The organism is Chitinophaga vietnamensis (assembly GCF_902167635.1).
Lineage (GTDB): Bacteria > Bacteroidota > Bacteroidia > Chitinophagales > Chitinophagaceae > Chitinophaga > Chitinophaga vietnamensis.
Genome location: NZ_CABHMS010000001.1, coordinates 230686 through 461371 on the forward strand (window position 1 = coordinate 230686; position 230686 = coordinate 461371).

Sequence of the window (230686 nt, forward strand, 5' to 3'; positions counted from 1 at the left end):
TACATGTGAAAGCATATATAATCCCAGTGCAGAGAATATCGCGGAGAAAAGCAATACGCCTGTTGGCGAGATGCGGTGCACCACGGGGCCTGCCACGCCTCTTCCCAGCGTTTGCACACCTGCGGTGAGCGCAAGTATCAGGATGGAATTATCTGTCACATTCTTCAACAATACATCTATCCACTGACCGGTGAAAAGCTCTGTGATGGCGGTGCCGAACATGAGTATCACCATGACGATAAAGAGCGGGGAAGCAATGGCGCGATACATTTCCTGTGAGGAGATGCCGGAAGCGACCCTTTCTGTTACCGGGAAATCGAGTTGGAAAAAGAGATAACCATAGATGAGGGTGGGGATGATCATAGTGGCTACCTGTACCTGCCAGCTGAGGCCGAGATGGCTGAGGAAGAATACCAGCAAGGTGCCCACTACGATACCACCGGGGAACCACAGGTGAAAGTGATTCAGTTTGGTGGTTTTGTTATTCGGGAAGATGGTGGCCACGAGCGGGTTACAGGCCGCTTCTACGGTACCATTGGCCATGCCGATGAACAGGGTGGAGATGAACAAGGGCCAGAATCCTGTGGCGAATATCGTCAGTACAATACCTGCGAGATGCAGGATGAAAGCCGCCAGCAGCAAGCGTTTCATACCGATAATATCTACCACAAAACCCCCGATGATCACTGCGAGCGGAAATCCCCAGAAGGCGGTGCCGGTGATGATGCTAAGCTGGCGCGCATCCAGGTTGAAATCGGCGCCGAGCTTGCCCAGTATACCTGCACGGATACCGAACGACAGTGATGTTACTAAAAGCGCCATACAACTGGCTACAAATAATTTCTGTGGCTGAATCGCCTTTGCCATAAACGTGGAGTTTTGTGTAAAAGTTTGATTGCTTTAAAAGCGTTAATTTATAAAAAGAATTTCCATATTTCCATCTTTTTGTGGCCGGTGGCTGTTTTTTTAGAAAAATTTCATCTACCAATATACCGCCCCTACGGGGCGAAATGTGATATTGATGAATATTCTACCAATATTTTGCCCCGTAGGGGCGGTATATTGGTAGCAATGATATACGCTGCCTTGCCCCGTAGGGGCAGTATATTGGTAGCAAATGATGCATACACGCTATATTGCCCCGTAGGGGCGGTATATTGGTAGCAAATGATGCATACACGCTATATTGCCCCGTAGGGGCGGTATATTGGTAGCAATGATATACGCTGCCTTGCCCCGTAGGGGCAGTATATTGTTAGCAAATGATGCATACACGCTATATTGCCCCGTAGGGGCGGTATATTGGTAGCAATGATATACGCTGCCTTGCCCCGTAGGGGCAGTATATTGTTAGCAAATGATGCATACACGCTATATTGCCCCGTAGGGGCGGTATATTGGTAGCAATGATATACGCTGCCTTGCCCCGTAGGGGCAGTATATTGGTAGCAATGATGCATACATGCTACATCGCCCCGTAGGGGCGGCATATTGGTAAACGATCAAATTGTCAGGTTGCGCTGGCAGCGCGCCTCACCCGCTGCGGCAGTCAAAAAATAATTCGATTTTCTTCCACTGCAAAATGAAAGCAAAATACCGCCCGAATCACCGAATTAATTACTAATTTTACGTTTCTTGCGAAGCGGCTGACCATTACTGACACCTTGACAGGCTGGCTTTCAAGCACAATATTTGAGTAACTTGTGTCCCGTCTGACCCACAAGCCAAGCCAACGCCATGGTTCAGCCACACGGGCTCGTTACAAGACATAAATCGTAATTAGTAATTAATCATTCAACATGTTAGGTTTTTTAACAAAACTTTTTGGAGGGAATAAGTCGGACAGAGATATCAAAGCTATCACTCCAATTGTGCAGCAGATCAATGAGGAGTACGAAAAACTACAGTCCCTGCCTATCGATGCCCTGCGCCAGAAAACCCAGGAATTCCGCCAGCGTATCGCTGCGCACCTGGCTGCGATCGACAAAGAGATCGCAGAAAAACAGGAACAGGCCGATAACTCAGAAGATGTTACACTGAAAGATACCATCTATCAGGAAATAGACCTGTTGAAGAAAGACCGCGACAAACAACTGGAAGTGATCCTGAAAGAGTTGCTGCCAGAGGCTTTCGCCGTAGTAAAAGAAACCGCACACCGCTTTACCAATAACACTACCATCACCGCTACCGCTACGCCGCTGGACCGCCAGCTGGCCGTAACCAAGAATTACGTAACCATCGAGGGCGATAAAGCCATCTGGAAAAATTCCTGGGATGCCGCCGGCAGCACCGTTACCTGGAACATGGTTCACTACGATGTACAGCTCATCGGTGGTACCGTACTGCATCAGGGTAAGATCGCTGAAATGGCCACCGGTGAAGGTAAAACGCTGGTGTCCACACTGCCTGCGTATCTCAATGCACTGGCCGGACAAGGCGTTCACATCGTTACCGTGAACGATTACCTCGCCCGTCGTGACTCCGAATGGAACGGGCCTCTGTTCGAATTCCTGGACATCACGGTAGACTGTATCGACAAACACCAACCCAATACCGCCGAGCGCCGCAATGCTTACCTGGCGGGTATTACATACGGTACCAACAACGAATTCGGCTTCGACTACCTGCGCGATAACATGGTACACAGCCCGGATGAAATGGTACAACGCAAACACCATTATGCCATGGTCGATGAGGTGGATAGCGTATTGGTAGATGACGCCCGTACCCCGCTCATCATCTCCGGTCCTATCCCACGCGGTGAAGAACAGGAGTTCCATGCTTTGAAACCTCGTATCCAGTACCTGGTAGACGCACAGAAGAAAGTAGCCACACAATATTTACAGGAAGCCAAAAAACTGATCGCTGAAGGTAAAGATGATGCGAAAACAGGTGGCCTGGCCCTGATGCGCGCCTGGAGAGGCTTGCCGAAGAGCAGCGCCCTGATCAAATACCTCAGCGAACCTGGTATCAAAGTACTGTTGCAGAAAGCAGAGAACTACTACCTCGCCGATCAGCAACGCGAAATGCCGAAAGTAGATGAAGGCCTCTACTTCGTTATCGAAGAAAAAAATAACAGCGTAGACCTCACCGATAAAGGTATTGCCCTCATCACACAAGGCGGCGAAGATCCTAACTTCTTCGTGATGCCCGATGTAGGCTCTGAACTCGCAGAGATAGAAAAACTGCCGATCTCTTCTGAAGAGAAACTGCAACGTAAGGATGTACTGCTGCAAGACTTCGCCCTGAAATCTGACCGTATCCACTCCGTACAGCAGCTGCTGAAAGCATACACGCTGTTCGATAAAGACGTAGAATACGTAGTGATGGACGGCAAAGTGAAGATCGTAGATGAACAAACCGGCCGTATCCTTGATGGACGCCGCTATTCCGACGGCCTGCACCAGGCGATCGAAGCAAAAGAAAATGTGAAAGTGGAAGCCGCCACCCAAACTTTTGCGACGATCACTTTACAGAACTACTTCCGTATGTACCATAAGCTGGCAGGTATGACCGGTACAGCTTCTACAGAAGCGGGCGAGTTCTGGGAGATCTACAAACTGGATGTGGTAACCATCCCCACCAACCTGCCGATCTCTCGTCTGGATGCAGAAGACCTGGTATACAAAACGAAGAGAGATAAATACAAAGCAGTGATCGAAGAAGTGAAGCAACTGCAGGCAAAAGGCCGTCCTGTGCTGGTAGGTACTACCTCCGTGGAAGTGTCTGAATTGCTGAGCAAGATGCTCACCTTCGAAAAAGTACCGCACAATGTATTGAACGCGAAACAGCACGCACGTGAAGCGCAGATCGTTGCAGAGGCAGGTTTGGCCGGCGCCGTCACCATCGCTACCAACATGGCGGGCCGTGGTACGGATATCAAGCTCGGACCTGGCGTGAAAGAAGCAGGCGGTTTGGCGATCATCGGTACAGAAAGACATGAAAGCCGTCGTGTAGACAGGCAGCTGCGTGGTCGTGCCGGTCGTCAGGGCGATCCCGGTACTTCACAGTTCTTCGTATCCCTGGAAGATGACCTGATGCGTATGTTCGGCTCCGAACGTATCGCGGGTCTCATGGACCGCATGGGCTATAAAGAAGGAGAAGTGATCCAGCACAGCATGATCACCCGCTCCATCGAAAGAGCACAGAAAAAAGTAGAAGAAAATAACTTCGGTATCCGTAAACGCTTGCTCGAATACGATGACGTTATGAACAAGCAACGTACGGTGATCTACTCCAAGCGTAATCACGCACTCTTCGGCGAACGCCTGGCCATCGATATCGACAACGCCTTCTATGACGTAGCAGAGAACATGGTGAACACCCACAAGGAAAGCGGCGACTACGAAGCTTTCAAAATGGATGCGATCATGAACTTCTCTATTGATACAGAAATTACACAGGAAGAACTGGCCCGCACCGATATCTCGTCGCTGGCTACCAGGCTGTATCACGAAGGAAAACAAAATTATAACCGCAAAGTACAGGATATCATCTCCAACACCTTCCCGGTGATAGAGCGTATCTATAACGAACAAGGCGCCCACATCGAAAATATCTCCATACCATTTACCGATGGTAAAAAAGGTATCAACGTACTGGCCAACCTCCAGAAAGTAGTGAGCTCACATGGCCACGAAACCATGAATGCCCTGGAACGCAGCATCACCCTGGCTTTGATCGACGAAGCCTGGAAAGAGCACCTGCGTGCGATGGATGATCTGAAACAATCTGTACAAAGCGCCGTATACGAACAGAAAGATCCATTACTGATCTACAAGTTCGAAGCCTTCAACCTGTTCAAAGAGATGGACGGCGAAACCAGTCGCGACATCGTTTCCTTCCTCTGCAAATGCGGTATCCCTATGAGCAGCGAAGAGCGCCAGGAAATCCGCGAAGGCCGTGAGGAAAAAACAGATATGAGCGGACTGCGCGCTTCCCATGAAGATATCAATGAACAACAACAAAGCAACGGCCACGATATGAGTGGATATGCTGCTCCTGAAGAAGAGAAGCATGAGCCGGTGCGCGTTGGACCTAAAGTAGGCAGGAACGATCCTTGCCCTTGTGGTAGCGGCAAGAAGTTCAAGAACTGCCATGGGAAAGATTTGTAAGAAGATACTATTTTAATAAAAAAGGATCGCTGAGCAGCGATCCTTTTTTATTAAAATAGTATCTTTAGATTATGACGGATGAATTTTACAAAGAAGTAATAATGATCCTGAAAAAGAAGAGGAAAGAGGCTACCGCTTCGGTGGAAGCCGCTAACCGATTTATTGATGAAGTAGGGATCCGCCATCTGCTTATTGATGGCGATGGAGTTGATGAAACTAAAAGAACTCCTAAAAGAAAAGTTACTAAGAAAAAGTAACTGTTGAATTGTTAACCCACGTTTCCTGTTTTAATTCATGTTACCAACCATCCTTTATTCCGCTGATCCGGGATTAATGCTAGCATTTCATGGCTGTGATGAGCCCGTGCGTGATGCTGTATTAAACGGAAAAGAAATGCTTCATTACAGCCAAAACAGATATGACTGGTTAGGCTCAGGAATCTATTTCTGGCAAAATAGTTATGACAGGGCGTTACATTTTGCCAGACATGGTTCCTCCAGTAAAGGGAAGCGCGAAAAACCTTCAGTGCTCGGCGCAATAGTGAGTTTAGGCAACTGTCTTGATTTGACCGATAAAAAATGGATCGATCTATTAAGATATAGCTATCACATTTTTAAAGAAACTACACAAAGGGCCGGTAAAAAACTGCCTGTGAACGCCAACCCCATCACTGCTCGCCATTCCCGTGATAAGGTATTAAGAGAACTGGATTGCCAGGTGATTGAACATCTCCACAGCATCACGGATCAAAAGGAACCTTTTGATTCGGTACGCGGCGTTTTCTTTGAGGGCGAGCCACTGTACGATGGTGCGGGGTTCTATGAAAAAACGCATGTGCAAATATGTATCCGTAATCCTAATTGTATAAAAGGGTTTTTCCTGCCACGGAACAGTGTTTCCTGGCCGCGGGGCATTCTGCGGTAATAGTCCGGAATTTGCATTAATTTCGCCCTACAACAATGGATATGAACATTAACCGCTACATAGATCACACCATACTCAAACCCACCACCACATTAGAGGATATCAAAAACTTGTGCATGCAATGCGTGGAATACGATTTTGCCGCAGCCTGTGTGCCGCCTCCGTATGTGAAAGTGGCCAAACAATTCCTGGGAGCGACCAATACCCTGGTGGCTACCGTGATTGGATTTCCATTCGGGTATTCGGCGATAGAGGCCAAAGTGGCGGAAACAGTACTGGCCATCGTGGATGGCGCTGATGAGCTGGATGTGGTGATCAACATCTCCGCCATAAAAAATAATGATTGGGAATATCTTGAAAAAGAGATTGCCAACCTGATGTATATTATCCGGGAGAAGAAGAAAGTGATCAAAGTAATCATCGAGAGCGGTGTGCTGACAGACGAAGAGATCGTGAAATGCTGCCAGCTGTATAGCAAGTACGGCGTGGATTTTGTAAAGACATCCACCGGGTATGCCGAAAAAGGCGCAACCCTGGAAGCCGTAAAACTGATGCGTGCCAACCTGCCCGATAATATACAGATCAAGGCATCCGGTGGTATCCGTACCTTCGCCTTCGCCAAAGAGCTGATCAACGCAGGCGCCACCAGGATCGGCGCCAGCGCCAGCGTCGCCATCGTGAAGGAAAGCAAAGAATAGTTCACCCTTAAACTGATTACATGCAAAAGTTATTCATCCTGGTTTGCTGCCTGCTGACAAGCAGCTGGGCGATGGCCCAGGACAATGCCATCACCCCCGGCAGCGGCAGCGTAAAAGTCATCAAAGACAGCCGTGTAGACGTGCTGGTTAGAAAGCAAACCTACATCAACACACTGGCTATCCGCAACCAGTCAGGCTTCCGGGTACAGGTCATCTCCACCAACAAACGCGGCGATGCCAACGAAGCAAAAGCCAAAGTAATGCAATTGTATCCCGATTACCGCGCCTATCTTGATTTCCAGGCGCCTTACTTTAAAGTGCGCGTGGGCGACTTCAAAACCCGCGAGGAAGCCAGTGATCTGCGCGACAAACTCTCCGGCCTGTTCTCAGGCGGCGTATTTGTTGTACCAGCCATCATCAACGTGTCACCGGATAAAGAATTTTCGAATGAAGAATCTAATTAAGGAGCTGGCAAAAAGCTACGCTCCTGAAATGATCGAGATCAGACGTCACCTGCACTCACACCCTGAACTGTCTTTCCAGGAATATGAAACCTCGAAATTCATACAGCAACAACTGGATCTTTATGGCGTAAAATACCAGGCTGGCATCGCCGGTACCGGTATCATCGCGCTTATCGAAGGCAAGCGCCCATCTTCCAAAACCATCGCGCTCCGCGCCGATATCGATGCGCTGCCCATCACAGAAGCCAACGACGTACCTTACAAATCACAGCACAGCGGCGTTATGCATGCCTGCGGCCATGATGTACATACTACCTGCGTTCTCGGCGCCACGCGGATATTGCAACAGATACGCGACCAGTTTGAAGGCACCATCAAAGTGCTGTTCCAGCCCGGCGAAGAAAAACATCCCGGCGGCGCCAGCATCATGATCGAAGAAGGCGCCCTCGAAAACCCGCGCCCGGACGCTATCCTGGGCATGCACGTACAGCCCACCATGGAAGCCGGTACCCTCGGTTTCCACGCCGGCGAATACATGGCTAGCGCCGATGAAATATATATCACCGTGAAAGGCAAAGGCGGACATGCCGCCCAGCCACAGCTCACGGCTGATACCATCCTGATCGCATCACAGCTGGTAGTGAGCCTGCAACAGGTCATCTCCCGCAACCGTAATCCATTCTCTCCATCGGTATTGTCTATCTGTGCCTTCAACGGCGGTTTCACTACCAACGTGATTCCCAGCGAAGTGAAGCTGATGGGCACTTTCAGGGCGATGGACGAAACCTGGCGCTTCAAAGCGCATGAACTGATCCGCCAGCAGGCTATTGGTATCGCTACGGCGATGGGCGCTGAAATTGATATTGAAATTTTAGTGGGGTATCCTACCCTTTATAATAATGAAGCCGTAACAGCAAAAGCGCGCGGTATTGCGGAAGATTATCTCGGACAAGCCAACGTGATGGACACAGAGATACGCATGGGCGCTGAAGATTTTGCCTTCTATTCACAGATCGTGCCCGCCTGCTTCTTCCGCCTGGGTACCGGCAACGCCGCCAGAGGCATCACTTCCGGCGTGCATACGCCCACCTTCGACGTGGATGAACAGGCCATCGAAACAGGTATGGGAACGATGGCCTATCTCGCTACACAGTTTTAATCGTATATACGTTTACGTTAGTATAAAAAAGAAGTCCCGATAGATATCGGGACTTTTTTTTAAAAGCATGTAAAACTGATATAAGTATAATTCTTAACACTATTTTGTTCGCAGGCCCAGGAGCACTTTACCGCTGATGTTCAGGCTGCCGAGGCTATCTACCCGGATATCAGAGAAGCTGGTGTTCATGTCGCGGACCGATAGCTCAGAATGCTTGCCCAGCGTGAGATACAAGGAGTCTACCTTGTTCCTGTCGCCGGGAAGATCGATGAGTGCATATGCGCCGCCATTGATCCGCAGGGTGCCCGCCTTACAATCAGCAAAGTACGTAGCAGAAATCGCGCTGGTAGTGAGTTGTAGCTGTTCCGGCTGTAGCCTTTCGATGGAAATATTTGCATACTCGTTCCTGATTTCCCGTACATCCGGACAATTCACCGTCAGCGGAGATGGCTGTATGATCATGATCGTAAGGGTATCGCCGCTTTGTTGTACAGTAATGCCGTCGTTGTGCGTAACGGTATACTGTTCTGCTTTTGATAAATATACCTGGCCCTTGTTTGCTAGTTCATTGATGACTGTCTTCTTCTCCGGGGCTATCGCCTGGCCTTCTTTGAGGGCCATTTCCCTGGCTGCTGCATTAATGACGACCAATATTTTAAAAGGTTGCACGGTGGTCGTGGTATTTTTTTTCACTTGAGAAGAATAGTTGCTATTCGGGTTGTTGGTGATCCCCTTGGCGAAGTTGCTCCGCAGGACGATATCTGACATCAACATCAGACATACGAGCAGGCCCAGAAAGCCTGCGAATAATTTGGTACTCGTTTTCATATTATCTGAAATTGGATTTTTTAAATTTTTCGAAATGTGGTTTCAGCTCGTCGAGTTCGATATCCAGCAGATAGATATTGCGGAAGAAACTAGGCAGCTCGTTGGAGATGAAAGCCTCCTTTTTGAACTGCTTGATCTTTTTCACCGCATCCGGCTGGATGAAGTAGCCGATCCCTCTTTTATTATAAATGATGTCCTGTTGCTGTAGCAGCTCGCAGGTGCGCATCACCGTATTGGGATTGACTTCCATCGATACGGCCAGTTCCCGTACGGAAGGGATGCGCTCTTCTGCCTGCCACTTGTCCAGCAGGATCTGCTCGCAGATAAAATCTGCTATTTGCAGGTATATCGCTTGTGAATCTTTGAATTCCATCTTTCAATAGTTTTAAATTTCCTGGTCTTTCAGCCGGAAATAGGCCAGGGTCCATAATATCGGCGCCAGCAGGAACTTCACAATAAACAGGTAGCCATGCTGGAGCGATTCCGGGATTATATACATCACGGCAGAATGATCATTGGCAGGATCTTTTGCGCCTATCAGCACAAAAGGCAATTGCGCTGACCAATGGTACATATTACCACCAAAAATGATCTGCAGGAACAAGGAGTTCAGCAAGGCGAAAGCCGCTGCCAGTACGACGATGGAGAGGAATGTTTTCAGATAGCTGAACTTGTGGAAGTAGCTGGAACCCAGCAGGAACATGGCCTGGCCGATCATCGCACCAACATAGATATATATTTTTTCATCCGGATGGCTGAACAGCGGGAAATCCAGCGGGATCGATGTATCATAAATAGCGCGATGTACCAATCCGGCGATCTCGAAGGCCATGAAGGCGCAGAGGTGAAATACGAGCATAAAGCCGACGGTAGTGATGAGCAGCTGTGAGAAGAATTTCTCGAACTGCGAAGCCGGCAGCATGAGAAAATCAACGCCGGTTTCCTTGCCGCCAAGTTCCTGGAACGACCTGCAGGTAAAGAGGACCAGCGAAAAGCACAGGAATAAATAGTAAGCGGGCATCATATGTTTTTGTGTCGTTGAATAATGCCCCAGTACTACAATGAGCACGCCGACGAGCGTCATGAGGAGAAATAATCCAATGACGGCCAGGAGATAGAATTTATAATTGGCCACCAGCTGCTTCTTCATGTAAAGGCCCAGCCTGGGCAATGAGAACGTATTGTTTGTTTCCATCGTGATCAGTTAAAGAGTTCCTGAATAGGTTGGCGGTTGGAGAGGACGGCATTGAACAGCAGTTCCATATCGATACGGCTTTGTTCCTGGTGGATATTCTTCATCACCACGGCATGGCCGCGCAGGGAGCTGTCGGCGTACAATACAGGCTGTGAGGCATCCAGCTGGCTCACGGTTTTGAAAGTCAGTTTATCCATCACCGTGCCTACGTCCTGCCGGAATACGATCTTGTGATCATCGATGATCACAATGCTATCGATCAGGTTGTCGAGATCACGTACCTGGTGGGTGGAGATGACGATGCATTTGTCTTCACTCACCGCTGCGGCGATCACCTTACGGAACTGGCTTTTAGACGGGATATCGAGGCCATTGGTGGGTTCGTCCATGATGAGCACTTTGGTATTGGTGGCCAGGGCGAAGCTGATGAGCACTTTTTTCTTCTGGCCATAAGACATGCTCGTGAGCTGTTGGTCCTGCGGGATACTGAACTCCTCCAGGTACCGCTGAAATGCCCGCTGGTCGAAGTTGGGATAGAACGGCGAGTAGGCGTTCACGTAGTTTTTGACAGATAGTTTAGGAAGATAGAATTCTTCTGGTACAAGGAATATCTCGCGCAGGAAGGCGGGTTGTCTTTTCCGGGAGGCATAGCCCATTACTTCACAGGTGCCGCCATCGGGGAAGAGGAGGCCGGCGATCTGCTTCAGCAAGGTGGATTTGCCGGCGCCGTTCTTGCCTAGCAGGCCATAGATGTGGCCAGCTTCCAGGCGCAGGCTCAGTCCTTCGAAGAGGGGCTTGTTCTTCCGGTAGCTGAATTGCAATGACTGGATATTGATCATAATGTATGTGTGGTTTAGTGTACTACTTAACTAGTACGGTATAAAAGTAAATGTTTTTTTGAAACCACCAACATTTATTTAAAAAAAAGACCCGTCCTCACGTGGGGACGGGTCTTTTTTCAAGACAGTTTATATTATCCCAGTTCAGGATAGAGGGAGAACTGTTGCATGAAGTTGTTCACTTCTCCTCTTACTTTAGTGATCAGTGCTTCATTGTCGGCATCCATCAGCAGTTGATCGATCCAGTCAACGATCTGGCCCATGTGAGCTTCGTTGAGGCCGCGGCTGGTGATGGCCGGAACGCCGATACGGATACCGGAAGTAACGAAAGCGGATTTATCATCGAAAGGCACCATGTTTTTGTTGATGGTGATATCAGCCTTCACGAGTGTTTGTTCTGCTTTTTTACCGGAGATATTTTTGTTGCGGAGGTCGATCAGCATGAGGTGATTGTCGGTACCGCCGGAAACGATCTGGTAGCCTTTATCTACAAAGCTCTTCGCCATGGACTGTGCATTTTTGAGCACTTGTTTGGCGTAGGCATCATATTCAGGAGTGAGGATTTCGAAGAAAGATACTGCTTTGGCGGCGATCACGTGTTCGAGCGGGCCGCCCTGGATGCCGGGGAATACGGCGGTATCAATGAGGGAGCTCATCATGCGGATCTCGCCTTTCGGTGTTTTGAGGCCGAATGGATTTTCGAAATCTTTGCCCAGCAGGATCATACCGCCACGAGGGCCACGCAGTGTTTTGTGGGTAGTGGTGGTAACGAAGTGGCAATGTTCGAAAGGTGAGTTCAGCAATCCTTTGGCGATGAGGCCTGCGGGGTGTGCGATATCAGCCATCACGAAAGCGCCTACCTGGTCAGCGATCTCGCGGATGCGTTTGTAGTCCCAGTCGCGGCTGTAGGCAGAAGCGCCGCAAACGATCAATTTGGGTTTTTCGCGGTTCGCGATCTCTTCCATCTTGTCGTATTCAATCAGGCCGGTTTCTTTGTTTACACCGTAGAAATGCGGCTGATAGAGCTTTCCGGAGTAGTTCACTGCGGAACCGTGGGTAAGGTGGCCGCCCATGCTGAGATCCAGACCGAGGATCTTGTCGCCGGGTTGCAGGATGGCCAGCATCACAGCAGCATTGGCTTGTGCGCCGGAGTGAGGTTGTACGTTGGCATATTCAGCACCAAATATTTGTTTGGCGCGGTCGATGGCCAGTTGTTCGCTCTGGTCCACGATCTCGCAACCGCCATAGTATCTTCTGCCAGGGTAGCCTTCGGCATATTTGTTCGTCATCACATTTCCCATCGCCTGCATTACCTGCAAGCTGGTAAAGTTTTCTGAAGCGATCAGTTCAATGCCATGGCGCTGGCGCTCCAATTCCTGGCGGATTATATCAAATATTTGCTGGTCTCTTTGCATGATGCCTTAAAATTTGATGCAAAAGTAAAGTAATCGGGCATGAAATGCAATTGCGAATTGTTTATTTTTGCCGCATCATGAAGGCAATTATACCCGTGGCCGGAGCTGGCACCAAACTCCGTCCACACACATATACACAACCGAAAGCATTGATTCCGCTGGCCGGCCGAACCATCCTCAGCATCATCGTAGATCAGCTGGTGGAAGCCGGTATCACGGAGTTTGTATTCGTAGTAGGTTATCTCGGGGAGAAGATCCAGCATTATGTAGAGAAGAAATATCCGCAGCTTACCTGTCATTTTGTACAACAGAACAGCAGGGAAGGCACCGGGCATGCCATTCTCCTCACCCGTGAAGTAGTGGGCAAAGATGAGATATTGATCGTATTGGGAGACACCATTTGCGAAACAGATTTCAAAGAAGTGATCGATGCGCCCTACTCCATGCTGGGCCTCAAAAAAGTAGAAGACCCGCGCAACTTTGGCGTGGCCGAGATAGACGAGCACGGCGTCATCAGCCGCGTAGTGGAAAAACCACAGATACCCAAGTCGAACCTCGCACTGGTAGGCCTTTACAAGATCAAAGAAACAGCGGCGCTGTACGAATGCCTGCAAGCCAATGTGGATAACAAGATCAAATCACACGACGAATTTCAACTCACCGACGCATTGGAATGCATGATCGAAAAAGGCGTGCGCTTCAACGGCTTCAAAGTGAACAACTGGTTCGACTGCGGCCGGAAAGACACCCTGCTCGAAACCAATGCCATCCTGCTGAAGAAATACAAGCTCGCCAGCAATCCTGTGCTGCCGTATGAAAATACTATCATCATACCGCCCGTAAGCATCGGCGAAGGCTGTAATATCAAGCACTCCATCATCGGCCCCAATGTGGCCATAGGCGATAATACCGTCATCAACTACTCCATCGTGAAAGACTCTATCATCGGCTCTTTCAGCAATCTGTATGAAGTAGTGCTCAAATCCTCCCTGATCGGCAGTGATGCCAATATCCGCGGATTAAGCCAGAGCCTTAATATCGGCGACAATACCGAGATCGACCTCGGTTAAGGAAGGATGCTTATCTTCGTTACTATAGCTGCCGCTTATGAACAGGATCCAAAAACTTTTCAATACCAGGTACCCGATTATTCAGGCCGGCATGATCTGGGCCAGCGGCTGGCGTTTAGCCAGCGCCGTTAGTAATGCCGGCGGACTGGGGCTCATCGGCGCAGGCAGCATGTACCCTGATGTGCTGCGCGAGCATATACAGAAGTGCAAACAGGCCACCAGCCACACTTTTGGCGTCAATGTGCCGCTGCTCTATCCCGATATCGAGCAGCTGATGCAAATCATCCTGGAAGAAAAAGTGCCCGTGGTATTCACTTCTGCCGGTAATCCCAAAACCTGGACCCCCATGCTCAAAGCCGCCGGGGTAACCGTGGTACATGTGGTGTCCAGTTCTGCTTTTGCATTGAAGAGCGAGGCCGCCGGCGTAGACGCCGTTGTGGCAGAGGGTTTCGAGGCAGGAGGCCATAATGGAAGAGAAGAAACAACTACCATGGTGCTCATCCCTGCCGTATGCGAACAGGTGAAGATACCCGTGATCGCCGCTGGGGGCATCGGCTCCGGAAAGGCCATGGCCGCCGCTTTTGCACTAGGCGCTGAAGGCGTGCAGGTAGGCAGCCGCTTCGTGGCCACGCCCGAAGCATCATCCCATATCAATTTCAAAAATGCAGTGGTGCACGCGAAAGAAGGCGATACCATGCTAAGCCTCAAAAAGCTCACGCCGGTGAGGATGATCAAAAATCATTTCTACGACGCCGTGAAAGCTGCGGAAGATCAGGGCGCTGATCCCGATGCCCTGAAAACCTTGCTGGGCCGCGCCCGCGCCAAAGCCGGCATGTTCGAAGGCCACCTCGATGAAGGAGAGCTGGAGATTGGCCAGGTGAGTGCACTAATACATGATATCCTGCCAGCCGCCCAGGTGCTGCAACACATCTGGGATGAATTCAACACCACCCGGGAGAAACTGGGAAAGATAGATTTCGGGATTTATTGATTTTTGAATTTATGGATTTATTTGAAGATCCATTTCGCGGCTTCTTTCAACGTAATTTTCTTGCCATACATCAGGATACCGGTGCGGTAAATCTTTCCCGCCATCCAGGTGGTAAAGATGAAACCCGCTACCAGCAATACGGCCGACAGCGCCAGTTGCCATACCGGCACTGTGCCGGGCACGCCGTAAGGCAGCCGCGCCATCATCACAATAGGCGAGGTAAAAGGAATGATACTGCCCCATACGGCAAGCTGACTGCCGGGATCACTGGCCGCTTTGATCATGATCATAATGCCAATGATGATCGGCAGCGTTACCGGAAGGCTCATCTGTTGCACTTCACTGGCATCTTCATTAGCCAGGCTTCCCACTGCCGCATACAGCGAAGAATAAAATAGATAACCACCGAGGAAATAGAAAAAGAAACCGCTGAGCAACAAGCCCCAGTTGATATTACTTACAACGTCCATCACACGTTTTACTGATTCTGCGGCCTGCGCATTATTGGCCATGGCGCTGCCCTGGTTGGCGGCCTGCAAGGATTCAGGCGAAACGAACAAAGGCAGCAAGAGGTAAAAGCCCGAGATCAGCACGGCCCAGATGAGAAACTGTAACAGCCCTACCGCTGCAATACCAATGATCTTGCCCATCATCAACTGAAAAGGCCGTACACTGGATATCATCACTTCCGCAATGCGGCTCACTTTCTCTTCCATCACACCGCGCATCACAGCAGTACCGAAAAGCAACAGCACGAAGTAGATAATAAAGCCGCTGGCATAGCCCACGCCGAAAGCCACGTAGGAACTGCCTTTCGTCTCTTCCTTGCCATTCTTGAAATCTGTGCTTACGTCAGAATGGATAGCGTTCAGCTGCGATTCCTGGATACCTTGCAGCTCCATGCGGCGCTTCTCGATCACATCATTGATATTGCGGTTCACCGCATTTTCGAGCGACATGCTGGCCTGTCCTTCGCTATAGAACTGAAATCCGGAAGGACGGTTGATATCAATCTCGGGAATGTACAGCACGCCGTCATAGCCCAGCTCTTCATAATGCGCTTTGAGACTGTCGAGGTTATTATCTTTCACAAATTTGAAATAGATGCCGTGCGTATCAGGGAAGTGTTTTTCGAAGAAGCCGCTTTTATCGATCACCGCGATATGTTTATTACTATCGCCGGAATTGGTGGCAATTAAAATAGGAACCAATACCATTGCGGCAAATGCGAGCGGTATCAGCAGCGTTACGATCAGGAAGGAGCGTTTACGTACGCGGGTAATGAATTCTCTTTTTATAATGAGCCAGATCTTTTCCATAAGTCAGAATTGTGGTCAGGCCAGCATGGCTGCCGGCGCCGGGGTTTCGGTCTGTTGTACCTGTGAAATAAATACTTCGTTGATGGTGGGTAATATCTCTTCAAAATACACCACGGGTATATCCTGCCGGATGAAGTGCAGGAGGATATCGTTGGTGTTGCTGTCTGCATTCAGTTTTACGGTGAAGGCAAGGTCGTGTGTTTCCACGATGGTGAAGTGATAGGTGGCCATCTGCGCAGCATTGGGCATTACGCCAAGGCCGATGCGGAAGAGGCCCTGTTTGAATTGCTGGCGTATGTCTTTCACGGCGCCATCCAGTATTTTCTTGCCTTTATTGACCAGCATAATGCGGTCGCATATCTCTTCCACCTGTTCCATGCGATGGGTGGAGAAGATGATGGTAGTACCGTTTTTGCTGAGATGGAAGATCTCCTGTTTGATAAGGTTGGAATTGATGGGATCGAGGCCGGAGAAGGGTTCATCGAGGATGAGCAGTTTGGGTTCATGCAGGATGGTGGAGATGAACTGTACTTTTTGCTGCATGCCTTTACTGAGTTCGTCTATACGTTTGTTGTACCAGCTGTTGATCTCAAATTTTTCGAACCAGTATTTGATTTTGGCCCTGGCTTCTTTTTCGCTGAGACCTTTGAGGCGTGCGAGATACAGGGTTTGTTCGCCTACGCGCATTTTTTTATAGAGGCCGCGTTCTTCAGGCATGTAGCCGATCTGTTGTACATGTTGTTCTTGTACAAATGGCTGACCGTTGAAGAGGATGTTGCCTTCATCCGGATAGAAGATGCCGGTGAGCATGCGCAGCAGCGTGGTTTTGCCGGCGCCGTTGGGACCGAGCAGGCCGAAGATGCTGCTTTGCGGAATGCCAAAGCTCATATCATCTACGGCTTTGTGCGTGGCGTAATATTTTTTCAGGTGTTGGACTTCAATAAGGTTCATGATGAAAATTTACCGATTAATCGTGAATAATTCATCAATTCAGCTTGCCGTTTATATAATACTAATGTTGCAGGCGGGCGGCGATGATGGAGGCTACCCGTTCGCCGTCCATGGCGGCGGATACGATGCCGCCGGCATAGCCTGCACCTTCTCCGCAGGGATAGAGGCCGGCCACCTGCGGGTGTTCCAGCGTATCGTTATCGCGGGGAATGCGTACTGGTGAAGACGTGCGTGATTCGGTGGCTACCAGTATGGCATCGGCGGTGTAGTATCCTTTCATTTTTTTGCCGAAGGCTTTGAAAGCGCCTGCCAGCCGCTGGTGTACTGCTGGCGGCAGCACGTGGCGGAGATCAGCGCTGTTCACGCCGGGCAGGTAAGAGCATTCGGGTAAGGAAGCAGATAGCTTTCCGTGAACGAAGTCAGTCATGCGTTGTGCCGGCGCTACGAACTTGCCGCCGCCCGCATTGAAGGCAGCTTTCTCTACGGCCTGTTGGAAGTACATAGCTGCGAGCGGGCCCTGGTGGCCGTATGCGGCGAAGTCGGATTCATCTACGGTCACCACCATGCCGGAGTTGGCGAAGGGGTTGTTGCGTTTAGAAGGCGACCATCCATTCACAACGAGTTCACCGGGATCGGTGGCGGCAGGTGCGATGATGCCGCCGGGGCACATGCAGAAGGAGAATACGCCGCGGCCTTCCACTTGTTCTACCAGGCTGTAGCTGGCGGGAGGCAGGTATTCGCCGCGGATGGCGCAATGGTATTGGGCGCTGTCGATCAGTTCCTGCGGATGTTCCACGCGTACGCCGAGGGCAAAGGGTTTGGCCTCGATGAGTATTTGTTGACGGTGCAGCATCTGGAAGATGTCGCGGGCGGAGTGGCCGGTGGCGAGGATGAGTTGCTGTGCGTCGAAAGTGTGGCTGCTGGCGGTTTCTACGCCGGTGATGCGGCCGTCTTTGATGCGCAGGCTGCTTACTTTTTCTTCGAAGTGCACTTCGCCGCCGGAGGCGATGATTTGTTCGCGCATGGCGGTGATGATGTGCGGCAGTTTGTTGGTGCCGATATGCGGGTGTGCATCTATCATGATCTTTTCTTCTGCGCCGAAGTGCACGAAGATGCTGAGGATGCGGTTGATGTCGCCGCGTTTGTTGGAGCGGGTGTACAGTTTGCCGTCGGAGTAAGTGCCTGCGCCGCCTTCGCCGAAGCAGTAGTTGGAGTCGGGGTGTACGACGCCTGTTTTATTGAGGGCGGCGAGATCGCGGCGGCGTGCGCGCACATCTTTGCCGCGTTCGAGTATTAGGGGTCTGATGCCGGCCTCTATGAGGCGTAGTGCTGCGAAAAGCCCTGCTGGCCCGGCTCCGGCGATGATCACGCGGGGGGCGTCTTTCGGCAGTTCGGGATATACGGGATGTAGGTGTTCCCGTTGCTGGAAAGGTTCGTTCACGAACACCTGTATGGTGACCATGAAGTATACTTGCCTGGAACGTGCGTCGATAGAGCGTTTGAGGAGATTGTAGCCGGTGATGGCTTTGGCGGGCAGGCCGAGCGCGTTGGCGGCATGCCGGGTGATATGAGCAGCAGTGGCGGCTTCCGCCGGCAGCAGCTTGAGTGTGAGTTGTTGTATCATGTTAGGTAGCTATCCTAAATTGATGGATGATTTAGGGATTTAGGGATTTAAGAATTTAGGGATTTATAAATTTATAAATCCCTAAATTCTTAAATCCCTAAATCCCTAAATTCATAAATCTGTAAATTCATCAGAAGGGCAGGTCATCGCTGCCATCGCCGCCAGCGGCGGGCATCTGCGGGGTGTTGTAGTTAGGCATTGGATCAGCGCCGGGAGCAGGAGCGGCCATTACGGATTCCATGCGCCATGCATCGAGGTTGGTGATGTAGTTCACTTTACCATCTTTCTCCCAACGCGTACCTTTGATATTGAAATAAACCTTAACGTTTTCTCCCTCATTGAACCGGTCTACGATGCCTGTACGGTCTTGTACCGACTGGAATTTAATATAGTTGTTGATAACACGGCCATTGATGTCATCAGATTTCTCGATAACGAACTCTCTTGTTTTAAAAGTTTCGCTACGTTGTACCGTGTTGTACTTCACAATCAGCTTTCCGGTAATTTCAAAACTCATAGAAAATTAATTTAAATTCAGAAGCATCAAAGATAAGATATTCACCCAAGTGGAGGCAAATAATTTTTATTAATTACAAGCGCGCGGGTATATAAAGAAATACTTCGTTATTTACTAGCTCCAAACACATTTTTTTAAATGGAGATACTAACATAGTTTTGCACCCTCGCGAAAAAAATTGTGAATATCTCACGGTTTTCAGCTGGATGATTTACGGAGGTCTGTACAGGTGCAATGTTATTTTATCTGTTATGTGTTCATATTGAGGATAAAGGGGCAACGCATGGAGGAAAGATACTGTTAATCAATTGCATTCGCGGTAGTAAAAAACGAGGAGTGTCAATGCTGTAAAGCAATAGCAGCGGGCCGTCAGCAGGTGCTTGCACACTGTAATCAGGATAATATAAACAAGGGTAGATAAATTTTTTTTTTCAACATTTTCTACAGATATTCGTCGTCCTGTCTGAACTTTTTTCGACATCCTGCGTTGAGGAATTGCGAATTCGAGAACATCCTTAATTAAGAAACAAACTAATTTTTTTTATCTCAATGAATAAAACTTGCGAACAAGTTTGGGAAAGGTGTCTTAATATAATTAGGGATATAGTGGAGTGGCAGCCGTTTAAGACATGGTTTGAACCAATTAAACCCATTAAACTTGAAAACAATGTTTTAACCATCCAGGTCCCCAGCCAATTCTTTTATGAATACCTTGAGGAGCACTACGTGGGATTGTTAGGAAAAACTATCAAAAGAGAATTAGGTAAAGAAGCCCGGTTGGAATACCGCATTGTAGTAGAGAACGGCACGCCGCATCAACATCCAAGAACAGTAAACATGCCTACGCAGTTTACAAAACCTCAGAAAGACAATGAAGTAGATTTCCCTTTAACGATTCAGAACCCGGTAAAGAACCCGTTTGTTATTCCGGGTATTAAAAGGGTACAAATAGATTCACAGCTCAATCCAAACTACACGTTCGACTCGTATATAGAGGGCGATTGTAACCGTGTGGCCAGGCGCGCAGGTAAAACCGTTTCCGAAAAACCGGGCGGTACTTCCTTCAATCCCCTGGTAATATATGGCGGTGTAGGCCTTGGTAAAACTCACCTGGCACAAGCCATCGGCAACGATGTAAAACGTGTGCACCCCAACAAAGCGGTGCTGTATGTGAGCGCAGAGAAGTTTATCAATCAGTTCATCGATCACTCGAAAAATAATATCATCAACGATTTCATACACTTCTATCAATTGATAGATGTATTGATTGTAGATGATATCCAGTTCTTCGCACGCGCAGAAAAAACACAGGATGCTTTCTTTGCCATCTTCAACCATTTGCATCAATCAGGCAAACAGCTGATCCTTACGTCAGACAAGGCGCCGAAAGATCTCGATGGCGTGCAGGAACGCCTGCTGAGCCGCTTCCGCTGGGGCCTCAGCGCAGATATCCAGATCCCTGATTTTGAAACAAGGATGGAGATACTGGAAATGAAAATGCGCAACGATGGCCTGGAAATGCCGAAAGAAGTAGTGAAGTATGTGGCCTATAATATCCAGACCAACGTACGCGAACTGGAAGGCGCGCTCATCTCCCTGCTGGCACAGTCTTCTCTCAACCGCAAAGAGATCGATCTCGAACTGGCGAAGCGTGTACTCAAATCTTTCGTGAAAACATCTTCCAAAGAAATCACGATCGAGAGCATACAGAAAATGGTCTGCGAATACTTTGATGTCCCCTACGACAAACTGCTGCAAAAGACCCGCAAACGTGAGATCGTACAGGCCCGTCAGATCACCATGTACCTGGCTAAATCATTTACTAAAAATTCACTGAAAACCATCGGCGAACATTTCGGCGGACGTGACCACACCACCGTGATACATTCCTGCCAAACTGTGAAAGACCTGATGGATACTGATAATAATTTCCGCGACAGCGTAATAGAATTACAACAGAAAGTACAGCTGGCCGCTATGTAACACCCCTTCAAAACCTATTTTCAACAATGCCCTGGCGATTCCGCCAGGGCATTGTTGATTTAAGAAAGATTATATATCTTAGTCTATAGAATTTGTAGACTATGAAACTTGCGCCGATTCCTGTTGCAGCCACCATGAGCAGTGCCACATTTGAACAGGACTATTTGAAGACCAAGCAGCCCGTTATCATCCGTGATTTTATTTCCGGACCCGCACTCACCAAATGGAGTTACGCTTATTTCGCTGAAAAAGCCGGTAATACAGCCGTAGCGGTGCACGGCAGTGAGGATGCCCACCTCGACAAGGTAACGAGCCCGCCTGAACGAAAAATGACCTTTGCGGCCTATCTGGATATGATCAATGCAGGACCTACGGAACTCCGCCTCTTCCTCTTCAACCTCCTGCTGGAAAAACCTGAATTGAAAAAAGACCTGCAGGTAAAGAAACTGACCAAAGGCCTGTTATCCTGGCTGCCCTTTATGTTCTTTGGTGGCGCGGGTTCCAGCGTACGGTATCATTATGATATCGACATGTCGCATGTGTTCCTGTCGCAATTACATGGTACGAAGAAAGTGTACCTTTTTGCCAACGCGGCATCGCCCTACCTGTACCGGCTGCCGTTCAGTTTTCATGGCCTGGTGGACCTGCGGCATCCTGATTACGTGCAATACCCTGCGCTGGCCGCCTTGCGCGGCTGGGAGTGTACCCTTGAAAAAGGTGATACATTGTTTATTCCTGCGGGCTACTGGCATTACATACAATACGTAACCGACGGATATTCCATCAGCTACCGCGCGATCCCGCCCTCATTATCGGATAAACTCAGAGGCTTCCGTAACATCGTGCTGGTGCGACGTTTCGACAATGCCATGCGGCATCTTTTCGGACGGCGGTGGTTCGACTGGAAGCGTCGCGCCGCCTTCCGCAATGCCGCCCTGGCCTTGCAACGGGAAGGCCGCCATCCGCAACCCGTGGCCGACAATGCCGATCTGCGGCCCTCTTCCGGCGATCGTATCCAACTCTTTGAGTCCTGATCTGCAGCCTCGAAAAAAAGATGAGAAAAAAAGTGATTACTTTTGGTGAATTTAAAATTTTTCCTATTTTTGCAACCCCTTCAGGGGACTGGTGAGATGCCTGAGTGGCCGAAAGGAACGGTTTGCTAAACCGTCGTACGGGTTAAACTGTACCGAGGGTTCGAATCCCTCTCTCACCGCAGCAAAAAGGAATCAACAAACGTTGATTCCTTTTTTGTTTTTAATCACCCGGATATAACGGTAACGCATATACGCTATTGACGGCATTGTACAGCCTGTCAAATAATTTTTTACAGCCGGGCAACCCTTTTTGTTAAGCGCCCGTAGCCAGTGTTAACAGGGGCGGATCCCCAGATCGATCGTGCAGGAATTTGCTATCCATATTTTTTTTGAAGAGAAACCGGCTATCCCCCGTTAGCCGCCACTGTTGCACCTGTCATCATTAAAATCTCATCAACATGAGTACCTCCACAAAGCAGGGCCGGAGATCGTTTGTCTGGCCGATGGCCACCCTCCTGGCGGCCGCTATCTTTGTATTGTCCAGCTGTAAAAAGAATGAGCCGCCACCGCTTCACGACTACACACAGGTGAACCTTGTGGCCGACGTAGCCGGCTTCGGAGCAGCCAGGCTGGACACCAACCTGGTGAACCCCTGGGGCATCGCTGCCAATCCATCCGGCCCTATCTGGATCGCCGACAACCACACTGGTTTGAGTACGGTTTACGACAAATCCGGCGCTACATTGCGGCCACCGGTAAGCATCCCTGCGCCCGGGGATACCAGTGCCGGCGCGCCTGCAGGCATTGTTTTTAACAGCACCCCCGATTTCATGACCGGCAAAATGCCACAACCTGCGAAATTCATTTTCGCTACAGAAGATGGTACGATCGTCGCCTGGAATGGCGGCGATGTCGCCACCATCATGGCCGATCAATCCACCGCTGGCGCGGTATACAAAGGGCTGGCACTCGCCAGTGATGGCGGCGCCAACTTCCTCTATGCAACCAATTTTCACAATGGCACGATCGATGTTTTCGACAAAAACTTCCATCTCGTAAGCGGCAAACCCTTCATGGACCCGGATTTGCCGGCAGGCTTCGGGCCATTCAATATCCGGAACATCGGTGATAAACTGTTTGTAACCTATGCCAAACAGAAGCCCGATAAACATGACGACCAGGCTGGTCCGGGCAATGGGTACATTGACATATTCAGCACCAATGGCATGCTGGTAAAGCGTTTCGTGTCGCAAGGCGCGTTGAACTCACCCTGGGGCATTGTAAAAGCTGCGCCAGGTTTCTGTGATGATGATGGCGTTATCATCGTTGGCAACTTCGGCGACGGGCATATCAACCTGTATGGTGAAGATGGCAAATTCATCGGCGCATTACAAAGCGGCAAACAACCGATCGTGATTGAAGGCCTGTGGGGGCTGGATAACAACATCCCCATGACGGGCCGTAACCAGTTATTTTTTACGGCCGGACCGGGAGAAGAATCACACGGAATTTTTGGCTATATCCGGCGTGGCAACTAGCGTTATCCCTGTTTTCTACACAGCAATGTGCATTTGTGCACATTGCTGTCGTTTGTTGAAACCCTTTGCTGCAGCTTGTTTGCAGCGAATGAAAATTTTTGTTTCAAAAAATATTTTAAAAATTTGTTTTTATATGAAACTTATTCCTACATTTGCACTCCGCAATTGAAGCAAGGAAATGCCATAAGGGCTTTCTGATTGAGCTGAAAGTGCGGACTGTCAGGGATTCGGGGCGTAGCGTAGCCCGGTTATCGCGCCTGCTTTGGGAGCAGGAGGTCGCAAGTTCGAATCTTGCCGCCCCGACAGAAAGGACAAAATGGAAGCAATTCTGTTTTGTCCTTTTTTATTTCTCCAAAGTCTTATACTATCAGCAATTGAACGCAAACCAGCAGATATGATTTCTTAGTTTCTGATCGTCTATCACAAGTTCGCGAATATCATCCGGCAGTTGCTTACGTTGCCATTGGCACTCTTTCCGGCCCCTATCTTCTCTTTCATTTTCTTTGACAGATTCCTTGACCGCTTTAATTGCATAGGCGGCAGCTCCCAGTTCATGAGCTGCAACGTGCGCCGTCACCGCCGCTTGCCCCGCAGCATAAGCCGCATTTCGGGCGGCGCCCTTTAAATTTCTTGCTGCGGCCATAGCGTGGCCGCCTGCTGCACGGCATTGCATCATTTTAATTTCACCGCGCGCCCATGCGCGAATGTGCGCAATAGCCAGGCGTGGACGAGGATCAGCAGGTTGTACCGCTTCGAAAAAATGCAATACATGTTCTGCGCAATCAGCCGCCCAGAGCGCAAGTAAGCGATGATTTGAATCTGTTAAAGTACCACCTCGTCTTATCGTTATAAATCGGGGGTCTCTGTCTTTGGGCAATATCATCGTATAATAGTTTCGTTGGGACTATGAAGGTAAGCAACAATGTTCCAACAAGATTGCTGAGGCTCCCTGGCTACCATCCCGACACAAAAAAGCCTTGCAATAGTGCAAGGCTTTTTTGTTGCTAAGAGAATTGCTAAGAACGCTGTTCCAGCAACCTTGAATAAATCTCTGCAAAAACTGCGAAGCTCCAAAGTGTTGTTTCGCTGAAACTAAATACTTCCTTTCCGTTTTTATCTTTGATCAAATAGCCTTTTACCGTCGCTCTCTGAATAGGTTGCAGGTCTGTTAAAGGATAGTTCGTATCATTAACAGTGAGGAATTTATTATTCAGACTTACCTGTTGGGTTTTGCTATTCAGGAAGGTATTGGCAGACAAGGCCGTGAAAGAGTTTTTTAAAGCGGTAGCGGTAGTGATATAATTGAATTTGATCGTTTTTCCCTGCTCAATTTCCGGCCACAGGTACTCGCTTCTTTTGATGCTGTTCAGCTCAATCAAAGCGCCGATGTTTCCGCTGTGATGAACGCTGATCAGCTCCCATTGGTCGCTTCCTTCGCTTTTAAAGGCGAGATTGTTAGGGCCTGGCGATTTTCCGGTGGTGAACAGGAAGAGGTCTGTCAGGTCTTTTGCAGGCATAAAATATTCCTGCGATTTGTATTTGCGATCTATGCCATTTTCATATAAGAAATATTGCGGCTTATCCATTTTCTTTTTTGCGCTTACATAAAAAATGATCGCCAGGACCGCGCAGAAAACAAAAATGAACTTTGAGGCGAAGCCCATTCCCGGCTCATTAGGCAGCAGGAAAGCCAGTGCTAATCCACCCAGGGCCATCAATACAAATAGCCCTATAAAAAAGCCATATACTACCCACATTGATGAACTTTGTTTGTACTCTTGAAGAAGTTTTCCTTTTTCCATATAGTTAAATAAAAATTACGGGACTTAAAATCACATGCAATGAAGAAGGGGGACAACCTTCTGTTGGGTTAATTAATTTGGGTTAAGGCACAAATATAGGGATTTGTAGTAAAACTTCACCAATTGCGTATATACGTACCTGTTACCATTCCGTTACACCCACTTCTACAATTGCATAAGGTTTTTGAGCAGATACGGATTGTAACAGCCTGTATGCTTTATCCAGCAAGTCTTTGGGGCTAGTGTAACTATCGGTTTTCTTTTGCGGCCCGTAGGTGCTGATGCCTATCCAATCGATGTAATCATCGCCCGGATAATAATACGGGGCATCGTTCCACCAATCCTCCGGGGAGCCGGCGGCATCTATATGGAAAAACCAGGTGATATTATTTACTTGTGCTTGCCTGAAGAGGTCGATGATATGACGGAAGGCATCGCGGTAGATTTCCGGCCCGTCCGGGTACTTGGGGTCGCCGTATCCGTCGAGCGTGCCGCCGCCATTGTAAGCGCCGTTCCAGGGGAACCAGCTGCCATTTACTTCTGCGCCAAATTCTACGAGGAGCGGGGCGCCATAGTTTTTTGCGGCGGTTGCCCAGGCTTTCAGGGCCGTATCGTGCTGCCCATGAATGATATCGATCAGATGCCATTGCGGATCAGGCTTGCCGGCTTCAAACCGGCTCCTGGGCATCATGCGTATAAAAGGGATCTTTCCGGCATTCCTGATGATATCCACTTCCTTTTGCGGGAAGGTAATGCCATTCAGCCAGTTATTGGAGAAATAAGCCCAGGCTATTTTTTTCCTGGCCAATGCCTCAAAATCCGCGATACCGCTGGCCGACACCTGGTCTTCCGTACCGCCAAAATTGGGAAAGGCAGCGTGATAGCGCTTGTCGGACGGTATACTCAGCTTTCCATTTGTAAAAGAACACTGCTCCGAAAAAAGCGGGCTGCTCACCTCCGCCTGGTATTGCTGAAGCGCCGCTTCGCTGGAATTGACGGCCAGAAGAGAACCGTCAAAATTTTCCTGCCACCAGCTGACCGCATGGATACCAGGGTAATTGGAAGATGATAATGCCTGGAAATAATCCTTGATCCATTGTTGCTTGTTGGATGCTTGCGCGGATGCTGGCGCTGCTTCCTTGCTACATTGCAGTAACGGCAGGGAGATTAAAATTGCCAGCAGTGTTTTCTTGTTCATTCGGTTTTGCTTTATCAGGAGGAGGGAATCGGGCCTTCGATGATAGAACAACAAAGATGAATTTATTCCTACGCTTCGTCAAATTGAATGCAGTCATTGATGGTTTTTTAAAGATTGATTTTTAAGCGCCACAGCGGCGATCACCGCAATAAAAGATACGATCATCATCAGCGACCTGGTGTTGAAAGCAGCCACCACTTGCAGCTGTATCTCCCGCGCATTGGCTGGCAGCGCATGAAGATCCCAGCTTTGTATCAGGTGGTTGAGCGGATGGTTTACTGATAATGTAAAGACCAGATCCATCACAATGATCAACAGTGCCAAGAGCATGAGTAGCGCTGAAGGCCGTTGTTTATCTCTGAACAGCATGATTGTGCTGATCAGCAAGGATAATAAAAGTATCGGACCAAAAACCGGCATCCTCGCCGCCATATAGCTATCGACATTTTTCCAGTACTCCACAAACGCCACCGTGCTCATTTTGGTGATGGCAGGGTTGTTTCCGATAATGGTGAAGAAACCAGCTCCTGCATATAATCCGGACAGAAAAATAGTGAGGCTTAGCAATAAGGCCAGAAATTTCTTGCGCATAGATTTAGATTTACGGGGAACAAAACATTTACATGCCATTAAAACTACACAAATTTTTTTCTTGAAAAGAAAAATTTGCGTAGCCAGATGGCAATACATATATTTGTAGTCAAATAGCTACACAATGAATTTGAGACGAGACGTGTTCCAGGCCATCGCAGACCCCACAAGAAGGGCCATATTGTTACTGGTGGCCTCGCAATCCATGACTGCAGGCGCCATCGCCGCCAACTTCGACACGGCCCGGCCCACCGTTTCAAAACACCTGCAAATACTCACTGAATGCGAACTGCTGCAACAAGAGCAAAACGGAAGGGAGATCTATTATCATATCAATGCAAAGAAAATGAAGGAGGTGGCCGACTTCATTGAGCCATTCCGGAAAATGTGGGATGACAGATTTAATAAACTGGAATCCATCATGAAAAAATACAAATCAAAGAAATAGCATCCCATGGAACCGAAAACAAAAATCAAAGCCGACAACGGCAAACAGGAACTGGTGATCACCAGGGAGTTTGAGCTGCCCGTGGACCTGCTGTTTAAAGCATATGTTGAGCCGGAAATCGTAGCCGAGTGGATGGGAACGAAAGTGCTGAAACTTGAAAGTAGAAAACACGGCAGCTACCAGCTTCAGACAAGCGACCCCAAAGGAAATGTTGCCTTTATTGCCAGTGGCGTGATCCACGAATTTATTCCGGATCAAAAGATCACCCGAACCTTCGAAATGGAGAAGATGTCTTTCGGCGTGCAGCTGGAGATCCTCGTATTTGAGCGCCTGACCGACGACACCAGCCAGCTCACGATGCACGTGATATACGAATCTGCAGCGCAAAGAGACCAGGTACTGCAATTGCCCTTCGCTCAAGGCATCAATATGGCGCACAGCCGCTTACAGGATGTTGTACGTAAAAAATACAAGATATGAGTAATAGTAAAAAGAAGTTGTCGACCGCACAACGCGACGAACTGCTCAGCACATTGAAAGCCCGTTTTGAAAAACACATGAGCCGCCACAAAGGCCTGGAATGGGCTGCTATAGCAACAAAGCTGGCAGCGCATGCGGAAAAACTCTGGTCGCTCCATGAAATGGAAAGAACCGGCGGCGAACCCGATGTAGTAGGGTACGATAAAAAGACTGATGCCTACCTGTTCTGCGATTGCTCCGCAGAAACGCCCGCCGGCCGCCGGAACACCTGCTACGACCGGGAAGCGCTGGACGCCAGGAAAGAACACAAACCGGAAAACAATGCGGTGGACATGGCCGCTGATATGGGCATTGAACTTTTAACGGAAGAGGAATACCGTGGCTTGCAGCAACTCGGCGCCTTCGATCTGAAAACATCGAGTTGGGTGAAAACACCTGCCGATATCAGAAAAGCCGGTGGCGCCCTCTTCTGCGACCGCCGCTACGGCCACGTATTCTTGTATCATAATGGCGCGCAATCTTATTATGCCGCCAGAGGCTTCCGCGGTGCATTAAAAGTGTAGCGTCGCTGTCTGACAAAATAACCGGTTGACTCGTTCAACCGGAAAATATTTTTATCTCCGGATACTCCTGTTTAAATGAATATTTTTCCCGCTCTTTCTCCTCATCTTCCATCCTCATTTTTCATCTACAAGATAAAAAAGAGGCCGTTTTTTTCTAGCCACCGATCCCAAAAAGTACTCAACCGTCATAAATGGTAGTCGTCCGTCATATTGCGTAGTTGTACATAGTAAGGCGTTGAAAACCATAGCATAATGATCTAATATTGGTAAAGAATCGACAACGGTTTTTTACTTAAAACAGCATTATGCGATTAAAAATTACCACTACCATCGTCATTATACTGTGCTCACTGACCGCCTTCAGTCAGCACTGGATCAGCGGCGTTGTTACCAACTCCGCGGGCAAGCCTGTTGAGGGCGCGAATGTATTTATTATGGGCACCATTGAAGGCGCCTCTACAGATAAAGACGGCAAATTCAAATTCTCCACTGCTCAACAGGAAATGATCACCCTGGGCGTTAGTTATATCGGGTATAAAGATTATAAACTTACTGCCAAGGTGGCGGATATGGCTAATCTCTCCATTGTGTTGTCTGCCCAGGATAAAAGCCTTAATGAAGTAGTGATCCGCGCCAGTTCATTCAGCCTTGGAAAAACCAGGACCCTCGAAAAGATGGATGCCCTGGACGTAGTGATGACCGGCAGCTCCAACGGAGATATCTATGGCGCCTTACAATCGCTACCCGGTACGCAGAAGGTGGGCGAAGATGGAAAGCTCTACATCAGAGGAGGTGAAAACAGGGAAACGCAGACCTTTATCGACGGCATGCACGTACTGATGCCTTATACCAGCACAGCGCAGAACATGCCCTCAAGGGGCCGCTTCTCTCCCTTCCTGTTTGATGGGATCAACTTTTCGCTGGGCGGTTATGAATCCGAATATGGCCAGGCGCTTTCTGCTGTATTGCCAATGGATACCAAAGAAGTAGCATCCGGTACGAAGCTCGGCGTCAATGTTTCGCCCCTGAGCATAGGAGGAGGCGGAACTGTTGCCTTCAAGAAAAGTTCTTTATCTGCCAACCTTATTTATACTGACCTGACCCTGTATAATAAAGTATTCCCCGATGCCTATACCTGGAAAAGGCCCTACCAGAGCCTGTCGGCAGAAGCGCAGTACCGTGCCGCCTTCGGTACCACCGGCATATTTAAATTATATACCGGCTACGACAGAACCTTCTTCATCAGAACATTTGCAGATACCCTGAATCATGTTCCCCAAAGGGATTTCAACCTGAACCAGGACAACTATTATATTAATGCCACTGTAAAATCCCAGACTAAAAAGAAATATCATCTCTTTCTGGGCGCCGCATTTTCTTACGTGAATAACCGCTATGCGAATGCAAATTTTCAAAATGATGAATACCGTCAATCAGAAAATGAATGGCATATAAAAGCAAAAGTGGATAAAAGTGTTTCGCGCATCTACAAGATCAGCGCTGGTATGGAAACGTACCTGAAAGGCTACCAAAGCCGCTACCAGGATACATTGAGCCGGCGCCTGCAAGATCAGCATCTCAATTACCAGCTGTATGCCGCCTATCTCGATAACCAGTTCAGGATTGTGCACGGATTGTATGGCAATGTTTCAGGCCGACTGGAATATGCAGGGTTTAACCAGGCCTGGAATGTATCGCCGCGTTTTTCACTGAACTATATTGCCGACAAATTCCAGGTATCCGCCATCTATGGCAAGTATTATCAGACCCCCGACAATACTGTGCTGGTGGCCAATCACAGCGATTTGAAACAGGAGCTGGCCACCCATTACATCCTGGGTGCTTCTTATGATTTCAAAGGCAAGCTGGTAAAAGCAGAATTTTATTATAAAGATTATGATCACCTGCACCTTCTGCGGGAGAACGTTTATAATTCCGCCGGATACGGTAGCAGCAGTGGTTTTGACCTGTACCTGTCAGACGAAACATCTATCAAAAACCTGAAGTACAACGTATCCTATTCTTACAATGATTCAAAAAGATTGTACAATAATTTCCTGGTGGCTTCCACGCCTTTGTTTGCAACAAAGCACAATGCCCGCATGTCTGTACGGTATTTGTTTTCATCGCTCAATACATATGTAGGGATATCTAACACCTTTGCCAGTGGAAGGCCTTACATCAATCCCAATATCAATAGTGATGTTAACTCCACGGATAAATATTATTACAGCCTGGATGTGAACATGACTTTTTTGCTAAGCAAGAAAGTGATCCTCTATACTTCTGCCAGTAACATTACCGGCAGAAACAATACCTACGGCTACACCTACGCTGCCCAACCCGATAAAGACGGCATCTACAGAGGGACGCCCGTTACCGCATCACGCAATACCTTTTTCTATATAGGTCTATTTATATCACTTAAAAATAACTCAGCTTATGATGTTTCAAATTTTTAAAATGCTGGCTATCGCCCAGCTGTTGTTCGCAACAAATTTACCGCCCGACAAAACTTACCGGCTGGAATTGAATGTACACAACATCATGATCAGCAAGGGCAAGATTTATGTGGCCATCTACAACAATGAGAAGGAATTTATGAAGAATCCTTACCTGAAGAAATCCGTTCCTGTAGAGCATTTCATGTCGGAGAAGATCGTATTTGATAACCTGCCGGAAGGAGATTATTGCGTGACCATTTACCAGGATCTGAATGAAAATGCAAAGCTGGACAAAACGCTGAACATGCCCACAGAGCCTTACGGATTGTCCAATAATCCTAATGCCTTCCCTACTTACGAAAACACCAGGTTTCATATCAATAAAGACACTGCAATCAGAATTAAACTTAAAAATTAAAACACATGAAAAGAATAATGCAAAGCCTCGCAGCCATCGTGCTGCTCCTGTCAGTTCACTTCGCCCATGCACAAACACCACAGGTAAAGCTGGACGAAAATATGGTTCCCTGTCAGAACCTCCTGAAACAGATCTTGTCCAAAACCAGGCAGATCAAGGATATCAGCGAGTTGTACAACAGCGTGAATGAATTAAAAAGAGTAGGAAAGATGTATCCGGCAGAATGGTTGCCGGACTACTACACTTCCCTGTTCGACATGAAGCTGGCACTCAGCGGTAAAGCCGACAAAAAAGATGACCTGCTGAAAGAAGCAAAAGAAAAAATAGATGCGCTCAGCAAGAATGCGGGCGCCAATGCTTCCGAAGTGGCCACCTTATCCGGCTATTACTACTATGTGATGATTGCCCTGAACCCGGAAACCAATGGGCAAAAGTATTACAAGGATGTGATCAGCAACTATCAGAAGGCGATCAACCTGGATGGTAAAAACCCGCGTCCACAGCTGCTCCTGGCCATCTTCCAAAATAATATGGCTTCCTTTATGAAAGAAAAAGACAATAATTTCTGCGCTAACCTGAAGAAACTGGAAACCGCTTTCAGTGAATTTACGCCCAAAAGCGAAGTAGATCCCAGCTGGGGAATGGGTGAGCTGAAGAATGCACAGCGAACTTCCTGCGCCCAACAATAATTATCTCGAAAATTTTTACAAGCAGAAGCCCGAAGCAGGTACGCCTGTTTCGGGCTTCTGCTTGTTGGCATTTAGTGTATGATCTTCTGAAACGCCGGCGCGAAGTTCCTGGAAACCGGAATAGGATTTTCGTAATCCTTCAGAATAATTTTATAACCGTTTGAATTGCCTTGTGCTGTTTTTATCTTGCTCAGGTTTACCATGAATGAACGGTGACACCTGAAAATTGAAGCCTCATCGATCTCGTCCAGTATAGCCGTTAGCGTATTTCGTATGATGCGGGTAGTTACGTGGCCATCTTCCATGTAATAAACATGGATATGATTTTTTACCACCTCCAGAAAAAGAAAATCATGGATAGCAATAGAGAAAGGTTTGTCTGTCGTGTTCAGTGAAGGGAACAGCAATTGCTTGTTGGTATCAGTTTCTACTAGTGTTTCGTCACTTTGAATGATCTTGCTCAAATTATTTTTCAGTGTACGGTTGTACCTGATCATGATGATGGTAATGATGGGCAACATACCAACGGCAGCCGTCAGAAATAAAATATACAACATGCCTTCCAGCTTGGTAATCGTGTCTGCCACCAGGAATGACTGCGAATCGCCGATTAAAAAAAGAAAAATAAATCCATTGAAGAAAGAAATGAACAGTAATACGAACAGGATATATCCTATTTCGCTGAGGATCGTCCATCTTTTGTGATTTTTCTTTAAGATCCTGCCCTTTAATACATAGTTACAGATAATTAAACAGATAAATGTAGCGGCGCCAAAGCATAAAGCGCCCACAATCTTGTTTTTTTCATAGTTCACAAACCCGAATGGCTTGTATAAATAGATAATAAGGGCGATGGCAAGGCTAATAATGAGGATACTTTTGAATTTGATGGTGTCAAACGGGTACTTTCTGCTCAACAGACTTAAGATTTGGCTTAGCATATGGGATCAAAGGTTTAGTATATAGGAACAAACACTGCTGTTAAGATAATATATTTTGATTGGAAAATACGTAATTCATCCTATAAACTATCAGCTCATAAAACAGCGCAGACGTTCGTCACAAACTCCTAGTTGTTCGTCATAAGGTATTGTTTTTCAGTTATTTGCATTGGATATTTGCTTCATAATCGTTCAGCAAATGAAAACAAAAAACGATACCGGAATCTCTTCAGTTTTTTATCGGGTCACACAAGGTGAGGCCAGGTTAGAAACATTAATTAATCAGGTTAATAGTACCGCCTTACCTGCCGCCGAGAAATATGCTTACCAGGCATTTTGTTGCGCCATGCTGGCAAAAAGCACCAGTGGCATGTTGCAGAAAGGTAAATATATACAGCAGTATGGTGTTTTCATTGAAAAAGCAATGGCGATTAAAAATACCTGCTATGAAGCCCGCCTGTTCCGCTTCCTCGTTGAGCAAAAACTGGAACATGTCAAGTTTACCAGTCATATAGAACAGGACCGCAGCTTTTTGCAGGATCAGGTGAATCATGTGCAGGACGACTATTTAAAGGAGTTGACGTTTAAAGCACTGGAAAATGAATAACGAATCATTCCTGTATCCATTCACCGCCTATCCAAATGGCATGATCATCAACGTGCCGCAATCAAAGGCCTACAGCTACCAGGCTTTCTATGGCCTCGTAACAGCGATGGCCGGCGATCTGGAACAGCTGCACCTCGCGAAACACAGCGTGATCGTTATCTATGGATACAAGAATTCTTTCAAAGCACTGTTGTTATTTTTTGCGTGTATCAAATGCGGTTACATTCCTTTTATAGTGGAAGCCGCCAGCATGGCGAAAATAACAGACCTGAAATTCAATGGGGTCTTCTCCGATGAAACACTGACAGGCGGCCAGTTTGAGACCGCCACACGCACCACCATCGGCGGAGAGCAGTTCTATTATAATATCCATCCCGAAGTATATATAGGAGATGAAAATGACCTGTTGATCGTTTCCAGTTCCGGCAGCACTTCCAAAGTGCCGAAGAAGATACTGCTTGGTAAAACGCAAACCATTACCAATATCAGGTCTAACCAGGAAGCATTATCTATTACAGAGAAAGATGTAACGCTGCTGTTGCTGCCTGTTTCCTACTCCTATGGCCTGATTGCGCAGTTCCTGTCGCACTTCTTTTCCGGCGCCACCATCGTTTTAGGGGAAAGGTTGCTGAGCGTATTGCAACTGCCGGAGCTGCTGGTGAAATACCGTGTTACCAATGTGTTCATGACACCGCTGCTGGCCAGGCTGATACTGTATTATAATCAACATACCAAACAGATTGGCAACAGCCTGAGATTTATCACGCTGGGCGGCGACAAGCCACAGGCCCAAACATTGCGAAAAATATATGCGCTGTTCGCCTGTCCGATTTATGGCACCTATGGCCTGGCAGAAGCCGGTCCACGCGTAGCCACCTATAAATTTATGGAGCTGCTGTCTGAACAGGAAGAATGGTGCATCGGCGATATCAATCCCGGTATTTCTGTAGAAGTGCAGCGGGAGAAAAAATACGAAGAGATGTACCAGGGGATTAATATAGGATACCTGTCTATCAGAAGCCCTTCCATCTACCTTGGATATATCAAAGGCAATAAATTAAAGAAGACGCCTTCCCCGCAGGTACTACGCACAAAAGATATCTGCATCGAAAAAGGTAAAAGGTTCTATCTGCTGGGAAGAGAAGATGATTTCATCATCTATAAAGGAAAGATCATCTGGTTCTATAAACTGAGCCGCGATCTGTATGAAACACCGGGGATACTGAAAATAACGATCCGCAAGAATGCCGGCGATGTGCTGGAGATCAAGATCTTTCACAGGAATGTGATTTCAATAACAGGAATACAGGATGTGCTGAATAAAAAGTATGATTTGAAGTATGGCGTTAACTATCATATCAAATTGATGGAATTTAATAATACCCACTACAAATGATCACCATCTATGTAAGCGATACCCTGCCGGAAATGCCGGAGAAAAAGTGGTTGTTAATAAAACGCTTTTTCAACGACAAGATACTCGATCGCCTGGAAAAGTCGCCCGGAGATACTTACAGGCTAAGGCGTTTCACCTCCCGGCTGATGTTGATACAGATATTTGAAGACCTTGGCATCAGCCTGCAACACCTGGGCAGCCTCTGTTATAACAGCTTTGGCAAACTGGTAGTAAAGCCGCTTACTTACAACATATCCATTTCATATAGCGGTGATAAAACAGTTTGCCTGGTGAGCGACGACAGAGCAGGACTGGATGTAGAAGACATACAAAAGGAACCCGGGCCCCGGCACGTGAATCTGCTGGAACAACTGACCGCCACCATCATCAAGGACCGCATTGACTTTTACTGCCTATGGACGAAGATGGAATCTATTGCCAAGATATATGAAGATAAAGGACTGGCCGCTGTTATATATGATCCCGAAGCGCGCGAAAAACATTACACACAACAATTTTTGCTTCAACAAAAATACATGATATCAGTTGCTGCAACAAAAGCATTCGACATTGCTGTACCTATAAAACTACTACATGTATGATCGCTACAAACTTTGATAACCTGAACCCCGTGGCCCTGCTGCCGCACAGAGCGCCGATGTTGTTGGTAGATAAAGTAGTACACACCGATTTTGATAAAAGTATTACCGTGGAAACTACCATCGATAAAGACTCCTTTTTCATGAGAGGCCACTTTCCCGGTTACCCGCTTTTGCCCGGTGTGATCATCATCGAAATGATGTTTCAGGCCTGCGGTATCCTGAACAGGGTTTCCAGTAGTGAACAGTCGCAACAGGAGCCACGGACACGCATCGGCAAGGCGGTGAAGGTAAAATCAGCCGTGTTTTCGAAAGAGGTATTGCCCGGCTCCGTGCTAAGGATCACCGCAGAAAAAGTGCATAGCCTCTTCCATTTCAGCGAGTATAAAGTTACCGCTAGCGTTGCAGGTAAAAATGTTTGTAAAGCAGAACTCACCTTATCTATTTGATCATGGAACAGCATAACAAAATATTCGTAACCGGTTTGGGCAGCATATCTGCACTGGGATATGGCGCAGATGCAGCATGGCAAAGCATCCTGGAGGGTAACAGCCGTATCAGTATAAAAGACAACTGGCAGAACACTAAAATAAAACCACAGTTTTTTGGCGAGGCCGTTGACGTGGCTTTTGAAGAAGAAGTGAAATGGGATGAACGCTTTGCCCCGCAACTCTACTCCAGACTGGGCATACTGGCTTGCAAAAAAGCGCTGGAAGATGCGCAGATCGTGTTGGAAAGTTCGGATAATGAAATAGGGCTGATCATCGAAACCAGCCTGGGCGCTACTGCCGCTGTAGAGGATTATCTCTATGACCTATACCAGCACGGCCTGGCGAAGGTAAGCCCGCTTAAATTCACTAAAACCGTTGCCAACACTGTATTGGGCGATATTTCAAGAACGTTTAAGCTCAACGGCCCCAGCTCGCTGATATACAATTCCAATAGTATCAGCTATGGTATTGATCTGATCAGGAAAGGAGTGGCGGATATTGTTATCTGCGGTGGTGTGGATCATTACACCGAGTTCAGGGTGCTGAGCGAACAGGAAAATGGCCGTCTCATCAGCGTAAGCGGAGATGAAAACCGCCACCAGGCTATTGTAGATGCCGCTGAACAGGAACGCAATGTATTGGGCGATGGCGCTGCATTCATCGTACTGGAAAGCGAAGAAAGCGCCTTGAAAAGAGGCGTCAGGAAATACGCCGAGATCGTAGAATATCATAGCGGCTTCGACTATCATCATGTAGAGGATACCACCCGGCGGTCGGCGCACATTATCGAGAACGCCTATACGAAATTCAAACCGGTTATCCATCCCGGGGAAAAGGTGGCCTACCTGAGCGCCTACACTACCAGCCGGCAGTTACAGCACAGCGAGCAACCTGTACTGGAAAAAATGGAAAAGGAAAATCCTGCATACCGCCTTTGTCATAAAGCATATACCGGCGATATGAAAGCTGCCAGCTCCGTGATGGGCGCCAGTATTGCCAGCCAGATATTACATGGTGGCCTGTTTCCGGTGAAAGAAGCATCCGGCAGCTATCCCACCGGAATTACATATGCCTTTGTTAGTACCGCGCATGAAGGCGGCGGCAGCTCACACCTCATTTTTAAACAAACCACACTTTAACTGTACAGCTATGAAAAACATTTTTATCACAGGCGGCTCCAAAGGTATTGGGAAGGAGTTAGTCAGGGCATTCGCCCACAAAGGGCAACAGGTGTTTTTTACCTATCAGTATTCTGTTGCAGGCGCCGAAGCGCTGGTAGCGGAGCTCAAAGCAGCAGGGTTCGAAAATGTGCAGGCATTTAAATGTGATATGGGCAACGAAGAAGAAGTGAAACAGCTATTCAAAACAAACCGGGAGCTATTGAAAGATATTGATGTATTGATCAATAATGCCGGTATCAGAGATAGTAAACTGAACGCTAACCCAAAACCGTTTATCATGACCTCTTCAAAAGAATGGTGGGAAGTAATGCACAATAACATCAATGGTGTGATGAACACCTGTCGGGCCGTGCTTCCTGCGATGATAAAGAAAAGAAGCGGCCGCATTATCAATGTCACTTCCCTGGCTGGTATCAAAGGCAACCCGGGACAGTCGGCCTACGCCTCTTCCAAAGCGGCTATCAATTGCTTCTCCAAGTCATTATCGAAAGAAGTGAGCGGAATGGGCGTTACGATCAACTGTGTGGCGCCAGGATTCATAGAAACAGAAATGGTGGAGAACCTGCCGGATAAATACATCAACGACAGAGTAGGGCATAGCTTGTTGAAAAGACTGGGCACTACAGCAGAGATATCTAACCTCATCACGTACCTGGCACTGGAAGCCCCGGGCTTTTTGATCAACCAGGAGATTGTTATCGATGGAGGCATGAACTAAAAAAACTGATCACATGAAAAAGAGAGTAGTAATAACAGGTATCGGCGCAATATCGTCTTTGGGAAATAATATAGAAGAGATGCTGGAGAGCTTGTCTGGCGGGAAGATCAGGTACGACGTGATCCCGGGCGAACGTTTCTCTACCAGTCATAAATTATTTGCCAATAACCGCGGCTTCATGATGGACCAGTCATCCTACATGAATGCCTGGGAAAAAGATGCCTCTATCATGAGCGAGGTAGCGACGGCCTGTATAGATGAGGCCTTGCAGAAAGCAGATCTGTCCAGGGAGGCTTTGCAGCAATACACCACGGGCCTGTGCCTGGGAACCTCTGTGGGCGCCAGTTTCCCGATCCTGCAACGCATCCGGAAATCGGTATACGAACAGGAAGATGATTATGAGCTGGCCTTGTATTCCACACCGAAGATACTGGGCAAGATAGCGCGTGCGTTCAAATTGAGCGGGTATGTTTCTGCTATCTCCACGGCCTGTGCGTCCGGCACTAACTCTATAGGAAGAGCCTTTGACCTGATCGAAAACGGGAAGGCGGATGTGATGATCAGCGGTGGCATCGACATCTTCACAGAGCTTACCTATACTGGCTTTAACTCACTGCTGGCCATCTCCAAAACAAAATGTAAACCTTTCAGTAATACCAGGGATGGTATGTCCTTAGGCGATGCCTGCGCCATCCTGATACTGGAAAGCCTTGATACGGCGCTCGCACGCGGCGCGCATATCTATGCGGAAATAAAAGGTTATCACATATTGAATGAAGCCTACCATGCTACCGCGCCGCATCCGGAAGGCAAGTACGCCCTGAAGTGCATGAAAGCGGCCATGGACTATGCGCAGATCGATATTGCAGAAGTAGATTATATCAATGCTCATGGCACAGGCACCAGCAAGAACGACGGGGCAGAGCTGAATGCCTGTAAAAGCTTGCTGGCAGGCAAAGAAGGGCCTACGTATGTTGGCTCCACCAAATGCCTGACCGGCCACACCCTCGGCGCCGCCGGCAGCATTGAAGCTATCATCAGCATACTGAGCATCCATCATAATACCCTGTATGCCAGCTATGAAGATACCGACCTGCCAGGCGTGGACAATATACATTTCGTTACACAGAATATAGCCGATGTGCGCATCAGAACTGTACTCTCCAACTCATTCGGTTTCGGTGGCAATATGGCCAGCATATTATTATCTCATTACAAAAATTAAAAAAATTACAACATGGAAAATCAAAACATTGAACTGAAAGTAAAAGAAATCCTGATCAGCGTATTGAACCTCAGGAAAACAGCAGATCAGCTAAGCGCCGACCAGCCGCTGTTCGGGACAGATGATAACCCCGGTCTTTTCGACGACTCGCTGGCGGTACTGGAAGTAACCTCTGTGCTGATGGCAGAATTTGACCTCGAAGCATCCGTATTCAGCGAAGGCAGCTTCCGCACCATCGGCACGCTGGTAGCCTGCATAGAAAACGCGAAACAGGCAGCAATGGCATAGTAAAATATCACTATAAAAAACCTTCATTTTTTTTATTCACACTTAAAACTTCAAACACATGAACACACTGAACATCGTATCCCTGGAAGAAAGATTCGAACTGTCAGGAGCCGCTGAAAACGCTTCTATCGAAATCGGATCTGTAGTAATTCTTTAATCATTTTTTTTATTCACACTTTAAAACTTTAAACACATGAACACACTGAACATTGTATCCCTGGAAGAAAGATTCGAACTGTCAGGAGCCGCTGAAAACGCTTCTATCGAAATCGGTACCGTAGTAATTCTTTAATCATTTTTTTATTCACACTTAAAACTTTAAACACATGAACACACTGAACATCGTATCCCTGGAAGAAAGATTCGAACTGTCAGGAGCCGCTGAAAATGCTTCTATCGAAATCGATCACGTAGTAATCCTCTAATCCCTAACAATTAAAAACGTAAAACAATGAACACCCTTAACATCGTATCCCTGGAAGAAAGATTTGAACTGTCAGGCGCAATGGCCGAAGAAGCGTCTATTCACATCGGTACAGTAGAAATCCTTTAATCTATTTATCAACCCTTAAAATCTGGTAACATGAACACTTTAAACATCGTATCTCTCGAAGAGAGGTTTGAACTGTCAGGTGCAATGGCCGAAGAAGCATCTATCCATATAGATACTGTCATCGTTGTATTGTAATCTAATTTATCGCTTCCTTATCAATACCAGGGATGGCGCTCCCATCCCTGGTTCTAAAAAAAATACAATGGAAACACTGAACATTATTCAACTGGAAAACAGGCTTGAACTGTCTGCTACCACAGAAAGCCCGTCCAACACATTGCCTGTAGAAGGCCCAAAGCCCATCCAGGTACCGCAAGCGGTATGATGGCGCCCTTTTAAAAGTACCGGTGGTGCTTTTATCACTGGTACTTTTAATTATTATCACTATTCAACTTGATATACACATGCATTCCGGTCAGCAAATAACAGGAAATAATATACTGGGTTATCATTATGAAGCCTTGCACATTTCGCCTAATGAGTTCATTTTATCTTATAACCAAAAGTATTATAAGATCGGTGAATCTATTTACCAGATATTGAAAGCCGGCAGTGTGGCGCATAACATGGATGAAATGCACCGCATGATCAACGACGTGCTGCCTATTTCCAGGCCGGATCTGGAAGAGATCATAGACGCTAAAATATTGCCCGTGTTCAGGGCGGCTGAAAACCCGGTGGCAGACAGGAGTTCCGGCTTCTGGGTAAAACGGCAGATATTGACGGCAGATCAGATCACCGCATTGACTACGCCATTACGCTGGCTGTTCGGAAAGATATTCTACCCCCTGTTCTTTTTTATTTGTTTCGTGAATGTATGGATGTACCGCCAGTCGCCGGCGGATACTAGCGGCGCTTTTCTTCCGGATAATGAAGTAGCCACCTGGTTTATTTCTTATGCGGCATTGTTTGTAATCATTTTTTTACACGAATTGGGGCATGCTGCAGCCGCCGTGAAATCCGGTATCCGTGCAAGAAATATCGGGCTGGGATTTTATACGGTATTGCCGGTGATGTACACCGATCTTACCGATACCTGGAAGCTCGGAAAATACGATAAGGTGAAAATCAATATGGGCGGAATTTTCATGCAACTGATCGTGAACCTCTTGCTGATGGCGCTGATAAAGATACGCCCGCAGGATGCGGTGACGGCCATGTCGTGGAAGATCTATGTAGTGAATAATTTCATCATCATCATGAACCTGGTTCCTTTCATGAAATTTGATGGATACTGGGTCGTATCTGACCTGACAGGCATCCCCAATATGGTGAAAGAGTCCAACCGCTTACTGATAGATGCCGTTACCCGGAAAGGGCCATTCCCGGAGGAAGACCAGCTTACGCTTCATTACGCGCAGAAAATATTTCTCTATATATATACCGTGTTACGTGTGCTGTTCATTGGCAGTGTTATTTTCTCTGCATTTGCTTTCATTTATTATTCTGTCTGTAAAACGATCTTGCTGATCAAGTATCTCCCTTACCTGGAACTGAATTTTACCGTAGTGGTGGAGCTGCTCAAGCGCATCGCTACCATTGTTATCATATTCCTGTTTACGAGGAAGTATAGGAAAATGTTTTTCAGGTTTATCTTAAAAAAAGCAAAATGATACAACACATTAACAAACACCATTCGGAATGCCTGGTGTTCTTTAACCCGCTTTGTTCCGATAACTGCTTCTGGAAAAAAAATATTCCGGAAGAGCTGGTAGAGCGATTTGAGGTGATCTTGTTTGACTACCCGGGTTACCATTCCCCTTTTGTAAAACTGAATAATTTTAGTGAAGTAGCCGGCTATGTGAGAAGAGAACTGTTAGGCAAGATCAACAAACCCATGCACCTGATCGGCTACAGCTATGGCGGGCTCCTGATCCAGCACCTGTTGCGCGATACTTACGATAACCTGGCCTCTGTGATATTGGTGGCCTGCGCCAACAAGCTGGCAGCAAGAGATAAAGAGATATTGTCGGTGCTGAAAGGCCTGGCAGAAAATGACCTGTACCTGTTCTGCCGCGCGCTGACACTGTTTTCTCACAAACCGGCAGAAGTGAACAACAACCCGCTGATGGGACTACAGAAATTTTCTAATCTGAAGCTCTCCGTTACCGACAGCCAGGCGATTGTACAACAGATCAATCATATCCTGCAGCTGTCCAGTATCCAGCTGCCGAAACAAACGACCAATACCCTGCTGATCTATGGAGAAGAAGATCGTTTGATAGATACCACTACCATCAGCCAGTTCCGGTCTTACTTCGAGAATTTCAGTATGGTGGAGATGCCCGGTGAATCCCATATTGTAGACCAGGACCAGCTATTTCATCATGTTACTGAATTTTTAAAATTACAATCATGAATCATCAACAGTTACGCCTGGAAATTTATGAAGAGCAGCGTTCCTTGTTAAAAACATATGTTGACAAAAAATGGGATACCCATGATCTGAAGAATTACCATTTTCTGTCTGCCAATTTATCAAAGTGTTTGCCCGCAATAGGAATGGATCAGCACAAAGCGATCTATCATGATATCCTTTCCTATCGCGTGTTACAGAGCATTGATACCCGTTTCTACGAACACTTTGACCACATTGATGATTTTGGAGATTTCAATTATGAAGAGATAAAGACACAGCTGCCTGCGATTTTCGTTTCCTTTCACCTGGGCTCGTTCCGGTCGGCATTGGCTTTCCTCGTGAAGTATCATTTGGATGTTGTGCTCATCATAGACCCGCTGCCTTATAATACCCAGAAAGATACCATCATAGCACAATATGAAGCCATGAAGCAAAGCTTCGGCTCCAGCTCAGACCTGGTTATCTATCCGGCAGACAAGCAAGACCTTTCTGTTCAATTGCTGGACAAGATCGGCAAGCAATATTCTGTGCTGGCTTTTGTAGATGGCAATACCGGTTTTAACGGCGCCTTTAACCAGAAGAAAAGCCTGAAGCTCCCTTTCCTGGGTCAGGAAATAGCCATCAGGAAAGGATTGGCCATGCTGGCTTATTACGCAGGAAGACCTGTTATCCCTATGCTTTCCTTTTACGACGATCAGCTGAAGCCAAGATGGAAAGTGTTTGATCCGATCATCCCTGACAGAACAAAGGGGGCAGATGATTTTTCCAGGGATTGCCTGCAAAAGCTCTTTGCCATATTGGAGGGCGCATTGAAGCAATATTACGCACAATGGGAAGGATGGATCTACCTGCACAAGTTTATGGATATATCCGTATTTGAACAGGCCGGCATTGATGAACCTGTGAACGACGATGGCCGTGAGCTGGCAGTGAATCCGAATGCGGGATTCTTTTCGTTTGATGAACATTACTATATCCTGAACAAAGAAAATTACCGGATACTGGAAATTACTGCGCAGGTTTTTCTTAATTTGCTGTCAGGAAAAACTGATAGCAACACCATCGAAGCGGCAGATCGTACTTTTTTACTATCTAATGGCATCTTGAAAAACCCTACCCGATATGAGAACAATTGACCAAAGATGGCTCAGGATTGCCATCTACTTTGTAATTGCGCTTTCCTCCTCTTTTCTGTTCAGGTTAAATTTGATTGGCAGTTATGATAACTGGAAGCTGCCAGGCATCCTCTCACTTTATAAAGGCTGGCTGGAAGGAGCGGGCCCCTTCCTTGGCGCGCTGATAGTTACCTGGCTATTCCGCAGGAAGAGCGAGATGAGCTTCACCGGTATCCTGGGCTCCAGGAGCTGGCTGATGATGGGCCTTCCGGTATTGCTGCTGCTGATTGTTGGCGTAAATAATGATCAGCAGATCAATCCGCATGTATATGGCCTGAACATGGGTATCTGGATCGTAGTATACGGTATCCTGGAAGAAACCGGCTGGCGTGGTTATTTGCAGGATGAATTGAAAGATTATCATCCCGCCTGGAAATATGTGATCGTAGGCATTTTCTGGTATACCTGGCATCTTACTTTCCTCGGTCATACCAATGTGGTAAATGAACTGGCTATTTTAGCCATACTCATTTTCGCCAGCTATGGCATTGGCGTTATCGCAGACAGAACGAAATCCATCATTGCAGCAGGTTGTTTTCATATTATCGGGAATATCATGGGCCTCAGCACCGAGATGCAGAAAGCCTTGTCTATGCAAACAAGGATATGGATACTGTTGGCCTGTGTGCTGGGCTGGGTGCTGTTGATCAGGAATGCGCGGCGGCGTAAAATGGTGGAAGAGCTGAATAAGATCTAGCATATCATCCTTCATAATATAATACAGCATCCGTTATCATGGCGGGTGCTGTGCCGTTTTATATATCCGCGATTTTTCGTAATATTTGTTATCGCTTGATGTTAAAGCAATACACATGGAAATAGGCATAGACAGTTTCATCGCTACCGGCGCATATGAAGGACCTTTGAATCCGGCTGAGAATTTACAGGCAATGGAAAACCTGCTGAGAAAGATTGAGCTGGCCGAGCAGGCAGGCTTGCATGTATTTGGCCTGGGTGAGCATCACCGCAAGGAGTTCCTGGATGCTGCACCGGCGGTGATATTAGCCGCTGCGGCCGCACGTACCAGCAAGATACGCCTTACGAGCGCCGTTACGGTATTGAGTGCCGCCGACCCCGTGCGGGTATTCCAGGAATATGCCACACTTGATATCATCTCCAAAGGTCGCGCAGAAATCGTCGCAGGCCGCGGATCTTTCGTAGATGCGTTCCCGTTATTCGGCCTGAACCTCGACGACTACGACGAGTTATTTGCAGAAAAAATCGCATTGCTGCTAAATATCCGGGATCACGAAACCGTGTCCTGGAAAGGCAAGTTCCGGGCGGCGCTGCGCGAGCAGCCGGTATATCCGCGTCCTTTGCAGGAGCCGCTGCCTATCTGGATCGGCGTGGGCGGCACGCCTGAATCCTTTGTGCGCGCCGGTACGCTGGGCCTGCCGTTGATGGTAGCCGTTATCGGTGGCGAAACGCATCGCTTCCGCCCATTGGTGGATCTGTATTATAAAGCAGGAGAGAAAGCCGGCCATGCCCGCGAGCAACTCAAAGTAGGGCTGCACTCGCTGGGCTACGTAGCTGATACTACCGACCAGGCAAGAGATGAATATTTTCCGGGATACCAGCAGATGTTCGGCAAGATCGGCAAAGAACGTGGCTGGTCGGCGCCCACCCGCGGCCAGTTTGATGCACAGGCCGGACGCACCGGCGCCTACCTGGTAGGCAGCCCGGAAGAAGTAGCGGAAAAAATACTGCGTCATAGCGAAGCGCTGGGAGGCATATCCCGCCTCACTTTTCAGATGGATAACCCCGGCCTCACACCCGAAAAGGTCAATAAATCGATCTCATTGATCGGCGCAAAAGTGATCCCCTTGGTGAATGGGTGATGAAATCACAACCCCATCACATTTGCACAACAACAAATTATCACTATCTTGTTACACCAAGATCTTCAATCGTAAAAGTAATCAGAGATATGCGCAAGAACTTTCTCGCATTCGGCATGAGCTGCCTGATGGCGCTCGGTGCCGGAGCAACGTCCGCGAATGGAAAACACATCGCTGCACAGCAAACACAACTGGCCGCCGATGCCAAGGCATTGATAGGCCGCTGGGATATCACGATAGATGAAGAAGGCAAAGCAGTGCCTTCCTGGCTGGAAGTGAAGCTCTCCGGCACCCGCACGCTGGTAGGCTATTTTGTAGGCGCTTCCGGCAGTGCACGCCCGGTGGCAAAAGTAAATTTCGATAACGGCAAATTCAGTTTCTCCATTCCTCCACAATGGGAAGGTGGCGATAAAGACTTCGTCATCGAAGGGGAACTGGCCGGCGATGGCATCCAGGGCACCATTGTTACCAGCGAAGGAAAAAAATATAACTGGAAAGGTGTGAAAGCGCCGTTGCTGAAAAGAACAGTAGCGCCGGTATGGGGCAAGCCCATCAATCTTTTCAACGGTAAAGACCTTGCCGGCTGGCAGATCAAACCAGGCAACCAATGGATCGTGAAGAACGGTATCCTCACCAGCCCGCATTCCGGTGTGAACCTGGTTTCTGAACAAACCTTCACCGATTTCAAATTGCATGTGGAATTCAGATATCAGAAAGGCAGCAACAGCGGCGTATACCTGAGAGGCCGTCATGAAGTGCAGATCGAAGACAGCGATAAAGACGCACATCCTTCCAGCGTATTGTTCAGCGGTATCTATGGCTTCATCGCGCCTAGCGAGATCGCTGCTTTAGGCCCCGATAAATGGCAGTCGTATGATATCACACTCATTGGCCGTATGGTAACAGTAGTGGTGAATGGAAAAACGGTGATCACCAACCAGGAGATCCCCGGTATCACCGGCGGCGCGCTCGATAGCCACGAAGGTGAGCCCGGACCTATCTACATCCAGGGCGACCACGGACCGATAGAGTTCAGGAAGATCGTGATCACTCCCGCCAAATAATAATTTCCGGAGATAAGAGAAAGCCTCCCGCAGCGCGGGAGGCTTTTTTATTATTGGTAGATAATAAATCCTTTTTCGATAGAATTGATCTTGCGGGATTCCAGCAGGAATACGCCTTCGCCATCGCGGCTGCCATTATTGTTACTATTACCTTCTATGGTTTCCATGAAGCCGCCATTCACGGCAGATACAATGCCGGTATGCCCGAAGCCGTTACCATAGCTCCTGATGAAGATGCTGCCCGGAACAATCAGCGAAGGATTGTTCACGGCATCTGCTGTCAGTATTTTAGTGCCGGTGGTCCTGTTCCAGTGATCAAGGCAGCCGGCGGTTTTCACCAGGGGATTGGGAACGCCGAGCGACTGCGCCGCCTGATCGAAGCACCAATACACGAACGCAGCGCACCAGTTATTGCCCGGCGGCGTTCCGGTGCTTGCAAGGAATTGGTTGACCATAGGGCCGCTGTTGCTGCCTGGCGGCACTTCCATCACGCCGATCTGGCCTTTGGCCACTTCAACGGCTTTGGCTAGCAAAGGCGTAGGTGCTGCAGCAGGCTGGGTTACGGGTGTACCGAATAAAACGGCCCAGGTAATAGGACCTACTTTACCATCGGCAATCAGCGGGTTGCCATAACTGTCAGTATGAGAAGCCTGGAATTGCTTGACAGCTGCCACCGTTTTGGGACCAAAGATACCAGTGCTCTGAAGATCGCCAACACCAAGTTCGGTCAGGCGTTGCTGGATAGCGGTTACAATACTGGCGTCGGTTTCGCCAGCCTTGATAACTCTGTTGGGATAATCCATAAGGTTTAATTTTTGGGGTCAGATGTGAATTTACGAATTTATTGATTTACGAATTTAGGGATTTAGGAATTTACGGATTTGGGAATTTGTTGCCTCAAATCCCTAAATCCGTAAATTCTCAAATCCGTAAATCCGTAAATATTCTGGTCTAGCTATCAAATAAAATCTGGACTATCCATCTCTCTCCCTAAAATCAAATCTTTGCATAAATACCAGATTATGCAAACCATCGAAAACAACATCGCTGTAAAAGATAAGCATCCACGGAAAAGCCTGGCTGTGGCGGGTATTCCGATGAGTTATGTAGATACCGGCAGTGGCGACCCGGTAGTATTCCTGCATGGTAATCCAACATCGTCCTACTTGTGGCGGAACATCATTCCTTATGTGGCAGATATGGGCCGCTGTCTTGCTCCTGACCTGATCGGTATGGGCGCTTCGGGTAAAGATCCTGCCCGCCGCTATTCTTTCTTCCAGCATGCCGGCTGGCTTGATGAATGGTTTGATGCCCTCGGTCTTACACAGGTAACGCTGGTGTTGCACGACTGGGGCTCTGCATTGGGCTTCTACTGGGCCTATCGGCATCCGGAGCGGGTGAAGGCGATCTGCTACATGGAAGCGATGGTGCAACCCCGCCTCTGGAGCGACTTCCCGGCAGGCCGTGATGCTGCCTTCCGCGCACTGCGTTCCGAAAAAGGCGTTGAGATGATCATGGAGAATAACTTTTTTATTGAAACGATATTACCTAAAAGTATCCTGCGCACCTTGAGCGAAGAAGAAATGGACGCCTACCGCAAACCCTTTCTGGTAAAGGAAGACAGGCTACCTACACTGATGTTTCCAAGGGAGCTGTCGATCGATGGAGAACCGGAAGACATTACCAATATGATCACACGTTATGGACAATGGATGGCTGCCACCACTTTCCCGAAATTGCTGATATCCGCTACGCCGGGCGCATTGCTCACTGGCCGTGCACTGGAATATTGCCGTAGCTGGCCCAATCAGCAGGAGGTGACGGTAAATGGTATTCACTATATACAGGAAGATTCGCCCGCAGAGATCGGAGAAGCGCTGGCCAGCTTTATCTCTTCCTTATAAGCTTTTTTTTATCCGCGGAAACCATGAAGCCCGGCAGGAATAGCTCCGCCGGGCTATTTCTTTTTCACCTGTTTGCGGTGATGGTTTTTGAGAAAATTTTCCAGGCTTTGCAATTGGCTGTGCCAGTATACTTCAAAATAGTTAAGCCAGGATTCCAGCTCTTTAAAACCTTCCTGCCGCAGCTCGCAATAACGCTCCCGGCCCTGGTCGGTGATGCGGACAAACCCCGCTTGCGACAATACTTTGATGTGCTTGGACACTGCTGGTCTGCTGATGTTGAAATTGTCGGCAATCGTGTTGATGCTCTGCTTTTCTTTTGAAAGCAGCATCAGTATCTCCCGCCTGTTCGGATCGGAGAGCGCCTGGAAACAATCGATGCTATCGGCTTTGTTCATGTGGCATTTGCTGTAATGTTCTCGAGAATTTTTTTGCAATACCATTCTTCCATCCCAATTCCATGAGGAAGCTGGAAAACACGGCCCTGGCGCCTTTGAAGCCGCTCTGTACCAGTTGCAGTTCGGTGCCTTCGTTTTTCGGTACCAAGGTCCAGGTAACAACGGTATCCAGCGAATACCCGCCTTTCGGAGATCCTCCCCTGAAAGCATAAACGAGCTTCTGTAAAGGCACTACTTCCAGTACCTCGAAATACATCTTGCCATCCCAGTTAAGGCGCGGCTTGGGTTTGCGCGATTCCTGCCATTTGAAACCCACTTCGGCGCGGAAATCGCCCGAGCTGATCGACCATTGCCTCAGCAACGCAGGCTCTGTAAGGCAGGCCCAGATGGTGTCTACCGGGTAGGGGTAGAACCAGTTAATCCTGATATCCCTTTCCATAATATGTAACTTTAGAGTTACACAAAGTAACGTGTAACTTTTGAGTTACGCAAATTTTTTTTCAGAAAACTTATTTTTACAGCAATAAAAACCGCTGCTATGATTGAACTGAGAGCGGCCCGTTATGAAGACCATGCGGCCATTGCGGCGCTTCACACCGCCAGCTGGCGCCATACCTATCGCGGTATTTACAGCGATCATTATCTCGACAACGACGCAGCTGCGGAGCGCGCGGCGGTATGGCAACAACGGCTGCAACAGCCCGCCGCCAACCAGTGGCTGCAGGTGGCCGTGCAAAATGGCGCCATCATTGGCTTCGCCTGCCTTTACTTCCAGGACGACCCCGTTTTCGGTACCCTGCTGGATAACCTGCACGTGTCAAAAGACCTGCACCGCTCCGGGATAGGGAAGATGTTGATGAAAGCCTGCGCGGCAGCCATCTATGCGCATTGCGATAGCAAGAAAATGTATCTCTGGGTATATGACCTGAATGAGAATGCCAGAAAAGCCTACGACAAGCTCGGCGGCCATCCCTTTGAAATGATAGAGAAAACGAACGTAGATCAAACCCGCGCCAAATCCTGGCGCTATGTCTGGAACGATGTAGCGATATTACTTTAGCACGTGAAACGCACCATTGAAAGACGGCAGCGCCAACACAACTACGATCACGCTGACAAGGGCCGCGCTGCTGGCGGATTTGAGATGATTGCAATTGTAAACCGTGAACAAAATCTCTTCCGGCGTAAAAGCTTCATTCACACTGATATCATAGTTGTTTTTAAAACTGCCGCGCGGGTGTAAGATCATCACGGGCAGCTGCTGTTCGTTGAGCAGCACAAAATCAGCGCTGTACCAGCTGCGGTTTTTCAATACATATTGCCGCTTGCCGAAGTGCATATTGGTACACATATTCCACCCTGTACTGGAAGTGGCCGCCACATCAGTACCGGACAGCATCTGCAATTGCAGTCCGAGGCAGTTGGTACTATTGAAAAGAAATTTTTTTCCGTCAACCATTGTTTCCGCACGGAAAGAAAACCAGGAGCCGCAATACATGGTAGCAGAAGAGGTATCGTTTGCCGACAGGACGTAATACGAACCATTGGATCTAACCTGGTATGTTTTCATATGATGAGCATTTACAGGTTAGTATGGAGATGAGGAAAAACGTTACAAGGCTCCTGAAAAATTTTTTATGACGGGTTTTTCTGCAAGGCTATTATCTCTTTGAAACGCGCTATCTGCCGCCGGTGGCGCAATACATGTACAATAGCATGTTCCGCCAGTTGCCCCATATCATACAGCTGGCCCCATCGCGTCAGTATTTTCTTTTCATTTTCAGCTTGTTCCAATTCGTGATCCTGGAGAAGGGCAAAGGTATCTATATTGTACGTGAAGGCATCTTGCAGCGCAGTTATATAGAGAGCGGCAGATTCCCGTAGTACTTTCTGTGGCCGCTCCGCATTAACGCCTTTATGCTGCCGGATATAAACGGCATAGCTATACATCGAACTAACCACATGCGCGAGTATCGTTTGCACCGACCTGCAATCGGGATTATCTGTGTGCGGGTCAACAATTTTGGTGAGAGCTGCATCTGAAATATCAGCGATGGTGTTTATCAACTCATTCACCGCTTTTTCATATTCATCAAGGAGTGCGCCAGTGGCGCCGGTACGATAGGTTCTGCTCATCTTTCAACTGATCTTGCAGTGAAGGTCCGCATTATCAATTAACTGATAAAATTTAATTACCTCCTTCCACTTCAGCTGAAGTGGAAGGAGTATACAGAGGGATGATCAGTTAGCAGTTACTTTCAGGGAAGATGTTCTATCATTGAACGTGCTGGTGTTTTTCAGGCAACTGGCATCGGAAGTGAGCACCAGTGAATCGCCGGTGAAGTTGTCGCCATCGAACAATGTTACGGTAAGTCCGGCGGGTATTTGCAGGGAAGAAGCATCGTTGTCAATACCGCCATGTGCTACAATATCGGCCGTGGTGTAATTGCCGGGGCCAAAGGTGGCTGTCCAGCCGCCATAGCTGCAGTTCTGGAACACTTTCGCCTGCAAGGTGCTGCCACTGCCGGAAGGGGCGGCCTCGGCATAAGTGGATGCGATCTTGATCCCCTGCACATAATTGGTGATATCTGCCGGATCGCCGCCATATACACCAAATTTAGGATCGCAATAATCTGCATCGAGGGTGCGTGCCGGGTAGCGCTGCGTACCATTTACCAGCGTTTGTTTAACGCCGTTGTACCAGAACTCAATGAAGCCGATAGAAGAGTCCCGCGATACCTTGATACGCATTACCATGCTGTTCCAGGTATTGGCGGAAAGCGGCGTGCTCCACACTTCTGTACCGATCTTGCCCGGCGCATAATGCATCAGGTGAAAGACGTTTGAGGTGTTGGTACTGAGTACAATAGGATAGTTCTGCAACATCGGTTGTCCGCTGCCGTAGGCCTTCCATTGGAATACGGCATTGGTGTTCTGGTTGTTGGGGATGTCCAGTTTGGAACGCCAGCCGATATAAATATCATCGCCTTCCACGGCCTGGAAGCCTTGTGCGCCGTGGCCTTCCGTACGATGACTGCCGGCCGGTTTGTAGAATTTCCACACCGGGCCATAGGTGGCATCGTTTTCAACGGTGATAGTGCCGGAGCCTTCGATGTTCAGTACCTTCCATACGGAATTACCAAGGGATGCATCACCATTCCACAGCAGGGAAAGTGTGCCTACATCTGCTGTGGCGCCGCCACTGATAGGGGTTTCCTGTTGGGTCGGACGGGTTTTCAGGTCTTTGGTGCATTGGGTAAATGCAAGCGCGCTGCTACAGGCTAACATCAGCGCAGTTAGTTGATAAGGTGTTTTCATGTCTGGAATTTATAGAGTTGATGATATACTCTAAAATAATCCAGTAAAAGTTATCAAGCAGATAGCATTTTCACAAAGACACATAGCGGATTGGGTGCGATGAGATAGCAGGCCGGTATTACTCGGCCTTGAGACTGTTCACTGGCTTGGCCAGCGCGGCTTTCACGGCCTGAACGCTGATGGTGGCTAGTGCGATCAACACCGCGATCACACCTGTGATCACAAACATCCACCATTGTATCTGGATACGGTAAGCAAAATCCTGTAGCCATTTGTTCATCATCCACCATGCCAATGGCCAGGCCACCAGGTTCGCAATCAATACCAGGCGCAGGAAATCACGCGACAACAATCCTACAATACCCGCGGTGGAGGCGCCTAATACTTTGCGGATGCTGATCTCTTTGGTGCGTTGTGTGGCGGTAAACATCGCCAATCCGAACAGCCCCAAACAGGCCACCAGTATAGTGATCAGCGCAAAGATGCCAAGTATGTCGCCGGTCTTCTTTTCGGTTTCATAAGTGTTGTTGAACAAATCATCCATGAAAGCATATTGGAAAGGCTCGTCCGGCACATAACTGGTCCAGCGCTTTTCCGCAGTGGCTACGAGGCCCAATGGATCTTTTCCGGTCGTCTTGATGATAATCGGTCCACCTTCATTACGTCCCAATACCATCACCAATGGTGAGATACGTTCGTGCAGGGATTTGAAATGAAAATCTTTCACCACACCGATCACATGATAGATACGATGTTGATCGCCATCCTTGGCAGTGAGGGTATGCCCTTGTGCCTGCAAGTCCCACCCGAACTGATGTGCAGCCGTTTCATTCAATATCACGGCGGTAGAATCGGTGCCATATTCCGGGGAGAAATTACGTCCGGACGCCATTTGCATACCCAGCGTAGGAATGTATTGGTAGTCTACATCATAACGCAGTGTTTTGGTGATCTGTTGGGAAGCGCTATCGGGAGAAACGGTGAAGTTATTGTAATTACTGGGCCCTGCGGGCAGATAGCCCGACAGGCTCGCATTCACCACTCTGGGGTCTTGCAGGAGCTGCTGCCGGAACGCATCCTGGTGTGATCCCAGGTGATAGGTGTTTGGTATCACCAGCACCTGGTCTTTGTTGAAGCCGAGCGCCTTGTGATGTATGTACGACAGTTGCCGGTATATCACCAGTGTACCCAATATCAATGTAGCGGAAATCGCGAATTGGAATATCACCAGCCCGCTGCGCAGGTTGAATCGCTTGTTAACCGCTGCCAGCTTGCCTTTCAGCACGGCAATCGGTTTGAACGACGACAGGAAGAAAGCCGGGTAACTGCCAGCGAGCAGGCCGGTAAACAAACCGAATAATAATAAACCAGGTATCAGCAAGGGATGTTCGCCGAAGCTAAGCTGGAGGTGTTTGTTGGCCAGCTGGTTAAAAAGCGGCAACGCTATTTGTACGAGCACCAGGCCCAGCAACATGGCAAAACCAGTGAGCACAAAGGATTCCAGCAGGAATTGCCAGATGAGGCTTCGTTTCTCGGCGCCCATCACTTTTCGTATACCCACTTCGCGTGACCTGCGGAAAGCGCCTGCGGTAGACAGATTAGTGAAATTGATACAGGCGATCAGCAGCATAAATATTGCGATGGCGCTGAAGATATAGATGTATTGGATATTGCCGGGGGCATCCAGTTCAAACATCAGGTCTGAATGCAGGTGGATGCTGGTGAGCGGTTGCAGGAACAGGCCGATGTCGTTGCCTTTGGCCCTGAACTCCGCCAAAGTGAGGCCCATGGCCTTCGGCAGCTGTGCGTCGAAATTCCGGTCGGCCACCTGTTTTATTTTGGGTTCCAGCTTCCGGTAGTCGTAACCTTTCGGCAGCAGCAGGTAAGTATAATACTCGGAGGTGATCCAGGAGGTGCTTCTGGAATCGTCCAAACTGCTCATTGAGGCAAACAGGTCGAAATGAAAATGCGAGGTAGCGGGAATATCGCGCATCACGCCGGTAACCCTGTAAGGCTGGCCTCCCAGGTCTTTGAGCTTGAGTATTTTGCCAATCGCGCTTTCCTGGCCGAAATATTTCTGCGCCATGGCCTTGGTGATCACGATGGTGTTAGGGGCGCTGAGCGCGGTATTGGGGTCTCCTTCGATGAAAGGCAGGGTAAAGACTTTAAAGAAATCAGGATCAGCAAAAGCAAAAGCATCAGAGAAAGATTTTTCGCCGATGATCACTTTCTGATAACCATAACGACGCAGGCGGGTGGCTTCCTGTACTTCAGGAAATTCCGCTTTGAGGGCCTGCGCTACCGGGGGCATCACATTGGCCTCGCGCATGGCGTCTCCACGTACGGTGCCTTTGAATACTACCCGCACAATGCGGTCGGCATTTTTGTTATAGCGGTCGTAGCTCAGCTCATGTGCAAGAAAAAGCAGGATCAGCAAGCAGGTAGCGATACCAACGGCCAGACCAAAGATATTAATGGCTGAAAACGCCTTGTTGCGCCAGAGGTTTCTGAATGCGATCTTGAAGTAATTCTTGAACATAGGAAGTTTTTTGAAGCTGCGGTACTAAAAAGGTGCCACGCCATAACATGTTTGATAACCAGCAAATTGAATAAGGACGGCCTTTTTCAAGTGTCCGCTTCCGGAGGGAAAATGTCCGGTTTTGAACAATCTGGAAAAAAGTTTTGAAAGCCTGTCACGTTTTGATCCACCCGCTTGTCTTATTACCGTAAACCATCTGAATAAAAATAAAAAACAAAAAACATGGAACAAAGAATAACATACAGCGAAGCCAATAAAGGCCTGATGGACGGTATGATGAAAACAGAGCAATATCTCAAAAGAACAACCCTGGAAAGACGGTTGTTGGAAATGGTGAGCTACCGGGTATCCCAGCTGAATGGTTGTGCATTTTGTCTGGATGCCCATCATAAAGAAGCGATGGCATTGGGTGAAGAAGAGCAGCGTTTATATTCTCTGATCGTCTGGAGAGAATGTCCATATTATACGGAGAGAGAAAGAGCCGTGCTGGCATACGCGGAAGCCCTTACCCATGTTGGAAAGCAGGGCATCGCTCAGGAATTGTATAATGAGCTGGCTACGCATTTCAGCAAAGCGGAAATCGCTGATCTCACCCTGGCTATCTCACAGGTCAATGCCTGGAACCGCATCAATATTGCCTTTGGTACTACGCCCGGTAAACATGTAGTGGGCGCCTTTAATTAAATTGCATTCACAAAAAAGGTTATGCAGGATTATCAACAGCTCTTGTTCCCTTATGCATACAATATATTAGGATCGGCGGAAGATGCGCGGGATGCGGTACAGGACGTACTGTACACCTTCCTCGCATCTCCGAAGGAGCATATTGCGCAGGAGAAAAGTTACCTGATCAAAAGTGTGATCAACCAATCGATCAATATCAGGAACAGGAAGAAAAAAATGACCTCTACAGAAGAGGTATCGCTGCCGGAGCCCGTGGCCACTGAAACCGCAGATACCAACCTGAATATGAAAGATATTGTGTCTTATTCCATGCTGGTGTTGCTCGAACAACTGAACCCGAAAGAGCGTGCGGTATTTATTCTGAAAGAAGCGTTCAATTATTCGCATGAAGAGATTGCCGAAGTGCTTTCCAGTACGGTAGAAAATTCAAGAAAACTGCTCAGTCGTGCAAAAGCGCGACTGGCGCAGTCGCGCAGGCCGGCAACCCAAACTGTGCTGCCGGCGGGCGTTCTCGATAAATATATTTATGCGATCCGCGGCAGGGATACGCAGGCATTGGAGCACCTTCTTACAGCAGATATCACCTATCATGCAGATGGCGGCGCTCATCTGAACGTGTTCCGGAAATTCAGTGCAGGTATACACGAAGTGGCGGAGCTGATGTTGTATATCTACGATCGCTACACGGCGGCGCTATCGTGCAAAACAGCCACCATCAACCATCAGCCGGCATTGTTGTATTATGATGGCAATCAACTTGTGGCCTGTCAGGTATTTGGTGTAACGGAAGATGGCAAGATTTACCAGATCAATAATGTGCTGGACCCTGAGAAATTGAAAGGTCTTGCAATGGATCAATAAAAAGCGGGAGGCTGTAAAAATTCGCGTTCTTCTTCGCTATGCTGGATCAGGTCGGCCAGCGCTGCAATGAGGGCGCGTAATTGGGCGAGGGTAGCGTTGTCCGTAATTTCGCATTGCTCATTGATCTTTGTTTTAACGGAAGATACTACCACCTGCATCGCTGCGGTGATCCGCGATTCAATGATGAGCAAGGTGCCAAGCAAAGAGCGGTGCGCATTTACACCAGAAGTGCCGGCTGTAATCAGTGCTACCGGTTTTTTTGAGAAATCCATAGAGGAAACGGTCCAGTCGATCGCATTTTTCAAGGCGCCCGGCACGCCTACCGCATATTCCGGGGTACAGATCAAAACGCCATCGGCCTCACGTACCTGTCGCCGGAAATCCGCCACAGCTGCGGGCGGCACGGCGCCTTCAAGATCGAGGTCGGGATTAAATTGAGGCAGTTCCGCCAGCGAGGTATAGATGCTAACATCAAAGATATCTTTCGTTAAAGTGGCAAAGGCTTTTATCAGGTTCAGATTGGATGAATTTTTCCGGGTGCTGCCACAAATAGCTAGTATTTTCATCTTACTAAGATAAAACAATTTGAATACCCGAATTCCATCCTACCAATATATCGCCCCTACGGGGCGTCATATTTGCGGATACAATGTTTGCTACCAATATATCGCCCCTAGGGGGCGTCATGTTTGTGGATGCAACGTTTGTTACCAACATATCGCCCCTATGGGGCGTCATGTTTGTGGATGCAACGTTTGTTACCAACATATCGCCCCTAGGGGGTGTCATGTTTGTGGATGCAACGTTTGTTACCAACATATCGCCCCTACGGGGCGTCATGTTTGTGGATGCAACGTTTGTTACCAACATATCGCCCCTACGGGGCGTCATATTTGTGGATGCAATGTTTGCTACCAATATATCGCCCCTATGGGGCGTCATGTTTGTGGATGCAACGTTTGCTACCAACATATCGCCCCTATGGGGCGTCATGTTTGTGGATGCAACGTTTGTTACCAACATATCGCCCCTATGGGGCGTCATGTTTGTGGATGCAACGTTTGTTACCAACATATCGCCCCTATGGGGCGTCATATTTGTGGATGCAATGTTTGCTACCAATATATCGCCCCTACGGGGCGTCATGTTTGTGGATGCAACGTTTGTTGCCAACATATCGCCCCTACGGGGCGTCATATTGGTAGATATGACGCCTGCTCCAATACATCGCCCCGTAGGGGCGATATGTTGGTAGGGGCGGCAGACGCATGCAACGCCATTCATAATTTAATCATCTCTTATAACTTCACCACCACCTTTCCCTTCGTTCTGCCTGTTGCTACCTGTTCATGCGCTTGTGGCAACTCATCAAAACTGAATACCTGGCTTACATGCGAACGAATTTTACCCCTTTCCAGCAGGGCGGCCAGCTGATGCTGATCTGCGCCATTGGAGGCAACTGTTACCCGTGTTGCACGTACATTTTTTTCTTTTGCCTGATTAGCGAGTGCGTCTCCGATCTGTGCTTTGATGCTGACAAGATAGCCACCCGGTTTTAGCGCAGCGAGCGAGCGGTAAATATGATCGCCGGGAATGGGATCCAATACAATATCCGCATCTTGCACGCGTGCTTCGAATGCTTGCTGGTGATAATCGATGTATTCATCAGCGCCGAGGCCCAGCACGAAATCCTTGTTGGCAGCGGAACCGGTGCCGATCACATAAGCGCCTGCATTTTTCGCGATCTGTACCGCATAGTGCCCTACGCCGCCGGCAGCGGCATGTATCAGCGTTTTGTCGCCTGCTTTGATTTGTGCAGCGCCTACCAGTGCCTGCCAGGCCGTGAGTGCGGCCAGCGTTGCCGCTGCGGCTTCTTCATGGCTGATGTTGGCCGGCTTCAGCGCCAAATGGGATGCCGGCGCCGCCACATATTCGGCATAGGCCTTGCCATGCCCCAGGAAATTCACCATGCCAAATACTTCATCTCCTTTTTTGAAGGCAGTAACGGCATCGCCCACTGCGGTCACTTCGCCGGACACATCCCAGCCAATGATCACCTGTTCGCCCGGAACCGGCTGGAGGATCGACTGCAAGACGGCAGGGTGCTGCCTTACCTGGGTATCAACCGGGTTGATGGCAACGGCTTTTACTTTTATCAACACTTCGTCCGCTTTAATGGCCGGAACGGGCACTTCAGCAGGGACCAACATCTCTGGTCCGCCATTTTCTTTCAGGATAATTGCTTTCATGATCTGATTAATTGGAGGATGTATTTTGGATAACTTTGTTCGTTAAATTTGTAAAGCAAAGGTAGCGGGCGTGAGATCATAAAACCAAGCCTGCACAGCATTGTAAGGAGCTAACAAAAATGTAAGGATGAAGAAGGTAAAGGAAACATCTACTAATTATCTCAATAAAGAAGAGCTGATCGCGAAATGTTCGGAAGCATACGCCATGGACCTCATCGGCGCACGCTGGAAGCTCTCCATTTTTTATGAGTTGAAGAATGGTCCGGTACGATTCACCTCGTTGAAGTCAATGATCCCCAACATCACCGAACGCATGCTCACCCTCCATCTCCGTGAAATGGAGCGCGACGGGCTTGTGATCCGTACGGTATACCCCGAAGTGCCCGCCCGCGTTGAATATGAGCTCACCGAAAGCGCTCATGAGCTGATGCCCGTATGGCAATTTCTCCGCGAATGGGGAAAAAGACACCGGGAAAGGATGCTGGAAAAACAGGCTTCCTGAAAAAAGCAACTTTTGACGCCCTCCCTCTACTACGGAAGGGCTAGTATTGGTAACAGGATATTTCATTGATCACCTACCCGTTTTCTGAAAGATGTTGACTACTGTTTCCAGGGATTTGTTTATCGAGACGCCAGATAATATCTGCCCGATGTCAAAATGCGCGCCCTCCGAATGGCCTAATGTGATTTCGCTGGAAAGCAGCATTGGCGAGGTGTCCAGGCGAAGTGTGGCGCCATTGTCCATCAAATGCTCCCTGAAAGGGAAAGAGATCTTTGAAGTGGGCGGCAGCACCAAAATCGTAGACGCCCATTCCTATCTGATCGTTAATGAATGGCAGCCCTATACTGCCAGTATCCTCGACGACCAGACAGAATCCCTTTGCGTTTTCTTCAATAATGAATACAGCCACAATGTGGTGTCTGCATTGCTCAGCTCTGATGAGAAAATGCTGGAAAATACGCCGGCCGACTGGCGCCGCTCATTTGATTTTTTTGAGAAGCTGTACAGCCACGACCAGTGCGTGTCTCCTGCCTTGTATAAAGTGGCGCGGGCAATAAAAGACCGCTTCCATGATCCCAACTATTACGACCAGGTATTTTATCTCTTGCTGGAACAGATGGTGAGGGTGAAACAGGAGATTCACCGGGAGATGATGAACATGCCTTTCACCAAACGGTCTACCCAACTGGAGATCATGAAACGGGTGTTCTCCGCCCGTGATTTCCTCGACTCCTGCTACCAGCAAAAGATCTCGCTGGATGAAGCCGCCCGCGCTGCCTGTTTATCCAAATATTATTTTCTCCGTGCATTCAAGATGGTGTACAAGGAAACGCCGTATCACTACCTCACCAGGCGCCGGTTGAAAGCGGCTACAGACCTGCTTTCCAGCACCAGCATGCCCGTAGAGGAGGTGAGCTTGCAAGCCGGTTTTGAAGACCACCGTTCTTTCCTGAAACTCTTCCGCAAGTATTACCTGCAAAGTCCCACGCAATTCAGGGGCGTAAAAAAACCTTCAGGCGTTGTAGTTGCCTGAAGGTCGTTTAGTCGTTTCCGTTAGTAGCTTATGCGATGGCCTCTACGATGTTGGTGGAGACGGTCAATGCTTTATATTTTTCCAGGTCTTGTTCAATGCTTTCAATTTTAGCATTGGCAAAATTGTAGGCATCTTCGCCGAGGAAGAGGTGCAGTGGCGGGTTTTCGAGCGCAGCTACCTGAATCATTACTTCAGCGGCTTTTACCGGATCGCCGGCCTGGTTACCATTTACTTCCTCCTGGTGCATGCGCAGCGAGGCGCGTACATTTTCATAGGCTGCGATAGGATTGGCAGGAACGCCCATAGAATCTGCTGCGAGGAAGTTGGTGCGGAAATAGCCGGGATACACGATGGTAGCATGGATGCCGAATGGTTGTACATCGGCAGCCAGTCCTTCAGTGAGGCCGCTCACGGCAAATTTGGTAGCGCAGTAGATGCTCCATGCCGGGAAGTTACCGGTGTAGCCTGCAATAGAAGAGATGTTATAAATGTGGCCGGAACGTTGTGCGCGCAGGTGCGGCAGCACGAGGCGGGTCACATTCAGAAGTGCGAACACATTCACATCAAAATTGCGTTTTACTTCGCTGGCGCTCAGTTCTTCGATAGCGCCTGCCTGTCCATAACCGGCATTGTTCACTACCACATCAATTTTACCGAAAGCGGCGATCGTTTGATCGATGGCTTTTTGAATGCTTGCTTCACTTTCGAGATCCACCTCCAGTGGCAGAAAGTCGGGATGCTCGCCGGCAGCGGCTTTCAGGCTGTTTATATTGCGGGAGGTGGCAGCTACTTTGTATCCCTGGCTCAGCAATGTTTGGGCTAATACCAGTCCGAGGCCTTTGGAGGCGCCTGTGATAAACCATACTTTGTTGTTCATATCAAATCGTTTTTGATATCACAAAGCTAGGAACGTATGGCCGTTGGATTGTTACGCCAATCAAATCATTACTTACAAAATTCAAACATTTCGGAAAATAGCCGGCGCCTGGCCGGTTTGCTTGCGAAAGAAGTTGCTGAAATGGGCCGGCTCTTCAAAGCCAAGTGAATAGGCGATCTCGGAGATGTTCCAGTCGGTATACCGCAGTAATGATTTGGCTTCGGTGGTTACTCTTTCCGTAATCATATCGGTGGTAGTTTTGCCGGTGGTTTCCTTGATGGCCCGGTTCAGGTGATTCACATGCACGGCTAATTCATTGGCGAAATCTTTGGCAGAGCGCATGGAAAAGCGCTGTGATGGCGTTTCTATAGGGAATTGCCTTTCCAGCAGTTCGGTGAATACAGATGTGATGCGGGAATTGGCATCGGGGTGTTTGTACAGGGTATCTGCCGGTTGCATTTTCAGCGCGAGGTGTATCAGCTCCATCACATAAGTACGGAGCAGGTCATATTTGTATACGTAATCGGATTTGATCTCTTCAAACATCTTCCTGAAGATACCGCTCACCTCCTGGTCCTGCGCGGCATTGAGAAAGTAAGCCGGTTTGCTGCCTGGCGCGAACATGGGCAAGGTGCTGACCTTGTTCCTGCCTGTTCCGGTGAAGAAAGGCGCTGTGAAGATGCAGAAACAGCCGGTGCCTTCGCCACCGAGCATTTCCCAGGTATAAGGCACTTGCGGGTTGAAGAAGATCAGCGTGGAGCCGGATACTTCAATGCTCTTGTCGGCATAGTGATAACGGTAGTTGCCGCGGATCAGGCTTACCTTATAGAATTCGCGCCGGTTATACGGCACCGGGCCGCCGTTGCAATCTGCCAGGTCAAATATATTGAAATGCCCCATGTGCTGCCCCAGATCGGGCGGCATCCACTTCTTTTTCTGTTGATAAAAATCTTCTATCGATTCTGTTTTCTTCATGCCGTGAAGTTACAAAATTCAAATCATCGCCAAAAGATAAAATAATTTTGTACCGATTGGTAAAATATACATACCTTCGTTGCATGTCAGGCAGACCGAAAATATTTGATAACGAAGAAGTGATCAGCAAGGCCACGGAAATATTCTGGGAGAAGGGCTACGAAGCTACCTCCACGGAAGACCTGCTCAGCGCCATGGGTATTGGCAAAGGCAGCTTTTACCTGGCATTCAAAGGCGGCAAGCGGGAACTGTATGAAAAGGTAGTGCAGCAATTCGGGGAACGCGCGCATACCCGCCTGAAGATGGAGATCCGCAACAGCAAAGAGCCCCTGGAGGTGGTCCGCAATTTCTTTTACGAGATCGCGCAAGGCAGCAAAAAAGCACATGGAAACGGTTGCTTCATGGGTAACACCATCACCGAGCTATCAGCGGTCGATCATGCTCTGGCACATCTGGCTACCGCAGAACTGCAAGCGCTGGAAGGTATTTTTGAAGACGCTATCCGGCACGCACAACAGAAAGGGAAGATGAAGAATAAGGAAGAAGCCGCGCTGATAGCGAGATTCCTGGTAACGGCCTGGAATGGGCTCAATATCACCCGCAGGATGTATCCTGATAAAAAAACGCTTCAGCCCCTGATCAAAAAATACCTGGAAGTACTACGCTAAAATTTTTTTACCCTATTTTGTACTGAATGGTACAAAATTAAAACATAAATATATGCCAGTAACATTCAACACGATCAACATTAAAGGAGTGCCTGTATTTTACCGCAGCGCAGGCCCTGCCACAGCGCCGGTGGTCCTCTTGCTGCATGGATTTCCTTCTTCTTCCCACATGTTCCGCAACCTGATGCCCTTGCTGGCAAAGGATTACCGCGTGATCGCGCCGGACTATCCCGGCTCGGGACTGAGCGGCCGCCTGCAGGCGAACGAATACACATTCGATCATCTCGCCGATTTGATCGAAGCATTTATCGATGCGTTGGAGCTGAAACGTTTCAGCCTTTATATGCAGGACTTCGGCGGGCCGGTAGGTTTTCGCCTCGCCAGCAGGAGGCCCCAGCAGGTGCAGGCTTTGCTCATTCAAAATGCTAACGCCTACATGGAAGGCCTCGGGCCTGGCATCCACAACATCAGTCAGTACAAGGAAAAGGGCGATGAGCAAGGATTTCAGAAGATGGTGGATCACATCATGTCGCTGCCGGGCATCAAGGAAAACTATCTCTATAATGCAAGCAGCGAGCAGCATGTGTTGCCCGACGGCTACCTGCTGGATCATTACTTTGCACTGCAACCTGGCGCCAAAGAAGCGCAGGCAGCATTGCTGCTCAACTACAAAACCAATTTTCCGCAGTACCCGGTATGGCATGAATATTTTCGCCAGCACCAGCCGCCTACTCTGATCACCTGGGGCATTCATGATGATATCTTCATCCTGCCGGGCGCCAGGGCCTATCTTACGGATTTGCCGAAAGCCGCGCTGCACGAGATCGATGGCGGCCACTTTCTGCTGGAAGAAAAGTATGAAGAAGTGGCGGCCTTGATACTGCGCTTTCTGTCGGACAACCTATAAGCAAAGGTTGCTGTTACGGCCGGGATTTGTTATTTTGAGGCCATGAGGCGCTTCCGGCTATATCTCCTTTGTTTCCTGGCGCTGGCCACCAGCGCCGCTGCGCAGCAACGCGGCCTGCCTTCTGATGAGATCAGCCGTCAGCTTGGCGAATGGCAAAAGACTTATTTCAATTTCAACCTGAAAGATTTTAAAACGGAAACGGCTATACGTTTTGAAGACATCCCTTTCGGCACGGCTGCCGGTCTCCGGAATTTCTACGATATCTATAAGCCGGCGCTCTCCTTTTCTCCGGATGGGCGCCAGTTTATTGACATCTACAGCTATTGGCTGGTGTTGGAAAAGACAGGCGACAAAATAGTTTATAACGGCGGCAACCAGGAGCAAGCTGTATCCTGGTATGATGATAATACCCGCAGGTGGAAACGCATTCTCAACGTACCTGCCGGTGATCGTGTGGAAGAAGTGGCCTGGCTCGACAGTACCCACATCCTGTTGGCCGGTTCGCGGCGGGCGGCAGATAATGATGCGCATCCCTTGCTCTGGCTCGGCGACCTCCGTTCCCGGCGTTTTATCATCTTTGCCAATAAAAACCCCGCATGCCGCCAGGACAAAAAGGGTTATGATTCTCCCAAACTCAAAGCGCTGCATATCGTCATTAAGTAATATCTTTACTGATATTGCCACCCGATGGAAGCTATTATTTTCTGTGGTATCCAGGCCACAGGTAAAACAACATTTTTTAAAGACAGATTCTTCAAAACGCACGTCCGCATTTCGCTGGACCAGCTGAATACCCGCAACAAGGAAGAGCAATTCATGGATGTGTGCCTGCACACGCAGCAACCTTTTGTGGTGGACAACACCAACCCCGCCCGCGCCGACAGAAGCCGCTACATCTCCATGGCGAAGCGCTACAAATTCAAAGTGATCGGCTACTATTTCCGTTCTGCCATCGCCGATGCGATCCTGCGTAACAGCGGCCGCTCCGGCAAGGAGCTGATCCCGGAAGCAGGCATCCGCGGCACCCTCAGGAAACTGGAGCTACCATCCTTGGAAGAAGGCTTCGATGAACTGTACTATGTGGAGATCGTAGATGGCAATTTCGTAACCCACCCGTGGAGTGATGAGGGGTAAACGTAATCCCGCTACCGGCTTAACACACCAACGGAACGCTTGTTAAACGCCACCGCCATCACCACAAACGCATACATCACGCCACCCATCACTACGGCGAGGTAATCCAGACCTTTACAGTCAATATGATGGTAACGTTCATTTACCAGCAGGATGATGCTGGCCAGCGCGCCTGTGAGCAACCAGAAAAATAGTTTATGCGTGAACGTTATACCGCCGCGCTTGCGTACCGGTATGCGGAAGAAAAAATAAAAGAGCACAATGAGCCCGAGGATGGAGGTGATGAACTGCATCAGGTACCATCCGGGCATGGTTTTGCCGGGGAGGTCCACAGCAGCTTGCAGCGCAGGCAGGTGTTGCACGAAGTAGCCGTGGCCGTGAGTAAATGCGTCGAGGAACAAATGGGAATATACGCCCAGCAGGATAGAAAAGATAACGGCGATATAATGCTGAGAAAAATATTTAGGCCAGTTGAATGACCCGAAACGGGAAAGCCGGGCGGCGGCCCATTGCGGCGCCCAGCGGATCAGGGTTTGCCGGAGCAAGCCATGATAGAGGAAGGCGAATAATAAAGCCAGGGGGATATCATAAATAAAAATTCCTGGCAAACGATGGCCTGCACTCAGGTAAGGGTCCAGGGAGATGAAGTAGAGGAAGTCCGGCACCATACTGCCAATGATCAGGCCAGTGGCCGAAAGGTACCTACGCGGTAGCCAAGTAAAGGGAACAACCAGTGCGGCATGAGAAACTGTAAAGGGCATAGTCCTGTTCGTTAAAATCGTCCATCATTTCCGGCAATTTATCCAATCTTTCGAACGTTATAACATCTAATTTTATGTTATTGTTCAGCAACAAAAATAAAGCAAACCATGACAACCTGGAAAATTGATGAATCACATAGCGAGATTGGCTTCAAAGTGAAGCACCTGATGATTACTAACGTTAGTGGCTACCTTACGCGCTTTTCCGGTCATATCAAAACGGAAAGCGACGATTTCCACGACGCTACCATCTCCTTTGAAGCAGATGCCGACAGCATAGATACCGCCAATAAACAAAGAGATGAACACCTGCGCAATGGTGAATTTTTTGACGCAAGTAAATTCCCGAAGATCAAATTCGTTTCTAAAAAAGTGAAGAAGATTGACGGTGAGCAATATAAACTTTTAGGAGAACTGACCATCAAAGATCAAACACACCCGATTGAGCTGGAAGTAGAACACAGCGGCGTAACTGTTGACCCCTGGGGCCAGCACAAAGCCGGCTTCGCCCTCAAAGGCCGCCTGCACCGCGCCGACTACGGCCTTCGCTGGAATGCCACCACAGAAGCCGGCGGCATCGTACTCAGCGACGAAGTAAAACTCAATATGGAAATACAGCTGATAAAAGAAGCCAATAATAACTAATTACGAATTAGGAATTAAGAATTAAGAATTAAGAATTAGGGCCCACAGCGCAGGTCTGCGCTGCGGGCCCTAATTCTTAATTCCTAATTCGTAATTGCCGTAGGCAAATCCGTATCTTTGGCCCATGAAATTTGAACAGTACAACATCTCCCCGGAGATAAAAGAGAGCTTGGCCGAACTGGGCTTCAAACGCCCGACAGATATTCAGTTCAAAGCGATCCCTTCTATCCTGAAAGGAGATGATGTGATGGCCATCGCGCAAACCGGCACCGGCAAAACCGCCGCCTTTGCCATCCCCATCCTCCATCGCCTGCAACAGCAGGAGCACCGCCGCAAAAATAAATGGGAAGTGAAATGCCTGGTAATGGTGCCTACCCGTGAACTGGCCATCCAGATCGGGGACGTATTCCAGAACATCGGGAAATATACAGACCTCAGCATCCTCGCACTGGTAGGCGGCGTAGACCAGGCCCCCCAGATCAAAATACTCGAAAAGGGCGTGGACGTGCTCATCGCCACCCCCGGCCGCATGTTCGATCAAATCAATCAACAACATATCGATCTCTCCAACGTACAGGTGCTCATCCTCGATGAGGCAGACCACATGCTGGATCTGGGTTTTATCCGCGATATCCGCGACGTGATCAGGCATCTGCCCCGCCAGCACCAGACGCTGTTCTTCTCCGCTACGCTCGATAAAGACATCAAAGACCTGGCTTATTCCGTAGTGAATAACCCGATCCGTATCCAGATATCTCCGCAAGACCCCGTGTCGAAGAATGTTACGCACTCCGTTGCCTACGTGGAAATGGACGACAAACGTTTCTTCCTCGAACGGCTCGTAAAGGAATTTCCCGATCATAAAATATTGGTGTTCGTTCGTACCAAAGTGCGCGCTGAGCGCGTGATGGCGGCGATGCAACGTGTAGGCATATCTTCCCTGGTGATGCACGGCGGCAAAGAACAGGACGACCGCCTCGCGGTGATGGACGAATTTAAAAAAGGCGATGTACGCCTGCTCATCACCACCGACGTTAATGCACGCGGTATCGATATCCCCAATGTAGATTATGTGGTTAATTACGATCTGCCAGATGTGCCGGAAAACTATGTGCACCGCGTAGGCCGCACCGGGCGCGGCGTGCAGAAGGGACGGGCCATTTCTTTCTGTAGCACGGAAGAGAAACCGCTGCTGAATGAAATACAGAAATTTATCGGTAAAGAAGTGACGGAGATGAAGATCAATAAAGATGATTACCGCGAGACCGTCAGCTTTTCGGAAGATATCCCCAACGACAACTGGCAGCTGTTGCTCGATCAGCACAACAAAGAGATGGAGGACTTGAAAAAGAAGAAGAAGAAAAAGAAATAAAAGCAAGGCGCCGCTTCAACCGAAGCGGCGCCTTTGTCTTATCAAACACTATATGAAACCTATTGCTTTACGATCTCGGTATTCACCAGGATATCCACAGTAGGCGCTACTGCATATACGCCGGAAGGCAGTTTGTCCGCGTATTTCATGCCAAAGTCCAAACGGTTGATAGTGGCTTTGGCGGTGAAACCAGCTCTCCTCAATCCCCATGGATCTTTGATCACGCCATGGTAAGTTACATCGAAGTTAACGCGCTTGGTAGTGTTACGGATGGTAAGATCCGCTACCAGCAGGTATTTGTCGCCGCTCACTTTCTTGAAGGCAACACTTTTGAGCGTCATTTCAGGGTACTGGGCAGCGTTGAAAAAATCGTCTGTTTTCAAGTGACCATCACGTTGATCTACACCGGTAGAGATGCTGTTCACATCGGCGGTGAAATTGATCTTCGCGTTCTGAAAGTTAGTGCTGTCGGTCGTTTCCACGGCGCCGCTGAATTTGGCGAAATGGCCCTGGATATAGCTGATGCCAAGGTGTTTTACGCCGAAAGTAAGACTGGTATGCGCAGGGTCTGCGTTCCATTTAACCTGTGCAAAGGAAACGATGCTGGCCATTACCAGCAGGGTGGTGAAAAGGAAAACTTTCTTCATGTGTAAGTTGATTTATAAGTTGTGGTAGCAAATTATTTACTCAGGGCGCGGTCTACAGACCAGCGGCCGGAACCCTTGATGATAAGGGCGATACAGATACCGATCACCAGCAGGTGGTATTCAAAACCTTCCCCATGTTGCTGGCCGGTCCAGTTCATAAAGTAGCCATTAACCTTGTGCATGTTAGCCGCTACCAGCATAATCACCGTGAGCATGATGGCCCAGATGCGGGTAGTGAATCCGAGCAATATCAGCATAGAGCCGATAGATTCTGTGATGATCACCAGAAAGGCCAGGAAAGCCGGCGTGCCGTTGGAGGTGAAGAACGACATCGTAGCTTTGAAGCCAAAGCCGCCAAACATACCGAATAATTTCTGCAGGCCATGTGGCAGCATCACCAATGCCACGGTGATACGGATGATGAAAGAAACGAGATTGTTGTCTGTCTGAAATAATAAACGTTTAAGCATAAAGTAGTGTGTTAGTCGAGGTTTTAACATTTATTGTCTATACAACTGTTAGTGCAAAAAAATTAACCGCGTAGTTTATCCAGCAGCATGCTGAGTGTGGCGGCTTCTTCTTTACTGATGCGTTTTACCAGTTGTTTACGATCTTTCTCCATGATCGGGTCCAGTTCTGCAAGTAGCGCCAATCCTTTCTTCGTGATCTCTATGTCTACTTTACGGCGGTTCTCTTCGCACTGGTTACGGGTGAGCAGGCCTTTCTGGCGTAGCTTTTCCACGAGGCGGGTGGCATTGCTCATCTTGTCCATCATACGCTCCTGGATATCCAGCAGGTTCAATGATTTAGGGCTGCTGCCCCGCAGGATGCGGAGTACATTGTATTGCTGGGATGACAGGTCGTATGGTTTCAATGTTTTTGCTGTCGCCACTTCCAGCCAATTGCCAGTAAAAATGATATTCAACATGGCTTGTTGGTATTCATCTTTGAACTTTGCCTGTTTTAATTCGTCCTGCAGCTTCATAATTACAATTACGACTGTTGTCTATACAACAAAGGTAGATGTATTTTTGGTATAGACAAATATTTTTTAAAAAAGAGAGGGGGGAGAGATTTCGTTATATTTGGTAAAACCTCTGTACGTATGCCGTTTGAGAATATCCCTGGTACTATTTATACGGCTCTGGCATCGCTGCTACCTATTGTAATATGGATGCTGTTCCGGAAGCCGGTTTCAAAGCAAACATTATTATGGCTGGCGCTTGTTTTTATAGCGAATGAAGTGTTGGTGCAGGGTGGCAGCAGCCTGCAAAGCTGGTGGTTCCCGGCGCTCCGTTTCAACTGGCTCGGAAAGTTGCTCAGTATTTTCTTCACATTATCGGTGATCCCCTTGTTGGTGAATGAAGAGCGTCCCTATCAATCGGTGGGCTTGCGCTGGTATGTGAACCCCGCTACCTTGCGTCTGTGTTTGTGGCTGGGCGCGGCTTTCATCGTGTTGAAGGCAGTGGGTAATTTATTCGCGATAGAAAAGGAATTGATCACCCCGGAAAATTACCTGTACCAGGCCACCATGCCGGGTTTGCAGGAAGAGTTATGTTTCAGGGGGCTTTACCTGTGGTTATTGCTCCGCGCATCAGGCGCACTTCAGCCAAGTACGGAGGTCTGGATGCTGGCACTGCTGTTTGGCCTGGGGCATGGGTTTCAGATCTCGTCTGCCATGCATTACCGGCTAGATATAGGTGTATTGGTGCTTAGTACGCTGAGCGGCTTTCTCTATGGCTATATCCGGGTGAAGAGCGGCTCGCTGCTATTGCCGGTATTGTTGCATAATGCTGCTAACATCGCTATTACCATCGTATTGGCGCTTAAATAAAACAAGGGCCGCAAAGGCCCTTGTTCATTCATTAGCTATTGTAGCCGGCATCGATTGTTTGTTCGGTACCGGTGATAAAGCCGCTTTCTGCGCTCGCCAGGAAAGTGACCAGCGCTGCGATATCTTCCACTTTACCATAGTGTCCTAATGCGGTGTAAGCTGCTACACTGGAGGCGTGGGCGCCATTGGCCGGGTTCATGTCGGTATCAATAGGACCAGGCTGTACGAGGTTGGCAGTGATGCCTTTTGCGCCGAGGTCGCGCGCCAGACCTTTGTTGAGGCCTATGAGCGCTGACTTACTCATAGAATAGAGCGTGCCGCCGGGGCCAGTCAACCTTTCCGCCATATTGCTGCCGATGGTGATGATCCTGCTGCCGGCCGTCATGTGCTGTGCCGCAGCCTGTGAAGCCACAAATACAGCGCGGGTGTTCACCGCCATCACCTGATCGTATTCTTCGATGGTATATTCTTCCAGCGGTTTGTGAATCCATACGCCGGCATTGTTCACGAGGATATCGATACGGCCGAAATCCGCTACTGTTTTGGCAACAGCTGCCTGGATATCTTCTGCTGATGCACTGTCGGCCAGGATGGCCTTGGCGCGGCCGCCTGCCTTTTCCGCGGCTGCCACCACTTCCTGTGCTTGTTCAGCGCTTCTCGCATAAGTGAACACCACGGTAGCGCCTTCCTGCGCAAAACGTTTAACGATGGCGGCGCCCATGCCGCGACTTCCTCCTGTTACCAGGGCTATTTTGTTTTCCAGACGTTTCATAAAATTGTTTTTACGTCTGCAAAGCTAGGGACAGCGCGGCTTCCAAAGAAGAACAGATATAATTGTTAAGGACTAACTTCTATGTTAGTACTATGAGAAGTGGTAGTCGCAATTGAGTTCCACATCATCCACTGTAGCGCCCATGGCCTTGTAAAAGCCGATGGCATGGGCATTCCAGCGGGACACCTGCCAGCGCACCTTTTTGCAATGCGCCTCCTTCCCCATGGCGATGATCTCACGGAGCAGCCGGGTGCCGGTCTGTTGCCCGCGCCAGGCTTCTTTTACATAGAGGTCGTCCAGGTACAATGCCTTGCCCGACCACGAATAATAAGCAAAGAAATAAGTGGCGTAACCAATAATCGTGTCGCCATCTACTGCCAGCAGGCATTGGAAAATATCTTTGTCGGCCTGCAGCTGCGCAGGCGTAATATGCAATTTATCGGCCGACTGCTGAAAATCTGCAAACTCCCGGATCACGTCATACAATGCGGGGAAGTCTTCCGGACCTGCTTTTCGAATACTAACGGACATGTATAAATGCTTTTACAGGTATCTTTCCCGGATGATATTGAAATGATGCAATTGATGCCCGCAGGAGGTGAAACCCAGGGCAAGTACGCTGAGCCTGTATTTCCAGGCGGTGCCGGTGCGGAGCAGCAACTCATCCGGAAACGTATTGTACATCGCGATGGTGGCCTTGCGGGTAATGATCAGCTCATCGAGCACATGTTGTAGCGAACGATGCGCAACCGGCGCATTAGCCGCAAAATCATTTTCTTCGAAGCCGGGCAGAGGTCCCTCATTACCCCGCGCATAGTTCATGGCGCGGTAATTAAATACGCGTTCCGTATCCGTGATATGTTGTATCACCTGTTTGATGGTCCATTTACCCGGGGCATAGGCATAATCCGCCCTGGCAGCTATTTCCGGCGTAATGAAGTTTTCCAGTGCCGTTAGTGATTGTTCAAAGGCGAGGTTATGGTCTACATCAGGTACCAGGTTAATGTAGCGGTTGAAATATTCCGGATCAGGAGTAATAGCATTTTTCTTCATAGCTGGTGATTATATTTTTATTTTGATTTGATCTGGCTGCAAACGCTTCACCAGCCAGCCCGGCAGCATAAATAATATCAAAAAGATGATAACATAAAAAGCAACGACGAGTGGTGATGATAAAGACATGGCGCTAAAGTACTCAACTTTTGAGCATGCCGATTAGAGAAAGTTGCTTTTTCGGTCCAAGAAATAATTTCATGCACATTTACGGGGTGTACGCTGAAGTCGGCATCAGCGTTATAAATGGCTTCCATGCCAGGTTCCAGGGTAACGTTCGTGCGTTGGTCTGTGGTGTTAAGACTGCCACTGATCAAAGTAGTACGCACATGTTCGCGGTCATAGGTATTAACATCAAAGGTGGCGGCATCGGCAGTGATATCTGTTACGGGTGTATGCACTATGAAAGGCTGCTGATCAACTGGTGGTACTTTGAAATAGGCTTCCCCGTCCAGGTACAGCTGTCTTGATTTACCGGGAGAGGTGAACTTGAAACGTAAGGTGGTTTTACTATTCAGGGTGATCCGTGTGCTGTCGTGCAGGAGCAGCAGGTATGTTTTGCCTTCCGGGATGTAGAGGGTGTTCCAGCCGGTGCTGGCAAGTATTTTAGGCGTATAGGAAATGCCGTGTTGTGTAAAGTACAGGGTGGCATCATTGGTTTCGAGCGAAGCATGGGTAGAGTCGGATAAATTCACTATTTGTCCGTCGGCCAGCGTGAGCACGATCCTGTTATTGGCCGGGGCCGCCGTTAACGGAACGGATACATATGCAGGCTTTTGCAGCCACCACCAGGCTGCGGTGGCGAAGGCAATGAGGCTGAGCACAATAATCCACGTTACCGGTGCAGATGCTTGCTCCTTCGGTGATTCCATAAAGTGGTTACAATTTAAATACTAAAACGGTTCAGCTACTCAAAAATTGTCGGATTTATTGATTTACGGATTTTTGATTTAAAGGTATTGGTGGATAAATCTGTCGCCCCCTACGGGGCTAGATGTGGGTGGAATACGTTTTGTTCCCCGGGTTTCACCCGGGTCTACCGGGCTTTCGCCCCTACGGGGCGTATAGAAGCGGAGTGTTTACGTTGGTAGATGAAATGTGTGACCATGACCATCCGTGTATCGCCCCTACGGGGCGGTATGTTGATAGCGGGCATCGCATCTACCAATATGCCGCCCCGTAGGGGCGAAAGCCCGGGAACAAAATACGATCCACCAACATCTGGCTCTGTAGGTATTTGCCAACGTGAACGTTCCGCTTCTATACACCCCCGTAGGGGCGAAAGCCCGGTAGACCCGGGTGAAACCCGGGGAACAAAACGTATTCCATCTACATCTAGCCCCGTAGGGGGCGACAGATTTATCCACCAATACCTTTAAATCAATAAATCCGTAAATCAAAAAATCCCTAAATATTCCCTCGTTTATTCGTAACCGTTAGCCAGTTCCAGGCTACCGTTCTTTTCAAAGGTTATGGTCATCGTTCCATTTTTCACTTCTTTGGCTTTCACTCCTTTTTCATGACGGGGGAACCATGTTTTGAAAGGTAGTAGCAGTACGGCTTTGCCGCCTTTCTCTGCGGTGATGGTCACACTTTCTACCTGCCCGCCGCTGCGGCGCGCGCTCACCAGAAAGGCGCCTTCTGCCCGCAGCTTTTCGAAAGAGAGATCACCCCATTGTTGTGGTACCGCAGGAAATACGTGGATATGGCCTGCATAGCTTTGTAATAACATCTCTTGCAAGCCAGCCGCAAAAGCGAAATTGCCCTCTAATGTAAAAGGGCGGTACGTAAATCCAGAATAGCCCGATTTGGTTTGATCGCCATTCGCATGGAAACTATTGGGCAAGCAGAAAGCCTTGGCAAAGATGCGCAGGGCTTCGGCAGCGCCGGCGCCATCGCGGGCGCGGGCTTTCATGGCAGCGAGCCAGGACCAGGAATAACCACACCAGCCACGCGGGCCGATGCTATCCAGCAGGTGTATCGAGTTGCGGATGATGGCCTGATCGGCCGCGCCATTCTCCCAACGTAACAGGCCAAGCGGATAGATGCTCAGCATATGTGAGAAGTGACGGTGCGATGCTTTATAAGGTGCGCCGGGCGCAAATAACAGCTCATTATTCGGGGATAATGCCAGCGGAGGCAGCTCCGTCAGCAGCTGGCGCCAGTGGGCCTCTTCCTGTGGCAAGGCCAGCGTATGCGCCATATCTGCCGCGATGGTGAAGGCATATTTCATCAGCGAGAGATCATAATTGGTGTTCTGATGAAACCAGGCGCTGATATCATTATCATTGATCTCCGGACTGGAACTGATCGGCAAAGCCCGCTGTCCTGCGGCATTCTTGCGGGTGATCTTTTCCAGGTACTGTACCGTTTCACGTACATAGGGCCATGCATCGCGCCGGAGGAAAGCCGTGTCCATGCTGTATTTCCACTGCCAGTAAAAATGCTGCGACAACCACGCGGATACGGTAGGAGAACAAGAATATTGTATCCATCCGCCCATCGGTTGCCCATCGAGCGTTTGTACGCCGGGCACGTTGAGGCCCGGTGTTTCGAAATAGCGGCGGGTGTATTGCTGGCTCGTTGCTTTTGTTTTCAGCAGCCAGTTGGTATAAGAGGCGGCTTCTTTCAGGTGGTTGCTACTGTAGGCAGGCCAGTAGCTGAGTTGCGTGTTGAGGTCGTTATGTACATCGCCTTTCCAGGGTGGCAGGCGGCCGTTATCCGCAGTCCATACGGCTTGCAGCGTGATCACGGGCGTATTGCCGCGCGCCGCCGAACCGAATTTGTATTGCTCCAGGTACCATTGCTTTTCCAGGACACTATCCGGCAGGTGGATGGCCGACTGCTGCCAGTATTGTTGCCACCACCGGCGGTGCTGCGTATAGCCGGCGCCGTAGCCACTGTTGATCGTTTGCCGGATCACATTGCTGGCGGCAGTGTTGCGCGTACCGGGATAGTGGGAGGAGATGCTCCATACGCCTTCGATGCTGTGTGCATCCGTCTTTTTCCAGGTAACGGCCACTTCATATTCAAAGCCGTTCCATCCTGGTTGGCGGTAGATGATCGTTTGTGCGTTGGCGTTAATACGGCCTTGCGGGTAGCCGAGACGGGCGAGGTCATCGCCCTGTACGGAGCCGCCGGCGGCCTGTTGGCTGTTCCCCGCATACTTGGGCGCCTGTATTTGCAGCGTGATGCCGTTTTCGAGATGCGTGAACTTAAACCAGCCTACTGGTTGCGTGGCATGCACAAATGTTTGCAGGGTGGCGCCGTTGGGCCATTTCACTTCACAAACAGCCGTGTTCACATCGAGCGAGACGCTGGAAGCGTCGCCCCAGGCGCGGGTATCAAATTCGAGCGCAGCGCCGGGTATCTTGCAGGGGGCAGGTTGTTCTTCATACGGCGCGTCAAAATATTGTTGAACGATGCCGTAGTCTTTTTTATTGACCTGCCCCAGCACCCAGCTGTAGCGGAATTCGGGACGATCGAGGCCCTTCATGGGACGCAGGTCCCAGAGATCGGCACGGTCCAGCGAAAAGCGCAGCACGCCATTCTTTTGCCAAACAAGGGCGCCGATGGCGCCATTGCCCAGCGGGATACCTTCATCCCATACCACAGGCAGCCGGTTGAAATGCAGGTTGTGCGAAGGATTGGGCTGCGCATGCAACAAGTGGCCGCATAGCAGCAAGGCAAGTATTTTTTTCATGATGTTCACTGTACTATGATTTAGCGCTGCTGACGTTTGGCGTAGATATATTCTATGCCCAATACGCCAATGCAGATAAAGAGACCAAAAAATTCCCTTGTCTGTTCTATCCAGGGTTTGGTAGCCTTCATCGTTTGTGTGATGCTCTCTGCATGATGTTGCGCCACCCAGTCTTCCACGCCATCTTTGGTGAAGAAGAGATAGGCCGCATAAGCCAGGTAAACGAGTATGCCTGCGATGTACCATTTAGGATAGAATTTTTTTCGTGCGCCCAGGTAGCAAAAAGCGGCGGCATAAAGATAGATAGGCATCCATACATAAGGGTCGGGATCGTTATATTGCAGCCCGGCAAAAATGATGAATACAACCGTGAAGAAGATGTTGAATACTTTCATTAAAGTGGAAGAATTAGGTCTTAAACATACACAAAAAAGCATAGCAGCAAAGGAGTTTTTACTTGAACGGCTGTTTTGTTGAATAGAAAGCAGGAGAGCGGCAAATTTTTTTCAGAAATGTTAAAACAACACTTGTTTGAGCTAAAATATTGTCATATCTTAGATTTAGAAAATTCCACGTGAGAACCAAAATCTTGAATGAAGGAGTAGAGAGTATTTAAAGTTTCTCACTAATTATTATTGGCTCGTAATCCTTATCTCTTAACGATTCTTAAACCTGACATCGTGATGTGATGAGTTCATGCTGGCATATACGTGCGCGTTGTTGCGTATAGCCTTTTCTTCCACAGTTATATCTGGCTGTGCGGTAAGTTATTTCCTTGCTTTTGCCCGCCTATCGCCACTTTAATGGCGGTACATGCAATTGTTTGTCCTTAACTTTTCCACGGCAAGTATATAGGATAGGTACTCTATTTTCTAATTTTTTAACGTTTACCCTTAAACCACGTTATGAAAAAACATTTCTACCAGGCCCTTGCCGTCCTATGCGGTATCTTGTTGTTACTGGCCGGCAGTAACGTCAATGCGCAAACGAAAATAGCGGGCAAGGTAACTGACAAAACTTCCGGCAACCCCTTGCCGGGCGTATCGGTGCAGGTGAAAGGTACCAACCGCGGTACTGCTACCGATCCTAATGGCGCCTTCTCCATCCAGGTAAAACAGGGCGAAACACTGGTATTCTCTTTCGTAGGATATGATCCTGCCGAAGCTGTAGTAGGCAACGGCCCGATGAATATCTCCCTCGGCGAAAAAGTAGGTTCCCTTGAAGAAGTGGTAGTAACCGGTTATGCCAGCCAGAAGAAAAAAGATCTTACCGGCTCCGTAGCCATCGTAAAAGTGGACAATCTCACTAAACAACCCACCTCGCAGATCGCTAACCAGCTGCAAGGACAGGTATCCGGTATCACCGTACTCGGCACCGGCCAACCCGGCCAGGAACCACAGGTGAAAGTGAGAGGTATCAACACCTTCGGGAACAACACACCGCTCTATATCGTAGATGGCGTGCCCATCTCCAACCTCGCCGATGTGAACCCTAACGATGTACAAACCATGCAGGTACTGAAAGATGCAGGCGCCGCCTCCATCTATGGCGCCCGCGCCGCCAACGGTGTAATCATCATCACCACCAAAAGAGGTACTGGCAAAGTGAAAGTGAGCTACGACGGCTACTACGGCCGCCAGGTACCCAAAGGAGGCAACGTATATCATCTCCTCAATCCGCAGGAACAAGCCAACCTCGTATGGATGGCCACCAAAAACTCCGGCAAAGTACCTAACGATCCGCAATATGGTAGCGGCGCCACACCCGTGCTGCCCGATTATATCACACCCGACGGCGCCATGGAAGGCGATCCCAGGGTTGATCCTTCTAAATATTACGTGAACCCGAACTTTAAAAGTGATGATGACTATAACACGTTCTATCGTATAGATAAGGCGAATAAACAAGGTACCGACTGGTTCCATGAAATCTTCAAACCTGCGCCCATCACCAGTCACAACCTCTCCGTTTCCGGCGGTGGCGATATTGGTAACTATTATTTCTCTTTCTATTATTTCAACCAGGAAGGTACGCTCAAGAATACCTATAATAAACGCTATGCGGTGCGTTCCAACTCCAATTTCAATATCACCGACCATATCCGCGTAGGTGAAAATATGGAGTACTCTGTGATCAACAACCCGCAGATCGGTATCCTGCAGGAAGGTAGCGGCATCGGCATGGCCTTCCGCGAACTCACCATCATCCCGGTGTATGATATCAAAGGTAATTACGCCGGCAGCTGGGGAAAAAATATGGGTAATGCCAGGAACCCGGTGGCCATCCAGGACCGTTTCGGTACTACCAAAACACTCGCCAACCGCTTGCTGGGCAACGTTTACGCCGAAGCGGATGTGCTCAAGATGTTCACTGTCAGAACCTCTTTCGGGGGTGAAATATATTCTTTCGATAACCACAGCTTCACCATCCCCGAGTATGAGAACGCGGAAAATAACCGCATTAATTCTTACACCGAAAATACAGGTAACGGCTACGACTGGACCTGGACCAACACCGTTACTTTCCACAAGAACTTCAACCATGCACATGACCTGAAAGTGATGGTAGGTACGGAAGCATACGAAAACTATTTCCGCACTGTAGGTGGTACCACCCTGGATTATTTCACCTTCGATCCTAACTTCACATCACTCTCCACCGGTACGGGTACGCCCACCAACTACAGCGGCTACGGTACGGATGCCTTGTTCTCGCTCTTCGCAAGACTGGACTACGCTTTCAAAGACCGCTACCTGCTCGGCGCCCTGATCCGCCGTGATGGCTCCTCCCGTTTCGGCGCCACCAACAGGTATGGTAATTTCCCCGCGATCAGCGCTGCATGGCGTATTTCACAGGAAGAATTTATGAAGAATATCTCCTGGCTATCTGACCTGAAGATCCGCGGTGGATGGGGTATCATGGGTAACCAGATCAACGTATCGCCCAGTAACACCTACAAAGCCTACGGCTTCGATAAAAGTTCTTCTTTCTACGACATCGGCGGAACCGGCTCTATCTCTAAAGGTTTCATGCAAACACAGATCGGTAACCCCAATGCAAAATGGGAGAGCAATGTCAATTCCAATATTGGTATAGATGCTACATTGTTCAAAGGCAAACTGGAGTTCACGGCCGATTACTATCAGAAAGTTGTACGCGACCTCCTCTACAACCCTGAATTGGCGGGCACTTACGGCGCTGCCACCGTGCCTTTCTCCAACGTGGCAAAAATGAAGAACAAAGGTTTCGACTTCTCCGTAACCGGTAATGTCAATATCACCAAAGACCTGAAGTTCGAAGCCACCGGTACGCTCACCACGTATAACAACACCATTCTCGCCATCTCCGATGCCGCGCCTTATTTCGATGCAGAAAAACGCCGCTTCGGTAATACCATCATCAGAAACGCTGTAGGCCACTCTATCAGCGAGTTCTATGGCTACCAGATCATCGGATTCTGGAACAGTGATGACGAAGTGAAGAAAGCCAACGATGATGCGATCAAGAAATATCCCGGCCTGGTAGACGGTTACCAGAAAGACGCCGGCAAAGGACGTTTCAAATATGCAGATATCAATGGCGATGGCAAGATCGACGCCAACGACCGCACCTTCCTCGGGAATCCGAATCCTAAATTCTCTTATGGTCTGAACCTCGGTCTTACTTACAAGAATTTCGATTTCAGCATGTTCATCTACGGCGTTTCCGGCAACAAGATCTGGAACCAGGTAAGATGGTGGACAGACTTCTACGCATCTTTCCAGAGTGCGAAAAGCTATAACGCCCTCTATGATTCCTGGAGGCCTGATCACATGAATGCTAAAGCGCCGATACAGGAAACGCAATCTTACGCCAGCACCGCTTCTGAACCTAACTCCTATTTCGTGGAAAACGGTTCTTACCTGCGTGCGAAAAATATGTTGCTGGGATACACATTGCCCAAGCATATCCTGAAAACGATCGGCATTGAAAAATTCAGGATATATGTACAGGCAGCCAACCTGTTCACGATCACCAAATACACTGGTGTAGATCCTGAAGTAGGTGGTAACACCACTTCCTTTGGCCTGGATGAAGGCGCCTATCCTAACCAGCGTCAGTACCTGCTGGGTGTGAACGTAACCTTCTGATCGATTTTTTTGAACTGTTAAACCGACGCAAATGAAAAAATTAAAATATTCAGGTATCGCATTGTTACTGGCTGCCGGTATCATGGGAGCCTGTCAGAAAAGTTTCCTCGACAGACCGCCATACGGCGCGCTCACAGAAGATATTGTGGCCAATAAGGATGGTGTGAATTATCTCCTCATTGGCGCCTATGCAGCGCTCGACGGACAAGCGCCGGGCAACAACGCCCTCGGCGGCGGCGGCAACGCATGGATGGCATCGCCCACCAACTGGGTGTATGGCAGCGTAGCTGGCGGCGATGCGCACAAAGGCAGCTCCAGCAACGACCAACAGGATATCAACCCGATCGCTACCGGCACAGAAGCGGCCAGCAATCCTTTCCTCAACGCTAAATGGAAAGCAGTTTTCGAAGGCGTAACCCGTTGTAACAACGTCCTGCGCCTCATGAAGAAAGCTACCGACATGAGCGCTGCCGGTAAAACGGAAGTAGAGGCAGAAGCCCGTTTCCTCCGCGGACATTACTACTTCGAGCTGAAAAAAATGTTCAACAATGTGCCGTATATCTCCGATTCTGCTGCAAGCGTGATCGTAGCGAATGACAAAGATATCTGGCCTTATATCGAAGCTGATTTTAAATTTGCCGCCGATAATCTTCCTGCTACACAGAAAGATATCGCCCGCGCCAACAAATGGGCCGCTCAGATATATCTCGCGAAAACATATCTCTACGAGAAAAAATATCCGCAGGCCCTCACATTGTTCAATGATGCTATCATGAACGGCAATACCTCCAATGGCCTGAAATACGACCTGGATACCGCTTTCCAGCACAACTTCGATGCAGCGTATAAAAACGGCGCCGAGTCTGTATTCGCCATCCAGATGACGGCCAACGATGGTACCAATGGTATCGCCAATGCCAATGCCGGCGATATGCTCAACTTCCCGTACAACAGCCCCTTTGGCTGCTGTGGCTTCTTCCAGCCTACGCAAGACCTGGTGAACTCTTACCGCACAGATGCCAACGGCTTGCCTTATGTAGACGACTATAACAGCCACCCCGTGAAATCCGATATGGGCATCACTTCCAGCGCACCGTTCACACCGGATGCCGGTAACCTCGATCCGCGCCTCGATTGGACCGTAGGTCGCCGCGGCTTGCCGTATCACGACTGGGGCCTGCATCCTGGCGCTGCATGGGTACGCGACCAGCTCAATGGTGGCCCCTACGCCGGCAAGAAAATGGTGTACTGGCAATTCAACCAGGATAAATACAAAGATGCGCACTCCTGGGCGCCCGGCTCCGCGATCAATGTGGTGCTGATCCGCTTCTCCGATGTGCTGCTGATGGCGGCCGAATGCGCCGCACAAACCGGCGACCTCAACACCGCGCTCAACTATGTAAACAGGGTGCGCCACCGGATCATCGATCATCCTTCTACCTGGCTGCATAAGTATAAAGACAATACGCAACCGCTGGCAGGCTTCGATCCTACACAGCTGGCCGCCAACTACGTTATCAAGGAATACCCGGCAGGATCTTTCTCCAGCACCGCTGTTGCACTCAAATACATCTACTTTGAACGCAAGCTGGAACTGGCCACGGAAGGCCATCGCTATTTCGATATCTCCCGCTGGGGCGTAGGCGATGTAGTGATGAAAGCATTCTATGCCTACGAAAGCAAGATCACCGGCGATCTCGACGGCGCCACTTATCTCAAAGGCAGGAATGAATACTTCCCGATCCCGCAGCGCCAGATCGACCTCTCGCTGCAAAACGGTACCTCCGTGCTGAAACAGAATGCCGGCTACTAATTTCTATCTCTTTTAAAAGCATGAAGAGGGCCCTGAGGCCCTCTTCATGCTTTTAATCACTTTGCTTACTTTGTGAGAAATATAATCTGATGAACGATCAACCAAAGCTGCTTTGCTACGGCGCTATTTTCATAATATCCCTTTTTATCATCAGCAGTTGCCATACGCCCACCAGAGAAGAGAGAGGAAAGGCTTTGGCAGATAAATACTGTGGAACCTGCCACCAGCCCGTATCTCCGGCTTTGCTCGATAAAGAGACCTGGACCAAACATGTGCTGCCTGCCATGGCGAAGCGCCTCGGTATCCGCGTGTGGAACGAAACGGAATATTATCCACCACAACCCGGCGAAAAGCCGGCTGCGCTGTCTTTCGCGGAATGGAACGAGATAGTGCACTATTACGATACGCTGGCGCCAGAACACCTCGCACCGGCCAAACCGCCGGTACCTTTACAGCATGGGTGGTCTGTCTTCACGCTGAAATGCCCGTCTGTACCCGATACCAGCCGCCTCAGTGCTACTACGCTGGTAGCGGTGGATACGGCCAGCGGCAACATCTTCACCAGCGATGAACTCAGTAATATGCTGCAACGCTGGGGCAGCGACCTGCACCAAACTGCGCAGTGGCGCATGCTTTCGCCGGTAGTGGATATGCAGCTGCCGAAAGACAGTCCTGCCATCCTCACCCAGATCGGTAACATGCGCGCCCTCAATGAGCCCAAAGGCGTCATCTCTTCCCTCAACGTGAAAGATCCGAAGGCCACCGCGCATGACCTCAAAGCCTTTTTGCAAAGGCCGGTACAAACCCTGCAGGCCGACTTCAACAATGATGGCCTTACCGACCTGCTGGTATGCGCTTTCGGGCATGACCAGGGCGGCCTGTACTGGCTGAAACAGCGCCCCGATCACCATTACGATCAACTGCCTATCCTGGAAATACCTGGCGCTATCCACGCCGTTACAGGAGATTTTAATAAAGATGGATGGACAGATGTAATGGCGCTTTTTGCCGCAGGGAACGAAGGCATCTGGCTCTTCGAGAACGATAAAAAAGGCGGCTTCAAAGCCGTCAACCTGCTGAAATTCCCGCCCCTCAATGGTTCTACGAGCTTCCAGCTGGCCGATTTCAATGGCGACGGTAAAGAAGATATCCTTTACACCTGCGGCGACAATGCAGATTATTCCATGATATTAAAACCTTATCACGGAGTGTATATATTTTTGAATGAAGGCAATCATCAATATAAACAAGCCTGGTTCTATCCCGTGAATGGCTGTACCAAAGCCATTGTCGCCGATTTTAACGGAGATGGCCGCCTGGATATCGCTACGATCGCCTTTTTTGCAGACCTGAAAAATAATCCGTCAGAAAAATTTATTTTCTTTGAGGGCGACAAACTACCTTTGCACTTTACTCCGTACGCCCCGCCCATAGAGCGGGAAGGACGCTGGATCTGCATGGAGGCGAAAGATTATGATCATGATGGCGATCTGGATATTGTACTTGGTAACTATGCAAAAGGGTTTATTATTCAGGATGACTATAAGCCCGATTGGAAGGAATATCAGCCATTTATAGTGCTTGAGAATACTTCGCATCATAAATAAGATGGAGAAAATTGTGGAAGAGATTTGGTAGGAAAATAGAATAATCTGTATATTACAGCCGTAATTCATCTGATTGTTGTCCAATTCCAAAAACATAACTACGCACTGTTCCTTAACGCCACAGGCACAGCTGTTGAAAGATATCCTGATGCATAATCAGGTTTTAGAATGGCGGAAGGAGAGGCAGCAATGCCTCTCTTTTATTTTTATTACCATCCATCATAAAATAACCGGCTGAACCGTGAAATACGGGTATTACTGGTTACTTTTAGCGTGAAATAGCTTATCTATATATTATAAACAGCATTATCAGTGACCGCATATGTTTATGATGAGGAAGCAGTGAAAGCGGAACTTCATACCATCATCAGGAGTAACGGGAACGACAGTACGAATACCTGGCTTGACAAGCGCTTGCAAGCCCGGGAAACAGGAGATGCCGTACAACAGTTTCATCTTACCTTCACCGCCATACCAAGGTTTACCGGAAAAAATATTGTCCAGGTCAGCGATGCCGCCGCACAACGGCTACAGCAACTGGCGCCCGGATTTTTCGTACAGGGGTGGACGTTAGACCGCCTCACGCGCGTATGGTGGATGCTTTACCTCGACGCCGACAACCAGCAGCAATATATCCGCACCATAGAACAGAGTTTCAACGCCGCCGAAATGAATGAGCTGGCAGCCCTCTACAGCGCTCTTCCGCTACTGGCATGGCCGGAAGCATGGATACCGCGCGCCGCAGAAGGCATCCGCTCCAATATCGGCATCGTACAGGAAGCCATCATGCTGCACAACCCGTACCCTGCCCGCTACCTGCCCGAAGCCGCCTGGAACCAGCTGGTCATGAAAGCGCTCTTCACCGACAAACCCATTCACCTGATACAGGGCCTCGATGAACGCGCCAACGCCGCACTGGCAGCCACGCTCTCCGACTATGCCCATGAACGCTGGGCCGCCGGCAGAAGGGTCAATCCCATGCAATGGCGCCTGCTATCCCGCTTCCTGCATGAAGGCAACTTCGCCGACATACAACGTATCTGGCATTCCGAACATACCGTAGAACGCGAAGCCGCCGCACTCGTTTGCGCTGGCAGCAACTATGCACCGGCACAGCAATTGCTGTCGCAGGCGCCCGATATTCAGGCCGAAATCAGCCATGGCAGCCTGTCCTGGCAAACCGTCGCCGACAAATACCAAAATATATAAATCACCAATAAATCAATCGATATGTGTGGTATCCATGAACTGACCGAGAAAGACCTTCAACCGCTTACCTATACGCCAGCGTACCTGGACAAAATAAAAGGCATGCGCTTCTTTGATCCGCATGTACATATGACTTCCCGTACTACCGACGACTATCAGGCCATGGCCGATGCCGGCATCGTAGCCATGATAGAACCCGCCTTCTGGCTCGGACAGCCACGCACCGGCGTAGATACCTTCCGCGATTATTTCAGCAGCCTCGTTGGCTGGGAACGCTTCCGCGCTTCACAATTCGGTATCAAACACTATTGCACCATCGGCCTCAATTCCAAAGAAGCCAATAATGAAATGCTCGCCGAAGCAGTGATGGAAATACTCCCGCAGTTCATCTACAAAGAAGGCGTAGTGGGCGTAGGCGAAATTGGCTTCGATGACCAGACGCCGCTCGAAGAAAAATATTACCGCGCACAGCTGGAACTGGCCAAGGAAGCCGGTTTGCCCGTACAGATACACACCCCTCACCGCGATAAAAAGAAAGGTACCCAACGCAGCATGGACATCGCCATTGAACATGGCCTTGCACCGCACATGGTGATCGTAGACCATAACAATGAAGAAACCGTGAAAGAAGTGCTGGACCGCGGCTTCTGGGCCGCCTTCACCATCTACCCGTTCACCAAAATGGGAAATGAACGCATGGTGCAGATCGTAAAACAATATGGCAGCGAAAGGATCATGATTAACTCCGCCGCCGACTGGGGCATCAGCGACCCGCTGGCAGTGCCCAAAACAGCCGCTTTAATGCACGAAAGTGGTATTGACTCGAATGATATTCATTTGGTAACTTACACTAATGCGATCAAAGCTTTTGCGCAAAGCGGACAAATCAATGAAGCCGATTTCGCCGCCGCCAATGTGGATCAAAGCGAGAAATACAATGGCAGCACGGTTTTGCGCGGAGGGCAACAGCCCCGAATTGATAAAAATACGACCATCATCCGGTAAAGGCGCGGCAGCTTCGTTACTGCCGGCCAAAGACCATGAAAACCTCTTTACGCGGTGAGTTATATTGTTAATAAATTGATAGGATACCTACGCCTGATGCGCCCTGCCAATATCATTACCGCTATCGCGGATATCCTGGCAGGAGTGGCCATTTCAGGTTATTTCGCCGGTATTACCTTTCAGACCTGTGACCTGGATAGCACCCTGCCTGTAGTGTGCCTGTGCCTCGCCACCATTGGACTATACGGTGGCGGCGTGGTGTTCAACGATGTGTTCGACGCTTCGCTCGACAGCGTAGAACGCCCCGAACGCCCTATTCCCAGCGGCGTGATCTCTAAAACACAAGCTATCATCCTCGGCTGTTACCTGCTGCTAGTGGGCATCCTGGCCGCTTTCGCCGTAGGGCATCTCAACGGATGCTCCGGCTGGATCGCCATCGGCATAGCCCTGAGCGCCCTCGTATACGACAAATGGGGAAAACATCATGCCTTCCTCGGACCTCTCAATATGGGCCTGTGCCGTGGCCTGAACCTATTGCTGGGACTGAGTATCGTGCCATCGGCACTGAAACATTTCTGGTGGATGGGGCTCATCCCCGTGATATACATTGCAGCGGTGACAAATATCAGCAGGGGAGAAGTGCACGGAGGCAGTAAGAAAAGTTTGCGTATAACCGGTTTGTGTTATGCGCTGGTGTATCTCACGATGGCAGTAATGGCGGCCTTACAACAACATATCTGGTATGCATTGCCTTTTATCATATTGTTCGCGTTCCTGATCAACCGCCCTTTGTTCCGTGCCATGAAAGATCCTTCCGGTCCTAACATCGGCAAGGCAGTAAAGGCCGGTATTGTGGCGTTGATTGTCATGAATGCCGCATGGGTGGCGGCTTTCGCACAGTTGCCCTTTGCGCTCTTCGTATTGCTGTTGTTGCCTTTTTCGCTTGTATTGTCCAGGATATTTGCTGTTACCTAATCTACCAGCCCTCTTTTGATGGCTTCTTTCACCAGGCCGGCAGTGTTCTTCACCGCCAGCTTCTGCGTAATGTTCAGCCGGTGTGTTTCTACTGTACGCAGGCTGATGTACAGCATATCCGCGATCTCCTGGTTGGAATTTTCTTCTGCGATCAGCTTTAATATCTCCTGCTCTCTCCGCGTCAGCGGAATATCGTAAGCGCTGCGCCTTTGACCGGTCATCTCCTGTAAAAGATGATGCTGGACGGTATTGTCCAGGAATTGCCCGCCGGCATGCACCGTTTCGATGGCGCGTATCAAAGTGTCCTGGTCGGTGTTCTTCAACAGGTAGCCGGTAGCGCCATTGCGCAGCATCTGGCGGATATAGTGCACTTCAAGGAAATTGGTGAGCGCGATGATCTTCACGCCGGGATGCGCCTTGCGCACCTGTTTGCATAATTCCATGCCGTCGATATCCGGCATCTGTATATCCAGTAATAATACATCGGGCCGCGCTTTAGGCAGGGCGCTCATCAATGCGCCAGCCTCGTTGCTGTCGTATACGATCGAAATGTGGGAATAAGGCGCCAGCATGGCTTTCAGGCCCTTGATTACCAGCAGGTGGTCATCAGTTATAGCCAGTTTGATCTGCATGTTGATAGATATTTATGATGGTTACGCTTCTGCAAATTGCATCAGGTCTATATTAAATTCGATATAAGCGGAAGTGCCCCTGCCCGCGGTGGCGGCTATTTCCAGGCTGCCGTTGAGTGCCCTGATCCTCGATTGTAAACTCTTTAACCCAATGCCGGACTGCAATTCCGGCTGATGTTGAAATCCGATGCCATTGTCTTCTACGGTGATAGTCAGCAGCCGCTCGTGCTGCGTAAGCTGCACCAGTGCGGCCGTAGCGCGGGAATGTTTGATGATATTGTTGATCAGTTCCTGGATGATCCGGTACACTGATAGCTCAAAATTGGCCTTGAAACGCTGGATGTTGCCCGCGCCATAAAAGGTGATCTGTAAATTCCGGGAGTGGCTCACATTGCGGCAATAAAAGCTGAGCGCTTCTGCGAGGCCCAGCCGGGCCAGCATTTCGGGCATCAGGTTATGCGCGGTTTTGCGTACTTCGCTGATGGCGTCGTCCAGCATGCCCATCGCATGGTTGAAGTCCTCGTCCCGCTGCAGGATGGGGCGCTCATGCTTCAAAGCGCTGAAATGCATCTTCACGGCGGATAGCAGCCCGCCCACGCCATCATGCAGGTCGTTGGAAAGCCTTCTCCGTTCCCGCTCTTCGCCTTGCATCATCGCTTCCAGTACCTGCACTGTTTTTTCTACCTGCAAGGTTTGTAGCTGCTGCTGTTGCAGGTGCTGGCGGTACAGCATTTTCTGCCATGCCACGAAAGCCGCTGCCAGCAAAGCAATGATGCTGATGAAGCCGATAACGATCCACATATTTTTCTGTTGTAACTGAAGATCTTTCTGCGCCAGCTCCAGTTTTTTCTCGGCAAGGTCGCGGTCTTTTTTCTCGGAGAGATATTGTATCTCGAGCTGCTGCACATTTTTGCGGGTGGCATCGCCTACGAGTGAATCATTCAATACCTCGTAGCTCCGCCGTAGTTGCAATGCCTGCAAAGGCTGACCCTGTGCGGCTTTCAGGTCGGAGGCAGCCAGGTAGGCCTGCCGCAGCTCATCGCCGGATTGATATAATTGTCCCAGCGTAATGGTTTTGTTGAGATATTGTTCGGCCAGCGCATACCGTTTTAGTTTGAAAAGCTCCTGCCCATAGCCGAGGTAAACGTAAATGAGATAATCCGGTGCGGCGTATTTTTGGGTGATAGCCAATGCCTGCTCATAAAGCTGCAAGGCGCGCGGGTGCTGCCCCTGGTCTGACAGGATGCCGGCATTGTTGATGAGCGCATCCAGCACGAAGGTGCTGTCGCCCAGCTCGCGGCCCAGTTGCATCGCATGCTGAAAGTATTGTTCTGCTTCCGGATATTTTTTCATTTTTGCTGTGGCGATGCCCATGTTCACCAATGCTGCGGCCATGCGTCTTGGCTTCTGGTGCTGCACTCCAAACTGGTAGGCGCGCCTGGCGTAGTCGAACCCTTTTTGCGGATCGCCAAGGCGGATGAATACGCCTGCCAGGCTGGTGGCCATTTTAACCGCGGTGAGACTGTCGCCCGTGATATCAGCGAGTTTCATGGCATACAGGTAGCTGTTGGCGGCCTGCTGGTAGTTGCCTACATTCTGGTATTCATTCCCGATGTAATTGATGCACAACACCAGGCCGGCAGTATCCTGCTGTGAAATATAGATCTGGAGGGCCTGTTGTAACAGGTACAGGGAACGCATGTATTCACCTCTCAGGTCCTGTATGTACATGTAATAAAAAGTGAAATCTGCCACGCCTTTATGATAGCCCAGCTGGCGGCTCAGGTCCAGCGCCTGTAGGAAATAGCGCTCTGCCAGGCGGATACTGTCTGGCAACACACTTTCGCCATAAGCCAGCAGGGTATTCACTTTCACCGTATCTGGCGGCAGCTGTTGCAGTCGCCGAAGCAGGCTCTCCTGCCGCGCAGTTTGCCCTTGCAACATACAGATGCTGCTTAACACACAGAAAAAAGTGAATAGTATATTTCTAAACATCGATCAATACATATTTGGTAACGGGAATTAATGATGGCGTCTGAAACTTTACACTATCGTGCAACAAAAGATGTGGGAAAACAGCAATCGTTACAGGGTTAATAACAAGGGCTAGAGGTCATGATATAAAGTTCAAGATTTCTGCTGTAATACACAATAGCGGCGCCGGCAAATGGATGGGCGCCAAGATGCGTATATTCCGCGGCGGCCCGCTGTAAAGGGCTACAGAAAAGCATTTCCGGCCCTGGCCTCTCCATTCCGTAGAAATACGGATTTTTTTAAATGGTGGTTTTTGCTGTCAATAATCTGGCGGAGAGGTGGTTATTTTGCACCTGAACAGCATAAAAGCTGCGTACAATAACATCTTATCTAAATACAGAAGGCTCCGCATCCCGGAGCCTTATTCTTTGGAAATTCTTCTTTTTTATACGTACTTTTAAAGGCAGCGTTGGAGAATTTGTGGATTTATTGATTTACGGATTTCTTGATTTGTGGAAACTGTAATACCTAAAAATTTATGGCATTGCAGGTTCCACAAATCAAGAAATCCGTAAATCAATAAATCCACAAATTTCAAAGATGCTTTACGGAATATTAGCCATGGACTACATACAACAGCGATTCGACGTCAACTTCTCTTACCGGGTATGCTTTACCTCTCATCTCTTCGACCCGGCAAATGATTGTCTGTCGGCCTTCCTCGAAGAACAGGCCGTAGCGGCCTATGAAAAGAAATTACTGGTGATACTGGATCAGGGGGTGGTAAACAGCCATCCCGGCCTGCCACAGCAGATCGCAGCCTATCTGCGCCAGGTGCGCGGTTTCCGGCTCGCGCCGGAAATACTGACCATCGCCGGCGGTGAAGGCGTTAAAAACGACCTGCCGCTATTCCTCAACCTCGTCAACGCGATCGATAAATACGGCATCGACCGCCACTCCTATGTGATAGGCGTGGGGGGCGGCTCCCTGCTCGACCTGGTCGGCTTCGTGGCCGCCGTATCGCATCGTGGCGTGAAACATATCCGTATCCCTACCACCGTGTTGTCTCAAAATGATTCGGGCGTAGGCGTGAAGAACGGGATCAATTTCAATGGCAAGAAAAATTTCCTCGGCGCTTTTGCGCCACCACAGGCCGTGTTCAACGACAGCGATTTCCTGACTACGCTGGACCCGCGCGACTGGCGCTCCGGCATGGTGGAAGCCGTAAAGGTAGCCCTGATCAAAGATGCCGCCTTCTTTGAATGGATGGAAAAGGAAGCCGCCAGCATCACCGCCGGCGATATGCCTGGTATGCAATACCTGATCCGCCGCTGTGCAGAACTGCATATGCAACATATCGGCGGTGGCGGCGATCCGTTTGAAAGCGGCTCTTCCCGTCCGCTCGACTTCGGCCATTGGAGTGCGCACAAGCTGGAACAGCTGACCAACTTCGATTTGCGGCATGGTGAAGCAGTATCGATCGGCGTGGCGCTCGACAGCGTATATTCGTACCTGTTAGGATGGCTCAGCGAAGGCGATATGAAGCGCATCATCCAGGTGCTGAAACATATGCAGTTGCCCGTCTGGCACCCCCTGCTGCAAAAGCAGGAGGGTAGCGAATCTCCCGTGATCGCCGGACTGGAGGAATTTCGCGAGCACCTCGGCGGACAGCTCACCATCTCCCTGCTGCGCGCCATCGGTAAAGGCGAAGAAGTACATCATATGGATACCGCATTGCTTTACCAGGCCGCGGACATCTGCAAAAATCTCTGATAATGCAAACAGCATATGGCCATCTCACCTATTGTACCAACATACATCCGGGTGAAAAATGGAGTGATCATTTCCAGCAGCTGAAAAAATATATTCCCGCAATAAAGCAGCAGGTATCGCCTGCACAGCCCTTTGGCATCGGGCTGCGATTGGCCAACAGCGCCAGTCTTGAGCTGGCCAAAGAAGAAAACCTGCAAGCCTTTCAGCAGTGGTTACAAGAACAGCAATGCTATGTGTTCACGATGAATGGTTTCCCTTACGGCGGCTTTCATGATACCGTTGTGAAAGACCAGGTGCATGCGCCCGACTGGACCAGCGCCGATCGCGTAGCCTATACCATCCGTTGCTTCCGCCTGCTGGCGGCCCTTTTGCCGGAAGGTATGGAAGGCGGCATCTCCACCTCGCCGCTATCGTATAAATATTGGTGTAACCGCTGCGCAGAAGAAATGGCATCGGTTACCGAAAGTGCAACGCTCAACATTTTACTGGTAGTAGAGCAGCTGGTGCGCATCCGCCGTGGTGGCGGCCCACTGCTGCATCTCGATATAGAGCCCGAGCCCGATGGCCTGCTGGAAAATACCACTGAATATATCGATTGGTACTTCCGGTACTTGCTAGCGGCAGGTGTTCCGTTTCTGATGGATAAATTTAAGGTAGATGAAGAGGCAGCCTCGGAGATGCTCCGTTCGCATGTACAGCTGTGTTACGACGTATGCCACTTTGCGCTGGAATACGAGGCGCCGCAGCGCGTGCTGGAACGTATCCGTCACCACGGCCTGAAGGTGGGCAAGCTGCAGATCAGCGCTGCCCTCAAAGCAGACCTTACAACGGATAAGGATATACGAAAAAAAGTAATCGACGGCTTCCGGCAGTTCAATGAGCCGGTATACCTGCACCAGGTGATCGCCCGCAAACAGGACGGTGGCCTGATCCATTACCCTGATCTGCCGCAGGCACTGGAGGATGCCGATAATGAAGCTGTGGCTGAATGGCGCTCACATTTCCATGTGCCTGTTTTCCTCGACCATTACGAGGTGCTGCATTCTACACAGGAAGATATCCGGCAGGTGCTGGCCATCCAGCGGCAGCAGCCTTTCACCGCACATCTTGAAGTGGAAACATATACCTGGGACGTATTGCCTGCTCCGCTCAAGGAAGAGATGGGAATATCCATCGCCCGTGAACTGCTATGGATCAGGCAGCAGTTGGAATTGTGAAACGGGAGTTTTAGTTTTATACCGGAATAGTAACAGCGCGTAATTTATGAGAAAGACAGTGGTTATCGATGTAGTAGGGCTTTCTTCTTCCCTGCTGGAACACATGCCCTTTTTAAATGCCTACACCCGGCAACGGCATCTTGCAACGGTAACGCCCATGTTACCCGCTGTTACTACTGCCGTGCAAAGTACTTATCTCACCGGTCAGTGGCCCAGTGAACATGGTATCGTAGGCAATGGCTGGTACGACCGCACCGACTGTGAGATCAAATTCTGGAAGCAATCGAACAAGCTGGTAGACGCGCCCAAGATCTGGGACCGCGCCCGCAAGCTGGATCCGTCTTTCACCGTATCGCAGATGTGCTGGTGGTATAACATGTACGCCAATGTGGACTACTCGCTCACGCCGCGCCCCAACTACCTTTCCGATGGCCGCAAAGTGCCGGATTGCTATACCACGCCGGATACCCTGCGCGATTACCTGCAGGAGGAATTAGGGCAGTTTCCCCTGTTCAACTATTGGGGGCCTACCGCTAATATCAAGTCTACACAATGGATCGCAGATGCGTCCATCCTCACGGATAAAAGATATAATCCTACCCTCACATTTATATATCTCCCGCACCTCGATTATTGCCTGCAGAAATTTGGACAGGATGTAAGCCGCAACAGTAAAGAGATTGCGGAGATAGATGCCGTGTGCAAACAACTCATCACTTACTATCAGCAACAGGATTGCAATGTGATCGTGTTATCAGAATATGGTATCACGAATGTGAATAATCCGGTGCATCTCAACAGGATACTGCGCCAGGAAGGTTTGCTGGCATTGCGGGTGGAGCGCGGCCTTGAGCTGCTGGACGCCGGCGCCTCCAAAGCCTTTGCCGTAGCGGATCACCAGATTGCGCATATCTATATCAACGATCCTTCCTGCTACAAGAAAGTGCGCGGCATACTTGAAAATGTGCCGGGCGTACAGCTGGTACTGGACCGTGAAGGCAAGCGGCAACATCACCTGCATCACCAGCGTAGCGGCGACCTCATAGCCGTGGCAGACGCCAGCAGCTGGTTCACCTACTACTATTGGCTGGACGACAATAAAGCGCCGGACTTTGCGCGCATCGTGGATATCTTCCGCAAACCAGGATATGATCCGGTAGAGATGTTCATGAACCCTGCCGATCCTTTCATCAAGCTGAAAGCGGCCGGCAAGCTGCTTAAAAAGAAACTCGGCTTCCGTTACCTGATGAACGTGATCCCGCTGGATGCTACGCTCATCAAGGGTTCCCACGGCCGACTGGAAGAAAATGCCGCCTACCATCCCGTAGTGATCAGCAACGAACCTTTCACACAAAACCAGTTGCAGGCAACCGATGTATATGATGTTATCTGGAATCAGCTGGTGAAATAAAAATACACACGCATGTTCAAATGGCCTGCTATCCTCCTTTGCTGTTTACTGCTTGCATCGCAGGGGCGCTCGCAGGATACGGCATTTCTGCTATTGTATGATGCCGTCAATTATACCATTCATCATAAACACGCGCGACAGCTGGATCAGCGGGCAGGCAACTTGCAGTTGTCTTTTGCTCCAGGTAATATTTCCATGGTTTATTCCTTCTGAATCTTTCAGCCATACACTTCATACACTATACATGCTTGAAACAGGGAGTATCCTGCTAGTATCTACGGCTTTAACAGGTTGTATAAATCTATCGCCCCCTACGGGGCTAGATGTTGGTAGATCGCATTTGTTCCCCGGGTTACACCCGGGGCTACCGAGCTATCGCCCCTACGGGGCTGGATAATAATTTGGGGATTTTTTGATTGACGGATTTTCGAATTTAAATGCAGGCTTAGTAGTCCAAATTCGAAAATCCGTCAATCAAAAAATCCCCAAATTATTTCCCGATTATTTATCTATTTTCATGCAACCGATTGTAATTCTTAACCAAATAACTATTCAATAAGGCGTTATGAAAAGAAGAGATTTTCTGAAAACCGGTACCATGGCAGGTTTGGGGGCTGGTTTGACCTATCTCAATTTCCCGGTTTTCGGGAAGAATGCACCGAGTAACAAGATCGTATTAGGTGTAATGGGGGTGAACTCCCGCGGTAATTGGCTGGCGCAAACAGCGGCCAAGCTGCCCGGCGCCGAAATAGGCTACATCTGCGACGTAGAAGACGGCGCTATTGAAAAAGGCCTCAAAGCCGTTGCAGGCGCGCAAAGCCGGCAACCCACCGTGATCAAGGACATCCGCAAGCTGCTGGAGCGCAAAGATTTTGATGCCCTGATCGTGGCCACGCCCGACCACTGGCATGCGCCTGCCGCCATCATGGCCACTGCCGCAGGGAAACATGTGTATGTGGAAAAGCCATGCGCCCACAACCCGCACGAGGGCGAGCTGCTGGTGGCTGCCGCCGCCAAATACAACCGTCATGTGCAAATGGGCAACCAGCGCAGGTCCTGGCCTAACCTGCAACAGGCAGTGAAAGAAGTGAAGGAACAAGGCATCATCGGCAAACCCTACTATGCAAGAGGGTGGTATGTCAACGATCGCAAGCCGATCGGTATCGGTAAAAAAATTCCCGTGCCCTCTACGCTTGATTGGAACCTGTGGCAAGGCCCTGCGCCCCGCCGCGATTACCTGGATAATATCGTGCACTACAACTGGCACTGGCGCTGGCATTGGGGCACTTCAGAAACCTGCAACAACGCCACGCACGAACTGGATTGCATGCGCTGGTTCCTCGACGTGGAATTCCCGACCAAGGTAACTTCCGCCGGCGGCCGTTATGCCTATCCGAAAGACGATTGGGAAACACCGGATACACAAACGCTCAATTTCGAGTTTGAAGGCGGCAAGGCTATCTCCTGGGAAGGCCGCAGCTGTCATCCTTACACGCTCGAAGGCAGTGGCCGCGGCTTCGCCATCTTCGGCGAAAACGGCGCCCTGTACAACTCCGGCGGCGATAACTACAAGATCATCGATACCAAGAATAAAGTAGTGAAAGAAGTGAAGCAGCAGGAAAGATCCATACAGAGTGTAACCAATACCGTTAGTCCGGCCGGCGAATTTTACGACGCTGTACATATCAACAATTTCCTCGAAAGCATCCGCGGCAACGCTAAACTCAACTCGGAAATAAACATCGGTTACCGCAGTACGCTGTTATGCCTGTTGGGCAACATTGCGCAGCGTACCGGGCGTGCGCTCAATACCGATCCTGCCAATGGTCATATCCTCCATGATGCCGACGCGATGAAGCTGTGGCAACGTGAATATGAAAACGGTTGGGCGCCTAAAGTGTAATGATTTGCGTGGCATTCACCACGGGCTTACGGCTCGTGGTGAATCTGCTCAAATCCGCTACCCTACTAGCTTTATAGGCTGTGAATAAATATAATATCTTGTTATCTCCCATAACTTATAGTTATCGTTATTATTTGTCTGCGGTACCTGCTTCCCCTACATTTGTACTACCTGTAATTTTTTTATAACCAACCAGCAACCATTGGATTTATTACAACAATCGCATTACCTGCCCGTATTATTGATCGGTCTGATAGTGGGCTATTTGTCCGGATTACTGGGAAAGGGCGGCAGCGCCATCAGTACGCCGGCCCTGCAGATATTTGCGGGCGTTAATCCGTTCTTTGCCCTCGCCTCTCCTTTGCCGGCATCTATAACCAGCACCTTATCAGCAACGGCTGTTTACCGCAAGGAGAAATTATTCAATGCCCGCGTCATCTGGCTGAGTGCTATATTCGCCGTACCAGCCACCATAGCCGGTTCCTGGCTGAGCAGCTACCTTCCCGGCAAAACCCTGATGGTGCTCACGGCACTCTTCATCGTAACGATCGGATTTTCTTTGCTGTTCTCTTTCCTGACGAGGAAAGAAGGGAAGGCAGAGCTGCCGGGAGATCAACAGATACCGGGCGCCAGGCTGATGCTGGCCGCCACAGGAATCGGATTGCTGGCGGGCCTTCTGGCCAACGCGGGCGGTGTGCTTTTCAGTTCATTCTTCATCAGGTATTTGAAAATGCCGATCAAACAGGCATTGGCATCGGCGGTGGTACTGTCGGCAATACTGTCTATACCCGGTGCGATCACGCACTGGTGTTTGGGGCATATAGACTGGAACATCGCATTGCTGCTATCTTTAACGGCTTTTCCTGCTTCTTATCTGGGGGCTAAAACGGCTGTGAAAATGAAAACGCCACTGCTGGAGAAACTCTTCGCGCTTACATTGATACTTTTCGGGTTGTACGATATCTTCTTCACGCTGGGAGCGTAAATCAACGAATCTTATTCGTCATCTTTCAGGCGCCGATCTTCATCCGGTGAATGGCATCCTGTTCGCCTGGCGGCAGGGTAGCCACCACTATTTCGTAAGCATCGTGCAGGAACGCTTGCAGCTCTGGCAGCGGCAAGGTATCTTCCTGTTTCAGCTGTACCCAGTGGTACCTGGCCAGGTGTGGCGCCGGCACAATACCCGGACGGGCAATCAATTGATGGAAAAGAGCAGGGCTGCACTTGAAGGATATCCGGTGAGGAGGCTCCATAGATAGCATGCAGAACAACTTTTCTCCAACAAAGAATCGCAGTTCATTGTCCCATTTCTGTTCGGTAGTGACAGCCGGAAATGCGCGGCAAAAATCAAGGGTGTGATCAAACATAGCAGCAGGTTTAAAGCATCATTTATTCAGCGCCGTTTTACCAACGGTACCGGTTAATTCCAAGGGTATGCTGTAAATAGAGAGTGAAACTGCCGTATAAAAATACAAAATAATTACAACAATGCAGTAGGGGAAAGAGAATTAATCCTTTATTAACGAGTAATTGTTGCAGCCTGGCGGCCGCAACAATTATTCAAAAATTATTTTGCCCAGCGGGCCATTTTCTGCTCCAGTACAGAAAGCGGCACACAGCCGTCTTTCAGCAATTCATCATGAAAAGAGGCCAGACTGAATTTTGGTCCCAGCTCCTGCGTGTATTTGTTGCGCAGCTCGCGGATCTTCAGCTCGCCGATCTTGTAGGAGAGGGCCTGGCCCGGGATCGCCATATAACGCTCGATCTCGGAGGTAGCCTCATGTTCCGTTACCGGCTCATTGTCCATCATGTATTTGATGGCCTGTTCGCGGGTCCAGCCTTTGGTATGCAATCCAACGTCCACGACTAAACGAATCGCGCGGTGTATTTCGTCGGTCAGGCGGCCAAAATACATGTAGGGATTGGTATACAGCCCCAGTTCCTTGCCAAGGCTCTCGCAGTAAAGCGCATAGCCTTCGCCATAAGCGCCCACCCATGTAAAGCGGCGGAACTTCGGCAGGGAATCATTTTCCTGTTGCAGGGAGAACTGGAAGTGGTGGCCGGGGATCGCCTCATGCAGGAAAAGGCATTCCATGCCGGTATAACTGAATGTTTTTGCATCGAGGATGGGCACATAGAACACGCCCGGGCGGGAACCATCGGCAGCGCCGGGCTGGTACTCCGCACTGGCCGAAGCGGCGCGGAAAGCCTCTGTTTGGCGTATCTCGAATTTTGTTTTAGGAAGATGACCATACATTTTCTTCACGCCGGGCATGATCTTGTTTTCGATCGCTTTGAAAGAATCGAGGATAGCGCCAGGTGTTTTGAAGATGCGGAACTGCGGATCCGTGCGCACAAATTCAAAGAAGGCCGGCAGCTCGCCTTTGAAGCCGGTGCTGGTTTTCACGGCTTCCATTTCGCCCCGGATGCGGGTCACTTCTTTTTCTCCCAATGCATAGATCTCGTCAGGCGTTTTATCGGTGGTGGTCCAGTAGCGGATCAGGTACGCGTAGTATTGCTTGCCATCAGGAATGCCTTCGATACCGCTGCTGGTGCGGGCTTTAGGCAGGTACTCCCCTTCGAAGAACTGTTGCAGTTTGGCATAGGAGGGCAGTATATATTTTTCGATGGCCTGCGTATAATCCATTGCCAGCTTGGTTTTCGCGTTGTCGTCCAGCGAAGCGGGAATGGTTTTCAAGGGCGAATAATACACATTGTTGGCAGTATCTTTTTTGGCAAGGTCGCGCATCTGCGGGATGATCTTCACCACCAGTGCTTTGGGCAGCACATAGCCGGTGGCCATGCCCCTGCGCATGTTGGCGATGGCGGTGTCTGTCCATTCCGCGAAGCCCTTCATACGTTTCATGAAGTTCTCATAATCCTGCAAAGTTTTGAATGGCTGCGCGCTGGTACCGGAGCCGAATTGCGCGAGCGTGAGCGGCGTAGAAGTGAACTGCGAAATGGGCATGAGGTTATCATGGAAGGTAAGCCCCGTTTTGCCGATGTTCAGTTCGCGCTGCAGCATATCGTAAGTGATGCGGTCGTTGCTGCTGAGCGTCGCGGTGTCAATGCCTTGCAGCGCTTGCAGGTAGCGCGTATATACTGAATCTGTTTTGCGGCGGAAAGCATCGCTGATATCGATCGTGAAATCGCCATTATACTGGTTCTCGCCATTGAAGGTGGCCTGGATAGGGTTGAGGGCCATGCTCTCATCATAGTAGCGGGCTGCCAGGTGGCGTATAGAATCGCCGGCTGCCTGTGTACCGCCCCCGGGATGTTGCTGGCAGGCGCCTGTCAGCAAGGCTCCCAGTAACGCCAGGGCGCTGTTGCGTTTTAGTATATGCATATGCGTAGTTTAGATATTTGCATAACAATGTAATAAAAAAAGCATCCCGAAGAATCGGAATGCTTATTTAGAACAGTGAACAATGAAAAAAAAGGTAAAATATTTTATTTCAATACTTTTATTCGAATGCTTTTGAAAGAAACTTCGTTACCATGGTCCTGCAAGAGGATGTGACCTTCCGGCCACAGGCCAAAGTTATTCCAATTTTTGTACTTGCTGATAGCCACCAGATCTTTAAAGGCTTGCGATCCTCGCTCGTATTCCAACACTTTAAAACCATTCAGCCAATGCTCCACGTGGTTATTAGGATACACAATAATACGACCTTTGTTCCATTCTCCAATGGGTTGAAGGGCACGTTTTTCCTGTTTTCTTGTCATTAAATCGTAAAGAGAGGCCAGTGTGCGGTTTCCTTCGCGTCCCAGCTTGGCATCGGGATGTACTTCATCGTCCAGGATCTGGTATTCCAGCCCGATGGCAGATTTTCCATTGGTTTCATATGACTCTTTTACAAAATATTTCACGCCGCTATTAGCGCCCTTGGTAAGTTTGAACATAAACTCCAGTTCAAAGGCGCCGTATTCCTTGTCGGTAACGATATCGCCGCCACTGCCTTCTTCATTGCCATTGGAGTGTTCAATGGTGAGCACACCGTCGCGCATTACCCAGCCCGCTGTGGGGAAATCCTTTCTGTATACGCCTCTCCAGCCATTGCTGGTTTTACCGTCCCAGAGCAGCACGTAGCCATTCTTTTTCTGTTGACCGGAGATAGTGTTATCCACATTATTGACTACGTAGATATTATCATAGGGAGAATATTGAGATGCCGGCGGATTTTCCATGATACGGAGGTTGCGCCAGTGGATGCTCTTGCCCGCATCTTCCTGTTTATTGCCGATACCATGTACCTGCAAAGCGATGAAACCCTTTGGCAGTGCGGTATCTACAAGATGTGCAGCCGGTACGCCATTTACCCAGGTGCGCATTTCATTGCCGCGGCACTCGATGCGGTATTTGTTCCAGCCATCTTTTTTGAAGGCGCCTTGTGCCTTGGGATTCAGCTCCAGCGGGTATTGCCAGCCGCGACGGCCCTCTTCATAAATACCGCCGCTCCAACGCCTGTCGGATGGGTCGATCTCCATCTGGTAGCCAAATACACGGCCATTCTGATAATCGGCGCGGCTCTGGCTGCGGAACTGGATACCAGAGTTGAACTCTTTGTCCAGCTTGAATTCCAGCTCCAGGATGAAATCGCCGTAATCCTTGTCTGTAGCCAGGAAGGAATTAGGAGTGCTCAATACCGTAGTACCGAGGATTTCGCCGTTCTCTGCTTTGTAGATCGCAGTGCCGCCAAGCTGTTTCCAGCCTTTCAGGTCTTTACCATTAAAAAGTGGTTGCCACTTCTGGGCGAACAAGCCACTGCCTATACATAGCAGGCTGCCGCAAACGAGGAATATTTTTTTCATAACAATTCAATTACCGGGAATAGACAGGCAAAATAAAAAATGAATTTGATTTTTACAACCGATTGCAGTCACTACCAGCTTATATTTTTATAAATGTAAGAATGACGCCTATTTAATTTCAGAAAATATTTTGCAAACGATTGCACAATTACTATTTTGGGTGTGTAGAAAGACAGTATGTAGAAAGAAAAAACTGATTCCAGGAGAAAACTGATACCAATAATTTCCACCAATCATCGCTCTATTAATTATTGAACGTTATGAAAAGACAAATTTCACGTTTGTATTGCGTAGTGCTGTGCCTGTTCCTTCCCTGCCTGCTACAGGCTCAGCAGCGGCCAGTTGAAGGTAATGTGACGGGCACCGACAAACAACCACTGCTCGGCGTTACCGTATCCGTAAAGGGCCGCAATACAGGCACACAAACAGATGCAAAGGGTCATTACCACCTGCAACTCAAAGATGCCGACAATGCCGTACTGGTATTCACTTTCATCGGGTATATCACCCATGAAGAGCCCGTTAATGGCCGTTCCCTGATCCCGGTTATACTGGAAGAGGATCACAAAAAACTGGACGAAGTAGTAGTGGTAGGCTACGGCTCACAGAAGAAAAAAGATGTGACCGGCTCCATCTCTTCTCTTAACAGCAAAGCCATACAGGATGTGCCGGTTACCAACCCGCAACAAGCCCTGCAAGGCCGCGCCCCAGGTATCGAAGTATTGAACAACAGCTCCAAGCCCGGCGATGAGCCACAGGTGCGCATCCGCGGTACCCGCTCCCTCTCCGCCGGCAATGATCCCCTGTATGTCATTGACGGAATTCCTTATTCCGGCTCCCTCAACGACATCGGTACCGGTGTAATTCAATCGATGGATATTCTTAAAGACGCCTCCGCCACCGCCATTTATGGCTCCCGCGGCGCTAACGGCGTAGTGCTCATCACCACCCTCAGAGGCAGGAACAGCAGGCCTGTAGTGAGCTACAGCGGCTCCTATGGCTATGTAAAGCAACTCGGTGAAGCCGATATGATGAACGCCAACCAGTTTATCAACATGCGCCGCGAAGCCTACCGCACCATCGGTAAATATGATGATAGCAACCCCGATGCCTCCGACGCCAAAATATTCAACTCCGTAGAATATGCCAACATCAAACGCGGTGTTGATGTAGACTGGCAGAAGCTCATGGTATCTTCCGGCTATCAAACCAATCATGCGCTCAGCGTAGCCGGCGGCACCGAAAAAACAAAGTATGCAGTAGGTATCGGCTACTTCAAAGATCAGGGCGTGCTTAAACTCCAGAGCTATGAAAGGTACAACCTCAACGTGGGCATCGATCAGCAAATCGGCAACCGCGTAAGAGTAGGTGCGTCACTGTTAGCCTCCTACAGCGAACGCAAAGGAGAAACGTACAATGGTATTGACAATGCGCTCAAAATGTTGCCCATCGCCAATCCGTATGATTCTACCGGTAATCTCATTACCTATCCTACCGGCGATAGCCAGCAACCGAATCCACTATTGGACTATGTGAACAATAACAGGTTGGAGCTGCGTAAACGTTTCAGATTGTTCACCTCCCTCTATGGAGAAGTGGAAATTGCGAAAGGCCTCAAATACAGGCTGAACGTAGGTCCCGACATCTCCCAATATAACTACGGATTATTCCAGGGAAAAAATAATACCAACCTGCTCATTGGCGGCGGTGATGCTACCGCTTCTAAAAACAGCGGCTTCACTACCGCCTACACTATCGAAAACCTGCTGACGTATAATAGAGTGATCAACCGCAAACACAGCATCGGCTTCACAGGGCTGTACAGCGTGCAACGCCAGACCGGCGACAGCTCCACCGCCTCTGTGCGCGGTATCCCCGTGGAATCACAGGAATACTACAACCTGGGCCAGGCGCTGAATGTAACCGGTGTAGGCTCCAGCCTGGGCACCTGGACCATCCTCTCCTACATGGGCCGTTTGAACTATGGCTACGATGATCGTTATCTCCTTACGCTTACGCTGCGTGCGGATGGTTCCTCCCGTTTTGCACCAGGCCACCAGTGGGGTTATTTCCCTTCAGTAGCTGTTGCCTGGAATGTGATCAGCGAACAATTCATGAAATCACAACACCTGTTCGATAACCTGAAACTCCGTGCTAGCTATGGCGCAATCGGTAACACCGGTATCAGTCCGTATGCTACACAAGGGAATTTAGGCAGGATTCCTTACTCTTTTGGCAACAAAGGCGCATTGGGCTTTCTGCCAACACAGCTGCGCAATCCGGACCTCACCTGGGAAACTACGCGCTCGCTGGATGTGGGCCTCGACTTCAGCATCCTGAAAGGCCGCATCACCGGTGTAATAGACTGGTACAGCCAGAAAACCACCGACCTGCTGATGCCGCACCTCCTGCCTTACAGCAATGGATTCAACTCCGTATTGCAGAATGTAGGATCTACCAGTAACAAAGGATTGGAAATAGGTTTATCGGCCACCATCTTCGACAATCCGAAAGGTTTCAGCTGGAGCATGGATGTGAACTACTTCCGCAACCGCTCCAGGATCCTTTCTCTCATGGATGGCAAAACATCCGACGCAGGCAATGCCTGGTTTGTAGGTCAGCCCACCTATGTGTATTACGATTACAGAAAGATCGGTATCTGGCAAACAAAAGATGCAGCGCAAGCGGCTACCTACAATGTAAATCCGGGCGAGATCAGACTGGAAGATGTGAATGGAGACGGGAAGATCAATGATAAAGACAGGCAGATATTGGGATCACCTGAACCGACATGGCAGGGCGGTACCACGCAACGCCTTTCCTATAAAGGCATAGAATTGTCTGTGGTGGCCTTTGCGCGCATCGGCGGCATGATCAAGAGCGATTTCTATCAAAACTATAATACGCTGTTTGGCCGTTACAATAACCTGAACATTAACTATTTCACGCCGGCTAATCCGACCAATGATTTTCCGCGTCCGAATGCGAACCAGGAAAGGCCCAGCAATTACCAGACACTCAGTTATTTCGACGGCTCCTTCTTCAAGATCAGGAACATCACGCTGGCTTACAGTCTGCCTGATGCATGGGTAAAACGCATGCAGATGCAATCCTTCCGCGTGAATGTAGGCGTGAAACAACCGCTGATCCTCGCGCCTTACCGCCAGAAATGGAAAGGTATTGATCCGGAAGATGTGAACGTAATCGGGGTAGATGCGCCAGCCACCTGGATGCTGCAATTCGGTATCAATGCGCGTTTCTGAGGATTGTTTATTTTTTATCTGAAAAAAGTAATCGTTATGAAAAGAATATTTGTTGGAATAGCCCTGCTGGCCCTCGCCGGCACTGCGTGTAACAAGATGTTGAAAGAAGATGTGATCACCAACGTAACAGATGATTTCTATAATACAAAAGATGGTTTTGCCACCGCGGTGAATGGCTCCTATGTAGCCATGCGCGCGTTCTACAGCTCCGAGCGCGGTATGACGCTCACCTGCCCCGGCACCGATACCTACACCAACGGTTCCGATGGTAACTACAAATTCGCCAATCAATACACCTCGCAGCTGGATTCCCGCTACGATCATATCCGCGACGTATGGAACAGTTTTTACCAGGCTATCAATACCTGTAATGTGGTGGTAGACCGTGCAGACCAGATCAAGGGCCTGGATTCCACCGTGAAGAAAAGAGGAGTGGCAGAAGCGCTCTTCTGTCGTGCCCACTATCACTTTGTACTGATGCAGTTGTTCGGTTCCATACCCTTACGGCTACACGAAAATAAGGCGATACTCACCACTGCCAACCGTGATTCTACACAAGCCGTATACAACGCTGTCGTGAACGACTTACTGGCTGCCGAAGCGCAGTTGCCCGCTTCGCAGAGCGACTGGGGCCGCGCCACGAAAGCCGCTGCGGAGCATCTGCTGGCAAGGGTGTACCTCACCCGCGCCTCCTCGCCGGATGCGCAGCCTACTGATTACGCCAACGCAGCCAAATATGCCGATATGGTGATCAAGAACTATGGCTTCAAGCTGCTGGCCGATCCCGGCCAGATATGGGCGCAGGGCAAAGAGAATAATTCAGAAACCGTATGGGCCGTGCAATTCACCACCGATCCGCTGTATGGTTACGCTGATAACAATGCCTGCCGCTTCTTCCTCATGCAGTACGACGTGCTCGCCGGCATGAAACGCGATCTGCCCAATGGCACGCCCTGGAAGCGTTTCAGGCCTACGCGCTTCCTGATCGATACGCTGTACAAAGACCGTGTGCATGACACCCGTTACGAGAAATTTTTCACCACCGTATGGTATACCAATGCGCCTACTGCCACGCTGAATATGGGCGATACCGCCGTGTACCTGCCCGGCTATGACGTTAGCGATGCGCAGATCAAAAGCAAGAAATACCTGCTGGTGCCGCCACGTAACTACACAGAGAAATTGTACCCCTCCCTCAACAAGTTCGCCGATGCGCTGCGCCCGGATAACCAGGCCTCCGGCGTGCGTCCGTTCATTGCTTTCCGCCTGGCCGAAGATTACCTGATCGAAGCAGAAGCGCTGATGATGACCGGTAACAAAGCCGGCGCGGCTGATCTGGTCAATGTAGTACGCCAGCGCGCTGCGCGCCCGGGCGCCACACCAGCAGAAACGCAGGCCAACCTCGACGCGATGAAGGTGACCGCCGCTGATATGACCATCGACTTTATCCTCGATGAACGCGGCCGTGAACTGATTGGTGAACAGTTCGCCTGGTTCGATCTCAAACGTACCAACAAACTGCTGGAAAGGGTACGCCTGCATAATCCGGAGGCTTCGGCCAATATCCAGCCAAAGCATATGCTGCGGCCCATTCCGCAAGATCAGATCGACCGTACCACCAATGTATTTCCACAGAATCCGGGATATTAATTTTCAATGAAATGAGAAGGCGGGGCAACCCGCCTTTTTCATTTCATCTCTGAAAGCTTATCTTTATAAGCCAAACAATTTAATCCTATGGCACAAAAGAAAATACTGTTGTTAACGGGCGATTTCGCAGAAGATTATGAGACCATGGTGCCCTTTCAGATGTTGCAGATGATCGGCCACGAAGTACATGCCGTATGCCCCGACAAAGCGGCGGGCGACAAGGTAAAGACGGCTATCCACGATTTTGAAGGAGATCAGACTTACACAGAAAAGCCAGGGCATAATTTCGTGCTCAACGCTTCTTTCAATGATGTAGCCGGCGCAGACTACGACGCCCTGGTGATCGTTGGCGGCCGTGCGCCGGAATACCTGCGCCTCAATAAAAATGTGATCGAACTGGTGAAACATTTCTTTGTGGAAAACAAACCTGTAGCAGCAGTATGCCATGGCATCCAGATACTCACCGCAGCAGATGTGGTGCGTGGCAAGAAACTGACCGCCTACCCGGCAGTAGGGCCGGAGGTAACCGCCGCCGGTGGCACATATGTTTCTGTAAATGTATATGAGGCGGTGGTAGACGGCAAGCTGGTTACGGCGCCGGCATGGCCTGCACATCCGCAATGGATCGCAGCATTTCTGCAAGTGCTGGGCACTACTATCATATTGTAGATTTATTTATTTTGTTATTTGGTTATTTACAGCGGTGTGGAGAAAATTTAAATTATCTCCCTGTGGATTTTCAAATTAATCCGTCATTACTTACCTTTGCAGCCAAATTGCGGAGCGCTTGCCTGCAATAGCTCATTTGTAATTAGTAACTGATTTAAATATATGTCCGGACAGCTTAAAGAAGTTCGTAACCGAATCAAATCCATTCAATCTGGCCAGCAGATCACAAAAGCCATGAAAATGGTGAGTGCTGCCAAGTTAAGACGCGCCCAGGATGCGATCCTGCTGATGCGTCCTTACGCGCTGAAACTCCAGGAAATGCTGCAAAATATCGTTTCCAACAGCGAGGGCAATATCGATACGCCGCTGGCGGCGCAACGTGCGATTGAAAAAGTGCTGATCGTGGTAATTACTTCCGACAGAGGCTTGTGCGGCGCTTTCAATTCCAACCTGATCAAAACTGCTAAACGTGTGATCCGCGAAAAATATGCAGAACAATTTGAACAGGGCCAGGTAGAGATCATGCCGATCGGTAAGAAAGGTTATGAGCACTTCCTCAACAATGGTTACAAGATCAACGACCAGTTCTGGAACATGTTCGGCGATCTGACCTTTGATCACGTAAAACAGGCAGCCAACGTGGCTTTGGAAGGCTTCATCAACGGTACTTACGATGCTGTTGAAATCATCTACAGCGAATTTAAAAACGCCGCTACCCAATTATTCGTTTCTGAGCAGTTCCTGCCTATCGCGAAAGTAGAGAGCAAAGAAAAGAATGGCCTGAAAGCAGACTATATTTTCGAGCCTGAAAAAGATACCCTCATCGCCGAGCTGATGCCGAAGATCCTGAACACACAGTTCTTTAAAGCGATCCTCGATTCTCATGCTTCTGAACATGGCGCCCGTATGACCGCGATGGATAAAGCCACCGAGAATGCGAGCGAAATGCTCCGCAGCCTGAAGATATCTTACAACCGTGCACGTCAGGCTGCCATCACCACCGAGCTGACCGAGATCGTGAGCGGGGCCGCAGCACTGGCTGGTTGATAATTATTCACAGAAAGTCAACTACTGAATATTTATATTTTCAGAATAGGGTCAAAGACTGTATTTTCGGTCTTTGACCTTTTTTGTAAAATCCATACGACCTATAACACATGGAAATTTCTCAGATCATTCCCCACGTGGAAGCATTGATTTTTGCGGCCGACAGGCCCCTGCCTGTGATGGAGATAGTGGATTTACTGAATAACGCATTGGCTTTTCTGGAAGACCGCGCTACACTCGACCAGGTGGAAGCGGCGATAGCAGCGATCAAGGAAAAATACAGTTCTGAGTTTTATGCATTTGAAGTGAGAAGTAGTGGCGGCGGTTACCAGTTCCTGACCAAAAAGGATTACTATCAAACGGTGGCCCAGCTCAATGGCGATAAATTCCTGAAACGCCTGTCTACCGCCGCATTGGAAACCCTGGCTATCATCGCTTACCGCCAGCCGATCTCCAAAGGTGAAATTGAATACATCCGCGGTGTGAGCACCGATTATTCCATACAAAAATTACTGGAAAAAGAATTGATCGTGATTTCCGGACGTAGCGAAGACCTTCCCGGCAAACCCTTGCTGTATTCGGTTTCCCGCTCATTCATGGATTATTTTGGTATCAATTCAGCCGCCGATCTGCCCAAACTCAAAGAGCTGTTCGATGAGGACATGGTGCAACCAACGCTCATCACAGATGAAACGGCCACCATCAGCCGAGGCGAACATACCGAACATGCCGCGCAGGAAGAAGCCGCGCACTCCATGATGGTATCCGAAACCGGCGAGCTGCTCGATCCCGATCATGAGCTGGACGCCCTGGATGCATCTGTGGAAAAGTCCGACTATGGCCTGATGGAAGAAGATCAGAGCGATGAGCTAAGCGCTGCTGAAGATGAAGAAGCGGAACCCGATGATGAGATCATCCACTTTGATGATTTTCTTTCGGATGATGATGACGACGATGATGATGATGACGAAAATGATAATAAAGATGATAAAGAAGGGACGCATTAAGGTCCCTTCTTCTTTTATAGTCCCGCGATAACGGCGGCAAAAATATCACTCAGTTTTTTATCGGCGCTTGCCGCAACAGCGATGATCTCTTCGATAGATACGGGATGCAGGTTATCAGGATCGCATTCATCTGTTACCACGGAAACCGCGGCACAGGGGAGTTGCAGCTGATTGGCAACAATCACCTCCGGCACGGTGCTCATGCCTACGAGGTCGGCGCCGGCCATGCGCAGGAAGCGGTATTCGGCGCGTGTTTCGAGGTTAGGACCCATAACGGAAACGTATATACCGGATTTTAAGGCCGAGCCTTGCGCCTTTGCCGCGGCCGCCAGTTGTTGACCCAATACCGGATCGTAAGGGCGGCTCATATCCGGGAAGCGTGGCCCGAATGCCGGGGAGTTCAGCCCGCGCAGCGGATTTTCAGGCTGCATATTGATATGATCATCCAGCAATACGAGATCTCCTTTTTTGAAACCGGGATTCATACCGCCGGCAGCATTGCTGAGCAGCAGCTGGCGGATGCCCATGGCATGCATCACCCGCACAGGAAAAGTGATCTGTTGCATCGTATAGCCTTCATAGTAATGGAAACGGCCCTGCATGGCCATCACCGGCGTTTGGCCGATATGCCCCAGCACCAGGTGGCCCTTGTGCGACTCCACAGTAGATTCCGGGAAATGCGGTATCTGGTGATAGGGAATGCTATGTGCGATCTTGATGTGGTTGATCAGTTCCCCCAGACCGGTGCCCAGTACAATACCGGCGCGTGCTTGTTCAAACGGAAAGGATTGCAGGTACGCTTTGGCGTCCGCTATTTGTTGGAGCAGTTCCATGCTTTATCGAGTTTGCTGCAAATTAATTCCCTTTGCGTGCAATCACATAAAAGAGTGGCGGAAAAAATCTTTTGAACCAGAGCAGCAGCTTTTCGGCCCTGGCGATCATGACCAGCTTTTTTCGTTTATGCATGGCCTTTAGTATGCGCCGGGCGCAGATATCTACCGGCATGCCGTTGGCCTGGCCGGGGTCCATTTTGCCATAAGGCTCGCCATTGGCGGTGATGGCGGCATAGGTGAGATCGGTGTGTATGCGGCCGGGGCATACGATGGTGGTGTATAGCCCGGGGATGGGATCTTCTGTTTGCAGTGTTTCGAAATAGCCTTGCAGTGCGTGTTTGGCGGCATTGTAGCCAGAACGCCAGGGGTAGCCCATTAATCCGGCCATGCTGCTCACTACTACTATTTGTCCGCCTTGCCGGGCTTTGAAATGCGGCAGCAGCGCCTTGGTAAGCATCACAGGCCCGAAGAAATTCACTTCCATCAATTGTCGTACGGCGCTCACGGTGGTATCGATCAGTTTGGAGCGTTGCGTAACGCCGGCGTTATTCACCAGCACATCTATATGGCCAAAGATGCGGATGGCTGTATCTACCTGTTGTGGCAGTTGTGCAGCGTCGGTGATATCGAGGACGAGTATTTCGCATTGAGGGGTGAAGGCGAGGCATTCCTGGCGAACGGCCAGCAGGGCGGTTTCGCGGCGGGCTGCGAGAATGAGGGAGGCCTTTTCTTTTGCGAGCAGCAAGGCCAGCTCGCGGCCGATGCCCGAGCTGGCGCCTGTGATGAGTATTACTTTGCCGTTGTAATCCATTTATGATTTTAACGGTACCAATTTAATGTTTTTCCATCTCACCTTGATACCGCCGCCGGAGTGTATCTGCAGCGCGATCTGGCCGTTTACTGCGCCGATCTTTTCATCTTTCAGCTGTATCATTTCATGACCATTGAGCCAGGTGGTAACGCTGTCGCCTGCTACGCGCACTTTCATGGTGTTCCATTCGCCCATTTTCAGGTATGCTTCTTTTTCTTTGCCGGGCTGGATGAGCCATCCGCGGCCATAAGATTCATAGATACCGCCGGTGTGCAGGCCCGGAGGCGCTACTTCAGCCTGCCAGCCGCTGATTTTGGTGCCTTCCAGCGAAGAGTGGAAAAATACGCCGCTGTTGCCATTGGCTTCCTGTTTGAATTGAACGGTCAGTTCAAAGTCTTTGTACTGGTTATTGGTAGCGAGATAGCCATACTCTTTGTCAGGGCCGCTTTCGCATACAAGTTCTCCTTTATCCACATACCATTTTTCGGTGCCGTGGATCTGCCATCCGTCGAGGTTTTTACCATTGAACAGTGATTGAGCTTTCTGGGCGAAGGCGCTACCAGAGCTGATGAGCAGGCAGGCGCCCAGCAGGAGCTTAAACATAGGTTTCTTCATAACGATGTTCGCATTTGTTGAAAAAAAAAGTCCTTCGGTGCAAACCGAAGGACTCAAGATAATGTCTATTTTCTTTTTTCTATAGTCAAAAATTATCGCGCTACGTTTACCGCTCTTTTTTCGCGGATCACGGTTACTTTGATCTGACCGGGGTATTGCATTTCGGTCTGGATCTTGTTGGCGATCTCGAAAGAGAGGCGATCGGCGTCGTTGTCGGTCACTTTATCACTTTCAACGATCACGCGCAGTTCGCGGCCGGCCTGGATGGCGTAGGCTTTTTCCACGCCTTCATGGGCGAGGGCGAGGTTTTCGAGATCTTTGATACGTTGCAGATAGCTCTGCATGATCTCGCGGCGTGCGCCGGGGCGTGCGCCGCTGATGGCGTCACATGCCTGAACGATCGGGGAGATCACGTATTGCATTTCCATTTCGTCGTGGTGCGCACCGATGGCGTTGACTACCGCGGCGTGCTCGCCATATTTCTCCGCCAGTTTGGCGCCGAGGAGGGCGTGGCTCAGTTCTGTTTCTTCGTCAGGTACTTTACCGATATCGTGGAGCAGGCCCGCACGTTTGGCGAGTTTCGGGTTGAGGCCCAGTTCTGCTGCCATCACGGCGCAAAGGTTAGCAGTTTCTTTGGAGTGCATGAGCAGGTTCTGGCCGTAAGAAGAGCGGAAACGCATTTTACCTACGAGGCGAACCAGTTCTTTGTGGAGGCCGTGGATACCCAGTTCTATCACGGTTCTTTCACCGATATCCATTACCTGTTCTTCCAGTTGTTTCTTGGTTTTTTCCACTACCTCTTCGATACGTGCCGGGTGAATACGGCCATCCTGTACCAGGCGTTGCAGCGACAGGCGGGCGATTTCGCGGCGGAGCGGATCGAAAGAAGAGAGTACGATGGCTTCCGGGGTATCATCCACGATAAGGTCTACACCGGTAGCGGCTTCAATGGCGCGGATGTTACGGCCTTCACGACCGATGATCTGGCCTTTGATCTCATCACTTTCAAGGTTGAATACCGTGATGGTATTTTCAATAGTTTGTTCAGCGGCAGTACGCTGGATGGATTGGATGATGATCTTCTTGGCTTCTTTGTTAGCCTTGGTTTTAGCGTCCTCGATGATTTCCTGGATATGTGCCAGCGCTTGTGAGCGGGCTTCTTCCTTCAGGCTCTCCACCAGCTGGTGTTTGGCTTCTTCGGCGGTGAGGCCGGCCACTTTTTCGAGGCGACGGATATGTTCTTCCTGGTGTTTTTCCAGTTCAGTGCGTTTGATGGTTACCAGTTCCATCTGCCGGTTCAAGGTTTCCTTGATGGCGTCGTTTTCGTTCAGTTGTTTTTGAAGTTGTTCATTTTTCTGGTTGAGGCTCTGTTCTTTCTGCTTTATCCTGTTCTCTGATTCTATGATCTTCTGATTACGCTGGAGCACTTCCTTTTCATGCTCGCTCTTCAATTGCAGATATTTTTCCTTTGCTTCCAGCAACCTGTCTTTCTTGAGGTTTTCCCCGGTGGTTTGTGCATCTGCGATGATTTTTTTTGCCTGTTGCTCAGCTTCATCAATTTTTTGCTGGGTGTTTTTGGCAAATATCACCTTACCTAATAGAATCCCAACGACCAATGCCACAACTGCAGCAACTATTGTAAGTGTAACTTCCATATAAATTCTTTAAACTTGATTTATGTAGCATTCTCCTGCCCCATGTACTGCTACGAACGCAACAGGGGTGAGAACTGACCCGCGAAAATACAAAAAAATAGCAGTAAAGCGTGTTTAATACGTGATTATTAGCGAATTAGCTAATTGATTGTTTAGCAAGGGATAGCGATGTCTAGCCCAATGCCTGGTTGATCATTTCTTCCAGCTTTTCCAGTTTTTCCTGCAGGAAGGGCGCGGTAACGGCCTGGGCCTTTCCGCCGCTGGTTACAGGGTGAGTAGCATACATGATGAGCGCCATAGCGATATAGTCCTGCAGGTCTTTACCCGCGTAAGAGGTCTTGAAATCGACGATTTTCTCATTCACTTCTTTCATGATACGGCGTACCTCTTCTTCTTCTTCCGGCTTGATCTTGATCCGGTAAGAGCGGTCGGCCACTACGATATTAACGGGAATGAGCTGCTCCATGTTCTGGTATTTATCAGCTGTTCAGCAGGGCGATACAGCGGTCGATCTCCTTTATATAGTCGTTGATCTTGCCGCGGATCTCCTTTCTGAATGCTTCATCTTCTTCTGCTACGGTGTTAGTGCCCTGGGCGGATGCTGCGATCTTCATCAGCCGCAGCTTATCTTCCAGTCCCTGAATAGCCAGTTGCTGCTGTTGCAGTTCCTGTTGCTGTGATTGGATCTCTTCTTTCAGCAATACATTCTCGCCCTGCACCTGTTGCAGCTTTTTCAGCAGCAGGTGCAGTTTCTCTTCTACGCGTTGAATGTACTGCTCAAGAACCATTAAATATTTTTTGATTTTTGATTTCCTGATTTTTGAATTTGGCGCTTTGAATTTGCTAACTTATTCATTGCGAATATAATAGTTCTTAAATTCTCAAATTCAAAAATCAAAAAATTCTCCCTTATTTTCTTATTTCCGCCTGTAGCTGCGATTCGAAAGTTTTCACCAGTTTCTCCATCACGCTGTCGATTTCTTTGTCGGTGAGGGTTTTCTGGCTATCGAGGAAGGTGAAGCTGACCGCGTAGGATTTTTTGTTGGCGCCCAGTTTTTCGCTCTCGAACACATCGAACAGATTGATATTTTGCAGCAGGGGCGATTTTACGGCCCTGGCGGCGGCTTCTACGGCGGCGAATTTTACCTGACGGTCCAGCACGAGGGCCAGGTCGCGGCGCACAGCCGGGAAGCGCGGTATTTCTTTGTAAAAGTTATCACTTTTTTGCAAAAGTCCCAGTATTTTATCCCAGTTGAAATCAGCGAACCAGACGGGCTGCTTGATATCGAACTGTTTGAGTTTCCGGGCGCTGATGCCGCCGAGGGTAACCACCACCTGGTTTTTCACTTTGATATCCCAGGAAGGGGTGAGATCAGCGTTTTCATTTTCCACCCACTGCAGGCCGCTGTAGCCGAGTTGTGCCAGTATATTGATCACATAACCTTTCAGGAAGTAGAAATCAACCGGAGCGGCTTTGCGCATCCAGGTTTCGGAAGTTTGCTGACCGGTAAGATAAAGGGAGAGGTGGTTATTTTCCGCATAGCCCTTATCAGTCACGGCATATGTTTTACCAAATTCGAAGAAGAGCAGGTCTTCGTTCTTACGGTTAAGGTTATACGAAATACGTTCGAGGCCGGTTTCGATCATGGAAGGGCGCATGACGTCCAGTTCCACGGTGAGGCTGTTCATCATCTTCACGGTATGTTCCAGTACTTCGGGTGTAAAGTATTGGCTGTTGGTGATGGAGTTGGTGAAGATTTCGTTGAAACCGTTGCCGGCAAGGTATTCGGCGATTTTTTCGCGCACTCTTTCCGCGTCGGGTTGTGCGGAGATGGCGGGGGAGATCATCACCTTGCTGGGGATCTCGATATTGTCCAGTCCATCGATGCGCATCACTTCTTCCACGAGATCGGCCGGGAGGCTGATATCGGGCTTGCTGTAGGGCACGGCTACACGCAGTCCTTCTGCGGTTTCTGCGAGGATATCGAAGCCGAGGCTGCGGAGGATATTTTTGATCTTGTCCGCAGGGTAGTTGCTGCCACTGAGTTTGCGGATATAAGCGTAGGTAGTTTCTACCTGTGTTTTATGTTTTACGGACGGGTATACATCCACGATGGCGGAAGCGGCTTTACCACCGGCCAGTTCGCAGATGAGGGCGGCGGTGCGTTGCAGGGCAAACACGATGTTGGAGATATCCACACCTTTTTCGAAGCGGGTGGCTGCGTCGGTACGCAGGCCATGGCGGAAAGAGGTGGTGCGTATGCCGCCGGCGCTGAAGAAAGCGCTCTCCAGGAAGATATCGTGGGTGTTGTCGGACACGCCGGAGCGGAGGCCGCCGAAAACGCCGGCGATGCACATGCCTTCGCCTGCGCCGTTGCAGATCATCAGGTCGGCGGCATCAAGTTTTCTTTCTTTTTCATCGAGGGTCACGAAGGGTGTTCCCTGCGGGAGATTTTTTACTACCACGGCATTGCCTTTGATGGCGGCTGCGTCGAAAGCGTGCAGGGGCTGGCCGGTTTCGTGGAGCACGAAATTGGTGATATCCACGATATTGTTGATCGGGCGTACGCCGATGGCGGTCAGTTTTTCCTTGAGCCATTCAGGCGAAGGGGCTACCTGAACGCCGGTGATGCTGATGCCGCTGTAGCGCGGGCATGCATCGGTATTTTCGATGGATACGCTGATATTGAGCGGGGCCGCCGCTTGTGGCAGGGCTTTGATTTCCGGCAGCTGTACCTGGTATTTATGCGTGTGTTCGAGGTTGTTGAGGAAGGCGCATACGTCTTTAGCCACGCCGATGTGGCTCATAGCGTCCATGCGGTTGGGCGTGAGGCCGATTTCGTATATCCAGTCCTGTGCGGGCTGAAATATTTCGCTGGCGGGCGTGCCGGGTTGCAGGGAGGGATCGAGCACGAGGATGCCGGCGTGGCTGTTGCCGAGGCCTATTTCATCTTCGGCGCAGATCATGCCCTGGCTTTCTTCGCCGCGGATCTTGGCTTTTTTCATGGTGACTGGTTCGCCGCTGATGGGGTAGATGGTAGCGCCGATGGGGGCTACTACTACTTTCTGGCCGGCGGCCACGTTGGGGGCGCCGCACACGATGTGGAGCGGTTCCCCGTTGCCGATATTGACAGTGGTGAGGGTAAGTTTATCTGCGTTTGGGTGTTTGGCCGTGGTCAGTACTTCGCCGATCACGAGGCCGGCGAGACTGCCTTTTACGGCTTCGAATTTTTCGAGGCTTTCCACTTCCAGGCCTATACGTGTAAGGATGGTGGATAACTCCTGCGGTGTAGGCTTCACCGGTAAATAATCACATAGCCAGTTGTATGAAATCGTCATTTTATCTGATCGGTTTATAATAAGAAGCGTAAAGTTACGCAACGGATTTGATTTTAAGCCGCTGTGGAGGGCAGCCATGGCAGGTTTCCGTCGTAAATTAGCTATAATCGTGTATGGCAGGGCGTTAGAGACCGGCGTATAAAATCTTTTTGCACAATAGATGTGAATAATGGACCTTTGCCTTGGAACTTTACAGTGATTTGGTGGATAACCATAGTCGAGTCAGTGGATAACTGACAATTCGCCGGTGGATAACCTGTGCACGAGGCTTAATAAATTTAGTAGTGAACGGAAGTGGCATAAATGAAAAAATGCGTTTACCTTAGTTTGTACGGCTCGAAAAAATTTACAATTTCTTAATGCAGAAAGTAGCTTCGGAATGCGAGAAAAAATGCAAACAATCCAATAATTGTAAAGTGAAACAAGCCCATTGACAGTAACCTTTTTTTAAATTTTTTAATACGCTAACCATAAATGGATCTCAATCTCAAGAAAGACCGCAATGTGCGCAGAAAGCCGTCCATTGAGGTGTCCTCCTTGGTGTACGGAAAAGTACCGCCACAGGCCAAAGAATTGGAAGAAGCTGTTTTGGGAGCCATAATGCTGGAGAAAGGCGCGTTTGACGTTGTAGTGGAGATTTTGAAAGGAGAGTGTTTTTATGTAGAAGCGCACCAGCTGATATTTTCGGCCATGACCCGCCTGGCCTCCAAATCGATGCCGGTCGATATTCTGACTGTAACAGAGGAGCTCCGGTCCATGGGCTCGCTCGAAGCTGTTGGTGGCCCCTTCACAGTGATGAAGCTCACCAACGCGGTGGTATCATCCGCTAATATTGAGGCGCATGCCCGTATCATCCTGCAAAAATTCATTCAGCGGGAACTGATCCGCATCTCCGGAGAAATACTGTCCGAATCTTATGAAGATACGGCGGATGTGTTCGACCTGCTTGATAGCGCCGAGTCTAAATTATTTGAGATTACCAATAACCACCTGCGCAAGAATTACGATTCTATCGACCGCGTGCTGGTGAATACGATGAAACGTATCGAAGACCTGCGCAACAAAGGTGATGATATCACCGGCGTACCTTCCGGGTTCCCTTCTCTCGATAAAGTAACTTACGGCTGGCAGTCGACAGACCTCATCATCATCGCGGCCCGTCCGTCTGTGGGTAAAACCGCGTTTGCCCTCAACCTGGCGCGTAATGCGGCTTTGCATCCCCGTTTCCCGAAAGGCGCTGCAGTGTTCTCCCTTGAGATGTCGTCCGGACAGATCGTTCAACGTATCCTGTCTGCCGAGTCCGAAATCAAACTGGAAAAGATCTCCCGTGGTAAACTGGAAGAATATGAAATGAAGAAATTGATGACGCATGGTATCGAAAGATTGGCGAAAGCGCCTATCTTCATTGACGATACGCCGGCGCTCAATATCTTCGAACTACGCGCCAAATGCCGCAGGCTGGTACACAACCACGGCGTGGGCGTGATCATCATCGACTACCTCCAGCTGATGAGCGGCAGCGGCGAAGGCCGTAACAGCAACCGTGAGCAGGAGATCAGTAAAATATCCCGCGATCTTAAAGGACTTGCAAAAGAGTTGCAGGTGCCCGTGATCGCCCTCTCGCAGTTGAGCCGTGATGTGGAAAAACGTAAAGATGGCAACAAGATGCCACAGTTGAGCGACCTCCGTGAATCGGGCGCGATCGAGCAGGATGCCGACATGGTCATGTTCCTGTACCGTCCTGAATACTATGAGATCAATACCAACGAGATGGGAGAATCCAATAAAGGTGAAACCCACGTACGTATCGCCAAACACCGTAATGGTCAGCTCGATACCATCAAACTCCGCGCGGTACTGGAATTCCAGCGTTTCGAAGATGACGGTAGCCTGGAGAACCCCGGCGGTGGCGGTAATCCCTTCGCAGGTATGCGCCAGCAAGGCGGCGGCAACGACGAGGCGAAGCTGTACATCCAGAAGGGGTCCAAGATGAATGATATGGACTTTGATGAAGGATTTGAAGATGCACCATTTTAACGCATAAGATATTTGCAGTTATCAGGCCGGCATCTACTGGATGCCGGCCTTTATTTTTATAAAAGAATCATAGCAACAATAAAAGGCCTATAGCATGAAACAACTGTATCTGAAGTATAAAGGTTATTACAAAGACAATTTCAGTTTAGCCTATCCCGTAGTGATCTCCCAACTCGGGCATACACTGGTTGCATTATCCGACAGCCTTATCATCGGGCATACCGGCAAAGTACCGCTGGCAGCGGTTTCGCTGGGCAACGGTCTCTTTTCTATCTTCATGGTTACCGGTATTGGTATGTCGTACGGGCTCACACCGCTCATCGCACAGGAGAATGGCCGTGGCAACAAAAGCGCTATTGGGCATCTGCTCAGTCATAGCCTGATCATCAATATGATGGTGGGCCTATTGTTATCGGCCGTCATTTATTTTGGCAGCGGCTATATGCAGGTGCTGAACCAGGAGCCGGATGTTGTGCAACAGGCAAGGCCCTTTCTGCGTTACCTCGGTTTCTCCTTCATCCCGCTGATGTTGTTCCTCACCTTCAAGCAATTTGCGGAGGGGCTGGGCTTTACACGCCAGGCGATGAATATCAGTATTATCGGCAACGTGATCAATATCCTCATTGGCATCACGTTGGTGTACGGTCTGTTCGGCCTGCCCCGCATGGGCGTGGTGGGCGTGGGTATTGCCACTTTCACCGACCGTTTGATCATGGGTATTACGATGGCTTTTTATGTGTTGAAGTCGCCACGTTTCAAGCCTTACCTTTCCAGTTTTGGTTTTTCAAATCTGAAGGCGGCGGCTATCAGAAAAATTTTAGGTATTGGTACGCCGGTGGCCTTGCAATATATTTTTGAGGTGAGCGCTTTCAGCGGCGCTGCCGTGATGGTGGGCTGGATGGGCGCTGCAGAACTGGCGGCGCATCAGATCGCATTGAGCCTGGCATCCATGACGTATATGATGGCCAGCGGCATCTCTGCGGCGGCGGGCATCAAAAGCGGCAATAATTTCGGCAAGCGCGATTTCAGGGAATTACGTTTATCGGCTATCGCCAGTTATCATATGGTGCTGGTGTTGATGGGCACTGCTGCGCTGGTATTTATGGTGGGCAGGCATCTGCTGCCTGCTTTGTATATCAACGATCCGCAGGTGATACAGATCGCAGGAAATTTATTGGTGATCGCTGCCTTCTTCCAGTTGTTCGATGGCATGCAGGTGGTGGGACTTGGTATCCTGCGCGGATTGGGCGATGTACGCATTCCAACGGTGATCACTTTGCTGGCCTATTGGGTGTTCGGTATCCCGCTGGGTTACCTGTTAGGCATCAAAATGGGCTTTGGTGTGGAAGGCGTGTGGTGGGCGCTGCTACTGGGTTTGCTAACCGCATCCCTACTCCTGTTTGCAAGGTTTCATACAAAAACAAAGAATTTGATTATTTAGTTATTTGGTTATTTTATTATTTGGATATTTGATTTAGGAATTTTCGGATTTTCGGATTTTTTGATTTTCGAATTTGGAAGAAAACCGAATTTCCCACAAATCAAAAAATCCGAAAATCCGAAAATTCATAAATCAAATATCCAAATAATAAAATAACCAAATAGCTAAATGGATTTGTCTGTTTTTTTTGCGGGAGATATTGCGGTGGATGCCAGCAGTTACACGATGAATGAGGATACATCGAAGTATTGTATCCAGGTGTTGCGGCATGAGGCCGGTGATACGGTGTTGCTGGCAGATGGCCGTGGGCGCAGGTTTACGGCGATCATTGCTGATGATAACCGCAAAAAATGTGTGGTGAATATTTCAGCAATAACTTTGATGCCGCCGCCAACGCCGGTACTTCGTATAGCCATTGCCTTTACCAAAAATGCGTCGCGGATAGAGTGGTTTCTGGAGAAGGCTACGGAAATAGGTATTCAGTCGATCATTCCCCTGGTGAGCCAGCGTACTGAAAAAGAGAAAGTGAAAGCAGAGCGTTTGCAAAATATATTGGTGTCGGCGATGTTGCAGTCCAAACAATACTACCTGCCGGTGTTGCAGGAGCCACAGGCATTTGAGCAGGTGGTGAAGCAGAGTAAGGATGCACAACGTTTTATTGCGCATTGTTTGCCCGAGCAGCAGCAGTCTTTACAGCTGTTAATGGAGCCGGGAAAAGATACGATCGTGCTGATAGGGCCGGAAGGTGATTTTACGCCTGAGGAGGTCAAACTGGCGCTGGGAGCGGGTTTTGAGCCAGTGTCTTTAGGCGCCAACCGTTTGCGGACGGAGACAGCCGGTATGGTGGCTGTTGTCATGATGAACATTGTCAACAACTTGTAGCATTTAATAATAATTCATATTTTTCGAAAAAAACTGTACTTATGAAATTCAACATCCATCTGGCCCTCCTGTTGGTGGCGGGGCTGTTCGTTTTCTCCCAACACGCCTCTGCACAGGTTATGAGTTCGTTCAAGGTGCAAGGCGACTCTTCTAAATATTATCCGGTGGCGTTTACCGATTCTGCCTGGGATAGAAATGTGGCTTCGGTATTGGAATTGGGGCGTTCCAATGTGCATACGGATTATAATGCGTATGGATCGCTGATTGCCACATTCCGCTACCATACCACTAATGGTGGGCATTTATCCAGTTTCATCGATGCCGATATCAAACAGTTTAACAACATATTCGTCGCCGGCTGGCGTGATGTTACTAATTACGTGTTTTCCAAAACCATTCTTATCTGGTTGAGGGGAAGCGCTACTTATTACTATCGTTCGCAGTTTAACGACAAGGTAACAGTGTACGACGGCGTAGCTAATCCTTTGCCATTCCAGGAAGTGAATGGCCCGGCACACAGCTACAAAACGGCGATCGATAATTATGTTACTACGAATGGATATTCCAACACAAGAAGCGGTTATACCACTGGTAATATGGGGTACTCTATCGCCAATCCATCGGCGAGGATAGAGATTGGCGCTGCGCCGGGCTGGACCACCAGCGGTTGGGGACGAGCAATAAAATTATGGGCTGGCAGGGCTATAGAGTTTGAAGCCGGTCGGAAAAAATTCGGTATCGGCGCTTCCTCTGATTCTATCCTGTACTTCTTTTCTACGGATTCGGATACCAGTTCATTGGGGGTCAGGTGTCATATGACTATTTCGGACAATGGTAATGTGGGTATTGGAACCGTAGATCCCAAATCCTATAAACTGGCCGTGGAAGGCACTATCGGCGCAAGGCGCGTGAAGGTAACTCAATCCGCCTGGGCCGATTTTGTCTTCCATAAAGACTATTCATTACCCTCTCTGCAAGCGATAGAAAATTACATCAGCAAAAATGGTCATCTTCCTGATATCCCTTCTGAAAAAGAAATAAAAGAAGAAGGATTAGATGTAGGAGAGATGAATAAATTATTATTGCAGAAGATCGAAGAGCTGACACTGCATATGATCCGGCAACAGAAAGAGATCGATGAGCTGAAACAACAGCTGAGAAAATAATAGCGCATGCGCATAAAATATCAGGGGCCACCGTGTACGCGGTGGCCCCTGATGTTTTATGCGCAATTATTTCTCTGAAGTCGGTTCTTTCAATGCTACCGGTTTACCGCTCTTTCTCATTCTCATATTCAACATTTCTACTCCGAAAGAGAAGGCCATGGCGAAGTACACGTAGTTTTTCAGGTGAAGGTCGTGCGCTTTTTCAGCGTCCCATCCTTCTACGATGAGGATAGCGCCTACCATTACCAGGAAGGAGAGGGCCAGCATTTTGAGTGTAGGATGTTTGTGTATGAAATCGCTGATACGTGGCGCAAAGAAGAACATCACGATCATAGCGATGATTACGGCAATGATCATGACCGGTATTTGTTTGGCAAGACCTACAGCGGTGATGATACTGTCAAAAGAGAAGACGGTATCGATCACGATGATCTGTCCTACGATATTGAGCAGGGATGCTGCGGGTTTATTGCTGCTGCTGGCGGGGGCCTCGTCTTCTCCTTCGAGTTTGTGGTGGATCTCGAGGGTGGTTTTGATCAGGAGGAAGATACCGCCGCCGAGCATGATGAGATCGCGGAGACTGAAGCCGTGGCTGCCGATATGGAAGAGCGGGTTGACGGCCCTGACGATGTAGCCGATGCAAAGCAACAGGATGATACGTACGGCCATGCCGGTGAACATCCAGATGCGGCGCGCCAGTGGGCGCTTTTCAGGCGTGAGCCTGTTCAGTACAATAGAGACGAAGATCACGTTGTCGATGCCCAGCACAATTTCCATCAGCACCAGCGTGAATAAACTGATGAGGGACTCAACTGTGAATAATTGTTCCATATAGGTTTAATTCAGATGACGAGCTTTATGGACGCAGTCCTGCACATATCTTCTTCACGATGGTAGGGCCTTCATAAACGAAGCCGGTATATACTTGTACCAGCGAGGCGCCGGCATCGAGTTTTTCCTGTGCATCGGCGGCGGTGAAAATGCCGCCCACAGCGATGATCGGGATCTTGCCCTGGCTATTGGTATGGATGTACCGGATCACTTCTGTTGCTTTTTGTTTAACGGGCAGGCCGCTTAATCCGCCGGCGCCGATTGCTTCTACTTCGGCGGCGGGCGTTTGCAGGCCTTCGCGGCTGATGGTGGTATTGGTGGCTACGATGCCCGCCAGTTTTGTATCCTGAACGATCTCGATAATATCGTCGAGTTGTGAATGCGTGAGATCTGGCGCAATCTTCAGCAGGATAGGCTTCTGCTTTGCCTTTTGGGCATTGAGCTGTTGCAGGTGGTGCAGCAGTTGCTTCAGCGGTTCTTTTTCCTGTAAGGCGCGGAGGTTGGGCGTATTGGGAGAGCTTACATTCACCACAAAATAATCTACCACATCATATAAGGCGTGGAAACATTTTTCATAGTCGCTGGTAGCTTCCTCGTTAGGCGTCACTTTATTTTTGCCGATGTTGCCGCCTACGATGATGCCGGAGCGTTTCCGCAGCAGGCGGGTAGCGGCGGCGGTGGCGCCTTCGTTATTAAAGCCCATGCGGTTGATGAGGGCTTTATCCGCCGGCAGGCGGAACAGGCGTGGCTGATCATTGCCCGGCTGTGCCAGCGGCGTTACGGTGCCTATCTCCACAAAGCCGAATCCGAGGCAGGCCAGTTCATCAATGTATTTGGCGTCTTTATCAAAACCTGCTGCCAGTCCTACCGGATTGGAAAACCGCAGACCGAACAATTCCCGTTCCAGCCCTTTTGTTTTGACATCGCAAAAGGCCCGGAGCACTTGTTTGCCCAGGGGGAGGGCATAGATGGTTTTGATGCCGCGCATCACGGTGTGGTGGATATTTTCCGGGGGATACCGGAAAAGTATTTTTTTGATCAGGTTATACATTGCGGGGGCAAAAATAGTCAATTACGAATTACGAATTAATAATTACGGAAATTCCCGTAGATATTAGCGAAGATCAGCCCATAAAGTGCTCAAAGTGCTTCCTAGGCCGACTGGCGCAGCGTTTCGCGTATATCTACGGGAATTTCCGTAATTATTAATTCGTAATTCGTAATTGATTATTTTTGCTGCTCATCATGTTGGCGCTCCAGACATTTGAAGAATTATTTCGGGAAAACCATGCGCACTGCCTGGCCTTTGCCACACACTACACGGGAGACCCCCATACAGCAGAGGAGATCGTGCAGCAGGTATTCCTGCGCATATGGGAAAAGAGGGATAGTATTGTGATCTCTGGTCCTGTAAAGGCTTACCTTTTTTCTGCTATCAGGAATACTGCGATCAGCCAATGGCGTAAGGATACGGTGCGTAACGACCGTGAAACGCGTTATGGCGCGGCCCGGGAAACGGCCACCCATGCCGCCGACCAGGTGAAGGAGCTGGAGATGCTGTATCACCAGGCGCTGGAACGCCTGCCGGAGCGTTGCCGGGAAGTGTTCCTGTTGAGCCGCCATCAGCATCTCAAATATTCGGAGATTGCCGAAACGATGAATATATCTGTTAAAACTGTAGAAAACCAGATGGGGAAGGCTTTGAAGATACTGCACCAGGAACTGAAGGAGTATCTGCCCTTGCTTGCCGTTTTTTTCTTTTAAAAAAATTTGAGAGGGACGTGGGGGAGATGATTTCCTGCGTGCGTCTTATCAAATATATTACAACTGTACATGACATCTTCTTTTCCTGATGAGGCACTGTATACCTTGCTCTGCAAGTACCTGCTGCAAGAGGCGGACGGGGAAGAGCGTGCATGGGTAGAGGCCTGGCTCGGGGAAGATGCCGGTAATGCCGCTCTGCTGGCGGCTTTACAGCGTGTGCTGGATACCGCAGCGGCGCAGCGCCTCACGATGCAGCCGGATACGGACAGTTCCTGGCAGCGGCTGTACAGCCAGATGGGCGTTGCTGATACCGCCACGGCTCCACCGCTGGCAGCTGTATCATCACGGCCCCGCTTCCCCTGGATCAGGGTGGCAGCGATACTGGCGCTGGCCCTGGGGCTCGGCTGGTGGCTCATCGCGCGGAACAGTAATAGCACGTCTTATGCCGGCCCGCAAATCGCGCGGCTGGAAGATGGCAGCAGCGTACAGTTGCAGGCTGCCTCCCGCCTGGAAGTAGCGCCAGGCTTCGGCTCCCGCAACAGGAAGGTGACGCTGAAAGGAGCCGCTACTTTCGATATCGCCGCCAATGCTGCCCAACCCTTTGTCGTGACGCTGGGGCGTACCGATGTACAGGTGCTCGGCACCCGCTTTACCGTGAACTATGAACCGGGGCAAGCAAAGCTGCAGGTACATGTGAGCAGCGGAAAGGTGATGGTGATCGATCATGAAAAGGCCGACAGCGTGGTGCTTACGGAAGGCATGTTGCTGCAGCAGGATCAGGCCAGGCCCGATTTTCGTGTAGCCGCACACGTTACCGACCCGGTGAAGAAAGCCCTTGCTTTCCATCATGTGCCACTGGAAGAAGTGCTGCATACCATCACCGAGGTATACGATGTGCGGGTGACCGTGGAAGATACCGCGCTGCTGAAACTATCCGTCAATACAAATTTTACCGGTGAATCCATCGATGAGGTGATCACCACCCTGGCGCTCAGCGTAGGCGCCAAATGGGAGAAAACAGGCGACAGGCAATATAAGCTGAGATAGCCCGCCGCCGGCCCTATGAACTTTACATACTTTTAATTTGACCATATTATGTCGTTAGCCGCAAAACTGCTCACGGCGATGCTGCTGATATGCATCCCCTTGCGCGTTTTAGGGTGGGATTGGCAAACACGGGTGACCATAGTGGTGAAGGACCAGCCCTTGCAGGAAGTGTGCGAATTGCTGGAAAAACAATATGGTATCCACTTTTCATATAGCAGGGAACTTGTCAATTTATCCCGGAGAGTAACCTTAACTGCACATAACCGCCGCCTGAGAGGGCTGCTGGATGAGCTCTTCGCGCCCGATGCTATCCGATATACCCGCGTAGGCGACCAACTGGTGCTACTCCCCGAAAAGCACAGTACCCGCACCATCAGCGGATATGTACAGGATGCTGCCACCGGCGAAAAATTAGTGGGCGCCACCATTTATGCACCATCCCTGCATCAGGGCACTACTACTAATCAATACGGATTTTTCAGTTTTACAACCGCCCGCGATACTGGCCAGCTCATCGTTTCCTACATTGGCTACAACAGCGTGTTACAACCGGTGATGGAGAAAGGCAACCAGTTGCTCACCGTGGCATTGTCGCCGCTGGCCAACCTCAAAGAAGTGGTGATCACCGGTACGGATAAAAGCGGTTCGATGGAACAGGCGCCCCTCAGCAAAGTGAATATCGCCACTGCAGATATACAGTCGATGCCCAAATTATTGGGAGAAGCCGATGTGATGCGCACGCTGCAATCCTTACCTGGCGTGGGCGGCGGCATGGAAGGCGTATCGGGCCTGCATGTGCGGGGCGGCAGTGTGGATCAGAACCTGATCCTCATCGACGGATCGCCGGTATTTAATTTCTCACATTTCTTCGGGGTATATTCCCTGCTCAATGCCGATGTGGTGAAAACCACCGACCTGTATAAAGGCGCATTCCCGGCGCGTTTCGGCGGCAGGCTGTCGTCGGTAGTGGATATCACACTGAAGGATGGCGATATGCAGAAATTCCATGGCGATGTGGCCATCGGGCTGATCTCCGCTAAATTTAATGTGGAAGGGCCGATCATCAAAGACAAAACTTCTTTCATCGTTTCTGCCCGCCGCTCCTATCCCGACCTGATCTATAATGTTGCCTTGCGCTCGGATGATGACCTGGGCCGTGATGGCCGGTTCTATGCCTATTTTTATGATATCAATTTAAAGGTCAATCATATCTTCTCTCCCAAAGACCGCGTGTTTTTGAGCTATTACCAGGGAGAAGATAATATGTTGATACAGCAGTCGACCGATAGCGCGCGACTGGCAGACAGTACCCGTATCAATGCGCAGATGAACCGTTTCAAGATCGGCTGGGGCAATACCATTGCGGCTTTGCGCTGGAACCATGTCTACGGTCCCAAACTTTTTTCCAATCTCACCTTCAATTATTCCCGGTATGAATTTTCTACCGAGTACGGTTATAAATATAATATTCCTGCATCCGGTGAGTTTTCTGATCAGTATGGACGGTATTCTTCACGCATGGAAAATGCGGGCGTGAAAATGGATTTCGACTACCGGCCCAATCCGGGCCATGGTATTCGTTTTGGCGGCGCCGCTACGATGCATTATTTCAAGCCGGCGATGTCGGTGTTTGAAGATAAGAGCAGTCCGGTGAAACCGCTGGATACCGCTGCGCGCGGAGCGCGTATCAACGGGCTGGAAATGTTGCTGTATGCGGAAGATGATTGGGAGGTATCGCCGAAGTTATGGGCGAATCTGGGTGTGCATATGTCGGGATTTGCGGTAGAAGGAAGATTTTATTATTCCATACAACCCAGGCTGGGCCTGCGTTACCTGCTTCCTCACCACTGGGTGCTGAAGGCGGCCTATACGCATATGAACCAGTATATCCATTTATTGTCGAACAATGGTACTACGCTGCCTACGGATATCTGGGTGCCTTCAACACCGCGCGTGGCGCCGATGTTATCGCGGCAGCTGGCGGCGGGCATTACGAAGGTGACTAATAACCGCCTGTTTGAATTTTCGCTGGAGGGTTATTACAAGACGATGCATAACATGATCGAATATACGGATATCGCCGGTTTTATTAGTCCGGATATGCTGAAGTGGGACCAGAAAGTGGCCGTGGGACAGGGTTGGAGCTATGGAGGCGAAGCGATGATCTCCAAGAGAAAAGGCAGTACTACCGGCAGGATCGGTTATACTTTGTCGTGGAGCAACCGTCGTTTTCCGGGCATCAACAATGGGCATATCTTCCCTTATAAATATGACCGCCGACATGTTGTAGAGGTGGTGCTTACACAGCAGCTGGGCAAGCATTGGGAGGCTTCGGCGTCCTGGCATTTTATGACGGGATCGCCCATTACCTTGCCGGTGGCCACTTACGAGGGCACGAGCAATGCATCGCCCTGGGATCCCGGTACGGATGGCGGCGCCCCGGTAGACCGCTACAGCAATCGCTACAATGGGCGCACAGAAAATATTCACCGGCTGGATATAGGCATTACTTATACCAAACAAAAAAAGTATTGGCGCAAGAGCTGGAACTTCAGCATCTTCAATGTGTATAACCAGCCAAATCCTTTTTACTATTTTATAAAGCGGGATGCAGCAGCGCAAGAGCGCTATCTGGCCAAAGTGGTGATCCTGCCTGTTTTGCCGAGTATTACCTATTCGGTGAGATTTTAAAATGATGGATATGCAACGTATTTTCGTTTATGCGGTACTGTTAGTAATGATATTGTGCGGATGTGAACGCAGGGTAGATATCAACCTGCCTTATGAGGGCGACCGGCTGGTGATCAACAGCCTGATACAGCCAGACAGTGTAGTATACGCAAGGGTAACACGCAGCATACCGGCCAATGTGTATAACGAAGGCGCATTTGCAGAGGTGCGCGATGCGGGCGTAACATTGGAAGAAGACGGCAAAGTGCTGCCGATGGCCGCTCTGCAGATCGGAGGCAATATGTGGTATGTGTCTTCACAGCCGGCAGTGCTGGGGCGGCATTATAAGATCAGCGCCAGCAAAAGTGGTCTTAGCTCCGTATACGCCGCCGATACGTTGCCGCCACCGCCGAACGTAAGCAATGCCAGCGCCCAGCGCAACAGCAGCCGTGTACGCTTTACATTGAAGGACCGCCCCGGCGCGGCCGACTACTACCGCCTGCGCATCTTTGCCTATGGCCCTTCCGGCCAGCCGGATACCATGCGCCTTTTCCGCCTCGACCCTTCTTTCAACAATAATGTGATCGATGTCATTGCCGAAGCAAACTACACCAGCATGATCATGAGCGACGAACGTTTCGATGGCAAAACACTAACGTTCGTACTGCAAACAAAAGACCCCATCGTAAATGCCAAGCAGCTCATGATAGAAGTGAGCGAACTGACCTACAATTCCTGGCAATACCTGAAAACAGCTTCCGCCCAGCTGGAAAACAGCGGCAGTATTGTAACAGAGCCGGTAAGGGTATTTACCAATGTAGTGAATGGTTATGGAATAGTGGGCGGCATCAATACCCGGCGCCTGGTGTTTAAGGTAGATTAAGGATTTTCGAATTTATGGATTTTCGGATTTATGGATTTAATTGGAGCGGAGATGAACAATGTTGTTATCTCCGCTCCAATTAAATCCATAAATCCGAAAATCCATAAATCCGAAAATCCTTATAATTCTGAGCCAGACAACCTCACGCGCCTTTTTCCTTTTTGCGCAAGTTGTTTTCCTGATCCGATAGCAATGCTCATTGCTGCGTGTTTACTTTTGTAATGAAAATTTTGCTGTACATATTCGTCTATTGTACCCCATTTTACTGTAAAGAGTGATGAAAAAAGTCCTGACAGCAGCTGCCACTGGCAGCTGCTGAAGGCACTAAAACCATGTTTATGTGTAACTACCAGACTTTATATCATGGCAGCAATGGTTATGTGATCCGTTGCCCGCGGTGCAGGAATATGCAACTGGCCTTTGGTACAACGGCTGTTAACCTTAGCAGCAGCGAGTTTGACTATTTTGCGAAGATGATGGCCCGGATGGCATCAGATGTATATCCGGAGTCCGTACAGGAAAAGATCATGTGTGTACCCCTGCCTGCTGAACAGGTGATGATGTTGCTGACACCCGCAGAAGTGGCCGCCATTGCGCAGATCACGACCGAAGTACAAGTATTGCTGGAAGCCTACGAAATCCTGGAAACCCCGCTCCCCTGATCAAAATTTTTTTTGTTTGCTGAACTTTCTGTGAACATACGTGTTCTATAACGTACAAACAATTGTTCGTTAATACTCATGTGGAACACCCTCAAAAGGAAATCCCATGTGCCCGCATTCCTATTTCGTTGATCCGTTAACGTGATACATAGGTCCTGATCCCTCATGCTTATAAGTATCGTCGTTCATTTACTAAACTGGTCGTTTATGCCTTTACAGTTCTTCAAACGTAAAGGGGACAATGATTTGAAGTCTGTCCCCGGTGCGGATATCTACACGTCCCCGTACATGAAAGAGGGGATTCCACTGAACACCATGCCTGAAAAGTCGAGGCTTCCCGAAAACGTATATGCGTTACTGAAAGATGAGCTGTTGATGGACGGTAACTCCAAACAGAACCTGGCCACTTTTTGCCAGACCTGGATGGATGAAGAAGTCCATAAGTTGATGGATGATTGTATCGACAAGAACATGATCGATAAAGACGAGTATCCGCAAACAGCCGCTATAGAAGCGCGCTGTGTGTCTATCCTGGCCGATCTGTGGAACTCCCCGGAAGCGGCTACCACTATTGGCTGTTCCACTACGGGTTCCAGCGAGGCTGCCATGCTGGGCGGCTTGGCCCTCAAATGGCAATGGCGCAAGAAAAGGCAGGCGCTGGATAAACCGGCCGACAAACCTAATTTAATCTGTGGCGCGGTACAGATCTGCTGGCATAAATTTGCCCGTTATTTTGATGTAGAGCTGCGCGAAGTGCCGTTGGAAGAAGGTAAGCTTACGCTTACGCCTGAAGATGTGATTGCGCGCTGTGATGAAAATACCATCGGCGTGGTACCCACGCTAGGCATCACCTTTACTTGTTTATATGAAGATGTAAAAGCGATCAGCCAGGCGCTGGATAAGCTGCAAAAAGATAAAGGCCTGGACATCCCAATACATGTGGATGCCGCCAGTGGCGCATTTATCGCGCCTTTCCTCACGCCGGAGCTGGAATGGGATTTCCGTTTGCCACGGGTGAAATCTATCAATGCCTCCGGCCACAAGTATGGCCTGGCGCCACTTGGCGTGGGTTGGGTAGTATGGCGCGATAAGAGCGACCTGCCAGAAGAGCTCATCTTCAACGTGAATTACCTCGGCGGCAATATGCCCACATTTGCACTCAACTTCTCCCGCCCGGGAGGCCAGATCATTGCGCAATACTACAATTTCCTGCGGCTGGGCAAAGAAGGGTACCGCGAGATCATGCAGGCGAATATGTCGCACGCGCAATACATCGCCGATGCGATCAAATCTCTGGGTTATTTCGAACTTTTCTACGATGGCCATGGCGGCCTGCCAGGGGCGTCCTGGCGGCTAAAACCGGGCACCAATCCGGGTTTCTCGCTATATGACCTGAGCGACCGTTTGCGTATGCGCGGCTGGCAGATCGCCGCCTACCCCTTGCCTTCCAAAATGGATGATGTAGTGATACAAAGAGTTTTGGTAAGACATGGCTTCAGCCGTGATATGGCCGATCTGCTCATCGCAGATATTAAACGCGCAATCGACTATTTCGTGAAACACCCGATCACCGTGCCTTTGACAAGAGAAGAAGCAGGCGGTTACGCACATAATTAATGGGAGAATTTACGGATTTACGGATTTATGGATTTACGGATTTAGGGATGTAAGAATTTGTTGCGGACCTCAGTCAGAAACAAATTCTCACATCCCTAAATCAAAAAATTCAAAAATATTTTATGGCGAAAATAACGACTACCAGTCTTGCCCTGATGACAGCCGCCGCAGTGATCAGTTTGCGCGGATTGCCCATGATGGCCAAAGAGGAGCTGACGATGTTCTTTTACATCGGCTTTGCCACCTTCCTGTATCTGATACCGGCTTCGTTGGTAGCGGCGGAACTGGGCAGCGCCTTTGGCGATAAAGGCGGCGGCGTATATACATGGATCAAGGCGGCATTTGGCTCCAGGGCAGGCTTTCTGGCTATCTGGCTGCAATGGATACAGAATGTAGTTTGGTATCCTACCGTGCTGGCATTTGCAGCGGCTTGTATTGCCTACACGATCGGTAAGCCGGAACTGGCTAATAACGGCACTTACGTGGGGATCTTCTCTATTGCCATCTACTGGCTCGCTACCTTGTTGTCGTTCAAAGGCACGGAGCTGATCAGCAAAGTGACCAGCTATGGCTTTGTGGCGGGCACTGTGGTACCGGGTGTGGTGATCATCCTGGTAGCGATCATATATATTATGCAGGGCAACGATATACAATTTTTACATCCGCAGGAAAATGTAGCTTCCATCGTAAAAGTAACTACCGAAGGAAAGCTGCACCCACGGCTGTTTCCATTCATTGCCGGTATGGGCGATATTGCTTTCCTGGCGGGCATCCTGCTCTTGTTTGCCGGTGTGGAAGTACATGCCGTACATGCGCAGGAGCTGAAAGATCCGCAACGTGATTTCCCGAAAGCGATTGGCCTGGCCGGTGTGATCATCTTCCTGCTGTTTACCTTCGGATCGCTGGCGGTGGCCACCATCCTGCCTTACGACCAGATAGACTTACAGGCCGGATTGATGGAAGCCTTCAAACAGATCTTTGATAAGTACCATCTCAGCTGGATCACGAACCTGATAGGCATCCTGGCCGCCTTTGGCGTGCTGGCCGGCGTAACCTCGTGGATCGCCGGTCCCAGCAAGGGTTTGCTGTGGACGGCTAAAGAAGGCGTGCTGCCGCCATTCTGGGCTAAAACCAATGCCAATGGCGTGCAGGTGAATATTCTCATCGTACAGGGCATCATCGTATCTATCCTCTCTTCTTTATACTTCGTGATGGACAATGTGAGCGTGGCGTTCTTCCTCCTCAGCGCACTCACCATCGGTTTGTACCTCATTATGTACCTGCTGATGTATGCAACAGGCATCAAGCTGAGATATACCCATGCCGATCTGCCACGCTCCTACAAAGTGCCTGGTGGCAATGGCGGCATGTGGTTCTTTGCCGGCCTCGGTTTTGTAGCTACGCTGTTCGCCTTTGTGGTGGCGTTTTTCCCGCCAACGCAATTGCCGGTGGGCAGCCCGGCTACCTATGTAGGCCTGGTGGTGGCCGGTACAGTGATATTTGTAGGCATGCCTTTGCTCGTCGCGAAAAGACCACATACGCATCTCTGATCAAATACTTTTCTATGAGCCGATGTTTACAATCAGGTGCACTGCTCATGATCCTGTTGCTTTTTTGCTGTGGCCAGCTGCTGGCGCAGGAGAACGGCAATGATAGCCTCCGGCGGCGTATCGACAGTCTTGAGGCGAAGGTATCACGCATCGAGCGGCGCATCATCCGTCCTGAACCACAAAACCGCACGCAAACGAGGAGCAACCTCGAATCTGGCCGCTATGGCGGATTTGTAGTGGCGGATGTGTTCAATACCAAACTCACGATCGGTGGTTACGTGCAAGGCGATTTCATTTATGATGTGAAGCAACCTGGCAATACGCAGGCATTTACGCCATCTTCCATTCCTGTCAATAATCTCAACAAAGGATTTGTAGCGTTCTCCGCGCGGCAAACACGGTTAACGATCTCCTCACAATCGGAAACGAAGCTGGGCACCTTGAAAACGATACTGGAGCTGGACCTCTTCAATCCGGATGGCAGCAACAATCCACGCCTGCGCCATGCCTGGGGCGAACTCGGTAAATGGGGCGCAGGGCAGTACTGGTCTGCCTTTATGGATATTGATGTTTTTCCCAACATCATCGATTATGAAGGACCTAATGCGATGGTGTTTGTAAGACAGATGCAATTGCGTTTTACGCAACCCTTGTCGAAGAAAACAACATTGGCATTTACCGTAGAGAACCCAGGCAGCGATGTGAAATTCCCTGCCGATTCCGGGCTTTCATCCCGCGCGCTGTTTGTAGATATTATCGGCCAGTTGCGCTGTAACATTACAGGTGGCACGCATATCCAGCTGGCAGGCCTTTTTCATCCCATCACCTATGATAACTATCTCGGTCACGAACATACGAATATCGGATGGGGCGCCAATCTTACCGGCGTCATAGAAGTGAATGCAAAGATCAAGGATAACTTTTCGTACCAGGTCACTTATGGGCAGGGAATATCGCGGTATTTCAATGACCTCGGCGGACAAGGCTATGATGCGGCTACCAAAAGCAGGACCATGCTAGAGAATATTCCCGTTTTTGCTGTGATGGGTTTTTATGACCATTGGTGGAGCGACAAACTCAGCACCACTGTGGGGTATGGTTATCTAACCCTTGACCAGAAAGACTATCAGCCTGTGCAGGATTTTAAATCCACGCAATATGGCGTTGCGAATATTCTCTACTATCCGTCTGCCTTTGTGAAGGTAGGGCTGGAATATCTCTACGGAAAACATATCACCATAGACAGAAAATACGGAGATAACAGCCGGCTGCAATTCTCCATGATGTATAAATTTTAAATCTCTCCTTATGAAAAAAATAAATGGTGTGATCATTCTTTTATTGTTGTCGGTGGTAACGTTTGCACAACAAATTTCCGAGAAACGGATACGGGAGGTGATGAAAGAAGCATATAATAAATACAAGGCCCCCCAAGGCGGCGCCAATGCGAATTACATTCCATACCTGGCGGACGTAAATTCCAATTTGTACGGCATTGCCGTGTGCTTGCCCAATGGCAAGGTGTTGGAGCTGGGAGATACAAAATATGAATTTGGGATAGAGTCTATCTCGAAAGTATTTGTGCTGGCCCTGGCCATGCAGGAGCGCGGGCAAAAGGCGATTGAAGACAGCATCGGTGTGAATGCAACGGGGATGCCTTTCAATTCTGTGCTGGCCATTGAGCTGGAACCCGCGCGTGCAGTGAATCCGCTGGTGAATGCCGGCGCTATGGCTACCAACAGCTTTGTGCCTGCCGCCAGCGGCGCAGAGAAATGGACCAAGATAGATAACATCTTCGCGAAATTCGCGGGACGCCGCCTGCCGGTGATAGAAAAACTGTATGCCTCCGAAACCGCTACCAATCAGCATAACAGGGCTATCGCCTGGCTGCTGTATTCTTATGGCCGCTTCTATGATAATGTGGATGTATCCGTAGACCTTTACACCAAAGCCTGTTCTTATGGTACCACTGCCCGCGATCTGGCCGTGATGGCCGGCACGCTGGCCAACCGCGGCGTCAACCCCCTTACCCGCGAAAAAGTGATCAACAGCGAATATTGCCCGAAGATATTAGCCACCATGCTCACCGAAGGTTTGTATGATGAAACCGGCGACTGGATATACCATACCGGTATACCCGGTAAAAGTGGTGTTGGCGGCGGCGTGATTGCCGTATCTCCCGGCAAGATGGCCATCGCGGTGTTTTCACCGCCATTGGATAAATCCGGTAACAGTATCAAAGCCATGTACACCATCAAATACATGGTAGACAAGCTGGGCTTGAATCTGCTGGAAGCGAAATAGGATCGGCGTTTTCAAGGTTATTTCATAATCTTGAAAATCTTGGTTAATTTCATAGCATCAGATCACCCTTAACATGTTTTGCAGCTATGGAGGTAAAGGATTATTACAAGGTTTTAGGCGTAGACAAAACAGCAACGGCAGAGCAGATCAAGAAGGCTTACAGGAAACTGGCCGTGAAATACCATCCAGACAAGAACCCGGGTGATAAAGCCGCAGAAGACAAATTCAAGGATATCAATGAAGCATACGAAGTGCTGAGTGATGCGGAGAAACGTAAGAAATACGATCAGTTCGGTGAGAACTACAAATATTACGAACAACACGGAGGAAGGCCTGAAGATTTTGACTGGTCGCAGTTTGGCGGCCGGCAACAAAGCGGCAGGCGCGGTTATCAAGGTAATATGGAAGATATCTTTGGCAGCGGTGGCGAGGGCTTCTCCGATTTTTTTGAACAGTTGTTCGGTTCCCAATTTTCCGGCGGCCAGCGCAGGCAGCAACAGCAGCCGGGCCGGGGCCGCGATATGCAGGCCACAATGGAGGTATCGCTGGAAGATGCTTACAGCGGCCTTACCCGCCAGATAGAAGTAAACGGTAGCAAACTCAATATCAAATTAAAACCCGGCCTCTATGAGGGGCAGGTGATCCGCCTCAAGGGACAAGGCTCCCAGGGCCGCAAAGGCAGCACCGCCGGCGACCTGCTCATCACCATCCGGCTGGCGCCACATCCGGCATATGAACTCAAAGGACAGGATATTTATACTGATGTAGCCATCCCGCTGTACACCGCAGTACTCGGCGGCAAGCTCACCATACCCACGCCCGGCGCCGCTCTCAGCATGAACATACCCGCCGGCACCGACAGCGGAAAAGTATTCCGCCTTAAAGGAAAAGGCATGCCGGGATACAACAACGAAGGCGCTACCGGCGACCTGTATGTGAAAGCAGTCATACATCTCCCGAAGAAGTTGTCAGATAAAGAAAAAGCATTGTTTCAGGAACTTGCACAACTGAACGAGAAAGGATCCGCCTAAGCTATGAGAGATATCAACAGGAATGGCATTTTGATCGTGATCATCATGGGTACCACCATGGCCGGTATCGACTCGAGTATTGTGAATATCTCGTTGCCGGTGATGAGCCGTCAGTTCAACTGTACGCTCGATGAGATCGAATGGGTGATCACCGTTTACATGCTGAGCTTTTCAGTGCTGATGCCGCTCACCAACTGGCTCAAGAACCGCATTGGTTTCTTCAATCTTTACCTGGGCGCTATTTCCCTTTTTACACTAGGCTCTTTGTTATGCGCTTTGTCCAACAACCTGGAATCCTTGCTGGCGGCGCGTGTGATACAAGCGCTCGGCGGCGGCGCCATGGCGCCCACTTCGATGGCGATCATCTCATACATATTTCCCGCGCGGGTACGCGGCGCCATATTGGGATGGTGGGGATTGGGCAACCTCGTAGGGCCCGCCATAGGACCTACTTTGGGCGGTATCCTCACGGAGAAGTTCGGATGGCCATCGATCTTTTATATCAATCTGCCGATCGGGGTGATCACAATTGTGATGGCCTTCAAATACCTCGGGGTGTTACGCAAGCAGCCTAAGATCAGGCTACCATTTGATATCCCGGGTTTTACGGCGCTGACCATTTTCCTCGTGTGCCTGCAATATGGTATTGCCAAAGCGGAGCGCGTGGGCATCACTTCTCCGCAGATCCTTGCTACGCTGGGGATTGCGGCGGCGGCCCTGATCATATTTATTTTTATCGACAGAAAAAAACAGGACGCCATCGTTGATCTGCATCTCTTCAGCAATTATTCCTTTGTAAGTTGTATACTGGTAACGATATCGCGGGCAGCAGCCTTATACGGCGGATTGTTCCTCATGCCTTTTCTCTTGCAGGAGCAGATGGGGCTTTCCGAGGGTATGTCCGGATTGATGATACTGCCGAACTCCGTGTTCATGGCGGCTTTGATGCCTTTTGCAGGCAAATGGTCCGACAAGCACGGCTCCCGTGAGATATCCCTGGTAGGCATTGTATTACTGGGCGTTTCCATGTATCTCTTTTCTTTGCTGGATGCCGGCAGCAATATGTGGTCGGTGATCATTGCCATGACGGTGCGCGGTATCGGTATGGGATGTTTGATCGCGCCGCTCAATGCGGCTACGCTCAGCTCAGTGAAAGCGGCCGAAGTAACGATGGCTTCCAGCATCAGCACTTTGATGCAACAAGTGGGCGGCGCGCTGGGCATCGCGCTGCTGGCCATTATCACACAGGCGGCCTATAACCGCCACCTGCTGGATGGCGTAAGCTCCATGCGTTCGCATCATCTCGCCCTTAAAGAAGGATTCCGCATCTCGCTGATCATATTGCTTGTTACGCTCATCCCCGCCTGGTTCATGCCCCGCAGGAATGTGATCCTTAAAAAAGAAGAAGCGCATATCGATACTTAGGTGTGAAAATTGCGGTACAGCACGCATGATAAAACGTTTTACATGCCCTTCAAAGGAACGAAATATATATTGATGATCGATGATGATGAAGATGATTTCTTCCTCGTAAACTCTCTGCTGCAGGACATCTCGCCGGGTCAATATGTTTTACAATGGGCTTCTTCCTATAAAGAAGGGCTGGCCCTTATTGCCGAAAGGGCGCATCACCTGTACCTGGTGGATTACCGCCTGGGAAGCCATACCGGCATTGATGTGTTGCATCATTTCCGCAATCTGGGATTTAATGCCCCGGTGATCCTCTTCACCGGCAAAGGAGATTATGACATCGATAAAGAAGCTATGAAGGCCGGCGCTTCCGACTACCTGGTGAAAAGCGAGATCAATGCCGCCATGCTGGAAAGGGCCGTGCGCTATGCATTGCGCAAGTTTTTACATCTCAACGCGATCGAAAAAAGCGAGAAACGTTATTTCAGCATCTTCGAAAAATCCAATGATCTTATTCTGCTGGCCGACAGCGGCCAGCGTATTGTAGCCGCTAACCCGGCAGCACTGCGGGTTTTGCAGTATGAGGAAGCCGCGCTGTACGAACATCTCCTGCAACATCTCTTTGTAAATGAGGAACAGGCCAATGCCTTTGCGCAGCAGCTGGAGCGGAACAACGGCATCATGCAGCAGGAATATCTTTTCCGTAACAACAGCGGCCAGCAGCTCGACGTGCTCGTAAGCGCCTCTCTGCTCGATGATAAGAAACAGCTATACCTCGTGATCATACAGGATGTGACGGAACGCAAGCGCAAGGCGCAGGAAAAGCAGCAGCAGGAGAAATTTGCCATCACCGGCCGTATTGCACGGCTGATCGCGCATGAGGTGCGTAACCCGCTCACCAATATTTTGCTGGCTGTAAGCCAGTTGAAAACAGAAGCCGCCGCCGCAACGGAAGATGCGCAGCTGTACCTGGATATCATGGAACGCAATTGCCATCGCATCAACCAGCTGGTATCGGAGCTGTTACAATCCACCCGCATGATAGAGCTGAACATGCTGCCACAGGGATTGAACGCGCTGGCCGAAAAGGCCCTGCATCAGGCGCACGACCGCTTGCAGCTCAATGATATTGCCATCGTAAAACAACTGCATGAGCCGGATCAGCTGATCATGGCCGATGAAGATAAACTGCTCATCGCACTGCTGAATATCATCATCAATGGCATCGAAGCCATGAAGGCGGGAGAGGGCACGCTGACTGTACGCACCTGGCACGAGAAAGGCCAGGTGTTCATCAGGATATCAGATAATGGCAGCGGTATCGAAGCGGAAAATGTTGCCAAACTATTCGAGCCCTTCTTCACCAATAAAACCAAAGGCACCGGTTTAGGACTTACCGCTACGCAAAATATTATACTGAACCATAAAGGCATTGTGTCTGTAGAAAGCACGCCAGGAGCGGGTACCAGCTTCACCATCAGTTTTCCTGTGGCGAATGGATCATAAAAAAAGTTACTTTAAATAAAATAATATCTCTATCTTGCGACTCTGTTTCTTTCTCTGATTTTAGCCACCCTACCGAAAAGCACTGTTCCTCATCGGTTTAAGAAGATGAGCGTTTTATTTTTAACCACCCGACAGAAAAGCTCCATTACTGATATTTAAAATCTCAATGTAATTCAGGTACTTCATTGTGCCGGGAGCATATTGACTATTTATCCGACTATGCACCACCTTTACATGCCTCTCTTGAAAGGGAAGCGCGTGTGCAGCTTATTGCTGCTGCTAATGCTTTCCTGTATTGCTTTTCAGGGCTATGCTACAAGGGCTCCATTAACGGGGTCTTATGCTTTGATGGGTTTCGTCAACCAGCCCAGCGGAAGCGATCTTACTTTCCGGGTTACCTTTAGCGCACCGGTACAACATGTTAGCACCGCGGGTTGGCAACAGGCCGGCAGCGTACTGAATCTGCGCTACGACCAGATCACCGTAACGCCTGTTAGTCCGACGATTTATGACGTCACATTTACGCACGTCGTCAATTTTGATTACACTTATCCCTACCAGTTATTTTCCTTGTATATGCCGGCAGGCGGCGGCGGTATCACGGACATGTCCGGAAACCCTTTGTCGGCGGCTATCACAGGCGATTCCTATAATGTTGCGCAGCAGCCTTCCGTGGCGCCGGTACCTGTCATCACAGTAAACGGCGGCCTCACGATGGTGAATAAACCATTTGACATTACAGTTACGTTTGACCGCGCCACAAAGAATTTTGATGCGACAAAACTGTCTGTTACCGGCGGTACAGCTGTGTTTACCGGCAGTGGTAATACTTTTACCTGGCATATCACGCCCACACAGGCGAGCGTAGTGATGCAATTATTACCCGGCGCTGCACAGGATCTGGGCGGCGTAGGCAGCACCGCTTCACAACAGGTAACAGTGACCTATAGCACCGTACCGCCTACGGTGACCATCACACCTGCGACAGACAAGCCTGCGCAGCATTTCATCCCAACGCTTGCTTTCAGCGAGCAGGTATATAACCTGAGTAGCGCAGGGATTACCATTACCAATGGCACACTTAATAGTATTATTCAGGTAGATGCAAGTCATTACCAACTGGTGATTTCGCCGGCTGCTCCTGAGACCAGTGTAGGCGTTGCCGTTAGCGCCAATGCGGCGCAGGACGGATATGGCAATGGTAATGTGGCGGCCAGCGGCACTTTTACCTATGACGTGAAAGACCCTGTGGTAGTGAGCCTTACGCCTGTTACCACTTCGCCCACGAATGGCAGTTCCGGCAGCTATTCGCTTACTTTCAGTGAAGCGGTTACTACGCCATTGCCTGCGGATTTCTCTACCACGCTTACGGGCACACTGAATGCAGGTAACATTACGATCACAAAAGTTTCCAATATCAACTTTACGGTTACGGTGACCAATGTTAGCGGCGACGGGCAGCTGACCTTGGGTGTAACAAACAGCAGCAGTATAAAAGACCTGGCCGGAAACCCGCTGTCGGCCGGCTTTACCGCCGCTACCGGCATTACGTTCGACCATACGGCGCCAACGGTAACGGCTACACCGGCGAATGGGACTTTGTTCAATGCGCCCTTTACGGTGAGGTTTACTTTTTCCGAAGCGGTCAATGGCTTCGATGCATCGAAAATCACGTGGGGCAATGCAACGCCTGGCGTTTTAACCAAAGAGAATGATCACACCTGGTCGGTGCTGATCACACCGGCAGCTACCGGTCCTATAACGGGAACCATTGCAGCGGGCGGCTTTGCAGATGCCGCCGGCAATAGCAATGCGGCCGCTGTTGCCTTCAGCTGGCAGGCCGACCTCACGCTGCCAACGGTGGCGTTGTCGGCCGTAAACGGCGCCGCTGGCGTGCTTACGGTGAATGCTGTTTTCAGTAAGCCGGTGAGTAACTTCACCAGTAGCGGGGTTACTATTACAAATGGCACTTTGCAAAGCATTACGCCCATTGCCCCGCTGGATGGTACCAGCTATCAGTTGGTGATCACACCTGCTGCCATTCAAACAAATATCACTGTTGCCGTTAACAGTAATGCTGCGCAAGATGCTGCCGGTAACGGTAACATCGCTGCCAGCGCCACTTTTGCTTATGATGGCCGGCCGCTGATGGTGACGGGTTTCTCCCCGCTTACGGCCTCACCCACTAATGGTAGTAGCGGTACTTACCTGCTCACTTTCAATAAGCCAGCTACTACACCGGTAGCTACTGATTTTATTACCAATGTTACCGGCACCCTGGTTGCAGGTAGTATCACGGTTACGCCAGTGTCTAATGTCAGCTTCAATATCACTGTAACGAATGTTAGCGGCGACGGGCAACTGGCGTTGGCAGTGGCAGGTACTAACAGCATTAAGGATCTGTCTGGCAGCCCCTTGTCTAACGGTAGCACCAGCGGCAGTATCACCTTTGATCACACTCCGCCCACGGTAACGGCTACACCGGCGAATGGCGCCTGGTTCAATACGCCGTTTACCGTGAGGTTTACTTTCTCCGAAGCGCTGGGAGGGCTGGATGTTTCAAAGATCAGCTGGACTAATGCTAACGTAGGCGCCTATACGCAGGAGAGCGGCAGCGTATGGTCTGTACAGGTAACGCCGGTGTCTAATGGCGCTGTCACCGCTACCATAGCGGCAGGCGCATTCGGTGATCTGGCCAATAACAGCAATGCAATGCCAGCAATCTTTAGCTGGAACTATGATGCAACGCCGCCCACTGTGCAGCTGACGGCTGTTCCGGGCAATACGAGCCCTTACACGCTCACAATTACATTCTCCAAGCCGGTGACTGGCTTTGATAAAACAGGAATAGTAGTCAGCAATGGCAGCGTAACAGCATTGACATCATCCGGCGCAAACAGTTATACCGCCACCATCGCGGCGGCAGCGGAAGGCCCTGTATCTGCTTATGTAAAGGCCGGTGCGGCAGTTGATAATGCCGGTAATCCCAATATCGTATCAGCAACAACGGGATGGGCGAATGATCACTCGCAGGTAACGGCGGTGATCACCGGGCCGGTTACGGCCAACAGTCCGTTTACCGCTACGATCACCTTCAACAAGCCAGTGACATTTACCGATTTAAATAAGCTGACGATTACTAACGCCACGCTCTCCAATCTGATATTGAGATCAGGTACCAATAATGTGTACGATGTAACTGTGAATCCTTCCATTACAGGTTTTCCCGTAATGCTGATGTTATCACAGGGAGTAGTGACTGATGCGCTGGGCAACCCGAATGCTCCTTCCAATACACTGATGGTACAGTATTTCAAAGGGAATGGTACTGTTACGTTGACAGGAAGCGCTACTGGTATCATCAACCATCCTTTTACGCTGTATTTACAGGCATCTGCGCCTATCGCAAACCCTTATTCAGCACTGATTTTAGCGACGAATGCCACCATTACAAATTTCAAGAAAGATCTTGCCAATCCCGATCCGGGCGCTTATACTGCTTTGGTAACACCGGCAGCCGACGGCCTGGTCAGCATCTCCGTACCGGCATCTGCTTTCCAAGACCCGGCAGGTAATTATTTCGGTGCATCTAATGTGTTGCAGCTGACCTATGATGCCACACCACCTATGGTGAGCCTTGCTACGCCATCGCTGCGGGTGAATGCGCCTTTCGCTGTCACCTTTGCATGGAATGAGGCCGTGAACGGATTTACAGCTGCGAGTCCCACAGTAAGCAACGGCGTGTTGTCTGGTTTATCTAACACCGGTAATAGCTATAGCGCCATTATTTCACCGGTAACAGATGGCCCTGTAACCATATCGGTGCCTGCGAATAAAGTAACAGACCTTGCGGGCAATGGCAATACTGCTTCGGCCGTATTAACAGTGGTTTATGATCACACTCCTCCTGTGATTGTTGCGCCGGTAAGTTTCATCCTGTTAGAGAAAAGCCCGGCAAGCACGCCGGTAGGCACATTGACGGCCACCGATGCTTCTAATATCATTCAAAATTGGGTCATCAATACCAATACAGATCAGAATAATAACGGCATAGCGGATTTCGCCATCGACGCTAGCACAGGCACAATTACGATCAATGATCCTGCATTAGCGGCGGGCACTTTACAGATATACGTGACCGTTAGTGACGGCTTGAATACTTGTTTACCTCAGCAGGTAACGATCACACTGTTGCCGAGAAATCATCCGCCAACGGATATTTCATTAGATAATGATACTATTCCGGAAGGCAAGCCTGCAGGTACTTTGGTGGGTAACTTGTCTGCCACTGATCCTGATGCCGGCGATACCTTTACTTATACTTTTGCCGGCGGCGCAGATGATGCGCAATTCAAAATTGTTGGTAAACAGTTGCAGGCTGCCGCTGTTTTTGACTATACTGTTAAGAATCAGTATCAGATTCGTATACGCGTAACCGATAATGGTGGCTTGTGGTATGAGAAGCCCTTCATCATTAACGTGCTGCATGTCAATCATCCGCCAACGGATATTTCATTAGATAATGATACTATCCCGGAAGGCAAGCCCGCAGGCACTTTGGTAGGTAATCTTTCTGCTGCTGATCCTGATGCAGGCGATACCTTTACTTATACTTTCGCCGGCGGTGCAGATGATGCGCAATTCAAAATTGTTGGTAAACAGTTGCAGGCTGCCGCTGTTTTTGACTATACTGTTAAGAATCAGTATCAGATTCGTATACGCGTGACCGATAACGGTGGCTTGTGGTATGAGAAGCCCTTCACCATTAACGTGTTGCATGTTAATCATCCGCCAACGAATATTTCATTAGATAATGATACTATCCCGGAAGGCAAGTCCGCAGGCACTTTGGTGGGTAACTTGTCTGCCACTGATCCTGATGCAGGCGATACCTTTACTTATACTTTCGCCGGCGGTGCAGATGATGCGCAATTCAAAATTGTTGGTAAGCAGTTGCAGTCTGCTGCTGTTTTTGACTATACTGTTAAGAACCAGTACCAGGTTCGTATACGCGTGACCGATAATGGTGGCTTGTGGTATGAGAAGCCCTTCACCATTAACGTGCTGCATGTCAATCATCGGCCAACGGATATTTCATTAGATAATGATACTATCCCGGAAGGCAAGCCCGCAGGCACTTTGGTGGGTAACTTGTCTGCCACTGATCCTGATGCAGGCGATACCTTTACTTATACTTTCGCCGGCGGCGCAGATGATGCGCAATTCAAAATTGTTGGTAAACAGTTGCAGTCTGCCGCTGTTTTTGACTATACTGTTAAGAACCAGTACCAGATTCGTATACGCGTGACCGATAACGGTGGATTGTTCTACGAAAAGAATTTTGCAGTGAATATCAAATCCACCAACGTTGCACCTACAGCCATTTCACTGGATAATACTACTATCCTGGAGAACAGGCCCGCAGGCGCCCTGGTAGGCCATCTCTCCGCTACTGATCCTGATGCCGGAGAAACATTCACTTACACCTTCGCAGGTGGCGCTGATGATGCGCAGTTCAAGATCGTAGGTAATCAGCTACAATCAGCCGCCGTATTTGATTACGAAACGAAGCCACAATATCGTATACGCGTTCGCGTTACCGACCACGGTGGCCTGTGGTTTGAGCAGGATTTTACTATTAACGTGATTGATGTAAATGAACCGCCTACCATCAACCCCATCAAAGATCAGACGATCTGCGACGGGCCACAAACCTTTATCATCGTGGCAGACGGCCTCAGCGCCGGTCCCGAAAAAACGCAGCACTATGCTTTGTCGGTAAGCGCCAATCAGCCCTGGTTCGATGCGCTGGCGGTGAAAGATAACAAAGACGGCACCGCCGTGATCAGCTACAAGCTGAAACCCCATACCCGTGGCAGCGTACAGCTGACGCTCACGATCCAGGATGACGGCGGCACGGCCAATGGCGGCATCGACAAAGCCGCATCCAGTTTCATACTTACCATCAACGAAACGCCTGTCGTGACGGTAAGCAGTGATCTGGGATTGAACATCTCCCGTGGCGATATTGCACACCTCACCGCTACCGGCGGCTCCATCTACGAATGGACGAATACACCAGGTATCATTGGTAACCGCTTTAACAATGTGGTGGCGGTAAGACCCGCTGCCAACGCCACTTACCTGGTAACCGTTACCAACGATGTGGGTTGCAGTGTTACCACGGATATCTCGCTCGTGGTGACGGAAGATTTCAAGGTAGATGCCACCAATTTACTCACCCCTAATGGGGATGGTAAAAACGATCGCTGGGTGATCCGTAACATCGACAGCTATCCCGACAATGAAGTGAAGATCTTCGACCGCGCAGGCAGAATGGTATACACAAAACGCAACTATGCCAACGAGTTTGACGGCCGCATAAACGGCCACCTGCTGGCAGAAGGCACGTATTACTATCTGCTCGATATCGGCCAGGGCAAGAAATTGTACAAAGGGTTTATCACGATCATTCACGAATAATACACCAACAGATGTTTACTATAACTCACATAAAAAGAGGGATCGCACTGTTGATGATCCTGTTTGCCACCGGGCCAGTGATGGCGCAGAATTGGTCGAAAAGTGCAGCGCCCTTGCAACCGCTTACCAGTCAGTATTTCCAGAATCAGTATATCAGCAACCCTGCAATGGCAGGCATAGATACGGGTTTGCATGTAAACGTGGCCTATCGCCGCGGCTGGACCGATATGCCCGGCGCTCCCATCACACAGTCCGCCACCGCGGATTATTATGTGGGCCAGCGCGTAGGGGCAGGCCTCAACGTTTTCAATGATAAGGCCGGCCTGATCAATCGCACCAAGGTAGCCGTTACCTATGCCTATCATCTGCCGCTCAATACCAGCGGCGATAGTCGCCTGCATTTCGGCTTATCTTTAGGTATCAACAGCGAGCGGCTGGATCGCACCGCCATCAACGGCGACGGCAGCGATCCTGCTATCGGCGCTTTCAACCGCCGCGACAACTATTTCGAAGGCGACTACGGTATGGCCTATACGAATAAGCACCTGACCATACAGGGCGCCATTCCTAACGTCATGAACCTTTTTCGTCCCGATGGGGAAAAAACGATTGATGGCTCCACTTTTTATGCGGCGGCATCCTACCGTTTCTTCCTCAATGACGTGATCCACCACATCGAGCCTAAAGTATGCTTCAGGGGGGTTCGCGGTTATGATAACCTGGTAGATATCGGGGCCAACATAGTATTATTACAGGAATACCTGAACGTATCAGCGATCTATCACAGCAGCCGGAACTTTACACTGGGCGTGGGTTTCAACTACCGCTCCGTGATCGGCCTGCATGCCTTGTATACCACGCAAACCGGCGGATTACAAAATTATTCCAATGGCAGTTTTGAGTTGGGATTATCATTGCATGTTTTCAAATAACACGTTGTTTGGCTCAGGATTATAAGGATTGAAAGGATTACCAGGATTTTTGAATTTATGGATTTACGGATTTACGGATTTAATTGAAGCGGAGATGACAACATTGTTCATCTCCGCTTCAATTAAATCCGTAAATCCGTAAATCCGTAAATCCATAAATTCAAAAATCCTGGTAATCCTTATAATCCTGAGCCAGACAAACTTCGCGCCCATTCGTGGATACACGAGAAGAGAAAATAAACGGAAGAAAGGATCATGAGCCCCAGGCCTGCGAAGCCCAGTTCGAAGAATGTTTTGATCCCGATGATGCCGGTTTCGCTGGCCGCAAAAGCGGCGAGGGCCACGAAAATGCCTGTGGCAGCGGCAATGAGGGCTAGTTTTTTCATAGTTAAATATGGTTAGGATAGTATCTAACCAAAGATAACATTTATGTGTTACAAATGCAATGGGGGGAGAAAAACAGCTCTATTCTTCCACTGCCTTGATTCCTGTTTGTGTGAAAATGATCTTGCGTTGCTTGTACAGTGCGCCGGTGGTCATTTTGAAAGTCTTCTTGCTCATCCCGAAAAACTCCTGTATCTCTTCCGGGCTGGATTTGTCGTGATAGGGGAGATAGCCGTTGTGTTCCTGAAGGAGGCGGAGTATCTTGTCTGATTCGTCTTCCACGCGCTTGTAGCCGGATTGTCCGGGCGCTACGTCTATTTTGTCGCCTTTGATCTGTTTGATGAAGCCTTTGATCTTGTCGCCGATATCCACTGGCCGGAAGATATCGCTGTGGTGCAGGATGCCGGTGTGCTGGTTGTTGATGATCACGACGTAACCGATATCCGTGCGGCGGTAGATGATCAGGTCTACGGCGTCTTTTTCCTGTACGGTGAGGTTTTCGTTGCTGAGGTATTGATCTATCTTTTCGGTGGCGGCGAGGCGGCCGGTCAGTTCATCGATATAGATCTTTACGAGGTATTCCTGTCCGGGCACCATGCGGCTCAGTTGCTGCGATTGTGGCACGAACAGGTCTTTCATGAGGCCCCAGTCGAGAAAGGCGCCCTGGTGCGTGCTGCTCACGGCTTTGAGGGTTACAATATCCCCCGCAACGCCTTTGGGCTGCTGGGTGGTGGCGATCAGGCGGTTTTCGGAATCGTGGTACAGGAACACCTTCAGCTCGTCGCCTACTTTGGCGCCTTTGGGCACAAACCGCAATGGTAGCAGTATTTCCTGGTCTACCCCTTCGAGATATACCCCGAAATCCGCTTCTTTTTTAACCCTTAACAGGTTGTATTCACCTACCTTGATCATAAAAATCTATTCATTATCAAGCCGCAAGTTACTTACTTTTGATGTTGTTAACGGTGATCATTGTAAAACTGGCAACAAAATCTTAAACCACACCATTTCTTATGACGATTTTATTATTCACCCTGGTCCTGTTGTGCGGCGCCTTCCTGGCGGGTATGCTGGGATCGCTGACAGGCCTCGGGGGCGGTGTTGTGATCATTCCGCTATTAACCCTTGTATTCCATGTAGACATCCGTTATGCGATCGGAACGGCGCTGATAGCGTCTATCGCTACCTCTTCCGGCTCGGCCTCCGCCTATGTAAAGGAAGGTATTACCAATATCCGGCTGGGCATGTTCCTGGAAATAGCCACCACTATGGGCGCTGTCATTGGCGCGGTGATAGCGGTATACATGCCTACCAATGTGGTCGCCATTATCTTCGGTTGCGTGCTGATCTTCTCTTCCCTGATGTCTTTCCGCAAAAAAAAGGAAAATGCCAGCGATGAAGACGTGAGCCGCCTGGCGCGGCAGCTGCGGCTCAATGGCAGCTACCCCGACAGCGGGCAACAGGTATCCTACAAGGTGCGTCATGTGCCGGGCGGTTATTTCATGATGATGTTTGCCGGCGTAATGTCCGGCCTGCTGGGCATCGGCAGCGGCGCCTTGAAAGTAATGGCGATGGATAATATCATGCGTATCCCTTTCAAAGTATCGACTACCACCAGTAATTTCATGATCGGGGTAACGGCGGCGGCCAGTGCGGTGGTGTACCTGCAACGCGGGTATATCTCTCCCGGCCTCTGTTTGCCGGTAGTATTGGGCGTGCTGGCAGGCGCTTTCGGCGGCTCCAGGATACTGGTAAAAGCCAATGTGAAAGCACTGCGTGTAGTCTTTAGCGTAGTGATCTCGGTACTGGCATTGCAAATGATCTACCATGGTTACACCGGAAAACTCTAAATGATGAAACTCTTCTCCAAACATTTCTGGGCAGATAAAGATATACAGCTCCTCATCGGCAAGCAGCTGCGTGCAGGCGTGATCATTTCCAGCACATTGGTATTCATCGGCGGCATTATCTACCTTTACCGTCATGGCAACGAATTGCCCTCCTATCACGAGTTTACCGGCGTCCGCGCCGGCCTCGATAATCTCTCCGGCATCCTCCATGGTATCCGCGGTATCCACGGGATGGAGATCATCCAGCTGGGGGTGGTGTGCCTGATCGCCACACCCATTCTTCGTGTAGCCCTCTCCGTTATTGCCTTCCTTTTAGAAAAAGACTACCTGTACGTAGTGATAACGCTGATTGTACTAGGCGTAATCACTTTCAGCATGCTGGGCGGCCTTGGCGGATGATTTGATATAGAGACTCTTACGCAGAAAAATTAAAGGGCGCCTGTTGTTTCCACTTTGATCACGGTGGCGATGTTATCCGGCGCTTTCGCCGGAACGCTGATCACGAGGGCATCGCCGCTGGTGCTGGTCGTGAGTTTATTGCCGTTTGCCAGGAGAGAAACGGCGGTCACTTTATTTTTGATGCCGGGTACGGTGAGTTTGCCGTCGGCAGGCCAGTTGAATACATGGAGATAGAGAGTGGTATTGCTGCCATTGCGTTTCTGTGTGCAACGGCCCCAATCCAGCGCGGGGAGCGGACTTCCCTGCGTAGCGTATATCGATTCTCCGTTTACCTTCATCCATTTACCGATGCCTTTAAGCCCGTCGATGCTGCCCTGCGGGAATTCGCCTTCTGCGGTAGGGCCTACATTTAGCAGGTAGTTGCCATTTTTAGAGGCGATGTCAATAAGATTACGTATAAGCGTTTCCGTGCTTTTCCACTTGTTATCGTAGCTTTTGTAGCCCCAGGTGCCGTTCATGGTCATGCAGGTTTCCCAGTCGCGGCCATCCAGTTCTGATTGCCCCGGTATTTTTTGTTCCGGTGTTTTATAATCGCCGGGGAAATTGGGACGTTTGAGGCGATCGTTGGTAATGATATTGGGTTGCAGCGATAATACATCCTGTAACTTTTTAGCGTATTCGTCGGTCATGTTGGTGGGCGTATCCCACCAGAGCACGGCTACATCGCCGTAGTTGGTGAGGAGTTCCTTCACTTGTGGTACGGCTACTTTATCGATGTATTCACCCATGGTGGCGGTGGTTTGTGCAGGATCCCAGTGGCCGCTGTGCGCCATGGTATAGGCATCGATGGCGGTGGAGTCGGGGTTGGCCCATCCTTCGCTGGCCACTTTACGGGCGGCGGCGCCGCCGGGGTTGTTCCAGTCTTGCGCCTGTGAATAATAGAAGCCGAGACGGATACCATATTTCTTGCAGGCTGCGGCCAGTGGCTGTAATACATCTTTGCCATACGGTGTGGCGTCTACGATGTTCCACTTGCTGGCGGCGGATTTGAACATGGCGAAGCCATCGTGATGTTTGGCGGTGATCACGATGTATTTCATGCCGGCGTCTTTGGCGGTCTTCACCCATGCTTCGGCATCATATTTCACCGGGTTGAATTGTTTTGCATATTGCTGGTATTCTGCTACGGGTATCTTTGCGCGGTTCATGATCCATTCGCCGCCGCGGCCTACCTGGTGGCCTTTGTAGCTGCCGGCGAGTACGGCATAGTCGCCCCAGTGTATGAACATGCCGAAGCGCGCTTCACGCCACCATTTCATATGTTCATCATGAGCGGTTGTTTGTGCATAGGCGCTATACGCGAACAGGACGATTGCGGATAGCAGGCAGGTCAGTTTTTTCATAATGGAATTTATTTGCTATAATTTATGCAATCGTTTGCATATTATTTTCAAAAAAGAAGCGCAGAGCGCTTTCATTGTTGCTGATAAGATATTGATAATTAGTTTTTTAGTAGAAATGCGTTTTACGCGAACGATTGCTCTACTAAGCTCATAAATTTATGGAAGATAAACTAATTCGATTTTGCTATTTCGTTGTGTTTTTTTCGCATAAAGAGAGATGGAGATATAGCGCCCGCCGGGGCGCATATGACAACAATTATTCTACCAATATGTTGCCCCTACGGGGCAAAGAATGTTTAGCGCATGATGTATATGGTACGGGCGGCACATTCGTAGATTTATTGATTATCTTAGTCCCGCTATCTAACAATATCATTATTATGGTGAACAAGAAAATATGCCTGGCATTGCTGGCGCTATGGGGCGTATCCGCAACAGGCACAGCGCAGCAGCGCCCTGCTGCCAGCAAGCCTAACATCGTTTTTATCTATGCGGATGACCTGGGGTATGGAGATATCAGCTGCAATGGCGCTACCAAAGTACATACACCGAATATTGACCGTCTTGCCGCACAGGGAATGCGTTTCACCAATGGTCATGCTTCTTCTGCTACGTGTACCCCTTCCCGTTATTCTGTGCTCACCGGGCAATATGCCTGGCGGAAAAAAGGCACTGGCATCGCACCGGGCAACGCTTCACTGATCATTGATACTGCTATCACTACCTTGCCGAAAATGTTGCAGCGCGTGGGCTATGTTACCGGCGCCGTGGGTAAATGGCACCTCGGTATCGGCGGCAATGGCGGCCCCGACTGGAATGCAGACCTGAAGCCCGGTCCCCTCGAAATAGGCTTCAACTATTGTTATATCATGCCGGCAACGGCCGACCGTGTCCCCTGCGTGTATGTGGAAAACCATCGCGTAGCCAACCTCGATCCTGCCGATCCGATCAAAGTGAGCTATACCACGCCCATCGGCAATGAGCCTACCGGTAAACAACATCCCGAACTGCTGGTGATGAAATCATCGCATGGGCATGATCAAACCATTGTGAACGGCATCGGCCGCATTGGCTATATGCAGGGCGGCAAAGCCGCTTTATGGAAAGATGACCTGATTGCGGCCACACTAACGGAAAAGGCTACACGCTTTATCGCCGAAAATAAAAATCATCCTTTCTTCCTTTATTTCGCTACACATGATATACATGTGCCCCGTGTACCGGGCAAGGATTTCGCCGGAAAGAGCGGCCTTGGGCCCCGCGGCGACGCCATCCTGCAGCTCGACTGGACCGTGGGTGAAGTAATGCGCACGCTCGACAGCCTCCATCTCACTGATAATACCCTCATCGTTTTCAGCAGCGACAATGGCCCCGTAGTAGATGATGGCTACCAGGACCAGGCGGTGGAACTGCTCAATGGCCACACGCCTGCCGGCCCGCTACGCGGCGGCAAATACAGCAATTTTGATGCAGGCACCCGCATACCATTGATCGTGCGCTGGCCCGGTCATACGTGCAAAGGCGTATCCGGCGCCCTCGTCAGCCAGCTCGATCTTTTCGCTTCTTTCGCCGCCATCACCGGACAAAGGCTTGCGAAAAACGAAGGGCCCGACAGCTTCAATATGCTGCCGGCTTTCCTCGGGAAAGACAACAAAGGCCGCGAAACGCTTGTGGAACATGCCTATGCACTCGGCATCATCAAAGGCAACTGGAAATATATTGAACCTAACAATGGTCCGCGTATAGACGGTAACGTGAATATTGAATTGGGAAATGATCCTGCCCCACAATTATATGACCTGAGCAAGGATATTGGAGAACATCATAACGTGGCCGCACAGCATCCCGACATCGTGAAGGAACTGGCCGCAGCATTACAGGCCATCAAACATTTAGTTATTTGATTATTTGGATATTTTGATATGTAGTTTCCAGAAAGATGTTCCTGGAAACTACATATCAAAATATCCAAATAATCAAATAACTAAATGTTTTTGTTGCAGTTCGAGCACTTCATTGGTCCATTGACGGAGCTCATCGCAGAGTGCGGGATTGTTGAGCAGCGACTGACCATAAGAAGGGATCATTTTCTTCAGCTTGATCTGCCATGCTTCTGTTTCGATCTCTTCTTTGAAGCAGCGTTTCAGGAGGTTAAGCATGATAGACACTGCGGTGGAAGCGCCAGGGGAAGCGCCGAGCAGTGCGGCGATAGAGCCATCGGCAGCGCTGACCACTTCGGTACCAAATTCAAGGATGCCGCCATGTTCAGGATCTTTTTTGATCACCTGTACGCGCTGACCGGCAATTTCAAGTTCCCAGTCTTCCATTTTAGCTTCAGGGAAATATTCACGCAGCGCATCGAGCCTGTCTTCCGGCTTCTGGCGCACCTGTGCAATGAGGTATTTGGTGAGCGGAATATTATCAAGGCCGGCAGATACCATCGGGTGGATGTTATTGGCTTTGATAGACAAGGGCAGATCGAAGATGGAGCCGTTCTTCAGGAATTTGGTGGAGAAGCCGGCGTAAGGCCCGAAGAGCAATGCTTTCTGACCGTCGATCATGCGGGTATCGAGGTGAGGCACTGACATAGGAGGCGCGCCCACAGAGGCTTTGCCGTATACCTTCGCCTGGTGCCGTTCGATGATTTCGGGGTTGGTGCAACGCAGCCACTGGCCGCTCACCGGGAAACCGCCGAAACCTTTTCCTTCCGGAATATCTGATTTCTCGAGCAGGGGCAGGGAGCCGCCGCCAGCGCCGATGAATACAAATTGCGTTTTAACGGTATTTTTCTCGCGGGTATCGCGGTTCTTTACTTTGATGATCCAGCTGCCGTCGTCTGCTTTTTTGAGGTCGCGCACATCATGATTGAAGTACATGTTCACGCCTTCCAGGCTTTCCAGGTGGCGGAAGAGCGCGCGGCTCAGGGCGCCGAAGTTAACGTCTGTGCCCATGTTCATGTAGGTAGCGGCCACTTTCTGTTCAGGGTCGCGGCCTTCCATCACTAATGGCATCCAGGCTTTCAGCTGCTGTTTATCTTCGGAATACGTCATGGATTTGAAAAGATGGCACTGTTGCAGCGCTTTATATCTTTTCTTCAGGTAGTCCACATTCTCTTCTCCCCAAACAAAACTCATATGGGGAATGCTCTGTATAAATTCCTGTGGAGAGGAGATGATATTGTTTTCTACCAGGTAAGCCCAGAACTGGCGGGATACTTCAAACTGTTCAGCGATGTTCACTGCCTTCTTGATATCCACAGAGCCATCGGGCTTTTGCGGTGTATAGTTCAATTCACAGAAAGCGGAGTGGCCTGTACCGGCATTGTTCCATGCATCGGAGCTTTCGGCTGCCGCAACATCCAGTCTTTCATATATTGAAATTGTTAACTCAGGTTGCAGCTCTTTCAGCAGCATTCCCAGCGTGGCGCTCATGATGCCGGCCCCGATTAAAACAACATCCGGCCCTGTTTCAGACGTACTCTTGCTTCTAAACATAACCCCTATTTTATTCGAGGTGCAAAGTTACAATCAAAACAAATAAGCATGGGGAGAAAAATCAGACTTTTGCATCAAAATAACAATCTGATTACAATTCTTTCTGAATAAATTGAAAGTTGTGTAAGATGTATTAGAAAAAAAGAAGATACCTGTCGCCTTCCTGGTATATCACGGGCTCCAGTTGATAGGCGCTACGTATGTTCGCTGCCGTTAGTACCGTCTCCCGCGGGCCGCTGCTGATCAGCTTTCCATGATGCAGCAGCAGAAGGTTGTCGGCAAAGCGCGCTGCGATGTTCAGATCATGTACTACCCCTACGATCACGAGGTCTTTCTGTTGCAGGAGTTGTTTCAGCTGTTGCATGAACTGGAACTGGTAATGCACATCGAGATAGGTGAGGGGCTCGTCCAGCAACAAGTAACGGCAGCCGCCCGCCACCGGCTCCCATATCTGCGCCATGATGCGCGCAAAATGTACCCTTTGTTTTTCTCCGCCTGAAAGGCTCATGTAGTCGCGGTTTTCCAGCGCCTGCAAGTCGAACAGCTCCATGGCCTCCTCGCAGCAGGCCAGGTCTTTCGGCCTCGCCGTACCCGCCATATGTGGGTATCTTCCCATCATCACCACTTCTCTAACGGTTAAAGGGAAAGACAATTCCATGTGCTGTGAAAGAGCGCCGCGTATCTGCGCCAATGATTGATAAGAAAACGTTTGCAGGTCTTTGTCTGCATAATATACTTCCCCGCTATGAGGCTTTAATTGTCCGGCCGCAATTTTCAGCAGGGTCGACTTCCCCGCGCCATTAGGCCCGATCACCAGGTGCAGCTGCCCCGGCGCAAAAGTGGTATTGACATCCTGCAACAGGGTATGGTGGCCCGCCCGATAGGTGATATTGGAAAGACGTAACATCAGAAATAATAGTTTTTCTTTCTGAGCAGTAAGATAAATACCGGTACGCCGGCGATGCTGGTAACGATACCGATGGGCAGCTCTGCGGGCCGCAGCAGCAGGCGGGCGGCGATATCGGCCAAACTGAGCAGGATGGCGCCCGCCAGCGCGCCGGCGATGAGGAGGTAGCGGTTATCGGCACCTTTCCAGATGCGCAGGAAATGCGGTACCACCAGTCCTACAAAGCTGATCACGCCGGTGAAGGCCGTGACGACCGCGATCATGATCACATTGATCACCAATATCTCCCTTTTGAGCCGCTGCACGGAAACGCCCGCCAGCAGCGCTTCTTCTTCTCCCAGTATCAAGAGGTTGAGGGGCCGTGCCTGTGCGAGCGCCCGCCAGAAGCACAGCGCCAGCACAATGCTGGTGATGATCACTGCATGCCAGTTAGCGCCCGACAAAGTACCGAGGTTCCAGAAGGTGATGGAGCGCGCCTGCGGATCACGGGCGATGTAAGATAAAAAGCCGGTGCCACTAAGAAACAGCGCATTGATGGCGATGCCCATCAGCAGCAGGGTAACGATGGCCGTTTTGCCGGCCTGCTTTTTCTCCGCCAATCCCAGTACGAGGAAAGTGGCCAGCAGCGCGCCGCTGCAGGCCGCGAGCGGCAAGGTCCACTCGCCGGCATGATAGTGGAAAGTGGCGCCTAATACAAAATAGAGGGCGGCGCCGAAGGCCGCGCCGCTGGAAGTGCCTATCAGTCCGGGTTCTACGATAGGGTTGCGGAAGAGGGCCTGCATCAGTACGCCGCCTACGGCCAGCGCTGCGCCGGCGAGCAGGCAGAAGAGCGTGCGCGGCAAGCGTATCTGCAGGAAGATGCGCTCCTGTAAAGAAAGATCGCCGTTGCCCGTGAGCGCCTTGCGGCCGGCGCTGAAGATATCGCCGGCGCTGATGTCCACTGCACCAAAACTGGCAGACAACAACACCGTGATACACAGCATTACTAACAGTAACGGATATACGCCATTATATTGTTTATTTACCATGAATCAGTTTTTGCAATGCCAGCACGTTGGCGCCGGTACGCGGTCCCAGGTACACCATGTCATGTTCTTCTACGCGATAGATACGTTGGTTGCGCGCCGCCTTGGTGCCTGCCACGCCGGGCAGTTCACTGATGGCCTGTATAGAGCCGAGACGGTCGTAGCCGAAGTCGGTGAGCAATATCACATCAGGATCGGCCTTGGCGATCATTTCGGCAGAGAGCTGTTGCATGCCCCTGTCGCCACCGACAGGAATCACACCGCCGGCCCATTGCACCAACCTGGATGCAATGCTTTTTTGTGTGATGGCCAGGTAGATGTTCATGGCGCGGCCGAAGTGAATGATCACTACCTTGGGCGTATCCGTATAGGCTTTGGCGTTAGTGAGCGCCGTGCTCATTTCTTTGTCCAGGATGTTACAGAGGCTATCGGCCTGTGAGGACCGCTTGAAATAAGCGCCCAGCTGGCGTATCATGGCTTTATCCTGCTCGATGGTGTATACGCTGTCGGCAAAGGTTTGCATGGGGATCTTCAGCGCTTCCAGCTGCCGCATCACCTGTTCGGGTCCGATATTGTTATCGTGTATCACCAGCGTAGGCCGCTGCGCGATGATACCTTCGGCACTGAGCGCGCGATGGTAGCCCACAGTAGGCAGCTGCCTGATCGCCGGCGGATAGGTGCTGGAAAGGTCTACGGCTACAAGGTTCTTTTCGGCGCCGAGCGCAAAGATCACTTCATTGTATTGTTTGGACAGGCATACAATGCGGGTACTGTCTGCATGATCGCTGTGGTTGCCAAAGCGGCCGCATGCAGTGAGCATTGCGGCCGTGGCTAACAGTATAGTATATACGTTTTTCATGGATGGGTTTTAAAATTGATAGCCGAGGTTCAAACCACCGTAGTAGTTCGCGTTGTAAGGGCCTGGCAGGTAAATATTAGGCGGTGCTGCTGCAAAGTTGGCGTTGAGGAACACCATCGTATAATACCGGCTGCCGGTGAGGTTGTTGCCGCCTGCAAAGACGTCCAGCGTAAAGTGCTGGCCGAGTGTGTGGCGGTAACCCAGCTTCGCGTTCAACAGCGTATAGGCGTCGGCGTAGTGGTTGTTATCGTAGGTGATGGGCATTTTATCCACATACTGTAAAGTGGTGTTGAGATAAACGCCCCATTTGGTGTGGAAGTCGATACCGCCATTGAAAAGATGCGGCGATACCCCGGAAACCTTGTTGCCACTATAATCGATCGTTTTAGCGTTATTGTTGTTGTCGCTCTTGAAATTGTCGTATGTGAAATTGGAATAGGTGTAGCTCACGAAGGGGCGGATGAGCGTGAACACATGGCCATTGTCTTGCTGGATGGCGTAGGCGATATCCGCCTCTGCGCCACGGTTCTGCTGTGCGCCGGCATTGGTGGTGATGCTGTACAACACGGCGCCGCTGGCATCCGTCACTGCCTGCGAGGTGAGCTTGTCTTTTATCTGCATGCTGAATACGGCCACCTGGAACGACAAACGTTTGTCCAGCAAGCTGCCTTTGGCGCCAACTTCAATCTGGGTGGCCTTTTCAGGGCGCAGTGAGGTATTCACCTGGCTGATCTGCGGGATCACGGTTTGCCCGGAAGTGGGTGGCGTATAGCCTTTACTGATACCTGCATATACGTTTACATCAGCGGTGATATTTTTAGCGATGGAAGCCTGTGGCGTCAATACCGGCGTAAATGATTTGTAACCCGACTGGTCTTTATGTGCAGGATTGCCGGAATTGGTTAACCGGTCGGTGATGCTGTAGTCAATATAGTTGTTGCTCACGCCGGCCGTTACGAGGAAACCCTGCGGCAGCCGCACTTCCCATTGGGTGAACAAACTGTATTGTGAAGTGGCTAGTTCCAGATCTCCTGTGAGCGGGCCTTGTACATTGTTGGCGAGACTATAGCTTTTCTTGAAAGAGACGGTTTTCTGGTATTCACCACCTATGATGCCGCTCACGGCTACATTCCCGCCGCCGAAGTTAAATCCGAAGGCGGTGCGGCCGCCGAAGTTCTGCGCCATATTGCTGGACAAACCTACTGCAAATGCCTGTCCCTGGCGGTATCCGCTGAAGTAAGCGCTGGTGAGGTTATTGACATGCCGGGAGAAAACATAATTGTGCGATAGCCCCGCGCGATAGGTTTCAAAAGCAACGTAGCCTTTATTTTTCAGGTAGGGCACTTCGCCGGTATCTTTTTTCTGTGCAAACTGGATGCTGTCTAACTGGCCGGCCAGCTGGTCGTTGGAGTTGCTGTAGCCTGCATACACTGAAAACGTTTGCTTTTCGTTGCTATGAAAATCGCCGGAGAAAGAAACATAATCTTTTTTGGAGCCGCTCTGGATGCGGTATCCGTCGAGGTTTTGGTGGCCGTAGTTGATCATCACAGCAGATTTTTCGTTGGCATATTCCACACGGGTATTAGTGCGGAAGAGGCCATAGCTGCCGCCGGTCACTTCCTGTGTGATGCGGGCGCCGAAGCTTTGCGGCTTTAATACGGACAATTTCAATACGCCGCCGATGCCCGTGCCATAAAGGCTGGAAGCGGGGCCTTTGACCACTTCCACGCGGCCGAGGATGGAGAAGTCGATATCATCGAGAATGGTAACGCCTTCTGCATCGGTAACAGGAATACCGTTGAGATAGGCTTTATAGCCGCTGCCATTGAAATTGCTGTTGTTGCCATAACCGCGGATCACGATGCGTTGTCCGCCGGAGGCGGTGCGTTTTTCAAGGCGTACGCCTGGAATAAGGTTGAGGGTGAACTCCGGGGAGATGCCATCATTGCGTTGCAGCTCCCGCCGGCCCAGCACTGTAGCGGATTGTACTGGTTGTATCTGTGCCGCATTTTTGGCGGCATTCACCTGTACTTCGTTAAGCTGGTAGTAGATGGCGGTAAGGCCTATCATCAATTGTTTGCTGCAATCGTTACCACTAATGGGTTGCGTTTCATAACCGCTGGCGATTACCAGCAGGCGGTATTGTCCGTTGCAGCTCAATTCGAAATTGCCTTGGGCGTCAGTGGTGGCAAGGATCTGTTCCGGGCCTGTGCGCAGGGTGGCGCCGGCTATGGGCGCCTGCGTATACAGATCATAGATGCGGCCGCGCAGCTTTTCCTGCGCAAAGGTTTGCAGGGCGATAGTAGTAACAAATAGCCAGATTAGCAGTGTTTTCACGTAATACGTATTAAGTATGGGTAATGGATTTTCTCATTGCTCTCGTTGGCGCGTTCATTGTTCACATCTGATCGGGTTCTCGCGCGGATTTTGGTGACAATGAAAATAATAAAATATTATCTTTTTTTTATTATTTTATTTTTACGTTAAACTACCGCTCCTGCATTTTCATCGATCTTAAAAAATCTACTTTTAATATTATGATGAACAGAAGAAATTTTTTAAGAAATGTATCTGCCGCTATAGTGCTCGTTGCTGGCGGCAGTGTTGTGAAAGCAGCCACCCGCGCGCACCTGGAACGGAAAACGGTTTTTCGTTTTGCGATCGGTTCCGACTGGCACTATGGCCAGCCGGGAACGGAATCGGAGCAATTCTTCCGGGACCTGCAAGCTGCCTTCAATAGTTATCAACAGGAAAACCCTTGCGAATTTTTTGTGTTGAACGGCGATGTGATTCACAACGATCCGCAATTACTGCTGCCCGCCTCCAAACTGCTGAAAACCCTGCACCCGCGCATCTTCACCACGCGTGGCAATCACGACCAGGTGAGTGCCGACGCCTGGCAACAGGCCTGGGGCTTCCCGCTCAACCATGATGTGGTGATCAAAAATCAGGTGATCCTGCTCGGCGATACCGCCGATGAGAAAGGCAAGTACCTCTGCCCTGATATGCCCTGGTTTACCAAAAAGCTCGAACAATACAAGGATGCAGAGAATATCTTCATCTTCCTGCATATCACACCCGTAAAATGGACTGATAATGCTGTGGACTGCCCGGAGTTTCAGGCATTGGTGAAGAAATACCAGAATGTAAGGGCAGTGTTCAATGGGCACGATCATGACCAGGACAGTGTGAAGATGCTCGACAGCCAGGTGCCTTTCCTCTTCGATGGCCACCTGGGCGGCAACTGGGGCACGAATTATCATGGGTTCCGCATCGTGGAGTTGAAAGATGACAATAGTATCGTTACATTTGTCATGAACCCACACAGCAAACAGGACGAACGTACCTTTGCTGCTATTGCAAAACCCTGATCTCAACAAAATGATTAAACAAACCATGATCTATTGCTTAGGCCTCGCCTTCATGCTTTCCTTGTGTCAATGCAAGAAGGATGATGTGAACGCTTCACAGGCCGGTAAGGCCAGGCCGGAATCCACTGCGTCTGTGCTTTTTAATGGCGATGCTGCTCTCGGCGCCAGTAATGTCTGGAAAGATATTAACATCGAAGGCAGCGGCGCAGTTACTACTATCACTGACGAAACCGGCACGCTATGCTGGAAGTTTCAGAAACCGGCAGGTAGCCATCGTACAGAAGGGCATGGCGCCAAGAATTACCAGGCAGCAGATGGAGATGAGATCTACATTGGCTGGACCTGCAAGCTGTACATACCCACCACAGTGAAAACAGAGGCCGTGTTTCAATGGAAGTCGTACCCTACGGGCACTACAGCGAACCATCCTATTATGCTGCACACACAGAACGGCAAACTGGACCTGCAATATTTTGATATTAACCACGTGGCTTATGTGCCTTGGTCGATACCTTTATCCAGCGGTACCTGGCAGCAGTTTGTGTTGCGCATGAAATTGTCGTACGATGCTACCGTGGGCTATATTGAGCTGTGGTACAACGGCGTTAAACAAACATTATCAAATGGTAGTCAGCGGTACTATTGCCGCACGATGGACGCCGATTTCTGTGATCCGAAATGGGGCGTGTATGGCGGAGATACGGCGAGTATTACGAATATTGTGAAAGGGATACGCATCGGCGCCACTTATGCAGATGTGGCGCAATAAAAAAATAAAAGCCCTTCCAGCGCTCAAGCGTTTGAAGGGCTGATTATTTTTACGCAGCATAGAAATCTATCAAAGCCCCGAAATACTGTTCATTCCAGCCTTCTACAATATCTTCATAAGCTTCATCCGGGATATTAGTATGTTTTAATTCAGCGTCAGTCCCTTTTCTGCCGGGGTGCAGGATGATGGTGACGATGGAGGGCGCTGCTTCATCTTCCCCGAAATACCACTGCTGCACGATCTTGCGGCCTTCTTCAAATTCCAGGTTCATTCCTACGATGCTGTCTTCCCACAGCGAAAATTCGGTGCCCGCTTCGGTGGACATTTCCGCTTTTTCGCCCGTCCATAACTGTATGGTGGCGGGATTGGTGAGGGCGGCGTATACTTCCTCCGGTGGTGCGGCTATCTGGAAATGTTTTTTGTAATCTTTCATGCAAACAAAGCTAGGTATTTGCAGCAAAAAAATAAATTTAGGCCATTTGTCCTAATTTAGGTAAAATGCCTTTACCTTTGTGTTATCATAAACGAGAAGCTATGAAAGCGATCATTATCGGGGCCGGCATCGGGGGATTGACCACGGCCATTGCCCTGCAACAGCGCGGGATCGATTACGAAATATTTGATGCAGCGCCCGAATGCAAACCGGTAGGGGCGGGCATCCTGCTGGGCAGCAACGCGATGCAGGTATACAACAAATTAGGCCTGGCCCAGACGCTGGGCGAGCGTGCCGTATTCCCGCAATACATTTATATAAAGACCTATACCGGCCAGGTATTACAGGAGCTGAGTAATGAATATATCCGTGCCCGTTTCGGAGTGGGCTCTCTGGCGCTGCACCGCGCCACCCTGCAAGGCTTCCTGGCAGATAGCCTGAAGCATCCGGTGCAATGGGGCAAACGTTTTACAGCACTGGAGGAAACGGCATCGGGGGTGAGCGCTTATTTTGAAGATGGCAGCAGCGCCACCGGCGACCTGCTCATCGGAGCGGATGGCATACGTTCGCAGGTGAGAGAGAAATATATAGAGAAGGCACACTACCGCTATTCCGGCCAAAGCTGCTGGCGGGCCATCATTCCGCATAACCTGCCGCCTGCCGAACTGGCTTCCATGTCGGAAGTATGGGGCAATGGCAATGGTTTACGCTCATCGTTTGCACAGGTGGGACCTGAGCAGGTGTACTTCTGGTTTACCCACAAGATGCCCGCCGATACACCGTTTACACCGGAAGAAGCGCTTGCTTTCATTCGCAGGAAACTAGCGCCCTTCAGCGGATATATGAAAACGATTGCGCAGCTGCTCACGCCTGAAATGCTGTTCCGCGCTGATTTGTACGACATCGCGCCCTTGAGCACCTGGCGCCGCAATCAGGTGGTGTTATTAGGTGATGCCGCACACGCCACCACGCCTAACCTCGGACAAGGGGCCAGTCAGGCAATAGAAGACGCTTACATGCTCGCTAACGTGCTCGCACATACGAAAAACATCAACGACGCATTGCAGCAATACCAAAGCGGCCGCATGCCCCGTGTAAAAATGATCGTGAAAAATTCTTTGCGGATGGCCAGGCTAACCAACATGAGCGGCCGCCTGCTCACCTGGCTGCGTAACACCGCCGTACGTAGCGTGCCAGCATCTATTACAAAACGGCAGCTGATGGATTTGTATGATGCGAGGGTTTAGGTTATTGGATGACAGCGCTGATCGTAGCGTAATGCATATTTTATCTACCAATATGACGCCCCGCAGGGGCGAATAAAATATATGCTACGCTACGATCAGCTCCGTAGGAGCGATAGCCCGGTAGCCCGGCAACGCTGTTCATCACAAAATCGGGCAGATTAAAAAAATCTTGTTATAGCTTTATCTGCTCAATCCACGCTTATGTTTAAACGATACCTGCTTTACTGTCTGCTTCTGGTCACCGCACGTTTGTCTGCACAGGATGCCTGGATCAGGATCAACCAGCTGGGTTATCTGCCGGATGGGGTAAAAGTAGCAGTGCTGGGCGCCAAGGGAAATACGATGGCGCAACAGTTTCAACTGATAGATTCCGCTAGCGGCAAGGTTGTGTTCTCCGCCGCTGCCAGCAAGGATTTTGGCCAGTATGGCCCTTTCGCGCATACCTGCCGCCTGAATTTTTCTGCCTGTAAAAAAGAAGGTACCTACTATCTCAAAGCAGGTGGTACCGTATCGTCTGTTTTTCGTATAGCCGCTAACGTTTATGACGGCGCAGCAGATTTTGCCCTGCGTTATCTGCGCCAGCAGCGTAGCGGCTTTAATCCGGTGCTCAAAGATTCCTGTCATACCCACGACGGCTATACGATGTATGGCCCTATGCCCGACAGCACGCATATCGATGTAGTGGGTGGCTGGCATGATGCCAGCGATTATCTTCAATATGTGACCACTTCGGCCAATGCGGCCTATCATCTGTTGGCCGCCTGGCGCGACTTTCCCGCTGTTTTCAGTGATGCTTACGCGGCCAACGGCCTGCCCGGCAGCAACGGTGTAAAAGATGTGCTCGATGAAGCCCGCTGGGGGCTGGATTGGCTCCTGAAGATGCATCCGCAGGAAAACTGGATGTTCAACCAGCTCGCCGACGACCGCGACCACCACGGGATGCGGCTGCCCAAAGAAGATAATTTCTATGGCAAAGGCTTTGAACGCCCCGTCTATTTCTGTACCGGCCAGCCACAGGGCCTGGGCAAGTATAAAAATAAATCCACCGGCGTAGCCTCCACGGCCGGGAAATTTGCCAGCGCCTTTGCACTGGGCTATGATCTGTTGAAACAGCAAGATCCGGTATATGCCGAAAAGCTGCGCCAGCGCGCCTTTTCAGCGTACAAGATGGGCTTGCGGCAGCCTGGTGTTTGTCAGACAGCTTCCACTTTGTCGCCCTATATTTATGCGGAAGACAACTGGACCGATGATATGGAACTCGCTGCAGCAGCGCTGTATCACATTTCCGGCGAAGCCAGGTATCAGCAAGAGGGCTACCGTTATGCACAGCAAGAGAAAGTAACGCCCTGGCTGGGCGCCGACACCGCAAACCATTATCAATGGTATCCTTTCATCAACATCGGACATTACGAACTGGCGAAAACCGCTACAGGTAAAGAAAAGCAGGAGCTGATACAATATTATAGAACCGGTGTGGAGAGCGTATGGAAGAAGGCGCAGCACAATGCTTTCTACCGTGGGGTGCCCTTCATCTGGTGCAGTAATAATCTCACCGTAGCCTTTGCCATCCAATGTTACTGGTATCATCGCCTCAGCGGCGACCACACTTTTGATGAACTGGAGCAGGCCAATACCGATTGGATCTTTGGTTGCAATCCCTGGGGAACCAGCATGGTAGGCGGTTTGCCAGCCAATGGCGATACGCCCGCAGACCCGCATGCCGCCTTTTCGCACATCGGTCATTTCCCGGTAGATGGCGGACTGGTAGATGGCCCGGTGTATACGAATATCTACAAGAACCTCATCGGGATACAATTGTCGAAACCCGACGCCTACGCCGATTTTCAAAGCGACCTGGCCGTATATCATGATGATTTCGGAGACTACAGCACCAATGAACCTACGATGGATGGTACTGCTTCTTTAGTATACCTGCTGGCGGCCAAAGCTGATGCCGGCAGAAAAACGCAAACCATATCACATGGCGCCATCATCCGCGGCGACAGCGCCAAACGCCAGCTGACGCTGGTTTTCACCGGTGATGAATTTGCTGATGGCGCTGCGACCATCCGCCAGGCGCTGCAGCGGCAGCATGTTCTGGCAGCCTTTTTCTTTACCGGCCGCTTCTATGCAAAGCACGCCAGCCTGGCGAAGCAACTGCGGGCCGACGGGCATTACCTTGGCCCGCACTCTGATCAGCACCTGCTGTATTGCGACTGGCAGCGTCGCGACAGCTTGCTGGTAAGCAAAGCAGCGTTCATGCAGGATATCGCACGCAATTACCAGCGCATGGCCGCTATAGGCATCACGCGCGAGGCCGCGCCTTATTTCCTGCCACCCTATGAATGGTACAATGACACTATTGCCGCCTGGACCCGCGAAGCAGGCCTGCAACTGCTTTGCTTTACACCCGGCACCCGCTCCAATGCAGATTATACCTATCCGGAAATGGGGAAGTCTTACCATTCATCTACAGAAATATATCAATCGGTGATGGACTATGAAAATAGCCATGATGGCGGATTGAATGGGTTTTTATTGTTGATGCACATCGGTACGGACCCGCGCCGCACGGATAAGTTTTATGCCCGGTTGCCTGCGCTGATCACCGCTTTAAAAAAGAAGGGATACCGCTTCGTGCAGTTAAAGGAATTGTTGAAATAATTTCCTTTCTTGCACGAACATGCAAATTTTTGCGTTTTTATATTTGGATGACTGCGTTTTTTTGCCGAATTTAAGACGTTGAAATTTATTCCATGTTAAAAGAAGAACGCCAGGCATATATCCTGCATCAGGTAAACCTGCATAATAAAGTGTTGTCGTCGCACCTGAGTGAGCAGATGCAGGTATCTGAAGATACCATCCGCAGGGATCTGGCGGAACTGGCAAAAGAGGGAAAGATACTGAAAGTACATGGCGGCGCTTTGTCCAACTCATTCCACCAGGGTATAGCATCGCAGGATGTATATGCCGTAGAACAAAAGCGCACCGTTGCGCTGAAAGCCGTGCAGCTGATCAAAGACGGGATGTTCGTGCTCACCACCGGCGGCACCACCATTACCGAGCTGGCGCGCATTTTACCGGAAGACCTGCGGGCCACTTTCATTACCGTGAGTTTGCCAGCCGCTTTTGAATATGCCAACCATCCGAATATAGAGGTGATTGTAATAGGTGATAAATTGTCCAAGGATTCAAAAATTACTGTAGGAGGAGAAGCGATCTCCAAGATCATGAATATCCGTGCAGATCTCTGTTTCCTGGGCGTAAACGCGATTGACGTAAAAGAAGGCCTGACGGATAACGACTGGGACGTAGTGCAAGTGAAAAAGGCCATGGTAGCCACTTCCAAGAAAATAGTGGCGCTCTGTATCTCGGAAAAAATTGATACAGCCGAACATCTCAGGATCTGTGATATAAAGGATATCGACATCCTCATCACAGAGTTGCCACCCAAGGCAAAGAAACTTCATCCATACAACAAGAAAGGAATAAGAATCATGTAACCTGTGAAGCCGTCTGGCTTTCCATTTGTCAACAAGTCTAAAATTTTGTTATGAAAATGCGTCAATTTACGCGAGCAAGGGGGCGTACCCTGTTGCTCTTCCTCTTTTTTCAATGCCTCGCCGCTGCGGCCATAGCGCAGGTAAGCATCTCCGGCAAGGTAACTGATGCAAGCGGTACAGCATTGCCAGGTATTACGGTAGCCGTTAAGAACACGAAGTCTGGCGCCCTTACCAATGCGGATGGACATTATTCCCTCAACCTGAACCTGCCGGCAGGCAACTATACACTGGTATTCACCGGTATCGGCTATACGGCCAAAGAAGTTACGCTGACGGTGGCTAACAGTGGCGCCTATACGCAGAACGTACAACTGGCCGAATCCGTTAGCAAACTCGATGAAGTAGTGGTAACCGGTACTTCGCAAGGTACCACGCGCAAACAGTTGGGTAACTACATCAGCACGGTAAAAGCCGACGAGCTCACCAAAGGCTCCACCGGCAACGTGCTGGCCGCCCTGCAAGGAAAAACAGCCGGCGCGCAGATCACGCAGAACTCCGGCGATCCCTCCGGCGCCATCTCTGTAAAACTGCGCGGCATCAGCACCATCTCCGGTTCTACTGAACCGCTCTACATCATCGATGGCGTGATCATCGACAATAGCACCACCCGCGTTACCAACGCCGATCCGAACTATGCCGGCGGCACCTTCGTAGGTAACGTAGGCCAGAACCGCCTTGCAGATATCAACCCGGCGGATATCGAACGCGTGGAAGTGCTCAATGGCGCCGCCGCCGCAGCTATCTACGGTTCCAGGGCCAATGCCGGTGTTGTACAAATATTCACCAAGAGAGGAAGTACCGGCAAGCCCGTGGTAAGCTTCTCCACCAGCTTGTCTGTCAACCAGCTCCGCAAAAAACTGGACGTGAATGAGGCGCCAACGAAATTCGGCGGCTCCCCGGATGTATCTACACAAACCATCCTCACGCCATCCATCACCAATACCACGCCTGTAAAGCGTTACGACTACCAGGATTATATCTTCCGCACCGGCGTGGGTACGGATAATAACGTATCCGTTTCCGGTGGTAAAGACAAAACAAAATATTTTGCCTCTGCCAGCTATTTCTATAATCAGGGCATCATCAGGAACACTGATTTCAGCAGGTACAGCTTCCGTCTGAACCTCGACCAGGAGATCAACAGCTGGATCAGCATGAATGCGACCATGAACTATGTGTACAGCAAATCCAATGAAAAGCCCGATGGCAATACCTTCTATTCTCCCATGAACTCTGTGACCATCATCGGTAACTACTATGATATCTGGCAAAGAGATCCATTTGGTAAACTGATGAAAGTAGGCGAGCGCGGACGTGTGAACCCGGTATCCGTAATCGAAGATTTCAAACAACGGGAAACCGTAGGCAGGATCATCGCCGGCGCTGGCATCAAACTCAATCCCATCAGGGATCTTACCATCGACTACCATTTAGGTATTGATAATTACAGCCAGGACGGTACTACCTTCATGCCGCCATTCGACTACTTTGTAAGTCCGGGTTTCTATGGTGGCGGCGCTTCGCTGGACCCTACGCAAAATGGCTATGCCAGCGCTGGTTCCAACAATTCATTCATGATCAACCACGACCTGAACGGTACTTATAACTGGAAGATCAACGACAAGCTCACTTCCGTAACGCAGGTAGGCTACTCGGTACAGTACCAGCGCATGCACTATGCATTGCAGCAGGGGCGCGGTATTCCGCCGTTTGTGCAGATCGCGAGCAAAGCCACTACCATTATCCCTGGTGAAGATCAGCGTACTGAATTGTCTGTTTCCGGGGAATACATCCAGCAGAATTTCAAATACCGCGATCAGCTTTTCCTTACCGGCGCATTGCGCATGGATGGCTCTTCTGTATTCGGTAAGAGCGAACGTAACCAGCTCTACTCCAAACTGAGCGGCAGCTATGTATTATCGGGCACTGATTTCTGGAAAAATGCTTCCATTGCTAAATGGTGGTCGCTCATGAAACTGCGCGCTGCCTATGGCGAATCCGGCAACCTTACCGGCATCCCGGCATATGGCCGCTTCAATACTTACAATGCAACGGCTTTCATCGGCGCTTCTGCGTTCCAGTCGTCCACTACCTACACCGATCCTAACGTAAAGCCTGAAAGGCAACAAGAGCTGGAAGTGGGTACAGATATGGGTTTCCTGGGAGATCGTATAGGCCTCTCCGTTAACTACTATCATAAGAAGGTGAAAGACCTGTTGATCAGCAGAGCTGTTGCGCCCACGAATGGCTATTCCTTTGTGCTGGCTAATATTGGCACTTTGCAGAACAATGGTTTTGAAGTAGTGCTCAATGCCACGCCGGTACGTACCACCGATTTCAGCTGGGACCTCACCGCTATCTATAACCAGAACCGCAACAAGGCCGTGGACATTGGGCAGTCGCTCGTACTCTACAACACGGTAGGCGGCGCGCCCGTGGGTATTTCCAACGGTGAGCCCATCGGTTTCTTCTATGGCACCTTCTACGCACGTGATGCTAATGGCAATATCCTGAAAAATGCGGCTGGCATTCCGCTCACAGAAAGAGGCATACAAACAGGGCCACTAACGTATACGCCTCAACGCGATCCGGCTACAGGCCTGCCACTGGCCACTGCGCCGGCGCTCAACAAAAAGATCGGCGATCCCAATCCGAAATATACCGCTACCCTTACCAATGATTTCCGCTATAAAAAGCTGGGACTGCACATCCAGCTGGATGCGGTGCAGGGCGTAGATGTTTTCAATGCCGACTACAGAACCCGCCAGGGTGTGGATAATGGGAAGATTGCAGAACAGGAAGATTTGGGCAAGCTGCCACGCGGATACATCGCCGGTATTTACAATATCCAGGAGTTCAGGATCGATAACGGCTCTTTCGTGAAACTGCGCGAGCTCTCGCTCAGTTACAGCTTTGGCAAACTTAAAGGTCTTAGCGACCTGACCGTAACGCTCGGCGGCCGTAACCTTATCTCATGGGACAACTACAAAGGTTATGATCCGGAAGTGAATGCAGCAGGACAAAGCACCGTATTGCGCGGTATCGACTTCGGCGCGGTGCCGGTGCCAAGAACTTACAACCTGGGCATCCGTGCTAAATTCTAAACCATTTTAAAAAGAAGATCATGAAACGATATATCCGACAATATTGCATCATCGCGGCGCTGGCGGTAACGGCCTGTAAAAAGGACTATCAGGATCCTTCCGGGCCCTCTACAGACCAAGCTTACAGCACGCCTGCCGCTATCACCAATGTGGCTGTAGGTTTGCAAGCCTGGTACACCCGCGACAGAGTTGGCGTAGTGTACAACACCATTACGGCGGGCAGTCTTCTCAGCGGAGAAACCTATGTTACCAACCCTGGAAACACTGATGAGGCGCAGCTGGGCGCCGGCGGCAATGCCATTCTCAATAATAATGCGATCGTTACGCAGCTCTGGGCTGTTACCAACAAGATCGTATATGAATCGGAGCGTGTGTTACGTGCCACGCCTAAAGTGATCACCGATAAAGCATATGCCAATGGCATCATTGGCTACACCTCTGTTTTCAAGGCGCTGGCACTCGGTACCCAGGCCGCTTTCTGGCAACAGGTGCCGGATACCATCGGCAAACCGGATACTACCGCCACAGTTGTGAAATTCATTCCTGCGCAGATGGGTTACAAACGTGCCGTGAATACCGTTGATAATGCTTTGCAGCTTATTGGCAATAGCACAATCTCCACTGGCACCGGCCTGCCCAAAGGCGTGGATATCATGAATACGCTATATGCTCTGAAGGCCCGCTACGCCTTGTATGCAGGCGATTATGCCACTGCGCTGGCAGCCGCCAACCAGGTAGATCTCAAGGCAAGATCGGCATTCGTGTACAATGCGCTGATCACCAATCCGATCTTTGCGCTCGTTACTGCTACTAATAATATTTACCAGGTAGTAGATTCATCCATGGGGCTTCCGCCGGCAATACAGCCCAACCTGGCCGACAAGCGCGTACCGTTTTATATCAGCCGTCCCGCTTCCGGTCCGCGTTTCAGCATTCGTGGATTTTTCTCTTCCAATCTCGATACCATCCCCGTATATCTTCCCGGCGAGATCATGTTGATAAAAGCCGAATGCTATGCCCGTCAGGGTAATATTGCACAGGGCCTGGCCGAGCTGAATAACGTAGTTACCAAGACCGCCGGCAGCGATGCTTTTGGCGTAGGCGCCGGCCTCCCGCCGGAAGTGGCCACCACACAGGATCAGCTGCTGACGCTCATCTACAAGCATCGCCGCATTGAGCTGTTCATGGGCGGACAGGAGATCGAAGATCAACGCCGCTTTAACCGCCCCGTGAGTGAACGCAAACGGAATTATTTCCCATACCCATTCGTGGAAAGAAACGACAACCCCAATACACCTCAGGACCCTAGCTTTTAAGGGATTTGCGGATTTATTGATTTACGGATTTATTGATTTGATTGAAGCGAGAGATAATATTGCTCATCTCCGCTTCAATCAAATCAATAAATCCGTAAATCAATAAATCCGAAAATGAAGCGGGCACCGTTTTTGTGGCCAGCATGGCCATGTGGACTCAATTACTCGAAAGAACAGACCATCTGCCCGATATCGTATGGAACCTCATGCTGGTGGGCGCTTCATTCATCACAGGATGGGTGATAAAATTATTGCTATCTTTTTTCCTTCGTTTGTCGGTGCGCTCGAAAGCCGAGTTTTCCTTGATGCGCAGTATCCTGCACCATGTGGGAAAGGCTTTCAACTACCTGCTGCCATTACTCGTACTGGATATGGCGCTTCCCTTGCTGCGCGTAAATCCCCGCTTTATGCCCACGCTGGAAAAAGGGACGGAAATAGCGCTGATATTGGCTTTCGCGGCATTATTGGTGGGCGCTATGAAGGTGCTCGAAGATTATGTCTATCACACCTATGATCTCAAGAAATCCAATAATCTCAGGGAGAGAAAAATCCGCACTCAGTTACAGTTTGTACGCAAACTGGTGATAGGCCTGATCCTGATCATTACGGCCTGTATCATCCTGCTTAGTTTCGACAGTATGCGCAAGCTCGGAGCAGGCCTGCTCACCGGTGTAGGGGTGGGCGGTATTATCATCGGTTTTGCTGCACAGAAATCATTGGGAAACCTGCTGGCCGGCTTCCAGATTGCCTTTACACAGCCTATCCGTATCGACGACGTGCTGGTGGTAGAAGGCGAATGGGGCCGTGTAGAAGAGATCACGCTCACTTATGTGGTGCTCAATATCTGGGATCAGCGCAAACTCATCTTACCGATCAACTATTTCATTGAAAAGCCTTTCCAGAACTGGACGCGCACCGGATCGGAAATATTAGGCACCGCCTTTTTCTATCTCGACTATACCATCCCTGTGGATAAATTGAGAGTGGAATATACGCGCCTGCTGGAAGCCTCGCCGCTGTGGGACCGCCGCGTAAATGTCCTGCAGGTTACCAACATCACCGAACGCACCGTGGAAGTGCGTACACTGATGAGCGCCGTAAACTCAGGACAGGCCTTCGATCTGCGCTGTTATATCCGCGAACAGATGCTGCTTTTTATCCGCGAAAATTATCCGCAATGCTTCCCCAGAACAAGAGCGATGTTGGAAGAGAAAGGAGAGGGAACAACTGATTAAATTAGGCTGGTTGCAAAGTATCTTTTGAAGAGACATCAGTTGCGTTAATCTTCCCTCATTTGGCAGATGAACATCGGAAGCTGGAAACGTACCGCTACTTTTTTACCGTTTTGCCTGCCTGGCTTCCAGCGGGGCATCTCATCCAGTATACGCAATACTACCTTGTCAAGTGATGTGTATGCTGCTTCTTTTTTACCGTGGATACCCTTTCCGATTACCATACCATTTGTGTCAATCACAAATGTGACCATTACTTTGCTCTACATTGTTTCTTGCTCTTTAGGGTAGTACACACGTTTCGAGATGAACCGGGTTAATGCTTCATCTCCGCCGGGAAACTGTGGCGGCGTTTCTACAAATGTATACACGTACATTTTTAATGCAGGGTCGTAATCATCCTGATGTGCTTTCTGGGCAAGCGTTTTAAAGGAGAAGGCCAGGAAGAGGATAAATAGTGTGATGATCTTCTGCATACCGCTACAATGTGTATCATAAATATACATCTTTAATATACGTCTTTCCCAAAATCTACCTTCGCAGAAGGGGCATTCATCCTGGCTTTTCAGCGATGAATGAATGCCCCGATTGTTTTCATTCATGTAAAAGTATTAAGCAGTGATCAGCAGCTGGCCATTGGCAAGTATCTGCGCCCGTTGTGCGGCCATCGAAGGACGGAGGCCCCAGGATAGTATGGTGATCAGTGAGAAGAATAGCGGCCAGAGAAGATGCGCGAGGTTATCACCCATAAACGCATGGGAAGCGACCGCACCGGTGAAATCCAGGAAGATGCCGATGTAAGCCCATTCTTGCAGTCTTGGGAACCTCGGCAGCAGCAGCGCGATGGCGCCTGATATTTTCCAGCATCCCAATAAAGTAGTGAAGTAGAGCGGATAGCCAAGATGTGCCATGCCATCTACGGCGCCGGCTGCATGGAAGATGTCGGCCAGACCGCCACTCAGTAACACAAATTCAATGATCAGGGTAGCTGTCCAATAGCTGGCATTGCGGCCCTTGCTGGTGGCTACTTTCAGCGAAACGCCCGCTGGCAGGAAACGGCGGCTCTCCGGACGGGTGGCCCACGAAATAACAGTGAGCGCGGCAAATACCAACGGTCCTATCGCGGGTTGTGTATCGCCCATAGAGAGGTGAGAGATAGCTGCGCCGGTGTATAGAAAAATTGCGCCGGCATAAGCCCACTCTTTCACGCGGCCGAATTTCGGTATCAACAGGGCAATCGCTGCCGGTATCTTCCAGATACCCATAATAACGGCAAAGTAGCGGGGATAATGCAGGTGTGCCATCACATCTCTCACAAAAGGAATATATACGAGGTCCCATTCCGCGCCCAGCGCCATTTCCCAGGCTACCAGTGCAGTAGCGATCCAATAAACGACGCGTTTGATGATAGTTGCTTTCATATAACAGTTTTTATTGTAGATGATCATTGTTTACATCACAATAAGAACCAGGAAAGACAAAATTGGACAGTTGCCGGAAAATTTTTTTTAAGAGAACTGATCCAGCTTTTCGCGGATGCTCTGTTTCTCCGCCTGTGTTTTGGCGAGCGCATAGGCCTGCTCGAAATGTGCCCTGGCTTTTTGCGGATCTGTATGCTGATAGAGTGTTCCCAATAACAGGAAATAGAAATGATTATTATGTAGTTGTAGCTCCTCGGCTGCTGCCAGTGCGGCTTCCGGACCAACTGCCTTGTACAGTGCAAAGGCCCTGTTGAGCGCCACGCTTGGTGAATAATTGATGAGCATCAGCTGATCATACAAGGAGAGGATGCTTTTCCACTTCTCTGCCGTATCTTCTTTGATGCAATGCCAGAAGGCGATCTTGGCTTCGAGATGATAGGAGCTGAGCTCTTCACCCTGGGCAGACAGCGCCAGGAAATGATTGCCTTGCTGTATCAGTGCGGTATCCCAGAGATGTTCATCCTGCTGGTCGTAGAGCACCATTGCGCTTTCACCGGAGGCGCGGGCATTGAACCGTGATGCATGGAAACACATGAGCGCGATGAGCGCATTGGTTTTAGGAAGATTGGTTTTGTCGTATTGCGTGAGCATCAGGCCGAGGCGGAGCGCCTCCAGGCAAAGGTCCTGGCGCAGTATCTCGTTTTGCGTTTTGGAATAATACCCTTCGCTGAAAAGCAGGTAGATGATGAGCAGCACGTTGTCGAGCCGTTTGCTGATCTCGTTCTCCGGCGGCAATTCCATCTTCACATTTTCCGCACGCAGTTTTTCTTTCGCGCGGAAAAGTCTTTTGTTGATCGTCTCTTTGTTGGAGAGAAAGGCCTCTGCAATTTCGTCGATGCCAAAGCCGCAAAGGATGCGCAAGGCCAGGCCTATCTGCGCCTCGCTGGCGATAGATGGCGTGCAGATGGCGAAAAGCATTTGCAGCTGGCTGTCTTTGATATGCTGTGGCGTGAAATCGAAATCGGCCGCCGCTTCAGTTTTCTCCTGGCCGGTTGCCAATGCGGGCGTTACTTTCTGCTCGAATATTTTATTTCTTTTGAAATGGTACAAGGTTTTTTGTTTGGCTACGGTGTACAGCCAGGCAGCGGGATTGGCCGGAACGCCTTTGATACCCCATGTTTCCGCCGCCAGCAGAAATGTTTCGCTGACAATATCCTCTGCGATCTCGATATGTTGCAGCCCGAACAGCTTACTGATCACGGCCACCATTTTGGAAAACTCCTGTTGGAAGAGTTGTTTCAATGATACTTGTTCCATATAGCGCAAACAGGTCCTGCCTTTGCGGATGCAGCAGCAGGACCAGCATTTTTTGTTGATTGATATTATCCGATGATGGGACGGATCTCTACGCTGCCATTGGCATCCAGCGCAGGGCAGCCATGGGCCAGCGTGGTGGCCTCGTCAATGTTTTCGGCCCTCACCACGAGGAAGCTGCCCAGCTGCTCGCGTATCTCTACGAAAGGACCGTCGGTGATCACGCCGCCTGCACGCAATACCTTGCCTTCAAATGCCAGTCGGCTGCCGGTTTTCACGAGCTTGTCCTGTGCCGCGATACTGCCTACCCAATCCTGCCACTTCTGCTTCAGCGCCTGCATTTCATTGGGAGATGCCTTGCTGTAATCGTAATCCGGTTGTCTGAATAATAACATAAATTCTTTCATGGTCATTCATTTTTGTTGTTGTCAATGAGATGTTTCACTGTAATAAGTACCGGACTTTATCAAATTGGACAGCTGCTTCAAAATTTTTTTTCTCTTTTCCTGACCGCAATATCGGATTATTCGGGATATCCTGTAAAACCGCTTACAGAAAAGCGGCTAACGCAACGTTAAACTCCTCCGGCCGTTCCATCATCGGCGCATGGCCGCATTGCGGCAACATTACCAGGCTCGCATCCGGAAGCAGCTCCGCAAATTCGTGCGCTACTTCCGGCGGCGAGATCTTGTCATCTTCTCCCCATATCAACAATGTTTTTACCGGTATCTCCGGCAGCAGTTTTCCTACATGATTACGTTGCGCCGATTTCGCCATACGCACTACGCTGTAACATTTGCGTGCGTCGGTGGTGATGCTGAAAACCTCTGCCACCAAGGATGCTGTGGCCACGGCGGGATCATAGAAGGTATAGGCGACCCTTTCTTTGATATAGGCATAGTTGCCACGTTTGGGATAACTGCCCATACTGGTGTTTTCGTAGAGACCGGAACTGCCGCTCAGCACCAGGCGCCTCACCTGCGCCGGATGCCGGTGCGCATACAATATGGCCACGTGGCCGCCGAGTGAATTGCCCACCAGCACTATATCCCGCAGCTGATGTTGCTGTATATAATTTTCAAGGAAACGTACCAGGTAATCAAGATTGTCTTCTTTGTGCTGATCGAATAAGGGCAATGGCGGAATATGGATCTCATAGTCTGACTGAAAATGCGATGTTACTCCTTTCCAGTTACTGAGGCCTCCGAAAAGGCCGTGGAGCAAGATCATGTTTGGCTTCATATCGTTTTTGACGCAAAGCTATTGGCTCCGTCTTGCACGGGCCGTGATCTCAGTCACAATAATTACGGTTGCGGTCCAGCAGGTATAAACGCGCTCTGCTCAAGGCTTCGCGGCTGGTATACAGATATCGCGCGATGTTGGTGAGTGATATTTTTTGAATGATGGCCGGGCGCTGCTCCAGCAAAAACTTATAGCGTTGTAAAGGACTTTTCAGAGAGAGGATATACTGATGTTCCGCCATTTGTTCCAGCAGCTCCTGGTAAAGTTGCAGGTTCATGTGGAAGAGATTGGTGTGCAGCGAGTATAAAGGTTGCAGTTTTTTGATGTTGATACGCAGTACGGCGGCGTCTTCCATCGCGATGATGCTCACGGCGCTCGGCGCTTTTTTATGATAGCTTTCGCAGTTGGCAAGGAAATCGTCCGGGAAGCCGAACTTCACGATCTTTTCATTGCCTTCTTCATCCAGTATCGCGAATTTGAACAGGCCAGACAACACAAAGGCGCTGTAGCGGGCCACTTTGCCGTAGCGCAGAAAGGCGTCGCCTTTCCTGATATGTTTCACAGTGGCGAAAGTGTCGAGTAATTGCCATTCTTCCGGTGTTATCACCGGATATTTTTTCATGAGGCGGTGGTACCAGTCCGGCAATGCAGGTGTCATGAAGAAATTTTTTTCGAAGATAGGATAATTTATATTTTTTTGAAATTAGATAGAGTTCTCTATTTTTGTAAAAAATAATCACGTATGCCAGGAAAAATGAAAGTGCGGGACAGGATCATGCATGTGGCGGCTGACCTGTTCTACCGGCAGGGATATCATCAAACCGGTATTAACCAGATCATCGCGGAAGCAGACATCGCGATCGGGTCTTTGTACAATCACTTTCCTTCCAAAAATGATCTGCTGATGGCTTATCTCGAACGGAAGGAAGCCGAGTTCTTCGAGGAGCTGGCGGCATTCAGCGCCAGCGCCGACTCTCCGCGGGAGCGTATTTTGCGCTATGTGGATTTCCGTATCGACCAGCAAAAGAAATTCAACTTTAATGGTTGCCCCTTTACGAATATTATTTCGGAAGTAGGTACGCATGATCCGGAGCTGAGGAAGGTGGTGGAAGAAAACAAGAAACGACACTATAGCTGGCTGCTGCCGCTCTTCAAGCAGGCGAAATGCGAAGACTTATGGGACAAGAAACTGCTGGCCGAGAGTTTTTTCCTGATGACAGAAGGCGCCAATGTTAATTCCACCGTTACCCGCAGTGTGCAGCCTTTGGAGCAGATCAAAAAATTCATCAAGAAAGTGGTCAGCTAAATTTTTTTAAATTAAAAGAAATAGAGTTATCTATCTATTTCCTGCGAAGCTGCTATACTAGCGGCATGGGAAGCCATTGCATTAAATTTTCAGCTATGATATCATTCAATGAAACCTTTGAAGGAACTTTTCCTTTCGCGCCGCACATGACGGATGCAGCGGGATTTAACATGCATTACATCGATGAAGGCGAGGGCCCGCTATTGCTTTGCTTGCATGGAGAACCCACCTGGGGCTATCTTTTCAGGCATCTTGTTACGCGCCTTTCCAATAGCTACCGCTTCATCGTACCGGACCATATGGGCTTTGGCAAAAGCGAAACGCCTGCCAACCGCAGCTATTGGTTGCAGGATCATATCCACAACATTGAGCAGCTGGTACTAGCGCTGGACCTGCGCAATATCACGCTGGTGATGCATGATTTCGGCGGGCCGGTGGGCATGGGCCTGGCGGCGCGGCATCCGGAACGCATCTCCCGGCTGGTCTTTATCAATGCGCCGGCTCCCCTCGGCCAGGAGGCTTTGGCGGCCGCTATCCAGGCGAATGTAGCCGCCTCGCCCTGGTTCCAATGGGTGATGCAGGCGGAAAAGGAAGGGCGACTGGAAACAGTGCTGAATGAAAGCCACTACAGCATTTTAAGCACGCTTGTACTCAACGGTTTTGAACGCCGTGAGCTGATCACGCCACTATGGCTGGAAGCCTGGCGGCGGCCATTTGCCACACCGGAAGATTGCCGCGGCGTAACCGGCTGGGCCAAAGGCTTCGCCACAGGAAAGCATATTTTTGAAACTCCATCTGAAGCCGCCAGGATACAACTTTCCCGGCTGCCGGCGCTCGCGCTCTGGGGCGCGGCAGATAAAACCTTACATGCAAAGCATTTCCTGCCGCTGTTCCATGCCGCTTTTCCCGCTGGCAAAGCTTATGAGTTGCCGGGAGTGGGCCACTACAGCCTCGAAGATGCGCCGGATACCGTTGCGCTGTTGGTACGCCAGTTCCTCGATCTCACGCGCTAAATTTTTTTGTTTAAAAATAGATAGAGTACTCTATATGAGATATAATACTTCAAGATGGCTGTCCATGCTGATCGTGTCATCGGCTATTTTCCTTGCAGTGATTGACATCTTTATCGTGAATGTGGCATTGCCGGCCATCAAGCGGGGGCTGAATGGCGCCAACAGCCAGTTGCAGTTGGTAGTGGCTATTTACTTGTTGGGATATGCCTGTTTGCTCATCACGGGTGGCCGGCTGGGTGATTATTACGGCAGAAAGAAAATATTCATGGTCGGCATGCTGCTGTTTACCCTCAGCTCTGCATTTTGCGGATTGGCGCAATCGGGCCTGCAACTGAATGTAGCGCGGTTCTTCCAGGGTACCAGCGCCGCGTTGATGACGCCGCAAGGGGTATCGTACATACAGGTGTTGTTTCCGGATGCGAAGGAGCGCATGAAAGCGATTGGCATATACGGTATCATTGCGGGATCGGCTTCTGTTATCGGCCAGTTCCTCGGCGGCCTCCTGCCGGATACGCATTTCGCCATAGCAGGATGGCGGCTGATATTTTTTATCAACCTGCCCCTGGGGATCATCGCACTGGCGGCGGCTGCGTTGTTTTTGAAGGAAACACCGCGTAACACTTTACAAGGGTTCGATTACGGCGGCGTGGCTATTCTTGCACCGGCCTTGTTCTGTCTCATCTTCCCGGTGATACAGGGCCGCGAACTGGGATGGCCTGCGTGGAGTATCGCGCTATTACTGGTATCGTTTGCACTGTTCTTTATCTTCGCCCGTGATCAGCGCCGGAAGCGCGCCCGCAACATGGAACCGTTGATAGATGCAGGACTGTTTTGCTTCCGCGACTTCAAGATCGGATTGTACGCTACTATTTTTTACTTCCTGGTACAGGAATCTTATTTCCTCGTCAGCGGCGTATTTTTTCAGGATGCATTGGAAGTACATTCGGCTACAACCGGCGTCTACTTTGTATCGCAGGGCATCGGCTATGTGATCGCTTCGGTCATCTCCGTAAAATTAATCCCTGTATTCGGGAAGAAGGTATTACAGGCGGGCATCTTCATCATGATGATCTCCTTACTCCTGCATATTCTTTTTCTCACTACGCCGTTGGCGAGTCCGCTTTCATTTTACAGCATACTTTTCTGTTACGGCCTGGGATGTGGATCTGTGCTGCCTTCGCTGCTGGCGTGGTCTTTGAAAGGCATCCCGCATCAATATGCAGGGGCGGCTTCCGGAACATATTACACGGCGCAGCAATCGGCCATTGCATTGGGCGCCGGGATAGTGGGCGGCGTGTTTTTTTATTTTACGGGCCATGCGCCGGTATTACAGGATTATGTGCTGGCTTATAAGGCTACCATGCTTTTCAGTATATTATTGTTGGGAGTGGTGAGTGTTTGTTTGATGATCATGCCGGATCAGCAATAAAAAGGATGACAGTCCGGGGGGCTGTCATCCTTTCCAGTGGCCATTTTTCAGGCAGTAGGTACTACCAGGCAACGTACATCTGTGGGGTTAGAATAGATTTCAAGACAATAACCGCCGGGGCCAGTTTCAGATTGTCTTAGTAGTTCCTGGAATGTTCTGCCAACGCTGCTTTCATCTTTTTTCCAGTCGGTGAGTACTTCGCTGAGGTATTCGCCTTTTTTAACGAGGAATGTTTCGCAGCCTTTTTCTGCGCCTTCTCCCGGGAAAGCCTCTTCCACCGCGGCTTTGTAGACGATGCCCTGGGGACCGTCAGGGTGGGAGATGCCGTAGGCAGTTCGCTTGCCTGCATCTGGAATTAATGCGTGCAGTTGCTGGAAAGCGGCGCCCACGCCCATCGGGAAGGAGGAGGCCTTTACATAAAAGAGGTGCAGGTCCCGCTCAATTTTGTACTTCTCCATGTTACAAGTTTTTCTATATAAACTTACCCCGAAAAGATACAACAGGAGCGGGGAGATAAAGACAAATACAAGGGGAAGACGGGACAATCTCATCTCCATGCGAACCTATCATTTTCCTTGACAACATGCCCAAAGCCCGGCCATGGCAGATGATAGCCAAATACCAGTTGCTGCGATTGAGCAAGATCATCCAATACCTTGCGCCGCGTTTGCGCGGCGAACGTAAAATCGATATCGAAAACAGTGCCCCATTCCGGTTGTGCAAACAGCACCAGCGCTTCATGACAAATATCTCCCATGTGAATAAAACTTTCGCTGGCAGTAGTGATCTCAAACAGGTAATGGCCCGGCGTATGACCGGGAGCGGCTATGGGTAGCAGGAAATCGAAAAGCGGCGTTTGACCATCAAACAATTGCAGGCGGTGCTGCACCAGGGCGAGTGTGCCGCAGATGTGCTGCTGTAGCGATTTCAGCGCCGGCAGCGTATTTTTGCTTTTGGAGAAATCCGGATTTTCAGCGTGCCAGAATGCATATTCTTCTTTAGCCAGGTGGATAGCAGCCTTGGGAAAAACCAGTTGTTGCCTGGCATCGATGAGGCCATCGATATGATCCGGGTGTGCATGCGTAAGCACGATGTCGGTTACATCATCCGGCTGGAAACCCGCCGCCATCAGGTTGTTGGAAAGCTGGCCGGCGCCGGGTAAAGCGGTGTGGCCATTGCCTGCATCGATCAATACTACGCGATCCTGCAATGCCAGCAACAGGATATTGTGTGTAAGTGTAAAGTGTTCCTCATTTGCATGGTGGCCGCAACGTAGATCTGTGAGGGCAGCACGGGAAATACCCGGCGCAAAGCAATCGTTGTTATACAATACGGTACCGTCGTTAATCACAAATACATTGGCGTGATCGGCATGAAAGACCTTTGTCATATAGAAAAAATTTGTTGGCAAATTTCTCTTTTAGACCTAGCATTGCATGAAAGACCAGATTTATTGGGATAGTCAAAAATTGTAGACTAATGGGAAATACAGGCGTGAGAAAGACGAAGAACTTCAACCCTACCAATTGTGCGGTAACCTTTTGTATGAATATCATTGGTGGCAAATGGAAACCGGTGATCATACATCTGATCTGCAATCATATCAACCGCTATAGCCTGATGCAGAAAGCGATTCCGGAGGCCAGCAAGCAAACCATCAGCAATCAGCTGCGTGAGCTGGAAGCAGACGGCGTTATTGAAAGGATCGTGTATGCAGAGGTGCCGCCGAGAGTGGAATACAAGATGACAGCATACGGCAACAGCCTGTTACCGATCATCGACGCGATGAGGTTGTGGGGAAAAGAGCATATGTAACCTTAATGATAGGATTCCTTACATTATTATAAACAATGTCAAAGGCCTGGCCTTTGACATTGTTTATTACATTGCTATCAGAAGCAAAGCAGTGTAATCCGGCAACCAGGGCAGGTGGTCTGCGCGAGGGATGTCAGGCAAACCGCTCCTTTCTGTTGGGGTTTACTAAGGTTGGCAATTTTGATCTTTGCCAGATGCAGTTTTTTGGGTGTGATGTCTTTTTTCATAACGGATAATATTTAATAGATGGTCCTCTCCTGTCTTTAGCGTGGAGTGCAATGCCATGGAGTGGTTGTTCAGCAATATTTTGGCTTGTTATTGCAGGGAGAAGCAGCAAGCGGGTTTTAGCTTTCATGGGTTAAGCATTTGAGGGATCATGAATTGCTACTGTTTACTAATCTAGGAATTTTTTTTGATGTTAGGATGTTTCACTGCGATAATGGGAAATATTTATGGCGCTTGTGGAGAATAGCGCTACATCATGTTCGGCAGTTCTTTCAGCGCAAATGCTATAAAGTCTTTTTGAAGCCTGTTTTGATGAGGAAGCGTAACCAGGCACCAGCACCTTTTCGAGAAATCATCTTTAAAAGGAATCATTTTTAAATCATTGTTCAATAGAGGCGCAATGAGCCATTTTGCCATCACTGCAATTCCGAGATTTAATTTAACCATTTCCAGTATGACCTCTGTCAAAGGCATTTTTATTACCCTGGCAGGCGCGGCCCTGTTGGGTTTCAGGACATTTTCGATCAGGTCATTATCTTCTACATCATAAGTAATCAATGTTTGTTCCCTGAAATCCACTGGGTATATCTGCTTTTGCTTTGAGAGTGGATTTTCTTTACTGACAATAACTACCAGTTCATCCTGAAAAACCGGCGTATATTTGAACGAAGGGTTATCGTGCAAGGGCTGCTTTGCAAGTCTGCTCACCAAGGCCAGGTCCAGGCTTCCATTTTGCAAATGAGACAAAGGGCTCCGGGTAGCGCCGTCCATGATCTGTACTGTTACGGCAGGACTGATCTGGTTGTATTTCTTGACCAGCCTGGGCAGCCAATTGTAAGTAGTATAGCATTCCGTGCTGATGTGGATCGTTCCACTCTCGCCAGTCTTTAAAGACTGGATTTCCTGCTCGAGTTTTTGAAGTTCCGCCAGCACAACGGTAGCGCTATTGATCATTTTTCTGCCAATGGGTGTGAGGTATAGTTTCTTGCTCTTTCTTTCAAAAACTTTAGCGCCTATTTTCTTTTCTAATTCCTGAACGTGGTGGCTCAGGGCAGATTGAGAGATGTAAAGCTTTTCAGCTGCGCGGGTCATAGAGCCTTCCTTTTCAATAGCGCTGATCACTGTCAGGTGATGCAAATTGATATTTAACATGAGCGAATTAGATTGATAATTCAAAATTAATTCATTGTTTTCATAGATATCTGTGTAATAGTTTTACGGTAGGAAATGAAAAAAATTATTTAACCAAAGCATATGAAAAGATATTTATTGGCACTTGCTGCGTTATTTTATTCCAACTACCTGCCTGCCCAGGAAATACCCGCCCGCTGGGACGAATTAGTGGCCAGCGATTTTCCGGCAGCATTACAAAAGTCTTCAAGAACCTGTATTTTGCCGATAGGCATCCTTGAAAAGCATGGCCTGCATTCACCTATTGGCACGGATCTGATCCATGTGCGTGAATGGGCTGCCCGCGCTGTAAAACAGGAATATGCCGTGGTTTTTCCGGATTATTTTTATGGCCAGATCAATGAAGCCCGGCACCAACCTGGCACTTTCTCTCTTCCCAATAAACTGATACTCGAACTATTGGAAGCTACCTGCGATGAGATAGCACGCAACGGTTTCAACAAGATCATCATCCTCAACGGACATGGCGGTAATCCCGAGTTCTTGGAATTCTTTATGCAAGGCTTACTCAATAAGCGCCATGACTATGCAGTTTATTTATACCGGCCGGAAAACGACCCCGACTACAACCAGGAATACCAGAAAAAACATGTAAGCAGCATGCCCGGCGATCTGCATGGAGGAGAGAGCGAAGCATCCATCTTGCTTCATTACCGCCCGGATCTGATGCGGCTGCAGCGAGCCTCCGGCGAGAATGGCGAAAACCAGCAACGATCTCATTTATCAGGACTGTACACCCCAATATGGTGGTATTCATCTTATCCTAACCATTACGCAGGCGACGCCTCAAAATCAAATGATGAATTAGGAAAGTTTATCACAGACCATGAAATAGCACAGTTCATTAAAGCGCTCAAAGAAGTGAAGGCAGATACCAAAACCCTCGAATTGCAAAATGAATTTTTTGACAGGGTGGAGAAGGGGAAATGATTTTGATGATAATGGTTAAAACTGTCAAAGCTATTAAGAACAAAACCCAACATTGTGTTGGGTTTTGTTTTTTGAAAGCGATAGGATAGTGAAAATGAATAGAAACTTATTCTTGACGGATTAAAAGTTGTTACCTTGCAGCTACTTTATGCAGATTTACATTTCTTTAGATACTTCGATTGAAGTTGACAAAAAATTTGAGATCCTTGATGAACTTCGTATGCTGCTGGCTGATACTTTCGAGCGCCAGTCATATGGAGACGATTTATATTTCCTATATATCAGTATTGTTTGTCTGCACCCAAAGTATGAGCAATTCTTCAAATCAAGACGCCCCAATTATAAAGAGGAAACTATTACTTACGTACACAGAAGTGTAGAGGTGACAAGAGAGGGTAAAAGCCTTACTTATGATTTAAAACTGAATTATGAGCGGTATTCCAATGCCGACGACGTTAAATCAATATTGGCTGAAGATATCCTCAATTCATTGGAGATTATCAGAAAAGTTAAGAAAATTAAGGATTTTGATTTGCTCAAATTCAAAGATGACTTTGAGGTTCTTTTCCAAAGTAATAGGTGGGTATAACGGTTACATCAACTGTTTTTATGTTGAAAAAATGTATTAATCTCGTCATAAAGGATAATCTCATTCTAACAAAATAAAAATGGGACAGGTCTTTCCATTGACTTTATCCCATTGTGTGACGGCAAATCTGGAAAATATATTGACTAATTATTGGCAGTATCAGATGATTTCATGATATCCGGGATAAAAAATCCGGCTAGTTCATCAATGAAACTATCTGGAAAAGCGCCTGAGAGATTGGTAAGTATGACGATAGTAAGATCGTCATTCGGATATACAAATATCGCTGAACGATTGCCTCCTACAGGTGCAAGTGCCGGGTGACTTGTTCTCTTAATAACTGGCCAACCGGCAGCATATCCATTTATTAAACGACTGAAACCTCCTGTCGTTCCATTATTTAAAATTGCAGGTGCCCAAAGCTCCTTAAGACTTGATGATTGTTTTAATAATTTCATGCTTTGCAAGGCAATCACCCAATTGGCAAGTTCTGTAGCTGTTGAACTCATACCGGCAGCCGTTTGCAGAAAAGGAGGAAACGAAAAAAACATATTGCTAAGCACCCCTTTGCGATATTGATAACTACAGGCAGAATGTACTATGACAGCTTTTGTAGCACCAAAACCGGATGCCATCGTTTTCGGCATGCCAACTTTTTTTAATTGTTCCCTGGTAATAAACTCCTGGAATGGTATACCACTTAAACTATTGATAATATGACCAAGCAATAAATAATTGGTTTGATTGTAACTGAATTTTTCACCGGAGTTAAATTCGTTCGGCATCTGAGTGACCATTTTCCATGCTTCCTCCGGATCATCATTTATTAGAACTGATTCCTCCTCATTTACAATATCAGGAATACCAGATGTATGGGACAGAAGTTGCCTAACTGTTACAGGTTTCCATGCATCAGGAATATTTGTCAGGTATTGAGAGATAGGTGCATCCAACCTTAATTTTCCGGCTTCCATTAATTGCACAATTGCAACACCAACAAATGCTTTAGTAATGGAATTAATTGTAAAAACAGTTTTATCACTTACAGGAATTGAATCCTGTAGGTTGGCCAACCCATAATTGCCTGTCTTTATAATTTTCCCATGTCTTACAATTGCCAGTTGCAACCCCGGGATTCTACGTTGCCGCATTTGGTTTTGTATAAAAACATCAATATTATCGGTTTGTCCAAAAATGCTGTCGTTAAAAGAGAAAAGCAGTAATGTGATAAGCACTGTTTTCAAATAGGCTTTCATTGGAATAATTTTGTGCAAGGTAGCAACTTCTCCTCCAATTCTTTGCATGACGATACAAGAGTTTGTAGCAACAAAAAGGACGTTCCAATAAAAAAATTGAAACGCCCCAAGAAGGTGACCCTGTAGGGACTCGAACCCTAGACCCGCTGATTAAGAGTCAGCTGCTCTACCAACTGAGCTACAGAGTCTTCACTTTGTTAAAAACGTGACGGCAAATTTAATGCTTATCCTGAATATTCGTGTGCTTAATTTTTTTAAATTTGATAGAAGGGTGGATTTGTGCAAAAAATCTGCTCCGTCACCATAAAATTTTAGTCCGATGCAAGACGCGTATATAGTAGCCGGTTACCGCACTGCGGTAGGTAAGTCAAAAAGGGGAGGATTTCGTTTTTACAGGCCCGATGATCTCGCCGTGGATGTGATCACCGGATTGCTCAAATCCGTACCACAGCTGGATCCCAAACAGGTCGATGACCTCATCGTGGGGAATGCTGTGCCGGAAGCCGAACAGGGACTGCAAATAGGTCGCATGATATCTGTAAGAGCGCTGGGCATCGATGTGCCAGGTATGACCGTCAACCGCTATTGCGCCTCCGGCCTGGAAACCATCGCGATCGCTACCGCCAAGATACAGACCGGCATGGCCGATTGTATCATCGCCGGCGGCACCGAAAGTATGAGCATGGTACCCGTTGCCGGCTGGAAAACAGTACCCAACTATACTGTTGCCAGCACCAATCCCGACTATTACATCGGTATGGGACTCACCGCTGAAGCAGTGGCCAACGAATTCAAAGTAAGCCGCCAGGACCAGGATGAGTTCTCTTATAAATCCCATCAGAAAGCACTGAACGCGATCCAGAACGGCTATTTTAAATCCGGTATACTGCCTATCAATATTGAAGAAGTATATGTAGATGACAAAGGCAAAAAGCAAAAACGTAATTACATTGTTGATACCGACGAAGGACCACGTGCAGACACCTCGCTCGAAGCGCTCAGTAAACTGAAGCCCGTGTTCGCTGCCAATGGTACTGTAACAGCGGGCAACTCTTCTCAAACCTCCGATGGCGCTGCTTTTGTGATCGTGATGAGTGAAAGGATGATCAAAGACCTCGGCCTTAAACCAATCGGCCGATTGGTATCCTGCGTATCCGCCGGCGTACATCCGCGTATTATGGGTATCGGCCCGGTAGCTGCTGTGCCCAAGGCTTTGAAGAGAGCCGGTAAAACCTTACAGGACATCGATCTCGTAGAACTTAACGAGGCTTTCGCTTCACAGTCTATTGCTGTGATCCGCGAGTTAGGCATCAATCCCGATATCGTGAATATCAATGGTGGTGCGATCGCATTGGGGCATCCGCTGGGATGCACTGGCGCTAAACTCACCGTACAATTGTTGGGTGATATGAAACGCCTTCATAAAAAATACGGCATCGTTACGGCCTGCGTAGGCGGCGGGCAGGGCATTGCCGGCGTTATAGAGAATATTGATTAGTATTTTGTTTGCGATAAATAAAAAGACCGGGATGGATTCCCGGTTTTTTTATGCAGTAAAGTCAAAATTTTTTTCCTCTCTTAAAAAACCCATCACCTTGTGGAGCCGGACGATTTGCGCTGCTTCCAGTCGTACTTCCGCGAAGCCGGGGTTAATCGAGCGCAATAAAACATGTTCTTTGGAACGTTTGTCGATAAATACCTTTTTTACTGCAGCCATTTCTGAAGTAATTACCAGATAAAAACCTTGTGTCTTAATATCTTTAGGTGATAGCTGCTTGCTAAAGAATACGAAATCCCCAGATTTGATTTCCGGATACATACTGTCGCCATCAACTTTCAACCCAAATGCACTGCCTTCAAACTTCGATACCTGAATGATCTGCGAGGGCATATCGTGCGCCTCATCATGAATCAGAGAAGTAGTGCCGGCCGTTACTTTCATGTCATATATCGGGATTCCATTATAGACTGCATTCAGCTTTTTGAAAAGTATATCTCGTTCCTCAGGCGTAAACTTCGTGGGGTCTGTAACAATAAGCCGCCCCTTCTCTTTACTCAATAGCAAGTCAATGCCAATTGATGTTTTGTACTTTTCAAAAAAAGTAACAGGAGCATTCACAGCACCTTCATAAGAATAGTATTTACTGCGCTCTTCCGCACTAAACCCCAGTTTTGCCACAATGTCTTTCTGCTGCCACTTTAATCCATCCTTTATTTTAACTAATATGACTCCTATTTCCGTCCTTATTTTGTTTTCGGACTTAGTCTTTTTTGGGTTTTTGGGCATGATAGAATAAAATAAAATGTCATAATCTTGACTTTTCACAAATACTTTTCTATATTTGTAAAAGAGTACGGGTCAATGAAAACAAATTTATCGATTTGATCTGTAAATTCTCGCACCGCTGAGAAGATATTTTACCGTGCGATGGCATGTGGGGATGATCCCCGGGTGAAGGCCCAGGGATCAACATCATAAGCGTAATGCTACTCCATCGATTTGCGATAATAGAGATGGATGGAGATAAACTTGCCAATTTTTGCGGTCGCCCTGAAAAGGTGCCGCCAACTTTTTTTACGACATTTCATTTTAAAAATTTTTGGGGGGTATAGCTTCCCGAAACCAAAAGGGCTGCTGGGAGGCGCAAAATTCCATGGCAGCCTTTTTATTTTTGTAAAACTTACCCCAGTTAAATAATAATCCCAAATATAGTTGATATCTCGTAAAATAAAAAGATCAATTTGATATAAACCACTGATATTTACATTCTTACCTATTTGATATTTCCTCTATCAAATAGATAATGATCGTATCATTTTGATAATTTATTTCCTATAATTTAATCTTATTAAATTAAACTTTTTACTAATTTGCTGTCTAATAAACCGGCAAGCTCGCCGATCAACCATATCGTTGTTTATGGATCGCAGACAATTCCTGACCTTATCGCCAGCCCGCCCACAGCGGAACAGCACCACCGTCGCCCGTACCTCCACAGGACTCAACCCCTTCACCGGAACATGGGGCGCCACACAGCTCATACACCTGCTTAAACGAACCATGTTCGGCGCCGCACCGAAAGATATCAACGCCCTCAAAGGCATGGGCATGCAACAGGTAGTGGATACCCTCCTCACCCCGCAAGCAGATCCCGCGCCCCCCGTCAACAACTATGGCATCGACGATACCGGCGTCGCCACCGGCGCCACCTGGGTCAGAGCGCCTCAAGGCAACGATATGCTCGAAGCAAAAAGGATCAACTCCTACAAAGCCTGGTGGACCGGACAGATGATCAACCAACGGACAAGCATACACGAAAAAATGGTGCTCTTCTGGCATAATCACTTTGTAACGGAAACAAGCATGGTGAGAGATAGCCGGTTCATCTATCAATATAACCTTACCCTGCGTCAGAACGCATTGGGCAACTTCAAGGCACTCACCAAAGCAGTGACCCTGGACCCCGCCATGCTGGTGTATCTCAACGGGTATCTCAACTCAAAACAAGCCGCCGACGAAAACTATGCTCGTGAACTGCACGAACTGTTCACCGTAGGCAAAGGCCCCGACTCACACTACACTGAAGATGATGTAAAAGCCACCGCACGCGTGCTCACCGGCTACCGGGTAGACAAAAACAACATCGTCAGCTTCTTCAATACCACCCAGCACGACATCACCAATAAACAGTTCTCCGCCTTTTATTCGAATAAAGTGATCACCGGCAAAACCGGCCCCGATGGCGCTACCGAACTGGATGACCTGCTGAATATCATCTTCGCACAACCGGAAGTGGCCAAGTTCATCTGCCGCAAACTATACCGCTTCTTCGTATACTATGATATCGACGCCGCTACGGAACAAAACGTGATCTCCCCGCTGGCAGATATTTTCCGCAGCAGCGGATACGATATCAAAACCACGCTGAACGCACTTTTCACCAGCGAACATTTCTTTGACCCGCTCAATATGGCCTGCCTGATAAAAAGTCCGGCCGACTTCTGCGTAGGCATCTGCCGCGAATACGATGTGCAATTCGCAACGGACTATACCACGCAATACAGTCAGTGGGGCAACCTGCATAACCGCGCCAGCTCTATGTTACAGGATCTGGGCGATCCGCCGCTGGTAGCCGGCTGGGCCGCCTACTACCAGGAACCATCGTACCATGAGCTGTGGATCAATACAGACACTTTACCCAAACGCAACCGCCTCAGCGATGCCCTCATCAGCGATGCCGGCTACAGCGGCGTGCACATCGATCCGCTCGCATTTGCAGACAAACTCTCCGATCCCGCTAATCCCGTTACGCTCGTAAAAGATTCGCTGGATATACTTTATCGTGTAGGCGTGTCCGATAACGTAAGGGATTTTCTTAAAAACACCATCCTGCTAACCGGGCAAAGCCCCAATAGCGATTACTATTGGTCCAACGCCTGGAACGCGTGGAAAGCATCACCTAACGACGCCCAGCTGAAAAACAACGTACACCTGCGTTTGCAGGCATTGTACAAATACATCATGGACCTGTCGGAATACCAATTATCCTGACCGTTGAAATACCTTATATGAAAAGAAGAGACTTCCTGAAATATACCGCGCCTGCAGCCATATTGCCAACCTTGATCAACGGTTTTTCTATCAAGGCATTTGGTACCTCGCCGCTGCTCGCCGCCCTTAGCGGCGCCGCGGCCGACAACGATCATGTGCTGGTAATGATACAACTCACCGGTGGTAACGATGGCCTCAACATGGTGATACCGCTGGATGTGTACGATAAATACCAGGCCGCACGCACGAACATTGCCATACCGCAAGGAAAAGTGCTGCGCCTCGACCACTATACCAAATCAGGGCTGCATCCGGCCATGACCGGCCTGCAACAGCTGTATAACGACGGCAAAGTCAGCATCATACAAAGTGTGGGATATCCTTCGCCCAACTTCTCCCACTTCCGTGCAACAGATATCTGGGTAACCGGCTCCGACTCCGACCAGGTGCTGACCACCGGCTGGGGCGGCCGTTATCTGGATACGCAATATCCCGGATTCCCGGATGGTTATCCCAACGCAGATAACCCCGATCCGCTGGCGATACAGATCGGTTCCATCGTATCGCCCGCATTCCAGGGACAGAATGCCAGCATGGGCATCGCCATCACCAGCGCTACCGACTTCTACAACCTGATCGACGGTGTAATGGACCCCGTGCCGAATACCAAAGCAGGCAAGGAATTGCAATATATCCGCCTCATTGCAAAGCAAACTAACAGTTACGAACAAACGATAAAACAGGCGGCCATGAAGGTTACTTCGCAAGGCGCCTATCCTGCAAATAACTATCTCGCAGAACAACTCAAGATCGTGGCGCGACTGGTAGCAGGAGGACTCAAAACACGCCTCTATATGGTGAGCACCGGCGGCTTCGATACGCATGCCAGTCAAACCGATTCCGGCGATACCACCAAAGGCAACCACGCACAGCTGCTCGGCGGCGTATCCGATGCCATCAAAGCCTTTATGGACGATCTCCGCGGCCTCAAGGCTTCCAGGAGAGTTGTAGGTATGACCTTCTCCGAATTTGGCCGCCGTATCAAATCTAATTTCAGCATGGGCACCGACCACGGCGCCGCCGCACCTATGATCGTCTTCGGCGATTATGTGATGCAGGGCGTACTAGGTAACTCACCCAGTTTGCCGGATGCCGTTTCTGTAAACGATAACATCCCCATGCAATATGATTTCCGTTCGGTATATGCTTCCATCCTGGAACAATGGTTCTGTGTGCAGCCTGCCGATCTTCAGAAGATATTGCAGAAAGACTATCAGCGCCTGCCGCTCATCAGTGGCGTGGCTTGCGGCGTAATCACCGGTATTCCCGATGTAAATCCCGATGAAAGCAAACACCTGATCGTTAACAGTCCAAACCCTTTTACGACTACCACTACCATCACTTACATCACAGGCAGCGGCAATACAATGATACAGATATTCGATACCATGGGCCGCCTCGTAAGTGTACCGGTCAATAAAGTGCATGCCCCCGGTACCTATACCATCGCCTTCGATGCAACCTATTTGCCCAGCGGTATTTATTATGCCCGCTTCCAGAATGGGCCCGTACAACAGGTGCGCCCAATGTTGAAGGTGAGATAGGAGCGCACGGCATCTATCCACACAACACCATCTATATAAAATATTGTGCAACAATGTTGCAAACAGCTATTTTTCGCTACCTTTGGTTCGGTGTATAAAAAATGGTTACATAAGATCTTCGCAGTGATCCTGCTGGGCGTATTTTCTTTTAATACGGTCCCACGGGAATTTATACACAGCTTCGCCGGGCATCATGATACAGAAGACGATTGGCAACAAGTAGACGGGACGGCCATTTCCGGGCATCACCGCCATTGTGATTTTCTTCAGATAGGCGTGGAGCCTTATGAGCCGATTGCAACAGAATATATTGTACCGGTACAAAAAGTAGTGTGGGTATTTATGACGCCGCCTATCCAGGCAACTGCGCATGTACTGCACCGCGATCTCTCTCCCCGTGCGCCTCCCGCCCTGTTCGTATAACCTTGTTCCTTCTTAAATGAACGCGTCTTGCGTTCGGTATTATCTATTTTTTTTTGCTATTAAACTGTTATATGCAATATCTGCGTGTATTTATATTTGCTGTATGCAGCATGCTGCTGCTTATCCAGCCTGCGGCCTATGCTGGCGTGTTACCGGAAGACGGTGCTTATGATAATTCCCTCAGTGGTAAAGTGATCGATAAATCATCTCATGCGCCTTTGCCTGGCGCTACGGTATATCTGCCGGATCTACGCGTAGGCGCTGCCGCCGATGCCCAGGGTAATTACGTGATCAAAAACCTGCCAAAAGGAAAATTTGTGGTGGAAGTGCATTTCGTAGGCTATGCAGCCTATACGGCCACCGTTACCATCAACGGCGCTGCCACACAGGATTTTAACCTGTCGGAAACATTGATCGAAAAAAATGAAGTAGTGATCACCGGCGTTAACATGGCTACCTCCGCTAAAACCAACCCAACGCCCATCAGCGTCATCCGTCGTGATTATCTCGATGATCATATCTCTACCAATATTATCGATGCCATCTCTAAAGTACCTGGCGTAAGCCAGCTCTCTACGGGTCCGGCTATCTCCAAACCTTTTATCCGTGGTCTTGGTTACAACCGCGTAGTGGTAGTAGGAGATGAGGTAAGACAGGAAGGCCAGCAGTGGGGAGATGAACACGGGATTGAAATAGATGATTATAATGTAGGAAGAATTGAAGTGCTGAAGGGGCCTGCATCCCTTATCTATGGCTCGGATGCGCTGGCAGGCGTGGTGAACATCGTACCGCCGCCGCCATTACCGCTCGGCAAGATCAAAGGTAACGTGATCGCCAACTACATGACCAACAACGGTACTATGGCCTATCATGCCGATATCGCCGGCAACCAGAATGGTTTCAGCTGGAGCGCGTACATCACACAGAAACAGGCGCATGATTATAAAAACAAGTATGACGATTACGTGTTCAACTCACGTTACAACAATACTAACTTCGGCGCTACGATCGGCATCAACAAACAATGGGGGTATTCCCATTTGTCGTTCACTTCTTTCAACCAGCACCTGGGCCTCGTGGAAGGAGAAAGAGATAGCCTCGGCCACTTTATCAAACATTTCAATAACAACGGTACTGTGGATGATGCTCCTACCACCAGCAGCGACAACAAATCGTATAGCATGATGGTGCCCAAACAGCAGATCAACCACCAGAAAGTGGTATGGGACAATAACCTGTACCTGAACAATGGCGGCCGCATCGGGCTTACCCTGGGATATCAGCTCAACCAGCGCCGTGAATATGGCGATGTACTGAATCCTGATAAACCCGGTCTGTATCTGCATCTGCAAACATTCAACTATGCACTGAAATATTTCCTGCCGGAAATGAATGGCTGGCAAACTACCGTAGGCGTGAACGGTATGCAGCAAACTAATACCAACAAGGGCGATGAATTCCTTATCCCCGCTTATGACCTGTTTGATATCGGCGCATTTGCGGTAACACGTAAAACGTTCAACAAGCTCACACTGAGCGGTGGCGCACGTTTCGATAATCGTTCTATAAATGGCAAAAGCCTCTTCCTGGATGCCAATGGCAAGCCGGCTACTACCGGCGAAGCCAAGTTCGGTGCATTTAACCGCAACTTCAATAACGTATCCGCCAGCGTGGGCCTCGCTTATGAAGCCAGCGATCACGTTACGCTGAAACTCAATGCTGCACGCGGTTTCCGGGCGCCTAACATTGCGGAGCTGTCGGCCAATGGCGTACATGAAGGCACTATCAAATACGAGTACGGCAACATCGATCTGAAGCCGGAAGTAAGCACGCAGGTAGATGCCGGCGTGGACTTCAACACACAACACGTGTCACTCTCCGCGAGCCTGTTTTACAATCATATCAACAACTTTATCTTCTCCCGCAAACTGTTCAATGCGGCCGGTACTGACTCCATTCCTTCAGGAGACAACCCGGATGGCTTTGCTGCATTCAAATACCAGCAAACCAATGCGAACCTGTATGGTGGCGAGTTGTCGCTGGATATACACCCGCATCCGATCGACTGGCTCCACTTCGAGAATACCCTTTCTTATGTGAAAGCCACTGCTACTAACGCTACCGACTCTACGAAATATCTGCCCAATATCCCGGCAGGCAGGTGGTTGTCGGAGCTGCGGGGCAAGTTCAAGAAAGTGGGCCATAGCTGCTTGCAAAACATGTACGTTGGTGTGCAGATGGATATGAACTTCGCACAGAAAGACGTGTTCACCGCCTATCAGACGGAAACGCCTACCGATGGCTATACGCTGTTCAACGCCGGTCTGGGCTCCGATTTCGTGAACAAAAAGAACCGGACTTTATTCTCCCTTCACTTTGCGGTGAATAACTTCACTGATGTTGCCTACCAGAATAACCTGAGCAGGCTGAAATACGCACCGGTGAACCCGATTACCGGCAGAACAGGGGTGTTTAATATGGGAAGGAATTTCAGTGTGAAACTGGTAATACCGATCGACTTCAATTAAATAATCTGATAAAAAAAAGAAAATCCCGCCGCGTAAGTGGCGGGATTTTTTTTATCTCACAAAAACAAGGATGCTGTCTTGTTGCCGCATATCCGGAGCGGCGGCTGCGTTAAAACCAGGAAGGGCGCTTACCTTGCCACGCCGGATATTGTAAGCGAAGAATTTATGGGAAAGGCTGTCGTGGAACCCGATCACGGTATCCTGGCGACCCGTATAGATATAGGGTTTCGGCAGCAGCAGGTCATCAGATTTTCTGATGTGATTGATCAGGCGACGGCCATTTTGAATGATGGTGATGATCTGGAAAGAATCAGGCTGATTATGCACCATCACCTGGATACCCGCCTGCCCGAAGGTGGCGCTGTCTGTATTACCGCTCATCAAGGGCAGTATGGCAGCGCGTAAGGTCTCATTCTGCTTGATTGGCGCCTGCCCGGAAGATGCGGCAGCACCGGGCTTCCCCGGCTGATTACAAGCGAGGAGAGCCGCCATAGAAAAGGATAACAGGATAGCGTAAGATCGCACGATAATAATTATTTTATTGATAAAGGTATGGAAAGATGATAGCATAACTAGATAATTTCACCCTCGTTGAAAATGGCCGTGCAATGGTTTGCATTGCTTTTTTCTTACCACTGATATAAATAAACGAATTTAATATATCAGTATTTAGTAGTTTAGCGGCACTTTAATTAGCATCTCTGTTGAGTGGAGGGAACCATGCCCCGTAATACGTTATGAATGCATTTCCCGTTTAGCACGCACTTATTGGTTTTTGCCTCTAAAGATTTTCTGACCACCATTGGTTCAGATTTTGGTTGAAAAAGATAGGGGCTGTTTTTACAGCCCCAAATACTATTTACAACCAGAAAAGATATTAATGTTGGTGAGAATGTTTCTCCAACTGTGCGGTATCTTCATCATAATACACAAAGAAATACAGGTAGATAGTACGCGACAGCCGCATCAGCCAGGGTTGTATCAGTACCAGCAGCACGCCGTTCACGCCCAACCAGATAAAGATACTGTTATCTTTCCACGACAATCCGAAAAAGAACCAGAACCAGATCAGGTTAAATACGCTGAAAGCTACTGACAGCGCGTAACTTACATACCCGGTACCAAACCAGAAACCGGTTTCAAGTTCATACTTCTGACCGCATACGGGGCAGTTTTCGTACATGTTGAAAATCTTCGAGAACTTCACATGGAAAGGGTTCTGGTCTTTGAACATATCTCCTTTGCGGCAACGCGGGCACTTCATGGTCAGAAGGCTCAGGAAATAATTCGGACGCTTGTGCTGATGTGTACTCATCCGGCAAATTTACGCATTTTCAAATTTACGTTCCCCGATCTGTTGGCGCCACATCGCGTAGTAAAGCCCTTTTTCTTCCAGCAGGTCAGCATGGCCGCCGGTTTCCACGATACGTCCTTTTTCAAGCACGTAGATGCGGTCGGCATGCATGATGGTGGACAAGCGATGTGCGATCATCACGGTGATATGCTGGCGGGTAGCGGTGATCTCGCGCACCGTGCGGCTGATCTCTTCTTCTGTGATGGAGTCGAGCGCGGAAGTGGCCTCGTCAAATACCATCAGTCGCGGCTTGCGCAGCAAGGCGCGTGCAATAGACAGGCGTTGTTTCTCTCCACCGGATATTTTAATACCGCCTTCGCCGATCACTGTTTCAATGCCGTTGTCGGCGCGGGCCAGCAGCGAGTAACAGGAGGCTTTATCCAATGCATCCATTACCTCTTCATCGCTGGCGCCAGGGTTCACGAACAGCAGGTTTTCTTTGATGCTGCCCGCAAACAGTTGCGTGTCCTGCGTTACAAAGCCTACCTGGTGGCGCAGGGATTCCATATCCACTTCATTGGCATCCACGCCATTGTAGAGGATATGGCCTTCAGCTGGTTTGTAAAGGCCCACCAACAGCTTTACCAGCGTGGTTTTGCCGGAACCGGAAGGCCCCACAAAGGCAATGGTTTCGCCCAGCTTCACGGAAAAATTCACATTATCCAGTGCTTTGGTGCCGGCGGTGAGGTGCTTGAAGCCTACATGTTTGAATTGCAGTTCATCGATATGATTCACATTCACCGGATGTGCCGGCAGCTCTTCTACCGGCGTATTCAGGATGCCCTGGAAATTGAGCAGCGACACCTGCGCTTCGCGGTAATTGAGGATGATATTGCCCAACTCCTGTAAAGGCCCGAAGATGAAGAAGGAATAGAGCTGTAAGGTCATCAGCTGCCCCAGCGTCGTATAGCCGCGGTAGATATAGAACAGCAGCAGGAAGAGGATCGACTGGCGCATCAGGTTCACAAAGGTGCCCTGCACAAAACTGATACTGCGGATGCTGCGTACTTTCTTCAGTTCCAGCACCAGTATTTTCAAAGTGGTGCTGTTGAGGCGGCGGATCTCCTGGTTGGTGAGGCCAAGGCTTTTCACCAGCTCAATGTTACGCAGCGATTCCGTGGTAGAACCCGCGAGGGCCGTGGTTTCCTTCACAATGGTCTTTTGTATCACCTTGATCTTTTTGCTCAGCACATTCATGAGAAGGCCCAGCAGCACACAGCCGATGATGTACACGAAAGGCAAGGTCCAGTGCACAGTGGAGGAGTAGACGATCACAAAGATCACACCGATGAGCGATACGAATAATACGTTCACAAAGGAGGTGATGAACTTTTCACAGTCGGTGCGCACCTTTTGCAGGATGGCCAAAGTTTCGCCGCTGCGTTGATCTTCAAACTGCTGGTAAGGCAGGCGCAGCGAGTGTTTGAGGCCGTCGGTATACACCTGTGCGCCGAATTTCTGCACGATCACATTTACAAAATAATCCTGAAATGCCTTCGCAATGCGCGATACCATCGCCACGCCGATAGCGGCGCCCAGTAACAATAATACGCCGTTCAGGTAAACGCCTTCCGGGCGGAATACGCCGCCAGTCTTGGCTGTGCTGGCCGGGTGCGATCCGAATTGATCAATGATACGGCCAAAGATCCATGGGTCCAGTAATGAAAAGAGCTGGTTCACCGTTGCCAGCAGCATCGCCCATACACACAACCATTTGTATTTCTTGAGATAATGTAAGAGTAGTTTCATTTCGTTTTCCTAATTGCCAACAAAGGTAGTATATGTTATAACATACTAGTTCGGCTATTGGCCAAAAACGCGTAACTTAATAGTAAGTTCTTTGTAGACAAAATGGTGACATAGGTTCAACCTAATAAATTCTCCACATATGAAAACGTATGATGAAAAACACATTAAAAACATCGTACTGTTAGGCGCAGCCAAGAGCGGAAAAACAACCCTGTCTGAAACCATGTTATTTGAAGCCGGTATTATCAGCAAGCGCGGAACAGTAGAGGAAAAGAATACCATCTCCGATTACCACGAAATCGAGTATGAGCGCGGTAATTCTGTGTATGCCACTTCTATGCATACCGAATGGAGAGATTACAAGATCAACATCATCGATACTCCGGGTCTGGAAGACTTTATCGGTGAAGTAATCTCCTCGATACGCGTATGCGACACTGCAATATTACTGCTCAATGCACAATATGGGGTAGAGGTAGGCACGGAGCTCGTCTGGGATTATGTGGATAAATACCGCAAACCCACTATCCTCGCGGTAAACCAGCTGGACGGAGAGCAGGCGAACTTCACGAAAACGGTAGACGAGGCTAGAAGGGTATTGGGCAATGCTGTCACCGTGATGCAGTATCCCGTTAACCAAGGCCCCGGCTTCAACGCCATCATCGATCTCCTCAAAATGACCCTCTACCGCTTTCCTGAAAATGGAGGAAAACCCGAAAAACTCCCCATCCCCGACAACGAAAAAGAACGAGCCGAACAACTCCACAATGAGCTCGTCGAAAAAGCCGCCGAAAATGATGATACCCTGATGGAACAATACTTTGAGAAAGGTAATCTCGATGAAGATGAACTGCGCCAGGGCCTCAAGATAGGCATGCTCAAACACGATGTATTTCCTGTATTCTGTCTCTCCGCAAAAAATAATATGGGCAGCGGCCGCCTCATGGGCTTTATCGACAACGTTGCGCCATCAGCCATCGAAATGCCGCCCGACATTACCGAAGAAGGCAAGGAAGTGCCCTGCGATCCTGCCGGCCCCACCTGCCTCTTTGTGTTCAAAACCTTGCAGGAACCACATATCGGCCGGCTAACCTTTTTCAAAGTAATGTCCGGAGAAGTTAAACCCGGCATGGAACTTATCAACGAAAAAGGGAATACTACCGAACGCATTTCACAACTGTTCATCGCTGACGGCAAAAACCGCAATAACATAGACCGCCTCCGGGCAGGCGATATCGGCTGTACCCTCAAACTGAAAAATACGCTGACCAACCATACCCTCTGCGACAAAAGCTTCCGCGGACAGATAGACCCCATCCACTTCCCCGCGCCCAAAGTACGCGTGGCCATCGAAGCCAGGAACAAGGCCGATGATGAAAAGATGAGCGAAGTGCTGGCCGAAATACACATGGAAGACCCTACCCTCGAAGTAGAGTTTAACCGCGAACTGAAACAGGTGATCCTCCACGGCCAGGGCGATCTGCACCTCCTCGTCACGAAATGGCGGCTGGAAAATATTTACAAGATGCAGGTAGAATATTCAGCCGCTAAAATACCTTACCGCGAAACCATCCAGAAGCCGGCCATGGCTTCTTACCGCCATAAGAAACAATCCGGCGGCGCCGGCCAGTTCGGGGAAGTGTTCATGAAAATAGAACCCTGGTACGAAGGCATGCCCCCGCTAAAAGATTTCCCTGTACGGGAAACAGAAGAGATCGCGCTCAGCTGGGGCGGCAAGCTGGTATTCAACAATTGTATCGTAGGCGGCGCTATAGATGCACGTTTCCTGCCATCCATCCTCAAAGGCGTAATGGAAAAAATGCAGGAAGGCCCACTAACGGGATCGTATGTACGCGATATCCGCGTGAGCGTGTATGATGGCAAAATGCACCCGGTAGACAGCAACGATATCTCCTTCAAGATCGCCGGTATGATGGCCTTCCGCGACGCTTTCCACCAGGCGGCGCCACAGCTGCTGGAACCTGTGTTCGACCTCGAAGCTACCGCCCCCGATGTAATGATGGGCGATATCATGAGCGAGCTACAGAGCCGCCGCAGCATTATAACGGGCATGGATACACTAAATGGATACCAGGTGATCAAAGCCCGCACGCCGCAAGCGGAGCTGGACAAGCTCTTTGCCGCGCTGCGCAACGTCACGCAAGGCAAGGCCAAGGTCAGGTCTGCCTTTGCAGAATATGCACCTGTGCCAGCCGATGTGCAAAAGAAGCTCAGCGAAGACTACAAGAAAACTGAAGCAGAAAATTAGTTGCCCCAATTTTCCCGGTCCAGGCTTCTGTACTGTATCGCTTCCGCCATGTGCGCGGCAGTGATCCGCTCACTGTGCGCCAGGTCGGCGATGGTTCTGCTCACCTTCAGGATGCGATCGTGCGCGCGGGCAGACAATTGCAGTTTCTTCATTGCATTTTTCAGCAGGGCAAGGCTCTCGGGATCCACGGCGCAAAAGGTTTTGAGCTGCCCGGCCGACAGCTGCGCATTGCAATAAATACCGGGATAATGTTCAAACCTGGCCGCCTGTATGCTGCGTGCCGCTATCACACGGTCACGGATACACGCACTGCTCTCTTCTTCCTGTTGTGATGATAATGCGGAAAACCGCACCGGCGTTACTTCTACATGCAGATCTATCCGGTCCAGCAAAGGCCCTGATACCTTGTTGAGATACTTTTGCACCATGCCGGGCGCACAGGTGCAGTGCTTCTCCGGGTGATTAAAATACCCGCAGGGACAAGGATTCATCGATGCCAGCAACAGGAAGCTCGCCGGAAAGTCGGTTGCATGGCGGGCCCGCGAGATGGTGACCTTGCGTTCTTCCATCGGCTGGCGCATCACTTCCAGTACGGTACGCCGGAATTCAGGCAGCTCATCCAGGAATAGTACGCCATTATGCGCAAGTGATATCTCTCCCGGCTGCGGTACGCTGCCGCCGCCTACCAGTGCGGAATCGCTGGCAGTGTGGTGCGGCGACCGGAAAGGCCTTTGTGCAATGAGCGAAGTATGTTGCGGCAGCTTGCCCGCCACAGAATGTATTTTGGTAGTTTCCAGCGCTTCTTCCTGCGTAAGCGGCGGTAGTATGGTCGGGAAACGCCGTGCCAGCATGGTTTTGCCGGCGCCGGGCGGTCCGATGAGGATCACGTTGTGCCCGCCGGCAGCGGCAATTTCCAGCGCCCTTTTAATATGCTGCTGCCCTTTAACGTCGCTGAAGTCCACCTCGTTATTATTTTTGATAGCGAGGGAATGCTGGCTGGTAGGCGCTTTCAGTGGAGAGAGGCTGCCCGGTTCCTGCAGGAAGCGGATCATTTCCGAGATGTGCGAGATGCCGTACACGGCCAAACCATTTACCATAGCGGCTTCGGGAGCATTCTGCATGGGCAGTACAAAACCGCTGAGCCCTTCCTGACGCGCCTGCATGGCCATAGGCAAGGCGCCGCGGATAGAATGCAAGGCGCCATCGAGAGATAGCTCGCCCATCAACAACAGGCTTTCCAGCGGTCCGGCTGGTACTACGCCTGTGGCGGCAAGCACGCCGATAGCAATGGCCAGGTCATAGGCGGCGCCTGCCTTCCGGATATCTGCCGGGGCCATGTTCACCACTGTACGGGTGCGCGGCATCCGCAAACCCAGATGCTGAAAAGTAGACTCGATGCGTTGCTGGCTCTCTTTTACCGCGCTATCCGGTAGTCCTACGATAAAGAAATTATTTCCCTGTGAAGATACGTTCACTTCAATGTTGATGGTAATGGCATTCACGCCGAGAATGGCGCTGCCAAAGGTTTTAACGATCATGGATATGGTACTTGGGTTAACAAAAAAAACATTCCTGCACGAGGGCAGGAATGTCAAATGTAATTAATTTATCTGTTGCAAAAGTTCCAGCACCTTCTCTCTTCGCAGGATCAGGTAACCGATCTTCTCTTTTGCGATACCATCTTTCAACTGATAAGTAAAATGCAGGTTATCATCTATCACCTCTGATTCAAAATATTTGAACTGTATCTTCTGTTCTGATTGCAAATCATCTGCGATCTCATAAAGATGAGTGGAGAGGATAAACAGGCAGTTGGTGCTGCGCAGCAATCCGCGGATCACCGCCAGGGAACAGTTTTTGGCGTCTTCCACGTTGGTGCCCTTGAACATTTCATCGATCAGCACCAGCCAGTTTTTGCCATTGCTGATCTGTACGATCGTGTTCTTGATGCGCTGTACTTCGCTGTAGAAATAACTCTCTCCTTTGAAGATATTATCCTGCACCTGGATATTACTGAAGATGCCATGGAAGAAGCTCAGTTCCATGTTTTGCGCAGGTACGCCCATACCGATGTGGGCCAGGTAGGTAGCTACGCCCACTGCTTTGATGAACGTGGTTTTGCCCGCCATATTGGCGCCGGTGAGGAACATGAAATGTTGTGTCTCGTCCAGCCGTACATCGTAGGCCACGGGCTTGGGCAATATCATATGATACAGCTGTGTAGCCTTGATCACTGGCCGGCTGCTGTTGTTGAATACCGGGAAATGCAGGTTGAAATGCTTGATAGCCTTGGCCATGGCATAGTAGGCATCGAGCTGCTGGTAAAGGGTTACCAGTTCCTGTATCACTTTGCGGTGCCGTTTGCGGATGTAATGATCATACCGTTGTATTTGTATGAAATTCATCTTGCCTTCATCATCGGTCGCTAATATTGCATTGAAGTCGCGTTGGTTGAGCAGGTGCTGTGCCCGGTCCAGCAAGAGTTTCAGCACTTTGGGTGTTTGATCGGAATGGAAGGCTTGTATAAAAGTACGGAACCCGCGAAGGAGGTTCAGGAGTTGCGTGAAAGAGAATTTGATAAAGCCGTAGTCAGGTGCATACAATGTTTTGTGAACGCATGCCTGTATGAGCAGGCCTAAACCTTCCGTGTTGGAGATGGGCTCGATCTGGGCTTCCATGTAGTTTTCCACTACTACTACGGTTCCGTTGGAGATCACGGTGGGCCAGTTCTGCTCCTGGTCAAGGATGTATTGTAATGCTTTTTGTCGGCTTTCTATTGCGGTGATATCCTGCAGGGGATTGCTGAACAGCTGGCGGAGGTATTCGCGTCCGCCCGCTGTGATGGTGAAGTCCAGGCGGTGAAACAGTGAATATTCTTCGTCCCGGTTGAAGATCGATAGGTCGTAATAGGATGTTTTGTCCAGTTGCATGCAGGCCTGTTTTTGGTGAATATACGGTGGAAAGATGCAAAGAAAGAAAAAATCCATAACGAAGGTAGCGCCCTTGAAGCGCGCCAGGCGCTTCAAGGGCTGATAACTCAACCTCTCGCGAAGCTAAGCCGCTGGCCTTTGGCGCTTTCATTGAAGCGGCCGTTTTCGTAGGCCAGGTGGCCGCTGACGAAAGTATGTGTGATGGCAGCAGGGAAGGTATGGCCTTCAAATGGGCTCCAGCCGCACTTATACCAGATATTTTCTTTGTTGACGTTCGTTGTTTGTTGCAGGTCCACGATCACGCAATCGGCGAAGTAGCCTTCGCGGAGGAAGCCTCTGTCTTTGATCTGGAAGCAGATCGCTGGCGCATGGCTCATCTTCTCCACTACTTTTTCAAGGGAGAGGTTTCCTTGTTTCGCATGTTCGAGCATCAGCAGCAGACTGTGTTGTACGAGCGGCACGCCGGAAGGCGCTTGCAGGTAGGGCTGTTGCTTTTCCGCCCAGGTATGCGGTGCGTGGTCGGTAGCGATGATGTCCAAACGATCATCCAGCAGGCCTTCCCACAGCGCGGTTTTGTTATCGGCTGATTTGATGGCCGGGTTACATTTGATCAGGTTGCCGTATTGTGCATAATCGTCTGCTGTAAAGTGCAGGTGGTGCACGCATACTTCTGCCGTGATGCGCTTTTCGGCCAGCGGCATCATATTGGTGAAGAGCTGTAATTCCCTGGCAGTGGAAATATGCAGGATATGCAGGCGCGCATCGTGTTTCTTGGCAAACTGTATCGCGGTCCATGACGACTCGAAACAGGCTTCCACATTGCGTATCAGCGGATGATCGGCGGCAGTGAGCTGCTCGCCTTTCTCACGCTGGAATATTTCCATATTGCTGCGGATGATCTTTTCATCTTCGCAATGCGTAGCAATGAGCAATTCGCTGCCGGAGAATATTTTTTCGAGGGTGAGAAAATTATCTACGAGCATATTACCGGTAGAAGATCCCATGAAGATCTTCACGCCACAAACGCTATTTTTTCTTTCATTTGTTTTGAGCACTTCTTCCACATTATCGTTGGAAACGCCCATGAAGAAAGAGTAGTTAGCGAGTGAATGCTGTTGTGCGATCCGGTATTTATCTTCCAGCAGCTCTTGTGTGAGAGCGGCAGGCTTGGTATTGGGCATCTCCATGAAGCTGGTGGTACCGCCGGCCACGGCTGCACGGGCCTCGGTGTAGATAGTAGCTTTTTCTGTGAGGCCTGGTTCCCGGAAATGCACCTGGTCGTCAATAACGCCGGGTAGCAAATGCTTGCCTTCTCCATTGATCTCAATATACTGGCCCGTAGCGGTAATCTGAGGAGCTATCTTTTCAATGCGGTCATTTCTGATCCATACATCCTGCACCGTGATATTCCCTTCATTTACCACGGCAATATTTCTGATGAGATAATTTTGCATGTTGCGAAGTTATATGATTTACGCGAAGGTTCTCTGGCTCAGGATTTAATGATTGAAAGGATTACCAGGATTTTTTTACAGGATTAAAAAGATTGAAGGAGATTGATGGGGAGATTAACGAGGTTTCAGCCCTTGAAGCGCTTTGAGCGCTTCAAGGGCTATCGTCGCGAAGATCTTTGCATCAATCTCCTTTAATCTTTTTAATCCTGTAAAAAAATCCTGGTAATCCTTTCAATCATTAAATCCTGAGCCAGATTAATGCGAGCGAAGCGAGCCCTCTAACCCTCCAAATGGATAGAGAACACGAACATGCGGGATTGCAGCTTATCGATCACGTTGGAGTAGCGGAGGTTGGGATCTTTCACATGCATGTTGCCAAAACCGTTGCTGATCTTGAATTCCGGCGAGAAGATGAAGCTTTCGAAATAAAATTCGAAGCCGGCGCCCAGCTCATAGCCATAGTCGCTCTTTTGTATCTTCACGAGGTTTTCAGCCTTGCGTGCGCGGGCATTGGAAGCCAGGTCATAATCATATTTAAGGCCGGCGATCGTATATACGCGCATGTTACCGATACGGTCGGATTTGAATTTGACCTGAATGGGAAAGCTCAGCAGGATGGATTCGATCTTTTTGTTAGTATCCTGTGGCTTGGGATAAGTTTCGCGGTAGTACAGATTTTTGGAGGCGAAGATGAGCTGCGGGTTGAAGCGCAGGTCAAAGTGTTCGCTCAGCCTGGCATTGGCCAGCAGACCGAGGTTGAAGCCCATTGTTTTCAGCGGCTCGGCCACCATAATGGAGTCGTCGGCCAGGAAGGCATGGGAGTGTGCCAGCTTGAAGTACGACTGGTTAGCTGCCAGCGTAATACCGAAATAATAGGGTTTTGCATCATGTTCCTCCATGTTCAGGGTAGTTTGTGCGCCAGCGGGCAGCACTGCTACCAGGAACAGCAAGATCAGCGCGTAGCGCAGTAGATGGAACATATGCCGAAAGTGAGCGTTTTGCATGTAACGGCCTGGAAACCTGTGTTAATTAAAATTTTTCGCATCTCTTCGCCTTGTGGGAACGCTTTCACAGATTCAGGCAGATAACTATAGGCAGCTTCGCTCTTGGCTATCCATTTCCCGAGAAGAGGAGTTATATAACGAAAATACAAATTATAAAATTGCTTAATGGGGAAAACTGTAGGGTTGGAAAATTCCAGGATCACCAGTTTACCTCCCGGCTTCAATACCCGTAGCATTTCAGACAGTCCCTTCTCCAGATGCTCGAAATTACGCACGCCAAAAGCCACCGTTATGGCATCAAACGTCTTATCAGGAAAGCTTATTGTTTCACTATCACCGGATTGCAGGGTGATCTTGTCAGAGAGGCCCAGTTTGTTGATCTTCTCCCGACCATGGGCCAGCATGCCCTCAGAAATATCAATACCGGTAATATGTTCAGGCCGGAGGCGCTTCTCCGCCATAATGGCGAAATCACCGGTGCCGGTAGCCACATCCAGCATCTGCTTCGGCTGCAAAGAAGCCAGCTGACGCAAGGCTTTCTTACGCCAGATCACATCGATCCCCATCGACATAAAATGGTTGAGGAAGTCGTAGCGGAACGCGATATCATCAAACATCGTGGCTATCTGCTCCTTCTTACTTAATTTTGACTCCGCAAAGGGAACGATCTTCTGAACATTTGCATTTTCTGACATAGTCCGCAAAGTTAAAGAAAATGCAAATCAGCAAATCAAGAGATGCGCGATTTTTAATGGAACAAAGCAATTATCATGGTGATCAAATCAGCAGAATATCTTATCAGCAGCCCCAGTTGGGATAAATGTCCGAAACCGGCCTGGCCTGAATATGCCTTCATCGGGCGCTCCAATGTGGGAAAGTCTTCCCTGATCAACATCCTGGCCAACAATGAAAAACTGGCCAAAACCTCCGGTACACCAGGGAAAACACAAATGATCAATCATTTTGTGATCAACGAAAGCTGGTACCTCGTGGATCTGCCAGGTTATGGCTTTGCCAAGAGAAGTATGTCGCAGCGCCGCCAATGGGAACAAATGATTGAGCAATACCTGCGCAACAGGCCTAACCTCGTAACGATATTCGTGCTGATCGACAGCCGCCACGAACCACAGAAAATAGATATCGATTTCATCAACCAGCTGGGTGAATGGAATGTGCCTTTCAGCCTGGTGTTCACCAAAGCAGATAAAAGCACCCAGGCCGAAGTGAGCCGGAATGTGAAAATGTTCCTCAATAAAATGCGCGAAACCTGGGAGTTCCTGCCGCCGCATTTCATTACCTCCACCGTCAAGAAAAGCGGCAGGGACGCCATTCTTGGCTATATCGAGGAACTGAATGCCCAGTTCAGGGCTATCGCCTGACGACAATATGGCGCCTGGCGTGTATGCATTACCGTTAGGCGCCGCCCTTATAGCGGCGAGGCCCGCTTGAATATCCTGGTAAGCCCGTTACTGGCCGTATCTCTCAGGTACAATGAATCCCGTCCATATAATCTCGCTTCATATACCGGCCCGCTCCGCAGATCGAGGTACATCGATTTGTTGAGGTCCAGGCTCTCGTTGGTCACCAGCACATAAAGGCTGTTCCTGATAATGGACTCTGTGCTGTTAGACATCTCCACATAAACGCTGTCGTTGATCATCAACCGTACGATCCCCGGAAAAGTATCCTTTAGCAGGGCCAGCCTCGGACCTGTAGAGAGGATCGACCAATTGCCTTTCAGCAACTGTTCCGGTGTGGGCGGTGTAAGGGCATCATCATGATTTTTTTTACAGGATGATAAGGCAAACAAACCTGCAAGCATGGCTGTCATGATCCATAAAGGTTTCATTTCACAAGGGTTTTAGCAGGAAAATAGATATATGCTTATATCGGGTGGATCAGGGTAGATGTTACAGTGGTAGAAAAGAATTAACGTAGAAAGTGGGAAGGGGCAGGGGAGAAGAAGCCATGTGACGTGTAGCCACGTCATTAGTAATTGAGAGAGGTACAAACAGACAGCAGGATCAGTTCACGATCTTGTTAGCGCAGCTGCTGCTGGCGAACGCCTCTGGCTTGGCTTTGAAGGCAAAGCCCATCCCGAGGATGTAACCCATGGCTTCACGCAATGCCAGGTTACTCTTGAACTGAGGATTCGTATTGATATCGGCATGTACTTCCATGTCTACATCATATTCTGTAAACAGGTCGCAGAGCTCATACGCGATCTCGATACTTTTTGCTACTTCCACCAGCATACGCTCTTTGATGGAATAGCAATCCTTTGTCTTTTCATTGTGGATGAACATGAACCCGCCGTGGCCTTCCCGCAGGAATACGATCACGGTAGCAAATTCAGTATCCAGTCCTTTTACTTGTGAGTCAGTGCCAATGCACACTTTGAGGCGGAAGCCCCTGGCGGTTTCGCGGATAATGGCCTGGCGCACTTCTTCTTTGATTGGGAGATGAATGGCTTCTCCATTAAATCTTCTCCATTGCATAAAATATATATTAAAGAGTGAACAAGCGAAATCGTGTCACTATAATGCCAGCCTGTCGGGTAATGCCATGCGATGGGTTAACGTACCGAATATACGAAAAGCTTTTAGCTTATGGTGCGCAAAAGCCATGAATCAGATGGGGAAATAACAAAATAATAAAATAAAAACATAACAACATCAAAACTGGCCTGTGCTCAAAAGCACGAGGGTACAGGCTTCCATCGTTTGTATGCCTTTCGATGCCGCCAATGTTTCCAGCTCTTCATTTTCTGTTCCCGGATTGAAAATAATGCGTTTGGGATGCAGTTGCAGGATGTAGTCATAATATTCCCGCTGTAATACGGGGTTGAGATAAAGCGTAACGGTATCCACTTGTTGTAAGGCAGGATGGGCTTTGATCACGGGCGTATCACCGATCTTTGCTTCCCTGTTACCGATGGCCACCACCGGATGTCCGTGCGCAGTGAGCCTGGATACGGCCAGGTAACTATATCTTTCCGGGTTGGGCGAGGCGCCCAGTACCACGGTGAGTTTTTTATCGTTTGCGGTTTCCATCCAACTAAATTACGAAATTCAAAACAAGTGGTAAGCGCGCCATGGCAAATGGGAAATGATATCCTTCAGGGCTTCCGGCAGCCGCGGGTAGCGGAATACAAAGCCTTCCTGCAAAGCCCTGGCGGGTACCACCCAGCGGCTTTTGAGCAACAATTCTGTTTCTGTGCCGATCACACTTGCGCCTAACTTCAGCAGCGATGTTGGCGCGGGCAGGCCAAAGCGTTTACCGGTGGCTTTCCGCAGCTCCTGCATGAAAACCGCATTGGGCACAGGATGTGGTGCGGTAGCGTTGAAAACGCCGCTCAGCGTTTTGTGTTCGTATACCCATTCCATCATGCGGCACAGATCTGTGATATGTATCCAGGTGAACTGTTGCTTGCCACTGCCCTGATGCCCGCCCAAACCGGCTTTTACGAGATTGAGAAAAGGCTGCATCACGCCGCCGGGCTGCCATCCCAGGGTAATACCGATGCGCAACAGCGCTTTTCGTGTATGCGGCAGCGTGATATCGTTGAATGTTTTTTCCCACAGCTTGCATACCTGTACAGAAAAATCATGGTGCATTTCACCGGTAAATTCATCCATGGGACGGTCTTCTGCATGTCGGTAAATGGTAGCAGATGCCGCGTTGATCCATACTTCCGGCGCCTGCTGCAATTGCAGGATGGCTTCGCCCAGCACGCGGGTGGCATGAGTACGGCTATCGAATATCTCTTGTTTATTAGCTTCATTGTAACGGCAGTTCACACTTTTACCAGCGAGGTTGATGAGCAGGTCTGCCCCTTCCAGGGCGCTTACCCAGCTGCCGGTGGTACGGGCATCCCACTGCACGTAACGGACGCGCCCCGCGTTGGGCAAAGGCTGGCGGCTAAGGATGGTGATGTCATTGTCTGCACCGAAATATTCCACAAGGCTGCGGCCAATGAAGCCGGTACCTGCTGCTATAACGATCTTTTTATTTTTCATTTTTTCGGAATTTTCAGAAAATATTGAAATATTGCTGCAAAAAAAATTATTTGATGAGTTTTAGCAAGCTGCTATAGAACCAGTTTTCTTCTGATTTGATGAAGGCACTGATGGTTTTGTCGGTCTGCTGCGCAAACTTGTTAATGTTGGAGATGGATTCCTTGAAGGACTTGAGCTCTTTGTCTTTTGGGTCGCCTTCGGCTTGCTGTAGTTGTTGGAGCACTTTCATGATGGGGTCGAGCTCACGTTTTTTTCTTTCCCTGGCAATATAGGTAGCTACTTTCCAGATATCTTTCTCTGCCACAAAGAACTCTTTTCTTTCACCCGGGATCAGCACACGTTCCACGAGGCCCCAGTTAATGAGTTCGCGTACGTTCATGTTGGTATTGCCCCTGGAGATGTTCAGTTCTTCCATGATATCATCTGCGCTGAGCGGGTCAGGCATCACCAGCAATAACGCATGGATCTGGGCCATGGTGCGATTAATGCCCCATTGTGCTCCCAGTGATCCCCATGTTTGAATAAACTGCGCTTTTGCTTCTTCCAGATTCATGTCAAGTCGGATTTAACGTTTAATGTGCCAAAAGTAGGCCAAGTTTTTGAACTTTCAAAACTTTATGAAAGATATTTTTATCGGGGCTTCCTTCACCTGATTACATAAAAAAAGCGGAGCATCCGCTCCGCTTTTTCGTATAGCTATTACAGTGATATTACACCAGCATGGTCACCGGGTTTTCCAGGTAACCTTTCAGGGTAGCCAGGAAACGTGCACCTACAGCGCCATCCACGCTTCTGTGGTCGCAGCTGAGGGTCAGCTTCATGATGTTGGCTATCTTCACCTGCCCGTTCTCCACTATGGCAGTTTCTTTGATACCGCCTACCGCGAGAATCGCTGAATCCGGCGGGTTGATGATCGCAGTGAACTCGTCGATGCCCAGCATCCCCAGGTTAGACACAGTGAAGGTATTGCCGCTGAAATCCTGCGGTTGCAGTTTTTTGTTTTTGGCTTTATCGTACAGGCCTTTCGCCTCAGTAGCGATCTGGCTCAGTGTTTTCTGATCTGCAAAACGGATCACCGGAACGATCAGTCCATCCTCGATGGCAACAGCAGAGCCGATATGTACGTGGTGGTTGTGACGGATAAAGTCGCCCATCCAGCTGGCATTCACATCAGGATGCTGGCGCAGCGCGATGGCGCAGGCTTTGATCACCATATCGTTGAAAGATATCTTCGCGGGAGAAACTTCGTTGATCGCTTTACGTGCTTCCATGGCTTTGTCCATGTTCACGTCGATCTTCAGGTAGAAGTGAGGCGCGGTGAATTTGCTTTCGCTGAGGCGTTTGGCGATCACCTTGCGCATCTGCGACAGCGGCGTATCGCTGAAGCTTTCCTGGCCGGCAGGTACGAAGGCTGCAGCAGCAGGAGCGGCGCCGGTTGCGGCGGCAGCGGGTGCTTTGGCGGCAGGAACGTAATTGTCCACATCTTTTTTCACGATGCGGCCACCATCACCGGAACCAGTTACCTGGCTGATATCGATACCTTTTTCCTGTGCGAGCTTTTTCGCCAGCGGAGAGGCTTTTACACGGCCATCAGCGCTGGTGGCAGCGGCGGCGGGCGCTTCAGCGGCAGCAGGTGCGCTGGCGGCAGGAGCAGCAGCGCCATTCTGTGAAGCAGCAGCCGGAGCAGCGTTTTCAGCAGCAAGGATCGGCGATACGTCAGTACCGGCCTTACCCACGATAGCGATGATGCCATTTACTTTGGCAGCATCTCCTTCTTTTACGCCTACATATAATAAAGTACCGTCGGCGTAGCCGATTACTTCCATGGTAGCCTTATCGGTTTCCACTTCAGCCAGTACATCATCACCTTTTACAGTATCGCCTACTTTTTTATGCCAGGCAACGATCTTGCCTTCTGTCATCGTATCGCTCAACAGCGGCATACGGATAACAGTCGCATTTTTCAGCGCATTCTTTAATGCAGCGTCATCAACGGCAGGTGCGGCGGGAGCAGCAGCCTGTGGTGCAGGCGCAGCGGCTTCCTTCGCAGGTGCAGCAGCCGGAGCATTATTGGAAGTGCCTTCCAGTAAGGGTTTGTAATCTTCTCCCGGTTTACCAACAATGGCAATGATCTGATTAACCTTTGCTGCCTTGCCTTTCTCTGTGCCTATATACAACAGGGTCCCTTCTACATAACCCATCACCTCCATTGTTGCTTTGTCGGTCTCCACTTCAGCAATAACATCGTCTGCTTTTACAGTATCGCCCACCTTTTTATGCCATTCCGCAATCACCCCTTCTGTCATAGTATCACTCAAAAGGGGCATTCTGATAACTTCTGCCATAGTGTTTATTCAAAATTTTGTCAAACCTACATGTTTTTGCGCAAAAACGCAAAGAACGAATTGTAAACTGTTTAAAAAAGACGCTGAATAGCGAATCTACCGTTAGTCGCCCATTCATCATCCGGCTTAAAAATCAAGTTCCATGTTCAGGCGGTCTTTCAGTTCCTTCACCAGCGGGTATTTTTCCGCCATCTGCTGAAACTGCTCCCGGCTGGAAAGCGGCGCCGGGCCTATATCCTGTACCTGCTGACTTTCATCCAGCTGTAAAGTGAGGATGATAGCGGGATTGTTGAACTTTTGTTTGAAGAACTCCGAGATGATCAGTTTCTCTTCCTCCATAAACCGGAACTGCACGATGTTCCGGCTCACGATGCCGATTTCCTCCTGGCCCAGCAGCTTCAATACGGCCAGCTGAAGGTTGCTTACCACGGTCATTTTATTGGCCTGGCGGTAACGGTCTATGAACTCTTCCCAATACACATGCAGGGCGCCTGCAGTGAGCAGGGTGACCTGTTGTGCGGGAGTAGTCTGCTGTTTGGCGGCCAGGGCTTCTCTCATGGCGGCCAGGCCGGTGAGTTTGCCTGCCGGCGCTACGGGTGCAGCGGGTTTGGCTGCCGGTGGCGGCGTTGCCGGCATTACGGGTGTGGCAGCTGGCGCCGGAGTAGGAGCGGGTGCGGGCGGTACAGGCGCCGCAGCCACAGGTGCAGGCTGCGCGGGCTTTTGTACAGTGGTATCCACGGTGAGCTTGGGACCATTTATGGGACTATTTACAGGCTTCTGCGGGATAGTGGCCGTGGTGGCGGGCGTAGCGGTGATGCTCTTACCGGTTACCGGCTGCGCGGCGGGAGCCCGCAGCTTTTGCGGCATAGAGCCATCAGGCACTAGTTTTTTTTTTGCCACCTCCCCATTGCTATCGTCGCTCACGAGCGTAACTGCCTGCTGTAAATAACACAGCTTGATCAAGGCCATCTCCACATGCAGGCGCTTGTTGCGCGCCATCCGGTAATTGATCTCTGTTTCGTTCAACAGGTGCAACGCTGTGATCAGATAGGCCGGGCTGATCTTGCCCGACAGCTGCCGGTATCTTTCTTTCAGGTTACCGGAAACTTCCACCAGGTGCATGGCCTTCTCTTCTTTACACAACAACAGGTTGCGTAAAAATTCTGCCCACCCGTTCAGGAAATTATCTCCCTCAAATCCTTTCTGTAAGATCTCATCGAATAAAAGCAGCGCTGCTGCTACATCCTGTTGCAATACATGGTCCATCACCCTGAAGAAATAATCGTAGTCGAGTATGTTCAGGTGTTCCAATGTATTCTGATAGGTGAGATGCCCGCCGGTAAAGCTCACGATTTTATCCAGGGTACTGAGGGAGTCTCGCATACAGCCGTCCGTTTTCTGCGCTACCAGGTGCAGCGCATCGGGCTCGGCTTGTATGTGTTCTTTGTTACAGATCTCTTGCAGGTGATCCACTGTATCCTGGATGGTGATGCGCTTGAAATCAAAGATCTGGCATCGGCTCAGGATAGTGGGTAATATCTTGTGTTTTTCGGTAGTGGCGAGGATGAAGATGGCGTAGGAGGGCGGCTCTTCCAGCGTTTTCAGGAATGCGTTGAACGCAGAAGAACTGAGCATGTGCACCTCGTCGATGATATAGATCTTGTATTTCCCGGCCTGTGGCGCAAAGCGTACCTGCTCCACCAGCGTGCGGATATCATCTACGGAGTTGTTGGAAGCAGCATCCAGCTCGTGGATGTTGAATGAACTGCCTTCGTTGAACGATTTACAGGAATGGCATTCATTACAGGCTTCTCCATCGGGCTGCAGGTTTTCGCAGTTAATGGTTTTGGCCAGGATACGGGCACAGGTGGTTTTGCCCACCCCGCGCGGGCCGCAGAACAGAAAGGCATGCGCCAGCTGATGGTTGCGGATGGCGTTCTTCAGGGTAGTGGTAATATGTGCTTGTCCTACAACGGTCGAAAAATTCTGAGGACGGTACTTACGGGCTGAAACGATAAAATTCTCCATATACTGCTACGCATTCGCGAGCGCCGAAAATACGAAGAACATTCCGAGATTTGATGATTTGCTTATTCGCTTATTTAACTTATGGAGAATGAGAAAGTTAGAAATAAATATTTATGAGATGACTGGGCTTTGCCGCAGGATAGATTCGAGATGCTCTTTCTTCAGCAGGACGATGCTGTTGTTGTAATATTCCATCAGCGCGGAACTGGTATCATGTAACTCTTTGATGGCGCCATATTCAGGTATTCCATTCCGGATAAATACGCCGTCGTGCTGATGGAACTGCCGGATCCGTTCATTCATTTCGGGAGAGAGGGTATTTCGTATATGCGGCTCCGTGAGCACCTCCTGCAGCAGTTTCCTGAACTCCCTGTATTCGCCGGACAATTCCTCGATGCATGGCAAAACTGTTGCCAGGTTATGGCTGCTGGTATGGAACAATACGCTGATGCAATGGATGATGCGTACCACCAGGTCGTTAAGGCGGTTGGCATTTTCCTGGTGCCGGATGATCTCTTCATGACGGGCTTTTAACTGTGCGGCGGTATCATCATCTTTGGCCAGGGCCTGGGTATAATGGAAGCGGAAGGCCAGCTGGTCTTGTGTTTCCAGCCATTCACGTTCTGCGCTCACCTGAGCGGCCAGCTGCTGCGCGAGCCGGCCTGCTTTGCCTGCGCGGTATTTTTGGCCGTCGAACTCGAATACGCGTGTCTGGAAATGCCCGGCAGCAATGGCTTGCAGGGTTTCTGTATCTTGCAGATCGCGGTAATACATGCGGATGCGCAACACCACATCAGGATGATATAATGTTTGAAAAGTAAGCGGATGCCCCGCGGGCAGCGGCTCCTGGTACCCATCATACAAGGGGGCAAAGGCGCGGTTATCGTAATAATCGTTGAAGGCTTTCGGAAATTCGTAGGTGCGGTGCCGTTGTTCCAGTTCGGCCATGAATGTGCTGATGTTATGCCAGGTGAAAGGCATGCCCACTGGTACGGTATAGCTGTACACCTGCTCTGTAACGCTCTCCTGGAGCGCTTCGGGCTCGTCAAACAATTGCCAGGCGCTGGCGCTCACTGGTTCTTGACGCACATCGGCCTGGCGGTAACGCGCTTCCCTTGCTTCGCGCGTGGGATGCGTAGTCCATTGGTCGCGCAGCTGCACACGGCTCTTCAGGAATGTTTTGAAATAGGCATCGGTGATCACCGGCAAGCCGGCACTGTCCAGCTCCAGCTGGTTTTGCGACGCATAGTAGCGGATCAGGGCACGCTGCACCTGGAACACATTGCGGAAGCGGCATTGTTGCTCTGCCAGTTCGGGCAGTTTGTGCAAACAATGATCAAGACAGTAACTGCCCATCTCCACCCGGCGCAAACTGCTTACCGCGGCGGCAGTACCGGTGAGCGACACGGCCAGTGCATCTGCTTTAAACTCCATCTCACGGCTCATCTCCATATACTGCCTGTTGATCAGCTGATATATTTTCCTCAGTACATATTGTATCACATTTACAATCCAGGTGCTGAGCAATATGAAAAATCCGGGTAAGCTGCCAGCGCTGCTCCAACGTATCATCAGCTCATTCCAGCTGTCGTTTTCATAAAGCATGTTATACAGCATGCGGTTAAGGCCATATACATAGCTGCCGAGCTTCATGCTGCGTTGCGAAAAATGCCCGAACTCATGTGCCAGCACGGTTTTGAACTCGCTGATGTTCACGCTGTTCACCAGTCCTAAACCTATTTCCAGGTTCTTGCGCACAGGCCAGAAGAGGCTGAGAAAGCTGGAATGATAGAACAGTGCTGCATTTACATCCGGTACAATAAATATTTTCTTCGGAAAACTGATGCGCGTTTCCTTTACCAACTGCGTGATCAGGTCGAACAAACGGGGATGACTGTCGGCGCTGATCTGCGTCCGGTAAGGGTTTACAGGCTGTCGTCGGTAGATAAGGAACCTGAAGAGCAGAAAGCAGGTCATTACGCCCAGTACCACCAGGGCAATACCAGGGATCATAGATAATAAAACGGGATAAGACCGTATCAAGGCTACACCGCCGGTAATACAGACTACAGCCAGGGCAACAGCAGCTAATAACAGGATCACATATGACAGAAAGAACAACACAATATAGCCGAACACCTTGATTATCTGTTGCCGGAATGAAATCGCGCCTGCTGAAAACGGAAAGTTTGAACTTCCGGTGTTCTCAGAGAGTAAGTTGGTCATAACAAAACATCAGAATAGATACGTTGGTTACTGCAATAGGGATTTAAAAATAGACATTATTCGGAGAAATTTTTTCGGATAGATGATAGACGGCGACAGATTTAGCAAGTGTTTAGTAAAAAAGGACGCCCCCGCGTGATGGCGGAGGCGTCTGAAAATATTATCCTACAAAGGGATGCCTGCTGTAAGGGGCACTCCTGTCGAAAAGATAGCGATAGGTGGTGAGCACGCGGGTAGGATGCGCTCCCAGGCTCTCGGCCACATTGATCATCTTCGGGTTGAAATCGCCGATCCACTGCATTTCGTAATCAACATAATTTAATTGATGCTGGATCACCCGAGCGCCTTCGATGATCAGATAGGCATCGGCGCCTTTGCCTTGAAATTCAGGCACTACGCCAAACAATATACCTACAAACTTCTTGCAGCCACCGGTCATTTTTAGCCAGAGGAAATGCAGTTTCTGTAACAGGCCGAATTGCCCGTTCATGTGTTTCAGGTATTGGTTCAGATCGGGCAGGTTAAGCCAGCAGGCGATAGGTTCATTGTTGTAATATGCAAACCACGCGATCTTCTCATCCAGCAAAGGTTTCATCTGTTTGAAGATCGCCATGGCCTGTGCCTTGGTCATTTCTTTGCCGCCTGCATGCTGCGCCCAGGCTTTATTGTATACGGTCTGAAAGTCGCTGGCAAATTTTTCCAGTTCATTTTTTTTCATGTGCCGGGATGAAAACGCAGGATCCTTTGCCAGTGCGGCGTGGCGGGTGAAGAACTTGTCCTGCAATTGATCGGCCACCTTCAGGCCATAACATATCTGGTTGAAGAACAGTTTGAAACCATAGTTCTCAAACAATTGCTTGTAATAGGGCGGATTGAAGTTCATGCAATACAAAGGCTCGTGAAAACCCTCTGTGAGCAAGCCCCACCAATTGTTGCGCTCTCCGAAGTTGATCGGCCCGTCCATGGCCTCCATCCCTCTTTCCTGCAACCATTTTTTAGCCGTATCAAAAAGGAAGTTAGCTGCTTCCTGGTCGTTGATACAGTCAAAAAATCCTGCGCCGCCAACAGGGACGGTATCACCCTTGGATTTATATTTCTTGTTTACAAACGCCGCTATCCTGCCAATCCATCTGCCCTGTTCATCTTTCAATATCCAACGGATACACTCTCCGTGGCGGAATGCTTTGTTCTTCTCTTTGTCAAATACTTCATTGATATCCTTATCCAGTGGCCTTATCCAGCCGGGAACATCTTTGTTCAGCTGAATGTGGATATCCAGAAACTGCCTCGCTGTTTTTTCGTTATCTACAATAATCAATTCCATTAGGGACCATTTGTGCAAAAATAATAAAAAAGCATCCTGAACAACAAGTGGCCGACTGGCATCATTTTTTCTCTCAGGGAAGATATGAAACCGGCTACCCTCATTCCCATTGCATTGCTCGTTTTAGTGATCATCGTATCGCTGGGCTATTGCCAGCAACAGCGCCGCATACGTAGCATATTGTCCGAAAACCAGCGACTGCTCAACGAAAACCGCGACCTGCGTAAAAGCCTTGAACAATCCGCCAACGTGTCGCAACAGATCAGCGGGCGGCAGGAAATGCAGCAACATGCTGCCGGGCAGTTCATCGAAAGGCGCGCCTACTACCGCCGCAATTGGTCGCAGTTCATCACCGCCACGCTTAGTGATTACAAAACCGGTTTCCTCGGAGGTATCAAAAACCTTAGTATCATAGTACGTAACCAAACGGAATATCCGCTGGATAATGTAGTGGTATCCGTGCAATACATGCGCAATAACAACGACGTTTTCAAAACGGAACAATACACGATCAATAATATCCCGGCCAAAGGCCAGCAAACACTGGCTGCCTCCAACAGCCGCAAAGGCACGAAGGCCGTGCTCAAGCTGGTGAGCATCACCAGCCAGCCAATGAACTTCTGCTGGTCGATTAGCAAGCCGGCGCCTGCCGGTAACCCCGATCCCTTTGAGTGCGTGCCCTCCGCACAAAATCACTAACTTCATCACATGATCACATTACATGCTGTTACCCGCCCCCATAAAGCGGTGAAGCCCCTTTATGAATCGGCCTTCCCCTATAATGAACGCCGCGACTGGCCACTGCAACTGGAATTGTTTGCCGCTGAAAGACTGCACCTGTACGAGCTTTATAAAGACGATGTATTTGCCGGTTTCGCCACCTGGTGGCATACGCCTGCTTTCTGTTTCATCGAGCACCTGGCCATCGCGGATACGATGCGTGGCGGCGGCATTGGCACACAGTTCATGCAGGCACTGGAAAAGGAATTAGGCGCTCTGGTATTGGAAGTAGAACTGCCACTAACGGAGCAGGCTAAACGCCGTATCGTTTTCTATGAGCGGCTGGGCTTTTCTATGTTCATGAAACACTACTACCAACCGCCTTATCATAAAGGCTATAGCCCGCTGGAATTGCGGCTGATGTACAAGGGGCTGAAAGAAGGGGATGCAGCTTTTGAAGGAGTAAAACAAACACTCGATCACATTTATAAATATTTACGGATTTTTTGATTTACGGATTTATGAATTTATAGCAAATCTCAGCTTCGTCATAAATTCATAAATCCGTAAATCAAAAAATCCGTAAATCAAAAAATCCTCAAATATCTAATCTCTTCTAATCCGGCCACCATCGCCGCCGTTGCTGCGGTTGTCGTTGCTGCGGGAATCATTTCTGGGAGGCGCCTGCATTTCACGCTGTATGCGCTGCTGTTGTTGCTGCATTTGCTGTTGCTGGCGTTGCTGTTGCATTTGTTGTTCGCGCATCGCCCTTTGCTGTTGCTGCTGTTGTTGTTGCTGCTGCATGATCTGTTGCTGGCGTTGCTGCTGCATTTGCTGATCGCGCATAATCCTTTGCTGTTGTTGCTGTTGATCCATCTGCTGCTGACGCTGTTGCTGTATCTGTTGATCACGCATAATCCTTTGCTGTTGCTGTTGTTGCTGTTGTTGTTGCTGCATGATCTGCTGCTGGCGTTGCTGTTGTTGCTGTACTTGTTGGTCGCGTATAATCCTTTGCTGTTGTTGTTGCTGTTGGTCAATTGCCTGCTGTTGTTGTACGGGCGGGTAACCGTTGTTGATCCTTGAAGGACGGCCGTTATTGCTATTGTTAACCGGCTGGTTGTTGCCACCATTGTTGCCGGGGATGATCCTGCCGCCGCTGTTATTGTTGACCGGCTGGCCGTTGTTGTTATTACCACCAGGAACGATCCTGTTGCCATTGTTACTTACGTTATTGAAACGGTTGTTATCGTTCCTTTGTACTACTGCTGCATCCGGGCGGAAGATACGCAACTGGTTGTTGGATACCTGTCCGGTACCGGGCCTGTCGCTATTCACAATCCTCATCGGCCTAAGGTCCTGACGGGTTACAGCACTTACCTCGCTGGCGCTCGGGCCGCGGCTGATGCGGTAGTTACTGTTATTGATACGGCTGCTGCCGTAGTTATTGATGATGGTAGTATTGTTGATAATAGTAGTGTTACGGCTGTTATCAATATAGTAGTTATTGATATGCGGGCTGTTGATGTACTGCCTGTTCACGAATACCCATTGTGATGCACCATAGTAGCCGCCTCGCGGGCTCATTGGCGCCCATCCGTAACAATCGCCACCTGATCTCCAGTCAACCCATGCCGGACCCCAGTCGTAACCAGGTACCCACATCCAGCCATTGTAGTCGTCAAAGAGCCAGCGGCCATAGTGGAAGGCTGCCCAACCCCATGAGTAGTCGGAGTTCCAGGTCCAACCGTAGTCGGTATATACCCAGTGACCACCACTGTAATAAGGGCGGAAACCCGGACCTACGTTGGGTATCCACACCTGGCTATAACCAGGGTAGCTTGTCCAGCGGCCGTAGGGGCTCAAGGCATCGTAAAAGGAAATATTGGCGCTTACCTGTACCTGCGGATTAGGGTTGTAATAACCGCCTCCGTTGTTACCATAGTATCCGTCATCTGCCGGATAGTAGGTGGTAGCACAGCTTGTGAGGAACACAGATAAGAAGAGTATAAGTGATACACCAGAATATTTAGCTATTGTTTTCATACTCCTGTTTTTTTTCTTTGATTGGTTTGCCTGTTATTTAGACTTTCCGGTGCTGTGATGGTATATTTTGCTGTCCTTTTTTAACTTTCTGTAATGCTGCAAACGGTATATCGGGCATAATCGGTGAAGGTCTAAAATGCAGTTTTTCTTTTTTAAAATGACGTAAAAAATGTTAAAGATCTGCTAACGCTTTGCTGCAGTTTCAGCGTCTTGTTTATACCTTATCAAAAAGAGTTCCAATTAATTTTTGTCATGGTAACCTATTGTTTATCAATATGTAAAATGAATAGTGTATTATTTATATTTGTTTAATTATTTATGGTAGATTTTTGAACTATCGCTGAAATAAAACATTCGCGTATCATTGTGAAATGATAGATTTTTTCAGTATCAACCATCACTTTTTTACAGCGCTCGGATATACGGTAAGTTACGTAGAATTTATCGGCACGCTCACCGGATTGTTATGTGTATGGTTGGCTGCCCGCGATCACATCCTCACCTGGCCTGTAGGCCTGATCAATGTAAGTTGTTTCTTCATTCTCTTCTGGCAGCTACAGCTGTACGCTGATATGTTCCTGCAAGTATATTTCTTTGCCACCGGCGTTTACGGGTGGATCTTCTGGTATCGCAAAAAGCCGGAGCACGAACCGGTATATGCGCTTAGCCGCCGCCAGCGCCAATGGCTGGGCATGATGGCGCTAGTGCTGTCCGCACTCACCGGCTGGATCATCAGCCAGTTGCACATTTGGTGGCCGCGTACTTTTGAACGGCCGGCAGCTTACCCTTATACAGACTCGCTGGTGGCAGTTTTGAGCGTGATCGCCAACATCCTGCTGGCAAAAAGGATATGGGAAAACTGGCTTTTATGGGTAACTGTGGATGCCGTGGCTACCGTCATCTATTTTCAGAAAGGCGTGAAGTTCCTGGGAATGGAATATTTCATTTTATTCATCATAGCAATGATGGGATTGATCCATTGGATCAAAACCTGGCAGTCTCAAAAAATCTCAAACCCGTAAATCTGTTCAACCTGTGAAGATGCTTTGATAAAACAAAATACAGATTAATAAAATGAATAATTTGGCAGGCTGTGCTTCATGTTGCAGGGATGGGTGCTTCGAATAACGTGTTTGGGGCTTTTTTTTCGTCCATCTGGTTTTGATTTTCACCCATTAACTATTACCTTTGCGGCAAATTTGGAAACTGTCTGTCTATAAACCAACAGTTTTGAGGAAATAACTTTTAGTATTTTATAAACCTCTTTAAAAATATGCCTAACACAGGTAAGATCAAACAAATTATCGGTCCCGTGGTGGACGTGCACTTTGAAGACAAATTGCCCGAAATCTACAACGCATTGGAAATCACCCGCGAAAATGGTCAGAAAGTAGTATTGGAAGTACAACAGCACCTGGGTGAGGACAGCGTACGTACTGTGGCAATGGACTCCACCGACGGTATGGTTCGTGGAATGGTAGTAGTGGATAAAGGTGCGCCCATCAAAATGCCTATCGGCGACCAGGTGAAAGGACGTTTGTTCAATGTGGTAGGTGAGGCGATCGATGGTCTGGGTGATATCGATACTTCCAACGGTTATCCTATCCACCGTCAGCCGCCTAAATTTGAGGAACTGGCTACTGAAACCGAAGTACTGTTTACCGGTATCAAGGTAATCGACCTGATCGAGCCATATGCAAAAGGTGGTAAGATTGGTTTGTTCGGTGGTGCGGGTGTAGGTAAAACCGTATTGATCCAGGAGCTGATCAACAATATCGCGAAAGGTTATGAAGGTTTGTCTGTATTTGCCGGTGTGGGTGAGCGTACCCGTGAAGGTAATGACCTGATGCGTGAGATGATCGAAGCGAACATCGTGAAATACGGTGATAAATTCAAGGAATCCATGGAACACGGTAACTGGGAAGTTGCCGCTGTAGATAAAGATTTACTGAAGCAATCACAGGCGACCTTCGTGTTCGGCCAGATGAATGAGCCTCCTGGAGCGCGTGCACGTGTGGCCCTGTCTGGTCTGACCCTGGCAGAATATTTCCGTGATGGAGATGGCTCTGCAGGCGGCGGCCGTGATATCCTCTTCTTCGTAGATAACATCTTCCGTTTCACCCAGGCAGGTTCTGAAGTATCGGCGCTGCTTGGCCGTATGCCTTCAGCGGTAGGTTACCAGCCCACCCTCGCTACTGAAATGGGTCTGATGCAGGAGCGTATCACTTCAACTAAAAACGGTTCTATCACTTCCGTACAGGCGGTTTACGTACCTGCGGATGACTTGACCGACCCTGCTCCGGCTACTACCTTCTCCCACCTGGATGCTACCACTGTATTGGATCGTAAGATCTCCGACCTTGGTATCTATCCTGCAGTGAGCCCGCTGGATTCTACTTCCCGTATCCTCACGCCGGCTATCGTTGGTGAAGCGCACTACAACTGCGCACAACGCGTGAAAATGATCCTCCAGCGCTATAAAGAACTGCAGGACATCATCGCGATCCTCGGTCTGGATGAGCTGAGCGACGAAGATAAACTCACTGTTGCCCGCGCCCGTCGTGTACAACGTTTCCTGTCACAGCCTTTCCACGTGGCAGAACAGTTCACCGGTCTGAAAGGCGTACTGGTACCGATCGAAGAAACCATCCGTGGTTTCAACATGATCATGGACGGTGAAGTGGATGAGTATCCTGAAGCAGCTTTCAACCTGGTTGGTAACATCGAGCAGGCTATTGAAAAAGGTAAGAAATTACTGGAAGCAGCTAACAACTAATATTCACAACACCATTTACGATCACTAACATGCTATTAGAAGTATTAACACCGGAAAGAAAGTTATACACTGGCGAAGTGTACGGCGTGCAGCTGCCAGGTATTGACGGTTCTTTTGAAATACTGGATAAACATGCGCCCTTGATTGCAGCGCTCGGAAATGGTAAAATGAAAGTGCTGAAAGATAAGAACCATGCAGAGTTCTTTACGATCAGCGGCGGATTTGTGGAAGTTCTGCGCAATAAGGCTACTGTGCTGGTGGAAGGTGCTGTTGCACTTGAGAAATAAGCCAACATACCAGTTAAAATAAATAACCAGGCCGGGTAAGATTACCCGGCCTTCGTTTTGTCCTAACTATTCCAATCTTAGAAGACCCGGCGTAAAAAGCAGGATTGCTTCCCGGGATTTCACATGATTCATCTCATCGCATAGTAACGCTTACGGCTATATGAAATAACCATCACGTACATGCAAATCAATGAATAAAGCCTTTTTGAAGGCTATATATTACCTAATGAATTTTCTTTGTTGATGACTGTTTTGGACCAGGTAAAAAGCAGGGCATTACGCTACTATAGAAGGAGTCGATACTGTTTTCATAGGTCTCGCCTTCATAGGTGTATTCTATCGGTTGTGTTTACCTGATACGGGTTATTATATCACTTGCGTCGTATCATTACTTTAGCAAGATATTTAATTTGTTTTAAAAAAAAAGTATTCAGTTTATTCATTTTTCCGGGGAAGGAGGATGGGCCTGATAACCATTTCAATAGCAGGCTGATCGGGGAAAAATTATTTTTTAATTGAGAGAGGGATCGATCGGGAAGTTTGCCATCATGGCAAAGTTACTGCCAAGATTCCGGAGCGATTGCTGCCAGATTTGCTGTTCATCGTGACCGAATACCAAAGGAGCTGTGCTTTCAGACAATATCCAGGAGCCTTCCTGCAATTCACCTTCCAGCTGCCCGCCCGTCCAGCCGGAGTAACCGAGGAAAAATTTGATCTTCTGCATATCCAGCTGGCCTTTGTTCAACAGCTCCACCACGGTATCGAAACGGCCGCCCCAATACAGGCCGGGCACGATCTCCACACCGCCATCGATCAGATCGGGCTGCTGGTGCACAAAATGGATGGTATCCATCTGCACAGGCCCGCCATAGAACACGGGAATATTATTTAACAATACTTCCGGTACCAGTTCATCCAGGCGTTGGTCGAACTGCCGGTTGATCACAAACCCAAAACTGCCTTTGTCTTCCTCATACTCACAAACCAGTACCACCGTACGTGCAAAATTGGGATCTTTCAGAAAAGGATCTGCTATCAGCAATATGCCGGGCGACAAGGTAACCATATGCATACAATTTTATCGCTTGATCAAATTTAACTAAATGATTGATATAATGTTCAATGAGAAAGAAATGTGGATAAAGGAGATGGATAAAACGAATAGTAGGGGCATGAAAAAAGGAGGCTAGACAACCTCCTTACCATTTTATCAACCAAAATCTAAATCGCTTATGGAACGAATCCACGTCGATGTATGTAGAAAGTTTATTTACTTCGTTACGAATGATACTAAGCAAATTTAGTACCAGTTTGTAAAGCAAAGGTAAGGAAAGAAGCATTAAAACAATCAGCTTTCCGCCGTTAAAATTACGTTAAAGTAATATTTATTTGCGAGAATCCCGATGGTAGCGGGTTTTCACCTTTAATATTGTACCAAGGTTGCTATAGCAAATATCTAATTTAACAAAACAGTATGCCAGCAAAGAACGCGACTTTAAGTATATTTAGGGCTTACTAATCAATGACATGATACCTCTGAAGAAAATATTTCCGGTTATTGTTGTGTTAATCACCCTTTCATTGCTCGGCATTATTTACATCCAGGTAAGCTGGATTAAAAGTGCCTTGCTGGTGAAAAAAGAGCAGATAGAGCAAAGAGCAGTAGATGTGACCGCCTCCGTGCAACAATATATGCTGAACCGCCGCCAAACGGCTGTTCAGTTCAGGATCAATACCTTCAGGGATGCCTCCGGCAAAAGAATGTCGTTCGATATTACCAAGGCGCCTTACAAGCCACAGATCAGCGATCTGTTTACCGTTACAGAAGTACACCATCTTATCAGTGAAAACCTGAAACGCAATCACCTCGACGACAAGCATTTCGAATTTGGTATTGTAGGGCCTTCTGCCATCGGCTATGATGCGGTATGGAATATGCAAACCGGCGGCTTCGGAAAATTATTTGAAGCCATCACCCGCGATACCGCGCACCAGATACCTTACCAGATGAAGATCATCCCGTTGTCGGAAAGTGGTTATATGGGAGATAATACCTCCGAACAGCTCTTCATCATCATGCCATTGAACGACAATGCCATCATGCGCCAGATGGGTTACATGATCACCGGTGGCGTACTTTTTACGTTGATCATGATCACGGCGTTTGCACTTACCATCCGCACAATGCTTAACCAGAAAAAACTCTCCGAGATAAAATCTGACTTTATCAACAACATGACACATGAGCTGAAAACGCCGCTGGCCACCATTTCGCTGGCCATCGATGCCATCGGCAATGAAAAGGTGATGGATAATAAAGACAAGATCCGGTATTTCTCCGGCATCATCAAGGAAGAAAACAAGCGCATGAACAAGCAGGTAGAAAGTATTTTGCAATCGGCCCTGCTGGAGAAAGATGAGATCGGGATGAAGTTACAGGCCACCGATGTACATGCCGTGATCCAGCATACCACCGAAAACCTGCAATTGCAGCTGGCCGGTAAAAATGGCGTGGTGGATCTGCAGCTGGATGCCGTCAACCCCGTGATCATGGCGGATGACGTACATTTCTCCAACGTGATCTTCAACCTGCTGGACAATGCCATCAAATATTCGAAAGATAACCTCGAAGTGGTGATCCATACTTATAATACCCGCAAAAGCCTGTTCATCGTGATTTCCGACAACGGCATCGGTATGAGCCGCGATACTATTTCACGTATCTTTGAAAAATTCTACCGTGCACATACCGGCAACGTTCATAACGTAAAAGGTTTCGGCCTCGGACTTACCTACGTGAAAGCGATCGTGGATGCGCACAAAGGAAAAATTAAAGTGGAAAGTACCTTGGGCAAAGGCAGTAAATTCACCATGGAATTTCCACAGGAATAGATAAAGGTTATAGCGTATGATTTTAAGTGAAAAGGAAACGCAGCATTTCAAGAACCCCATTGCCGTTCCGGGTATGGGCGTGGCTGTACAGGAAAAATTGAAACTGTCGAGAGTGCTGGTGGTAGGCGCCGGCGGGCTGGGAAGCCCGGTGGTACAGTATCTCAGCGCCAGCGGCGTAGGCATCATCGGTATTGCGGACTATGGCGTGATACAGGATGAGGATATGCACCGCCAGCCTATTTACCTGATGCAGGACATCCGTAAGCACAAGGCCAAGATGGCCGCGAGCAGGCTCTGGGCGGTGAATCCGTTCACCAAACATTACCCGATCCTCTTACAGGCGAAGCCTGATAATATAGCCATGCTACTCGAAGGTTTCGACCTGGTGGTAGATTGTTCACAACACCTGCCTACGCACCTGGTGATCAACGATGCCTGTGTGGTGCATAACAAACCTTTTGTAATTGGAGAAGTGCATAACTGGCTGGCCTGGTTTGGCGGTTTCAATATGCCGCAGGCTGATGGCACTAATTCTGCATCTTACCGTTGTGCGATGCCGATCACAGAAGAGTACCGCAATTTTGATGCAGGCGCGATCGGCGTAACCCACGGCGCCACTGGTATGCACATGGCTTGTGAAGTGCTCAAGTACCTGATGGATGTGCCGGGCGGTTTGGCCGGAAAGCTCTATGGTATGGACTTCCTGCACAATAACACACAGGTGCATGAGTTGCAGCCGGATGCCGCAGTGCTTGAAAACACCCGTGCACAGGGCATTCTCACTGCAGAAGCATACGGGCTGGAAATAGTGCCGGATGTAGAGGATTGATCACGCGTTGACCTTCAACACACTTTTAGCTTCTCCTACTTTCAGTTCGTGGCGCATGCCTAGCTTGAGCGCGTAGTTCTCGGGCTGGTGGCCGCTGGGGAAATTAAAACACACCGGGTATTTATAATCTTTCACCATATTGTGAATGATCTCATATTCAGACTGGCCGAAGGGGGTAGTGGTTTCTTTGCCATCGGTGAAAGCGCCTACTACCAGTCCGGCCAGTTTGTCGAGCCAGCCGGCCCTTTTCAGATTGTACATCATGCGGTCTACATTGTAACGGTATTCCCCGATATCTTCCAATAACAGTATTTTGTCTTTGGTATCGATCTGCGAGCGGGTACCAGAGAGGTTCGCCAGCAGGGAGAGGTTGCCGCCAACGAGTTCGCCGCTGGCTTTGCCTTCGCGGTTTAGTATATGCGTGGGCGTTGTATAGCTATACTTTTTGCCTTTGAGCACTTCTTCCAGGCTGTATACGTATTCGTCGTCGATGGTTTCAGGTGTGATACCGCTGCACATCATAGAGTGGATGGTAGGGATACCGTAACGCTGCTGTATGTGTGCATGCAGGGTGGTGACATCGCTATAGCCACAGAGCCATTTGGGATGTTTGCGGAAGCGGGTGAAATCGAGCTTGTCGAGAATGCAAACCATGCCATAGCCGCCGCGTCCGAATATGATGGCTTTGATCTCCGGATCATCGAGCATATCCTGTAATTCTTCCAGCCGCAGTTCATCGGGAGCGGAGAAGTTGTGAAAGCTGGTGCCTACGGTAATGCCTAAGTGCACGCGGTAGCCCCAGGAGCTGATCACGCCAGCGGCATATTCGGCGGCCGCCAGCTCCATCTTGCTGCTGGAACAGGTGACTCCTATCAGATCGCCTTTTTTCAGATATGGCGGAATTTTTACCATTGTAGTTTTGTTTACCTTTGCTGTCTGTTTATTGACAAACTAAATTGATAAATTGTATCCGCTATTCCAAAAACCGGATAAGATTTAAAATTTATTTAAGCATTCTTTAAAATAGTATGGGAAATTTTAAGAGATATTTAATAACTGCGGCGTTGCCGTATGCGAATGGCCCGGTACATATCGGTCACCTGGCTGGTTGCTACCTGCCCGCAGATATTTATGTCCGTTATTTACGCGCTAAAAAGGCGGATGTGAAATTTGTATGCGGAACAGATGAACACGGCGTACCTATTACCATCAAAGCGATGAAGGAAAACATCACGCCGCAGGATGTGGTGGATAAATACCACCAGATCATCGGCGACAGCTTTGCGGCAATGGGTATTTCCTTCGATATATTTTCCCGTACCAGCAATGCCGTACATCATCAGACAGCGGCCGACTTCTTCCTGAAGATGTATAATGATGGCCTGTTTGAAGAGAAAGAATCCGAACAATATTTTGATCCTGAGAAAAATGTATTCCTGGCAGACCGTTACATCATAGGCACCTGCCCGAAATGCGGCAACGACAAGGCTTACGGCGATCAGTGCGAACGCTGCGGCAGCGCCCTCAGTCCGGACGAACTGATCAACCCGCACTCCGCGCTCAGTGACGCAGTGCCTGTGAAAAAGAAAACTAAACACTGGTACATGCCACTTCAGCATTATGAACCATGGCTGAAAGAATACATCATCGAAGGTCATAAAGAGTGGAAGAATAACGTATATGGCCAGTGCAAAAGCTGGCTGGATAACGGTTTGCAAAGCCGCGCCATGACGCGCGACAGCAACTGGGGCATCAAAGTACCACTGCCGGACGCTGAAGGGAAAGTGCTCTATGTATGGTTCGATGCGCCTATCGGTTACATCTCCGCCACCAAAGAACTGACGGATAACTGGGCCGATTACTGGTGCCAGGACGATACCAAACTGGTACACTTTATCGGTAAGGACAATATCGTGTTTCACTGCATCATCTTCCCGGCCATGCTGAAAGCACACGGTGGATATGTAGTGCCAGACAATGTTCCGGCCAATGAGTTCCTGAACATCGAAGGAGAGAAGGTATCTACCTCCCGCAACTGGGCCGTATGGGTGCATGACTATATCCAGGACTTCCCGGATCAACAGGACGTACTGCGTTATGTGCTCTGCGCCACTGCACCGGAAACAAAAGACAATGACTTCACCTGGAAAGATTTTCAGGACAGGAATAACAATGAACTGGTAGCTGTTTTCGGCAACTTCGTGAACCGCACCATGGTGCTGATGCACAAGCTATGCGGCGGTAAAGTACCCGCACTGCATAGCCATCTGCTCGATGACGAAGACCGCGACATGCTGAAGGAATTTGCTGCCACCAAAGAAAGGGTAGAAAGCAGCCTGGAAGCATACCGCTTCCGCGAAGCATTGGCCGAAGTGATCGACCTGGCCAGAAAAGGCAACCAGTACATGCAGAAGAAAGAGCCGTGGAAACTGGCATCTGCCATGGAAAAGATCAACAAAGGCGAGGTACATGAAAAGTACACTGCCGATGATCTTGAGCAGCTGCAATTCAGTATCGACAACTGTTTGCACATCTGCCTGCAACTCACCGCTAACCTCGCCATCTTCATCCATCCATTCCTGCCGTTCACAGCAAAGAAGATCTGTCACATGCTGAAAGTGGTGGACCGCATGCTGGATTGGGAAAATGCCGGTACCGACAAACTGGTGAGCGTAGGTTATTCCCTGCGTGCGCCTGAACTGCTCTTCAAAAAAGTAGAGGATGAACAGGTGAAAGCCCAGATCGAAAAACTGCATGCCGGCCTGAAACAAGCTACTACAGCGGCTCCTGCGGCAGCGCCGCAGCCGGCGGCTCCTCCGAAAGCAGAAATACAGTACGACGATTTCGCCAAACTCGATCTGCGGGTAGGTACTATCATCAAAGCAGAGAAAGTAGAAAAAGCTGATAAGTTGCTGAAGTTGCTGGTAGATATCGGTACCGAACAACGTACAGTGGTATCCGGCATCGCGGCGCATTTCCAGCCGGAAGCGATCGTAGGCAAACAGGTAACGCTGGTTGCCAACCTCGCACCCCGCAAAATGCGTGGTATTGAAAGCCAGGGTATGATACTCATGGCAGAAGATAACGGCAAACTCGTTTTCGTAAATCCTGCCGAAGCCGTAAAGCCAGGCAGTGGCGTCAGCTGATCTTCCATCATCTTCATAAAGTAAAAACGGCCATCAGGTATTCCCCGGATGGCCGTTTTTATTTTAAACAAAGGTGCTCGTCTTTGATCGCGGATATACAAAAAATGCTAAATTCAAGGATCAGTAAAACGACAATCGCTATGCAGAGACACATCAATAAAGTAGCCGTACTGGGCTCCGGCGTTATGGGATCAAGGATCGCCTGCCATTTTGCAGGTATCGGAGCGCAGGTGCTGCTGCTGGATATCGCACCAAAAGAACTGAATGATGCAGAAAAGAAAAAGAACCTGACACTGGATAGTCCGGCTGTGAAGAACAGGATCGTGAATGATGCCTTGCAGGCGGCGTTGAAATCAAATCCTTCTCCCGTTTTTACCAAAGATGTAGTTAAACGCATTCAAACCGGCAACTTCACCGATGATATGAAACGTATCGCGGAATGCGACTGGATCATTGAAGTGGTAGTGGAAAACCTGGAGGTGAAAAAGTCGGTGTTCACACAGGTGGAACAATTCAGGAAACCCGGCACCCTTATTACTTCCAACACTTCCGGCATCCCTATCCACCTCATGACCGAAGGCCGTAGCGAGGACTTCAAAAAACATTTCTGTGGAACGCACTTTTTTAACCCGCCGCGTTATCTCCGCTTGCTCGAAATTATTCCTACTCCACATACTGATCCTGCTGTCATCGATTTTCTGATGCACTATGGTGATCTCTATCTTGGTAAAACGACGGTGCTGTGTAAAGATACGCCGGCATTCATCGCCAACAGGGTAGGCGTTTATTCTATCATGGCCATCTTCCACATTATGCAGGAGATGGGATTGGGGATAGATGAGATCGATGCGCTCACCGGCCCGGTGATCGGCCGCCCGAAATCGGCCACCTTCCGCACGGCGGATGTAGTGGGTATCGATACGCTCGTAAGAGTAGCCAACGGCGTAAAAGACAATTGCCCCAATGATGAAGCCATCAGCATCTTCCAGATACCGGCATTTCTGCAGAAAGTAGTTGACAACAACTGGCTGGGAGACAAGACAGGTCAGGGTTTCTACAAGAAGACGAAAGGAGAAGGCGGCAAAGAGATACTGACGCTGAACCTTCAGACGATGGAATACGGTCCTAAACAAAGACCGAAATTCGCCAGCATCGATGCGGCCAAGCAAGTGGAAGACCTCAAGCAGCGCCTGCGTATGCTGGCTGCCGCCACAGATAAGGCCGGACAGTTCTATCAACAGTTCCATGCCTATCTTTTTGCTTATGTTTCTCATCGCATCCCTGAAATTGCGGACGATATCTATCGGGTAGACGACGCCATGAAAGCCGGTTTCGGCTGGGAGATAGGTCCTTTTGAAAGTTGGGATCTGCTGGGAGTAGAAGCCTCCATTAAACTCATAGAAGAGAAAGGCCTCACCGTAGCCGCCTGGGTGAAAGATATGCTGGCAAAGGGTTTCAAGTCGTTCTATAAAATCGACAACGGTAAAAAACTATACTACGATATCGCTTCACAAGGCTACAAAGCATTGCCGGGCGAAGGCGCCTTCATCATCCTCGAAAATCTCTCGAACAATATCATCTGGAAAAACAGCGCTGCCAGTTTGATCGACCTTGGCGACGGCGTTGCCTGCTTTGACTGGAAAACGAAGATGAACACCATCGGCGGCGAAGTGCTGGAGGGGCTCAACAAGGCGGTTGACCGCGCGGAGAAAGACTTCCGCGGCCTGGTAGTGGGTAATGAAGGCACTAACTTTTCTGCCGGCGCCAATGTGGGCATGATCTTCATGCTGGCGGCCGAACAGGAGTATGATGAACTGGATATGGCCGTACGCCTCTTCCAGCGTTCTACCATGCGCCTCCGCTATTCGGCAGTGCCGGTGGTGGTAGCGCCGCATGCCCTCACGCTGGGCGGCGGTTGTGAAATGTGTTTGCATGCCGACAAAGTACAAGCTGCCGCAGAAACTTAT

205 protein-coding genes and 3 tRNA genes (2 of these 208 running past the window's edge) are annotated in these 230686 nt (G+C 49.5%); 116 read left to right on the forward strand and 92 right to left on the reverse strand.

What is annotated here, in order from left to right:
- Positions 1–867, reverse strand: the 5' portion of a protein-coding gene (locus FPG75_RS00945; RefSeq protein WP_143304621.1) for an MFS transporter. Its footprint begins 408 nt before the window's first position; only the first 867 of its 1275 coding nucleotides appear in the window; it begins with the start codon at positions 865–867; its stop codon lies off the left edge, out of view.
- 932 nt (positions 868–1799) lie between these two features.
- Between FPG75_RS00945 and secA the strand changes: the two genes are divergently transcribed.
- The 6 genes from secA to FPG75_RS00975 all read left to right on the forward strand — a co-directional run bounded on the left by secA (position 1800) and on the right by FPG75_RS00975 (position 8359).
- Entirely contained in the window at positions 1800–5114 is a 3315-nt protein-coding gene (secA, locus tag FPG75_RS00950) for a preprotein translocase subunit SecA (protein WP_143304622.1), read from the forward strand.
- A 71-nt stretch (positions 5115–5185) separates the two neighbouring features.
- Positions 5186–5371: a hypothetical protein gene (locus FPG75_RS00955; RefSeq protein WP_143304623.1), complete on the forward strand. Its 186-nt coding sequence runs from the start codon at positions 5186–5188 to the stop codon at positions 5369–5371.
- A 37-nt stretch (positions 5372–5408) separates the two neighbouring features.
- A complete protein-coding gene (locus FPG75_RS00960) occupies positions 5409–6038 on the forward strand; it encodes a hypothetical protein (protein WP_143304624.1) in 630 nt (209 codons plus the stop codon).
- Positions 6039–6073: 35 nt separating this feature from the next.
- Complete coding sequence (gene deoC, locus FPG75_RS00965; RefSeq protein ID WP_236652689.1) at positions 6074–6736, forward strand: deoxyribose-phosphate aldolase; 663 nt, start codon at positions 6074–6076, stop codon at positions 6734–6736.
- Positions 6737–6756: 20 nt separating this feature from the next.
- A complete protein-coding gene (locus FPG75_RS00970) occupies positions 6757–7200 on the forward strand; it encodes an SPOR domain-containing protein (protein ID WP_143304626.1) in 444 nt (147 codons plus the stop codon).
- Positions 7184–8359, forward strand: coding sequence for a M20 metallopeptidase family protein (locus FPG75_RS00975; RefSeq protein WP_143304627.1), 1176 nt, complete (start codon positions 7184–7186; stop codon positions 8357–8359). The genes FPG75_RS00970 and FPG75_RS00975 overlap by 17 nt, the downstream gene beginning before the upstream one ends.
- Before the next feature lie 99 nt (positions 8360–8458).
- Here the strand turns inward: FPG75_RS00975 and FPG75_RS00980 are convergent, their stop codons facing one another.
- From FPG75_RS00980 to FPG75_RS01000, 5 genes are all read right to left on the reverse strand, one after another.
- Complete coding sequence (locus tag FPG75_RS00980; RefSeq protein ID WP_143304628.1) at positions 8459–9187, reverse strand: hypothetical protein; 729 nt, start codon at positions 9185–9187, stop codon at positions 8459–8461.
- A gap of 1 nt (position 9188) precedes the next feature.
- The gene (locus FPG75_RS00985) at positions 9189–9560 is read right to left on the reverse strand and encodes a GntR family transcriptional regulator (protein WP_143304629.1); all 372 of its coding nucleotides are present in this window, start codon (positions 9558–9560) and stop codon (positions 9189–9191) included.
- Positions 9561–9572: 12 nt separating this feature from the next.
- Positions 9573–10382 (reverse strand): hypothetical protein, encoded by an 810-nt coding sequence (locus FPG75_RS00990; RefSeq protein ID WP_143304630.1) that lies wholly within the window; start codon positions 10380–10382, stop codon positions 9573–9575.
- Between the two features lie 5 nt (positions 10383–10387).
- Positions 10388–11221 (reverse strand): ABC transporter ATP-binding protein, encoded by an 834-nt coding sequence (locus FPG75_RS00995; RefSeq protein ID WP_143304631.1) that lies wholly within the window; start codon positions 11219–11221, stop codon positions 10388–10390.
- Between the two features lie 134 nt (positions 11222–11355).
- Entirely contained in the window at positions 11356–12636 is a 1281-nt protein-coding gene (locus FPG75_RS01000; protein WP_143304632.1) for a serine hydroxymethyltransferase, read from the reverse strand.
- A 77-nt stretch (positions 12637–12713) separates the two neighbouring features.
- Between FPG75_RS01000 and FPG75_RS01005 the strand changes: the two genes are divergently transcribed.
- Entirely contained in the window at positions 12714–13706 is a 993-nt protein-coding gene (locus FPG75_RS01005) for a sugar phosphate nucleotidyltransferase (RefSeq protein ID WP_143304633.1), read from the forward strand.
- Between the two features lie 37 nt (positions 13707–13743).
- Positions 13744–14697 carry an NAD(P)H-dependent flavin oxidoreductase gene (locus FPG75_RS01010; RefSeq protein WP_143304634.1) on the forward strand — a complete coding sequence of 318 codons (954 nt, stop codon included), beginning with the start codon at positions 13744–13746 and terminating at the stop codon, positions 14695–14697.
- Positions 14698–14714: 17 nt separating this feature from the next.
- Here the strand turns inward: FPG75_RS01010 and FPG75_RS01015 are convergent, their stop codons facing one another.
- The 4 genes from FPG75_RS01015 to FPG75_RS01030 all read right to left on the reverse strand — a co-directional run bounded on the left by FPG75_RS01015 (position 14715) and on the right by FPG75_RS01030 (position 19108).
- Positions 14715–16016, reverse strand: a complete 1302-nt coding sequence (locus FPG75_RS01015) for an ABC transporter permease (protein ID WP_143304635.1) — start codon at positions 16014–16016, stop codon at positions 14715–14717.
- A 15-nt stretch (positions 16017–16031) separates the two neighbouring features.
- Entirely contained in the window at positions 16032–16967 is a 936-nt protein-coding gene (locus tag FPG75_RS01020) for an ABC transporter ATP-binding protein (protein ID WP_143304636.1), read from the reverse strand.
- Positions 16968–17028: 61 nt separating this feature from the next.
- A complete protein-coding gene (locus FPG75_RS01025; RefSeq protein ID WP_143304637.1) occupies positions 17029–18591 on the reverse strand; it encodes an NAD(P)/FAD-dependent oxidoreductase in 1563 nt (520 codons plus the stop codon).
- A 130-nt stretch (positions 18592–18721) separates the two neighbouring features.
- On the reverse strand, positions 18722–19108 hold the full coding sequence (locus FPG75_RS01030) for a DUF3127 domain-containing protein (protein WP_143304638.1): 387 nt from the start codon (positions 19106–19108) through the stop codon (positions 18722–18724).
- A gap of 549 nt (positions 19109–19657) precedes the next feature.
- Here FPG75_RS01030 and dnaA point away from each other — a divergent pair.
- The 5 genes from dnaA to FPG75_RS01055 all read left to right on the forward strand — a co-directional run bounded on the left by dnaA (position 19658) and on the right by FPG75_RS01055 (position 23966).
- Positions 19658–21091 carry a chromosomal replication initiator protein DnaA gene (gene dnaA / locus FPG75_RS01035; RefSeq protein ID WP_143304639.1) on the forward strand — a complete coding sequence of 478 codons (1434 nt, stop codon included), beginning with the start codon at positions 19658–19660 and terminating at the stop codon, positions 21089–21091.
- A 101-nt stretch (positions 21092–21192) separates the two neighbouring features.
- The gene (locus FPG75_RS01040) at positions 21193–22125 is read left to right on the forward strand and encodes a cupin-like domain-containing protein (protein WP_143304640.1); all 933 of its coding nucleotides are present in this window, start codon (positions 21193–21195) and stop codon (positions 22123–22125) included.
- Positions 22126–22215: 90 nt separating this feature from the next.
- Positions 22216–22304 (forward strand) — tRNA-Ser (locus FPG75_RS01045).
- A gap of 279 nt (positions 22305–22583) precedes the next feature.
- Positions 22584–23663 (forward strand): TIGR03118 family protein, encoded by a 1080-nt coding sequence (locus tag FPG75_RS01050; protein WP_143304641.1) that lies wholly within the window; start codon positions 22584–22586, stop codon positions 23661–23663.
- A 228-nt stretch (positions 23664–23891) separates the two neighbouring features.
- Positions 23892–23966 (forward strand) — tRNA-Pro (locus tag FPG75_RS01055).
- Between the two features lie 64 nt (positions 23967–24030).
- Here the strand turns inward: FPG75_RS01055 and FPG75_RS01060 are convergent.
- The 4 genes from FPG75_RS01060 to FPG75_RS01075 all read right to left on the reverse strand — a co-directional run bounded on the left by FPG75_RS01060 (position 24031) and on the right by FPG75_RS01075 (position 27254).
- Entirely contained in the window at positions 24031–24546 is a 516-nt protein-coding gene (locus FPG75_RS01060) for a putative immunity protein (RefSeq protein ID WP_143304642.1), read from the reverse strand.
- 133 nt (positions 24547–24679) lie between these two features.
- Positions 24680–25420 (reverse strand): hypothetical protein, encoded by a 741-nt coding sequence (locus FPG75_RS01065; protein ID WP_143304643.1) that lies wholly within the window; start codon positions 25418–25420, stop codon positions 24680–24682.
- Between the two features lie 187 nt (positions 25421–25607).
- Positions 25608–26663: a glycosyl hydrolase gene (locus FPG75_RS01070; RefSeq protein WP_143304644.1), complete on the reverse strand. Its 1056-nt coding sequence runs from the start codon at positions 26661–26663 to the stop codon at positions 25608–25610.
- A 93-nt stretch (positions 26664–26756) separates the two neighbouring features.
- Positions 26757–27254 carry an anthrone oxygenase family protein gene (locus FPG75_RS01075; RefSeq protein ID WP_161596620.1) on the reverse strand — a complete coding sequence of 166 codons (498 nt, stop codon included), beginning with the start codon at positions 27252–27254 and terminating at the stop codon, positions 26757–26759.
- A 124-nt stretch (positions 27255–27378) separates the two neighbouring features.
- Here FPG75_RS01075 and FPG75_RS01080 point away from each other — a divergent pair, with 124 nt between their 5' ends.
- From FPG75_RS01080 to FPG75_RS01105, 6 genes are all read left to right on the forward strand, one after another.
- On the forward strand, positions 27379–27702 hold the full coding sequence (locus FPG75_RS01080; protein ID WP_143304646.1) for an ArsR/SmtB family transcription factor: 324 nt from the start codon (positions 27379–27381) through the stop codon (positions 27700–27702).
- Between the two features lie 6 nt (positions 27703–27708).
- Complete coding sequence (locus tag FPG75_RS01085; RefSeq protein ID WP_143304647.1) at positions 27709–28182, forward strand: SRPBCC family protein; 474 nt, start codon at positions 27709–27711, stop codon at positions 28180–28182.
- The gene (locus FPG75_RS01090) at positions 28179–28745 is read left to right on the forward strand and encodes a DUF4256 domain-containing protein (RefSeq protein ID WP_143304648.1); all 567 of its coding nucleotides are present in this window, start codon (positions 28179–28181) and stop codon (positions 28743–28745) included. Before FPG75_RS01085 ends, FPG75_RS01090 begins: the two co-directional genes overlap by 4 nt.
- A 305-nt stretch (positions 28746–29050) precedes the next feature.
- A complete protein-coding gene (locus FPG75_RS01095; protein ID WP_143304649.1) occupies positions 29051–31207 on the forward strand; it encodes a TonB-dependent receptor in 2157 nt (718 codons plus the stop codon).
- Positions 31188–31607 (forward strand): DUF2141 domain-containing protein, encoded by a 420-nt coding sequence (locus FPG75_RS01100; RefSeq protein WP_143304650.1) that lies wholly within the window; start codon positions 31188–31190, stop codon positions 31605–31607. Before FPG75_RS01095 ends, FPG75_RS01100 begins: the two co-directional genes overlap by 20 nt.
- Positions 31608–31612: 5 nt before the next feature.
- A complete protein-coding gene (locus FPG75_RS01105; protein WP_143304651.1) occupies positions 31613–32296 on the forward strand; it encodes a hypothetical protein in 684 nt (227 codons plus the stop codon).
- Positions 32297–32367: 71 nt separating this feature from the next.
- On the opposite strand, the gene FPG75_RS01110 is transcribed toward FPG75_RS01105, so the two are convergent.
- The gene (locus FPG75_RS01110) at positions 32368–33213 is read right to left on the reverse strand and encodes a LytTR family DNA-binding domain-containing protein (RefSeq protein WP_161596621.1); all 846 of its coding nucleotides are present in this window, start codon (positions 33211–33213) and stop codon (positions 32368–32370) included.
- A 223-nt stretch (positions 33214–33436) separates the two neighbouring features.
- Here FPG75_RS01110 and FPG75_RS01115 point away from each other — a divergent pair, with 223 nt between their 5' ends.
- The 15 genes from FPG75_RS01115 (at position 33437) to FPG75_RS01180 (ending at position 46731) form a co-directional block, all read left to right on the forward strand.
- Positions 33437–33844 (forward strand): hypothetical protein, encoded by a 408-nt coding sequence (locus FPG75_RS01115; protein WP_143304653.1) that lies wholly within the window; start codon positions 33437–33439, stop codon positions 33842–33844.
- Entirely contained in the window at positions 33837–35240 is a 1404-nt protein-coding gene (locus tag FPG75_RS01120) for an AMP-binding protein (protein ID WP_143304654.1), read from the forward strand. The genes FPG75_RS01115 and FPG75_RS01120 overlap by 8 nt, the downstream gene beginning before the upstream one ends.
- Complete coding sequence (locus FPG75_RS01125) at positions 35237–35842, forward strand: 4'-phosphopantetheinyl transferase family protein (RefSeq protein WP_143304655.1); 606 nt, start codon at positions 35237–35239, stop codon at positions 35840–35842. Before FPG75_RS01120 ends, FPG75_RS01125 begins: the two co-directional genes overlap by 4 nt.
- Positions 35839–36288, forward strand: coding sequence for a 3-hydroxyacyl-ACP dehydratase FabZ family protein (locus FPG75_RS01130; protein ID WP_143304656.1), 450 nt, complete (start codon positions 35839–35841; stop codon positions 36286–36288). Before FPG75_RS01125 ends, FPG75_RS01130 begins: the two co-directional genes overlap by 4 nt.
- A gap of 2 nt (positions 36289–36290) precedes the next feature.
- On the forward strand, positions 36291–37469 hold the full coding sequence (locus tag FPG75_RS01135) for a beta-ketoacyl synthase N-terminal-like domain-containing protein (RefSeq protein WP_143304657.1): 1179 nt from the start codon (positions 36291–36293) through the stop codon (positions 37467–37469).
- Between the two features lie 10 nt (positions 37470–37479).
- Positions 37480–38229, forward strand: a complete 750-nt coding sequence (locus FPG75_RS01140) for an SDR family NAD(P)-dependent oxidoreductase (RefSeq protein ID WP_161596622.1) — start codon at positions 37480–37482, stop codon at positions 38227–38229.
- A 13-nt stretch (positions 38230–38242) separates the two neighbouring features.
- Positions 38243–39454, forward strand: coding sequence for a beta-ketoacyl-[acyl-carrier-protein] synthase family protein (locus FPG75_RS01145; RefSeq protein WP_143304659.1), 1212 nt, complete (start codon positions 38243–38245; stop codon positions 39452–39454).
- Positions 39455–39466: 12 nt separating this feature from the next.
- Entirely contained in the window at positions 39467–39742 is a 276-nt protein-coding gene (locus FPG75_RS01150) for an acyl carrier protein (RefSeq protein WP_143304660.1), read from the forward strand.
- A gap of 755 nt (positions 39743–40497) precedes the next feature.
- Entirely contained in the window at positions 40498–40620 is a 123-nt protein-coding gene (locus FPG75_RS26295; protein WP_262712045.1) for a hypothetical protein, read from the forward strand.
- Between the two features lie 79 nt (positions 40621–40699).
- Positions 40700–41908 carry a site-2 protease family protein gene (locus tag FPG75_RS01155; protein WP_143304661.1) on the forward strand — a complete coding sequence of 403 codons (1209 nt, stop codon included), beginning with the start codon at positions 40700–40702 and terminating at the stop codon, positions 41906–41908.
- On the forward strand, positions 41905–42654 hold the full coding sequence (locus FPG75_RS01160; protein WP_143304662.1) for an alpha/beta fold hydrolase: 750 nt from the start codon (positions 41905–41907) through the stop codon (positions 42652–42654). Before FPG75_RS01155 ends, FPG75_RS01160 begins: the two co-directional genes overlap by 4 nt.
- Positions 42651–43790 carry a lysophospholipid acyltransferase family protein gene (locus FPG75_RS01165; protein ID WP_143304663.1) on the forward strand — a complete coding sequence of 380 codons (1140 nt, stop codon included), beginning with the start codon at positions 42651–42653 and terminating at the stop codon, positions 43788–43790. The genes FPG75_RS01160 and FPG75_RS01165 overlap by 4 nt, the downstream gene beginning before the upstream one ends.
- Entirely contained in the window at positions 43777–44526 is a 750-nt protein-coding gene (locus tag FPG75_RS01170; protein ID WP_143304664.1) for a CPBP family intramembrane glutamic endopeptidase, read from the forward strand. The genes FPG75_RS01165 and FPG75_RS01170 overlap by 14 nt, the downstream gene beginning before the upstream one ends.
- Positions 44527–44641: 115 nt before the next feature.
- The gene (locus FPG75_RS01175) at positions 44642–45667 is read left to right on the forward strand and encodes an LLM class flavin-dependent oxidoreductase (RefSeq protein ID WP_143304665.1); all 1026 of its coding nucleotides are present in this window, start codon (positions 44642–44644) and stop codon (positions 45665–45667) included.
- An 89-nt stretch (positions 45668–45756) separates the two neighbouring features.
- Positions 45757–46731, forward strand: a complete 975-nt coding sequence (locus tag FPG75_RS01180) for a 3-keto-disaccharide hydrolase (protein ID WP_143304666.1) — start codon at positions 45757–45759, stop codon at positions 46729–46731.
- A gap of 50 nt (positions 46732–46781) precedes the next feature.
- On the opposite strand, the gene FPG75_RS01185 is transcribed toward FPG75_RS01180, so the two are convergent.
- Positions 46782–47534, reverse strand: a complete 753-nt coding sequence (locus tag FPG75_RS01185) for a CHAP domain-containing protein (RefSeq protein WP_143304667.1) — start codon at positions 47532–47534, stop codon at positions 46782–46784.
- A 219-nt stretch (positions 47535–47753) separates the two neighbouring features.
- On the opposite strand from FPG75_RS01185, the gene FPG75_RS01190 reads away from it, so the two are divergent.
- Positions 47754–48635, forward strand: coding sequence for a haloalkane dehalogenase (locus FPG75_RS01190; RefSeq protein WP_143304668.1), 882 nt, complete (start codon positions 47754–47756; stop codon positions 48633–48635).
- Positions 48636–48688: 53 nt separating this feature from the next.
- Here FPG75_RS01190 and FPG75_RS01195 read toward each other — a convergent pair whose 3' ends face one another.
- Positions 48689–49030 carry an ArsR/SmtB family transcription factor gene (locus FPG75_RS01195; protein ID WP_143304669.1) on the reverse strand — a complete coding sequence of 114 codons (342 nt, stop codon included), beginning with the start codon at positions 49028–49030 and terminating at the stop codon, positions 48689–48691.
- On the reverse strand, positions 49014–49469 hold the full coding sequence (locus FPG75_RS01200; RefSeq protein WP_143304670.1) for an SRPBCC family protein: 456 nt from the start codon (positions 49467–49469) through the stop codon (positions 49014–49016). Before FPG75_RS01200 ends, FPG75_RS01195 begins: the two co-directional genes overlap by 17 nt.
- Positions 49470–49568: 99 nt before the next feature.
- Here FPG75_RS01200 and FPG75_RS01205 point away from each other — a divergent pair, with 99 nt between their 5' ends.
- On the forward strand, positions 49569–50090 hold the full coding sequence (locus tag FPG75_RS01205) for a GNAT family N-acetyltransferase (RefSeq protein WP_143304671.1): 522 nt from the start codon (positions 49569–49571) through the stop codon (positions 50088–50090).
- Here the strand turns inward: FPG75_RS01205 and FPG75_RS01210 are convergent.
- The 4 genes from FPG75_RS01210 to FPG75_RS01225 all read right to left on the reverse strand — a co-directional run bounded on the left by FPG75_RS01210 (position 50082) and on the right by FPG75_RS01225 (position 54887).
- Positions 50082–50600, reverse strand: a complete 519-nt coding sequence (locus tag FPG75_RS01210; protein ID WP_143304672.1) for a hypothetical protein — start codon at positions 50598–50600, stop codon at positions 50082–50084. The two genes, FPG75_RS01205 and FPG75_RS01210, sit on opposite strands and share 9 nt — an antisense overlap.
- Positions 50601–50665: 65 nt before the next feature.
- Positions 50666–51166 carry a DinB family protein gene (locus FPG75_RS01215; protein ID WP_143304673.1) on the reverse strand — a complete coding sequence of 167 codons (501 nt, stop codon included), beginning with the start codon at positions 51164–51166 and terminating at the stop codon, positions 50666–50668.
- Between the two features lie 105 nt (positions 51167–51271).
- Positions 51272–52348, reverse strand: a complete 1077-nt coding sequence (locus tag FPG75_RS01220) for a heparin lyase I family protein (RefSeq protein WP_143304674.1) — start codon at positions 52346–52348, stop codon at positions 51272–51274.
- Between the two features lie 118 nt (positions 52349–52466).
- Entirely contained in the window at positions 52467–54887 is a 2421-nt protein-coding gene (locus tag FPG75_RS01225) for an ABC transporter permease (protein WP_143304675.1), read from the reverse strand.
- Positions 54888–55109: 222 nt separating this feature from the next.
- On the opposite strand from FPG75_RS01225, the gene FPG75_RS01230 reads away from it, so the two are divergent.
- Positions 55110–55571: a carboxymuconolactone decarboxylase family protein gene (locus FPG75_RS01230; RefSeq protein WP_143304676.1), complete on the forward strand. Its 462-nt coding sequence runs from the start codon at positions 55110–55112 to the stop codon at positions 55569–55571.
- Positions 55572–55592: 21 nt separating this feature from the next.
- Complete coding sequence (locus FPG75_RS01235; RefSeq protein ID WP_143304677.1) at positions 55593–56432, forward strand: sigma-70 family RNA polymerase sigma factor; 840 nt, start codon at positions 55593–55595, stop codon at positions 56430–56432.
- Here the strand turns inward: FPG75_RS01235 and FPG75_RS01240 are convergent.
- On the reverse strand, positions 56426–56998 hold the full coding sequence (locus FPG75_RS01240) for an NADPH-dependent FMN reductase (protein ID WP_143304678.1): 573 nt from the start codon (positions 56996–56998) through the stop codon (positions 56426–56428). The two genes, FPG75_RS01235 and FPG75_RS01240, sit on opposite strands and share 7 nt — an antisense overlap.
- Positions 56999–57336: 338 nt before the next feature.
- Between FPG75_RS01240 and FPG75_RS01245 the strand changes: the two genes are divergently transcribed.
- A complete protein-coding gene (locus tag FPG75_RS01245; protein ID WP_143304679.1) occupies positions 57337–57687 on the forward strand; it encodes a hypothetical protein in 351 nt (116 codons plus the stop codon).
- A gap of 43 nt (positions 57688–57730) precedes the next feature.
- Here FPG75_RS01245 and FPG75_RS01250 read toward each other — a convergent pair whose 3' ends face one another.
- A complete protein-coding gene (locus FPG75_RS01250; RefSeq protein ID WP_143304680.1) occupies positions 57731–58681 on the reverse strand; it encodes an NADP-dependent oxidoreductase in 951 nt (316 codons plus the stop codon).
- A 127-nt stretch (positions 58682–58808) separates the two neighbouring features.
- Here FPG75_RS01250 and FPG75_RS01255 point away from each other — a divergent pair, with 127 nt between their 5' ends.
- Both FPG75_RS01255 and FPG75_RS01260 read left to right on the forward strand, forming a co-directional pair.
- Positions 58809–59183, forward strand: a complete 375-nt coding sequence (locus FPG75_RS01255) for a winged helix-turn-helix transcriptional regulator (protein WP_143304681.1) — start codon at positions 58809–58811, stop codon at positions 59181–59183.
- A gap of 148 nt (positions 59184–59331) precedes the next feature.
- The gene (locus tag FPG75_RS01260; protein WP_161596623.1) at positions 59332–60216 is read left to right on the forward strand and encodes a helix-turn-helix domain-containing protein; all 885 of its coding nucleotides are present in this window, start codon (positions 59332–59334) and stop codon (positions 60214–60216) included.
- A 28-nt stretch (positions 60217–60244) separates the two neighbouring features.
- Here the strand turns inward: FPG75_RS01260 and FPG75_RS01265 are convergent, their stop codons facing one another.
- Together FPG75_RS01265 and FPG75_RS01270 are read right to left on the reverse strand one after the other, a co-directional pair.
- Complete coding sequence (locus FPG75_RS01265) at positions 60245–61093, reverse strand: oxidoreductase (RefSeq protein WP_143304683.1); 849 nt, start codon at positions 61091–61093, stop codon at positions 60245–60247.
- A gap of 81 nt (positions 61094–61174) precedes the next feature.
- Entirely contained in the window at positions 61175–62068 is an 894-nt protein-coding gene (locus FPG75_RS01270) for a helix-turn-helix domain-containing protein (RefSeq protein ID WP_143304684.1), read from the reverse strand.
- An 83-nt stretch (positions 62069–62151) separates the two neighbouring features.
- Here FPG75_RS01270 and FPG75_RS01275 point away from each other — a divergent pair, with 83 nt between their 5' ends.
- Genes FPG75_RS01275 through FPG75_RS01290 form a run of 4 tightly spaced genes read left to right on the forward strand, consistent with a single transcriptional unit; the run spans position 62152 to position 64777 of the window.
- A complete protein-coding gene (locus FPG75_RS01275) occupies positions 62152–62736 on the forward strand; it encodes a TetR/AcrR family transcriptional regulator (RefSeq protein WP_143304685.1) in 585 nt (194 codons plus the stop codon).
- Positions 62737–62788: 52 nt separating this feature from the next.
- The gene (locus tag FPG75_RS01280; protein WP_143304686.1) at positions 62789–63643 is read left to right on the forward strand and encodes an alpha/beta fold hydrolase; all 855 of its coding nucleotides are present in this window, start codon (positions 62789–62791) and stop codon (positions 63641–63643) included.
- A gap of 42 nt (positions 63644–63685) precedes the next feature.
- Complete coding sequence (locus tag FPG75_RS01285) at positions 63686–64306, forward strand: hypothetical protein (protein ID WP_143304687.1); 621 nt, start codon at positions 63686–63688, stop codon at positions 64304–64306.
- Between the two features lie 24 nt (positions 64307–64330).
- Positions 64331–64777, forward strand: coding sequence for an AAA family ATPase (locus FPG75_RS01290; RefSeq protein ID WP_143304688.1), 447 nt, complete (start codon positions 64331–64333; stop codon positions 64775–64777).
- An 11-nt stretch (positions 64778–64788) separates the two neighbouring features.
- On the opposite strand, the gene FPG75_RS01295 is transcribed toward FPG75_RS01290, so the two are convergent.
- On the reverse strand, positions 64789–65538 hold the full coding sequence (locus FPG75_RS01295) for a DUF4184 family protein (RefSeq protein ID WP_143304689.1): 750 nt from the start codon (positions 65536–65538) through the stop codon (positions 64789–64791).
- A gap of 108 nt (positions 65539–65646) precedes the next feature.
- On the opposite strand from FPG75_RS01295, the gene FPG75_RS01300 reads away from it, so the two are divergent.
- Both FPG75_RS01300 and FPG75_RS01305 read left to right on the forward strand, forming a co-directional pair.
- Positions 65647–66183, forward strand: coding sequence for a YceI family protein (locus FPG75_RS01300; RefSeq protein WP_143304690.1), 537 nt, complete (start codon positions 65647–65649; stop codon positions 66181–66183).
- Positions 66184–66307: 124 nt separating this feature from the next.
- Positions 66308–67555: a DEAD/DEAH box helicase gene (locus FPG75_RS01305; RefSeq protein ID WP_143304691.1), complete on the forward strand. Its 1248-nt coding sequence runs from the start codon at positions 66308–66310 to the stop codon at positions 67553–67555.
- A gap of 59 nt (positions 67556–67614) precedes the next feature.
- Here FPG75_RS01305 and FPG75_RS01310 read toward each other — a convergent pair whose 3' ends face one another.
- The 3 genes from FPG75_RS01310 to FPG75_RS01320 all read right to left on the reverse strand — a co-directional run bounded on the left by FPG75_RS01310 (position 67615) and on the right by FPG75_RS01320 (position 69187).
- Positions 67615–68202, reverse strand: coding sequence for a YceI family protein (locus tag FPG75_RS01310; protein WP_143304692.1), 588 nt, complete (start codon positions 68200–68202; stop codon positions 67615–67617).
- A 32-nt stretch (positions 68203–68234) separates the two neighbouring features.
- Positions 68235–68672 (reverse strand): DoxX family protein, encoded by a 438-nt coding sequence (locus tag FPG75_RS01315; protein WP_143304693.1) that lies wholly within the window; start codon positions 68670–68672, stop codon positions 68235–68237.
- Between the two features lie 62 nt (positions 68673–68734).
- A complete protein-coding gene (locus tag FPG75_RS01320) occupies positions 68735–69187 on the reverse strand; it encodes a MarR family winged helix-turn-helix transcriptional regulator (protein WP_143304694.1) in 453 nt (150 codons plus the stop codon).
- A 120-nt stretch (positions 69188–69307) separates the two neighbouring features.
- Between FPG75_RS01320 and FPG75_RS01325 the strand changes: the two genes are divergently transcribed.
- A complete protein-coding gene (locus tag FPG75_RS01325) occupies positions 69308–70036 on the forward strand; it encodes a CPBP family intramembrane glutamic endopeptidase (RefSeq protein WP_143304695.1) in 729 nt (242 codons plus the stop codon).
- 31 nt (positions 70037–70067) lie between these two features.
- Here FPG75_RS01325 and FPG75_RS01330 read toward each other — a convergent pair whose 3' ends face one another.
- The 6 genes from FPG75_RS01330 to FPG75_RS01355 all read right to left on the reverse strand — a co-directional run bounded on the left by FPG75_RS01330 (position 70068) and on the right by FPG75_RS01355 (position 75959).
- On the reverse strand, positions 70068–70808 hold the full coding sequence (locus FPG75_RS01330) for a 3-oxoacyl-ACP reductase family protein (RefSeq protein ID WP_143304696.1): 741 nt from the start codon (positions 70806–70808) through the stop codon (positions 70068–70070).
- 90 nt (positions 70809–70898) lie between these two features.
- Entirely contained in the window at positions 70899–71339 is a 441-nt protein-coding gene (locus tag FPG75_RS01335; protein ID WP_143304697.1) for a GNAT family N-acetyltransferase, read from the reverse strand.
- 12 nt (positions 71340–71351) lie between these two features.
- Positions 71352–71861: a DinB family protein gene (locus FPG75_RS01340; RefSeq protein WP_143304698.1), complete on the reverse strand. Its 510-nt coding sequence runs from the start codon at positions 71859–71861 to the stop codon at positions 71352–71354.
- 77 nt (positions 71862–71938) lie between these two features.
- A complete protein-coding gene (locus FPG75_RS01345) occupies positions 71939–72733 on the reverse strand; it encodes a FecR family protein (RefSeq protein ID WP_143304699.1) in 795 nt (264 codons plus the stop codon).
- A 551-nt stretch (positions 72734–73284) separates the two neighbouring features.
- Positions 73285–75564, reverse strand: a complete 2280-nt coding sequence (locus FPG75_RS01350; protein WP_143304700.1) for a glycosyl hydrolase family 95 catalytic domain-containing protein — start codon at positions 75562–75564, stop codon at positions 73285–73287.
- Between the two features lie 20 nt (positions 75565–75584).
- Positions 75585–75959 (reverse strand): transmembrane 220 family protein, encoded by a 375-nt coding sequence (locus FPG75_RS01355; RefSeq protein ID WP_143304701.1) that lies wholly within the window; start codon positions 75957–75959, stop codon positions 75585–75587.
- Positions 75960–76469: 510 nt separating this feature from the next.
- On the opposite strand from FPG75_RS01355, the gene FPG75_RS01360 reads away from it, so the two are divergent.
- The 6 genes from FPG75_RS01360 to eboC all read left to right on the forward strand — a co-directional run bounded on the left by FPG75_RS01360 (position 76470) and on the right by eboC (position 86303).
- The gene (locus FPG75_RS01360) at positions 76470–79694 is read left to right on the forward strand and encodes a SusC/RagA family TonB-linked outer membrane protein (RefSeq protein WP_143304702.1); all 3225 of its coding nucleotides are present in this window, start codon (positions 76470–76472) and stop codon (positions 79692–79694) included.
- 31 nt (positions 79695–79725) lie between these two features.
- Positions 79726–81507 (forward strand): RagB/SusD family nutrient uptake outer membrane protein, encoded by a 1782-nt coding sequence (locus FPG75_RS01365; RefSeq protein ID WP_143304703.1) that lies wholly within the window; start codon positions 79726–79728, stop codon positions 81505–81507.
- Between the two features lie 89 nt (positions 81508–81596).
- Positions 81597–83114, forward strand: a complete 1518-nt coding sequence (locus FPG75_RS01370; RefSeq protein WP_143304704.1) for an FG-GAP repeat domain-containing protein — start codon at positions 81597–81599, stop codon at positions 83112–83114.
- 312 nt (positions 83115–83426) lie between these two features.
- A complete protein-coding gene (locus FPG75_RS01375; RefSeq protein WP_143304705.1) occupies positions 83427–84323 on the forward strand; it encodes an EboA domain-containing protein in 897 nt (298 codons plus the stop codon).
- Positions 84324–84344: 21 nt separating this feature from the next.
- The gene (locus tag FPG75_RS01380) at positions 84345–85328 is read left to right on the forward strand and encodes a TatD family hydrolase (RefSeq protein ID WP_143304706.1); all 984 of its coding nucleotides are present in this window, start codon (positions 84345–84347) and stop codon (positions 85326–85328) included.
- Between the two features lie 54 nt (positions 85329–85382).
- Positions 85383–86303 (forward strand): UbiA-like protein EboC, encoded by a 921-nt coding sequence (gene eboC / locus FPG75_RS01385; protein ID WP_201747864.1) that lies wholly within the window; start codon positions 85383–85385, stop codon positions 86301–86303.
- On the opposite strand, the gene FPG75_RS01390 is transcribed toward eboC, so the two are convergent.
- Positions 86300–86935, reverse strand: a complete 636-nt coding sequence (locus tag FPG75_RS01390; protein ID WP_143304707.1) for a response regulator — start codon at positions 86933–86935, stop codon at positions 86300–86302. The two genes, eboC and FPG75_RS01390, sit on opposite strands and share 4 nt — an antisense overlap.
- Before the next feature lie 21 nt (positions 86936–86956).
- A complete protein-coding gene (locus FPG75_RS01395; RefSeq protein ID WP_161596624.1) occupies positions 86957–88879 on the reverse strand; it encodes an ATP-binding protein in 1923 nt (640 codons plus the stop codon).
- A 630-nt stretch (positions 88880–89509) separates the two neighbouring features.
- Here FPG75_RS01395 and FPG75_RS01400 point away from each other — a divergent pair.
- From FPG75_RS01400 to FPG75_RS01425, 6 genes are all read left to right on the forward strand, one after another.
- On the forward strand, positions 89510–90682 hold the full coding sequence (locus FPG75_RS01400) for a 3-dehydroquinate synthase (RefSeq protein WP_236652692.1): 1173 nt from the start codon (positions 89510–89512) through the stop codon (positions 90680–90682).
- Positions 90683–90684: 2 nt separating this feature from the next.
- Positions 90685–91899, forward strand: a complete 1215-nt coding sequence (gene eboE / locus FPG75_RS01405) for a metabolite traffic protein EboE (RefSeq protein ID WP_143304709.1) — start codon at positions 90685–90687, stop codon at positions 91897–91899.
- Between the two features lie 46 nt (positions 91900–91945).
- Positions 91946–93310, forward strand: a complete 1365-nt coding sequence (locus FPG75_RS01410; RefSeq protein ID WP_143304710.1) for an alkaline phosphatase family protein — start codon at positions 91946–91948, stop codon at positions 93308–93310.
- 12 nt (positions 93311–93322) lie between these two features.
- Complete coding sequence (locus FPG75_RS01415; RefSeq protein WP_143304711.1) at positions 93323–93523, forward strand: hypothetical protein; 201 nt, start codon at positions 93323–93325, stop codon at positions 93521–93523.
- A 352-nt stretch (positions 93524–93875) separates the two neighbouring features.
- Positions 93876–95213, forward strand: a complete 1338-nt coding sequence (locus tag FPG75_RS01420) for a Gfo/Idh/MocA family protein (protein WP_143304712.1) — start codon at positions 93876–93878, stop codon at positions 95211–95213.
- Between the two features lie 202 nt (positions 95214–95415).
- A complete protein-coding gene (locus FPG75_RS01425; protein ID WP_143304713.1) occupies positions 95416–96198 on the forward strand; it encodes a sulfite exporter TauE/SafE family protein in 783 nt (260 codons plus the stop codon).
- 25 nt (positions 96199–96223) lie between these two features.
- On the opposite strand, the gene FPG75_RS01430 is transcribed toward FPG75_RS01425, so the two are convergent.
- From FPG75_RS01430 to FPG75_RS01440, 3 genes are all read right to left on the reverse strand, one after another.
- Positions 96224–96580, reverse strand: coding sequence for an MmcQ/YjbR family DNA-binding protein (locus FPG75_RS01430; protein WP_143304714.1), 357 nt, complete (start codon positions 96578–96580; stop codon positions 96224–96226).
- A gap of 200 nt (positions 96581–96780) precedes the next feature.
- Positions 96781–98559, reverse strand: coding sequence for a DUF885 domain-containing protein (locus FPG75_RS01435; protein WP_143304715.1), 1779 nt, complete (start codon positions 98557–98559; stop codon positions 96781–96783).
- A 104-nt stretch (positions 98560–98663) separates the two neighbouring features.
- Complete coding sequence (locus FPG75_RS01440; RefSeq protein ID WP_143304716.1) at positions 98664–100025, reverse strand: 3-keto-disaccharide hydrolase; 1362 nt, start codon at positions 100023–100025, stop codon at positions 98664–98666.
- A gap of 260 nt (positions 100026–100285) precedes the next feature.
- Here FPG75_RS01440 and FPG75_RS01445 point away from each other — a divergent pair, with 260 nt between their 5' ends.
- The 5 genes from FPG75_RS01445 (at position 100286) to scpB (ending at position 107661) form a co-directional block, all read left to right on the forward strand.
- Complete coding sequence (locus tag FPG75_RS01445) at positions 100286–103288, forward strand: SusC/RagA family TonB-linked outer membrane protein (protein WP_143304717.1); 3003 nt, start codon at positions 100286–100288, stop codon at positions 103286–103288.
- A gap of 36 nt (positions 103289–103324) precedes the next feature.
- On the forward strand, positions 103325–104938 hold the full coding sequence (locus FPG75_RS01450) for a RagB/SusD family nutrient uptake outer membrane protein (protein ID WP_143304718.1): 1614 nt from the start codon (positions 103325–103327) through the stop codon (positions 104936–104938).
- 87 nt (positions 104939–105025) lie between these two features.
- The gene (locus FPG75_RS01455; protein WP_143304719.1) at positions 105026–105607 is read left to right on the forward strand and encodes a DJ-1/PfpI family protein; all 582 of its coding nucleotides are present in this window, start codon (positions 105026–105028) and stop codon (positions 105605–105607) included.
- A 162-nt stretch (positions 105608–105769) separates the two neighbouring features.
- Positions 105770–106654, forward strand: coding sequence for an ATP synthase F1 subunit gamma (gene atpG, locus FPG75_RS01460; RefSeq protein WP_143304720.1), 885 nt, complete (start codon positions 105770–105772; stop codon positions 106652–106654).
- A gap of 110 nt (positions 106655–106764) precedes the next feature.
- A complete protein-coding gene (scpB, locus tag FPG75_RS01465; protein WP_143304721.1) occupies positions 106765–107661 on the forward strand; it encodes an SMC-Scp complex subunit ScpB in 897 nt (298 codons plus the stop codon).
- 14 nt (positions 107662–107675) lie between these two features.
- On the opposite strand, the gene FPG75_RS01470 is transcribed toward scpB, so the two are convergent.
- The 7 genes from FPG75_RS01470 to pheT form a co-directional block, all read right to left on the reverse strand.
- A complete protein-coding gene (locus FPG75_RS01470) occupies positions 107676–108494 on the reverse strand; it encodes a purine-nucleoside phosphorylase (protein ID WP_143304722.1) in 819 nt (272 codons plus the stop codon).
- Positions 108495–108516: 22 nt separating this feature from the next.
- A complete protein-coding gene (locus tag FPG75_RS01475; RefSeq protein WP_143304723.1) occupies positions 108517–109305 on the reverse strand; it encodes an SDR family oxidoreductase in 789 nt (262 codons plus the stop codon).
- A complete protein-coding gene (locus tag FPG75_RS01480) occupies positions 109306–109920 on the reverse strand; it encodes a 3-keto-disaccharide hydrolase (protein ID WP_236652693.1) in 615 nt (204 codons plus the stop codon).
- Positions 109921–110012: 92 nt separating this feature from the next.
- The gene (gene rny, locus FPG75_RS01485) at positions 110013–111575 is read right to left on the reverse strand and encodes a ribonuclease Y (RefSeq protein ID WP_143304724.1); all 1563 of its coding nucleotides are present in this window, start codon (positions 111573–111575) and stop codon (positions 110013–110015) included.
- 172 nt (positions 111576–111747) lie between these two features.
- The gene (locus FPG75_RS01490; RefSeq protein WP_143304725.1) at positions 111748–112041 is read right to left on the reverse strand and encodes a cell division protein ZapA; all 294 of its coding nucleotides are present in this window, start codon (positions 112039–112041) and stop codon (positions 111748–111750) included.
- A gap of 13 nt (positions 112042–112054) precedes the next feature.
- Positions 112055–112363, reverse strand: coding sequence for a hypothetical protein (locus FPG75_RS01495; protein WP_143304726.1), 309 nt, complete (start codon positions 112361–112363; stop codon positions 112055–112057).
- A gap of 121 nt (positions 112364–112484) precedes the next feature.
- Positions 112485–114914 carry a phenylalanine--tRNA ligase subunit beta gene (gene pheT / locus FPG75_RS01500; RefSeq protein WP_143304727.1) on the reverse strand — a complete coding sequence of 810 codons (2430 nt, stop codon included), beginning with the start codon at positions 114912–114914 and terminating at the stop codon, positions 112485–112487.
- A 474-nt stretch (positions 114915–115388) separates the two neighbouring features.
- On the opposite strand from pheT, the gene dnaB reads away from it, so the two are divergent.
- From dnaB to FPG75_RS01520, 4 genes are all read left to right on the forward strand, one after another.
- Positions 115389–116951, forward strand: coding sequence for a replicative DNA helicase (gene dnaB, locus FPG75_RS01505; RefSeq protein WP_143304728.1), 1563 nt, complete (start codon positions 115389–115391; stop codon positions 116949–116951).
- 94 nt (positions 116952–117045) lie between these two features.
- Positions 117046–118392, forward strand: a complete 1347-nt coding sequence (locus FPG75_RS01510) for an MATE family efflux transporter (protein ID WP_143304729.1) — start codon at positions 117046–117048, stop codon at positions 118390–118392.
- A gap of 168 nt (positions 118393–118560) precedes the next feature.
- Positions 118561–119274, forward strand: coding sequence for an RsmE family RNA methyltransferase (locus FPG75_RS01515; RefSeq protein WP_143304730.1), 714 nt, complete (start codon positions 118561–118563; stop codon positions 119272–119274).
- Positions 119275–119315: 41 nt separating this feature from the next.
- The gene (locus FPG75_RS01520; RefSeq protein ID WP_143304731.1) at positions 119316–120440 is read left to right on the forward strand and encodes a SlyX family protein; all 1125 of its coding nucleotides are present in this window, start codon (positions 119316–119318) and stop codon (positions 120438–120440) included.
- 66 nt (positions 120441–120506) lie between these two features.
- Here FPG75_RS01520 and FPG75_RS01525 read toward each other — a convergent pair whose 3' ends face one another.
- Together FPG75_RS01525 and FPG75_RS01530 are read right to left on the reverse strand one after the other, a co-directional pair.
- Positions 120507–121271 carry a TerC family protein gene (locus FPG75_RS01525; RefSeq protein WP_143304732.1) on the reverse strand — a complete coding sequence of 255 codons (765 nt, stop codon included), beginning with the start codon at positions 121269–121271 and terminating at the stop codon, positions 120507–120509.
- Between the two features lie 25 nt (positions 121272–121296).
- Positions 121297–122322 carry a quinone-dependent dihydroorotate dehydrogenase gene (locus tag FPG75_RS01530; protein ID WP_143304733.1) on the reverse strand — a complete coding sequence of 342 codons (1026 nt, stop codon included), beginning with the start codon at positions 122320–122322 and terminating at the stop codon, positions 121297–121299.
- Positions 122323–122504: 182 nt separating this feature from the next.
- On the opposite strand from FPG75_RS01530, the gene FPG75_RS01535 reads away from it, so the two are divergent.
- From FPG75_RS01535 to FPG75_RS01600, 14 genes are all read left to right on the forward strand, one after another.
- Positions 122505–123035 carry an RNA polymerase sigma-70 factor gene (locus tag FPG75_RS01535; protein ID WP_143304734.1) on the forward strand — a complete coding sequence of 177 codons (531 nt, stop codon included), beginning with the start codon at positions 122505–122507 and terminating at the stop codon, positions 123033–123035.
- Positions 123036–123104: 69 nt separating this feature from the next.
- Positions 123105–124082 carry a FecR family protein gene (locus tag FPG75_RS01540; RefSeq protein ID WP_143304735.1) on the forward strand — a complete coding sequence of 326 codons (978 nt, stop codon included), beginning with the start codon at positions 123105–123107 and terminating at the stop codon, positions 124080–124082.
- Positions 124083–124130: 48 nt separating this feature from the next.
- Positions 124131–126773, forward strand: coding sequence for a TonB-dependent receptor (locus tag FPG75_RS01545; RefSeq protein WP_143304736.1), 2643 nt, complete (start codon positions 124131–124133; stop codon positions 126771–126773).
- Positions 126774–126783: 10 nt separating this feature from the next.
- Entirely contained in the window at positions 126784–127635 is an 852-nt protein-coding gene (locus FPG75_RS01550) for a DUF4249 domain-containing protein (protein ID WP_161596625.1), read from the forward strand.
- A gap of 338 nt (positions 127636–127973) precedes the next feature.
- A complete protein-coding gene (locus FPG75_RS01555; RefSeq protein WP_143304738.1) occupies positions 127974–128297 on the forward strand; it encodes a DUF6686 family protein in 324 nt (107 codons plus the stop codon).
- 207 nt (positions 128298–128504) lie between these two features.
- Positions 128505–129914, forward strand: coding sequence for a glutamate decarboxylase (locus FPG75_RS01560; RefSeq protein WP_201747865.1), 1410 nt, complete (start codon positions 128505–128507; stop codon positions 129912–129914).
- A 122-nt stretch (positions 129915–130036) separates the two neighbouring features.
- Positions 130037–131464, forward strand: a complete 1428-nt coding sequence (locus FPG75_RS01565) for an APC family permease (protein ID WP_143304739.1) — start codon at positions 130037–130039, stop codon at positions 131462–131464.
- Between the two features lie 14 nt (positions 131465–131478).
- The gene (locus FPG75_RS01570; protein WP_143304740.1) at positions 131479–132762 is read left to right on the forward strand and encodes a DcaP family trimeric outer membrane transporter; all 1284 of its coding nucleotides are present in this window, start codon (positions 131479–131481) and stop codon (positions 132760–132762) included.
- A gap of 10 nt (positions 132763–132772) precedes the next feature.
- Positions 132773–133768: a glutaminase A gene (glsA, locus tag FPG75_RS01575; RefSeq protein WP_143304741.1), complete on the forward strand. Its 996-nt coding sequence runs from the start codon at positions 132773–132775 to the stop codon at positions 133766–133768.
- Between the two features lie 86 nt (positions 133769–133854).
- Positions 133855–134799 carry a DnaJ C-terminal domain-containing protein gene (locus FPG75_RS01580; RefSeq protein ID WP_143304742.1) on the forward strand — a complete coding sequence of 315 codons (945 nt, stop codon included), beginning with the start codon at positions 133855–133857 and terminating at the stop codon, positions 134797–134799.
- A gap of 3 nt (positions 134800–134802) precedes the next feature.
- Positions 134803–136224 carry an MDR family MFS transporter gene (locus tag FPG75_RS01585; RefSeq protein ID WP_143304743.1) on the forward strand — a complete coding sequence of 474 codons (1422 nt, stop codon included), beginning with the start codon at positions 134803–134805 and terminating at the stop codon, positions 136222–136224.
- 42 nt (positions 136225–136266) lie between these two features.
- Complete coding sequence (locus FPG75_RS01590) at positions 136267–137715, forward strand: hybrid sensor histidine kinase/response regulator (protein WP_143304744.1); 1449 nt, start codon at positions 136267–136269, stop codon at positions 137713–137715.
- Between the two features lie 219 nt (positions 137716–137934).
- On the forward strand, positions 137935–144198 hold the full coding sequence (locus tag FPG75_RS01595; RefSeq protein WP_143304745.1) for an Ig-like domain-containing protein: 6264 nt from the start codon (positions 137935–137937) through the stop codon (positions 144196–144198).
- Between the two features lie 11 nt (positions 144199–144209).
- Positions 144210–145130: a PorP/SprF family type IX secretion system membrane protein gene (locus tag FPG75_RS01600; RefSeq protein ID WP_143304746.1), complete on the forward strand. Its 921-nt coding sequence runs from the start codon at positions 144210–144212 to the stop codon at positions 145128–145130.
- A 179-nt stretch (positions 145131–145309) separates the two neighbouring features.
- Here the strand turns inward: FPG75_RS01600 and FPG75_RS01605 are convergent, their stop codons facing one another.
- Positions 145310–145516 carry a hypothetical protein gene (locus tag FPG75_RS01605; protein ID WP_143304747.1) on the reverse strand — a complete coding sequence of 69 codons (207 nt, stop codon included), beginning with the start codon at positions 145514–145516 and terminating at the stop codon, positions 145310–145312.
- Between the two features lie 79 nt (positions 145517–145595).
- Entirely contained in the window at positions 145596–146426 is an 831-nt protein-coding gene (locus FPG75_RS01610; protein ID WP_143304748.1) for a CvfB family protein, read from the reverse strand.
- A gap of 101 nt (positions 146427–146527) precedes the next feature.
- Between FPG75_RS01610 and FPG75_RS01615 the strand changes: the two genes are divergently transcribed.
- The gene (locus FPG75_RS01615; RefSeq protein ID WP_143304749.1) at positions 146528–147364 is read left to right on the forward strand and encodes a sulfite exporter TauE/SafE family protein; all 837 of its coding nucleotides are present in this window, start codon (positions 146528–146530) and stop codon (positions 147362–147364) included.
- A 3-nt stretch (positions 147365–147367) separates the two neighbouring features.
- The gene (locus tag FPG75_RS01620) at positions 147368–147763 is read left to right on the forward strand and encodes a DUF1634 domain-containing protein (protein ID WP_236652694.1); all 396 of its coding nucleotides are present in this window, start codon (positions 147368–147370) and stop codon (positions 147761–147763) included.
- 29 nt (positions 147764–147792) lie between these two features.
- Here the strand turns inward: FPG75_RS01620 and FPG75_RS01625 are convergent, their stop codons facing one another.
- Positions 147793–149166: an alpha-L-fucosidase gene (locus tag FPG75_RS01625; RefSeq protein ID WP_143304751.1), complete on the reverse strand. Its 1374-nt coding sequence runs from the start codon at positions 149164–149166 to the stop codon at positions 147793–147795.
- Between the two features lie 380 nt (positions 149167–149546).
- Between FPG75_RS01625 and FPG75_RS01630 the strand changes: the two genes are divergently transcribed.
- A complete protein-coding gene (locus FPG75_RS01630) occupies positions 149547–151070 on the forward strand; it encodes a sulfatase family protein (RefSeq protein ID WP_143304753.1) in 1524 nt (507 codons plus the stop codon).
- A 72-nt stretch (positions 151071–151142) separates the two neighbouring features.
- Here FPG75_RS01630 and FPG75_RS01635 read toward each other — a convergent pair whose 3' ends face one another.
- The 5 genes from FPG75_RS01635 to FPG75_RS01655 all read right to left on the reverse strand — a co-directional run bounded on the left by FPG75_RS01635 (position 151143) and on the right by FPG75_RS01655 (position 157788).
- Positions 151143–152669: a malate:quinone oxidoreductase gene (locus tag FPG75_RS01635; protein ID WP_262712047.1), complete on the reverse strand. Its 1527-nt coding sequence runs from the start codon at positions 152667–152669 to the stop codon at positions 151143–151145.
- A gap of 124 nt (positions 152670–152793) precedes the next feature.
- Positions 152794–153567, reverse strand: a complete 774-nt coding sequence (locus tag FPG75_RS01640; protein ID WP_143304757.1) for a heme ABC transporter ATP-binding protein — start codon at positions 153565–153567, stop codon at positions 152794–152796.
- The gene (locus FPG75_RS01645; RefSeq protein ID WP_143304758.1) at positions 153567–154595 is read right to left on the reverse strand and encodes a FecCD family ABC transporter permease; all 1029 of its coding nucleotides are present in this window, start codon (positions 154593–154595) and stop codon (positions 153567–153569) included. The genes FPG75_RS01640 and FPG75_RS01645 overlap by 1 nt, the downstream gene beginning before the upstream one ends.
- On the reverse strand, positions 154585–155451 hold the full coding sequence (locus tag FPG75_RS01650; RefSeq protein ID WP_143304760.1) for a heme/hemin ABC transporter substrate-binding protein: 867 nt from the start codon (positions 155449–155451) through the stop codon (positions 154585–154587). Before FPG75_RS01650 ends, FPG75_RS01645 begins: the two co-directional genes overlap by 11 nt.
- Positions 155452–155460: 9 nt before the next feature.
- Positions 155461–157788, reverse strand: coding sequence for a TonB-dependent receptor (locus tag FPG75_RS01655; RefSeq protein WP_143304761.1), 2328 nt, complete (start codon positions 157786–157788; stop codon positions 155461–155463).
- Between the two features lie 200 nt (positions 157789–157988).
- On the opposite strand from FPG75_RS01655, the gene FPG75_RS01660 reads away from it, so the two are divergent.
- Positions 157989–158822: a metallophosphoesterase family protein gene (locus FPG75_RS01660; protein WP_201747866.1), complete on the forward strand. Its 834-nt coding sequence runs from the start codon at positions 157989–157991 to the stop codon at positions 158820–158822.
- 25 nt (positions 158823–158847) lie between these two features.
- Positions 158848–159591 carry a heparin lyase I family protein gene (locus FPG75_RS01665; RefSeq protein WP_236652695.1) on the forward strand — a complete coding sequence of 248 codons (744 nt, stop codon included), beginning with the start codon at positions 158848–158850 and terminating at the stop codon, positions 159589–159591.
- Between the two features lie 49 nt (positions 159592–159640).
- On the opposite strand, the gene FPG75_RS01670 is transcribed toward FPG75_RS01665, so the two are convergent.
- Positions 159641–160024, reverse strand: a complete 384-nt coding sequence (locus FPG75_RS01670) for an SRPBCC domain-containing protein (RefSeq protein ID WP_143304764.1) — start codon at positions 160022–160024, stop codon at positions 159641–159643.
- Between the two features lie 101 nt (positions 160025–160125).
- Between FPG75_RS01670 and FPG75_RS01675 the strand changes: the two genes are divergently transcribed.
- The 6 genes from FPG75_RS01675 to FPG75_RS01700 all read left to right on the forward strand — a co-directional run bounded on the left by FPG75_RS01675 (position 160126) and on the right by FPG75_RS01700 (position 170489).
- Positions 160126–161271 (forward strand): FAD-dependent monooxygenase, encoded by a 1146-nt coding sequence (locus FPG75_RS01675; protein ID WP_161596626.1) that lies wholly within the window; start codon positions 160126–160128, stop codon positions 161269–161271.
- A gap of 201 nt (positions 161272–161472) precedes the next feature.
- Entirely contained in the window at positions 161473–163935 is a 2463-nt protein-coding gene (locus FPG75_RS01680; protein WP_143304768.1) for a glycoside hydrolase family 9 protein, read from the forward strand.
- A 92-nt stretch (positions 163936–164027) separates the two neighbouring features.
- On the forward strand, positions 164028–164774 hold the full coding sequence (locus FPG75_RS01685; RefSeq protein WP_143304770.1) for a DeoR/GlpR family DNA-binding transcription regulator: 747 nt from the start codon (positions 164028–164030) through the stop codon (positions 164772–164774).
- A gap of 50 nt (positions 164775–164824) precedes the next feature.
- Positions 164825–167938: a SusC/RagA family TonB-linked outer membrane protein gene (locus tag FPG75_RS01690; protein ID WP_143304771.1), complete on the forward strand. Its 3114-nt coding sequence runs from the start codon at positions 164825–164827 to the stop codon at positions 167936–167938.
- A gap of 20 nt (positions 167939–167958) precedes the next feature.
- A complete protein-coding gene (locus FPG75_RS01695) occupies positions 167959–169254 on the forward strand; it encodes a RagB/SusD family nutrient uptake outer membrane protein (RefSeq protein ID WP_143304773.1) in 1296 nt (431 codons plus the stop codon).
- Positions 169255–169397: 143 nt separating this feature from the next.
- Positions 169398–170489 (forward strand): mechanosensitive ion channel family protein, encoded by a 1092-nt coding sequence (locus FPG75_RS01700; protein WP_236652696.1) that lies wholly within the window; start codon positions 169398–169400, stop codon positions 170487–170489.
- 44 nt (positions 170490–170533) lie between these two features.
- On the opposite strand, the gene FPG75_RS01705 is transcribed toward FPG75_RS01700, so the two are convergent.
- From FPG75_RS01705 to FPG75_RS01735, 7 genes are all read right to left on the reverse strand, one after another.
- Positions 170534–170740: an energy transducer TonB gene (locus FPG75_RS01705; RefSeq protein ID WP_143304775.1), complete on the reverse strand. Its 207-nt coding sequence runs from the start codon at positions 170738–170740 to the stop codon at positions 170534–170536.
- 9 nt (positions 170741–170749) lie between these two features.
- Positions 170750–170962, reverse strand: a complete 213-nt coding sequence (locus FPG75_RS01710; RefSeq protein WP_143304776.1) for a hypothetical protein — start codon at positions 170960–170962, stop codon at positions 170750–170752.
- A 135-nt stretch (positions 170963–171097) separates the two neighbouring features.
- Positions 171098–171907 (reverse strand): DoxX family protein, encoded by an 810-nt coding sequence (locus FPG75_RS01715; protein ID WP_236652697.1) that lies wholly within the window; start codon positions 171905–171907, stop codon positions 171098–171100.
- Positions 171908–171994: 87 nt separating this feature from the next.
- Positions 171995–173224, reverse strand: a complete 1230-nt coding sequence (locus FPG75_RS01720) for an RNA polymerase sigma factor (protein WP_143304778.1) — start codon at positions 173222–173224, stop codon at positions 171995–171997.
- A gap of 65 nt (positions 173225–173289) precedes the next feature.
- The gene (locus FPG75_RS01725) at positions 173290–173628 is read right to left on the reverse strand and encodes a YciI family protein (protein WP_143304780.1); all 339 of its coding nucleotides are present in this window, start codon (positions 173626–173628) and stop codon (positions 173290–173292) included.
- 142 nt (positions 173629–173770) lie between these two features.
- Positions 173771–174463, reverse strand: coding sequence for an alpha/beta fold hydrolase (locus FPG75_RS01730; RefSeq protein ID WP_143304782.1), 693 nt, complete (start codon positions 174461–174463; stop codon positions 173771–173773).
- A 49-nt stretch (positions 174464–174512) separates the two neighbouring features.
- On the reverse strand, positions 174513–175121 hold the full coding sequence (locus FPG75_RS01735) for a Crp/Fnr family transcriptional regulator (protein WP_143304783.1): 609 nt from the start codon (positions 175119–175121) through the stop codon (positions 174513–174515).
- A gap of 84 nt (positions 175122–175205) precedes the next feature.
- Here FPG75_RS01735 and FPG75_RS01740 point away from each other — a divergent pair, with 84 nt between their 5' ends.
- The 3 genes from FPG75_RS01740 (at position 175206) to FPG75_RS01750 (ending at position 178211) form a co-directional block, all read left to right on the forward strand.
- Positions 175206–175769 (forward strand): TetR/AcrR family transcriptional regulator, encoded by a 564-nt coding sequence (locus FPG75_RS01740; RefSeq protein WP_143304784.1) that lies wholly within the window; start codon positions 175206–175208, stop codon positions 175767–175769.
- A gap of 95 nt (positions 175770–175864) precedes the next feature.
- A complete protein-coding gene (locus FPG75_RS01745; RefSeq protein ID WP_143304786.1) occupies positions 175865–176782 on the forward strand; it encodes an alpha/beta fold hydrolase in 918 nt (305 codons plus the stop codon).
- 34 nt (positions 176783–176816) lie between these two features.
- Positions 176817–178211 carry an MFS transporter gene (locus tag FPG75_RS01750; RefSeq protein WP_143304788.1) on the forward strand — a complete coding sequence of 465 codons (1395 nt, stop codon included), beginning with the start codon at positions 176817–176819 and terminating at the stop codon, positions 178209–178211.
- A gap of 47 nt (positions 178212–178258) precedes the next feature.
- Here FPG75_RS01750 and FPG75_RS01755 read toward each other — a convergent pair whose 3' ends face one another.
- On the reverse strand, positions 178259–178669 hold the full coding sequence (locus FPG75_RS01755; protein ID WP_143304790.1) for a transcriptional regulator: 411 nt from the start codon (positions 178667–178669) through the stop codon (positions 178259–178261).
- A gap of 89 nt (positions 178670–178758) precedes the next feature.
- Positions 178759–179601 carry an MBL fold metallo-hydrolase gene (locus FPG75_RS01760; RefSeq protein ID WP_143304791.1) on the reverse strand — a complete coding sequence of 281 codons (843 nt, stop codon included), beginning with the start codon at positions 179599–179601 and terminating at the stop codon, positions 178759–178761.
- 89 nt (positions 179602–179690) lie between these two features.
- Here FPG75_RS01760 and FPG75_RS01765 point away from each other — a divergent pair, with 89 nt between their 5' ends.
- Entirely contained in the window at positions 179691–180026 is a 336-nt protein-coding gene (locus FPG75_RS01765) for a winged helix-turn-helix transcriptional regulator (protein ID WP_143304793.1), read from the forward strand.
- Positions 180027–180500: 474 nt separating this feature from the next.
- Here the strand turns inward: FPG75_RS01765 and FPG75_RS01770 are convergent, their stop codons facing one another.
- Positions 180501–181403, reverse strand: coding sequence for a LysR family transcriptional regulator (locus FPG75_RS01770; RefSeq protein ID WP_143304794.1), 903 nt, complete (start codon positions 181401–181403; stop codon positions 180501–180503).
- A gap of 102 nt (positions 181404–181505) precedes the next feature.
- Here FPG75_RS01770 and FPG75_RS01775 point away from each other — a divergent pair, with 102 nt between their 5' ends.
- Together FPG75_RS01775 and FPG75_RS01780 are read left to right on the forward strand one after the other, a co-directional pair.
- On the forward strand, positions 181506–182372 hold the full coding sequence (locus tag FPG75_RS01775; protein ID WP_143304795.1) for a creatininase family protein: 867 nt from the start codon (positions 181506–181508) through the stop codon (positions 182370–182372).
- A gap of 148 nt (positions 182373–182520) precedes the next feature.
- Positions 182521–182961, forward strand: a complete 441-nt coding sequence (locus tag FPG75_RS01780) for a hypothetical protein (protein ID WP_143304797.1) — start codon at positions 182521–182523, stop codon at positions 182959–182961.
- A gap of 143 nt (positions 182962–183104) precedes the next feature.
- On the opposite strand, the gene FPG75_RS01785 is transcribed toward FPG75_RS01780, so the two are convergent.
- Both FPG75_RS01785 and FPG75_RS01790 read right to left on the reverse strand, forming a co-directional pair.
- A complete protein-coding gene (locus FPG75_RS01785) occupies positions 183105–184265 on the reverse strand; it encodes a serine hydrolase domain-containing protein (protein ID WP_143304798.1) in 1161 nt (386 codons plus the stop codon).
- Between the two features lie 67 nt (positions 184266–184332).
- Positions 184333–184405: transfer RNA gene (locus FPG75_RS01790), tRNA-Lys, on the reverse strand.
- A 131-nt stretch (positions 184406–184536) separates the two neighbouring features.
- On the opposite strand from FPG75_RS01790, the gene FPG75_RS01795 reads away from it, so the two are divergent.
- A complete protein-coding gene (locus FPG75_RS01795) occupies positions 184537–185715 on the forward strand; it encodes a thiolase family protein (RefSeq protein WP_143304799.1) in 1179 nt (392 codons plus the stop codon).
- Between the two features lie 48 nt (positions 185716–185763).
- Here FPG75_RS01795 and FPG75_RS01800 read toward each other — a convergent pair whose 3' ends face one another.
- Positions 185764–186543 carry a S24 family peptidase gene (locus tag FPG75_RS01800; RefSeq protein WP_143304801.1) on the reverse strand — a complete coding sequence of 260 codons (780 nt, stop codon included), beginning with the start codon at positions 186541–186543 and terminating at the stop codon, positions 185764–185766.
- Between the two features lie 594 nt (positions 186544–187137).
- Here FPG75_RS01800 and FPG75_RS01805 point away from each other — a divergent pair.
- The 4 genes from FPG75_RS01805 to FPG75_RS01820 all read left to right on the forward strand — a co-directional run bounded on the left by FPG75_RS01805 (position 187138) and on the right by FPG75_RS01820 (position 193324).
- The gene (locus FPG75_RS01805; RefSeq protein WP_143304803.1) at positions 187138–188769 is read left to right on the forward strand and encodes a DUF1800 domain-containing protein; all 1632 of its coding nucleotides are present in this window, start codon (positions 187138–187140) and stop codon (positions 188767–188769) included.
- Positions 188770–188786: 17 nt separating this feature from the next.
- Positions 188787–190373, forward strand: a complete 1587-nt coding sequence (locus FPG75_RS01810; protein ID WP_143304805.1) for a DUF1501 domain-containing protein — start codon at positions 188787–188789, stop codon at positions 190371–190373.
- Positions 190374–190418: 45 nt separating this feature from the next.
- Entirely contained in the window at positions 190419–190796 is a 378-nt protein-coding gene (locus tag FPG75_RS01815; protein ID WP_143304806.1) for a hypothetical protein, read from the forward strand.
- Positions 190797–190867: 71 nt separating this feature from the next.
- Positions 190868–193324 carry a TonB-dependent receptor gene (locus tag FPG75_RS01820; protein WP_143304808.1) on the forward strand — a complete coding sequence of 819 codons (2457 nt, stop codon included), beginning with the start codon at positions 190868–190870 and terminating at the stop codon, positions 193322–193324.
- Positions 193325–193375: 51 nt separating this feature from the next.
- Here the strand turns inward: FPG75_RS01820 and FPG75_RS01825 are convergent, their stop codons facing one another.
- The 3 genes from FPG75_RS01825 to FPG75_RS01835 form a co-directional block, all read right to left on the reverse strand.
- Positions 193376–193816 carry a hypothetical protein gene (locus tag FPG75_RS01825; RefSeq protein WP_143304809.1) on the reverse strand — a complete coding sequence of 147 codons (441 nt, stop codon included), beginning with the start codon at positions 193814–193816 and terminating at the stop codon, positions 193376–193378.
- Between the two features lie 385 nt (positions 193817–194201).
- Complete coding sequence (locus FPG75_RS01830; RefSeq protein WP_143304811.1) at positions 194202–194639, reverse strand: DUF983 domain-containing protein; 438 nt, start codon at positions 194637–194639, stop codon at positions 194202–194204.
- A 9-nt stretch (positions 194640–194648) separates the two neighbouring features.
- A complete protein-coding gene (locus tag FPG75_RS01835) occupies positions 194649–196427 on the reverse strand; it encodes an ABC transporter ATP-binding protein (RefSeq protein ID WP_143304813.1) in 1779 nt (592 codons plus the stop codon).
- 139 nt (positions 196428–196566) lie between these two features.
- On the opposite strand from FPG75_RS01835, the gene FPG75_RS01840 reads away from it, so the two are divergent.
- Positions 196567–198696 carry an elongation factor G gene (locus FPG75_RS01840; RefSeq protein ID WP_143304814.1) on the forward strand — a complete coding sequence of 710 codons (2130 nt, stop codon included), beginning with the start codon at positions 196567–196569 and terminating at the stop codon, positions 198694–198696.
- Here FPG75_RS01840 and FPG75_RS01845 read toward each other — a convergent pair.
- The 5 genes from FPG75_RS01845 to ubiE all read right to left on the reverse strand — a co-directional run bounded on the left by FPG75_RS01845 (position 198693) and on the right by ubiE (position 204779).
- Positions 198693–200234, reverse strand: a complete 1542-nt coding sequence (locus FPG75_RS01845; protein WP_143304816.1) for a YifB family Mg chelatase-like AAA ATPase — start codon at positions 200232–200234, stop codon at positions 198693–198695. The two genes, FPG75_RS01840 and FPG75_RS01845, sit on opposite strands and share 4 nt — an antisense overlap.
- 63 nt (positions 200235–200297) lie before the next feature.
- Positions 200298–201626, reverse strand: a complete 1329-nt coding sequence (locus tag FPG75_RS01850) for a MutS-related protein (protein WP_143304818.1) — start codon at positions 201624–201626, stop codon at positions 200298–200300.
- Positions 201627–201733: 107 nt separating this feature from the next.
- Positions 201734–203080, reverse strand: a complete 1347-nt coding sequence (locus FPG75_RS01855) for a dihydroorotase (RefSeq protein ID WP_143304820.1) — start codon at positions 203078–203080, stop codon at positions 201734–201736.
- A 278-nt stretch (positions 203081–203358) separates the two neighbouring features.
- Entirely contained in the window at positions 203359–204060 is a 702-nt protein-coding gene (gene porT / locus FPG75_RS01860; RefSeq protein ID WP_143304821.1) for a type IX secretion/gliding motility protein PorT/SprT, read from the reverse strand.
- Complete coding sequence (gene ubiE / locus FPG75_RS01865) at positions 204033–204779, reverse strand: bifunctional demethylmenaquinone methyltransferase/2-methoxy-6-polyprenyl-1,4-benzoquinol methylase UbiE (protein WP_143304822.1); 747 nt, start codon at positions 204777–204779, stop codon at positions 204033–204035. The genes porT and ubiE overlap by 28 nt, the downstream gene beginning before the upstream one ends.
- Positions 204780–204854: 75 nt before the next feature.
- Here ubiE and yihA point away from each other — a divergent pair, with 75 nt between their 5' ends.
- The gene (gene yihA, locus FPG75_RS01870) at positions 204855–205463 is read left to right on the forward strand and encodes a ribosome biogenesis GTP-binding protein YihA/YsxC (protein ID WP_143304824.1); all 609 of its coding nucleotides are present in this window, start codon (positions 204855–204857) and stop codon (positions 205461–205463) included.
- A gap of 47 nt (positions 205464–205510) precedes the next feature.
- Here the strand turns inward: yihA and FPG75_RS01875 are convergent, their stop codons facing one another.
- The 9 genes from FPG75_RS01875 to FPG75_RS01915 all read right to left on the reverse strand — a co-directional run bounded on the left by FPG75_RS01875 (position 205511) and on the right by FPG75_RS01915 (position 216026).
- Complete coding sequence (locus FPG75_RS01875) at positions 205511–205933, reverse strand: hypothetical protein (protein WP_143304825.1); 423 nt, start codon at positions 205931–205933, stop codon at positions 205511–205513.
- A gap of 175 nt (positions 205934–206108) precedes the next feature.
- A complete protein-coding gene (locus FPG75_RS01880; RefSeq protein ID WP_143304826.1) occupies positions 206109–206582 on the reverse strand; it encodes a ribonuclease H-like YkuK family protein in 474 nt (157 codons plus the stop codon).
- Positions 206583–206759: 177 nt separating this feature from the next.
- Entirely contained in the window at positions 206760–207137 is a 378-nt protein-coding gene (locus FPG75_RS01885) for a CoA-binding protein (protein ID WP_143304827.1), read from the reverse strand.
- An 18-nt stretch (positions 207138–207155) separates the two neighbouring features.
- Entirely contained in the window at positions 207156–208103 is a 948-nt protein-coding gene (locus tag FPG75_RS01890; RefSeq protein ID WP_143304829.1) for a TIGR01777 family oxidoreductase, read from the reverse strand.
- 46 nt (positions 208104–208149) lie between these two features.
- Positions 208150–208656, reverse strand: coding sequence for a GbsR/MarR family transcriptional regulator (locus FPG75_RS01895; protein ID WP_143304831.1), 507 nt, complete (start codon positions 208654–208656; stop codon positions 208150–208152).
- 157 nt (positions 208657–208813) lie between these two features.
- Positions 208814–210448 (reverse strand): pyruvate dehydrogenase complex dihydrolipoamide acetyltransferase, encoded by a 1635-nt coding sequence (locus tag FPG75_RS01900; protein ID WP_143304833.1) that lies wholly within the window; start codon positions 210446–210448, stop codon positions 208814–208816.
- 126 nt (positions 210449–210574) lie between these two features.
- A complete protein-coding gene (locus FPG75_RS01905; RefSeq protein WP_143304835.1) occupies positions 210575–212476 on the reverse strand; it encodes a DNA polymerase III subunit gamma/tau in 1902 nt (633 codons plus the stop codon).
- A 111-nt stretch (positions 212477–212587) separates the two neighbouring features.
- Entirely contained in the window at positions 212588–214702 is a 2115-nt protein-coding gene (locus FPG75_RS01910; protein WP_143304836.1) for a M48 family metallopeptidase, read from the reverse strand.
- A 160-nt stretch (positions 214703–214862) separates the two neighbouring features.
- Positions 214863–216026 carry a hypothetical protein gene (locus FPG75_RS01915; RefSeq protein WP_143304838.1) on the reverse strand — a complete coding sequence of 388 codons (1164 nt, stop codon included), beginning with the start codon at positions 216024–216026 and terminating at the stop codon, positions 214863–214865.
- Between the two features lie 84 nt (positions 216027–216110).
- Here FPG75_RS01915 and FPG75_RS01920 point away from each other — a divergent pair, with 84 nt between their 5' ends.
- Together FPG75_RS01920 and FPG75_RS01925 are read left to right on the forward strand one after the other, a co-directional pair.
- The gene (locus FPG75_RS01920) at positions 216111–216725 is read left to right on the forward strand and encodes a hypothetical protein (protein ID WP_143304840.1); all 615 of its coding nucleotides are present in this window, start codon (positions 216111–216113) and stop codon (positions 216723–216725) included.
- A gap of 9 nt (positions 216726–216734) precedes the next feature.
- A complete protein-coding gene (locus FPG75_RS01925; RefSeq protein WP_143304841.1) occupies positions 216735–217256 on the forward strand; it encodes a GNAT family N-acetyltransferase in 522 nt (173 codons plus the stop codon).
- A 96-nt stretch (positions 217257–217352) separates the two neighbouring features.
- Here FPG75_RS01925 and FPG75_RS01930 read toward each other — a convergent pair whose 3' ends face one another.
- A complete protein-coding gene (locus tag FPG75_RS01930; protein ID WP_143304842.1) occupies positions 217353–218789 on the reverse strand; it encodes a DUF6600 domain-containing protein in 1437 nt (478 codons plus the stop codon).
- Between the two features lie 371 nt (positions 218790–219160).
- Between FPG75_RS01930 and pnuC the strand changes: the two genes are divergently transcribed.
- The 3 genes from pnuC to atpC all read left to right on the forward strand — a co-directional run bounded on the left by pnuC (position 219161) and on the right by atpC (position 221852).
- The gene (pnuC, locus tag FPG75_RS01935; RefSeq protein ID WP_143304844.1) at positions 219161–219811 is read left to right on the forward strand and encodes a nicotinamide riboside transporter PnuC; all 651 of its coding nucleotides are present in this window, start codon (positions 219161–219163) and stop codon (positions 219809–219811) included.
- Positions 219812–220062: 251 nt separating this feature from the next.
- Positions 220063–221565, forward strand: coding sequence for a F0F1 ATP synthase subunit beta (gene atpD / locus FPG75_RS01940; RefSeq protein ID WP_143304845.1), 1503 nt, complete (start codon positions 220063–220065; stop codon positions 221563–221565).
- Between the two features lie 29 nt (positions 221566–221594).
- Positions 221595–221852: an ATP synthase F1 subunit epsilon gene (atpC, locus tag FPG75_RS01945; RefSeq protein ID WP_143304846.1), complete on the forward strand. Its 258-nt coding sequence runs from the start codon at positions 221595–221597 to the stop codon at positions 221850–221852.
- Between the two features lie 511 nt (positions 221853–222363).
- On the opposite strand, the gene FPG75_RS01950 is transcribed toward atpC, so the two are convergent.
- Positions 222364–222924, reverse strand: a complete 561-nt coding sequence (locus FPG75_RS01950; protein ID WP_236652698.1) for a YqgE/AlgH family protein — start codon at positions 222922–222924, stop codon at positions 222364–222366.
- Between the two features lie 491 nt (positions 222925–223415).
- Here FPG75_RS01950 and FPG75_RS01955 point away from each other — a divergent pair, with 491 nt between their 5' ends.
- Both FPG75_RS01955 and FPG75_RS01960 read left to right on the forward strand, forming a co-directional pair.
- A complete protein-coding gene (locus FPG75_RS01955) occupies positions 223416–224744 on the forward strand; it encodes a sensor histidine kinase (RefSeq protein WP_161596629.1) in 1329 nt (442 codons plus the stop codon).
- 16 nt (positions 224745–224760) lie between these two features.
- Positions 224761–225573: a HesA/MoeB/ThiF family protein gene (locus tag FPG75_RS01960; RefSeq protein WP_143304849.1), complete on the forward strand. Its 813-nt coding sequence runs from the start codon at positions 224761–224763 to the stop codon at positions 225571–225573.
- Here FPG75_RS01960 and FPG75_RS01965 read toward each other — a convergent pair whose 3' ends face one another.
- A complete protein-coding gene (locus tag FPG75_RS01965; protein WP_143304850.1) occupies positions 225574–226485 on the reverse strand; it encodes a S66 peptidase family protein in 912 nt (303 codons plus the stop codon). It lies immediately after the preceding gene.
- A gap of 116 nt (positions 226486–226601) precedes the next feature.
- On the opposite strand from FPG75_RS01965, the gene metG reads away from it, so the two are divergent.
- Together metG and FPG75_RS01975 are read left to right on the forward strand one after the other, a co-directional pair.
- Entirely contained in the window at positions 226602–228719 is a 2118-nt protein-coding gene (gene metG / locus FPG75_RS01970; RefSeq protein ID WP_143304852.1) for a methionine--tRNA ligase, read from the forward strand.
- Positions 228720–228859: 140 nt separating this feature from the next.
- Positions 228860–230686 carry the 5' portion of a 3-hydroxyacyl-CoA dehydrogenase/enoyl-CoA hydratase family protein gene (locus tag FPG75_RS01975; RefSeq protein ID WP_143304853.1) on the forward strand. It continues 573 nt past the right edge of the window, so 1827 of the gene's 2400 nt are visible here — the first part of the coding sequence; it begins with the start codon at positions 228860–228862; the stop codon falls past the right edge of the window.

Coding starts and splice junctions, on each gene's coding strand:
- secA (WP_143304622.1), top strand. CDS start 1,800: ATGTTAGGTTTTTTAACAAAACTTTTTGGAGGGAATAAGTCGGACAGA.
- FPG75_RS00955 (WP_143304623.1), top strand. CDS start 5,186: ATGACGGATGAATTTTACAAAGAAGTAATAATGATCCTGAAAAAGAAG.
- FPG75_RS00960 (WP_143304624.1), top strand. CDS start 5,409: ATGTTACCAACCATCCTTTATTCCGCTGATCCGGGATTAATGCTAGCA.
- deoC (WP_236652689.1), top strand. CDS start 6,074: ATGGATATGAACATTAACCGCTACATAGATCACACCATACTCAAACCC.
- FPG75_RS00970 (WP_143304626.1), top strand. CDS start 6,757: ATGCAAAAGTTATTCATCCTGGTTTGCTGCCTGCTGACAAGCAGCTGG.
- FPG75_RS00975 (WP_143304627.1), top strand. CDS start 7,184: ATGAAGAATCTAATTAAGGAGCTGGCAAAAAGCTACGCTCCTGAAATG.
- FPG75_RS00980 (WP_143304628.1), bottom strand. CDS start 9,187: ATGAAAACGAGTACCAAATTATTCGCAGGCTTTCTGGGCCTGCTCGTA.
- FPG75_RS00985 (WP_143304629.1), bottom strand. CDS start 9,560: ATGGAATTCAAAGATTCACAAGCGATATACCTGCAAATAGCAGATTTT.
- FPG75_RS00990 (WP_143304630.1), bottom strand. CDS start 10,382: ATGGAAACAAACAATACGTTCTCATTGCCCAGGCTGGGCCTTTACATG.
- FPG75_RS00995 (WP_143304631.1), bottom strand. CDS start 11,221: ATGATCAATATCCAGTCATTGCAATTCAGCTACCGGAAGAACAAGCCC.
- FPG75_RS01000 (WP_143304632.1), bottom strand. CDS start 12,636: ATGCAAAGAGACCAGCAAATATTTGATATAATCCGCCAGGAATTGGAG.
- FPG75_RS01005 (WP_143304633.1), top strand. CDS start 12,714: ATGAAGGCAATTATACCCGTGGCCGGAGCTGGCACCAAACTCCGTCCA.
- FPG75_RS01010 (WP_143304634.1), top strand. CDS start 13,744: ATGAACAGGATCCAAAAACTTTTCAATACCAGGTACCCGATTATTCAG.
- FPG75_RS01015 (WP_143304635.1), bottom strand. CDS start 16,016: ATGGAAAAGATCTGGCTCATTATAAAAAGAGAATTCATTACCCGCGTA.
- FPG75_RS01020 (WP_143304636.1), bottom strand. CDS start 16,967: ATGAACCTTATTGAAGTCCAACACCTGAAAAAATATTACGCCACGCAC.
- FPG75_RS01025 (WP_143304637.1), bottom strand. CDS start 18,591: ATGATACAACAACTCACACTCAAGCTGCTGCCGGCGGAAGCCGCCACT.
- FPG75_RS01030 (WP_143304638.1), bottom strand. CDS start 19,108: ATGAGTTTTGAAATTACCGGAAAGCTGATTGTGAAGTACAACACGGTA.
- dnaA (WP_143304639.1), top strand. CDS start 19,658: ATGAATAAAACTTGCGAACAAGTTTGGGAAAGGTGTCTTAATATAATT.
- FPG75_RS01040 (WP_143304640.1), top strand. CDS start 21,193: ATGAAACTTGCGCCGATTCCTGTTGCAGCCACCATGAGCAGTGCCACA.
- FPG75_RS01050 (WP_143304641.1), top strand. CDS start 22,584: ATGAGTACCTCCACAAAGCAGGGCCGGAGATCGTTTGTCTGGCCGATG.
- FPG75_RS01060 (WP_143304642.1), bottom strand. CDS start 24,546: ATGATATTGCCCAAAGACAGAGACCCCCGATTTATAACGATAAGACGA.
- FPG75_RS01065 (WP_143304643.1), bottom strand. CDS start 25,420: ATGTGGGTAGTATATGGCTTTTTTATAGGGCTATTTGTATTGATGGCC.
- FPG75_RS01070 (WP_143304644.1), bottom strand. CDS start 26,663: ATGAACAAGAAAACACTGCTGGCAATTTTAATCTCCCTGCCGTTACTG.
- FPG75_RS01075 (WP_161596620.1), bottom strand. CDS start 27,254: ATGCGCAAGAAATTTCTGGCCTTATTGCTAAGCCTCACTATTTTTCTG.
- FPG75_RS01080 (WP_143304646.1), top strand. CDS start 27,379: ATGAATTTGAGACGAGACGTGTTCCAGGCCATCGCAGACCCCACAAGA.
- FPG75_RS01085 (WP_143304647.1), top strand. CDS start 27,709: ATGGAACCGAAAACAAAAATCAAAGCCGACAACGGCAAACAGGAACTG.
- FPG75_RS01090 (WP_143304648.1), top strand. CDS start 28,179: ATGAGTAATAGTAAAAAGAAGTTGTCGACCGCACAACGCGACGAACTG.
- FPG75_RS01095 (WP_143304649.1), top strand. CDS start 29,051: ATGCGATTAAAAATTACCACTACCATCGTCATTATACTGTGCTCACTG.
- FPG75_RS01100 (WP_143304650.1), top strand. CDS start 31,188: ATGATGTTTCAAATTTTTAAAATGCTGGCTATCGCCCAGCTGTTGTTC.
- FPG75_RS01105 (WP_143304651.1), top strand. CDS start 31,613: ATGAAAAGAATAATGCAAAGCCTCGCAGCCATCGTGCTGCTCCTGTCA.
- FPG75_RS01115 (WP_143304653.1), top strand. CDS start 33,437: ATGAAAACAAAAAACGATACCGGAATCTCTTCAGTTTTTTATCGGGTC.
- FPG75_RS01120 (WP_143304654.1), top strand. CDS start 33,837: ATGAATAACGAATCATTCCTGTATCCATTCACCGCCTATCCAAATGGC.
- FPG75_RS01125 (WP_143304655.1), top strand. CDS start 35,237: ATGATCACCATCTATGTAAGCGATACCCTGCCGGAAATGCCGGAGAAA.
- FPG75_RS01130 (WP_143304656.1), top strand. CDS start 35,839: ATGATCGCTACAAACTTTGATAACCTGAACCCCGTGGCCCTGCTGCCG.
- FPG75_RS01135 (WP_143304657.1), top strand. CDS start 36,291: ATGGAACAGCATAACAAAATATTCGTAACCGGTTTGGGCAGCATATCT.
- FPG75_RS01140 (WP_161596622.1), top strand. CDS start 37,480: ATGAAAAACATTTTTATCACAGGCGGCTCCAAAGGTATTGGGAAGGAG.
- FPG75_RS01145 (WP_143304659.1), top strand. CDS start 38,243: ATGAAAAAGAGAGTAGTAATAACAGGTATCGGCGCAATATCGTCTTTG.
- FPG75_RS01150 (WP_143304660.1), top strand. CDS start 39,467: ATGGAAAATCAAAACATTGAACTGAAAGTAAAAGAAATCCTGATCAGC.
- FPG75_RS26295 (WP_262712045.1), top strand. CDS start 40,498: ATGGAAACACTGAACATTATTCAACTGGAAAACAGGCTTGAACTGTCT.
- FPG75_RS01155 (WP_143304661.1), top strand. CDS start 40,700: ATGCATTCCGGTCAGCAAATAACAGGAAATAATATACTGGGTTATCAT.
- FPG75_RS01160 (WP_143304662.1), top strand. CDS start 41,905: ATGATACAACACATTAACAAACACCATTCGGAATGCCTGGTGTTCTTT.
- FPG75_RS01165 (WP_143304663.1), top strand. CDS start 42,651: ATGAATCATCAACAGTTACGCCTGGAAATTTATGAAGAGCAGCGTTCC.
- FPG75_RS01170 (WP_143304664.1), top strand. CDS start 43,777: ATGAGAACAATTGACCAAAGATGGCTCAGGATTGCCATCTACTTTGTA.
- FPG75_RS01175 (WP_143304665.1), top strand. CDS start 44,642: ATGGAAATAGGCATAGACAGTTTCATCGCTACCGGCGCATATGAAGGA.
- FPG75_RS01180 (WP_143304666.1), top strand. CDS start 45,757: ATGCGCAAGAACTTTCTCGCATTCGGCATGAGCTGCCTGATGGCGCTC.
- FPG75_RS01185 (WP_143304667.1), bottom strand. CDS start 47,534: ATGGATTATCCCAACAGAGTTATCAAGGCTGGCGAAACCGACGCCAGT.
- FPG75_RS01190 (WP_143304668.1), top strand. CDS start 47,754: ATGCAAACCATCGAAAACAACATCGCTGTAAAAGATAAGCATCCACGG.
- FPG75_RS01195 (WP_143304669.1), bottom strand. CDS start 49,030: ATGAACAAAGCCGATAGCATCGATTGTTTCCAGGCGCTCTCCGATCCG.
- FPG75_RS01200 (WP_143304670.1), bottom strand. CDS start 49,469: ATGGAAAGGGATATCAGGATTAACTGGTTCTACCCCTACCCGGTAGAC.
- FPG75_RS01205 (WP_143304671.1), top strand. CDS start 49,569: ATGATTGAACTGAGAGCGGCCCGTTATGAAGACCATGCGGCCATTGCG.
- FPG75_RS01210 (WP_143304672.1), bottom strand. CDS start 50,600: ATGAAAACATACCAGGTTAGATCCAATGGTTCGTATTACGTCCTGTCG.
- FPG75_RS01215 (WP_143304673.1), bottom strand. CDS start 51,166: ATGAGCAGAACCTATCGTACCGGCGCCACTGGCGCACTCCTTGATGAA.
- FPG75_RS01220 (WP_143304674.1), bottom strand. CDS start 52,348: ATGAAAACACCTTATCAACTAACTGCGCTGATGTTAGCCTGTAGCAGC.
- FPG75_RS01225 (WP_143304675.1), bottom strand. CDS start 54,887: ATGTTCAAGAATTACTTCAAGATCGCATTCAGAAACCTCTGGCGCAAC.
- FPG75_RS01230 (WP_143304676.1), top strand. CDS start 55,110: ATGGAACAAAGAATAACATACAGCGAAGCCAATAAAGGCCTGATGGAC.
- FPG75_RS01235 (WP_143304677.1), top strand. CDS start 55,593: ATGCAGGATTATCAACAGCTCTTGTTCCCTTATGCATACAATATATTA.
- FPG75_RS01240 (WP_143304678.1), bottom strand. CDS start 56,998: ATGAAAATACTAGCTATTTGTGGCAGCACCCGGAAAAATTCATCCAAT.
- FPG75_RS01245 (WP_143304679.1), top strand. CDS start 57,337: ATGTTTGCTACCAATATATCGCCCCTATGGGGCGTCATGTTTGTGGAT.
- FPG75_RS01250 (WP_143304680.1), bottom strand. CDS start 58,681: ATGAAAGCAATTATCCTGAAAGAAAATGGCGGACCAGAGATGTTGGTC.
- FPG75_RS01255 (WP_143304681.1), top strand. CDS start 58,809: ATGAAGAAGGTAAAGGAAACATCTACTAATTATCTCAATAAAGAAGAG.
- FPG75_RS01260 (WP_161596623.1), top strand. CDS start 59,332: ATGTCAAAATGCGCGCCCTCCGAATGGCCTAATGTGATTTCGCTGGAA.
- FPG75_RS01265 (WP_143304683.1), bottom strand. CDS start 61,093: ATGAACAACAAAGTATGGTTTATCACAGGCGCCTCCAAAGGCCTCGGA.
- FPG75_RS01270 (WP_143304684.1), bottom strand. CDS start 62,068: ATGAAGAAAACAGAATCGATAGAAGATTTTTATCAACAGAAAAAGAAG.
- FPG75_RS01275 (WP_143304685.1), top strand. CDS start 62,152: ATGTCAGGCAGACCGAAAATATTTGATAACGAAGAAGTGATCAGCAAG.
- FPG75_RS01280 (WP_143304686.1), top strand. CDS start 62,789: ATGCCAGTAACATTCAACACGATCAACATTAAAGGAGTGCCTGTATTT.
- FPG75_RS01285 (WP_143304687.1), top strand. CDS start 63,686: ATGAGGCGCTTCCGGCTATATCTCCTTTGTTTCCTGGCGCTGGCCACC.
- FPG75_RS01290 (WP_143304688.1), top strand. CDS start 64,331: ATGGAAGCTATTATTTTCTGTGGTATCCAGGCCACAGGTAAAACAACA.
- FPG75_RS01295 (WP_143304689.1), bottom strand. CDS start 65,538: ATGCCCTTTACAGTTTCTCATGCCGCACTGGTTGTTCCCTTTACTTGG.
- FPG75_RS01300 (WP_143304690.1), top strand. CDS start 65,647: ATGACAACCTGGAAAATTGATGAATCACATAGCGAGATTGGCTTCAAA.
- FPG75_RS01305 (WP_143304691.1), top strand. CDS start 66,308: ATGAAATTTGAACAGTACAACATCTCCCCGGAGATAAAAGAGAGCTTG.
- FPG75_RS01310 (WP_143304692.1), bottom strand. CDS start 68,202: ATGAAGAAAGTTTTCCTTTTCACCACCCTGCTGGTAATGGCCAGCATC.
- FPG75_RS01315 (WP_143304693.1), bottom strand. CDS start 68,672: ATGCTTAAACGTTTATTATTTCAGACAGACAACAATCTCGTTTCTTTC.
- FPG75_RS01320 (WP_143304694.1), bottom strand. CDS start 69,187: ATGAAGCTGCAGGACGAATTAAAACAGGCAAAGTTCAAAGATGAATAC.
- FPG75_RS01325 (WP_143304695.1), top strand. CDS start 69,308: ATGCCGTTTGAGAATATCCCTGGTACTATTTATACGGCTCTGGCATCG.
- FPG75_RS01330 (WP_143304696.1), bottom strand. CDS start 70,808: ATGAAACGTCTGGAAAACAAAATAGCCCTGGTAACAGGAGGAAGTCGC.
- FPG75_RS01335 (WP_143304697.1), bottom strand. CDS start 71,339: ATGTCCGTTAGTATTCGAAAAGCAGGTCCGGAAGACTTCCCCGCATTG.
- FPG75_RS01340 (WP_143304698.1), bottom strand. CDS start 71,861: ATGAAGAAAAATGCTATTACTCCTGATCCGGAATATTTCAACCGCTAC.
- FPG75_RS01345 (WP_143304699.1), bottom strand. CDS start 72,733: ATGGAATCACCGAAGGAGCAAGCATCTGCACCGGTAACGTGGATTATT.
- FPG75_RS01350 (WP_143304700.1), bottom strand. CDS start 75,564: ATGAAAAAAATACTTGCCTTGCTGCTATGCGGCCACTTGTTGCATGCG.
- FPG75_RS01355 (WP_143304701.1), bottom strand. CDS start 75,959: ATGAAAGTATTCAACATCTTCTTCACGGTTGTATTCATCATTTTTGCC.
- FPG75_RS01360 (WP_143304702.1), top strand. CDS start 76,470: ATGAAAAAACATTTCTACCAGGCCCTTGCCGTCCTATGCGGTATCTTG.
- FPG75_RS01365 (WP_143304703.1), top strand. CDS start 79,726: ATGAAAAAATTAAAATATTCAGGTATCGCATTGTTACTGGCTGCCGGT.
- FPG75_RS01370 (WP_143304704.1), top strand. CDS start 81,597: ATGAACGATCAACCAAAGCTGCTTTGCTACGGCGCTATTTTCATAATA.
- FPG75_RS01380 (WP_143304706.1), top strand. CDS start 84,345: ATGTGTGGTATCCATGAACTGACCGAGAAAGACCTTCAACCGCTTACC.
- FPG75_RS01390 (WP_143304707.1), bottom strand. CDS start 86,935: ATGCAGATCAAACTGGCTATAACTGATGACCACCTGCTGGTAATCAAG.
- FPG75_RS01395 (WP_161596624.1), bottom strand. CDS start 88,879: ATGTTGCAAGGGCAAACTGCGCGGCAGGAGAGCCTGCTTCGGCGACTG.
- FPG75_RS01400 (WP_236652692.1), top strand. CDS start 89,510: ATGCTTTACGGAATATTAGCCATGGACTACATACAACAGCGATTCGAC.
- eboE (WP_143304709.1), top strand. CDS start 90,685: ATGCAAACAGCATATGGCCATCTCACCTATTGTACCAACATACATCCG.
- FPG75_RS01410 (WP_143304710.1), top strand. CDS start 91,946: ATGAGAAAGACAGTGGTTATCGATGTAGTAGGGCTTTCTTCTTCCCTG.
- FPG75_RS01415 (WP_143304711.1), top strand. CDS start 93,323: ATGTTCAAATGGCCTGCTATCCTCCTTTGCTGTTTACTGCTTGCATCG.
- FPG75_RS01420 (WP_143304712.1), top strand. CDS start 93,876: ATGAAAAGAAGAGATTTTCTGAAAACCGGTACCATGGCAGGTTTGGGG.
- FPG75_RS01430 (WP_143304714.1), bottom strand. CDS start 96,580: ATGTTTGATCACACCCTTGATTTTTGCCGCGCATTTCCGGCTGTCACT.
- FPG75_RS01435 (WP_143304715.1), bottom strand. CDS start 98,559: ATGCATATACTAAAACGCAACAGCGCCCTGGCGTTACTGGGAGCCTTG.
- FPG75_RS01440 (WP_143304716.1), bottom strand. CDS start 100,025: ATGAAAAAAATATTCCTCGTTTGCGGCAGCCTGCTATGTATAGGCAGT.
- FPG75_RS01445 (WP_143304717.1), top strand. CDS start 100,286: ATGAAAAGACAAATTTCACGTTTGTATTGCGTAGTGCTGTGCCTGTTC.
- FPG75_RS01450 (WP_143304718.1), top strand. CDS start 103,325: ATGAAAAGAATATTTGTTGGAATAGCCCTGCTGGCCCTCGCCGGCACT.
- FPG75_RS01455 (WP_143304719.1), top strand. CDS start 105,026: ATGGCACAAAAGAAAATACTGTTGTTAACGGGCGATTTCGCAGAAGAT.
- atpG (WP_143304720.1), top strand. CDS start 105,770: ATGTCCGGACAGCTTAAAGAAGTTCGTAACCGAATCAAATCCATTCAA.
- scpB (WP_143304721.1), top strand. CDS start 106,765: ATGGAAATTTCTCAGATCATTCCCCACGTGGAAGCATTGATTTTTGCG.
- FPG75_RS01470 (WP_143304722.1), bottom strand. CDS start 108,494: ATGGAACTGCTCCAACAAATAGCGGACGCCAAAGCGTACCTGCAATCC.
- FPG75_RS01475 (WP_143304723.1), bottom strand. CDS start 109,305: ATGGATTACAACGGCAAAGTAATACTCATCACAGGCGCCAGCTCGGGC.
- FPG75_RS01480 (WP_236652693.1), bottom strand. CDS start 109,920: ATGAAGAAACCTATGTTTAAGCTCCTGCTGGGCGCCTGCCTGCTCATC.
- rny (WP_143304724.1), bottom strand. CDS start 111,575: ATGGAAGTTACACTTACAATAGTTGCTGCAGTTGTGGCATTGGTCGTT.
- FPG75_RS01490 (WP_143304725.1), bottom strand. CDS start 112,041: ATGGAGCAGCTCATTCCCGTTAATATCGTAGTGGCCGACCGCTCTTAC.
- FPG75_RS01495 (WP_143304726.1), bottom strand. CDS start 112,363: ATGGTTCTTGAGCAGTACATTCAACGCGTAGAAGAGAAACTGCACCTG.
- pheT (WP_143304727.1), bottom strand. CDS start 114,914: ATGACGATTTCATACAACTGGCTATGTGATTATTTACCGGTGAAGCCT.
- dnaB (WP_143304728.1), top strand. CDS start 115,389: ATGGATCTCAATCTCAAGAAAGACCGCAATGTGCGCAGAAAGCCGTCC.
- FPG75_RS01510 (WP_143304729.1), top strand. CDS start 117,046: ATGAAACAACTGTATCTGAAGTATAAAGGTTATTACAAAGACAATTTC.
- FPG75_RS01515 (WP_143304730.1), top strand. CDS start 118,561: ATGGATTTGTCTGTTTTTTTTGCGGGAGATATTGCGGTGGATGCCAGC.
- FPG75_RS01520 (WP_143304731.1), top strand. CDS start 119,316: ATGAAATTCAACATCCATCTGGCCCTCCTGTTGGTGGCGGGGCTGTTC.
- FPG75_RS01525 (WP_143304732.1), bottom strand. CDS start 121,271: ATGGAACAATTATTCACAGTTGAGTCCCTCATCAGTTTATTCACGCTG.
- FPG75_RS01530 (WP_143304733.1), bottom strand. CDS start 122,322: ATGTATAACCTGATCAAAAAAATACTTTTCCGGTATCCCCCGGAAAAT.
- FPG75_RS01540 (WP_143304735.1), top strand. CDS start 123,105: ATGACATCTTCTTTTCCTGATGAGGCACTGTATACCTTGCTCTGCAAG.
- FPG75_RS01545 (WP_143304736.1), top strand. CDS start 124,131: ATGTCGTTAGCCGCAAAACTGCTCACGGCGATGCTGCTGATATGCATC.
- FPG75_RS01550 (WP_161596625.1), top strand. CDS start 126,784: ATGCAACGTATTTTCGTTTATGCGGTACTGTTAGTAATGATATTGTGC.
- FPG75_RS01555 (WP_143304738.1), top strand. CDS start 127,974: ATGTGTAACTACCAGACTTTATATCATGGCAGCAATGGTTATGTGATC.
- FPG75_RS01560 (WP_201747865.1), top strand. CDS start 128,505: ATGCCTTTACAGTTCTTCAAACGTAAAGGGGACAATGATTTGAAGTCT.
- FPG75_RS01565 (WP_143304739.1), top strand. CDS start 130,037: ATGGCGAAAATAACGACTACCAGTCTTGCCCTGATGACAGCCGCCGCA.
- FPG75_RS01570 (WP_143304740.1), top strand. CDS start 131,479: ATGAGCCGATGTTTACAATCAGGTGCACTGCTCATGATCCTGTTGCTT.
- glsA (WP_143304741.1), top strand. CDS start 132,773: ATGAAAAAAATAAATGGTGTGATCATTCTTTTATTGTTGTCGGTGGTA.
- FPG75_RS01580 (WP_143304742.1), top strand. CDS start 133,855: ATGGAGGTAAAGGATTATTACAAGGTTTTAGGCGTAGACAAAACAGCA.
- FPG75_RS01585 (WP_143304743.1), top strand. CDS start 134,803: ATGAGAGATATCAACAGGAATGGCATTTTGATCGTGATCATCATGGGT.
- FPG75_RS01590 (WP_143304744.1), top strand. CDS start 136,267: ATGCCCTTCAAAGGAACGAAATATATATTGATGATCGATGATGATGAA.
- FPG75_RS01595 (WP_143304745.1), top strand. CDS start 137,935: ATGCACCACCTTTACATGCCTCTCTTGAAAGGGAAGCGCGTGTGCAGC.
- FPG75_RS01600 (WP_143304746.1), top strand. CDS start 144,210: ATGTTTACTATAACTCACATAAAAAGAGGGATCGCACTGTTGATGATC.
- FPG75_RS01605 (WP_143304747.1), bottom strand. CDS start 145,516: ATGAAAAAACTAGCCCTCATTGCCGCTGCCACAGGCATTTTCGTGGCC.
- FPG75_RS01610 (WP_143304748.1), bottom strand. CDS start 146,426: ATGATCAAGGTAGGTGAATACAACCTGTTAAGGGTTAAAAAAGAAGCG.
- FPG75_RS01615 (WP_143304749.1), top strand. CDS start 146,528: ATGACGATTTTATTATTCACCCTGGTCCTGTTGTGCGGCGCCTTCCTG.
- FPG75_RS01620 (WP_236652694.1), top strand. CDS start 147,368: ATGAAACTCTTCTCCAAACATTTCTGGGCAGATAAAGATATACAGCTC.
- FPG75_RS01625 (WP_143304751.1), bottom strand. CDS start 149,166: ATGAAAAAACTGACCTGCCTGCTATCCGCAATCGTCCTGTTCGCGTAT.
- FPG75_RS01630 (WP_143304753.1), top strand. CDS start 149,547: ATGGTGAACAAGAAAATATGCCTGGCATTGCTGGCGCTATGGGGCGTA.
- FPG75_RS01640 (WP_143304757.1), bottom strand. CDS start 153,567: ATGTTACGTCTTTCCAATATCACCTATCGGGCGGGCCACCATACCCTG.
- FPG75_RS01645 (WP_143304758.1), bottom strand. CDS start 154,595: ATGGTAAATAAACAATATAATGGCGTATATCCGTTACTGTTAGTAATG.
- FPG75_RS01650 (WP_143304760.1), bottom strand. CDS start 155,451: ATGAAAAACGTATATACTATACTGTTAGCCACGGCCGCAATGCTCACT.
- FPG75_RS01660 (WP_201747866.1), top strand. CDS start 157,989: ATGATGAACAGAAGAAATTTTTTAAGAAATGTATCTGCCGCTATAGTG.
- FPG75_RS01665 (WP_236652695.1), top strand. CDS start 158,848: ATGATCTATTGCTTAGGCCTCGCCTTCATGCTTTCCTTGTGTCAATGC.
- FPG75_RS01670 (WP_143304764.1), bottom strand. CDS start 160,024: ATGAAAGATTACAAAAAACATTTCCAGATAGCCGCACCACCGGAGGAA.
- FPG75_RS01675 (WP_161596626.1), top strand. CDS start 160,126: ATGAAAGCGATCATTATCGGGGCCGGCATCGGGGGATTGACCACGGCC.
- FPG75_RS01680 (WP_143304768.1), top strand. CDS start 161,473: ATGTTTAAACGATACCTGCTTTACTGTCTGCTTCTGGTCACCGCACGT.
- FPG75_RS01685 (WP_143304770.1), top strand. CDS start 164,028: ATGTTAAAAGAAGAACGCCAGGCATATATCCTGCATCAGGTAAACCTG.
- FPG75_RS01690 (WP_143304771.1), top strand. CDS start 164,825: ATGAAAATGCGTCAATTTACGCGAGCAAGGGGGCGTACCCTGTTGCTC.
- FPG75_RS01695 (WP_143304773.1), top strand. CDS start 167,959: ATGAAACGATATATCCGACAATATTGCATCATCGCGGCGCTGGCGGTA.
- FPG75_RS01700 (WP_236652696.1), top strand. CDS start 169,398: ATGGCCATGTGGACTCAATTACTCGAAAGAACAGACCATCTGCCCGAT.
- FPG75_RS01705 (WP_143304775.1), bottom strand. CDS start 170,740: ATGGTCACATTTGTGATTGACACAAATGGTATGGTAATCGGAAAGGGT.
- FPG75_RS01710 (WP_143304776.1), bottom strand. CDS start 170,962: ATGCAGAAGATCATCACACTATTTATCCTCTTCCTGGCCTTCTCCTTT.
- FPG75_RS01715 (WP_236652697.1), bottom strand. CDS start 171,907: ATGAAAGCAACTATCATCAAACGCGTCGTTTATTGGATCGCTACTGCA.
- FPG75_RS01720 (WP_143304778.1), bottom strand. CDS start 173,224: ATGGAACAAGTATCATTGAAACAACTCTTCCAACAGGAGTTTTCCAAA.
- FPG75_RS01725 (WP_143304780.1), bottom strand. CDS start 173,628: ATGAAAGAATTTATGTTATTATTCAGACAACCGGATTACGATTACAGC.
- FPG75_RS01730 (WP_143304782.1), bottom strand. CDS start 174,463: ATGAAGCCAAACATGATCTTGCTCCACGGCCTTTTCGGAGGCCTCAGT.
- FPG75_RS01735 (WP_143304783.1), bottom strand. CDS start 175,121: ATGACACCTGCATTGCCGGACTGGTACCACCGCCTCATGAAAAAATAT.
- FPG75_RS01740 (WP_143304784.1), top strand. CDS start 175,206: ATGCCAGGAAAAATGAAAGTGCGGGACAGGATCATGCATGTGGCGGCT.
- FPG75_RS01745 (WP_143304786.1), top strand. CDS start 175,865: ATGATATCATTCAATGAAACCTTTGAAGGAACTTTTCCTTTCGCGCCG.
- FPG75_RS01750 (WP_143304788.1), top strand. CDS start 176,817: ATGAGATATAATACTTCAAGATGGCTGTCCATGCTGATCGTGTCATCG.
- FPG75_RS01755 (WP_143304790.1), bottom strand. CDS start 178,669: ATGGAGAAGTACAAAATTGAGCGGGACCTGCACCTCTTTTATGTAAAG.
- FPG75_RS01760 (WP_143304791.1), bottom strand. CDS start 179,601: ATGACAAAGGTCTTTCATGCCGATCACGCCAATGTATTTGTGATTAAC.
- FPG75_RS01765 (WP_143304793.1), top strand. CDS start 179,691: ATGGGAAATACAGGCGTGAGAAAGACGAAGAACTTCAACCCTACCAAT.
- FPG75_RS01770 (WP_143304794.1), bottom strand. CDS start 181,403: ATGTTAAATATCAATTTGCATCACCTGACAGTGATCAGCGCTATTGAA.
- FPG75_RS01775 (WP_143304795.1), top strand. CDS start 181,506: ATGAAAAGATATTTATTGGCACTTGCTGCGTTATTTTATTCCAACTAC.
- FPG75_RS01780 (WP_143304797.1), top strand. CDS start 182,521: ATGCAGATTTACATTTCTTTAGATACTTCGATTGAAGTTGACAAAAAA.
- FPG75_RS01785 (WP_143304798.1), bottom strand. CDS start 184,265: ATGCAAAGAATTGGAGGAGAAGTTGCTACCTTGCACAAAATTATTCCA.
- FPG75_RS01795 (WP_143304799.1), top strand. CDS start 184,537: ATGCAAGACGCGTATATAGTAGCCGGTTACCGCACTGCGGTAGGTAAG.
- FPG75_RS01805 (WP_143304803.1), top strand. CDS start 187,138: ATGGATCGCAGACAATTCCTGACCTTATCGCCAGCCCGCCCACAGCGG.
- FPG75_RS01810 (WP_143304805.1), top strand. CDS start 188,787: ATGAAAAGAAGAGACTTCCTGAAATATACCGCGCCTGCAGCCATATTG.
- FPG75_RS01820 (WP_143304808.1), top strand. CDS start 190,868: ATGCAATATCTGCGTGTATTTATATTTGCTGTATGCAGCATGCTGCTG.
- FPG75_RS01825 (WP_143304809.1), bottom strand. CDS start 193,816: ATGGCGGCTCTCCTCGCTTGTAATCAGCCGGGGAAGCCCGGTGCTGCC.
- FPG75_RS01830 (WP_143304811.1), bottom strand. CDS start 194,639: ATGAGTACACATCAGCACAAGCGTCCGAATTATTTCCTGAGCCTTCTG.
- FPG75_RS01835 (WP_143304813.1), bottom strand. CDS start 196,427: ATGAAACTACTCTTACATTATCTCAAGAAATACAAATGGTTGTGTGTA.
- FPG75_RS01840 (WP_143304814.1), top strand. CDS start 196,567: ATGAAAACGTATGATGAAAAACACATTAAAAACATCGTACTGTTAGGC.
- FPG75_RS01845 (WP_143304816.1), bottom strand. CDS start 200,234: ATGATCGTTAAAACCTTTGGCAGCGCCATTCTCGGCGTGAATGCCATT.
- FPG75_RS01850 (WP_143304818.1), bottom strand. CDS start 201,626: ATGCAACTGGACAAAACATCCTATTACGACCTATCGATCTTCAACCGG.
- FPG75_RS01855 (WP_143304820.1), bottom strand. CDS start 203,080: ATGCAAAATTATCTCATCAGAAATATTGCCGTGGTAAATGAAGGGAAT.
- porT (WP_143304821.1), bottom strand. CDS start 204,060: ATGTTCCATCTACTGCGCTACGCGCTGATCTTGCTGTTCCTGGTAGCA.
- ubiE (WP_143304822.1), bottom strand. CDS start 204,779: ATGTCAGAAAATGCAAATGTTCAGAAGATCGTTCCCTTTGCGGAGTCA.
- yihA (WP_143304824.1), top strand. CDS start 204,855: ATGGTGATCAAATCAGCAGAATATCTTATCAGCAGCCCCAGTTGGGAT.
- FPG75_RS01875 (WP_143304825.1), bottom strand. CDS start 205,933: ATGAAACCTTTATGGATCATGACAGCCATGCTTGCAGGTTTGTTTGCC.
- FPG75_RS01880 (WP_143304826.1), bottom strand. CDS start 206,582: ATGCAATGGAGAAGATTTAATGGAGAAGCCATTCATCTCCCAATCAAA.
- FPG75_RS01885 (WP_143304827.1), bottom strand. CDS start 207,137: ATGGAAACCGCAAACGATAAAAAACTCACCGTGGTACTGGGCGCCTCG.
- FPG75_RS01890 (WP_143304829.1), bottom strand. CDS start 208,103: ATGAAAAATAAAAAGATCGTTATAGCAGCAGGTACCGGCTTCATTGGC.
- FPG75_RS01895 (WP_143304831.1), bottom strand. CDS start 208,656: ATGAATCTGGAAGAAGCAAAAGCGCAGTTTATTCAAACATGGGGATCA.
- FPG75_RS01900 (WP_143304833.1), bottom strand. CDS start 210,448: ATGGCAGAAGTTATCAGAATGCCCCTTTTGAGTGATACTATGACAGAA.
- FPG75_RS01905 (WP_143304835.1), bottom strand. CDS start 212,476: ATGGAGAATTTTATCGTTTCAGCCCGTAAGTACCGTCCTCAGAATTTT.
- FPG75_RS01910 (WP_143304836.1), bottom strand. CDS start 214,702: ATGACCAACTTACTCTCTGAGAACACCGGAAGTTCAAACTTTCCGTTT.
- FPG75_RS01915 (WP_143304838.1), bottom strand. CDS start 216,026: ATGGAATTGATTATTGTAGATAACGAAAAAACAGCGAGGCAGTTTCTG.
- FPG75_RS01920 (WP_143304840.1), top strand. CDS start 216,111: ATGAAACCGGCTACCCTCATTCCCATTGCATTGCTCGTTTTAGTGATC.
- FPG75_RS01925 (WP_143304841.1), top strand. CDS start 216,735: ATGATCACATTACATGCTGTTACCCGCCCCCATAAAGCGGTGAAGCCC.
- FPG75_RS01930 (WP_143304842.1), bottom strand. CDS start 218,789: ATGAAAACAATAGCTAAATATTCTGGTGTATCACTTATACTCTTCTTA.
- pnuC (WP_143304844.1), top strand. CDS start 219,161: ATGATAGATTTTTTCAGTATCAACCATCACTTTTTTACAGCGCTCGGA.
- atpD (WP_143304845.1), top strand. CDS start 220,063: ATGCCTAACACAGGTAAGATCAAACAAATTATCGGTCCCGTGGTGGAC.
- atpC (WP_143304846.1), top strand. CDS start 221,595: ATGCTATTAGAAGTATTAACACCGGAAAGAAAGTTATACACTGGCGAA.
- FPG75_RS01950 (WP_236652698.1), bottom strand. CDS start 222,924: ATGCATATGGTTACCTTGTCGCCCGGCATATTGCTGATAGCAGATCCT.
- FPG75_RS01960 (WP_143304849.1), top strand. CDS start 224,761: ATGATTTTAAGTGAAAAGGAAACGCAGCATTTCAAGAACCCCATTGCC.
- FPG75_RS01965 (WP_143304850.1), bottom strand. CDS start 226,485: ATGGTAAAAATTCCGCCATATCTGAAAAAAGGCGATCTGATAGGAGTC.
- metG (WP_143304852.1), top strand. CDS start 226,602: ATGGGAAATTTTAAGAGATATTTAATAACTGCGGCGTTGCCGTATGCG.